195 protein-coding genes, 4 tRNA genes, 2 rRNA genes and 1 riboswitch (1 of these 202 cut by a window edge) are annotated in these 198,368 nt (G+C 64.1%); of the genes, 60 read left to right on the top strand and 141 right to left on the bottom strand.

Going from position 1 to position 198,368, the window contains the following annotated elements; all coding sequences use genetic code 11:
* From ileS to murJ, 3 genes are all read right to left on the bottom strand, one after another.
* A protein-coding gene (gene ileS, locus ACX1DW_RS12620) for an isoleucine--tRNA ligase (protein ID WP_200600203.1) crosses the window boundary here: on the bottom strand, nt 1–1,550 show its 5' portion. 1,282 nt of this gene lie to the left of the window's left edge; 1,550 of the gene's 2,832 nt are visible here — the first part of the coding sequence; the start codon lies at nt 1,548–1,550; the stop codon falls past the left edge of the window.
* Nucleotide 1,551: 1 nt separating this feature from the next.
* Nucleotides 1,552–2,502 (bottom strand): bifunctional riboflavin kinase/FAD synthetase, encoded by a 951-nt coding sequence (ribF, locus tag ACX1DW_RS12625; RefSeq protein ID WP_014595903.1) that lies wholly within the window; start codon nt 2,500–2,502, stop codon nt 1,552–1,554.
* Between the two features lie 84 nt (nt 2,503–2,586).
* Complete coding sequence (gene murJ / locus ACX1DW_RS12630; RefSeq protein WP_200600205.1) at nt 2,587–4,134, bottom strand: murein biosynthesis integral membrane protein MurJ; 1,548 nt, start codon at nt 4,132–4,134, stop codon at nt 2,587–2,589.
* A 221-nt stretch (nt 4,135–4,355) separates the two neighbouring features.
* Here murJ and rpsT point away from each other — a divergent pair, with 221 nt between their 5' ends.
* A complete protein-coding gene (gene rpsT / locus ACX1DW_RS12635; protein ID WP_003288018.1) occupies nt 4,356–4,634 on the top strand; it encodes a 30S ribosomal protein S20 in 279 nt (92 codons plus the stop codon).
* Nucleotides 4,635–4,723: 89 nt separating this feature from the next.
* Here the strand turns inward: rpsT and ACX1DW_RS12640 are convergent, their stop codons facing one another.
* The 5 genes from ACX1DW_RS12640 to rplU all read right to left on the bottom strand — a co-directional run bounded on the left by ACX1DW_RS12640 (nt 4,724) and on the right by rplU (nt 8,401).
* Nucleotides 4,724–5,188 carry a CreA family protein gene (locus ACX1DW_RS12640; protein ID WP_200600207.1) on the bottom strand — a complete coding sequence of 155 codons (465 nt, stop codon included), beginning with the start codon at nt 5,186–5,188 and terminating at the stop codon, nt 4,724–4,726.
* Nucleotides 5,189–5,196: 8 nt separating this feature from the next.
* Complete coding sequence (proB, locus tag ACX1DW_RS12645) at nt 5,197–6,315, bottom strand: glutamate 5-kinase (protein ID WP_110778048.1); 1,119 nt, start codon at nt 6,313–6,315, stop codon at nt 5,197–5,199.
* A gap of 106 nt (nt 6,316–6,421) precedes the next feature.
* Nucleotides 6,422–7,639, bottom strand: a complete 1,218-nt coding sequence (gene cgtA, locus ACX1DW_RS12650; RefSeq protein ID WP_200600214.1) for an Obg family GTPase CgtA — start codon at nt 7,637–7,639, stop codon at nt 6,422–6,424.
* A 157-nt stretch (nt 7,640–7,796) separates the two neighbouring features.
* Nucleotides 7,797–8,054: a 50S ribosomal protein L27 gene (gene rpmA, locus ACX1DW_RS12655; RefSeq protein ID WP_003292362.1), complete on the bottom strand. Its 258-nt coding sequence runs from the start codon at nt 8,052–8,054 to the stop codon at nt 7,797–7,799.
* A 35-nt stretch (nt 8,055–8,089) separates the two neighbouring features.
* Nucleotides 8,090–8,401: a 50S ribosomal protein L21 gene (rplU, locus tag ACX1DW_RS12660; RefSeq protein ID WP_013981863.1), complete on the bottom strand. Its 312-nt coding sequence runs from the start codon at nt 8,399–8,401 to the stop codon at nt 8,090–8,092.
* 241 nt (nt 8,402–8,642) lie between these two features.
* Between rplU and ACX1DW_RS12665 the strand changes: the two genes are divergently transcribed.
* Nucleotides 8,643–9,611, top strand: a complete 969-nt coding sequence (locus tag ACX1DW_RS12665; protein ID WP_063544276.1) for a polyprenyl synthetase family protein — start codon at nt 8,643–8,645, stop codon at nt 9,609–9,611.
* A 155-nt stretch (nt 9,612–9,766) separates the two neighbouring features.
* Entirely contained in the window at nt 9,767–9,994 is a 228-nt protein-coding gene (locus ACX1DW_RS12670) for a PA4570 family protein (RefSeq protein WP_049339019.1), read from the top strand.
* Nucleotides 9,995–10,099: 105 nt separating this feature from the next.
* Here ACX1DW_RS12670 and ACX1DW_RS12675 read toward each other — a convergent pair whose 3' ends face one another.
* The 7 genes from ACX1DW_RS12675 to ACX1DW_RS12705 all read right to left on the bottom strand — a co-directional run bounded on the left by ACX1DW_RS12675 (nt 10,100) and on the right by ACX1DW_RS12705 (nt 16,479).
* A complete protein-coding gene (locus ACX1DW_RS12675; protein WP_110778050.1) occupies nt 10,100–10,717 on the bottom strand; it encodes an FKBP-type peptidyl-prolyl cis-trans isomerase in 618 nt (205 codons plus the stop codon).
* Nucleotides 10,718–10,792: 75 nt separating this feature from the next.
* Nucleotides 10,793–10,921, bottom strand: coding sequence for a DUF2256 domain-containing protein (locus tag ACX1DW_RS12680; RefSeq protein WP_200600216.1), 129 nt, complete (start codon nt 10,919–10,921; stop codon nt 10,793–10,795).
* The gene (locus ACX1DW_RS12685; RefSeq protein WP_458991660.1) at nt 10,918–12,489 is read right to left on the bottom strand and encodes a cryptochrome/photolyase family protein; all 1,572 of its coding nucleotides are present in this window, start codon (nt 12,487–12,489) and stop codon (nt 10,918–10,920) included. The genes ACX1DW_RS12680 and ACX1DW_RS12685 overlap by 4 nt, the downstream gene beginning before the upstream one ends.
* A gap of 8 nt (nt 12,490–12,497) precedes the next feature.
* On the bottom strand, nt 12,498–12,803 hold the full coding sequence (locus ACX1DW_RS12690; RefSeq protein WP_102840514.1) for a DUF6482 family protein: 306 nt from the start codon (nt 12,801–12,803) through the stop codon (nt 12,498–12,500).
* A gap of 84 nt (nt 12,804–12,887) precedes the next feature.
* Entirely contained in the window at nt 12,888–13,376 is a 489-nt protein-coding gene (locus ACX1DW_RS12695) for a TIGR00645 family protein (protein WP_063544266.1), read from the bottom strand.
* 164 nt (nt 13,377–13,540) lie between these two features.
* The gene (locus ACX1DW_RS12700) at nt 13,541–13,867 is read right to left on the bottom strand and encodes a PA4575 family protein (RefSeq protein WP_063544264.1); all 327 of its coding nucleotides are present in this window, start codon (nt 13,865–13,867) and stop codon (nt 13,541–13,543) included.
* Nucleotides 13,868–14,040: 173 nt separating this feature from the next.
* Nucleotides 14,041–16,479, bottom strand: coding sequence for a Lon protease family protein (locus ACX1DW_RS12705; RefSeq protein WP_063544262.1), 2,439 nt, complete (start codon nt 16,477–16,479; stop codon nt 14,041–14,043).
* Between the two features lie 266 nt (nt 16,480–16,745).
* Here ACX1DW_RS12705 and ACX1DW_RS12710 point away from each other — a divergent pair, with 266 nt between their 5' ends.
* Nucleotides 16,746–17,774, top strand: a complete 1,029-nt coding sequence (locus ACX1DW_RS12710) for a cytochrome-c peroxidase (RefSeq protein ID WP_133456326.1) — start codon at nt 16,746–16,748, stop codon at nt 17,772–17,774.
* Nucleotides 17,775–17,831: 57 nt separating this feature from the next.
* Here ACX1DW_RS12710 and mscL read toward each other — a convergent pair whose 3' ends face one another.
* Entirely contained in the window at nt 17,832–18,242 is a 411-nt protein-coding gene (mscL, locus tag ACX1DW_RS12715) for a large-conductance mechanosensitive channel protein MscL (RefSeq protein WP_133456214.1), read from the bottom strand.
* Between the two features lie 220 nt (nt 18,243–18,462).
* On the opposite strand from mscL, the gene ACX1DW_RS12720 reads away from it, so the two are divergent.
* The gene (locus ACX1DW_RS12720) at nt 18,463–18,732 is read left to right on the top strand and encodes a YdcH family protein (protein WP_133456215.1); all 270 of its coding nucleotides are present in this window, start codon (nt 18,463–18,465) and stop codon (nt 18,730–18,732) included.
* Nucleotides 18,733–18,790: 58 nt separating this feature from the next.
* Here ACX1DW_RS12720 and ACX1DW_RS12725 read toward each other — a convergent pair whose 3' ends face one another.
* Nucleotides 18,791–19,225: a CopD family protein gene (locus ACX1DW_RS12725; RefSeq protein WP_200600222.1), complete on the bottom strand. Its 435-nt coding sequence runs from the start codon at nt 19,223–19,225 to the stop codon at nt 18,791–18,793.
* A 116-nt stretch (nt 19,226–19,341) separates the two neighbouring features.
* Between ACX1DW_RS12725 and radA the strand changes: the two genes are divergently transcribed.
* Nucleotides 19,342–20,703, top strand: coding sequence for a DNA repair protein RadA (radA, locus tag ACX1DW_RS12730; RefSeq protein ID WP_200600224.1), 1,362 nt, complete (start codon nt 19,342–19,344; stop codon nt 20,701–20,703).
* Between the two features lie 5 nt (nt 20,704–20,708).
* On the opposite strand, the gene ACX1DW_RS12735 is transcribed toward radA, so the two are convergent.
* The 3 genes from ACX1DW_RS12735 to glyA all read right to left on the bottom strand — a co-directional run bounded on the left by ACX1DW_RS12735 (nt 20,709) and on the right by glyA (nt 22,992).
* A complete protein-coding gene (locus tag ACX1DW_RS12735) occupies nt 20,709–21,077 on the bottom strand; it encodes a PilZ domain-containing protein (RefSeq protein ID WP_110778055.1) in 369 nt (122 codons plus the stop codon).
* A gap of 56 nt (nt 21,078–21,133) precedes the next feature.
* Nucleotides 21,134–21,595, bottom strand: coding sequence for a methyltransferase family protein (locus tag ACX1DW_RS12740; RefSeq protein WP_133456218.1), 462 nt, complete (start codon nt 21,593–21,595; stop codon nt 21,134–21,136).
* 143 nt (nt 21,596–21,738) lie between these two features.
* Nucleotides 21,739–22,992, bottom strand: coding sequence for a serine hydroxymethyltransferase (gene glyA, locus ACX1DW_RS12745; protein WP_200600225.1), 1,254 nt, complete (start codon nt 22,990–22,992; stop codon nt 21,739–21,741).
* 265 nt (nt 22,993–23,257) lie between these two features.
* On the opposite strand from glyA, the gene ettA reads away from it, so the two are divergent.
* The 6 genes from ettA to gdhA all read left to right on the top strand — a co-directional run bounded on the left by ettA (nt 23,258) and on the right by gdhA (nt 30,437).
* Entirely contained in the window at nt 23,258–24,925 is a 1,668-nt protein-coding gene (gene ettA / locus ACX1DW_RS12750; RefSeq protein WP_063544247.1) for an energy-dependent translational throttle protein EttA, read from the top strand.
* 164 nt (nt 24,926–25,089) lie between these two features.
* Nucleotides 25,090–27,081 (top strand): biofilm regulation protein phosphatase SiaA, encoded by a 1,992-nt coding sequence (siaA, locus tag ACX1DW_RS12755; protein ID WP_200600227.1) that lies wholly within the window; start codon nt 25,090–25,092, stop codon nt 27,079–27,081.
* A 15-nt stretch (nt 27,082–27,096) separates the two neighbouring features.
* On the top strand, nt 27,097–27,639 hold the full coding sequence (gene siaB / locus ACX1DW_RS12760; protein WP_133456221.1) for a biofilm regulation protein kinase SiaB: 543 nt from the start codon (nt 27,097–27,099) through the stop codon (nt 27,637–27,639).
* Nucleotides 27,640–27,656: 17 nt separating this feature from the next.
* Complete coding sequence (siaC, locus tag ACX1DW_RS12765; protein WP_110778059.1) at nt 27,657–28,034, top strand: biofilm regulation phosphoprotein SiaC; 378 nt, start codon at nt 27,657–27,659, stop codon at nt 28,032–28,034.
* 12 nt (nt 28,035–28,046) lie between these two features.
* Nucleotides 28,047–28,832: a biofilm regulation diguanylate cyclase SiaD gene (gene siaD / locus ACX1DW_RS12770; protein ID WP_110778060.1), complete on the top strand. Its 786-nt coding sequence runs from the start codon at nt 28,047–28,049 to the stop codon at nt 28,830–28,832.
* 267 nt (nt 28,833–29,099) lie between these two features.
* Nucleotides 29,100–30,437, top strand: coding sequence for an NADP-specific glutamate dehydrogenase (gene gdhA / locus ACX1DW_RS12775; RefSeq protein ID WP_200600229.1), 1,338 nt, complete (start codon nt 29,100–29,102; stop codon nt 30,435–30,437).
* A gap of 97 nt (nt 30,438–30,534) precedes the next feature.
* On the opposite strand, the gene ACX1DW_RS12780 is transcribed toward gdhA, so the two are convergent.
* The gene (locus ACX1DW_RS12780; protein ID WP_011912123.1) at nt 30,535–31,311 is read right to left on the bottom strand and encodes a ferredoxin--NADP reductase; all 777 of its coding nucleotides are present in this window, start codon (nt 31,309–31,311) and stop codon (nt 30,535–30,537) included.
* 96 nt (nt 31,312–31,407) lie between these two features.
* On the opposite strand from ACX1DW_RS12780, the gene ACX1DW_RS12785 reads away from it, so the two are divergent.
* The 3 genes from ACX1DW_RS12785 (at nt 31,408) to ACX1DW_RS12795 (ending at nt 33,549) form a co-directional block, all read left to right on the top strand.
* Entirely contained in the window at nt 31,408–32,535 is a 1,128-nt protein-coding gene (locus ACX1DW_RS12785) for a methyltransferase (RefSeq protein WP_200600231.1), read from the top strand.
* Complete coding sequence (locus ACX1DW_RS12790) at nt 32,532–32,909, top strand: MerR family transcriptional regulator (protein WP_133456224.1); 378 nt, start codon at nt 32,532–32,534, stop codon at nt 32,907–32,909. Before ACX1DW_RS12785 ends, ACX1DW_RS12790 begins: the two co-directional genes overlap by 4 nt.
* A gap of 235 nt (nt 32,910–33,144) precedes the next feature.
* A complete protein-coding gene (locus tag ACX1DW_RS12795; RefSeq protein WP_125869448.1) occupies nt 33,145–33,549 on the top strand; it encodes a carboxymuconolactone decarboxylase family protein in 405 nt (134 codons plus the stop codon).
* Between the two features lie 34 nt (nt 33,550–33,583).
* Here the strand turns inward: ACX1DW_RS12795 and ACX1DW_RS12800 are convergent, their stop codons facing one another.
* Entirely contained in the window at nt 33,584–34,639 is a 1,056-nt protein-coding gene (locus ACX1DW_RS12800; protein WP_234464348.1) for a serine hydrolase, read from the bottom strand.
* A complete protein-coding gene (locus ACX1DW_RS12805) occupies nt 34,636–35,715 on the bottom strand; it encodes a serine hydrolase (protein ID WP_200600233.1) in 1,080 nt (359 codons plus the stop codon). The genes ACX1DW_RS12800 and ACX1DW_RS12805 overlap by 4 nt, the downstream gene beginning before the upstream one ends.
* 143 nt (nt 35,716–35,858) lie before the next feature.
* Here ACX1DW_RS12805 and ACX1DW_RS12810 point away from each other — a divergent pair, with 143 nt between their 5' ends.
* On the top strand, nt 35,859–37,097 hold the full coding sequence (locus ACX1DW_RS12810; RefSeq protein WP_200600235.1) for an acyltransferase family protein: 1,239 nt from the start codon (nt 35,859–35,861) through the stop codon (nt 37,095–37,097).
* A gap of 210 nt (nt 37,098–37,307) precedes the next feature.
* On the opposite strand, the gene ACX1DW_RS12815 is transcribed toward ACX1DW_RS12810, so the two are convergent.
* The 6 genes from ACX1DW_RS12815 to ACX1DW_RS12840 form a co-directional block, all read right to left on the bottom strand.
* Nucleotides 37,308–39,509, bottom strand: coding sequence for a xanthine dehydrogenase family protein molybdopterin-binding subunit (locus ACX1DW_RS12815; RefSeq protein ID WP_200600237.1), 2,202 nt, complete (start codon nt 39,507–39,509; stop codon nt 37,308–37,310).
* Nucleotides 39,506–40,492, bottom strand: a complete 987-nt coding sequence (locus ACX1DW_RS12820) for an FAD binding domain-containing protein (protein WP_017245375.1) — start codon at nt 40,490–40,492, stop codon at nt 39,506–39,508. The genes ACX1DW_RS12815 and ACX1DW_RS12820 overlap by 4 nt, the downstream gene beginning before the upstream one ends.
* A complete protein-coding gene (locus tag ACX1DW_RS12825; RefSeq protein ID WP_133456229.1) occupies nt 40,489–41,001 on the bottom strand; it encodes a (2Fe-2S)-binding protein in 513 nt (170 codons plus the stop codon). The genes ACX1DW_RS12820 and ACX1DW_RS12825 overlap by 4 nt, the downstream gene beginning before the upstream one ends.
* Before the next feature lie 124 nt (nt 41,002–41,125).
* Nucleotides 41,126–41,716, bottom strand: a complete 591-nt coding sequence (locus tag ACX1DW_RS12830) for a nucleotidyltransferase family protein (protein WP_200600239.1) — start codon at nt 41,714–41,716, stop codon at nt 41,126–41,128.
* Between the two features lie 7 nt (nt 41,717–41,723).
* The gene (locus ACX1DW_RS12835) at nt 41,724–42,698 is read right to left on the bottom strand and encodes an XdhC family protein (protein ID WP_200600241.1); all 975 of its coding nucleotides are present in this window, start codon (nt 42,696–42,698) and stop codon (nt 41,724–41,726) included.
* Nucleotides 42,699–42,770: 72 nt separating this feature from the next.
* Nucleotides 42,771–43,334 carry a DJ-1 family glyoxalase III gene (locus tag ACX1DW_RS12840; RefSeq protein WP_458991661.1) on the bottom strand — a complete coding sequence of 188 codons (564 nt, stop codon included), beginning with the start codon at nt 43,332–43,334 and terminating at the stop codon, nt 42,771–42,773.
* Nucleotides 43,335–43,464: 130 nt separating this feature from the next.
* On the opposite strand from ACX1DW_RS12840, the gene ACX1DW_RS12845 reads away from it, so the two are divergent.
* The 3 genes from ACX1DW_RS12845 to ACX1DW_RS12855 all read left to right on the top strand — a co-directional run bounded on the left by ACX1DW_RS12845 (nt 43,465) and on the right by ACX1DW_RS12855 (nt 47,419).
* Complete coding sequence (locus ACX1DW_RS12845) at nt 43,465–44,760, top strand: NCS2 family permease (RefSeq protein WP_011912110.1); 1,296 nt, start codon at nt 43,465–43,467, stop codon at nt 44,758–44,760.
* 91 nt (nt 44,761–44,851) lie between these two features.
* The gene (gene trmA, locus ACX1DW_RS12850; RefSeq protein WP_200600243.1) at nt 44,852–45,940 is read left to right on the top strand and encodes a tRNA (uridine(54)-C5)-methyltransferase TrmA; all 1,089 of its coding nucleotides are present in this window, start codon (nt 44,852–44,854) and stop codon (nt 45,938–45,940) included.
* A gap of 72 nt (nt 45,941–46,012) precedes the next feature.
* On the top strand, nt 46,013–47,419 hold the full coding sequence (locus ACX1DW_RS12855; protein WP_458991662.1) for an MBL fold metallo-hydrolase: 1,407 nt from the start codon (nt 46,013–46,015) through the stop codon (nt 47,417–47,419).
* Between the two features lie 95 nt (nt 47,420–47,514).
* Here the strand turns inward: ACX1DW_RS12855 and ACX1DW_RS12860 are convergent, their stop codons facing one another.
* Nucleotides 47,515–49,071, bottom strand: a complete 1,557-nt coding sequence (locus ACX1DW_RS12860) for a 2Fe-2S iron-sulfur cluster-binding protein (protein WP_200600247.1) — start codon at nt 49,069–49,071, stop codon at nt 47,515–47,517.
* A 142-nt stretch (nt 49,072–49,213) separates the two neighbouring features.
* Between ACX1DW_RS12860 and ACX1DW_RS12865 the strand changes: the two genes are divergently transcribed.
* Entirely contained in the window at nt 49,214–49,618 is a 405-nt protein-coding gene (locus ACX1DW_RS12865) for a DUF1924 domain-containing protein (protein WP_458991663.1), read from the top strand.
* Between the two features lie 10 nt (nt 49,619–49,628).
* Nucleotides 49,629–50,153, top strand: coding sequence for a hypothetical protein (locus tag ACX1DW_RS12870; RefSeq protein WP_458991664.1), 525 nt, complete (start codon nt 49,629–49,631; stop codon nt 50,151–50,153).
* 70 nt (nt 50,154–50,223) lie between these two features.
* On the opposite strand, the gene ACX1DW_RS12875 is transcribed toward ACX1DW_RS12870, so the two are convergent.
* The 13 genes from ACX1DW_RS12875 to ACX1DW_RS12935 form a co-directional block, all read right to left on the bottom strand.
* A complete protein-coding gene (locus tag ACX1DW_RS12875) occupies nt 50,224–52,377 on the bottom strand; it encodes an LTA synthase family protein (protein ID WP_458991665.1) in 2,154 nt (717 codons plus the stop codon).
* Between the two features lie 28 nt (nt 52,378–52,405).
* Entirely contained in the window at nt 52,406–52,813 is a 408-nt protein-coding gene (locus tag ACX1DW_RS12880) for a diacylglycerol kinase (RefSeq protein WP_125869435.1), read from the bottom strand.
* Between the two features lie 510 nt (nt 52,814–53,323).
* The gene (locus ACX1DW_RS12885; RefSeq protein ID WP_458991666.1) at nt 53,324–54,556 is read right to left on the bottom strand and encodes a molybdopterin molybdotransferase MoeA; all 1,233 of its coding nucleotides are present in this window, start codon (nt 54,554–54,556) and stop codon (nt 53,324–53,326) included.
* Nucleotides 54,553–55,098 (bottom strand): molybdenum cofactor biosynthesis protein B, encoded by a 546-nt coding sequence (gene moaB, locus ACX1DW_RS12890; protein ID WP_045633530.1) that lies wholly within the window; start codon nt 55,096–55,098, stop codon nt 54,553–54,555. The genes ACX1DW_RS12885 and moaB overlap by 4 nt, the downstream gene beginning before the upstream one ends.
* 240 nt (nt 55,099–55,338) lie before the next feature.
* Nucleotides 55,339–56,328 (bottom strand): GTP 3',8-cyclase MoaA, encoded by a 990-nt coding sequence (moaA, locus tag ACX1DW_RS12895; RefSeq protein ID WP_013981802.1) that lies wholly within the window; start codon nt 56,326–56,328, stop codon nt 55,339–55,341.
* A 109-nt stretch (nt 56,329–56,437) separates the two neighbouring features.
* Complete coding sequence (locus ACX1DW_RS12900; RefSeq protein ID WP_458991667.1) at nt 56,438–57,397, bottom strand: peptidylprolyl isomerase; 960 nt, start codon at nt 57,395–57,397, stop codon at nt 56,438–56,440.
* A gap of 81 nt (nt 57,398–57,478) precedes the next feature.
* Nucleotides 57,479–58,270 (bottom strand): respiratory nitrate reductase subunit gamma, encoded by a 792-nt coding sequence (gene narI, locus ACX1DW_RS12905; RefSeq protein ID WP_458991668.1) that lies wholly within the window; start codon nt 58,268–58,270, stop codon nt 57,479–57,481.
* Nucleotides 58,263–59,018, bottom strand: a complete 756-nt coding sequence (gene narJ / locus ACX1DW_RS12910; RefSeq protein WP_011912088.1) for a nitrate reductase molybdenum cofactor assembly chaperone — start codon at nt 59,016–59,018, stop codon at nt 58,263–58,265. Before narJ ends, narI begins: the two co-directional genes overlap by 8 nt.
* Nucleotides 59,019–59,021: 3 nt before the next feature.
* Nucleotides 59,022–60,560, bottom strand: coding sequence for a nitrate reductase subunit beta (narH, locus tag ACX1DW_RS12915; RefSeq protein ID WP_458991669.1), 1,539 nt, complete (start codon nt 60,558–60,560; stop codon nt 59,022–59,024).
* Nucleotides 60,561–60,571: 11 nt separating this feature from the next.
* The gene (locus ACX1DW_RS12920) at nt 60,572–64,327 is read right to left on the bottom strand and encodes a nitrate reductase subunit alpha (protein ID WP_458991670.1); all 3,756 of its coding nucleotides are present in this window, start codon (nt 64,325–64,327) and stop codon (nt 60,572–60,574) included.
* Between the two features lie 105 nt (nt 64,328–64,432).
* Nucleotides 64,433–65,920: an MFS transporter gene (locus tag ACX1DW_RS12925; RefSeq protein WP_063544206.1), complete on the bottom strand. Its 1,488-nt coding sequence runs from the start codon at nt 65,918–65,920 to the stop codon at nt 64,433–64,435.
* A gap of 14 nt (nt 65,921–65,934) precedes the next feature.
* Entirely contained in the window at nt 65,935–66,393 is a 459-nt protein-coding gene (locus ACX1DW_RS12930; RefSeq protein ID WP_110778083.1) for a universal stress protein, read from the bottom strand.
* Between the two features lie 15 nt (nt 66,394–66,408).
* Entirely contained in the window at nt 66,409–68,010 is a 1,602-nt protein-coding gene (locus ACX1DW_RS12935) for an MFS transporter (RefSeq protein WP_152480850.1), read from the bottom strand.
* Nucleotides 68,011–68,277: 267 nt separating this feature from the next.
* On the opposite strand from ACX1DW_RS12935, the gene ACX1DW_RS12940 reads away from it, so the two are divergent.
* The 4 genes from ACX1DW_RS12940 to ACX1DW_RS12955 all read left to right on the top strand — a co-directional run bounded on the left by ACX1DW_RS12940 (nt 68,278) and on the right by ACX1DW_RS12955 (nt 72,582).
* The gene (locus ACX1DW_RS12940) at nt 68,278–70,254 is read left to right on the top strand and encodes a histidine kinase (protein WP_458991671.1); all 1,977 of its coding nucleotides are present in this window, start codon (nt 68,278–68,280) and stop codon (nt 70,252–70,254) included.
* Complete coding sequence (gene narL, locus ACX1DW_RS12945) at nt 70,232–70,840, top strand: two-component system response regulator NarL (protein WP_230725413.1); 609 nt, start codon at nt 70,232–70,234, stop codon at nt 70,838–70,840. The genes ACX1DW_RS12940 and narL overlap by 23 nt, the downstream gene beginning before the upstream one ends.
* Nucleotides 70,841–71,002: 162 nt before the next feature.
* Nucleotides 71,003–71,788: a type IV pili methyl-accepting chemotaxis transducer N-terminal domain-containing protein gene (locus tag ACX1DW_RS12950; RefSeq protein ID WP_458991672.1), complete on the top strand. Its 786-nt coding sequence runs from the start codon at nt 71,003–71,005 to the stop codon at nt 71,786–71,788.
* A gap of 98 nt (nt 71,789–71,886) precedes the next feature.
* Nucleotides 71,887–72,582 (top strand): Crp/Fnr family transcriptional regulator, encoded by a 696-nt coding sequence (locus tag ACX1DW_RS12955; protein WP_081253795.1) that lies wholly within the window; start codon nt 71,887–71,889, stop codon nt 72,580–72,582.
* A gap of 6 nt (nt 72,583–72,588) precedes the next feature.
* Here ACX1DW_RS12955 and ACX1DW_RS12960 read toward each other — a convergent pair whose 3' ends face one another.
* The gene (locus tag ACX1DW_RS12960; protein WP_200600271.1) at nt 72,589–73,128 is read right to left on the bottom strand and encodes a DUF4345 domain-containing protein; all 540 of its coding nucleotides are present in this window, start codon (nt 73,126–73,128) and stop codon (nt 72,589–72,591) included.
* A 174-nt stretch (nt 73,129–73,302) separates the two neighbouring features.
* Here ACX1DW_RS12960 and ACX1DW_RS12965 point away from each other — a divergent pair, with 174 nt between their 5' ends.
* Together ACX1DW_RS12965 and ypfJ are read left to right on the top strand one after the other, a co-directional pair.
* Nucleotides 73,303–73,737: a DUF411 domain-containing protein gene (locus ACX1DW_RS12965; RefSeq protein WP_063544194.1), complete on the top strand. Its 435-nt coding sequence runs from the start codon at nt 73,303–73,305 to the stop codon at nt 73,735–73,737.
* A gap of 127 nt (nt 73,738–73,864) precedes the next feature.
* Nucleotides 73,865–74,719: a KPN_02809 family neutral zinc metallopeptidase gene (gene ypfJ / locus ACX1DW_RS12970; protein WP_125869423.1), complete on the top strand. Its 855-nt coding sequence runs from the start codon at nt 73,865–73,867 to the stop codon at nt 74,717–74,719.
* 204 nt (nt 74,720–74,923) lie between these two features.
* Here ypfJ and ACX1DW_RS12975 read toward each other — a convergent pair whose 3' ends face one another.
* From ACX1DW_RS12975 to ACX1DW_RS12985, 3 genes are all read right to left on the bottom strand, one after another.
* Nucleotides 74,924–75,514, bottom strand: a complete 591-nt coding sequence (locus ACX1DW_RS12975; protein WP_063544190.1) for an HAD family hydrolase — start codon at nt 75,512–75,514, stop codon at nt 74,924–74,926.
* On the bottom strand, nt 75,511–76,380 hold the full coding sequence (tesB, locus tag ACX1DW_RS12980; RefSeq protein WP_102840480.1) for an acyl-CoA thioesterase II: 870 nt from the start codon (nt 76,378–76,380) through the stop codon (nt 75,511–75,513). The genes ACX1DW_RS12975 and tesB overlap by 4 nt, the downstream gene beginning before the upstream one ends.
* 77 nt (nt 76,381–76,457) lie before the next feature.
* On the bottom strand, nt 76,458–77,012 hold the full coding sequence (locus tag ACX1DW_RS12985) for a GNAT family N-acetyltransferase (protein ID WP_458991673.1): 555 nt from the start codon (nt 77,010–77,012) through the stop codon (nt 76,458–76,460).
* A 70-nt stretch (nt 77,013–77,082) separates the two neighbouring features.
* Here ACX1DW_RS12985 and ACX1DW_RS12990 point away from each other — a divergent pair, with 70 nt between their 5' ends.
* From ACX1DW_RS12990 to ACX1DW_RS13000, 3 genes are all read left to right on the top strand, one after another.
* Nucleotides 77,083–78,003, top strand: coding sequence for a histone deacetylase family protein (locus ACX1DW_RS12990; protein ID WP_200600275.1), 921 nt, complete (start codon nt 77,083–77,085; stop codon nt 78,001–78,003).
* 19 nt (nt 78,004–78,022) lie between these two features.
* Nucleotides 78,023–79,285 carry a TIGR03862 family flavoprotein gene (locus tag ACX1DW_RS12995; RefSeq protein WP_458991674.1) on the top strand — a complete coding sequence of 421 codons (1,263 nt, stop codon included), beginning with the start codon at nt 78,023–78,025 and terminating at the stop codon, nt 79,283–79,285.
* Nucleotides 79,286–79,352: 67 nt separating this feature from the next.
* Complete coding sequence (locus ACX1DW_RS13000) at nt 79,353–81,254, top strand: ATP-binding protein (protein ID WP_458991675.1); 1,902 nt, start codon at nt 79,353–79,355, stop codon at nt 81,252–81,254.
* Nucleotides 81,255–81,276: 22 nt separating this feature from the next.
* Here ACX1DW_RS13000 and adhP read toward each other — a convergent pair whose 3' ends face one another.
* Nucleotides 81,277–82,299 (bottom strand): alcohol dehydrogenase AdhP, encoded by a 1,023-nt coding sequence (adhP, locus tag ACX1DW_RS13005; protein ID WP_253747372.1) that lies wholly within the window; start codon nt 82,297–82,299, stop codon nt 81,277–81,279.
* A 215-nt stretch (nt 82,300–82,514) separates the two neighbouring features.
* Here adhP and ACX1DW_RS13010 point away from each other — a divergent pair, with 215 nt between their 5' ends.
* Complete coding sequence (locus ACX1DW_RS13010; RefSeq protein WP_270052697.1) at nt 82,515–83,354, top strand: AraC family transcriptional regulator; 840 nt, start codon at nt 82,515–82,517, stop codon at nt 83,352–83,354.
* Nucleotides 83,355–83,463: 109 nt separating this feature from the next.
* Nucleotides 83,464–84,051, top strand: coding sequence for a LysE family translocator (locus tag ACX1DW_RS13015; RefSeq protein ID WP_208217506.1), 588 nt, complete (start codon nt 83,464–83,466; stop codon nt 84,049–84,051).
* Between the two features lie 49 nt (nt 84,052–84,100).
* On the opposite strand, the gene ACX1DW_RS13020 is transcribed toward ACX1DW_RS13015, so the two are convergent.
* Complete coding sequence (locus ACX1DW_RS13020) at nt 84,101–85,426, bottom strand: DEAD/DEAH box helicase (protein ID WP_458991676.1); 1,326 nt, start codon at nt 85,424–85,426, stop codon at nt 84,101–84,103.
* 207 nt (nt 85,427–85,633) lie between these two features.
* On the opposite strand from ACX1DW_RS13020, the gene ACX1DW_RS13025 reads away from it, so the two are divergent.
* Together ACX1DW_RS13025 and rimA are read left to right on the top strand one after the other, a co-directional pair.
* Nucleotides 85,634–87,328, top strand: a complete 1,695-nt coding sequence (locus tag ACX1DW_RS13025; protein WP_458991677.1) for a cation:proton antiporter — start codon at nt 85,634–85,636, stop codon at nt 87,326–87,328.
* Between the two features lie 69 nt (nt 87,329–87,397).
* On the top strand, nt 87,398–88,210 hold the full coding sequence (gene rimA, locus ACX1DW_RS13030; protein ID WP_458991678.1) for a S6 modification regulatory phosphodiesterase RimA: 813 nt from the start codon (nt 87,398–87,400) through the stop codon (nt 88,208–88,210).
* A gap of 3 nt (nt 88,211–88,213) precedes the next feature.
* On the opposite strand, the gene ACX1DW_RS13035 is transcribed toward rimA, so the two are convergent.
* The 10 genes from ACX1DW_RS13035 to ACX1DW_RS13080 all read right to left on the bottom strand — a co-directional run bounded on the left by ACX1DW_RS13035 (nt 88,214) and on the right by ACX1DW_RS13080 (nt 103,291).
* Nucleotides 88,214–88,894: a type 1 glutamine amidotransferase domain-containing protein gene (locus ACX1DW_RS13035; RefSeq protein ID WP_458991679.1), complete on the bottom strand. Its 681-nt coding sequence runs from the start codon at nt 88,892–88,894 to the stop codon at nt 88,214–88,216.
* Nucleotides 88,895–89,015: 121 nt separating this feature from the next.
* On the bottom strand, nt 89,016–90,905 hold the full coding sequence (locus tag ACX1DW_RS13040) for a methyl-accepting chemotaxis protein (protein ID WP_458991680.1): 1,890 nt from the start codon (nt 90,903–90,905) through the stop codon (nt 89,016–89,018).
* A 194-nt stretch (nt 90,906–91,099) separates the two neighbouring features.
* Complete coding sequence (locus ACX1DW_RS13045) at nt 91,100–92,560, bottom strand: sodium-dependent transporter (RefSeq protein WP_458991681.1); 1,461 nt, start codon at nt 92,558–92,560, stop codon at nt 91,100–91,102.
* Between the two features lie 81 nt (nt 92,561–92,641).
* Nucleotides 92,642–93,301, bottom strand: coding sequence for a maleylacetoacetate isomerase (gene maiA / locus ACX1DW_RS13050; RefSeq protein WP_218422249.1), 660 nt, complete (start codon nt 93,299–93,301; stop codon nt 92,642–92,644).
* A complete protein-coding gene (locus tag ACX1DW_RS13055) occupies nt 93,291–94,274 on the bottom strand; it encodes a fumarylacetoacetate hydrolase family protein (protein WP_458991682.1) in 984 nt (327 codons plus the stop codon). The genes maiA and ACX1DW_RS13055 overlap by 11 nt, the downstream gene beginning before the upstream one ends.
* Complete coding sequence (locus ACX1DW_RS13060) at nt 94,274–95,413, bottom strand: homogentisate 1,2-dioxygenase (RefSeq protein ID WP_458991683.1); 1,140 nt, start codon at nt 95,411–95,413, stop codon at nt 94,274–94,276. Before ACX1DW_RS13060 ends, ACX1DW_RS13055 begins: the two co-directional genes overlap by 1 nt.
* Before the next feature lie 158 nt (nt 95,414–95,571).
* The gene (gene hppD / locus ACX1DW_RS13065) at nt 95,572–96,657 is read right to left on the bottom strand and encodes a 4-hydroxyphenylpyruvate dioxygenase (protein ID WP_014595827.1); all 1,086 of its coding nucleotides are present in this window, start codon (nt 96,655–96,657) and stop codon (nt 95,572–95,574) included.
* 409 nt (nt 96,658–97,066) lie between these two features.
* The gene (locus ACX1DW_RS13070) at nt 97,067–98,476 is read right to left on the bottom strand and encodes a sodium-dependent transporter (RefSeq protein ID WP_045633067.1); all 1,410 of its coding nucleotides are present in this window, start codon (nt 98,474–98,476) and stop codon (nt 97,067–97,069) included.
* Between the two features lie 128 nt (nt 98,477–98,604).
* Nucleotides 98,605–99,699: a Glu/Leu/Phe/Val dehydrogenase dimerization domain-containing protein gene (locus ACX1DW_RS13075; protein ID WP_014595825.1), complete on the bottom strand. Its 1,095-nt coding sequence runs from the start codon at nt 99,697–99,699 to the stop codon at nt 98,605–98,607.
* A gap of 121 nt (nt 99,700–99,820) precedes the next feature.
* Complete coding sequence (locus ACX1DW_RS13080) at nt 99,821–103,291, bottom strand: indolepyruvate ferredoxin oxidoreductase family protein (protein ID WP_458991684.1); 3,471 nt, start codon at nt 103,289–103,291, stop codon at nt 99,821–99,823.
* 241 nt (nt 103,292–103,532) lie between these two features.
* On the opposite strand from ACX1DW_RS13080, the gene ACX1DW_RS13085 reads away from it, so the two are divergent.
* A complete protein-coding gene (locus ACX1DW_RS13085; protein WP_014595823.1) occupies nt 103,533–104,003 on the top strand; it encodes an Lrp/AsnC family transcriptional regulator in 471 nt (156 codons plus the stop codon).
* Nucleotides 104,004–104,153: 150 nt separating this feature from the next.
* Nucleotides 104,154–106,064 carry a methyl-accepting chemotaxis protein gene (locus ACX1DW_RS13090; RefSeq protein ID WP_458991685.1) on the top strand — a complete coding sequence of 637 codons (1,911 nt, stop codon included), beginning with the start codon at nt 104,154–104,156 and terminating at the stop codon, nt 106,062–106,064.
* A gap of 38 nt (nt 106,065–106,102) precedes the next feature.
* Here ACX1DW_RS13090 and ACX1DW_RS13095 read toward each other — a convergent pair whose 3' ends face one another.
* Entirely contained in the window at nt 106,103–106,537 is a 435-nt protein-coding gene (locus ACX1DW_RS13095) for a DUF192 domain-containing protein (protein WP_208217497.1), read from the bottom strand.
* Nucleotides 106,538–106,647: 110 nt separating this feature from the next.
* Here ACX1DW_RS13095 and ACX1DW_RS13100 point away from each other — a divergent pair, with 110 nt between their 5' ends.
* From ACX1DW_RS13100 to ACX1DW_RS13120, 5 genes are all read left to right on the top strand, one after another.
* Nucleotides 106,648–107,988, top strand: a complete 1,341-nt coding sequence (locus tag ACX1DW_RS13100) for a short-chain fatty acid transporter (protein ID WP_208217496.1) — start codon at nt 106,648–106,650, stop codon at nt 107,986–107,988.
* Nucleotides 107,989–108,259: 271 nt separating this feature from the next.
* Nucleotides 108,260–109,651 (top strand): GntP family permease, encoded by a 1,392-nt coding sequence (locus ACX1DW_RS13105; protein ID WP_208217495.1) that lies wholly within the window; start codon nt 108,260–108,262, stop codon nt 109,649–109,651.
* A gap of 109 nt (nt 109,652–109,760) precedes the next feature.
* Nucleotides 109,761–110,531, top strand: coding sequence for a 3-hydroxybutyrate dehydrogenase (locus ACX1DW_RS13110; RefSeq protein WP_458991686.1), 771 nt, complete (start codon nt 109,761–109,763; stop codon nt 110,529–110,531).
* Nucleotides 110,532–110,639: 108 nt separating this feature from the next.
* Nucleotides 110,640–112,220, top strand: coding sequence for a thymidine phosphorylase family protein (locus ACX1DW_RS13115; protein ID WP_156244221.1), 1,581 nt, complete (start codon nt 110,640–110,642; stop codon nt 112,218–112,220).
* Nucleotides 112,220–113,116, top strand: a complete 897-nt coding sequence (locus tag ACX1DW_RS13120) for a ribose-phosphate pyrophosphokinase (protein ID WP_200600313.1) — start codon at nt 112,220–112,222, stop codon at nt 113,114–113,116. Before ACX1DW_RS13115 ends, ACX1DW_RS13120 begins: the two co-directional genes overlap by 1 nt.
* 247 nt (nt 113,117–113,363) lie before the next feature.
* Here the strand turns inward: ACX1DW_RS13120 and ACX1DW_RS13125 are convergent, their stop codons facing one another.
* From ACX1DW_RS13125 to ACX1DW_RS13135, 3 genes are all read right to left on the bottom strand, one after another.
* The gene (locus ACX1DW_RS13125; protein ID WP_458991687.1) at nt 113,364–114,143 is read right to left on the bottom strand and encodes a DNA-formamidopyrimidine glycosylase family protein; all 780 of its coding nucleotides are present in this window, start codon (nt 114,141–114,143) and stop codon (nt 113,364–113,366) included.
* A 64-nt stretch (nt 114,144–114,207) separates the two neighbouring features.
* Nucleotides 114,208–115,092, bottom strand: coding sequence for an RluA family pseudouridine synthase (locus tag ACX1DW_RS13130; RefSeq protein WP_196112005.1), 885 nt, complete (start codon nt 115,090–115,092; stop codon nt 114,208–114,210).
* A gap of 149 nt (nt 115,093–115,241) precedes the next feature.
* Entirely contained in the window at nt 115,242–115,505 is a 264-nt protein-coding gene (locus ACX1DW_RS13135) for a PepSY domain-containing protein (protein WP_063544136.1), read from the bottom strand.
* A gap of 217 nt (nt 115,506–115,722) precedes the next feature.
* Between ACX1DW_RS13135 and ACX1DW_RS13140 the strand changes: the two genes are divergently transcribed.
* Entirely contained in the window at nt 115,723–116,502 is a 780-nt protein-coding gene (locus ACX1DW_RS13140; protein WP_200600319.1) for a DUF899 domain-containing protein, read from the top strand.
* A 1-nt stretch (nt 116,503) separates the two neighbouring features.
* Here the strand turns inward: ACX1DW_RS13140 and ACX1DW_RS13145 are convergent, their stop codons facing one another.
* Entirely contained in the window at nt 116,504–116,863 is a 360-nt protein-coding gene (locus ACX1DW_RS13145; RefSeq protein ID WP_200600321.1) for a copper-binding protein, read from the bottom strand.
* 174 nt (nt 116,864–117,037) lie between these two features.
* Here ACX1DW_RS13145 and ACX1DW_RS13150 point away from each other — a divergent pair, with 174 nt between their 5' ends.
* The 4 genes from ACX1DW_RS13150 to ACX1DW_RS13165 are packed head-to-tail and all read left to right on the top strand — an operon-like array spanning nt 117,038 to nt 119,639.
* Nucleotides 117,038–117,346 (top strand): PepSY domain-containing protein, encoded by a 309-nt coding sequence (locus ACX1DW_RS13150; protein WP_200600323.1) that lies wholly within the window; start codon nt 117,038–117,040, stop codon nt 117,344–117,346.
* Between the two features lie 9 nt (nt 117,347–117,355).
* A complete protein-coding gene (locus tag ACX1DW_RS13155; RefSeq protein WP_058075208.1) occupies nt 117,356–117,661 on the top strand; it encodes a PepSY domain-containing protein in 306 nt (101 codons plus the stop codon).
* Nucleotides 117,661–118,326 (top strand): response regulator transcription factor, encoded by a 666-nt coding sequence (locus ACX1DW_RS13160; protein WP_200600325.1) that lies wholly within the window; start codon nt 117,661–117,663, stop codon nt 118,324–118,326. The genes ACX1DW_RS13155 and ACX1DW_RS13160 overlap by 1 nt, the downstream gene beginning before the upstream one ends.
* Nucleotides 118,323–119,639 carry a sensor histidine kinase gene (locus tag ACX1DW_RS13165; protein ID WP_133456277.1) on the top strand — a complete coding sequence of 439 codons (1,317 nt, stop codon included), beginning with the start codon at nt 118,323–118,325 and terminating at the stop codon, nt 119,637–119,639. The genes ACX1DW_RS13160 and ACX1DW_RS13165 overlap by 4 nt, the downstream gene beginning before the upstream one ends.
* 6 nt (nt 119,640–119,645) lie before the next feature.
* Here ACX1DW_RS13165 and ACX1DW_RS13170 read toward each other — a convergent pair whose 3' ends face one another.
* Nucleotides 119,646–119,861, bottom strand: coding sequence for a hypothetical protein (locus ACX1DW_RS13170; RefSeq protein ID WP_014595808.1), 216 nt, complete (start codon nt 119,859–119,861; stop codon nt 119,646–119,648).
* Nucleotides 119,862–120,176: 315 nt separating this feature from the next.
* Between ACX1DW_RS13170 and ACX1DW_RS13175 the strand changes: the two genes are divergently transcribed.
* The 4 genes from ACX1DW_RS13175 (at nt 120,177) to ACX1DW_RS13190 (ending at nt 129,144) form a co-directional block, all read left to right on the top strand.
* Nucleotides 120,177–121,049 carry a helix-turn-helix transcriptional regulator gene (locus ACX1DW_RS13175; protein ID WP_200600327.1) on the top strand — a complete coding sequence of 291 codons (873 nt, stop codon included), beginning with the start codon at nt 120,177–120,179 and terminating at the stop codon, nt 121,047–121,049.
* 958 nt (nt 121,050–122,007) lie between these two features.
* Nucleotides 122,008–123,243 (top strand): exonuclease SbcCD subunit D C-terminal domain-containing protein, encoded by a 1,236-nt coding sequence (locus ACX1DW_RS13180; RefSeq protein WP_200600329.1) that lies wholly within the window; start codon nt 122,008–122,010, stop codon nt 123,241–123,243.
* A complete protein-coding gene (locus ACX1DW_RS13185; RefSeq protein WP_200600331.1) occupies nt 123,240–126,893 on the top strand; it encodes an AAA family ATPase in 3,654 nt (1,217 codons plus the stop codon). The genes ACX1DW_RS13180 and ACX1DW_RS13185 overlap by 4 nt, the downstream gene beginning before the upstream one ends.
* Before the next feature lie 72 nt (nt 126,894–126,965).
* Nucleotides 126,966–127,182: riboswitch (cobalamin riboswitch) on the top strand.
* A gap of 96 nt (nt 127,183–127,278) precedes the next feature.
* Nucleotides 127,279–129,144 carry a TonB-dependent receptor domain-containing protein gene (locus ACX1DW_RS13190; protein ID WP_200600334.1) on the top strand — a complete coding sequence of 622 codons (1,866 nt, stop codon included), beginning with the start codon at nt 127,279–127,281 and terminating at the stop codon, nt 129,142–129,144.
* A 22-nt stretch (nt 129,145–129,166) separates the two neighbouring features.
* Here ACX1DW_RS13190 and ACX1DW_RS13195 read toward each other — a convergent pair whose 3' ends face one another.
* The 12 genes from ACX1DW_RS13195 to nrdR all read right to left on the bottom strand — a co-directional run bounded on the left by ACX1DW_RS13195 (nt 129,167) and on the right by nrdR (nt 138,244).
* Complete coding sequence (locus ACX1DW_RS13195; protein WP_200600336.1) at nt 129,167–129,967, bottom strand: cobalamin-binding protein; 801 nt, start codon at nt 129,965–129,967, stop codon at nt 129,167–129,169.
* Nucleotides 129,967–130,374: a hypothetical protein gene (locus ACX1DW_RS13200; RefSeq protein ID WP_172883725.1), complete on the bottom strand. Its 408-nt coding sequence runs from the start codon at nt 130,372–130,374 to the stop codon at nt 129,967–129,969. Before ACX1DW_RS13200 ends, ACX1DW_RS13195 begins: the two co-directional genes overlap by 1 nt.
* Nucleotides 130,371–130,988 (bottom strand): GTP cyclohydrolase II, encoded by a 618-nt coding sequence (gene ribA, locus ACX1DW_RS13205; RefSeq protein ID WP_063544111.1) that lies wholly within the window; start codon nt 130,986–130,988, stop codon nt 130,371–130,373. The genes ACX1DW_RS13200 and ribA overlap by 4 nt, the downstream gene beginning before the upstream one ends.
* A 122-nt stretch (nt 130,989–131,110) precedes the next feature.
* Nucleotides 131,111–131,758 carry a retropepsin-like aspartic protease family protein gene (locus ACX1DW_RS13210; protein ID WP_200600338.1) on the bottom strand — a complete coding sequence of 216 codons (648 nt, stop codon included), beginning with the start codon at nt 131,756–131,758 and terminating at the stop codon, nt 131,111–131,113.
* Nucleotides 131,759–131,847: 89 nt separating this feature from the next.
* Nucleotides 131,848–132,345 carry a phosphatidylglycerophosphatase A family protein gene (locus ACX1DW_RS13215; protein WP_133456285.1) on the bottom strand — a complete coding sequence of 166 codons (498 nt, stop codon included), beginning with the start codon at nt 132,343–132,345 and terminating at the stop codon, nt 131,848–131,850.
* Between the two features lie 50 nt (nt 132,346–132,395).
* A complete protein-coding gene (gene thiL, locus ACX1DW_RS13220; protein ID WP_200600340.1) occupies nt 132,396–133,358 on the bottom strand; it encodes a thiamine-phosphate kinase in 963 nt (320 codons plus the stop codon).
* Nucleotides 133,359–133,370: 12 nt separating this feature from the next.
* Entirely contained in the window at nt 133,371–133,856 is a 486-nt protein-coding gene (gene nusB / locus ACX1DW_RS13225; protein ID WP_011912029.1) for a transcription antitermination factor NusB, read from the bottom strand.
* Complete coding sequence (ribH, locus tag ACX1DW_RS13230; protein WP_011912028.1) at nt 133,853–134,329, bottom strand: 6,7-dimethyl-8-ribityllumazine synthase; 477 nt, start codon at nt 134,327–134,329, stop codon at nt 133,853–133,855. The genes nusB and ribH overlap by 4 nt, the downstream gene beginning before the upstream one ends.
* Before the next feature lie 59 nt (nt 134,330–134,388).
* Nucleotides 134,389–135,468: a bifunctional 3,4-dihydroxy-2-butanone-4-phosphate synthase/GTP cyclohydrolase II gene (gene ribBA, locus ACX1DW_RS13235; protein ID WP_200600342.1), complete on the bottom strand. Its 1,080-nt coding sequence runs from the start codon at nt 135,466–135,468 to the stop codon at nt 134,389–134,391.
* 11 nt (nt 135,469–135,479) lie between these two features.
* Nucleotides 135,480–136,142, bottom strand: coding sequence for a riboflavin synthase (locus tag ACX1DW_RS13240; RefSeq protein WP_200600344.1), 663 nt, complete (start codon nt 136,140–136,142; stop codon nt 135,480–135,482).
* A gap of 537 nt (nt 136,143–136,679) precedes the next feature.
* Nucleotides 136,680–137,780, bottom strand: coding sequence for a bifunctional diaminohydroxyphosphoribosylaminopyrimidine deaminase/5-amino-6-(5-phosphoribosylamino)uracil reductase RibD (ribD, locus tag ACX1DW_RS13245; RefSeq protein ID WP_200600346.1), 1,101 nt, complete (start codon nt 137,778–137,780; stop codon nt 136,680–136,682).
* Nucleotides 137,777–138,244: a transcriptional regulator NrdR gene (gene nrdR / locus ACX1DW_RS13250; RefSeq protein WP_003304016.1), complete on the bottom strand. Its 468-nt coding sequence runs from the start codon at nt 138,242–138,244 to the stop codon at nt 137,777–137,779. Before nrdR ends, ribD begins: the two co-directional genes overlap by 4 nt.
* Nucleotides 138,245–138,357: 113 nt before the next feature.
* Here nrdR and ACX1DW_RS13255 point away from each other — a divergent pair, with 113 nt between their 5' ends.
* The 3 genes from ACX1DW_RS13255 to thpR are packed head-to-tail and all read left to right on the top strand — an operon-like array spanning nt 138,358 to nt 139,970.
* Complete coding sequence (locus ACX1DW_RS13255) at nt 138,358–138,783, top strand: YbaY family lipoprotein (protein WP_041755354.1); 426 nt, start codon at nt 138,358–138,360, stop codon at nt 138,781–138,783.
* Nucleotides 138,780–139,433, top strand: coding sequence for a class I SAM-dependent methyltransferase (locus ACX1DW_RS13260; RefSeq protein WP_458991688.1), 654 nt, complete (start codon nt 138,780–138,782; stop codon nt 139,431–139,433). Before ACX1DW_RS13255 ends, ACX1DW_RS13260 begins: the two co-directional genes overlap by 4 nt.
* A 15-nt stretch (nt 139,434–139,448) precedes the next feature.
* Nucleotides 139,449–139,970, top strand: coding sequence for an RNA 2',3'-cyclic phosphodiesterase (gene thpR / locus ACX1DW_RS13265; RefSeq protein WP_458991689.1), 522 nt, complete (start codon nt 139,449–139,451; stop codon nt 139,968–139,970).
* Nucleotides 139,971–139,989: 19 nt separating this feature from the next.
* On the opposite strand, the gene yedF is transcribed toward thpR, so the two are convergent.
* Nucleotides 139,990–140,229 (bottom strand): sulfurtransferase-like selenium metabolism protein YedF, encoded by a 240-nt coding sequence (gene yedF, locus ACX1DW_RS13270; RefSeq protein ID WP_013981735.1) that lies wholly within the window; start codon nt 140,227–140,229, stop codon nt 139,990–139,992.
* Nucleotides 140,198–141,424: a selenium metabolism membrane protein YedE/FdhT gene (gene yedE / locus ACX1DW_RS13275; RefSeq protein ID WP_458991690.1), complete on the bottom strand. Its 1,227-nt coding sequence runs from the start codon at nt 141,422–141,424 to the stop codon at nt 140,198–140,200. Before yedE ends, yedF begins: the two co-directional genes overlap by 32 nt.
* Nucleotides 141,425–141,631: 207 nt before the next feature.
* On the opposite strand from yedE, the gene trxA reads away from it, so the two are divergent.
* Entirely contained in the window at nt 141,632–142,501 is an 870-nt protein-coding gene (gene trxA / locus ACX1DW_RS13280) for a thioredoxin (protein WP_458991691.1), read from the top strand.
* Here trxA and ACX1DW_RS13285 read toward each other — a convergent pair.
* Nucleotides 142,495–142,878 (bottom strand): hypothetical protein, encoded by a 384-nt coding sequence (locus tag ACX1DW_RS13285; protein ID WP_458991692.1) that lies wholly within the window; start codon nt 142,876–142,878, stop codon nt 142,495–142,497. The genes trxA and ACX1DW_RS13285 overlap by 7 nt on opposite strands.
* 94 nt (nt 142,879–142,972) lie before the next feature.
* Here ACX1DW_RS13285 and ACX1DW_RS13290 point away from each other — a divergent pair, with 94 nt between their 5' ends.
* The 4 genes from ACX1DW_RS13290 to ACX1DW_RS13305 are packed head-to-tail and all read left to right on the top strand — an operon-like array spanning nt 142,973 to nt 146,114.
* Nucleotides 142,973–143,599 carry a DUF2796 domain-containing protein gene (locus tag ACX1DW_RS13290; RefSeq protein ID WP_458991693.1) on the top strand — a complete coding sequence of 209 codons (627 nt, stop codon included), beginning with the start codon at nt 142,973–142,975 and terminating at the stop codon, nt 143,597–143,599.
* Between the two features lie 17 nt (nt 143,600–143,616).
* Nucleotides 143,617–144,324 carry an ABC transporter ATP-binding protein gene (locus ACX1DW_RS13295; protein WP_458991694.1) on the top strand — a complete coding sequence of 236 codons (708 nt, stop codon included), beginning with the start codon at nt 143,617–143,619 and terminating at the stop codon, nt 144,322–144,324.
* Nucleotides 144,325–144,327: 3 nt separating this feature from the next.
* The gene (locus ACX1DW_RS13300; protein WP_133456292.1) at nt 144,328–145,593 is read left to right on the top strand and encodes an ABC transporter permease; all 1,266 of its coding nucleotides are present in this window, start codon (nt 144,328–144,330) and stop codon (nt 145,591–145,593) included.
* Between the two features lie 8 nt (nt 145,594–145,601).
* Nucleotides 145,602–146,114, top strand: a complete 513-nt coding sequence (locus ACX1DW_RS13305; protein WP_013981728.1) for a DUF3299 domain-containing protein — start codon at nt 145,602–145,604, stop codon at nt 146,112–146,114.
* Nucleotides 146,115–146,165: 51 nt separating this feature from the next.
* Here ACX1DW_RS13305 and ACX1DW_RS13310 read toward each other — a convergent pair whose 3' ends face one another.
* The 6 genes from ACX1DW_RS13310 to ACX1DW_RS13335 are packed head-to-tail and all read right to left on the bottom strand — an operon-like array spanning nt 146,166 to nt 151,063.
* Nucleotides 146,166–147,257 carry a tetratricopeptide repeat protein gene (locus ACX1DW_RS13310; protein WP_011912013.1) on the bottom strand — a complete coding sequence of 364 codons (1,092 nt, stop codon included), beginning with the start codon at nt 147,255–147,257 and terminating at the stop codon, nt 146,166–146,168.
* 1 nt (nt 147,258) lies between these two features.
* On the bottom strand, nt 147,259–147,972 hold the full coding sequence (locus ACX1DW_RS13315; protein ID WP_011912012.1) for an energy transducer TonB: 714 nt from the start codon (nt 147,970–147,972) through the stop codon (nt 147,259–147,261).
* A complete protein-coding gene (locus ACX1DW_RS13320; RefSeq protein WP_013981725.1) occupies nt 147,972–148,385 on the bottom strand; it encodes an ExbD/TolR family protein in 414 nt (137 codons plus the stop codon). The genes ACX1DW_RS13315 and ACX1DW_RS13320 overlap by 1 nt, the downstream gene beginning before the upstream one ends.
* An 11-nt stretch (nt 148,386–148,396) precedes the next feature.
* The gene (locus ACX1DW_RS13325; protein ID WP_011912010.1) at nt 148,397–148,942 is read right to left on the bottom strand and encodes a MotA/TolQ/ExbB proton channel family protein; all 546 of its coding nucleotides are present in this window, start codon (nt 148,940–148,942) and stop codon (nt 148,397–148,399) included.
* The gene (locus ACX1DW_RS13330; RefSeq protein WP_458991695.1) at nt 148,935–150,281 is read right to left on the bottom strand and encodes a MotA/TolQ/ExbB proton channel family protein; all 1,347 of its coding nucleotides are present in this window, start codon (nt 150,279–150,281) and stop codon (nt 148,935–148,937) included. Before ACX1DW_RS13330 ends, ACX1DW_RS13325 begins: the two co-directional genes overlap by 8 nt.
* On the bottom strand, nt 150,278–151,063 hold the full coding sequence (locus tag ACX1DW_RS13335) for a DUF3450 domain-containing protein (protein WP_156244172.1): 786 nt from the start codon (nt 151,061–151,063) through the stop codon (nt 150,278–150,280). The genes ACX1DW_RS13330 and ACX1DW_RS13335 overlap by 4 nt, the downstream gene beginning before the upstream one ends.
* Before the next feature lie 184 nt (nt 151,064–151,247).
* Here ACX1DW_RS13335 and ACX1DW_RS13340 point away from each other — a divergent pair, with 184 nt between their 5' ends.
* Entirely contained in the window at nt 151,248–151,931 is a 684-nt protein-coding gene (locus ACX1DW_RS13340; RefSeq protein ID WP_200600354.1) for an OmpW/AlkL family protein, read from the top strand.
* Between the two features lie 70 nt (nt 151,932–152,001).
* Here the strand turns inward: ACX1DW_RS13340 and ACX1DW_RS13345 are convergent, their stop codons facing one another.
* The 4 genes from ACX1DW_RS13345 to ACX1DW_RS13360 form a co-directional block, all read right to left on the bottom strand.
* Nucleotides 152,002–152,931 carry an NAD-dependent epimerase/dehydratase family protein gene (locus ACX1DW_RS13345; RefSeq protein ID WP_200600356.1) on the bottom strand — a complete coding sequence of 310 codons (930 nt, stop codon included), beginning with the start codon at nt 152,929–152,931 and terminating at the stop codon, nt 152,002–152,004.
* A complete protein-coding gene (locus ACX1DW_RS13350) occupies nt 152,924–153,808 on the bottom strand; it encodes a sugar nucleotide-binding protein (RefSeq protein ID WP_200600358.1) in 885 nt (294 codons plus the stop codon). The genes ACX1DW_RS13345 and ACX1DW_RS13350 overlap by 8 nt, the downstream gene beginning before the upstream one ends.
* An 11-nt stretch (nt 153,809–153,819) precedes the next feature.
* On the bottom strand, nt 153,820–154,311 hold the full coding sequence (locus tag ACX1DW_RS13355) for a single-stranded DNA-binding protein (protein WP_063544073.1): 492 nt from the start codon (nt 154,309–154,311) through the stop codon (nt 153,820–153,822).
* 162 nt (nt 154,312–154,473) lie between these two features.
* On the bottom strand, nt 154,474–155,841 hold the full coding sequence (locus ACX1DW_RS13360; RefSeq protein ID WP_200600360.1) for an MFS transporter: 1,368 nt from the start codon (nt 155,839–155,841) through the stop codon (nt 154,474–154,476).
* Nucleotides 155,842–155,972: 131 nt separating this feature from the next.
* On the opposite strand from ACX1DW_RS13360, the gene uvrA reads away from it, so the two are divergent.
* The gene (gene uvrA, locus ACX1DW_RS13365) at nt 155,973–158,810 is read left to right on the top strand and encodes an excinuclease ABC subunit UvrA (protein WP_200600362.1); all 2,838 of its coding nucleotides are present in this window, start codon (nt 155,973–155,975) and stop codon (nt 158,808–158,810) included.
* A gap of 69 nt (nt 158,811–158,879) precedes the next feature.
* Here uvrA and ACX1DW_RS13370 read toward each other — a convergent pair whose 3' ends face one another.
* From ACX1DW_RS13370 to ACX1DW_RS13620, 51 genes are all read right to left on the bottom strand, one after another.
* Entirely contained in the window at nt 158,880–160,337 is a 1,458-nt protein-coding gene (locus tag ACX1DW_RS13370; protein WP_200600364.1) for a catalase, read from the bottom strand.
* 161 nt (nt 160,338–160,498) lie between these two features.
* Nucleotides 160,499–160,888 (bottom strand): 50S ribosomal protein L17, encoded by a 390-nt coding sequence (gene rplQ, locus ACX1DW_RS13375; RefSeq protein WP_011912000.1) that lies wholly within the window; start codon nt 160,886–160,888, stop codon nt 160,499–160,501.
* Nucleotides 160,889–160,933: 45 nt separating this feature from the next.
* A complete protein-coding gene (locus ACX1DW_RS13380) occupies nt 160,934–161,935 on the bottom strand; it encodes a DNA-directed RNA polymerase subunit alpha (protein ID WP_003293045.1) in 1,002 nt (333 codons plus the stop codon).
* Between the two features lie 22 nt (nt 161,936–161,957).
* Nucleotides 161,958–162,578 carry a 30S ribosomal protein S4 gene (gene rpsD / locus ACX1DW_RS13385; RefSeq protein WP_011911999.1) on the bottom strand — a complete coding sequence of 207 codons (621 nt, stop codon included), beginning with the start codon at nt 162,576–162,578 and terminating at the stop codon, nt 161,958–161,960.
* Nucleotides 162,579–162,595: 17 nt separating this feature from the next.
* Nucleotides 162,596–162,985: a 30S ribosomal protein S11 gene (rpsK, locus tag ACX1DW_RS13390; RefSeq protein WP_003281811.1), complete on the bottom strand. Its 390-nt coding sequence runs from the start codon at nt 162,983–162,985 to the stop codon at nt 162,596–162,598.
* A 30-nt stretch (nt 162,986–163,015) separates the two neighbouring features.
* Nucleotides 163,016–163,372 (bottom strand): 30S ribosomal protein S13, encoded by a 357-nt coding sequence (rpsM, locus tag ACX1DW_RS13395; protein WP_003289190.1) that lies wholly within the window; start codon nt 163,370–163,372, stop codon nt 163,016–163,018.
* 129 nt (nt 163,373–163,501) lie between these two features.
* Nucleotides 163,502–163,618 carry a 50S ribosomal protein L36 gene (gene rpmJ, locus ACX1DW_RS13400; RefSeq protein ID WP_043217073.1) on the bottom strand — a complete coding sequence of 39 codons (117 nt, stop codon included), beginning with the start codon at nt 163,616–163,618 and terminating at the stop codon, nt 163,502–163,504.
* A gap of 29 nt (nt 163,619–163,647) precedes the next feature.
* A complete protein-coding gene (secY, locus tag ACX1DW_RS13405) occupies nt 163,648–164,976 on the bottom strand; it encodes a preprotein translocase subunit SecY (protein WP_063544065.1) in 1,329 nt (442 codons plus the stop codon).
* On the bottom strand, nt 164,977–165,411 hold the full coding sequence (gene rplO, locus ACX1DW_RS13410; RefSeq protein WP_003293041.1) for a 50S ribosomal protein L15: 435 nt from the start codon (nt 165,409–165,411) through the stop codon (nt 164,977–164,979).
* A 2-nt stretch (nt 165,412–165,413) separates the two neighbouring features.
* Nucleotides 165,414–165,596 carry a 50S ribosomal protein L30 gene (rpmD, locus tag ACX1DW_RS13415; RefSeq protein WP_003289195.1) on the bottom strand — a complete coding sequence of 61 codons (183 nt, stop codon included), beginning with the start codon at nt 165,594–165,596 and terminating at the stop codon, nt 165,414–165,416.
* 2 nt (nt 165,597–165,598) lie between these two features.
* Nucleotides 165,599–166,099, bottom strand: a complete 501-nt coding sequence (rpsE, locus tag ACX1DW_RS13420) for a 30S ribosomal protein S5 (protein WP_003293040.1) — start codon at nt 166,097–166,099, stop codon at nt 165,599–165,601.
* A 3-nt stretch (nt 166,100–166,102) separates the two neighbouring features.
* Nucleotides 166,103–166,453, bottom strand: a complete 351-nt coding sequence (gene rplR / locus ACX1DW_RS13425) for a 50S ribosomal protein L18 (protein ID WP_003293038.1) — start codon at nt 166,451–166,453, stop codon at nt 166,103–166,105.
* Between the two features lie 10 nt (nt 166,454–166,463).
* Nucleotides 166,464–166,997, bottom strand: coding sequence for a 50S ribosomal protein L6 (rplF, locus tag ACX1DW_RS13430; RefSeq protein WP_063544063.1), 534 nt, complete (start codon nt 166,995–166,997; stop codon nt 166,464–166,466).
* A gap of 12 nt (nt 166,998–167,009) precedes the next feature.
* Nucleotides 167,010–167,402, bottom strand: coding sequence for a 30S ribosomal protein S8 (gene rpsH / locus ACX1DW_RS13435; protein ID WP_003293036.1), 393 nt, complete (start codon nt 167,400–167,402; stop codon nt 167,010–167,012).
* A gap of 179 nt (nt 167,403–167,581) precedes the next feature.
* Nucleotides 167,582–167,887, bottom strand: coding sequence for a 30S ribosomal protein S14 (rpsN, locus tag ACX1DW_RS13440; RefSeq protein ID WP_014821629.1), 306 nt, complete (start codon nt 167,885–167,887; stop codon nt 167,582–167,584).
* Between the two features lie 13 nt (nt 167,888–167,900).
* Nucleotides 167,901–168,440, bottom strand: coding sequence for a 50S ribosomal protein L5 (rplE, locus tag ACX1DW_RS13445; RefSeq protein ID WP_102840420.1), 540 nt, complete (start codon nt 168,438–168,440; stop codon nt 167,901–167,903).
* Nucleotides 168,441–168,459: 19 nt separating this feature from the next.
* Nucleotides 168,460–168,774, bottom strand: a complete 315-nt coding sequence (rplX, locus tag ACX1DW_RS13450) for a 50S ribosomal protein L24 (protein WP_003304067.1) — start codon at nt 168,772–168,774, stop codon at nt 168,460–168,462.
* A gap of 11 nt (nt 168,775–168,785) precedes the next feature.
* A complete protein-coding gene (gene rplN / locus ACX1DW_RS13455) occupies nt 168,786–169,154 on the bottom strand; it encodes a 50S ribosomal protein L14 (RefSeq protein WP_003281831.1) in 369 nt (122 codons plus the stop codon).
* Nucleotides 169,155–169,177: 23 nt separating this feature from the next.
* Complete coding sequence (gene rpsQ / locus ACX1DW_RS13460; protein WP_003281832.1) at nt 169,178–169,444, bottom strand: 30S ribosomal protein S17; 267 nt, start codon at nt 169,442–169,444, stop codon at nt 169,178–169,180.
* Nucleotides 169,445–169,446: 2 nt separating this feature from the next.
* Nucleotides 169,447–169,638 carry a 50S ribosomal protein L29 gene (rpmC, locus tag ACX1DW_RS13465; protein WP_003281834.1) on the bottom strand — a complete coding sequence of 64 codons (192 nt, stop codon included), beginning with the start codon at nt 169,636–169,638 and terminating at the stop codon, nt 169,447–169,449.
* Nucleotides 169,638–170,051, bottom strand: a complete 414-nt coding sequence (rplP, locus tag ACX1DW_RS13470) for a 50S ribosomal protein L16 (protein ID WP_003281836.1) — start codon at nt 170,049–170,051, stop codon at nt 169,638–169,640. The genes rpmC and rplP overlap by 1 nt, the downstream gene beginning before the upstream one ends.
* Before the next feature lie 12 nt (nt 170,052–170,063).
* A complete protein-coding gene (rpsC, locus tag ACX1DW_RS13475; RefSeq protein ID WP_003289210.1) occupies nt 170,064–170,750 on the bottom strand; it encodes a 30S ribosomal protein S3 in 687 nt (228 codons plus the stop codon).
* Between the two features lie 13 nt (nt 170,751–170,763).
* On the bottom strand, nt 170,764–171,096 hold the full coding sequence (gene rplV / locus ACX1DW_RS13480; protein ID WP_003304070.1) for a 50S ribosomal protein L22: 333 nt from the start codon (nt 171,094–171,096) through the stop codon (nt 170,764–170,766).
* 13 nt (nt 171,097–171,109) lie between these two features.
* The gene (gene rpsS / locus ACX1DW_RS13485; RefSeq protein WP_003293029.1) at nt 171,110–171,385 is read right to left on the bottom strand and encodes a 30S ribosomal protein S19; all 276 of its coding nucleotides are present in this window, start codon (nt 171,383–171,385) and stop codon (nt 171,110–171,112) included.
* Nucleotides 171,386–171,401: 16 nt separating this feature from the next.
* Nucleotides 171,402–172,223, bottom strand: a complete 822-nt coding sequence (rplB, locus tag ACX1DW_RS13490; RefSeq protein WP_063544057.1) for a 50S ribosomal protein L2 — start codon at nt 172,221–172,223, stop codon at nt 171,402–171,404.
* 14 nt (nt 172,224–172,237) lie between these two features.
* The gene (gene rplW, locus ACX1DW_RS13495; protein WP_003281842.1) at nt 172,238–172,537 is read right to left on the bottom strand and encodes a 50S ribosomal protein L23; all 300 of its coding nucleotides are present in this window, start codon (nt 172,535–172,537) and stop codon (nt 172,238–172,240) included.
* Nucleotides 172,534–173,136, bottom strand: coding sequence for a 50S ribosomal protein L4 (gene rplD, locus ACX1DW_RS13500; RefSeq protein WP_049326038.1), 603 nt, complete (start codon nt 173,134–173,136; stop codon nt 172,534–172,536). Before rplD ends, rplW begins: the two co-directional genes overlap by 4 nt.
* Nucleotides 173,137–173,148: 12 nt before the next feature.
* Nucleotides 173,149–173,784 carry a 50S ribosomal protein L3 gene (gene rplC, locus ACX1DW_RS13505; protein ID WP_063544055.1) on the bottom strand — a complete coding sequence of 212 codons (636 nt, stop codon included), beginning with the start codon at nt 173,782–173,784 and terminating at the stop codon, nt 173,149–173,151.
* Nucleotides 173,785–173,866: 82 nt separating this feature from the next.
* Complete coding sequence (gene rpsJ, locus ACX1DW_RS13510; protein ID WP_003186070.1) at nt 173,867–174,178, bottom strand: 30S ribosomal protein S10; 312 nt, start codon at nt 174,176–174,178, stop codon at nt 173,867–173,869.
* 150 nt (nt 174,179–174,328) lie between these two features.
* Entirely contained in the window at nt 174,329–175,522 is a 1,194-nt protein-coding gene (gene tuf, locus ACX1DW_RS13515; protein WP_063544037.1) for an elongation factor Tu, read from the bottom strand.
* A gap of 30 nt (nt 175,523–175,552) precedes the next feature.
* The gene (gene fusA, locus ACX1DW_RS13520; protein ID WP_063544051.1) at nt 175,553–177,673 is read right to left on the bottom strand and encodes an elongation factor G; all 2,121 of its coding nucleotides are present in this window, start codon (nt 177,671–177,673) and stop codon (nt 175,553–175,555) included.
* Nucleotides 177,674–177,703: 30 nt separating this feature from the next.
* A complete protein-coding gene (rpsG, locus tag ACX1DW_RS13525) occupies nt 177,704–178,174 on the bottom strand; it encodes a 30S ribosomal protein S7 (protein WP_041110229.1) in 471 nt (156 codons plus the stop codon).
* Nucleotides 178,175–178,272: 98 nt separating this feature from the next.
* On the bottom strand, nt 178,273–178,644 hold the full coding sequence (rpsL, locus tag ACX1DW_RS13530; protein WP_003280832.1) for a 30S ribosomal protein S12: 372 nt from the start codon (nt 178,642–178,644) through the stop codon (nt 178,273–178,275).
* 141 nt (nt 178,645–178,785) lie between these two features.
* Entirely contained in the window at nt 178,786–182,985 is a 4,200-nt protein-coding gene (rpoC, locus tag ACX1DW_RS13535; protein WP_102840419.1) for a DNA-directed RNA polymerase subunit beta', read from the bottom strand.
* Between the two features lie 65 nt (nt 182,986–183,050).
* Nucleotides 183,051–187,121, bottom strand: a complete 4,071-nt coding sequence (gene rpoB / locus ACX1DW_RS13540) for a DNA-directed RNA polymerase subunit beta (RefSeq protein ID WP_102840418.1) — start codon at nt 187,119–187,121, stop codon at nt 183,051–183,053.
* 212 nt (nt 187,122–187,333) lie between these two features.
* The gene (gene rplL, locus ACX1DW_RS13545) at nt 187,334–187,702 is read right to left on the bottom strand and encodes a 50S ribosomal protein L7/L12 (RefSeq protein WP_063544045.1); all 369 of its coding nucleotides are present in this window, start codon (nt 187,700–187,702) and stop codon (nt 187,334–187,336) included.
* A gap of 80 nt (nt 187,703–187,782) precedes the next feature.
* Entirely contained in the window at nt 187,783–188,283 is a 501-nt protein-coding gene (rplJ, locus tag ACX1DW_RS13550) for a 50S ribosomal protein L10 (RefSeq protein WP_011911979.1), read from the bottom strand.
* Between the two features lie 208 nt (nt 188,284–188,491).
* Complete coding sequence (rplA, locus tag ACX1DW_RS13555) at nt 188,492–189,187, bottom strand: 50S ribosomal protein L1 (protein WP_063544043.1); 696 nt, start codon at nt 189,185–189,187, stop codon at nt 188,492–188,494.
* Complete coding sequence (gene rplK / locus ACX1DW_RS13560) at nt 189,187–189,618, bottom strand: 50S ribosomal protein L11 (protein ID WP_063544041.1); 432 nt, start codon at nt 189,616–189,618, stop codon at nt 189,187–189,189. Before rplK ends, rplA begins: the two co-directional genes overlap by 1 nt.
* Before the next feature lie 110 nt (nt 189,619–189,728).
* A complete protein-coding gene (gene nusG, locus ACX1DW_RS13565; RefSeq protein ID WP_011911976.1) occupies nt 189,729–190,262 on the bottom strand; it encodes a transcription termination/antitermination protein NusG in 534 nt (177 codons plus the stop codon).
* Between the two features lie 9 nt (nt 190,263–190,271).
* On the bottom strand, nt 190,272–190,640 hold the full coding sequence (gene secE / locus ACX1DW_RS13570) for a preprotein translocase subunit SecE (RefSeq protein ID WP_063544039.1): 369 nt from the start codon (nt 190,638–190,640) through the stop codon (nt 190,272–190,274).
* 42 nt (nt 190,641–190,682) lie between these two features.
* Nucleotides 190,683–190,758: transfer RNA gene (locus ACX1DW_RS13575), tRNA-Trp, on the bottom strand.
* A gap of 51 nt (nt 190,759–190,809) precedes the next feature.
* A complete protein-coding gene (tuf, locus tag ACX1DW_RS13580) occupies nt 190,810–192,003 on the bottom strand; it encodes an elongation factor Tu (protein WP_063544037.1) in 1,194 nt (397 codons plus the stop codon).
* 84 nt (nt 192,004–192,087) lie between these two features.
* Nucleotides 192,088–192,163 (bottom strand) — tRNA-Thr (locus tag ACX1DW_RS13585).
* A 26-nt stretch (nt 192,164–192,189) separates the two neighbouring features.
* Nucleotides 192,190–192,263 (bottom strand) — tRNA-Gly (locus ACX1DW_RS13590).
* Nucleotides 192,264–192,288: 25 nt separating this feature from the next.
* Nucleotides 192,289–192,373 (bottom strand) — tRNA-Tyr (locus ACX1DW_RS13595).
* Between the two features lie 141 nt (nt 192,374–192,514).
* Nucleotides 192,515–193,186, bottom strand: a complete 672-nt coding sequence (locus ACX1DW_RS13600; protein ID WP_133456299.1) for an SPOR domain-containing protein — start codon at nt 193,184–193,186, stop codon at nt 192,515–192,517.
* A gap of 24 nt (nt 193,187–193,210) precedes the next feature.
* On the bottom strand, nt 193,211–193,951 hold the full coding sequence (locus ACX1DW_RS13605) for a pantothenate kinase (RefSeq protein WP_200600366.1): 741 nt from the start codon (nt 193,949–193,951) through the stop codon (nt 193,211–193,213).
* Nucleotides 193,948–194,895 carry a bifunctional biotin--[acetyl-CoA-carboxylase] ligase/biotin operon repressor BirA gene (gene birA / locus ACX1DW_RS13610; protein WP_458991696.1) on the bottom strand — a complete coding sequence of 316 codons (948 nt, stop codon included), beginning with the start codon at nt 194,893–194,895 and terminating at the stop codon, nt 193,948–193,950. Before birA ends, ACX1DW_RS13605 begins: the two co-directional genes overlap by 4 nt.
* A gap of 120 nt (nt 194,896–195,015) precedes the next feature.
* Nucleotides 195,016–195,131, bottom strand: a 5S ribosomal RNA gene (gene rrf / locus ACX1DW_RS13615).
* A 134-nt stretch (nt 195,132–195,265) separates the two neighbouring features.
* Nucleotides 195,266–198,156 (bottom strand): 23S ribosomal RNA (locus tag ACX1DW_RS13620).
* Nucleotides 198,157–198,368: the final 212 nt, after the last annotated feature.

Raw genomic sequence — 198,368 nt, forward strand, 5'->3', positions numbered from 1 at the left:
GCCGCGTCCAGCTTCGACCAGGCCTCGATACCGCCCTGCTCTACGCGCTGCGCCACCTGCTCCATCAGCTCGACGGTGCGCGGGTGCAGTTCGCCGCTTTCCTTGTGCAGGAAGAACGGGATCGGCACGCCCCAGGTGCGCTGGCGCGAGATGCACCAGTCCGGGCGTCCGGCGATCATGCCGTGCAGGCGCGCCTGCCCCCAGGCCGGGACGAACTCGGTCTGCTCGATGGCGTCCAGTGCACGACGACGCAGCGAACTGCCGTCATGGGCAACCTTGTCCATGCCGACGAACCACTGCGCCGTGGCGCGGTAGATCAGCGGCGTCTTGTGCCGCCAGCAGTGCATGTAGCTGTGCTGGATCGACTCGTGTTTGAGCAGTGCACCCACCTCGGCGAGCTTTTCGACGATCGCCGGATTAGCCTTCCAGATGAACTGGCCGCCAAAGAACGGCAGATCCGAGACATAGACGCCGTTGCTCTGCACCGGGCCGAGAATGTCGTCATTCTCCATCCCGTAGTGCTTGCAGGAGCGGAAGTCGTCCTCGCCGTATGCGGGCGCCGAATGGACGATACCGGTACCGGCACCGGTTTCCACGTAGTCGGCCAGATAGACCGGAGCGAAGCGCTCGTAGAACGGATGACGGAAGCGGATCAGCTCCAGCGCCTTGCCCTCGCAACGGGCGATGATTTCACCGGCCAGGCCATAGCGCTGCAGACAGGACTCGACCAGTTCTTCGGCCAGCACCAGCAGACGCTCGCCGGTGTCGACCAGCGCATAGACGAACTCGGGATGCACGTTCAGCGCCTGGTTGGCCGGAATGGTCCAGGGCGTGGTGGTCCAGATGACGATGCTGGCGCGCTTGGCCAGACTGGCCAGGCCGAACGCGGCGGCCAGCTTGTCGGCGTCCTCGACATCGAAGGCGACGTCGATGGCATCGGATTTCTTGTCCTGATACTCCACCTCGGCCTCTGCCAGCGCCGAACCGCAGTCGAAGCACCAGTTGACCGGCTTCAGCCCCTTGAAGACAAAGCCACCCTCAACCATCTTGGCCAGCGCACGAATTTCCCCGGCCTCGTTGGCGAAGTCCATGGTCTTGTAGGGGTTGTCCCAGTCGCCCAGAACGCCGAGACGAATGAAGTCGGCCTTCTGCCCTTCGATCTGCTCGGCGGCGTAGGCGCGGCACCGCTCGCGGGTCAAATCCGCCGGCTGGTTCTTGCCGAAGGTGGTCTCGACCTTGTGCTCGATCGGCAGACCGTGGCAGTCCCAACCCGGCACATAGGGCGCGTCGAAACCGGCCAGGGTGCGCGAGCGGACGATCATGTCCTTGATCACCTTGTTCACCGCGTGGCCGATGTGGATGTTGCCGTTGGCGTACGGCGGGCCATCGTGCAGGATGAACTTCGGGCGTCCCTCGCCGATCTGCCGCAGCTTCCGGTACAGGTCGATGCTGTTCCAGCGCTGCAGAATCTCCGGCTCGCGCTGTGGCAGACCGGCCTTCATCGGAAATGCCGTGGACGGCAGATTGAGGGTCGCTTTGTAATCGGTCATTTCAGTCCTGACTCGTCATAAGGGATGAAGCCCGCCAGTAATCACGGGCAGCGGCGATGTCCGCATCGATCGCCGTCTTGAGCGCCTCAAGCGAGGCAAAGCGCTGCTCGTCGCGCAGCTTGCGATGAAAGGTCACCTGCACCAGACGGCCATACAGGTCACCCTGGTAATCGAGCAGATGGACCTCCAGATGGGGCTGGCCGTCGCTTTCGACCGTAGGCCGCATGCCGATGTTGGCCACGCCGGCGAACACATTGCCCTCTACCTCGAGTGTCACGACGAACACGCCGCTGAGCGGCGTGTTGCGACGCTTGAGCTGGACATTGGCAGTCGGCGCGCCCAGCTGGCGACCGAGCTTCTGCCCATGCATGACGCGCCCGGTGATCGCGAAGGGCCTGCCGAGCAATGCCTCGGCACAACCCAGGTCACCGTCGGCCAGTACCTGGCGCAGCCGCGTGCTGCTGACACGCTCGCCATCCACCTCGATGGTGGTGGCCGCCTCGACACTGAAGCCTTCGGCGGCGCCAGCCTTGAGCAGGAAGTCGAAGTCGCCGGCGCGGTCACAGCCGAAACGGAAATCGTCGCCCACTTCCAGGTGCCGCACGCCAAGGCCTTCAACCAGTGTGGCATGGACGAACTCGGCCGCGCTGAGCTCGCGCAGCCGACGATTGAAGGCCAGGCACAGCACCAGATCAACCCCCTGCTCGCTCAGCAGCTGCAGTTTCTCGCGCAGCCGGGTCAGCCGTGCGGGCGCCCGATCCGGCGAAAAGTATTCACGCGGTTGCGGCTCGAAGATCACCACGCAGCTCGGCAGCCCCAGCTCGGCCGCGCGCTCGCGCAAGCGCGCCAGGATGGCCTGATGCCCCCGGTGCACGCCGTCGAAATTGCCGATGGTGGCGACGCAGCCCCGATGCCGGGGGCGCAGGTTGTGAAGACCTCGAACCAGCTGCATACCGCACTTCTTGCTTGAAAAGTGGCCGATTATACGCATGTGACATGGCGAGCGGACAGGTTTGCATCGGCCGGAAAGCGGCGATCAATGCCGCAAATGTCGCGGCCGCAACCCCGTCAGCAACAGCCCAGCGACAAATGCCGCCAAGCCGGCGCTGACCAGCAAGCCCAGCTGCAGCGCGCGCTGCTGCCAGCCCCACTGGAACCACTCCTGGGCCGGCACGTTAAGCCACCAGACGACCGCCACCATCGCCGCACAGGCCGCCGCCAGGCGCAGGCCGAACAGCCACCAGCCGGGCGCCGGTCGATAGACGCCGATTTTGTACAGCCCCCAGAAAAGCAGCACGGCGTTGAGCATGGATGACAGCGACGTCGCCAGCGCCAGGCCGACGTGCTGCAGCGGCCAGATCAGAATCAGGTTCATCACCATGTTCGCCACCATGCAGATCACGGCGACACGCACCGGCGTCTTCAGGTCCTGACGCGCGAAGAAGCCCGGCGCCAGTACCTTGATCAGCATGAACGCCAGCACGCCCAGCGAGTACGCCTGCAGCGCCCGCGCCGACTGCACTACCGCCTCCTCGCTCATGGCCCCGTAGTAGAACAGGCTAGCGATCATCGGCTCGGCGAGAATGCCCAGCGCCAGTGCCGCCGGTACGCCCACCAGCAGCACCATGCGCAGCGCCCAGTCCAGAGTCGCCGAGAACGCCTTGGGATCCTCACCGGCATGCTGGCGCGACAGGCTCGGCAGAATTACCGTGCCGATGGCGATGCCGAACGCACCCAGCGGCAATTCGGACAACCGGTCGGCGTAATAGAGCCAGGAGACGCTGCCGGTCTGCAGGAACGACGCCAGTACGGTATCCAGCAGCAGATTGATCTGGCTTACCGAAACCCCGAACAGCGCCGGCACCATCAACAGCATGATGCGCCGCACCCCCTCGTCACCCCGCTTGACTCGTGGCCTGGGCAGCAGCCCCAGCTTGGCGACATACGGCAGCTGGAACGCCAGCTGGGCGAACCCGGCGATGAACACGCCCCAGGCCAGCGCCATGATCGGCTGATCGAAATAGGGGGTCAGGAACACCGCCGACATGATCATGCAGACGTTGAGCAGCACAGGCGTGAAACCGGGCACCGCGAAATAGCCGTAGCTGTTCAGCACCCCGGAGGTGAAGGCCGTCAGCGAGATCAGCATCAGATAGGGAAAGGTGATGCGCAGCAGCTCGCCGGCCAGCTGCATTTTCGCCGGATCGTCATGAAAGCCCGGCGCGAAGACCATCACCACATAGGGCGCGAACAGCACGCCCAATGCAGTCAGCCCTGCCAGAATGAGCCCGAGCATGCCAGCCGTACGATCCACCAGCTGTTTGACGTCCGCCAGCGTGCGCTTGGTGCGGTATTCCGACAGCACCGGCACGAAGGCCTGGGCGAAGGCCCCCTCGGCGAACAACCGGCGGAGGAAGTTGGGGATCTTGAACGCGATGAAGAACGCATCCGCCGCCGCACCGGAGCCGAAGTAGCTGGCGACCACCATATCGCGTACCATGCCCAGCACGCGCGACAGCAGGGTCATGACACTGACCACGGCGCTGGAGCGCAACAATCCGCCCTTGCCGATTTTTTCGGACATTTGTCTTCCTAGAGTTGCAGCGAGAGTGATCGACCGGGCGCCCTGCGCCGGCCTGATCGATGGCCAGTTACGACACGAAATGAGGCGGCGAGTTTAGCCTCAGCCCATCTGTCCGGCCAGCTTCTCAAGCCATTCGACCAGGCTTGACAAGCGCCCTTCGCATCGGCATGATTCGCGGCCTTATTTGCTTTGCAATCCCCACGTTTTCGAGGAGTTCGACGGTGGCCAACAGCCCTTCCGCCAAAAAACGCGCAATTCAGGCTGAGAAGCGTCGCAGCCACAACGCCAGCTTGCGCTCCATGGTTCGCACCTACATCAAGAATGTGGTCAAGGCCATCGACGCCAAGGACCTGGACAAGGCCCGCGCAGCCTACACCGCCGCTGTGCCGGTCATCGACCGCATGGCCGACAAAGGCATCATCCACAAGAACAAAGCTGCTCGTCACAAGAGCCGCCTGAACGGCCACATCAAGGCCCTCGGCGAAGCTGCTGCAGCCTAACTGCAGGTTCTTGTAAAAAAACCGGCCTAGCGCCGGTTTTTTTGTGCCTGCTTTTGCTGCCTCACCCCGACGGATCGAGACGACTGCAATTATTGCGTCACCGGCCAGGGCAGAATCGGAATCGCCGTCACCGCATTCTGCGGACTACCCTCGATGACCCGGTCGCTGTACACCAGATAGACCAGCGCATTGCGCGACTCATCGAAGAAACGCACCACCTGCATGGTCTTGAACACCAGCGATGTGCGCTCCTTGAACACCACATCGCCATCCTTGAGCTTGCCCTTGATGCGAATCGGGCCGACCTGACGACAGGCGATAGAGGCCTCCGAGCGATCCTCGGCCAGCCCCAGGCCACCTTTGATTCCACCAGTCTTGGCCCGCGACAGATAGCAGGTCACGCCATCGACCATGGGATCATCGAATGCCTCGACGACGATCTTGTGATTCGGCCCGAGCCACTTGAACACCGTGTCGACCGCGCCGATCTCCTCGGCAGCCGCCAGGCCCGGCAGGGCCAATCCCACCATCAGTGCCGCAATCGCCAAGCGCATGGAACACCTCAGACCAGAATCATGTTGTCGCGATGGATCAACTCGGGCTCATCGACATAGCCCAGCAGCTTTTCGATCTCGTCGGATGGCCGCCCGAGAATGCGCTGCGCCTCGGCCGCACTGTAATTCACCAGCCCACGCGCTACCTCCGCACCCTGCGGACCGACGCAGACCACCATCTCGCCACGGCGGAACGCGCCCTGCACCGCACGCACGCCTACCGGCAGCAGACTGCGATTACCCTGACGCAAGGCAAGCACCGCCCCGTCGTCGAGGGTCAGCGTGCCACGCGTCTGCAGATGGCCGGCCAGCCACTGCTTGCGGGCCGCGTGTCGGCTACACTCAGGCGCCAGCAGGGTACCCAGCCGCTCGCCAGCCTTGAGGCGTGACAGCACCTGCTCGATGCGCCCACCGACAATCACCGTATGCGCACCGGAACGCGCGGCGAGGCGCGCCGCCCTGAGCTTTGTCTGCATGCCACCACGACCCAGCGCGCCGCCGGTGCCGCCCGCCACCGCATCCAGCGCCGGGTCGTCGGCACGCGCCTCGCTGATCAGATTGGCTTCGGGGTTATGACGCGGATCGGCATCGAACATGCCATCACGATCGGTGAGGATCACCAGCAGGTCGGCCTCGACCAGGTTGGCAACCAGCGCGGCCAGGGTATCGTTGTCACCGAAGCGGATCTCGTCGGTGACAACCGTGTCGTTCTCATTGATGACCGGCACCACGCCGAGATCGATGAGCGTGCGCAACGTGCTGCGCGCATTGAGGTAGCGCTTGCGATCGGACAGGTCGTCATGGGTGACCAGAATCTGCGCGGTCTGCTGATCGCAGCGCGCGAAGCTCGACTCCCAGGCACGGATCAGCCCCATCTGGCCCACCGCAGCGGCAGCCTGAAGTTCGTGCACCGCCTTGGGACGCGAAGCCCAACCGAGACGACTCATGCCAGCGGCCACCGCACCGGACGAAACCAGCACCAGCTCGACCCCCGCCGCTCGCAGCGCCACCATCTGGTCGACCCAGACAGCCATCGCTGCCTGATCGAGCCCTCGACCGTCGGCGGTCAGCAGCGCACTGCCGATCTTCACTACCCAGCGCCGCGCGCCGCTCACCTTGTCCCGCATCGTTCCCGCCTTCCATTCGGCCAAAACACTTTCGGATCGGGCTGCGCACGAGCCAGCCCGCCGACCACCCGCCTGAACCAGGCCTCACAGCGACCCGACGCTCGCCTCAGCGAACGTAGATGATCTCGGCGCCGCCCTCGTCACCATCATCGTCGTCGAAGTCGTCATCATCCGCCTCCTCGACCGACTTGACACCAGCACGACGCAGCGCCCGCTGGTCGTCGAGCTCCTGCAGCCGAGCCCGCGCCTCGTCCTCGATCTGCCGATCCAGCTCGGCGAGCGCCTCGGCATACTCGGGCTCCTCGGCGATACGCACGGCGCGCTCGTCCAGGTAACGCATGATCGCCTGACTGAGCGCCTCGGTACCCTCGCTCTCCAGCGCGGAGATGACGAACACCGGTCCTTTCCAGTCCAGCCGCTCGACCACCTGCCGGACGCGCTCTTCGCGCTCCTCCTCGAGCAGCTGATCGGCCTTGTTCAGCACCAGCCAGCGATCACGCTGCGTCAGCGCCGGACTGAACTTCTCCAGCTCGTGCAGGATCACCTCAGCGGCATCGGCAGGGTCACTGCCGTCCAGCGGCGCCATATCGACCAGATGCAGCAGCAGACGGGTACGCGCCAGATGCTTGAGGAAGCGAATGCCGAGCCCGGCACCTTCCGAGGCACCCTCGATCAGCCCCGGGATATCGGCGATCACGAAGCTCTTGTAGCGACCCACGCTGACCACGCCAAGGTTCGGCACCAGCGTGGTAAACGGATAGTCGGCCACTTTCGGCTTGGCCGCCGACACCGAGCGAATGAAGGTACTCTTGCCGGCATTCGGCAATCCGAGCAGACCGACGTCTGCCAGCACCTTCAGCTCCAGCTTGAGGTCGCGCGCATCGCCCGGCTTGCCTGGCGTTGTCTGCCGCGGCGCGCGGTTGGTGCTGGACTTGAAACGCGTATTGCCGAGCCCGTGCCAGCCACCCTGCGCCACCAGCAGTCGCTGACCGGCCTTGGTCAGGTCACCCATGATTTCCTGGGTCGCCGCATCGATGACCGTGGTACCTACCGGCACCGGCAGGATAAGGTCTTCGCCTTTGGCGCCAGTGCAATCGGTGCTGCCGCCCTTCTGCCCGTTCTGCGCATGAAAGCGGCGGGTATAGCGATAGTCCACCAGGGTATTGAGGTTCTCGTCGGCCTCGAGATACACCGAGCCGCCGTCACCGCCATCACCGCCGTTGGGGCCACCCTTCTCGATGAACTTCTCGCGACGGAAGCTCATCATGCCGTTACCGCCGTCACCGGCCTTTACAAAAATCGATACTTCATCGACGAATTTCATGGGAACGCCTCCCGTCGCAGGACGGGCTTAAGAAACAAGAACGTAAGGATCTTGCGAAAAACCGGACGATCGCCAAGCGGTTCTCGGCAAGAGCCTCACAGGATACAGAAACAAAAAAGCCCCGTCGCATGACAGGGCTTTTCCAGCAACGCCGCAGTTAGGCTGCGACGACGCTCACGTAGCGACGGCCAAAAGCGCCCTTCACTTCGAACTTGACCACGCCTTCGACCTTGGCGAAGAGGGTGTGGTCCTTGCCCATGCCAACGCCATAACCGGCGTGGAACTGGGTGCCGCGCTGACGCACGATGATGTTGCCGGCCTTGATGACCTGGCCGCCGTACATCTTCACGCCAAGTCGTTTGGCTTCTGAGTCGCGACCGTTGCGGGTAGAACCGCCAGCTTTTTTGTGTGCCATGAGTTCAATACTCCTATATGGGGATCCAGGCCCGATTAGCCCTGAATACCGGTGATTTTGACCTCAGTGAACCACTGACGGTGGCCCTGACGCTTCATGTGATGCTTACGACGGCGGAACTTGATGATGGTCACTTTGTCGTGGCGGCCCTGGGCAACCACTTCAGCGGTGACTTTGGCACCATCGACCACCGGAGCGCCGATCTTCACATCGTCGCCGTTGCCGATCAGCAGAACGCGGTCAAAGGTGACAGCTTCGCCAGTCGGAACTTCGAGTTTTTCAATCTTGAGGTATTCGCCTTCGGCAACCTTGTATTGCTTGCCGCCGGTTACGATAACTGCGTACATCTTGTATCTCCGTTGATCCTGCTCACCCAGCGCTTTGAAAGAATGATTGGTGGCTGGCATGGCTGCATGGGGCCGGAAGTTGACGCCCGTGCAATTGCGTAAGGCAGGGAAATGCCCAGGGGGAAGTTCAGGGTCCGCGATTGTACGCATGCGCCACCCCCTGCGCAATAGCCAGCCGGCGTCGCCTTGACAGTGCCATACCCGCCCCCTAGCATGCCGCGCAATCTGCGAGGAGTCCCCGATGCAACCCCAGTCTTTCTATCAAGTTGTGGCGGACGATTTTGCCGCTGTCGACGGCATCATCCGCAAGCAGCTGACTTCGCGCGTTCCTCTGGTGGAGAAGATCGGGGATTACATCACTTCGGCCGGAGGCAAGCGCCTGCGCCCTCTGCTGGTCCTGCTCAGCGGTAGCGCGCTCGGGCATAACGGCGACCAGCTGCGCCTGCTCGCCGCCATCATCGAGTTTCTGCATACCTCCACACTGCTGCATGACGATGTCGTCGACATGTCTGGCATGCGCCGCGGCCGCTCCACTGCCAACGCACTATGGGGCAATGCTCCCAGCGTGCTTGTCGGCGACTTTCTATACGCACGCTCGTTCGAGATGATGGTCGAGCTGGATTCGATGCCGGTCATGCGCATCATTTCTCAGGCGACCCGGGTCATCGCCGAAGGCGAAGTGCTGCAGCTGTCGAAAGTTCGCGACGCCAGCACCACCGAAGAGATCTATATGGAGGTCATCCGCGGCAAGACCGCGATGCTCTTCGAGGCCTCGACGCACAGCGCCGCCACGCTCGCCGCCGCCAGCGAGGAACAGCGCGAGGCGTTGCGCACCTTCGGTGACCACCTCGGCATTGCCTTCCAACTGGTCGACGACCTGCTCGACTATCAGGGCGATACCGAAACCCTCGGCAAGAACGTCGGCGACGACCTCGCCGAAGGCAAACCCACGCTGCCGCTGATCTACACCATGCGCGAAGGCACTGCCGAACAGGCCGCCCTGGTGCGCAAGGCCATCCAGAAAGGCGGGCTGGAAGACCTGGAGAGCATCCGCGCTGCGGTCGAAGCCTCGGGAGCCCTGGACTACACCGCCAGGCTCGCCCGCGACTATGCCGAACGTGCCATCGCCTGCCTCGAAGTCGTTCCGGCCAACCAATATCGCGATGCGCTGGCCGATCTCTGCCGTTTCGCAGTAGCCCGCACTCACTGATCTGCTACATCGCTGCGTCGCCTGCCGGCGCAGCTGTCCACCTATAGCCGCATAACTACCTGGCTCGCCGCAACTCGATCGGTAGGTGAAAATTCGCGCTTGCATCTTTGCAAATAACAATTATTCTCATTAAGAGATTGAATTGGAGATGCCGCATGACTTATCTGATCGACGCCTGGCTGGACCGGCCGCAGCCCTACCTTCGCATACTCGACCGCAATACCGGCGCGGTGTGCGTTTCACTGGATGGAGAGGCGCTGGAGGAGCTGCGCGAGCAGGGCGATCTCGACCTGCAGGAACTCAGTACGAACGAACCTTGCGTGCTCAAGGAGCAGATCCGCAATCTGTTTCTGTTCAGCTATGCCCGGGCATTGCGCCCCTGAGCTGATCGAGACCTGAACGCGCGCACCGAGGCAGGAAACACGCGCGTCCCGTGGTCGGCGCCGCCGCGCATAGCGCGCGACAGCAACCGAAAGACCGCGACTGCGTCAGAGCACGTCCAGCAGTTCGACGTCGAACACCAGCGTGCTGTGCGGCGGAATGCTACCGACGCCCTGGGCACCGTAGGCCAGTTCACTCGGCACGTAGAGACGCCACTTGCTTCCGGCATTCATCAGCTGCAGCGCCTCGGTCCAGCCTGCGATCACGCCACCAACCGGGAACTCGGCCGGCTGGCCGCGCTGGTAGGAACTGTCGAACACGCTGCCGTCGATCAAGGTGCCGTGGTAGTGGGTGCGTACGCTGTCTTCGCGGCTCGGCTTGGCGCCCTCGCCCGTGGTCAGCACTTCATACTGCAGGCCGGATTCCAGCACCACCACGCCGTCGCGCTTGGCGTTCTCGGCGAGAAACGCACGGCCTTCGGCAGCGGCGGCCTCGGCCTTCTGCTGAGCTTCGACCTGCATGCGCTGGCGGATCACCGCGAAGCTGGCATTCAGCGCCTCGGGGCTGACCTGGCTGGCAGCACCGGCGAACGCGTCGCGAATACCGGCGATCACCGCGTCGAGGCTGACACCCGGCGGCGGGTTGTCACGCAGCTGATCACCCAGCTGACGGCCGATGCCGTAGCTGACGCGGGTTTCGTCGGTGGAGAGATTGAGTTCGGTCATGCCGGGCTCCGGTCAGGTAAAAGAGGTCGGCCAGCCTAGCACAGCCGGATAGCCGGAGTCGTCGCAGCCTGGCCCTCACATGCGTCGGCAGCGCCGCGAGCAGTAACGCACTTCGTCCCAGCAGCGCGCCCACTTTCTGCGCCAGCTGAACGGCAGACCACAGCGAGCACAGATCTTCGATGGCAGGTCGGCCTTCCTTCTCACAAGGAATCCCCAGCATCCAGCCGTGCCAGCAGCGCCTCGCCACGCTGCCAGAGCGCTTGCTGCCTGGCCTCGTCCATGCGGGTCAGGTTGCGATAGACGATGGTCATTCGTGGATTGCCCTGCAGCGGCTCACGGTGGCGCATCAGGAAATGCCAGTACAGCGCGTTGAACGGACAGGCATTCTCCGTCGTGCTCTCGGCCACGCTGTATGAGCAATCCTGACAGTAGTCGGACATCCGCTTGATGTACTGGCCGCTCGCGCAGTAAGGCTTGGACCCCAGGTAACCACCGTCGGCGTGCAGCACCATGCCCAGCACGTTGGGCAGCTCCACCCACTCGAAGGCATCCATGTACACGGCCAGGTACCAGTCGCACAGCGCCGGCGGTGCGATACCCGCGAGCAGGGCGAAGTTGCCCGTCACCATCAGCCGCTGGATATGATGCGCGTAGGCCAGTTCGAGCGTCTGGCCGATCACCTGGCGCATGCAGTTCATCCGCGTCCGACCGGTCCAGTAGAACTCCGGCAGTGGTCGGTCGTTGCCGAATGCATTGCGCCGCGCATAGTCGGGCATCTGCAGCCAGTAGATGCCGCGCACATACTCGCGCCAGCCGATCAGCTGGCGAATGAGACCCTCGGCCGCGTTCAACGCAACGCGCCCTTCACGGTATGCCACCTCGACATCGAGGCACAGTCGGCGTACATCGAGCAGGCCCACATTGAGCGCAGCGCCGATGCGCGCATGAAACAGGAAGGGATCGCCGCTGGCCATGGCATCCTGGTAATCACCGAACGCAGCCAGGCCGAAATCCAGAAAGTGCTTCCAGAGTTGCTCGGCTTCGGCGTGGGTCACCGGGTAATCGAAGCCATCCAGGCCGCCGTAGTGATGGGCGAAGCGTGAGCTCACCAGTGTCAGCACTTCACAGGTAATGGCATCGGCCGTAAAGGACAGCCTGATCGGGCCATGTAACCCGCGCGGCAGCGGCTTACGGTTGTCAGAGTCGAGGTTCCAGACGCCGCCCTCTGGCGTGCCGTCCGGGTTCAGCAACAAGCCGGTCTTGCGCCGCATCTCCCGGTAGAAGAACTCCATGCGCAACTGCTGCTTGCCCCGCGCCCAGCGTTCGAACTCGCTGCGCGAGCAGAGAAAGCGCCGATCTTCATGCCAGTTGATTGGCAACCCCGTGCCCTTCAGCGCCTGCTCGACGCGCCAGTCGCCGGTCTCGGTGATGTGTATCGTTTCGGGCCGGTGCAATGCGGCAAAGCGGGCCAGCTCACCCGCCAGAGAGCCGCTGTTGGCCGGATCATCGAGCCGCACGTAATCCACTGCCACGCCACGTTCGCGAAGCGCTTCGGCGAAATGGCGCATGGCACTGAACAGAAAGACGATCTTCTGTGGGTGGTGCGGGACATGACCAGCCTCCTCAGCTACCTCGGCCAACAACACCCGATCACGCGATGGGTCCAGGCCGCTCAGCGCGGACAGCTCGAAGCTCAACTGATCGCCAAGCACCAGCCGCAACGCGGCGACACTCTGGCTGCCGGACGCTGCGCCCCTCCAGCGCGGTGACAATGCTCGGCTCACCACTGCGAGCGCATACCGATAGGTACGCGCAAAGGCTCGCGCAGCCCCTCGGACAGGCCGCACATCTCATCGTAGGGCGACTGTTGCACCAGATGGAAAGGCAGCTCGGGCAGTTCCCGCAGCAGATCACGGGCATGCTCGACCGAACGCAGATGCCAGACGCGACCGAGCTCATCGACCAGGCTGTGACGCTGGCCTTGCAGATAGATATCGAGGATGTAGATGCCGCCCTCGAGGGAGATCAGCTCGAGGGCGTCGATGTGACCGGCATCGGCGTGCCGGACAAGGTCTTGGAGGTTCATGGCGGGCTCCCCGGAAAATCCGATACAGAATATTTAACAAAAATAAATTTCTGTACGGCTTTTCCGTTCAGCCCTTCGACACACTCAGTGCTTGGTGAGCTTGTCGAGGTAGCCCATGGCGAACGCCGAGACCACGAACGTCAGATGGATGATCACGTACCACATCAGCTTTTCGCTCTCCAGCTGCTGCGCATCCATGAACATACGCAGCAGGTGGATTGAGGAGATGGCGACGATGGAGGCCGCGACCTTCATTTTCAGCGAGCCGGAATCCATCTTGCCGAGCCAGTCGAGCTTTTCCTTGCCCTCTTCGATGTCGAGCTGCGAAACGAAATTCTCGTAGCCGGAGATCATCACCATCACCAGCAGACCACCGACTAACGCCATGTCGATCAGCGACAGGAGCTTGAGGATGAGCTCGGCCTCGCCGAGCGAGAGAATCGCCGGGAGGATATGAAATATTTCCTGGAAGAACTTGATCGCCAGCGCCAGCAGAGCGAACGCCAGGCCGAAATAGATGGGAGCCAGCAGCCAGCGAGCGGCATACATGGCATTTTCGAGAATACGCTCCATGAGGTCTCACACGGGAAATGACGAAGGACGCGAGTATACGCAGCAGGGACGAGTGCACCAAGGCAGTCAGGGAGCGCTATCCGGCATGTGGATAAGCACAAGGGCATCACGCGGCCAATTCGCCTAGAACGATTGGCCGCGACGTGCTCGGTCGTCGAGCGCAACTATTCCCAACCGCTCAGAAAGCGCCCTTGGTTGGCGTTGACGCGGCGCAGCTCGGCTTGCATGTGCAGCTGCCAGATGGATGGATCGGTCGACTCGGCGTAACCCTGCCCCATCAGGTTGTCGGCGATCGCAGCGAGCACCGACTCGGCCTTGGCAGGCCCGTGGAACGGGCCCTGCACCTTAATGGCGGTGGGCTGACCATCGGCCAGTCCGGCGGCGCAGAGCAACGTCCACAAACCGTTACCGCCGGCAAGCGGGCGTATGGCGCATTCGATTCGGGTAACCAGGCCCAGGCACTGGCGGTTCAGACACAGGTTGTGCGGCATGGTGGCGGTCCTCGCATCGGCCGACGCGGGAGACACCCTGTCCGGGTGGGCGCGCAAGCCTGTTTATCCCCTGAAGCTGTGGATAACCATGTGGATGGAGGGTGGATGCCCTCCTCCATTGCAGACCCGCCGCTGGCGCTATCGTTCCGTTCAAAAACCGCACAATGGCGCAGTCAATCTCCACCCTCAGGCGTGGACGGTGCCTGATCGGCGGTCGCCGACTCGCTCTTGCCTTCGTCTTCCATTTCGATCTCGGCAATATCACGCAGACGCTCGACCACCCTGGCGTTGACGCTGCCCTTGGGGAAGTGCCCCTGTTCGTTGGCGGCACCGACGTCTTCGCCGACCAGAAGCGATAAAGCCTCATCCACCTGTCTTACAGCATAGACGTGGAATCGCTGCTGGCGTACCGCTTCGAGCACACGCTCGTCGAGCATCAGCGTGGTGACGTTGGCAAAGGGGATGATCACCCCCTGCTCGCCGGTGAGCCCACGTGCTTCGCAAAGGCGGAAGAAGCCCTCGATCTTCTCGTTGACCCCGCCGACCGCCTGCACTTCGCCGAACTGGTTGATCGAGCCGGTAATGGCGAAACACTGCTTGAGCGGTGTACGCGACAGTGCCGAGATCAGCGCGCAGCATTCGCCGAGCGAGGCACTGTCACCGTCGACGTAGCCGTAGGACTGCTCGAGCGCGATGCTTGCCGAGATTTCCAGCGGAAACTCCTGGGCGTAGCGGCTGCCGAGGTAGCCAGTGAGGATCATCACCCCTTTGGAGTGGATCGGCTGGCCGAGATTGACCTCGCGCTCGATGTCGACGATCCCCGAACCGCCCGGGTAGACGGTGGCGGAAATGCGCGCCGGCATGCCAAAGGCCGAATCGCCGACTTCCAGCACCGTCAGCCCGTTGCACTTGCCGATCGCTGCGCCCTCGCTGTCGATCAGGATCACACCGGCGAGGATATCCTCGAGTATCCGCGCCGAAACCCGACCGGTGCGCGTGGCCTTGGCCTTCAGCGCACGCTCGATGTGACCGACATCGGTGACCTCGTCCTTGGCCAGCTGGCGAATGAAATCGGCCTCGCTGACCAGCTGGAACAGGTCGCCGATACGTGCCGACAAGCGCCCCTGATGTTCGGCCAGGCGTGCGCTGTAGGTAGCCAGACGCGCGACGGCCGCGGCGGTTAGCGGCGCCATGCCCTCTTCCGAAGTGCGGGTCTTCATCAGCTGAGCGAACTGCTCGAGGCTGTCCTCGGCCAGCGGGATGTCCTCGTCGAAGTCCACCAGCACGCGGAACATCTCCTGGAAGTCCGGATCCAGGTCCTGCAGCGTGTAATAGAGCTGGCGCGAGCCGATGATGATCACCTTGACGTTCAGCGGGATCACCTGCGGCGTCAGCGTCACGGTGGCGAGGCGGCCCAGCTCGGCGAGCGGCGACTCCATCTTCAGTTTGCGTGACTGCAGGGCACGCTTGAGCGCTTCCCATACAAAGGGTTCGCTGAGCAGTTTCTCGGCCTCGAGCATCAGGAAACCGCCATTGGCGCGGTGCAGGGCCCCCGGACGCAGCTGGCGGTAGCTGGTGTAGAGCGCGCCCTGATCGGTGTTGTACTCGATGCGACCGAACAGATTGTCGTAGGTCGGGTGCGGCTCGAATACCACCGGTGCGCCGCCATCGACCGGATGGCCGACCACCAGGCTCGGGCTGTACTGCTCTTCCAGCAGCACCCGGTTCTGCGCTTCCGGACGGTTCTCGTCGACCAGTTGCTCGACCACCGTCTTCAACAGGTTGACCTGCACCGCCTGCAGGTACGCCTCGATACCGGCGTTCTCCGCATATTTCTCGGACAGCGGCGCGAGCAGCGGCTGCAGCGCCTGGCTGATGGTTTCATCGTTGAGCTGGCGCAGCTGGTTGGTCGACTCGCGCTTCCACTGCGGAAGGCTCGCCAGCTCTTCGTTCAGCCGCACTTCCAGCGCGGAAATATCCTCGTGGTAGCGCTCGCGCTCGCTCTCCGGCAGCTGAGCGAACTCGGTTTCGTCCAGCGCCTTGCCTTCCTTCATGGGGGTGAAGGCGATGTTGGTGCTGTCGCGATAGAGAGCGATCTCCTTCTCCAGCGCGAGCTTTTCGATCACATCCAGTGCCTTGTCGTAGCGCTGATTGAAGGCGCGGTCGATAGCGCTCTTCTTCTGTTGGAAGCTGGGATGCTCGAACACCGCCGGGAAGGTGGCCAGCAGGTTGTCGATCAGCTGATTAATGTCGGCGATGAACGCAGCGGCACCGCCATGTGGCAGCTCCAGCACGCGAGGCTCGCGCGGCTCGTCGAAGTTGTTCACATAGACCCAGTCCGACGGCGTCTCCAGTCGCTTCCCCTCGGCCTTCAAATACCGTCGCACGAAGGAGAAACGCCCGGTGCCGGGCTCGCCCATGACATAGACGTTATAGCCCGGGCGCGGCATCGCCACGCCAAACTGCAGCGCCTCGACCGCGCGCTCCTGGCCGAGCACGCCGAGAAAGGGCTCAAGCTCGGCGGTGGTCTTGAAGTTGAATTGGCTGGGCTCGAAGGGACGGGTCAGCGCATCGGGTGCCAGGCGCAGGCCGGCAGCGACAGTTTCAGGCATCGGGAATCCTTGACGGGGTGGCGCGCAGCCACGATTGATGCGCGTCATTCTCGCGCCGAGCCAGCCGCGCCGCAAGGTTGGAGCCGGTGTATCCCGAGCCAGCGACTGCCGGACGTGGCTGACCGGCGCTCGCTGCTTCTTTGCTGCCGACATATGAGGAAACAATCGTGCGCGCCTGTTCTGTTCGCAGCTCTTGATATGGGTCAACCAGCCGCTTGACGAAAAGGCGCCTCCTAGAGCCAGCCAACACAAAAGGAGCCTTCATGATGCGCCCTTCTCTCAGCCTATTACTTAGCAGCCTAATCGTTACCGGCGTAGCGAATGCGGATGAATTACGCGAGCGAGCCAACGCGATGTTCAAGCCGATCCCGGACAAGGTCACTGAGCTCCGCGGTCGCCAGGTCAGTGAAGACCAGGCCATGCTTGGTCACAAACTCTGGTTCGACCCTCGCCTGTCGAGCAGCCATGTCATCAGCTGCAACACCTGCCACAACCTGAGCATCGGCGGCAGCGACAACGTGCCGACCTCCATCGGCCATGGCTGGCAGAAGGGCCCGCGCAACTCGCCCACCGTGCTGAACGCCGTGTTCAACGCCGCGCAGTTCTGGGATGGGCGCGCCAAGGACCTGCAGGAACAGGCCAAGGGCCCGGTTCAGGCGAGCGTCGAAATGAACAGCACACCCGAGCGCGTCGTCGCCACGCTCAAGAGCATTCCGGAGTACGCCGCCGAGTTCAAGAAGGCCTTCCCCAAGGACAAGGAACCGGTCAGCTTCGACAACATGGCCTATGCACTGGAAGCCTTCGAGGTCAGCCTGACCACGCCGAACTCACCGTTCGACCGCTTCCTCAAGGGCGACGACAAGGCGCTGGACGACAAGCAGAAGCAAGGCCTGGCTCTGTTCATGGACACCGGCTGCTCGGCCTGCCACAACGGGGTGAACCTGGGTGGCCAGGGCTATTTCCCCTTCGGCGTGATCAAGAAGCCAGGGGCTGAGGTGTTGCCGACCGGCGACAAGGGCCGCTTCGCGGTGACCAATACCGCCAGCGACGAGTACGTATTCCGCGCTGCGCCGCTGCGTAACGTCGCGCTGACACCGCCGTACTTCCACAGCGGCGAGGTCTGGGAACTCGAGCAGGCAGTGGCCATCATGGGTGACAGCCAGCTCGGCCAGCAGCTCAACCCGGACGAGGTCAGCGCCATCACCGCATTCCTGCACAGCGTGACCGGCGACCAGCCGCAGGTGGTCTATCCCGTGCTGCCGCCCAGCACCGCAGACACTCCCAAGCCGGAGTGAATGCATCCAAGAACCCGGCGCAGCGCGCCGGGTTTTCGTCCGTACAGCCGCGCGCCCTCACCCACGATTCTGCTCCTTGAGCAGGTCCCGGATCTCGGTCAGCAACAGCTCCTCCTTCGAGGGTGCCGGTGGTGCCGACGGCGCCTCGGCTTCCTTGCGCTTGAGCTGGTTGATCGCCTTGATCGCCATGAAGATGGCAAATGCAATGATCACGAAATCCACCACCGTCTGGATGAACGCGCCGTAACGCAGCAGCACGGCCGGGGTATCCCCAACAGCATCCTTGAGCACGATGGCGAGATCGGTGAAATCGACTCCACCGATCAGCAGCCCCAGCGGCGGCATGACCACGCCATCGACGAACGACGACACGATCTTGCCGAACGCGGCGCCGATGATGATCCCCACCGCCATGTCGACGACGTTGCCGCGCACGGCGAACGCCTTGAACTCGCTGATCAGACTCATATTCGCATCATCCTTCTGGTAGTCGCAGGCTTGCATGAAATGGCGCAGCATCCTGGCGCGGAGCGCCGTCGTAGAGCATAGGCGGCGCAATCGGCACAAGCCACGCCGATGTGCCTTTCATCGACCGGTTATTGCGAATGAGGTTCGCTTGATCGCCGTCAACCGGTTCTGCCGGACGGACGAATAAGGTAGAGCCCTTCCTGACACCCGGAGCGATTCCATGCACGTCGAACACCACCCCCTGATCAAGGACTTCCCTGAAAAGCGCGAGCAACTGCAGAAGCTGCGTCAGGAAGACCCGGTCTTCGCCCGCAAGGCCGAAGAATACGAGGCGCTGGACAAGCGCATCTGCCGCGTCGAAGACGGCGTCGAAACCCTCGACGACGCCGCGCTCAGTGCGCTCAAGCAAGAGCGTGTGAACATGAAGGACGACATCGCCCGCGACCTCAAGCGCGCCTCCGGCAGCTGCTGCGGTGGTTGCTGCGGCTGATAGGCCCGACGAAAACGAGAAGCCCGCCATTCGGCGGGCTTCTTCGTTGCACACCCCGCTAGAACAGGCCGCCGAAACGGAAACCCGAACCGACCCAGACGAACGCCACGGCAGTCAGCGTGATCAGCACGATATGCAGGCCCAGCTGCGGCAGGCGCTGCCCGTCCAGCTTCGGAATCAAGGCCAGCCGTGCATGGGCGCCGAGCAGCGCGGTCAAGCCGAGCAGCACCAGCTTGGTCTGCACCAGCCGAGCGAGCGGTGTGGTATCGAACCACTGGGCATGGGGCAGCCAGAGGCTCGCCAGCCAGAAGCCGGTGACGATCTGAATCAGCAGTGCCGGGATGCCGATGCGCTCGTAAAGCTGCTCGAACTGGCGTACCGGCTGCGGATCGCGCTGGCGCATGGCCCTGGGCAGCACGCCCAGCAGCAGCACCAGGTGCCCGCCGACCCAGACGCTCGCTCCCAGTAGATGCAGAAACAACAGATGACGCATGGCACGCACTCCTGCTCGATTTGTTTACAGTCTGGCGGTTCCCGCGCCGCTTGTGGCTGATGGCAATCAAGTCAGCCGTTATCATGCGACACCCATTCCCCGACCCGGAGTTTCCCATGGCCAAGGCCAAGCGCATGTATGGCTGCACCGAATGCGGCTCGACCTTCCCCAAGTGGGCCGGCCAGTGCGGCGACTGTGGCGCCTGGAACACCCTGGTCGAAACCGTCATCGACGGCGCCGCGCCACCGTCCGGCCGCGCCGGCTGGGCCGGGGATCAGGCCAACATCAAGACCCTGGCCGAAGTCAGCGTCGAGGAAGTGCCGCGCTTCTCCACCGCCTCCGGCGAGCTGGACCGCGTGCTCGGCGGCGGCCTGGTGGACGGCTCGGTGGTGCTGATCGGCGGCGACCCAGGCATCGGCAAGTCGACCATCCTGCTGCAAACCCTGTGCGCCATCGCCCAGCGCTTCCCGGCGCTGTATGTCACCGGCGAGGAATCCCAGCAGCAGGTGGCGATGCGCGCGCGCCGTCTGGACTTGCCGCAGGACAGGCTCAAGGTGATGACCGAAACCTGCATCGAGTCGATCATCGCCACCGCGCGGCTGGAAAAGCCCAAGGTCATGGTCATCGACTCGATCCAGACCATCTTCACCGAGCAGCTGCAGTCGGCGCCCGGCGGCGTCGCCCAGGTGCGTGAGAGCGCGGCGTTGCTGGTGCGTTTCGCCAAGCAGAGTGGCACGGCGATCTTCCTGGTCGGCCACGTCACCAAGGAAGGCGCGCTGGCCGGCCCGCGCGTGCTCGAGCACATGGTCGATACGGTGCTGTATTTCGAGGGCGAATCCGATGGCCGCCTGCGCCTGTTGCGCGCGGTGAAGAACCGCTTCGGTGCAGTCAACGAACTCGGCGTGTTCGGCATGACCGACAAGGGCCTGAAGGAAGTCACCAACCCCTCGGCGATCTTCCTCACCCGCGCCCAGGAGGCAGTGCCCGGCAGCGTGGTGATGGCCACCTGGGAAGGCACCCGGCCGATGCTGGTGGAAGTGCAGGCCCTGGTCGACACCAGCCACCTGGCCAACCCGCGCCGCGTGACCCTGGGTCTGGACCAGAACCGCCTGGCCATGCTGCTGGCCGTGCTACACCGCCACGGCAGCATCCCGACCTATGATCAGGACGTGTTCATCAACGTGGTAGGCGGCGTGAAGGTGCTGGAGACCGCTGCGGACCTCGCCCTTATGGCTGCGGTGATATCCAGCCTGCGCAATCGCCCGCTGGACACCGACCTGCTGGTGTTCGGTGAGGTGGGTTTATCGGGCGAGATCCGCCCGGTGCCGAGCGGCCAGGAACGCCTGAAGGAAGCCGCCAAGCACGGTTTCAAGCGCGCCATCGTGCCCAAGGGCAATGCGCCGAAGGAGGCCCCGCCCGGCCTGCAGATCATTGCCGTGACGCGCCTGGAGCAGGCCCTCGACGCGCTGTTCGAATGAGTCGGCTAGGCGCCGCCCAGCGCTGCCAGCTCACGCTCCAGCAGCGCTTCGTCGCCAAGGTTGAGTTCGACCAGACGTCGCAAATGAGCGATCGAGTCGAGGTCGATGTGCTGGCAGACGAAGCCGATCAACTCGCCTTCCTCATGAGCCATGCTTACCTCCATACGCACCTCGGCGTCGTCGGCAAGGCGCACCCGTGCCACGAAGGGTTGCTCGGCGTCAGCGCTCCAGTCGGCGGGACGACGAACCAGCAGCCCCTTCAGCGACAGGTCATGCAGCTCCACCGACCAGCAACGCTCACCCTGCACCAGTTCGGTGGCTGCGTCGAACTCGATGCGCTGAAAGCGCCGGCGCTCACTGGACGAATCACTCATGGCATTACTCCGCGAAGTCTGGGTTCACTATAGGACAGTACCAGCCGAAGCCGCCGTCACAACCAGCGGCGGACGCGCGCGCAGTAGGCCCGATAGTCATCGCCGAACAGCTGGATGAGCAGCCGCTCCTCATGCACGATGACGCCACGCTGCATGGTCACGATCACCGCAGGGAACAGCAGCCACGGCCACAGCGACGCCCATAGCAGCGCGATGCCGAGGTAAATGAGGCTGTCGGCCAGGTAGATCGGATTGCGCGAAAAGCGGAACGGCCCCTCCTCCAGCAATTTCGCCGGCTTGCCGTAGGGATTGACCGTGGTCTTGCGCCAGAGCATCAACAAACCGGCCCAGAGCATCAGCAATACGCCGGCATCGATCAGCCCCCAACCGAAGTAATCCGTCCAGATATTCTTCGGTAGCGCAACGGGCAGCAGCGCCTCGAGCAACCAGGCGACCGCGAGAAACAGCAGATAGATGATTGGCGGAGGAAGGATCACGCCAGTGGCGTTTTTGAACATGCCAGAACTCCGATGAGCGGTGTGCGGAGTCTAGCGCGGCGCACGCCCGAAGCGACCGATCAGGATCAAGCCAACAGCGGTTGCCGGCGCCAGAAAGCAGAAAGCCCGCTTGCGCGGGCCTTCCGTTTGCAGCGCCTTGACGCTTAGTTGCCGTACACCGGGAACTTGGTGCAGACGGCTTCGACCTTGCCACGGACCGCTTCGATCACCGACTCGTCGCCCATGTTGTCGAGGATGTCGCAGATCCAGCCGGCCAGCTCGCGGCACTCGGTTTCGCCGAAACCACGAGTGGTGACCGCCGGAGTACCGATGCGCAGGCCGGAGGTGACGAACGGCGAACGCGGATCGTTCGGCACACTGTTCTTGTTCACGGTGATGTGGGCGCGACCCAGGGCGGCGTCCGCGTCCTTACCGGTGATGTCCTGCTTGATCAGGCTGAGCAGGAACAGGTGGTTCTGGGTGCCGCCGGAAACCACGTCGAAGCCGCGCTGGATGAACACTTCAGCCATGGCCTGGGCATTCTTCACCACCTGCTGCTGGTAGGCCTTGAACTCGGGCTGCAGGGCTTCCTTGAAGCACACCGCCTTGGCCGCGATGACATGCTCCAGCGGGCCGCCCTGGGCGCCCGGGAAGACCGCGGAGTTGAGCTTCTTCTCGATCTCCTCGTTCTTCTTGGCCAGGATCAGGCCGCCGCGCGGGCCGCGCAGGGTCTTGTGGGTGGTGGTGGTAACGACGTCGGCGAAAGGTACCGGGTTCGGGTAAACGCCAGCAGCAACCAGACCAGCCACGTGCGCCATGTCGACGAAGAGATACGCACCGACCTTGTCGGCGATCTCGCGGAAGCGGGCAAAGTCCAGCTTTTGCGAATAGGCGGAGAAGCCGGCGACGATCATCTTCGGCTTGTGCTCGACGGCCAGGCGCTCGACTTCGTCGTAGTCGATCAGGCCTTGATCGTTGATGCCGTACTGCACGGCGTTGTACAGCTTGCCGGAGGACGACACGGAAGCGCCGTGGGTCAGGTGGCCGCCGTGGGCCAGGCTCATGCCGAGAATGGTGTCACCGGCACTGAGCAGGGCGAGGTAAACCGCGGCGTTGGCCTGGGAGCCGGCGTGCGGCTGGACGTTGGCGTAGTCGGCGCCGAACAGCTGCTTGGCGCGATCGATGGCCAGCTGCTCGACCACGTCGACGTACTCGCAACCGCCGTAGTAGCGCTTGCCCGGGTAGCCTTCGGCGTACTTGTTGGTCAGCACCGAACCCTGGGCTTCCATCACCGCCGGGCTGGTGTAGTTCTCCGAGGCGATCAGCTCGATGTGGTCTTCCTGACGCTTGGCTTCCTGCTGCATGGCAGCGAAAAGCTCGGCGTCGTATTTGGCGAGGGTCAAATCACGGCTGAACATGGCAGTCCTCTGAGGTCAGCTGGCGGTTAAAAAGTGAGGCGCGGATTCTACCCCATCCACGCCGTTGCGGGTATGAGCGCTGGTCATGGTCAGCATGAACGCGAGCGCCCTACCGACCCGCGCAGGCCCCACCGACAGCACCGCCGCGGTTTGCCCTGACCGGCCCATTCGGGTAGCTTTGCGCCCTTTACATGCCACCCTTTTCTTCCCGGCCCTGGCGGCTTCGGGGCGGCATCCATCACCACTGTCACGGGCATCTGTTTCCATGGCTCAATACGTCTACACCATGCACCGGCTGAGCAAGGTCGTTCCGCCGAAGCGTGAGATCCTCAAGAACATTTCCCTGTCGTTCTTCCCCGGCGCCAAGATCGGCGTGCTCGGCCTGAACGGCGCCGGTAAGTCCACCCTGCTGCGCATCATGGCCGGCGTCGACACCGAGTTCGACGGCGAAGCCCGCGCCATGCCGGGCATCAATGTCGGCTACCTGCCGCAGGAGCCGCAGCTCGATCCCGAGAAGACCGTGCGCGAGATCGTCGAGGAAGCGGTCAGCGTGATCAAGGACGCCCAGACCCGTCTGGATGCCGTCTATGCCGCCTATGCCGAGCCAGACGCCGACTTCGACGCGCTGGCCGCCGAGCAGGCCAAGCTCGAGGCGATCCTGCAGGCCTCCGATGGCCACAACCTGGAGCGCCAGCTGGAAGTAGCCGCCGACGCACTGCGCCTGCCGCCGTGGGACGCCAAGGTCGGCCACCTGTCCGGTGGCGAGAAGCGCCGCGTCGCGCTGTGCCGCCTGCTGCTGTCGGCCCCCGACATGCTGTTGCTGGACGAACCGACCAACCACCTGGACGCCGACTCGGTGGCCTGGCTGGAGCATTTCCTCCACGACTTCCCCGGCACCGTGGTGGCGATCACCCACGACCGCTACTTCCTCGACAACGTCGCCGGCTGGATTCTCGAACTCGACCGCGGCCAGGGCATACCCTTCGAGGGCAACTACTCGCAGTGGCTGGAAGCCAAGGCCGCGCGCCTGGAGCAGGAAGCCAAGCAGGAGTCGGCACACAAGAAGGCCATGAAGGCGGAACTGGAGTGGGTACGCCAGGGCGCCAAGGCCCGCCAGTCGAAGTCCAAGGCCCGCCTGCAGCGCTTCGAGGAGATGCAGTCGCAGGAATTCCAGAAGCGCAGCGAGACCAACGAGATCTACATCCCGGCCGGCCAGCGCCTGGGCGACAAGGTCATCGAGCTGAAGAACGTGCGCAAGGGCTACGGCGATCGCGTACTGATCGACGACCTGTCCTTCAGCGTACCTAAGGGCGCCATCGTCGGCGTGATTGGCGGCAACGGCGCGGGCAAGTCCACGCTGTTCCGCATGCTGATGGGCAAGGAAACCCCGGATTCGGGCAGCATCGAGATCGGCGAAACCGTGCAGCTGGCCTGCGTTGACCAGAGCCGTGACGACCTGGACGGCGGCAAAACGGTCTGGGAAGCGGTTTCCGACGGCCTCGACCAAATCCGCATCGGCAACTACGAGGTACCGTCGCGCAGCTACGTCGGTCGCTTCAACTTCAAGGGCGCCGACCAACAGAAGTTCGTCAAGGACCTCTCCGGCGGGGAGCGCGGTCGCCTGCACCTGGCGCTGACCCTCAAGCAGGGCGCTAACGTGCTGCTGCTCGACGAACCGTCCAACGACCTCGACGTCGAGACCCTGCGCTCGCTGGAAGAGGCACTGCTGGACTTCCCCGGTTCGGCCATCGTGATCTCTCACGACCGCTGGTTCCTTGACCGGGTCGCCACCCACATCCTGTCCTACGAGGACGATGGCAGCGTGGTGTTCTTCGAAGGCAACTACACCGAGTACGAAGCCGATCGCAAGAAACGCCTCGGTGACGCCGCCTCCCAGCCGCACCGCGTCAAGTACAAGAAGCTCGCGCAATAACGCTGTGGAAAACCCGAACGGAGCCTTATGGCTCCGTTCTTGCGTCAGAAAGGCGACGAACGAACTAGTAGCAAAATGCCTTATGTCGGATAATTGCCGCCCTCTCTGACCCCGGCCGGCAATCATCTACCGCGCCACGACTTCGCGACAGGAAAGGAACTCGCATGGCAGCCTTGGGACTGCGCGGCAAATCACTGCTGGCCTTGTTGCTCAGCTGCCTGCTGGCCTTCGTGTTTGCCGGCTTCATCGGCCGCGAAGCGCTGCTCGGTGTGCAGCATCGCTTTGGCGAAGCCTATGCACGCAATGTCGTGCAACTCAACCGCGAGCGCCTGTTCGCGCCGGTCTCCCGTGAGCTGGCCCTGGCTCAACGGCTGGCGGCCTCGCAGCTGACCCTCGCCTGGCTGAGCGATGAGCGCGATCCAGCCAAGCGTGAGATCTTTTTCAAGGAAGCCGCCGGCTACCAGCAGGCACTCGGCGATCACGCCTACTTCGCCGCGTCGGCGCATAGCAACAGCTACTACTCCAACGGGCCCGATCAGCCACGCAGCGATGCGCCGCGCTATCAGATGAGTCCGGACAACCCGCGCGACGAGTGGTTCTACCTGACCCTGCAAAGCGATGCCCCTTACGCCATCAACGTCGATCGTTCGGTCGTGACCGGCGAGCTGAAGGTATGGTTCAACGTGCAGGTACGCGATGGCGAGCGCCGCCTGGGGCTGGTCGGCTCGGGTATCAGCCTGAAGGCCTTTCTCGATGACTTCATCGCCTCCGGCAAGGTCGGGGTCGAGTCGATGGTGCTCGATGCCTATGGCTCGATCCTGGTCCACCCGAACCAGAATCTGGTCACCCTGAATGCCGAAACCGCGCGCGGACGCTCCTTGTCGACCAGCATTCTCGGCCAGCTCGACGACCTGAGCGCGGCCTCGGCAGTGCGGCAGGCCATGGCGGAAAGCCGCGAAAACCCCGGCACGGTGACGACATTGCGCGTCACTCTGGACGGCGCGCCCCGCTTGCTGGCACTGAGCTGGATTCCTGAACTGCAGTGGTTCGTCGCCAGCGCCGTCGACCTGGGCACCGCGCAGGTGGTCGAGATCCGCCCGCTGCTGCCGGCCATCGGCCTGTTCCTGGTGTTGTTCCTGCTGCTGATCGGCGGCGGCGCCTGGCTGGTGGAAAAGCGTGTGCTCAAGCCACTGCGCCAGCTACGCCGCAGCGCCCAGGCGCTGGCGGCCGGGCATTACGACGCGCCGCTGCCGCTGCATCGCCAGGACGAGATCGGCGAACTCAGTGCAGCCTTCGGCACCATGGCGCAGCAGGTCCGCAGCCACACCAGCGAACTGGAGAAGCGCGTACGCGAGCGCACCCGTGACCTAGAGCAGGCCAATCGCGAGATGGCAGCAGCGCACAAGAAGATCGACGACTCCATCGATTACGCCAGCCTGATCCAGCGCTCCATCCTGCCCAACCGCCAGCTGGTGACCGCCATGGGTGACCGCCATGCGGTGCTCTGGCGTCCGCGTGATGTTGTCGGCGGCGATTTCTACGTGTACCGCGCCGACGAGCAAGGCTGCTTGTTTGGCGTCGTCGACTGCGCCGGACACGGCGTTCCCGGCGCACTGATGACCATGCTCGCCCATGCGGCCATCGACCAGGCGCTGGGCAGTAGTGGCCTGCAGGATCCCGCTGCGGCACTTTCACGCACCGATGCCATCGTGCGCAGCATGCTTCGTGACGAAAACGGCTCCCACGCCCTGGCGACGAACATGGATATCGGCCTGGCCTATGTCGATCTTCGCCAGCGCAAGGTGCATTATTCCGGCGCGAAGATTGCCTTGTACTACTGCGACGGCGCAGACGTGCAGGAAATCAAGGCGGCCCGACGCTCCATCGGTGACAAGCGGGTCGGCGAATACCACAACACCTGCATCGACCTGCTGCCGGGACGCACTTTCTACATGACCACCGACGGATTTCTCGACCAGGCTGGCGGCGAACAGGGCTACGGCTTCGGCAACAGCCGCTTCGCCAGCATGATCCGCGAGCACGCGCAGCTGCCACTGGCCGAGCAGGGCGAGGCGTTCAGCCGCGCGCTAGCGCGCTACCAGGGCGATTTCCCGCAGCGCGACGACATCACGATGTTATGTTTCCGTTTCGATTGAGACAGGGAGTTGGCCATGGCCTCCATTGACATGTTCGCGATGCGCGAATCCTACAACCAGCAACAGATCATGCTGTGCTTCAACGGCCCCATCTCACGCAGTCTGATCGAAGAAATCGGCAATGCGCTGCGCAACTACATGAGCGAGGAGCAAGCGCACCCCTCCTCGGCCATGGATGTGTTCGCCGTATACATCGAGATGACCCAGAACATCCGTCATTACACCCGCGAGAAGAACTGGTCCGATCAGCAGGCCGGGGCCACCGTGGTGGTTTCCCGTGATGACCAGGGCCGCTATGTCGTCTCGGCCGGCAACCTGATCGAAACCGCCGATGGCCAGGTACTGCTCGATGCCATCGCGGAACTGGCGAAGAAGGACAAAGCCGAACTGAAGGCTCTGTACAAGGAACAACTGCGCAAGCCGCGCGACGAGCACGTGGCGTCTGGCGCAGGGCTTGGCCTGATCGACATCGCCCGCAAGTCCAGCGAACCGCTCAAGGCCTCGTTGCAGCCAGTCTCCGACGAACTGTCTTTCATCAGCCTGAGCGCCGTCATCTGAATCCCAAGAGCATCCCCATGAACGACTTTTCCATCCCCGGCAGCCAGTCCACCCCTGAAATCCAGTCCGACTGGGAAAAAGGCATCGTCTCGATGCGGGGCGATTCCTACCCTGAGAATTCCTACGAGCTGTTCCATCAGGTCTACGAGTGGATCGAACGCTTTCTCGCCCAGGCCAGCCACCCACTCAGCCTCGAGCTGCGCCTGCTGTACCTCAACACCAGCAGCATCAAGGCGATGATGGACATCTTCGACCTGCTCGAAGCGGCCTTCCAGGACGGTCGCCAGGTGGCGGTCAACTGGTACTACGACATCCGCAACGAGCGTGTGGTCGAGCTGGCCGAAGAGTTCAAGGAAGACTGCACCTTCCCCTTTGCCATCCAGAGCCACGACTGACGGAAGGTCGATATGCGCGGGCCATCGCCGCTAGAACAGGAGATCGCCGGTCTCCTTGCCAATCCAGAGTTCGAAGGCCACCCACTGAAGGAGGCCCTCAGCCAGCTGTGGAGCGCCCATCACGATCTGCTCGGGCGCATCGAGCGCATCGCTCGCGTGTCGGATGGCTACCAGAGCATCGCCCGCGAACGCGAGCTGAGCCTGGCGGCGCGTTTCGACAAGCAGCTGCGCCAGCTGGAAAAGGTCGCGCGCATCTCTGACCGCTACCAAATGATGATGCAGGACCTCAACGCCTCGCTGCGTGAGGCCTCGACCCTGGATTCCCTCACTGGGATCGCCAACCGCCGCCTGCTCACCGAACGCTTGCGCGAGGAAAGCGAGCGCGCCAAGCGCTATGCGCGACCGCTGGCCGTGGTGATGCTGGATATCGATCGTTTCAAGGTGATCAACGACGAGTACGGCCATGAAGTCGGTGACCGGGTGCTGATCGAGGTGGTGCGGGTCATGGAGTCGGAAATACGCGAACATGATCTGTGCGGGCGCTGGGGCGGCGAAGAATTCCTCATCCTGATGCCTGAGTGCACGGCCGCGACCGCCCAAACGGTCATGCGCCGCCTGGGCGACAGCATCTCGTCTCTGGGCGTGCGGGTAAACGACGACCTGCTCGGCGTCACCGCCAGCATGGGCATCGCCGAATTGCATGCCGACGAAACCTACTCCAATACCATCAACCGCGCCGACCTGGCCCTGTTGCGCGCCAAGCGCAGCGGTCGCAACCGCTGCGAACTGGCGGACTAACTCCGCCAGCGCACAATAATGACGCACTCAATGCGCCATTTTGGCGCCAATTGATCCAGCTTCAGTTTCAGCTCTCCTGAAGTACCTTGAAACAACCGCCCCAGAGGCGCTCTGCGCGATACCTTACGCCAGCTGGCTTACCTATCTACGCACCACTGAAAGGCACAGCCGAGTCAGAACGCACTTCCGCGGTGCAAATCAGGTTTGTTACAGTCGCCCGCCAAAATTATCAATGACTGCCAACAAGCGGTCGCCGAGGGCCTACTGATGATCGAAACCGTTGATGCCTTTCTCGCCCGCCTGAAGCAACGCGACCCACACCAACCCGAGTTCCACCAGGCCGTGGAAGAAGTGGTTCGCAGCCTCTGGCCATTCCTCGAAGCCCACCCGCACTACATGCAGGCCGGCATCATCGAACGCATGGTGGAGCCGGAGCGCGCCATCATCTTCCGCGTGCCGTGGGTCGACGATCAGGGCCGCGTCCAGGTCAACCGCGGTTTCCGCATCCAGATGAACAGCGCCATCGGCCCGTACAAGGGTGGTCTGCGCTTCCATCCGTCGGTCAATCTCGGCGTGCTCAAGTTCTTGGCCTTCGAGCAGGTCTTCAAGAACTCCCTCACCTCGCTGCCCATGGGCGGCGGCAAGGGCGGCTCGGACTTCAATCCCAAGGGCAAGAGCGACAACGAAGTGATGCGCTTCTGCCAGTCGTTCATGAGCGAGCTGTACCGCCACATCGGCGCCGACCTCGACGTGCCGGCCGGTGACATCGGCGTCGGCGGTCGCGAGATCGGCTTCCTCTTCGGCCAGTACAAGCGCCTGTCCAACCAGTTCACCTCCGTCCTGACCGGCAAGGGCCTGGCCTATGGCGGCAGTCTGATCCGCCCGGAAGCCACCGGCTACGGCTGCGTGTACTTCGCCGAGGAAATGCTCAAGAGCAGCCACAGCAGCTTCGACGGCAAGCGCGTGGCGATCTCCGGTTCCGGCAACGTCGCACAGTACGCGGCGCAGAAGGTCATGGAGCTGGGTGGCCGGGTCGTCTCGCTGTCCGACTCGGGCGGCACGCTGCACTTCCCGGACGGCATGACTGCCGAGCAGTGGACCTACCTGATGGACCTGAAGAACGTCCGTCGCGGTCGTCTGGAAGAGATGGGCACGCAGTTCGGCGTGACCTTCATGGCCGACCAGCGTCCGTGGAGCCTGCCGTGCGACATCGCCCTGCCCTGCGCCACGCAGAACGAACTGGATGGCGAAGACGCCCGCGCACTGCTGAAGAACGGCTGCATCTGCGTGGCGGAAGGCGCGAACATGCCGTCGACCCTGGAAGCCGTCGACCTGTTCCTCGAGGCCGGCATCCTCTACGCACCGGGCAAGGCCTCCAACGCCGGTGGTGTGGCCTGTAGCGGCCTGGAGATGAGCCAGAACGCCATGCGCCTGCACTGGACCGCCGGTGAGGTGGATACCAAGCTGCACGGCATCATGCAGTCGATCCACCACGCCTGCGTCGCCCACGGCGAGGAAAACGGCCGGATCAACTACGTTAAGGGCGCCAACATCGCCGGCTTCGTCAAGGTCGCCGATGCCATGCTGGCCCAGGGCGTCGTGTAACGGCCGCGCCGACCGGCAAGCCTGGCCAGAAAGACAAAGCCCCCGTCGGATCGTCCGGCGGGGGCTTTTGCTTTGCGGGGCTTCCCGCGGCAATCGACTACCAGTAGTTCTCCACTGCCACCTGACCGGGCCGGCGGGTCATCGCCAGGTTCAGATCACGGGCTTTCAGTACCGCACGGGTGTCCTCGATCATCTGCGGGTTGCCGCAGAGCATGATCCGCGAATGCTCAGGCGTCAGCTGCAGATCGGCGGCGCGCTCCAGTTCGCCGTTCTCGATCAGCGTGGTGATGCGCCCATGCAGCGCGCCGGGCACCCGTTCGCGCGTGACTACCGGCAGATACAGCAGCTTCGCGCCCAGACCTTCCAGATAGTCGCGCTGAGGCAGTTCGGCGATCAGCTGCTGATAGGCCAGCTCGCGGGCTTCGCGCACGCTGTAGACGAGAATGATGCGCTCGAAGCGCTGCCAGGCCTCGAAGTCCTGCAGGATCGACAGAAACGGGGCAATCCCGGTGCCGGTGGCCAGCAGCCAGAGGTCACGACCGTCGGGAAAGCGATCCAGCGTCAGGAAGCCGAAAGCCTGCTTGTCCACCAGCAACTCGTCGCCGACCTTGAGCCGGCTCAACTCGCTGGTGAATTCGCCGTCCGGCACCACGATGGAGAAGAAATCGAGAAACTCGTCATGCGGCGCCGAGACCATCGAATAGGCACGCCAGACGATACAGCCGCTGGGCTTGCGCACGCCGAGGCGCGCGAACTGCCCGGCGGTGAAGCGAAAGCCGGGATCACGGCTGGTACGCAGGGTGAACAGGTTGGGCGTCAGCGTCTGCACCTCGAGCAGGCGCTGGCGGGTGAACTTCTCTTCGCTGGCGGTCATACTTCGCTCCCTCCGAGCATCTGCCGGACCTGCCGCTCGCAGCGCCCGTGAATTGTTGATACTCCTTTCCGACGCAGATAAACACCGCCAGTTCTCATGCCTATTCTCGACACTCCGTACGCCAGCCTCGACCTGATCCGTCAACCGGAGCAGCCCAACGAGCCGTTGCAGGCCTTCGACGCTGCCGACGAATACCTGCTCGCCACGCTGCATGAACAGGGTTTGCCGACGGCCGCGCGGGTGCTGATTCTCAACGACAGCTTCGGTGCGCTGGCCTGCTCGCTGGCCGCGCATGTCGAGGTGACCAGCAGCGGCGACTCGCATCTGGCCCATCTGGCCCTGCAGAAGAACCTGGCACGCAACGACCTGCCGGCCGAACGCGTGCGATTCGTTCCCGCCAGCGAAGTGGCTCATGGGCCCTTCGACCGGGTGCTGATTCGCGTACCGAAGACCCTCGCCCTGCTGGAAGAACAGCTGATCCGTCTGCACGGCCAGCTGGCGCCCGGCGCGCAGGTGATCGCAGCGGCGATGATCAAGCACCTGCCGCGTGCCGCCGGCGATCTGCTGGAGCAGTACATCGGCCCGGTGCAGGCTTCGCTGGCGGTAAAGAAGGCCCGCCTGCTCAGCGCAACGCCGGTCGACAAGCCGGCACCGCGGTCGCCCTACCCGACCCGCTATCAGCTCGACCAGCCAAAACTGGAGCTGCTCAACCACGCCAACCTGTTCTGTCGCGAGGGGCTCGACATCGGCACGCGCGCCTTTCTGCCGCATCTGCCCAAGGCGCTCGGCGCGCTGCGTGTCGCCGACCTCGGCTGCGGCAACGGCGTGCTCGGCATCATCTATGCGCTGGGTAACCCGCAGGCGGAGCTGACCCTGGTGGACGAAAGCTATATGGCGGTGCAGTCGGCGCGCGAGAACTGGCAGGCGATCCTCGGCGAGCGCCCGGCCGATATCCGCGCCGGCGACGGCCTGGCCGAGCAGCCGCCGGCCTCGCTGGATCTGGTGCTGTGCAATCCGCCGTTCCACCAGCAGCAGGTGGTCGGCGATTTCCTCGCCTGGCGCATGTTCACCCAGGCCAAGGCGGCACTGACCAAGGGCGGCGAGCTGTGGATCGTCGGCAATCGCCACCTCGGCTATCACCTCAAGCTCAAGCGTCTGTTCGGCAATGCCGAGCAGGTCGCCGCCACGCCGAAATTCGTCGTTCTGCGGTCGATCAAGGCATGAACGAGGTGCCGGTCCGCCTGAGCATCCGGCAATTCGCCGCACGTACCGGGCTGTCCGCCGACACGCTGCGCTATTACGAGAAGATCGGCCTGCTACGGCAGGTCGCTCGGGATGTCAGCGGTTTTCGCGTCTATGGCCCGCGCGACCTGGAGTGGATCGGCTTCATCCTGCGCCTGAAAGACACCGGTATGGCGCTGGACGACATCATCCGCTACGCCGATCTGCGCGAACAAGGCGATACCACACTGGCGGCGCGCCAGGCGCTGCTCGAAGAACATGCGGCCCGGCTGCAGGAACGCATCCAGCGCGACCATGATCATCTCGACGCGTTGCGCGCGAAGATCGCCCTGTATCGCCAGCAAACTTCCGCTTGACCTGGAGCTGACTCCAACCCGCAGGCTTTCCTCTAGGGTCTGTTCCCGTTTCGTCGCAAGCCGCGTTGCTGCACCAAATGGTGCCATGGCCGGGCGGCGTTCCGCAGGCGCGGGACGCAGGTAATGGGGTTCCCTTGCCAAGTCCCGCAACGCCGCTTGGCGCCATTTGCCGCGCAACCCGCGGGCCGGGCCGGCGCGGCCGCGTACGGCCCTTACCCATCAAGAGGAACGCTCCATGTCTGCATCGACCCGCTACACAAACGGCCTGGCCAAGCTCGAAGAAATTGACGGCGAAGCCGGGCGCAAGGTCATCGACAGCCTGCAAGCCATCGCACCGGACCTGGCCCGCTACGTTATCGAGTTTCCCTTCGGCGACATCTATCAGCGCCCCGGCCTGGACCTCCCCCAGCGCGAGCTGGCGACCGTGGCGGCGCTCACCGCGCTCGGCCACTGCCAACCGCAGCTGGCGGTGCACGTTCACGGCGCGCTGAATGTCGGCTGCACGCCGGAGCAGATCGTCGAAGTGGTCATTCAGATGGCGGTTTATGCGGGCTTCCCGGCGGCACTCAATGGCATGCACACCGTCAAGGCGGTATTCGCCGAACGAGGTTTGCTGCCGACCGGCAACACCAACGAATGACCAACTGCCGGGCTTGCCTTGCTGCAGGCGCGGCTCAGTTCGGCGGCGCCTCGCTCAGCAACGCCTTGCTGATCGCCTGGCCGACCTGTTCGAACAGGCTGCCGGCTTCCTTGCCTTCGTCCAGGCCTTCGGCGCAGGCCACCACGACGATCGCACGGCGCTCGTCCTCTGGCTCGATCACGCCCACATGGCAGGCGCGCTCCAGCTGCGTGCCGGTCTTCTGGATGAAGGGCACGTCCTCCGGCAGCCCGGCCTCGAGCCGGTAGTTGTCATAGGAATCGAGCTTCATGAAGCCGTACAGCAGATCGCGGCTCTCGGCCGACAGCAACTCCCCGCGCACCAGTTTTTCCAGCATCGTGCCGTAGGCCACCAGGCTGCTGGAGTTGAGCTGGCGGGCGTAGTAGCGCTCGTAGGCCTGCTCCATGCTCGCCGCCTTCAACTCGTCCTGCCGCAGATTGAGTACCCGCGCCAGCGCCTCATAACGCGGCTTGCTAAACGGCGCTGAGGCCAGCTCTACCAGCTGCATGTTGTCCAGCCGGGCGGCATCGGGATGTACCTCGCCGTATACGTCGCGCCGCACCTGGGTAAAGCTGGTGATGGCCTCGAAGTCGCCGCCCATGCTCTTGCGGGTGCGCTGGTTGAGCGCATCCTCGCCGACCAGGCGGATCAGCATGTTGGCGGCCGTGTTGTCGCTTTCGATGAGCATTTCCTTGAGCAGGTCGCGCAGCGAGTAATCGACGCCGTTGTCCTGCCAGACCAGATCGCCGGAGCCGTCCACCTTATCCTCCGCCTCCAGCGTCAGCCGCTGATCGAGGCGAAACTCGTCATCGTCGACGCCCTGCAGCACGGCCAGAGCGATCGGCACCTTCACTGCCGAGCCCAGGTACCAGAAGCGCTCGGCGTCGTAGCGCAGCTCGGCGTCCTCGCCCAGATGCTTGATGTACACGCCGAGCTTGCCTGGCGACGCCTCGTCGACCCGACGCAGCTCCTGCTCCAGCCCATCCTTCCAGGTCGCCTCGGCCTGTTCGGTGCAGGCCGTCAGGCCGGCCAGTGGCACCAGCAGTGCGCCCAACGCGATCAATCTGCTCATCTTCGAATCAACCCCGCTGCGGCGACGGCCTCGCCGGTGCCACGCAATGCCCGCTCGGCCTGGGTGGTGGAGGCCACCCCGCGCACGCAGGCGACAATGATCAGGCGCTGGGACGTCGAGTCCGCCGCGCCTGGCTGGTCCACCAGCCCGGCATCGCAGATGCGCGCGCGCTGGGTGCCGGTCTTGTGGGCGAGCACGGTGCCGGACGGCAGGCCAGCCTTGATTCGCCGCGCGCCGGTCTCAACCCGGCGCATCACGCTCAGCAGGTACTCGGTGCTCGCCGGCCCCAGCGCGGTGCCGGCATCGAGTGCCGAGAGCAGATCGCCATAGGCCTTCAGCGTGCCGGAGTTGAACGGCGTGGCGTAGTAACGCTCGTAGGCCTCGCCGAGGCTGATGGGCACCAGCGCGCTGCGCTCCACGCCGATCAGCCGCGGCAGCAAGGCCAGGCGGCCGGCGTCGTTCGGCTGCCGCTTGAGGGCGAGAAAATCCTTACCGGACAGGGTGCGCGCCGCCGGATGCAGTTCGCCATAGATCAGCCGTCGCACATCGGCCAGGGTGGTGATCGGCCCGAAGCCCTCGGGCACCAGCTCGCGGGTGACCGCATTGACCTGCTCGATGCCGACCAGCCTGATCAGCATGTCGCTGGCGGTGTTGTCGCTGTGGATCAACATCTGGTCCAGCAGATAGCGCACGCTCAGCGCCTTGCCTGGCGCATGGCTGTTGGTCGGGCCGGCACCGTCGACATAGTCGCTGGCAAGCAGGGTCACCGGGCTGTCCAGCGTCAAGTCGTCCTGCTCGACACGGCGCATCACCGCGATGGCAATCGGCACCTTGACCGTCGAGGCCAGGTACCAGGCGTCCTCGCCGTGGTAGGAGACCGAGATGCCGGTCTGCATGTCCTTGACGTAGACGCCCAGTTGCCCCGGTGTCTGCCTGTCCACCTGCGCCAGGCGCGCCAGGAACGGGCCGCTCCATTCGATGCTGTCCTGCGCCACGGCGCGCTGGGCGAGCGACAGCGTGATCAGCAGCAGACACAGAGCGGCGAACGGTGAACGAAGCTGGGCGGGCAACAACATGGGCCTCCGGATCGAATGGTGCATTTCCCACTTATCCGACCACCGGCGCTGGCGGCCGTGCGCCGGGTCCCGATTACCGGTGCAGCGCAACCGCTGGCGTCGATGCGAGTCCGATGACTATCAACCGACGCAGGAGTGGAGCAGTGGCGCGCACCGAACATTTCATCGGACTGGAGTGGCTGCGCTTTCTGCTGGCCATCTATGTCGTGCTGTTCCATACCGTGCACGCCTACGTCGAGGACGAGCCGACTTGGCTCTCGGAGCTCGCCGGCATCGGCTTCTTCGCCACCAGCAGCTTCTTCGTCCTCTCCGGCTTTCTGCTGGCGCACGTCTATTGTCGGCAGGGCGAACTGCGCGAGCCGGCGCGGCATTTCCTCGGCAAACGCCTGGCCAACCTCTACCCGCTGCACCTGTTCTCGCTGCTGCTGACGGCCATCGTGCTGGCCATCATCGCCAAGCTAGGCATTCCGCCGGACGACGCCAAGGCGAGCCTGCGCTATGTGGTCTACGACACCAACGAGGAGCTCGGCGGCGAGGCCCGCGACGCCCTCGAGTACTTCATGAACAACCGCGAGCTGGCGTTCAACTTCATTCTGCAGCTGCTGATGCTGCATGCCTGGAACCCGCTGTACCTGACGTTCAACCCGCCGCTGTGGTCGATCTCCACGCTGTTCTTCTTCTACCTGTGCTTCCCGCTGCTGGCACCGCGCCTAATGCGCCTGCGCCACAAGGGCTGGTGGCTGCTGGCAATCGCCGCGCTCTACCTGCTACCGCCGCTGTGGGCGATCCAGCAGGATGCCTACGGCATTCCCGTCACCGGCATGCTGCACCGCATGCCGCTGCTGCGGCTGCCGGAATTTCTCGCCGGCATTCTGCTCTGCGGGCTGTTCCGCGAATGGCGAGCGGCCGGCGGGCAACTCGGCATCGCAGCACGGCTGGCACTGGGGGCCTTCGTGCTGGCGAGCTTTCTGGCCACGGTGTGGCTGCTCAAGGGCGAACGCTACTGGTATTTCCTGTTGCACAACGGCCTGCTGCTGCCGGCGCAACTGGCGCTGGTCTGGCTCTGCGCGCTGATCGCCACGCCACGCAGTGCCGCAGTGGTCGGCTGGTCACAGCGCCTGGGCGCGGCCTCGTTGCCGCTGTTCGTGCTGCATGTGCCGGTGTTCATCCTCTTCTCGCGCTCGGAGAAGCTGCTCGGGGCACTGTCGGCCGAATGCATCGAGGACTGGGCCGATTGCGTGGCTCAGGCGGGGGAACTGGCGCTGACGCCGGCCTTCTATCCGCTGTATCTGGGATTGTGCATCGTGGTCTGCGTGCTGGCGCAGGAGCGAGCGGTGGTGCCGGTGAGGCAGTTCCTGCTGAGGCGGGTATTGAAGGTTTGATGCCGGGGCGCGTGAAGTCGCATGCCCATGCGCTCCAGAAATAGCGAAGAAAGATAGCGACCGAAAACCTACAGGCAACACGGACTCAAACCCCTCCGACCGCGTAGCGTCAAAACGGCGCGGTCCACCACGCCGCAGCGTGGGGACGATCAGCGGCTCCATCTTCCGCAGCCGCAACGGCGGGCCGAAGCCCACCCAGCGCGCCAGCGACTACAGCAGTTTATCCAGGGTAATCGGCAGGTCCCTTACCCGCCTGCCGGTCGCGTTGTAGATCGCATTGGCCACCGCCGCCGCCACGCCGACGATACCGATCTCCCCTACTCCCTTCGACCCGAGCTCGTTGACCACCTCGTCGTGTTCCTCGACGAAGATCACATCGATCTCGGGAATGTCCGCGTTCACCGGGATGTGGTACTCGGCGAGGTTGTGGTTCATGTAGCGGCCGAGCCGGTGGTCGATCAGCGTCTCCTCGTGCAGCGCCTGGCCGATACCCCATACCACGCCGCCGACGATCTGGTTGCCGGCCGTCTTCGGGTTGACGATCCGTCCGGCGGCGATCGCACTGACCACGCGACTGACCTTGATGGTGCCAAGGTCCTCGTCGACGCGCACCTCGACGAACACCGCCGAATGAGTCGCGGTCGCCCAGGCGTCGCGCTTCTCGTCGGGCTTGACGCTGGCTTCGGCGTCCAGCGCCCCGCTGACCTGGACGATGTCGCGCAGCGCCACGGCATGTTCGCCGGTTTTCAGCCGCAGCTGCCCATCGACGAACTCCACCGCGTCCAGACTCGCCCCGGTGAACGGCGAGGCCGGCGACTGCTGCACGGCGTCCAGCAGCTTCTGCCGCAGGCCGGCGCAGGCCCGCTGCACGGCGCTGCCCACCGATGACACGGTGGCCGAACCGCCTTCCAGCGGCGCCTGCGGCAGGCTGGAGTCGCCGAGACGGAATTCCACCTCGCTCATCGGCAGGCCCATCGCGTCGGCGGCGATCTGGGTCATCGCGGTGTAGGTGCCGGTGCCGATGTCGGCGGTGGCGCTGGTTACCAGCAGCCTTCCGTCCGCGTCGAGACAGGCGCGAGCGGAGGCAGGCATCTGCATCGCCTCCCAGACACCGGTGGCCATGCCCATGCCGACCAGTTGATGGCCGTCGCGCAGACTGCGTGGCTGCGCCGGGCGCCGCGACCAGCCGAAACGCTCGGCACCCTGCTGGTAGCAGGCACGCAGCTCCTTGCTGGAATAGCGCTTGCCCTCGTTGCCGTTGGTCTCGGTGTAATTGCGCAAGCGCAGCTCCAGCGGATCGATACCGACTTCATACGCCAGCTCGTCCATCGCGTACTCCAGCGCATAGACGCCAATGGTCGCCCCCGGGGCGCGCATGTCCAGCGGGGTATAGACGTCCAGCGGCGCGAGACGGTAGCCGAGGCGCACGTTGTCGCAGGCGTAGAGCATGCCGGACCACTCCACCTCGTGCTCGGTGAAGTCCTCGAAGCGCGAGGTCTGGCCGATGGCCCTGTGCTCGATGGCCTGCAACCGCCCTTCGCCATCGGCGGCGAGCTTGAGCTGCTGGACGGTCCGCGGGCGATAGCCGAAGGTGAACATCTGCTGGCGAGTCAGCTCGACGCGCACCGCGGCCTTGAGCTTGAGCGCGGCCATTACTGCCAGCGGCAGCTGGTACTGCGGGCGCAGGCCGGAGCCGAAGGCACCGCCGACGAAGGGCGACAGCACGCGGATCTTGCCCTCCATGTCGAACACCTGCTCCAGGTAGCGCTGGCAGTTCTGCACGCCCTGGGTCTTGTCGTGGATCAGCAGCTCCCCGCCCGGCTGGTATTGGACGATGGAAGCATGCGGCTCCATGGGGTTGTGGTGTTCCACCGGGGTCTCGTACTCACGGTCGATGCGATTTGCCGCCGCCGCGAACGCCGAGTCGAAATCACCACGCGGCTCGGGGAGCTCGGCAGGCGCATCGTGGGCCTGATCGCGCACGGCCTGCAGATCGGTCTGGTGTGCCTCGACTTCGTATTCGACTCGCACCAGGCTCGCCGCATGGCGCGCCAGGGCCTGGGTCTCGGCCACCACCAGCGCCAGAGGCTGGCCGCTGTAGAGCACGCGGTCGTTGTACAGCGGGCGGAACGGCGAGCCTTCGGCGGCATCGTCGTCCTCATAGGGCTTGTCGTAGCTGGCCACCGGCGGTCGGTTCTGATGGGTCAGCACCAGGCGCACGCCGGGCAATGCCTCGGCCGCGGCGGCGTCGATGCGCGTGACTCGGCCACGGGCGATGCGGCTCGACACCACCGCGCCGTAGAGCAGCCCCGGCACCTCGGCTTCGGCGGCATAGCAGGCCTTGCCGGTGACCTTGAGCGGGCCGTCGACGCGATCCAGTGGCTTGCCCAGTGGAGAGTTGGCACTGTTCATCGGACGGTTCCTCCGGCGGCTTCGGTGAGCGCGCGCACGATGGCGCGATGGGCCAGGTCGATCTTGAAGGCATTGTCGGCAAGCGGTTGCGCACCTTGCAGCAGGCGATCGGCCGCCGCGGCGAACCTCGCCGGCTCGGCGCGCTGACCACTGAGCAGGTCTTCGGCTTCCTCCAGGCGCCAGGGCTTGTGGGCCACGCCGCCCAAGGCGATGCGTGCGCGACGAATGACGTCGCCATCGACCTCCAGCGCGGCGGCAACGGAGACCAGGGCGAAAGCGTAGGACGCGCGGTCACGCACCTTGAGGTAGGCGCAGTGGCTGGCGAAGCCCTCCACCGGCAGTTCGACGGCGGTGATCAGCTCGCCCTCGGTGAGCACATTGTCCAGCTGCGGCTGGTCGCCGGGCAGGCGGTGAAAGTCCACCAGGTCGACGCGCCGCTGGCCATGTGGCCCTTCGATGTGCACCCGCGCGTCCAGCGCCGCCAGCGCGACGCACATGTCCGAGGGATGCACGGCGACGCACGCCTCGCTGGCACCGAGGATGGCGTGGATGCGGTTGCGCCCGTCGCGTGCGCCGCAGCCGGACCCCGGCTCGCGCTTGTTGCACGGGGTGGCGGTGTCATAGAAGTAGTAGCAGCGGGTGCGCTGCAGCAGGTTACCGCCGGTGCTGGCCATGTTGCGCAGCTGCGGCGATGCGCCGGCAAGAATGGCCTTGCTCAGCAGCGGGTAGCGCTGCTCGATCTGCGGGTGCCAGGCCAGGTCGGCGTTGCTCACCAGCGCACCGATGCGCAGGCCACCCTCGGCGGTCTGCTCGATTTCGCGCAGCGGCAGGCCGTTGATGTCGATGAGCTGGCCCGGATGCAGCACGTTTTCCTTCATCAGGTCGAGCAGGTTGGTGCCACCGGCGATATAGCGGCTGTCCGGCCCGTGCAGGGCGATGGCCTGGTCGATACGTTCGGGGCGCTGGTAGCTGAACGGCGTCATTGCGCACCCTCCTGGCCACGTAGCACCGGCAGTGCCTCCTCGATGGCGGCGAGGATGTTCGGATAGGCGCCGCAGCGGCAGAGGTTGCCGCTCATGTGTTCGCGGATCTCGTCGCGGCTGCTGGCGCGGTGCTCGGCCGCGAGCCCGGCCGCCGAGCAGATCTGCCCCGGCGTGCAATAACCACACTGGAAGGCATCGTGCTTGACAAAGGCGGCCTGCAGCGGATGCAGCGCCTCGGCGCTGGCCAGGCCCTCGATGGTGGTCAGACGCGCGCCGTCGTGCATCACCGCCAAGGTCAGGCAACTGTTGATGCGCCGCCCGTCGAGCAGCACCGTGCAGGCGCCGCACTGGCCGTGATCGCAGCCTTTCTTGGTGCCGGTCAGGCCGAGCTGGTCGCGCAGCAGGTCGAGCAAGGTGGTCCAGGGTTGCACCTGGAGCTCACGGCGTTCGCCGTTCAGCTCCAGGCTGATGGTGCAGGTCTGGCCTGCAGCTGAAGAATGTTCGCTCATGGCAGCCTCACGGTTTGGGCATTGGTGTGCGCTGTCCGTGCGTCTTGGGGTACGACTGGCGTGGCGCCGAAATCGTTCAGCTCCCTGAGCGGGGGCCGGAGCATCGCCGTGCAGGCTTATCGGATCAGCACCGCCGGCGATCGTCCGGGTGGTCGATGTCCTGCAACACGCCGGGGTCGTCCACCTCCAGCTGCTGCACGGCATGCCGGGCAAACAGCGCCTGGGCACCGTGATCGCCATCGAGCTGCAGCAACCGTTCGCGATGAGCGCCACCAATCCCGCGCGGATGGCCGGGCCGCCCCTGATGGACAGGCACCACCAGATTGTCGTGGTCGATCGCCGCGACGATGGCCCGCAGAGTCGCTGGCTGGACATAGGGCATGTCGCCCAGCGCCACCAGCCAGCCGCGGGCCGCCGGTGCATGGGCGACCGCCTGGGCCAGGCTATGACCGAGGCCACGGGTCTCCACCAGCAGCCGCTCGCAGTCCCCGGCATGGGCGCCAAGCCAGTCGTGTAGCGGACCATTGTCGGCGCGGCTCACCACCAGCAGCCGCTCGGCGACGCCGCGCAGGTTCGCCAGCGTGGCGGCGAGCACCGGCGGCGCCGGCGCATCGCTGAGGCTCGGCGCCAGCAGCTTGTCCGCACCACCGGCCGCGCGGTAACGGCTGCCCTGCCCGGCGGCGAGCACCATGGCGCAGACACCGGCACCAGGCACCCTGTGCTCAGGCACAGCGCTGCTGCGCCGACAGGCTCGGCGCCAGGGCGCCATTCTTCAGCGCCACCACCTCGGCCATCAGCGACAGGGCAATTTCCGCCGGCGTGCGGCTGCCGATGGGCAGCCCGATGGGGCCGTGCAGGCGCTGCACCTGGCGCTCGCCAAGGCCCAGCGAGAGCAGGCGCGCCTTGCGCTTCTCGCTATTGGCCCGCGAGCCCAGGGCGCCGACGTAGAAGGCTTCGGACTGCAGCGCGGTGAGCAGCGCCATGTCGTCCAGCCGCGGGTCGTGGGTCAGCGCGACGATGGCGGTGTGCGCATCCGGTTCGATGGCCAGCACGGCGTCGTCCGGCATGCCGGGCACGAAGCGCACGGCGGCCGGATTCCAGTCGTGGGCATAGCCTTCGCGTGGGTCACAGATCAGTACCTCGAAGCCGAGGCCGTGAGCCAGGTCGGCGACATAGCGCGACAGCTGCCCGGCGCCGATCATCAGCAGGCGCCAGGCCGGACCGAATGGCGCGCGCAGGGTATGGCCATCGAACTGCAGCACAGCCTCACGCCCGACGGGCTGCAGGACGACCGCGCCGCTGGCCATGTCCAGCCGACGCAGCAGCCGCTCGTGTGCGGCGCAGCGCGTCAGCAGCTCGTCGATCCAGCCGGCATCGCGCAATGGCTCCTGCAGCAGGCGCAGAGTGCCACCGCAGGGCAGGCCGAAACGCGCGGATTCCTCCTTGCTCACGCCATAGGTGATCAGCTGGCAGGTCGACGGTGGCTCATCGGCCATGACCCGGGCGAGCAGGTCGTCCTCGACGCAGCCACCGGACACCGAGCCCTCGACACGGCCGTCGCCGCGCAGCGCCAGCAGCGAGCCCACCGGGCGCGGCGCGCTGCCCCAGGTTTCGATCACCGTGTAGAGCACCACCGCGTGACCGTCACGCAACCAGTCGCGGGCACGCCGCAGCACTGCCAGATCGACACTGTCCATCGCTTTCCTCGGATTCAGCCAATTGCCGCCGGAGCTTCCGGCAATGCAAGCAGTGACCGATGGGCTGCGTGGTTAGTTCGTCGCCGGCACCAGCATGGCGTCGGCCACCTCGCGCCGCTTGCCCCGTCCGGCCAGGCGCTCCACCAGGGTCAGGGCGAATTCCAGGGCGGTCGCCGGGCCCTGGCTGGTGATGCAGTTGCCGTCCACCACCACCGGCTGGTCGAGGAAATGCGTGCCGGTGAGGTTGTCGCTCATGCCTGGGTAGCAGGTCACCTGGCGACCCTTGAGCACGCCGTAGGGATGCAGCGCGACCGCCGGTGCGGCGCAGATCGCAGCATAATCGAGCCCGGCGCGGGCCTGCTGGCGCACGCGCTCGGCCAGCGGCTCCAGCTCGCCGAGGGTTTTCGCCCCGGGCATGCCACCGGGTAGCACGATCAGGTCGAAGTCCTGCGCCAGCACATCGAGCAGCACGGCGTCGGCGGTGATCCGTGTGCCGCGCGCACAGGTCAGCATGCGCCGTTCCTCGGCGCTGGCCACCACCACGTCGAACTCGGCGCGGCGCAGTACGTCGATCAGGGTGACGGCCTCCAGGTCTTCGGAACCGTCGGCGATCGGAATCAGGACACGTTTGCTCATGGCGTTCACCTGCTCAATGGAAATTCAACCGCGCTGCCGGCCGGTGTAAGATGCCCGGCTTTTGCGACGACAGGCCAGCCGCCCGCCAGAGGCGACGGCCCCACACTTAACCGGCACAAGAGGATCGACCATGCTGGAAAAGCTGTTTCAACTCAAGGCGCACAACACCACGCTGCGCACCGAGATCCTGGCCGGCATCACCACCTTCCTGACGATGGCCTACATCCTCTTCGTCAACCCGAGCATCCTCGCCGAGACCGGCATGGACCACGGCGCGGTGTTCGTCGCCACCTGCCTGGCGGCAGCCATCGGCTCGGCGATCATGGGCCTGGTCGCCAACTACCCGATCGCGCTGGCACCGGGCATGGGCCTGAATGCCTTCTTCACCTACACCGTGGTGCTGACCATGGGTTACACCTGGCAGACCGCGCTGGGTGCGGTGTTCCTTTCCGGCCTGATCTTCTTCGGGCTGTCGATCTTCAAGATCCGTGAATGGATCATCCACAGCATTCCGCTGGCCCTGCGCGCCGGCATTGCCGCCGGTATCGGCCTGTTCCTGGCGATCATCGCCCTGAAGAATGCCGGCATCGTCGTCGACAACCCGGCCACCCTGGTCGGCCTCGGCGACCTCAGCGCCGGCGGCCCGCTGCTGGCGTGCCTGGGCTTCTTTCTGATCGCCGCGCTGGCCTACCGCAAGGTCACCGGTGCGGTGATGATCGGCATCCTGGTGGTCACCGGCCTGTCGATCCTGCTCGGCCTGTCGCAGCTCAACGGCGTGGTGTCGATGCCGCCGTCGCTGGCGCCGACCTTCATGCAGCTGGACATCATGGGCGCGCTGGATATCGGCCTGATCAGCGTGATCTTCGCCTTCCTCTTCGTCGACCTGTTCGACACTTCCGGCACCCTGATCGGCGTGGCGCAGAAAGCCGAGCTGCTGGACAAGGACGGCAAGATGCCGCGCCTGGGCCGCGCCCTGCTCGCCGACAGCACCGCCACCATGGCCGGCGCGGCGCTGGGTACCTCGACCACCACCAGCTACATCGAATCCGCCGCCGGTACCGCTGCCGGTGGCCGCACCGGCCTGACCGCCTGCGTGGTCGCGCTGCTGTTCCTGCTCAGCCTGTTCTTCGCCCCGCTGGCCGGTGCCGTGCCGGCCTATGCCACCGCCCCGGCGCTGCTGTTCGTCGCCGTACTGATGATGAGCAGCCTGGCCGGCATCGACTGGGACGACCTCACCGTCGCCGCGCCGGTGGCCATCGCCGCGCTGGCCATGCCGCTGACCTTCTCCATCGCCAACGGCATTGCCTTCGGCTTCATCGCCTGGACCGCCATCAAGCTGCTGGCCGGCCGCTGGCGCGAGCTGAGCCCGGCGATGTGGGTGCTCTCGGCACTGTTCGTGGTCAAGCTGGGCTGGTTTACCGGCTGACCAGACCGTACACGTTCGCGGCCGCTCCCACTGTCCGCCCGGAAGTGGGCTTGGCCGCGAAGCTCCTGAAACCTCTGCACGAAGCCCTGCCATGCCGCTGCCCCAGCTCGACCCCGCCCAATACGACGCCCAACTCGCCGAAAAAGCCGCCCGGCTGGAGGAGCTGCTGGCACCGTTCGATGCACCGGCAGCGGAAGTCTTCGATTCGCCGCGCGAGCATTACCGCCTGCGTGCCGAGTTCCGCCTGTGGCGCGAAGACGGCCAGCGCCATTACGCAATGTTCGAGCAGGGCGACAAGCACAAGGCGATCCTGATCGACGACTTCCCCATCGCCAGCCGCCGCATCAACGAGCTGATGCCACGACTCAGGTCCGCCTGGCAGGCCTCGGAAGTGCTCAGCTTCAAACTGTTCCAGGTGGAATTTCTCACCACCCTGAGCGGCGATGCGCTGATCACCCTCGCCTACCACCGCCCATTGGACGAGGCCTGGCAGGCCGAAGCCGAGCAGCTAGCCGCAGGCCTCGGCGTCAGCCTGGTCGGCCGTTCCAAGGGCAAGCGCATCGTCATCGGCCGCGATTACGTGGAAGAACAGCTGGTGGTCGCCGGACGCCGCTTCCGCTATCGCCAGCCGGAAGGCGCCTTCACCCAGCCCAACGGCGAGGTCTGCCAGAAGATGCTGAACTGGGCCTTCGAAGCGCTCGGCGAGCGCGACGACGACCTGCTGGAGCTGTACTGCGGCAACGGCAACTTCACCCTGCCGCTGGCCACCCGCGTGCGCCGCGTACTGGCCACCGAGATCAGCAAGACCTCGGTCAACGCCGCGCTGGCCAACATCGAAGACAACGGCATCGACAACATCGAGCTGGTGCGCCTCTCCGCCGAAGAACTGACCCAGGCGCTGAACGAGGTGCGCCCGTTCCGTCGCCTGGCCCATATCGACCTGAAGAGCTACCAGTTCGGCAGCATCTTCGTCGACCCGCCGCGCGCTGGCATGGACCCGGACACCTGCGAACTGACCCGTCGCTTCGAGCGCATCCTCTACATCTCCTGCAATCCGGAGACCCTGGCGCAGAACATCGCCCAGCTCGCCGATACCCATCGCATCGAGCGCTGCGCGCTGTTCGACCAGTTCCCCTACACGCACCATATGGAAGCCGGGGTTCTGCTGGTCCGCAAATGATCGGCGAGTGAACGTCGGCAACCCGTCGACGTTCCACATCCGTAACCATTCAGCCGTTACGGAGGTGCAACCATGCTGGTGTTCGAGCCGATCTATACCGATGGCCTGGCGCAGATCTCCTACCTGGTGGGCGACAGCAAGGCCGCGGTCGCTGCGGTGATCGACCCGCGCCGCGACGTCGATGTCTACCTCGACCTGGCCCGTGAGAAGGGCCTGCGCATCGCCTACGCCATCGAAACCCACATTCATGCCGACTTCGTCTCCGGCGCCCAGGCGCTGGCCGAACGCAGTGGTGCCGAGATCATCGGTGGCTGCTCGCCGGACTATGACTTCGAGCTGCGCCAGGCTGCCGATGGCGAGGTGCTGGAGCTCGGCCAGGTCAGCCTGGAAATCATCTACTCGCCCGGCCACACGCCAGAACACATTTCGCTGCTGCTGCGCGACGGCCAGCAGGGTGATGAGCCGTTCGCGCTGTTCACCGGCGACACTCTGTTCAACCTCGACGTCGGCCGCCCCGACCTGCTCGGCGAAGACAGCACCAAACAGCTGGCCGCACAGCTCTATGCCACCCTCTTCACCCGCTACCTGCCGCTCGGTGAGCGCGTCGAGATCTATCCCTGCCACGGCGCGGGTTCGGCCTGCGGCAAATCCATCGGTGATCGCCGACGCTCCACGCTCGGCAACGAGCTGTTGTTCAACCCGGCGCTCAACCAGCGGCGCAGCGAAAGCGAATTCGTCGACTGGCTGCTGACCGGGATGCCCGAACCACCACGCCACTATGCGCGACTCAAGCGCTACAACGTGCGGCAGGCCAGGCGCATCCATGGGCCGGCGCTGCCGCCGCCACTGTCACCGGAGCGTTTCGCCGAGCGCATCGCCGACAAGGAAGCGGTGCAGCTGGTGGACTTGCGTTCGATACTCGCCTTTGGCGGCGGCCATGTGGATGGCGCACTGAACATCGCATTGCAAAACGAGTTCGTCAGCTGGGCCGGCTGGATGCTCGATGACCAGCGGCCGATCTACCTGATCGGCGAAGACAGCCAGCAGGTTCAGCAGGCCACGCTGCAGCTCTATCGCATCGGGCTGGATCGTGTGGAAGGCTACCTACGCAACGGCATGACCGACTGGCAGAACGCCGGCCTGCCGCTGGCGCGCGTCGAACAGTGGACGGTGCACGAACTGAACCGTCGTCGCGAGAATCCGCAGGTGCAGGTGCTCGACGTACGCTCCCCCGAGGAAGTCGCACAGGGCCGTGTGCCTGGTGCCGAGCACGCCTTCGTCGCCCACCTGCCCGACGGGCTGGGGCAGCTGGACCGCAGCAAGACCGTGGCGACCTACTGCGGCAGCGGCTACCGCGCCTCGATCGCCGCGAGCATCCTCAAGCGCGAAGGCTTCCGCGACGTGGTGAACATTCCCGGCTCGTGGATGGCCTGGCAGCGGCATGATCTGCCGGTGGAGAAAAGCCGCTCCGACGGATAAGGCGACGTCCTCCAGGCGTGCCCACTGCATAGCTCGGGCACGCTGATTCACGCTTGGCCGGTTCCGCGCAGCCGGCCACCCTCTTTCCTCGCCCGTCAGTACTCCACCGCCAGCCGCGCGCTGGTCGGCACCGCCTGGCAGGCGAGCGTCCAGCCCTGGCGGACCTGCTGGTCGCTGAGCACCTGGTTGCTGCGCATGCTCACGCTGCCCTCCACCACCCGACAACGGCAGGCCGCACAGACACCGGAGCGGCAGGCGCTGGGCGGCTGCAGCCCGGCCTGCTCCATGGCGTCCAGCAGCACCTCGCCTTGCGGCACATCCAGCGCATGCCGGCGGCCGTCCAATGCCACCTGCAGGCGGCTGCGCAGCGGCTGGCGCGGTTCGCCGAGCGGCACTGCGGGAACGGGCGCATCGAATCGCTCGACATGAATGGAGTCGCTCTTCACGCCGAGCTCGGCCAGCGCCACCGAAGCACCGTCCATGAACGGCTGCGGCCCGCAGACGAACGCCTCGCCCTGCGGCCAGTCGGCGATCTTCGCGGCGATCGCCGGCCCACTGGGCACGCCCTGCTCGGCATCCAGCCAGATACGCAGCTGCAGGCGCTCGGGATGGCGTGCGGCAAGATCGGCCAGCTCCTCGGCGAAGATCAGCGAAGCGGCATCGCGGCTGGCATAGAACAGGAAGACCCGCCCGCGGCCGCGCTCGAGCGCCGCCTCGAGAATCGCACGCAGCGGTGTGATACCGCTGCCGGCGCCCAGCAACAGCAGGTCGCCGTCCAGATCATCCGGCACCAGGCGGCCGGCTGGCGGCAACAGCTCGATACGCTGCCCCACTTGCAGGTTATCCAGCAGCCAGTTCGAAGCTCGCCCGCCGGGCACGCGGCGCACGGTGATGCGCAGCACGCCGTCGCTGCCGAGCGGTTTCGACAGCGAATAGCAGCGCAGCAACGGCCGCTCGGCGCAGGGCACGCGCAGGGTGACGAACTGCCCCGGCTGCGCGGCGAAACGCTCGCGCAGTTCCGCCGGCACTTGCAGGCTGAACGAGCCGGTATCGGCCGTCTCGGCCCGGCGCGAGATCACCGTCAGCGCGGCGAATACCGGCGTTTCGGAAACCGCGACCGACACCGGCGCGGCCGGTTCGGCCGGCTGGCGCGGGCCGCGCAGCATCGCCCAGGCAGCAGTGCGACGGAACAGCAAGACATAGCCGATATGCAGCGCGACCAGGGTCAGCGCCAGATTGGCGAAGAACTCGTGCACCTCCTCGGCATCGTCCAGCCAGCCGACGAAATCGAGGTCGCTGGCCGCACCGAACAGGCCCGGGCCAACACCCGGCAGCGCCGCCAGTACATCGCCGTTGTCCACCATGCCCAGCCCGAGCAGGCTGGCCAGGGCAAGGCTGAGCAGCGTGCCAAAGGTCAGCCAACTACCGAACGTGGTCAGGCTCGGTTTGCGCCGCTGCGGCCTGGCTGGCAGCAGCCGCGGAAAACCGCGTGGACGCAGTGGCGCAATCAGCAGGCGCAGCACCAACAGGGCGACCAGGCCGTAGCCCAGCCAGACGTGCAGCAGCTCGGCATCGTCGCCACTGAGGTAGACGGCGACGAAGAATCCGGCGAGCAGCCAGTGAAACAGGCGAAAACGCTTGAAGGCAGCCACGATGGCAATCCTCTGGATAGGAAGTGCCACTTTTGTAAACCCACCAGCTGAAGCGAAGCTGAATGCCATCGAACTGCCATATTCAGCTTCGCGTAAGGCATCAGGCCTAGGCTGCGCTCATCCCCCCTTTGGAGAGCACCTCATGAAAGCCCACTGGATCGTCCTGGCCTGCTGCCTGAGCCTACCGGCGCTGGCCGAAACCGAGCACCCGCTGCTGGCTGGCTACGCCGCCCAGGTCCGTCAGCAGGACCCGGCCTTCGCCGGCTTTTCCGCCGAGCGCGGCGAGGCGCTGTACGTCGCCGAGGAGCAGCGCAACGGCAAGACCATGAGCTGCACCACCTGCCATACCGCCGACCCGCGCCAAGCGGGCAAGACACCCGCACACCGCAAGGTCGACCCGCTAGCACCCGTGGCCAACCCCGAGCGCTTCACCAACCTGAAGAAGGTCGAGAAGTGGTTCCGTCGCAACTGCGACGACGTCTTCGCCCGCGAATGCACCGCCCAGGAAAAGGGCGACTTCATCGCCTGGATCACTGGCTTGAAGTAGGAGTACGGCCATGAAACCCATCGTTGCGCTTTCTACCGTCGCCGGCCTGACGCTGGCACTGACCCTGGCCGGTTTCAGCTTGGCCGATGACGATCACCACGAACGCAAGGGCTACAAACGGCCCAAGCGCCTGTCGATACCGAGCGACGCGCCGCTGGTGTGGAAAGAAGAATGCGCTGCCTGCCACATGCTCTATTCCCCGGGCCTGCTACCGGCCGATGCCTGGCGCGAGCAGATGCGCACTCTGAGTGATCACTACGGCAGCAACGCTTCGCTGGACCCAGCGCAGGAAAATGAAATCCTCGACGTTCTGGTCCGCGCCTCGGCCGCCAACCGCCTGCCGGTGGAGCCGTCGCCGACCACTGGCGAGCCGCCGCGCATCAGCCAGACCCGCTGGTTCGAACGCAAGCACGACGAAGTCAGCGATGCCAAGTTCGCCCGCGAATCGGTCGGTGGCCGTTTCAACTGCGTGGCCTGCCACCGCGATGCCGAGCGTGGCGACTTCGACGATGACCGGGTGAAGATTCCGCGCTGAGCGATGGCCTGTGCGCCCGTTTTACTCACGCCAGAACACCCGGGCCGCAGCCGCTGAACCACGCCTTTACTCACCCCTCACGCGGCTGACGAGGGCTCGGCGCCGGCAGCACAACCTGCTGCCCGCCGCCGGCACGCGCCAGTTGCTGCCCCGTCTCTGGCTCCTTCCGCTCGCGGTCGCCCGCGCTATTGGCCAGCAGACTGGCGGTGGCAACCTGCAGATAGGCCTGCAGCTGGCGCAGCATCGACGCCGCGTTGTCGGCATCCTCGATCCGCTGGGCGCTGGCATCGGCACCGAGGCGATAGCGGTACAGCCGCGGCGCGAGGTCCTTGGGCTGGACCAGGATCTGCTCGCCGCGAATCATCGCCACGGTCTGGTCGCTGCCCGAGGGTTTGATGATGCCGAACCCCGGGTCACGTTCATCCAGTGCCAGCAGGTCACGGCCCCAGCACTGATGGCGCACCTCGCCACCGAGGCGGCCCATGATGGTCGGCACCACGTCGACCTGGGTGCCGACCACTTCGCGACGGCTGCCGAACTGTTCGGTGACGCCGGGGGCGATCAGCAGCAGCGGCACATGGAAGCGGAACAGGTCCATCTCGGTAAGCTGCTCCGGCGCGCCGAAGCCATGGTCGCCAACCACCACGAACAGGGTGTCCTGGTACCAGGGTTGGCGCTTGGCCTGCTCGAAGAAGCGGCCCAGCGCCCAGTCTGAGTACCGCATGGCGGTCAGGTGCGCATCCTGTGAGCCATGGCCGCTGACCGCCGGCACTGGCAGCGGGTCCGGCAGCGCATAGGGTGTGTGGTTGGACAGCGTCTGCAGCAGTGCGTAGAAGGGCTCGTCCGGTGCCAGGGCGCCGAGCTCCTGCACGGCGCGGTCGAACATGTCCTGGTCGGAGACGCCCCAGGTCGGGTCGGCCACTACCGGGTCGACGTAGTCGTTGCGCCCGACGAAGCGGGTCATGCCCTGGTTGCCGAAGAAGCCGGCCTGGTTGTCCCAGGCGAAATCGCCGTTGTAGACGTAGACGTCGTTGAACGCCCGGGCGCTGAGCAGCTGCGGTAGCCCGGAGAAGCGGTTGCCGCCCTCCGGTGACTGCATCAGGTACTCGAACCCCGGCAGATTGGGAAAGCACGCCATGCTGGCGAACATGCCCTGGTGGGTGTGAGTGCCGTTGGCGAAGAAGCGCTCGAACAGCAGGCCCTCACCGGCCAGGCGGTCGAAGTGGGGTGTGATGCCGTCGCGGCTGCCCAGCGCGCCGACATAGCGCCCGGCGAAACTCTCCATCAGGATGACCACCACGTTACGCACCGGCAAGCGACCGGCCTCCGGCGCCCGGTAGTCGCGGCGCACGGCGGCCAGCTCCGCGTCGGCCAGCTGGTCGTTGCCGGTCAACAGCAGCTCGCGGGTGACCGCCAGGGCCTCGTCCTCGGGCAGCACGGCTTCCCAGGCGTTATCGCGATGATCGGAATAGCGGTTCTTCGCCGCCTCGTAGAAGGTCAGCGCCGGGTTCAGGCCGAGCTGGTTGATGAACACCGAGTCGGTGGTGAAGGCATCGCCCCAGCGTAGCGGCGGGCCCTGACGCAGGGTGCCGCGAGCGGCGACCACGCTGATCAGGACCAGCGCGACCAGCGTCGCACCGCGCCAGTGCCAGCTCAGCTGCATAGGTGCTGCCGATCGTTTGGACGGCAGCCCAGCGCGTGGCCGGCAACGGCGGTCGAGCCAACCGAACAGCAGCGACCAGAGCAGTGTCAGCCCACCCCAAACACTCAGTAGCTTCAGCACCGGAAAGCCATGCCAGAGCATGCTCAGCACCGTCGCCGGGTCCTCGGCGAGGTACTGGAAGACCAGGCTGTTCAGGCGCTGGTGGAATTCCTGGTAGAAGTTCAGCTCGACCATGCCGAGGAGGATCACCAGGCTGGCGCAGGCAGCCAGCCAGAGCCGCTGCAGTTTGCGCGCGGCCATCGCACGGCGACTGAGCACCGCCAGCGACAGCGGCACGCAGATGTAGACCAGCAGGCGCAGGTCGAAGCGCAGGCCGTTGCCGAAGCCTTCCAGCAGAGTGGCCAGCGAGGCATCACCGAGCAGCTCGCGGTTGTACAGCAACAATGCCAGACGCAGCAGGGTGAACAGCATCAGCAGTGCGAGCGCGCTGCCAGCCATGAACAGCAGGTGGTGGCGCAGGCCGGGCTGGCCGGCCTGGGCGCGAGCGGTTCCATCGGTCATGGGAAATTCCTGGGCAACGGGAAGGGACTCAGAGCAGGATCACCGCCCAGACCAGAGCGATCAGCGTCATGGTCAGCAGCTGGGCCGCGCTACCCATGTCCTTGGCGCGCTTGGACAGCGGGTGCAGCTCCAGCGAAATGCGGTCGACGGTGGCCTCGATGGCCGAATTGAGCAGCTCGACGATGGGCGCCAGCAGCACCACGGCAATCAGCACGGCGCGCTCGACGCGGCTGACGTCGAGCAGAAACGCCAGCGGGATCAGCAGCAGGTTGAGCAACACCACCTGGCGGAACGCCGCCTCGCCGAGATAGGCGGCCCGGAGGCCGGCGAACGAATAGCCGCCAGCGAGCCACAGCCGTGTCAGCCCGCTGCGCCCCTTGAGCGCTGCGCCATCGGCCACCGCGCGGTCACGCTCGGATGAGAGCTCAGATGACATCGCAGCGCACCTCACTGGAGGTGGGATGAGCGGCCTGCTGGTCGTGCCACTGCCGGGGCCATCCATCCGGGCGCCGGTAGAGAGTCCCCAGCGCACACCAGCAGCCGGGTCTGCTCGATAACTCCAGCTGGGTGAAGCTTGATGTGGTCATGGCGAGCCATTCCGGTCGGTAACGGAGCGCCAAACTAGCGAGGCGCGAATCAACGCCTCGTCAAAAGAATGTGAAAAAAAAGTGAAAAGCAGATCGCCCCGCCGCCCCCGAAGGCGGGTGCCTTAGGCGGTCGGTACAAGCTCGCTGGCTTTATATGTACGAATCTCGATCGGCGACGCGGCTATCAGGGATCACGGCAGGACCACGCTCCGCCGTGTTTTATCAGCGAAGTGAAAACGCTGTCGGGTAATCGCCACTGCACCAGCCCGCTCTCGATGCAACGCGCTCGCGGCGTCACGGAGCAGCACCCAGGCGCGACAACGCCCGGCCGATTCGCATCGGCCGGGCGTTGTGGCGTTTCAGCCGAGGAGTTCGCTGAACGGCAGGTACTGCACCAGCTCGCCTTCGGCGAGGGTGCGCTGGCACTCGACGATGGCCAGGCCATCCGCCCAGGTCGCCGAGGTCAGCATGGCCGAGCCCTGGCGCGGGAACAGACGCACCTCGAGCCGGCCATCGACCGCTTCGAGCCGCGCGCGCAGGAACTGCTGGCGCACGTTGGCCTTGCGCCAGGCGAAGCCGGCAGGCAGGCGCAGCGGCGTGACCCGTACCTGCGTGCAGCCCTGGGCGCGCAGCAGGAACGGTCGAGCCACCACCAGCGAGGTGACCAGCGCCGCCGCCGGGTTGCCAGGCAGGCCGATCCACGGCGTGCCGTTGACTTCGCCGAAGGCCAGCGGCTTGCCCGGCTGGATCGCCAGACGCCACAGGTGCAGCTCGCCCAATTCGCGAATCGCCTGCTTGAGGTGATCCTCCTCGCCCACCGAAACACCGCCCGAGGTGATGATCAGGTCGAAGCGGCTCGCCGCATCGGCCAGCGCGTCGCGGCTGGCGCCCAGATCGTCGATCAGGATCGGGTAGTCGTGCACTTCGCAGCCGAGGCTCTGCAACACGCCGAGCAGGCTGTAGCGGTTGGAGTTGTAGATCTGCCCGGCGTCCAGCGGCTCGCCCGGCTCGCGCAGTTCGTTGCCGCTGGACAGCAGCGCCACGCGCAGACGCCGGTACACCTTCACCCGCGCCACGCCGAAGGTCGCCAGCAGGCCGAGCTCCTGCGGGCGCAGACGCTTGCCGGCGTCGATCAGACGCTCGCCAGCCGCGGTTTCCTCACCCAGGCAGCGCACGTTGTCACCGGCATTCACCGCCGGCAGCCAGATGCGATCGCCTTCGATACGGCAGTTTTCCTGCGCCACCACGGCGTCCGCGCCCGGCGGCAACGGCGCGCCAGTGAAAATGCGCACCGCATGCCCGGCCGGCAGCTGCTGACTGGCGGCGTCGCCGGCGGCGATGCGTCCGGCCAGTGGCAGCGCACCGCCCTCGGCCGGCAGATCGGCGGCGCGCAGGGCGTAGCCGTCCATCGCGCTATTGTCCCAGGGGGGCACCGGAAAGCTGGCATCCAGCGGCTCGGCGAGCACGCGACCGAGGGCATCGCGCAGCGCGACCTCTTCCACCGCGGGCGGCGCCGGCACCCGCGCCAGCAGCTCGGCGATGGCCTCGTCGACTGGCTTCAGCCCGCCGGTATCGCAGCCGCAGGCGCTCATGAGCGTGGCCCGCAGTTGTCCACCGCGGCCGCCTTCAGGTGCGGGACGAAGTTGCAGGGTTTGGTACGGCTGTCCAGCTGCTCGACGAGGATCTTGTTCCAGGCGGTGCGGCAGGCGTTGGTCGAACCCGGCAGGCAGCAGACCAGCGTGCCGTTGCTCATCCCGGCCAGCGCGCGGGACTGCACGGTGGAGGTGCCGATCTCGCCCAGCGAAACGTAGCGGAACAGTTCGCCGAAGCCATCGACGTCCTTGTCCAGCAGCGGCTGCACCGCCTGCGGAGTGTTGTCGCGCGCGGTGAAACCGGTGCCGCCGGTGATCAGCACCACCTGCACGTTTTCGCTGGCGATCCAGCTGCACACACGAGCGCGGATCTGCCAGATGTCGTCCTTGACGATGGCCCGTTCGGCCAGCGTATGGCCTGCGCTCTGCAGGCCGTCGATCAGCGCCTGGCCGGAGGTGTCGGTGTCCAGGTTGCGGGTATCGCTCACCGTGAGCACGGCAATGTTCAGAGGCTGGAATTCGGTGTTGGACAGGTGAGCCATGGCTCGAAACTCCCTTGAAGATGTGTGCGCAGGCTGCACCGGCGCCGCGGGCCAGCCCATTCCCCGTTGGAGGTAGGCGCGCGGCAGGCGGTGCCGGCAGGTCGACCAACGCGCATGGTGTTGGTCAGCGAGCGTTGCGACAAGCCCGACTGCAACGCAGCGGGGCATGGGTCAGACCGGCAGTGCCGGCCGATGGTAGCGAATAAAACGGTCGGCCCGCAGCCCGTTCGGCGCGGGCAATCAACCGCCGCTGGCGTTCATGAAGCGCAATACCTGGACCTCGCCGCCGCTGGAGAATTCGTGGCGCAGCGGTTTGCGTTGCAGCGCGGCGTGAATGGCGTCGATCACCGGCTGGTCGCTGGTCGGGTGGCGGCGCAGCAGTGCGCGCAGGTCGATGGAATGCTCGTGGCCCAGGCACAGCAGCAGGCGACCTTCCACGGTCAGCCGCACGCGGTTGCAGGTGGCGCAGAAGTTGTGCGAATGCGGCGAGATGAAGCCGATGCGCGTCTGCGGGTGCTCCGGCAGGCGCACATAGCGCGCCGGCCCGCCGCTCTGCTCGGCCGAATCGATCAGCGCGTGACGCTCGGCGATCAGCGCCTTGACCTCGTCGCTGGAGCAGAAGCTCTCGCCGCGCGAACGGCCGACATCGCCCAGCGGCATTTCCTCGATGAAGCTCAAGTCCAGCCCGCCGGCGATGGCGAAGTCCACTAGGTCGGCGACTTCCTCTGCGTTGCGGCCCTTCATCACCACGGCATTGAGCTTGATCCGCTCGAAGCCGGCGGCGCGCGCCGCATCGATGCCGTCGAGCACCTGCTGCAGCTGGCCGGTGCGGGTAATGGCGTGGAATTTCTCGGCGTCCAGACTATCCAGACTGATGTTCAGCCGCTTGACCCCGGCCCGTGCCAGCGGTGCGGCGAGCCTGACCAGCTGCGAGCCGTTGGTGGTCATCACCAGTTCACGCAGACCGGGCAAGGCCGCGATGCGCTCGCAGAGACCGACGATGCCCTGGCGTACCAGCGGCTCGCCGCCGGTGAGGCGGATCTTCTTCACGCCCAGCCCGACGAAGATGCGCGCGATGCGCTCCAGCTCCTCCAGACCGAGCACCTGCTGGCGCGGCAGGAAGGTCATGTCCTCGGCCATGCAGTAGACGCAGCGGAAGTCGCAGCGGTCGGTGACCGACATGCGCAGGTAGTCGATCTGGCGGTTGTGGGCATCGCGTAGTTGAGTCATCGATAACACCTCTGAAGCCTCGTAGGGTGGATGACACTTTTTCATCCACCGTGGGCCCCGCGCGGTGGGTGGTGAAGCATCATCCACCCGACGCAGGGCCAAGCCGCCGTCATTGCATCAGTGGCGTTTCCGCGCCCTGCAGGTGGATGCCCTCGATGTTCGCCGCCCCCACCAGGTTCTGCAGGTACTGGCTGACGCCGATCTGCCAGACACGCTGGTTGAGTTCGGCGCGAATCGTGCCGGCGACGATCTCGTAAGGCAATTGATCGCCCTCGATACGCTGGTCGACGAACACCAGGTGGTAGCCATAGCGGCTTTCCAGCGGCTGCTGGCAGAGGCCGACCGGCAGACGGAACAGCTGGCGCTCGAACTCCGGCACGGTCTGGCCCTTGCTGATCTGCCCAAGCGCCCCGCCCTGCTCCTTGGACGGACAGGCCGAATGCTGCAACGCGAGTTCGGCGAAGCGTTGCGGCGCTGCCTGCAGTTGCTGCAACAGGCCCAACGCCTGTTCCCGCGCCAGGCTGCGCGCTTCGGCGTCATCTGCCGGACAGGCCAGCAGGATGTGCCGCGCGGCCAGCAGCGGCGCGCTGAAGAAGCGCTGACGGTTGCCGTTGTAGTACTGCTGACAGGCCGCCTCGTCGGCCAGCGGCAGCGGCACTTCCTGTTCGATCAGCGTGCGGGTGGCCGCCTCCTCCTCGCTTTCACCGGCCTCGGCGCGCACCACCAGCCCCAGTTCGCCGATGCGCTGCTGCAGCAACTCGCGCAGCACCAGCGCCTGGGTCGCCAGGTAGACGGCCTCTTCGCGGCTTTCGGCCGGGTGATACTGCAGTTCCTGAGCGATCGCCTGGGAGGCAATCGCCACCCCATTGACCCGCACCCGCGGCCATTCCTGTTCGCTGCTGGCGATCAGCAGCGGCTCAGCGGATGCCTGCTCGGCAGCCGGCTCGCTGTCTTCCTCGTGCGGCAGCTCCTCGAACAGAGGGGCATCTGCCGGCACTTCGATTTCCGGACGCGCGCCGCCACCGCAGCCGCCGCTTCCACCTGTGCTACCACCGCATCCACAACCCATGATGATTACCTCGATAAAACGCTTGAACCTTCGATCCGATCGGCCAGACCGGCTGACGCGCCAGGCGTCAGCCGGCCAGGGTCATACCGGGCTCTTGCTCTTTGCCGTGGCAGGCACAGCGGTCGGCACGGCGGTTTCGCGTACCGGTGCTTCGTAGGTGCGCGGGCGCTGCGGACGCGGCATGGCCGGCTTGACGCCCTTCTGCCGGACGATCTGGTAGCGCCGGCCCAGGTACCACACCGGCGCGCTGACGATGTGCACCAGACGGGTGAAGGGGAACAGCACGAACAGGGTCATGCCGAGGAACACGTGCAGCTTGTAGATGACGCTGACCGACTCGATGGCGCCTGCGGCCTTGACCGGCTGCAGGGTGACCAGGCTCTGCGCCCAGGTGCCCAGCAGCACCATCACCGAACCGTCCAGGTGGCCGGTGGAGGCGACGATGGTCAGCAGCCCCAGCACCAGCTGCGCCAGCAGCACGAACAGGATCATCACGTCGCTGGTGTTGGAGGTGGCCCGCACACGCGCATCGGTCAGCCGGCGATGGATCAGCATCACCAGGCCGATCAGGCAAAGGATGCCGAAGAAGCCACCGGACACCATCGCCATGATCTGCTTCTGACCACTGGTGATGAAGTGGTGATAAAGCGCCTCGGGCATCAGCAGGCCGACGAAGTGACCGGCCAGGATGAAGATGATGCCGACGTGGAACAGGTTGCTCGCCAGGCGCATGCGGTTGTTCGACAGCATCTGGCTCGAGCCGGCCTTCCAGCTGTACTGCGACAGGTCGAAGCGCGCCCAGCTGCCGATCAGGCAGATGGCCAGGGCGATGTAGGGGTAGACCCCGAACAGCAGGAAATTGAAGTTAGACATTGCGCACCTCCTGGGCGAGCGCGGCGGCCTGCCCGTCATGCTTGAAATCGGTCCAGTGCAGCGGCACCGGGCTTTCCTCGCGAGCCTTGCCCGGCCCGCTCGGCATGGATGGGCAGCGATCCTGCTGCTCGGCCTGGAGGAAGTTGACCTGTTCCTCCTCCCAGATCTTGTCCAGGGCCTCCAGCGAGTCGTCGCGCTCTTCAGCGGCAACCTGCTCCTGCAGGCCGGCCAGGGTTTCCTGCACCGGCTCGCCAGCGATCTGCAGCAGTGCGGTGAAGCACGCGGCATGCGGGCTCTCGCGCTCCTGCAGACGGGCCGCCAGCAGGGCCAGCAGATGGGCGACATCGGCCAGCCCCTCGCGGGCCTCGAGGTCTTCGCGGGTGGCGAGGTACTCGAGGTACAGCGGGATGTAGTCCGGCAGCTCGCGCACACCGATGGCGAAGCCGGCCTCGGTGTACTGCGCCATCAGGTCGACCATGGCCTGGCCGCGATCGCGGGACTCGCCATGCACGTGCTCGAACAGGAGCAGCGACAGCGCGCGTCCGCGGTCGAACAGGTCGGTGTAGCGCTCCTGCACGTCCATCAGGTCGCCTTCGGTCAGCTCGTCGAGCAGGCGGCGCAGCGCGATGCGCTGCTCCGGGCTGATCTCGCGAGCCGAGCCGATGGCCTGGGCCAGTTCGGCATGGCCGTCGCGCAGGTGCTGGTCGGGATAGTCCAGCAGCAGGGAAATCACTTTAAGGATGCGCATGGCTCAGTCCTCCCACAGCTGGACGGTCTTGATGATGTCGCGGCGGTTGGCTCTCCTGGCGCCGAACATGTTGGTGTCCGAGGCGCCCGAGCAGCCGCTGCCGAAGCTGAAGCCGCAACCGGAGCGCTCGGCGAAGGCATCGCTCATGGCCTCTTCGCGGTGCGCGGTCGGGATCACGTAGCGGTCCTCGTAGTTGGCGATGGCCAGGTAGCGGTACATGTCCTCCACCTGGGCCACCGACAGGCCGACGCTCTCCAGCACCTTGAGGTCCTGCACGCCATCGACCTGCTCGGCGCGCTTGTAGGCACGCATGGCGAGCATGCGCTTGAGCGCCAGCTTGACCGGCTCCTCGTCGCCTGCGGTGAGCAGGTTGGCCAGATAGCGCAGCGGGATGCGCAGGCTGTCGACGTCCGGCAGCACGCCGTCCATGCTGACGTGACCGGCGCTGGCGGCGTTCTGGATCGGCGACAGCGGCGGCACGTACCAGACCATAGGCAGCGTGCGGTATTCCGGGTGCAGCGGCAGGGCCAGCTTCCAGTCCACCGCCATCTTGTATACCGGCGACTTCTGCGCGGCTTCGATCACCGACATCGAAACGCCGTCGTTGAGCGCCTGCTCGATGACCTTCGGGTCGAACGGATCGAGGAAGATCTCCAGCTGCTTGGCGTACAGGTCCTGCTCGTTGACGGTGCTGGCCACTTCATGGATGCGGTCGGCGTCGTACAGCAGCACGCCGAGGTAGCGGATGCGGCCTACGCAGGTCTCGGCACAGACGGTCGGCATGCCGGCCTCGATGCGCGGGAAGCAGAAGATGCACTTCTCGGATTTGCCGCTCTTCCAGTTGAAGTAGATCTTCTTGTACGGGCAACCGCTGATGCACATGCGCCAGCCGCGGCACTTTTCCTGGTCGATGAGGACGATGCCGTCCTCCTCGCGCTTGTAGATCGCACCGCTCGGGCAGGACGCGGCGCAGGCCGGGTTCAGGCAGTGCTCGCACAGGCGCGGCAGGTACATCATGAAGGTGTTTTCGTACTGCCCGTAGATGTCGGCCTGCACCTTGTCGAAGTTCTTGTCCTTGCGCCGCTTGGCGAACTCGGTACCGAGAATCTCTTCCCAGTTCGGGCCCCACTCGATCTTCTCCATGCGCTGACCGGAGATCAGCGAGCGCGGACGCGCCACCGGCTGATGCTCGGAGATCGGCGCGGTGTGCAGGTTCTGGTAGTCGAAGTCGAACGGCTCGTAGTAGTCGTCGATCGTCGGCAGGTCCGGGTTGGCGAAGATGTTCGCCAGCACGCGGAACTTGCCGCCGATCTTCGGGTTGATGGTGCCGTCGCCGTTGCGCACCCAGCCGCCCTTCCACTTGTCCTGGTTTTCCCACTCCTTCGGGTAGCCGATGCCGGGCTTGGTCTCGACGTTGTTGAACCAGGCGTATTCCATGCCTTCGCGGCTGGTCCAGACGTTCTTGCAGGTGATCGAGCAGGTGTGGCAGCCGATGCACTTGTCCAGGTTCAGGACCATGCCTACTTGTGAACGAATCTTCATGGCCTTATTCCTCAGATATCTTGCGGCAGGGGTTGCGGCAGCTCATGCCCATTCGGGCCATCGAGCCAGTCGACCTTGTTCATCTTGCGCACTACGACGAACTCGTCGCGGTTGCAACCCACGGTGCCGTAGTAGTTGAAGCCGTACGCCTGCTGGGCGTAGCCGCCGATCATGTGGGTGGGCTTGAGCACCACGCGGGTCACCGAGTTGTGGTGGCCGCCGCGGGTCTTGGTGCTCTCGGCGCCCGGCACGTTCACGATGCGTTCCTGGGCGTGGTACATCATCACCATGCCTTCCATCACGCGCTGGCTGACCACCGCGCGGGCGGTCAGGGCGCCGTTGGCGTTGAAGCACTCGATCCAGTCGTTGTCCTCGATGCCGGCCTTCTTGGCGTCGATTTCGCTCATCCACACGATCGGGCCGCCACGGCTCAAGGTGAGCATGATCAGGTTGTCCGAGTAGGTGCTGTGGATGCCCCACTTCTGGTGCGGGGTGATCCAGTTCAGGACGATCTCGGGGTTGCCGTTGCTCTTCTTGCCCTTCACGTAGTCGACGGTGCGGGTGTTGATTGGCGGCCGGTAGCTCATCAGCTGCTCGCCGAAGGCCTGCATCCAGGGGTGATCCTGGAAGAACTGCTGGCGACCGGTGATCGTGCGCCACGGGATCAGCTCGTGAACGTTGGTGTAGCCGGCGTTGTACGACACATGCTCGTCTTCGAGACCCGACCAGGTCGGACTGGAGATGATCTTGCGCGGCTGCGCCTGGATGTCACGGAAGCGAATCGCCTCGTGCTCCTTGGGCAGCGCCAGGTGGCTGTGATCGCGGCCGGTGAATTCCGACAGCGCCGCCCAGGCCTTCACGGCGACATGACCGTTGGTTTCCGGGGCGAGGCTGAGGATGACCTCGGCAGCATCGATGGCCGATTCGATCTGTGGCCGGCCCTGGCTGACGCCCTCCTCGCGCACCTTGTAGTTCAGCTCGCCGAGGAAATCGACTTCATCCTGGGTGTTCCAGTTGATCCCCTTGCCGCCGTTGCCGAGCTTGTCCAGCAACGGGCCGAGGGAGGTGAACTTCTTGTAGGTGTTCGGGTAGTCGCGCTCGACCACCGCCATGTTCGGGCAGTTCTTGCCCGGCTGTGGATCGACGCCAGCGGTCTTCCAGTCGGTACCGCCGAACGGCTGCGCCAGTTCGCCGGGGCTGTCGTGCAGGAGCGGCACGGTGACCAGGTCCTTCTCCACGCCCAGCTGACCTTCGGCCATCTTCGAGAACGCCTTGGCGATGCCTTTGTAGATCTCCCAGTCGGAACGGGCTTCCCAGGCCGGGTCGATCGCCGCCGACAGCGGGTGGATGAAGGGGTGCATGTCCGAGGTGTTCATGTCGTCCTTCTCGTACCAGGTCGCGGTCGGCAGGACGATGTCGGAGTACACGCAGGTCGAGGACATGCGGAAGTCGAGGGTGGTGACCAGGTCGAGCTTGCCGATGGCGCCCTCGTCCTGCCATTCGGCCTCGAGCGGCTTGAAGCCGTCGCGCTTGCCGAGGTCCTCGTTCATCACGCCGTTCTTGGTGCCCAGGAGGTACTTGAGCATGTACTCGTGGCCCTTGCCCGAGCTGCCCAGGAGGTTGGAGCGCCAGACGAACATGTTGCGCGGGAAGTTATCCGGATTGTCCGGCTGTTCGCAGGCGAACTTCAGTGAGCCGTCCTTCAGCGACTGGGTGACGTAGTCGACCGGCGACATGCCGGCAGCCTCGGCATCACGGCAGATCTGCAGCGGGTTGCGGTTGAGCTGCGGTGCGCTCGGCAGCCAGCCGGCGCGTTCGGCGCGAATGTTGTAGTCGAGCATGTGCTCGGGGAACTGCGACTTGTCGGCCAGCGGCGAGAGCACCTCGTGGATGCTCATCTTCTCGTGGCGCCACTGCGAGCTGTGGTTGTAGAAGAAGCTGGTGCCGTTCATCTGGCGCGGCGGACGGCTCCAGTCGAGGCCGAAGGCCAGCGGCAGCCAGCCACACTGCGGACGCAGCTTTTCCTGACCCACGTAGTGCGCCCAGCCGCCACCGGTCTGACCGACGCAACCGCACAACATCAGCATGTTGATCAGCCCGCGGTAGTTCATGTCCATGTGGTACCAGTGGTTCATCGCCGCACCGACGATGATCATGGACCGACCATGGGTCTTGTCGGCGTTGTCGGCGAATTCACGGGCGATCTGGATGGCCTTCTCGCGGGACACGCCAGTGATGACTTCCTGCCAGGCCGGAGTGCCGGGCACGCTGGCGTCGTCGTAGCTGGAAGCGACGTTGCCGCCACCCAGACCACGGTCGATACCCAGGTTGGCAGCCATCAGGTCGAACACGGTGGCGACCTTGGTGGTGCTGCCGTCGGCCAGGGTGATGGTGCGGACCGGCACGCGGCGCAGCTGGATACTTTCGCCTTCGGCGTGCTGGAAGTGCTCGTGGAGGATGCCGCCGAAGTACGGGAAGGCGACCTCGGCCGTCTCGCCGCCCTCGATCTGGGTCAGGGAGAGGTCGACATCACGACCGTCCTTGCCTTCGCGGGCCTCGATGTTCCACTTGCCCTTCTCGCCCCAGCGGTAGCCGATCGAACCCAGCGGCGAAACCAGCTCGCCGGTGCTGCCATCGACAGCGATGGTCTTCCACTCGGGATTGTTTTCCTGGCCGAGGTTGTCGGCCAGGTCGGAGGCGCGCAGGAAGCGGTCGGCAATGTAGCTGCCGTCCTTCTCGTTCAGGCGCACCAGCACCGGCAGGTCGGTGTAGCGCTTGGCGTAGTCGCGGAAGTACTCGCTCGGCTTCTCGAGGTGGAATTCCTTGAAGATGACGTGGGCGAAGGCCTGGGCCAGCGCGGCGTCGGTGCCCTGCTTCGGATTGAGCCAGAGGTCGGTGAGCTTGGCGACTTCGGCGTAGTCCGGGGTGATGGCGACAGTCTTGGTGCCCTTGTAGCGGACCTCGGTGAAGAAGTGAGCGTCCGGCGTACGGGTCTGCGGGACGTTGGAGCCCCAGGCGATGATGTAGTTGGAGTTGTACCAGTCGGCCGATTCCGGCACGTCGGTCTGCTCGCCCCAGATCTGCGGCGAGGCCGGCGGCAGGTCGCAGTACCAGTCGTAAAACGACAGGCACACGCCGCCGATCAGCGACAGGTAACGGCTACCGGCCGCGTAGGAAACCATGGACATGGCCGGGATCGGCGAGAAGCCGATGACACGGTCCGGACCGTACTGCTTGACGGTGTAGACGTTGGCCGCGGCGATGATCTCGTTGACTTCGTCCCAGCTGGAACGGATGAAGCCGCCCATGCCGCGCTTGCTCTTGTAGGACTCGGCCTTGGCCTTGTCCTCGACGATGCTGGCCCAGGCGTCCACCGGGGTCATGTTGCGCCGCGCTTCACGCCAGAGTTTCAGCAGTGGCTTGCGCACCTTCGGGTACTTCAGGCGGTTGGCGCTGTAGATGTACCAGCTGTAGCTGGCACCGCGCGGGCAGCCGCGTGGCTCGTGGTTGGGCAGGTCGTTGCGGGTGCGCGGGTAGTCGGTCTGCTGGGTTTCCCAGGTGATCAGGCCGTTCTTCACGTAGATCTTCCAGGAGCAGGAACCGGTGCAGTTCACGCCGTGGGTCGAGCGCACGATCTTGTCGTACTGCCAGCGCGAGCGGTAGACGTTCTCCCAGTCGCGGGATTCGATACGGGTTTCGCCATGACCATCGGCGAACTCGCCTTGCTTCCTGTTGAAGAAGCGCAGTTGATCGAGCAAGTGGCTCATTGGTTTCTCTCCTCACTCCGGTTGCGAACCACTGGCCCGACCGGTCGGCTTATCAATCTCGGCTTGCGCCAGCCGGGGTGGCTGGCGCATTCGTTCGGTGAAATTTCAGGACGCGAGCTTCTGGCGGGCCTCCAGCTCGCGGTCGACGCTGGACACGTAGTACTCGTCGGAGAACGCGCCCTCGGGCTCCTTCAGCCAGAGCAGGCAGAGCCCGAAGCTGACGAAGGCACCGGCGGCGATCACCATGAAGAACTGCGAGGGGGTCACGAAGGTGTAGAGGGTCAGGTAGCAGACGGCGCCGACGTTGCCGTAGGCCCCGGCCATGCCGGAGATCTGCCCGGTGACGCGGCGCTTGATCGAGGGGATGATTCCGAAGGTCGCACCCTCGGCGCCCTGCACGAACATCGAGCAGGCCACGGTAATCGCGACGGCGACGATCAGCGGCCAGGCGGCGTTCATCAGCCCCATCAGGAAGAAGCCGACCGCGATGCCCAGCATGTAGGCCAGCATGACGAAGCGGCGGTTGCCGAAGCGGTCGGAGACCAGCCCGCCCATGGGCCGCGCCACCAGGTTCACGAAGGCGAAGGAGGCGGCGATGATGCCGGCGGTGGTCGGGGTCAGCCCCCAGGTCTGCTCGAAGAACATTGGCAACATCGAGACCACCGCCAGCTCCGCGCCGAAATTGGCGAAGTAGGTGGAGTTCAGCGCGGCCACGGTGTTGAAGGGGTACTTGTCGTCTTCCGGCACGCCCTTTTTCAGGATCGGCACGTTGACCCGCAGGATCTGCACGATCTGGAAGACCACCACCAGCGCGATCACCGCGTAGCTGATCAGCGCGCCGGTGGAACCCAGGTAACCCAGCTTCTCGATGCGCCAGACCAGGATGCCGAGCACGCCGACCATGGGGATGGTCCAGATGATCAGCTTGATCATGTCGGCCCAGGTGCTGACTTCCAGCGCGCTGGCCTTGTGCGGCTTGCGGTGCACGGTGCCGGCCGGGCCGTCGGTAAGGGCGAACCAGTAGTACACGCCGTAGACGGCCATGATGATCGCCGAGCTGGCGATCGCCCAGCGCCAGCCTTCCGGACCGCCGAAGGCGTGGATGGCGATGGCCGGCAGGCTCATGGCGGCGGCGGCGGAACCGAAGTTGCCCCAGCCGGCGTAGAAGCCTTCGGCGAAACCGATGTCCTTCGGCTTGAACCACATGGCGGTCATGTGGATGCCAACCACGAAGCTGGCGCCGATGGAGCTGAGGATCAGCCGCGACACCAGCAGCTGGGTGCGGCTGTCACCAAAGGCGAAGAACAGCGCCGGCGCGGCCATCACCACCAGCAGCACCGAAAACACCCGGCGCGGGCCCCAGTGGTCGAGCGCCATGCCGACCAGGATGCGCGCCGGGATGGTCAGCGCCACGTTGGCGATGGCGAATAGCTTGAGGTCTTCGGGCGTCAGCCAGTTCACGCTCTTCAGCATGCTCGAGGCCAGCGGCGCCATGCCGAACCAGACGAAGAAACAGATGTAGAAGGCGATCCAGGTCAGGTGCAGGGCCCGGATCTCGGGGCGCTTCCATTCGAACAGCGTAGAAACTCTCATGATGAGCTCCTCACTCAGGGGCAGGCTTGGATCAGGACCGGGCAAGGCGCCCGGCGGGCCAGGAAGGCGCTGACGCTGCCGAAGGTCATGTAGTCGAGCTCGTCGACCAGCAGATTCAGCGAGCGGGAAATGAAGCCGCCGTCCGGTTCGTTTGAGTGTCGCGCGATGACCAGCAGGTCCGGCTTCTTGTGCTCGGCAGCCTTGAGGATCATCTTGCGGGCGTCGCCTTCGGCGAGGATCACGTCGACATCCAGGCCGAAGGCGCTGACCTTGGCCGCCGCCTCCTGCAGGAAGGCCTGGAATTCGCGACGCTCACGCTCGTACAGCTCGACCGCTGAATCGCTGGTGTCACGGGTTTCTTCCACCACGCCGATCAACATGATCAGCGGCTTGAGCGGGCCGAACATCTCGAGGGTGGCGTCCAGGGCTTTCCTGGCGTTACGCGAGTTGTCGTAGGCAATCATGATTTTCATGGTGGCTCTCCGGACTCAGGGGTTCTTCACGTAGGCGTTGGGGCGCAGGTAGAACCACCAGTTGAGGATCAGGCACAGCGCGTAGAACACCGCGAAGCCATACATCGCCACCTCGGGAGTGCCGGCCTTGACCTGCTCGCCGATCACGATCGGGGCGACGAAGGAGCCGTAGGCGGCGACGGCGGAGGTCCAGCCGAGTACCGGGCCGGCCTTCTCGCGGTCGTAGATCACGCCGATGGTGCGGAAGGTCGAGCCGTTGCCGATGCCGCTGGCGGCGAACAGCACCAGGAACAGCACCAGGAAGAGGAAGAAGTACTCCTCCGGCTGGGCCGAAACGTAGGCCTGATGCATCACGTAGCCGGCGGCGACCGAGGCGATGACCATCACCACCGAGATCACCTGGGTGACGATCGAGCCGCCGACCTTGTCGGAGATCCAGCCGCCCAGCGGACGGATCAGGGCGCCGATGAAGGGGCCGATCCAGGCATAGGTCAGCGCGCTCGGCGCATTCGGGTTGGCGACGCGGGTGATGGTGCCGTCGGCGGCCACTTCGTTCATGAAGCCGAAAATCACCGTGATCGACAGCGGCAGCGCCATGGAGAAGCCGATGAAGGAGCCGAAGGTCAGGATGTAGAGGATGCTCATCGACCAGGTGTGCTTGTCGCGGAAGATGGCGAACTGGCGCTTGATGTTCGGGCTGATGCTGCCCGGCAGCAGGCGCAGCATGCCGAGCGTCGCGCCGATGGTCAGCAGCATCACGCCCCACATGTTCAGCACACCGAGGCCGGTCGGCGCAGGCAGGTAGAGGTACAGGCCGATAGCGGCGGCGATGAAGGCCACCGCATAGAGGCCGAGGATCTTGCCGAAGGCGTTCAATGGGTAGCCCGGCGTCGGCGAGATGACCAGCAGGTTGTTCATGCCGAACCAGCCGGCGAAGGCCAGCGGGACGAGGAACAGCAACCAGACCCAGCCGGCGTTCTGGATCCAGGTGTCGGTGCCGGCGGAGATCTTGCCGATCAGCGTGCCGCTGTCCTTGATCAGCTCCATCGGCGCGCCAGCCGCCGCACCGAATACGCCGGCAGTCATCACCAGCGGGATGAGGATCTGCATGGTGGTCACGCCGAAGTTACCCAGGCCCGCATTGAGGCCCAGCGCCAGACCCTGCTGGTTCTTCGGGAAGAAGGTGCTGATGTTGCTCATCGAGCAGGCGAAGTTGCCGCCACCGATGCCGGAGAGAAAGGCCAGCAGCTGGAATACCCACAGCGGGGTGTCCTGGCTCTGCAGGGCAATGCCGGCGCCGGCTGCGGGAATCATCAGCAGCGCCGTGGTGAGGAAGATGGTGTTGCGCCCACCCGCGATGCGGATCATGAACGACGCCGGAATGCGCAAGGTGGCGCCGGTGAGACCGGCGATGGCGGTCAGGGTGAACAGCTCGGCGGGCGCGAATGGAAAGCCGAGGTTGAGCATCTGCACCGTGACGATGCCCCACATCAGCCAGATGGCGAAGCCCATCAGCAGACTCGGGATGGATATCCAGAGGTTGCGATTGGCGACCCGCTTGCCGGTGGTGTCCCAGAAGACCTGGTCCTCCACGTCCCACTTTTCGATATTGCTCATGGTCGATCCTCTTGGCGCCAGGGCCCCACTTGCAAACGAAGCGGGACCACGAATGGCTCGCACGCTAAGGGCGAGGGATCGATCCGAAGTTGACTCAGGTCAACACGCACCTGCTGGCATTTTGCTCAGCGGCACCTTTCTACCTCCGACGGAGTACTCCTGTTTATCGAAAATAAATTCTTATTTATCAGATGGTTACTAAACAAACACGCAAGCGATGAAACGGCCTGAATCAGCCTGGAATGCATTGGGAGTACTTCCACGACCATGGCCAGCAGACGCCGCTGCGCGCAGAATGCGGCATCACCGTCTGACGATCCGACCATGCCTCAACTCGACCGCGACCAGCTCTCCACCCGCCATTCCATCGTTTTCAATACGCTGGTGGCGTTCGTCGTGATCATCGGCTTTTCCCTGGTCAGCATGCTGGCCAGCCTCTACCTGGCCGATGCGCTGGAAGGCGATGCCGAGGCCATCAACCAGGCCGGCAGCCTGCGCATGCAGGCCTACCGGTTGTCGTTCACCGCGGAGCAGGGTCCGGAGGCGGCACTGGAGGCACGCATCGATACCCTTGAACGGACCCTGCGCTCCGCCTCGCTGCGCTCGGCCCTGCATCGTCATGGCAACACCGAGCTGCCGGCCCTGCACGCCGGTGTGCTGCGACACTGGCAGGAACGCATGCGTCCGCTGCTCGATGCACAGCCACCGCAGCTGGAGGACTATCGTCGGGAGGTGCCGGAGTTCGTCAGCGAGCTGGACGTCTTCGTGCGCTCCCTGCAGGAAGCCTCCGAAGGCAAGCTTGGCGTCATCCGTGCCCTGCAGGCGGGGACGCTGTTCGTCATCGTGCTGATCGCCTTCGTGCTGATCTACGGCCTGCACAACAACCTGGCCACCCCGCTACGCAGCCTGACCAAGCTGGCGCGCGACATCGGCAAGGGCGACTTCAGCGGTGAGGTACAGATCCCCGGCGAAACCGAGCTGAGCCTGCTGGCACGCACCCTCAACCAGATGAGCAAGGAGCTGGCCAGCCTCTATGCCGACATGGAGCAGAAGGTCGACGACAAGACCGCCGCCCTCACCCGCAGCAACGCCACGCTGCAGCTGCTGTTCAACAGTGCGCGCATGCTCTACAGCCAGCCGGACGACCCTTCGCAGATGATGGGCTCGCTGCTCGCCAAGATGCAGCAGATCCTCGGCACCGGGCCGATCTCGCTGTGCCTGAACCGCTCGGCCGAAGCCGGCAGCCATACCGCCATGACATCCCGCGATCTGCGCCCGCCGGAATACTGCAAGCTGCCGCAATGCGGGACCTGTCTGGTCAACCAGACCGGTCGCCTGCCCAGCGGCGAGGAGTTGATGTCCTTCGAATTGCGCTCCGGCCAGGATGACCTCGGCTCGCTGCGCGTCGCCCACCCGCCAGGCCAGCCACTGGAAGCCTGGCAGACCCTGCTGCTGACCACCCTCGCCGACCTCTTCGCCGCCTCCCTGAGCCTGGCGCAGCTGGGCCAGAAGCAGGCGCGCCTGGCGCTGATGGAGGAACGCGCGGTCATCGCCCGCGAGCTGCACGACTCGCTGGCCCAGGCGCTCTCGGCGCAGAAACTGCAGCTGGCGCGGCTCAAGCGGCTGATGCTCAAAGACAGCAGTCCGGCCCAGCTGGACGACAGCGTGCAGCAGATCGATCAGGGGCTCAATGCGGCCTACCGCCAGCTGCGCGAGCTGCTCACCACCTTCCGCATCAAGGTCAACGAGCCGGGGCTGAAACCCGCCCTGCAGGCCACCATCGAGGAGTTCAGCGCCAACTCCGGGCTGCTGATCGAGCACGATTATCAGCTCGACCACTGCCCGCTGACGCCCAATGAGGAGGTGCATTGCCTGCAGATCATCCGCGAAGCCTTGAGCAACGTCGTCAAGCACGCCGAGGCCGAGCATTGCTGGCTGCGCCTGACCCAGGATGACAGCGGCACCATCCACGTCAGGATCGAGGACGATGGCATCGGCATTGAACCCGAAGGCCAACGCGCCGGGCATTATGGCCTGATCATCCTGCAGGAGCGTGCCAGCAGCCTGAACGGCAGGATCAGTATCGACCGGCGCCCCGGCGGAGGCACCCTCGTGCATCTGGCGTTTCCACCCGTCTATCGCAACATTCCCGTGAAACAGGAGCCTGTCACGCATGAACGAAGGAACTACCACACGAATCCTGCTGGTGGACGACCATCCCATGATGCGTCGGGGCCTACGTGATCTGCTGGACCTGGAAGACGACCTGGAAACGGTCGGCGAGGCCGGCAACGGCGAAGACGCCATCCGCCTGGCCCAGGAAGTGGAGCCGGACCTGATCCTGATGGACCTGAACATGCCGGGCATCGACGGCCTGGAGACCACTCGGCGCATGCGCGACGCGGATATCGACGCGCGGATCATCATGTTCACCGTTTCCGACGAACAGGGCCACGTGCTCGAGGCGCTGCGCAACGGCGCCGACGGCTACCTGCTCAAGGACATGGATGCCGAACAGCTGATCGAGCAGATCCGCATCGCCGCCACCGGCCGCATGGCCCTGAGCCCGGAGCTGACCCAGGTGCTCGCCGAAGCCATCCGGGTGCGCCCCAAGCCCAGCGGGCAGGTGCAGTTCTCCAGCCTGACCAAGCGTGAGAAGGAAGTATTGCGGCAGATCGCCAAGGGCCAGAGCAACAAGATGATCGCGCGCAAGCTCGGCATCACCGAGGGCACCGTCAAGGTCCATGTGAAGAACCTGCTGCACAAGCTGGGCCTGCGCTCACGGGTCGAAGCGGCGGTCTGGGTGCTGGAGAACGAAGCGAAGGGCTGATCGTGCCGACTGCGTTTCTGTGCGCTGTCACGCATCTCCTGATAACGCTCCCCAGCCCTTGATGATCATCAATGCCAACGCGGTGAAGCGCTCTATCGTCTCGTCCTCGTCGAACTGACCAGCCGGTCAGCATCGCGCCCGACCGGATGTAAGGAGCGCTCCATGTTCAAGATCCTGCTGCCCACTTCCCTGCTGCTCGGCCTGTTAGCTGCCAGCTTTTCCTGCCAGGCCGCCATCAGCGACGCCGAGGCGGTCAACCGCGCCGGCATGCAGCGCATGCTCAGCCAGCGCATCGCCAAGAATTACCTGATGATCGGCAGCGAAACTCGTGTCGACCTTGCCGCCAGCCAGCTCGACAGCAGCATCGCCAGCATCGAGGAAAACACCCAGCTGCTCGACGAATACGCGCCCAGCGACGGCGTGCGCAAGGCGCTGCAGGAGGCCACCCAGACCTGGACCGAATATCGCCAGCTCGCCCTGGGGCGGCCGGATCGCGAACAGTCGGCGGAACTGCTGCGCCTGGCCGAACGCTTCCTCGCCCAGAGCGAAACCCTGGTCCAGGCCATCGAGCACCACAGCGGCAACCGGGCGGCGCAACTGGTCAACCGCAGCGGTCGCCAGCGCATGCTCAGCCAGCGCATCGCGATGCTTTACCTGGCGATGGCCTGGAAGCTACCGGACCCGCGCCTGCGCAGCGACTTCGATGCGGCGGTCAGCGAGTTCGAACGCGGCCAGGCGGAACTGCAGAAGGCGCCGCAGAACACCGAAGAGATCCGCCGTCAGCTCGAGCAGATCGACACCCAGTGGCGCTTCGCCCGGGCCGGGTTCAGCCTGGCGGATGACTCGCGCTTCGTGCCTACGGTGATCGTCACCACCAGCGATTCGCTGCTGCGCAAGATCGAGCAACTGACCCTCGACTACGAACGCCTGGCCGGCGGCGCACGCTGAGCACCGGCCGCCACCGGCTGCCTAGAAAGAGGTATGGCTTAGGGACAATGGGATAGAGGCATCTTGCAACCTAGCATGCCCGCATCGAAAGGAAGGGGATGGCCATGCTGACAGGCTCCACCGTGCTCAACACATTGCGCCGTCATCATCTGTTCCGCGGCCTGAGCGAGACATCGCTGCACGCCATCGCCTCGCATACCACGGCCAAGCGCCTGCCCGCCGGATGCACGCTGTTCCACCAGGGCGATGCGGCCGAGCATTTCCATCTGCTGATCAGCGGTCAGGTCAAACTGCACCGGGTCACCAGCGATGGCCAGGAAAAGGTGATCGAGGTGATCCGGCCCGGCGAGGCCTTCGCCGAGACCATGCTGTTCGACAAGCTGCCCGAACATCCGCTGAGCGCCACCACGCTCAAGGAGAGTCTGGTGCTCAACGTGCAGAACAGCCACTACCTGCGCCTGCTGGAGAATCAGCCGCAGCTGTGCATGCAGCTGCTCAGCAGCCTGAGCGCCCGGCTCAACCAGCGCCTGCATCAGATCGACAACCTGACCTCATCCAATGTCTGCCAGCGCGTGGTGCGCTATCTGTTCCAGGAGCTGCAGGCTGCGCACAGCGACGTCATCGATCTGGACCTGCCCAAGCGCCTGATCGCCTCGCAGCTCGGCATCCAGCCAGAAACCCTCTCGCGCATCCTGCACCGGCTGACCGACGCGGGCCTGATCGCCGTGCAGCGGCGGCGTATCGAAATACTCGACCAGCACAGCCTCTCGGCCTATCTGGAAGCGGCGGCCTGAACGGGCTCAGTCATCGGGACCGCCGCGCCGAAACGGCTGCGGCGCGACTTCACTGGCAGCAGGTTCGACCGGCGGCGGGCCGTCACCGAGCTGAAACGGTTTCGGCGGTTCGCTGACCAGCCTGCGAGTGGCCGGCTCGATGCGCTCGGGTTCCGCCTCGGGACGCTCGCGGATGACCTGCCAGGCGACGCCCGCCAGTACCGCAGCCAGCACCCGATAGATCAACGAGGCCAGGTCAAAGCCAACCAGCGCGCTGTCATCCAGCAAGAGCGAAACCAGCCTGCCGAGTACCAGCGCCGTCAGGGTCATCATCAGCATCATCAGCGCCGGCCGCGCCCGTTCGGGCGCACGCGCGGCCCAGATCAGGAAGGCCGCCAGGCCCAGCTGCAGACCGCCGTAGTAAACCCGCATATGGCTGACAGAGGCCTCTTCCATCAATAGCATGCCGTTCAGGTTGGCCATCTCGTAGGGACGCAACCAGTAGGCCAGGCTCAGGCAGGCCATCACCAGCGCCTGCGCGAGCAGAACGAAACGGGCAAAACGCATCGAAAACTCTCCTGATGGGTGCGACTCGCTCTTCCGGTTGGCATGGGACTGCCGCACCGCCGTTTTGTTCTGCGCTCGAGCACACGGCCCGGCGGTGACAATTGCACACGACTCGCAGCTTGGGGATGGTCACGAGGCGGCGTATTCTGGGCGCCTCGCTGATTGGAGATGCCCATGCGCCGCCTTCTGCTTCTACCCGTCCTGCTCGCCGGCTTCGCCCAAGCGGCCGACCCCATCGCCATCGACGTCTACCGCGACCCCAACTGCGGCTGCTGCAAGGCGTGGATCGAGCATCTGGAAGACAACGGCTTCGCCGTTGCCGATCATGTGGTCAACGACATGACCTCGGTGAAGATGGAGCATGGAGTACCGCACCGCCTCGGCTCCTGCCACACCGGCGTGATCGACGGCAAGTTCGTCGAAGGCCACGTGCCGGCGGCCGACATCCTCAAGCTGCGCGCGCAACCCGACCTGATCGGTGCCGCCGTTCCGGGCATGCCGGTCGGCTCGCCCGGTATGGAGATGGGCGAGCGCAAGGACGCCTTCCAGGTGATCGGCGTCAGCAAGCAGGGCAAGGAGAGCGTGATTTCCGAGTACCCCGGCAACTGACAGCGCCGGCGCAACCCAAGCCCACACCCGCTGCAGCTTTTTTGCCCGCTCACGGGTCTGAGTGGAAGGCGTTGGCCGCTTCGCTGCGGCCGCGACGCTCCCATTCACCATTTCCGAGGGGCAACTCATGCGCTGGAAACGAGCCCGACGCAGCGACAACGTAGTGGACGCCAGGGGCCGCAGCGGCATGCGCCTGGGCGGCCTGGGTCTGGGCGGCATCGCCATCGTGGTGGTGATCGGCCTGCTCTCCGGCCAGGACCCGCTGCAGATCCTCGGCCAGCTGGCCAACCAGGGCGGGCCTGCAGTCTCCCAGCAAAGCCAGCGCCCGACCGGCGACGATCCACAGGTGGAATTCGTCCGCGCCGTGCTCGGCGACACTGAAGACACCTGGCGCGCGCTGTTCCAGCAGAACGGCGTGCAGTATCGCGACCCGACCCTGGTGCTGTTTCGCGGCGGCGTGAACTCGGCCTGCGGCTTCGCCAGTTCGGCGGTCGGCCCGTTCTATTGCCCCGGCGATCAGCAGGTCTACCTCGACCTGCAGTTCTTCGACGAGATGGCCCGGCGCTTTTCCGCTGCAGGCGACTTCGCCCAGGCCTATGTGATTGCCCATGAGGTTGGCCATCACGTGCAGACCCTGCTCGGCGTTTCCCGGCAGATGCAGGCGGCCCGCCAGCGCGGTGCGCAGATGGAAGGCGACAACGGCCTGCTGGTGCGCCAGGAACTGCAGGCCGACTGCTATGCCGGCGTCTGGGCCTATCACGCGCAGCAACGCCACGACTGGCTGGAAGAAGGCGATCTGGAAGAAGCGCTGAACGCCGCCAATGCCATCGGCGACGACAACCTGCAGAAGCGCAGCCAGGGCCGCGTGGTGCCGGATGCCTTTACCCACGGTACCTCGGCGCAGCGGGTGCGCTGGTTCCGCGACGGCTTCGAGCATGGCGATCCGGCGCGCTGCGACACCTTCAAGGCGGCGCGGCTGTAGGCGCTTCCAGGCGTGCCCCTACCCTGACGCAGTTACGGGGCACGCAGGCGAGGGTCGTTGCGATGACTGGTGGGCTGAAGCCCACCCTACGATGACGTTCCAGCGCCGCGGCCCTCTCCGACACGACACCTGGCGCCCTGCGTAGGGTGGGCTTCAGCCCACCAGCAAGACCAGTGCAAATAGTCGCAGGGCCGAAATCCGCTCTCAGCCCAGCATGCCGTGTAACGCACGACAATCAGGCGCGTACAGATCGGCCAGTTCCGGCCATTCATTGTGCGGCACGTTGACCAGCACCCCGCGCGCGCCGGCGGCACGGGCGCATTCCAGGTCGAAGCGGTAGTCGCCGACCATCAGCATCGCCTCCGGTGCCACGCCCCAGCGCTCGGCCAGCTGCAGCAGTCCGCCCGGATGCGGCTTGGGCGGCGCCTCATCGCGACCGAGGATGTCTTCGGCGAGAAAGCAGTCACCCATGCCCACCGCCTGCAGAGTCACCAGCGCCAGTTCGTGGGCATTGCGGGTCAGCACGCCGAGGCGGCAGCCCCGCTCGCGCAGCGCATGCAGCAGCTCGCGGGCGCCTTCGGCCGGGCGTGCGGCGTAGGCCAGCTCGCGCTCGTGCTCCAGCAGCCAGGCACGCTTGGCCGCCGCTTCGTCGGCCGGCAGCGCGGCCAGGTGATGGAGGATGTCGTCCTCCTCGGGAATCTCCAGGGCGCGGCGGATCGCGGCGAAATCGTGCACGGCGATGGTCAGGGTGCCGTCCATGTCGAACACCCAGTGCCGTACCTCGGTGATCGTCACATCCAGTCCTCGCGCACGCGGATCAGGCCTTCCTGCGCCACCGAGGCGACCAGCTCGCCCTGGCGGTTGAAGATGCTGCCACGGGCGAAGCCCCGGGCATTGCCGGCCCAGGGGCTGTCGATGGAATAGAGCAGCCAGTCATCCATCTTCACTTCACGGTGGAACCAGATGGCGTGATCGAGGCTGGCCAGCTGGATGAACTTGCTCCACGAGCTGACGCCGTGCGGCTGCAACGCCGTGCCGATAAAGCTGAAGTCCGAGGCGTAGGCGAGCAGATACTTGTGCAGCGCCGGGCTGTCGGGCAGCGAGCCGTCGGCACGGAACCACAGGTGGCGCACCGGCTCGATCGGCTGCGGGTTGGCCGGGTCGACCAGGGTGACCGGGCGGATTTCGATGGGCTTGGGTCGGCGCAGCTTCTCCATCACCCGCTCGGGCACCATCGGCGACAGCTTGTGCAGCAGCTCCCACTCGTTGGGCAGGTCGTCCGGTCCGACCACGTCCGGCATCGGCAACTGGTGCTCGTAGCCGCTCTCCTGGGCCTGGAACGAGGCGATGCCGGTGAAGATGGTCTGCCCCTTCTGGATCGCACTGACCCGCCGCGTGGTGAAGCTGCCGCCATCGCGCACGCGATCGACGTCGTACACCACCGGCTGGTGCGAGTCGCCGGGACGCAGGAAGTAACCGTGCAGCGAATGCACATGGCGCTCCGGTGTCACCGTCTGGCTGGCGGCGGAGATCACCTGGCCGAGCACCTGCCCGCCGAACAGCTGGGGAAAGCCGAGGTCCTGGCTGGCGCCGCGGAACAGGTTTTCCTCGATGCGTTCCAGGGTCAGCAGGTTGACCAGGGCGTCGAGTATCTGGGTCATTTCGGCATCCTTGATAAGGGCGGGCGGACAGGCGCGCCATGTTACGTATTTCGCCGACAACGCTCCAGCAACAGGGCTTATTTTCGCCAATCGTCCCGCTGCAGACGGTAAAGCAGCTGCTCGTGCAGCGGGTGCCCCGCGGCGAGATCCGGGTGCGCGAACGGCATGGCCTGTTCGGCGCGCATGCCCAGCGCTTCCACTAGCTGCCTGGCCGGCTCGTTGATCCGCGCCAGGCACGCGACCACCTCGGGCAATTCGAGGGTGACAAAGGCATGCTGCAGGACGGTCCGTGCCGCCTCCAGCACCAGGCCCTGCCCCCATTGTTCGCATGCCACGCCCCAGCGCAGCTCCACCGCCGAGCCCGGCACCGACGACGGCGCCCAGACCAGCCCGCAGTAGCCGATAAAGGCACCACTGTCCTTGCGTTCCAGCGCCCACAGGCCGAAGCCGTGCCGCAGCAGATGGAGGCGACTGCGCACCATCAGCGCGGCGCACTGGTCCCGCGTCAGAAGCGCCGGCTCGTAGCGCATGACCTCCGCATCGGCGCACAGCTGCGCCAACGCATCGAGATCGTCGTCGTGCCAGCTGCGCAGCCGCAGACGCGAGGTTTCGAGGGCGATTCGATCGACCATCCGTGCTCCTTGAGCGCGCCGACGGGCAGCCTGCATACTGCGGCGCACATCTGTCGAACGCACGTGGTTCATGTCCCTTCCCCTGGTCTATCACGACGATTACAGCCCGCCGCTGCCGCCGGGCCATCGATTTCCCATGGAGAAGTTTCGTCTGCTGCGTGACCACCTGGTCACTCTCGGTATGACCACGGACGCGGGGCTATTGCGCCCGCAACTGTGCAGCAGCGATATCCTCACTCTGGCTCATGACGCCGATTATGTCGCGCGCTACTGCAGCGGCGAGATGGGCCGCGACGAGCTGCGCCGCCTTGGCCTGCCCTGGAGCCCGGAGCTGGCGCAGCGCACCGTGCGGGCGGTAGGCGGCTCGCTGCTGGCCGCCGAGCAGGCACTGCAGCATGGCCTGGCCTGCCACCTGGCCGGCGGCACGCACCATGCGCATCGCGATCACGCCTCCGGCTTCTGCATCTTCAACGACCTGGCGGTGATCGCGCTGTACCTGCTGGAGAGCGGACGTGTCGGCCGCGTGCTGATCTTCGACTGCGACGTGCATCAGGGCGACGGCACCGCGCGCATCCTGGAGAACGTGCCGGATGCGGTGACCGTCTCGCTGCACTGCGAGAAGAACTTCCCCACCCGCAAGGCCCATAGCGACTGGGACATCCCGCTACCGCCGGGCATGGGCGACGAGGCTTACCTCCAGGTGGTGCACGACACCCTGAACTACCTGCTGCCGATCTATCAGCCGGACCTGGTGCTCTATGACGCTGGCGTCGACGTCCACCGCGACGACGCCCTGGGCCTGCTCTCGCTGACCGACGCCGGGCTTGCCGCGCGCGACAGCGCCGTGCTCGATCACTGCCTGAGCCGCGACATTCCCGTGGTCGGCCTGATCGGCGGTGGCTACGACAAGGACCGCGCCCTGCTCGCCCGTCGTCATGCGACCTTGCATGTCAGCGCCCACTCGGCCTGGCAGCGCCACGGGCTCGGCTGAGCCACCGTCAGCGGCTACAATGCCCGCCCCGCTCGTCTACCCGGTTGCCACCATGCCCCAGCCCTGCTCTTTTCGCGTCGCCATCATCGGTGGTGGTCCGGCCGGCCTGATGGCCGCCGAGGTGCTCGGGCAGGCAGGCGTGAATGTCGACCTGTATGACGCCATGCCCTCGGTGGGGCGCAAGTTCCTGCTGGCCGGCGTCGGCGGCATGAACATCACCCATGCCGAGGACTACGCCGCGTTCGTCAGCCGCTACGACGAGCGCGCCGGCGACCTGCGACCGCTGCTCGATGCCTTCACCCCGGATGCGCTGCGCGAATGGATTCACGGGCTGGGCATCGACACCTTCGTCGGCAGTTCGGGCCGGGTGTTTCCCACCGACATGAAGGCCGCGCCCCTGCTGCGCGCCTGGCTCAAGCGCCTGCGCGAGTACGGTGTACGCATCCATACCCGCCAGCGCTGGCTGGGATGGAGCGAACGGGGTGCGCTGCGCCTCGCCGGGCCGCAAGGCGAAAGCCTGATGGAGGCTGACGCTACCCTGCTCGCCCTCGGTGGTGGCAGCTGGGCGCGACTGGGCTCCGATGGCGCCTGGGTGCCGTTGCTGCAGAACCGCGGGATCGCCATCGCGCCGCTGCAGCCGGCCAATTGCGGCTTCGAGGTGGCCGGTTGGAGCGAGTACCTGCGGGAGAAGTTCGCCGGCGCGCCGCTGAAGACGGTCAGCCTCGCACTGCCGGGTAGCGCGCCACGCAAGGGCGAGTTCGTGCTCACCGCGACCGGTATCGAGGGCAGCCTGGTCTACGCGCTCTCGGCGCCGATCCGCAATACGATCAACCGTGACGGTGCCGCCACGGTACTGCTCGACCTGCTGCCGGATCGCACCCTGGCGCAGGTCGCCAGTGCCCTGGCCCGACCGCGGGGTTCGCAGTCCATGGCCAAGCATCTGCACCGCCAGCTGAAGCTCGATGGCGTCAAGGCGGCGCTGTTGCGCGAGTTGACCGATGCCGCCACCTTCCAGGACCCGCAGGCCCTGGCCGCCGCGATCAAGGCACTACCCATCCGCCTGGTCCGCCCGCGTCCGCTGGACGAGGCGATCAGCAGCGCCGGCGGCGTGCCCTTCGAGGAACTGGACGAGGGTCTGATGCTGCGCCGGCTTCCCGGCGTGTTCTGCGCTGGCGAAATGCTCGACTGGGAAGCGCCGACCGGTGGCTATCTGCTGACCGCCTGCTTTGCCAGCGGGCGCGCCGCAGCCGAAGGCATGCTGCGCTGGCTGCGCGACCACTAGCCGCCTCGCCTGCTCGCCGTTGCGCTGCTAGCTTCAGCTGTACGGGCAAGCGCGCGAGGAGGCTGCCATGGCCGTCAATGCAATTCCGGTGGATCAACGCGTCATCGACATCGATTCCCGGCGCTTCGCCTCGATCGAGAAGGCGCTGGTCGAGCTGATCACCAACAGCGATGACAGCTACGCCCGCCAGGAAGAGGCTGGCCTCGCGGTATCCGGGCAGATCCTCATCCAGTACGAACGCCACCGGCATGGCGCGCTGCTGGCCGTGACCGACCAGGCCGAAGGCATGCCCTTCGCCACCGCCTGCTTCATCCTCAGCTACGGCGGCGCACACAGCCCGTTGGCGCGCGGCAGCGGCGGCGGGCGCGGCTATTTCGGCCGCGGTCTCAAGCAGGCGATCTTCGGCCTGGGCTACGGCTGGCTGGAGACCATTCACGACGGGCGCCTGTCGCGCATCGAGCTGTTCCGCGCCGAGAACGGCGGCTACCTCTACGACGACGGCGGGCAGGATCGCCCCGTGACCGAGCGTGACCGCGAACGCCTCGGCATCGCCGGCAATGGCACCCGTGTCGCCATCGTCATCGAAAGCAGTCAGGTCAGCATTTCCCAGTTCAGCGCACTGATCGGCTCGCTGGCCAACAATATCTACCTGCGTGACGTGCTGGAGCGCCGCCATGTAGAACTGGCGCATCTGCGCGATGGCGTGGAGATCGAGCGCAGCGGCAGGATACGTTTCGAGGAGCCGCCTTCGGTGCTGCTGCTCGGCCCGGACCTGCCGGGCCAGTTTCACTGCGAGGGGCAAACCCATGGCTTCTGCCTCACGCTCAAGCGCGCGCTCGATACCCAGCTGGTGCCACGCGGCGACGAGCGCACCTGCGGTCTGCTGGTGCTCTCCGGCACCGCGGCGCTGGACTGCCAGCTGTTCGATTACGAGAACCAGGTCGGTACCGAATACCTGTTCGGCACGCTGCACTGCCCGGCGCTGATCGAACAGCTCGGTCAGGGCGTGGCGGTGATCAGCGACGAACGCGCCGGGCTCAATCCGAAGGCGCCGCTGGTGGCGGCCCTGTCCCGCGCCGTCAGCCAGCTGATCGCGCCCTTCGTCATGGCCGAGCAGGAAAAGCTCAAGCATCTGGAGCGCGCTACCACCTCCGGGCGCACCGCGCACATGATCGAGCACCTCCTGCAGCGCATGAACCAGGCGGCCATTCACGATTTCGGCATCGCCCCGCCGCCCAACGCCACACCGCCGGCCGGCTCGCTGGGTGAACCCGCCCCAGCGGCACTGCGCTTCAGCACCGCGTTCTACCACCGCAAGCCGCAGCATCCGTTCCATGTGCGCCTGCTGTTCGACCCCGCGCAACTGGCCGACGACAGCATCCTGCAGCTGGACGCCAGGCTCAGCGAGGGCTTGCGGATCAGCCCGGCGCCCGCGCCGATCGCGCTGCAGGCGGTGCGCGAGCAGGGGTTCGTGCAATGGACGCTCAGCGCCGAGTCCAGTGCCGATCACGGCGAACTTGTCGTGCGCGCCGGCAACTACCTGGCCTGGTGCGAGATTGTCATCGCCGAGCACGCCTCGCCCCATGACCATCACCGGCCTCACCACCCGCGCTCGCCGGGCCGGCCTCGAGCGTCACGCGATCATGGTGAAGTCATGTTCGGCGGCTATGAGTTCCGCTATCTGGGCGAGGACAGCGACCGGGCCGTGTACAGCCCGGCAGAGCGCAAGATTCTCATCAACACCGCCGCGCCCACCGTGCAGCTGTACGTCGACGGCCGCGGCAACTTCCGCGACTCCGCGCGGCTGCTGCTCGCCGAGCTGTTCATGGATGTGATCGCCGAAGAGCTGGCGCACCGCAAGCTGGAGAAATCGGGCCAGGCCGGCGACGTCGCCGCCTTCCATGAGGCCAAGCAGGCGATCATTCGCCGCTACGGCAGCGACATTCACCTGTCGTTCATGCAAGGCTGACGCAAGCCCTGGCCCGCCACGGCTACATCTTCATCACGATACGGCCCTCGATGCGCCCGGCACGCATGTCGTCGAGGATTTGGTTGATGTTGTCGAGGTTGTCGGTATGGATGGTCGCCTTGACCAGCCCCTCGCCGGCGAAGTCCAGCGCCTCCTGCAGATCGGCGCGGGTGCCGACGATGGAGCCGGTGATGCTGATCGCCTTGAGCACCACGTCGAAGATCGGCGTCGGGAAATCTCCCGGCGGCAGGCCGACCAGCGCCACGGTACCGCGCCGCCGGGCCATGCCGATGGCCTGACCGAAGGCGCTGTTGGACACCGCCGTCACCAGCACGCCATGCGCGCCGCCGATGTCGCGCTGCACCACTTCCACCGGATTTTCCTTGCGCGCATTGACGGTCAGATCGGCGCCCAGGCGCTTGGCCAGTTCCAGCTTGGCGTCGTCCACATCCACCGCCACCACGTGCAGGCCCATGGCCTTGGCGTACTGCACCGCAACGTGGCCCAGGCCGCCGATACCGGAGATCGCCACCCACTGGCCGGGCCGCGCTTCGGTGACCTTGAGCCCCTTGTAGACGGTGACCCCGGCACAGAGGATCGGCGCGATCTCGTCGAACTCGACCTTCTTCGGCAGGATGCCGACGTAGTTCGGATCGGCCAGCACGTATTCGGCATAGGCACCGTTGACCGAGTAGCCGGTGTTCTGCTGGCCTTCGCAGAGGGTTTCCCAGCCGGTCAGGCAGTGTTCGCAGCAGCCGCAGGCGGTGTACAGCCAGGGCACGCCGACCCGGTCGCCCTCCTTCACCCGTTTCACACCGGCGCCCACCGCGGCGACATGGCCGACGCCTTCGTGGCCGGGGATGAACGGCAGTGTGGGCTTGACCGGCCAATCGCCCTCGGCCGCATGCAGGTCGGTGTGACAGACGCCGGAGGCGGCGATCTTCACCAGGATCTGGCCGGGGCCGGGCATCGGCACCTTGACTTCCTCGAGGCGCAGCGGCTCGCCGAAGGCGTGCACCACTGCGGCTTTCATGGTCTGGGGCATGGGCTTGCTCCTTGAGTCGGGACGTTCGAGTCTGCGCCTGGCAGACCGGATCAAGCCTAGACCCAGATCAATTACAGCAGGCAGTCAGAGACCGTCCGTCGAGCGCATCGCGTTGTCCGGCCGTGAGCGGCGCTGCACGAATGTTCCAGACGGCCAGGCTGCAGCGGGCGATACTGAGCCGGGCCGCACCGCGACGCAGAGTTCATGGAGCCATCATGGGTACCGATGACTGGATCGATCTGAAGAAGGATGCCGAAACCGGCATCGAGACGATCCGTGCGCATTTCGAAGGGCATGCGTACGACCCGCATTTCCATGACAGCTACCTGATCGGCTTCACCGAACAGGGCATTCAGCAGTTTCACTGTCGCCGGACGCTGCACAGCAGCACGCCGGGGCAGGTGTTTCTGCTCGAACCCGGCGAGCTGCACGACGGCCACGCGCCGACACCCGGTGGCTTCACCTACTCGATGCTCTACCTCGATCCGCACTGGATCGAGCGCGAACTGCGCGCGCTGTTCGAGGATGCGCCCAGCCAGTGCCAGCCGGCGTTCGCCAAGACGCTGGAAAGCGAACCAGAGCTGGTGACGGTGATTGCCGACGCCTTCCAGGCCTTGCAAAGCCAGGACCTGCGCATCGTTCGCCAGGCCGCGCTGGACGCGCTGCTGGGCAAGCTGGCGCGGCACCTGTCATGGCGACCGCGGCTGACCGCCGACCCGCGCCTGCCGGCCGTGGCGCTGCGGGCGCGGGACTATCTGCATGCGCACATGGATCAGGATCTGGGGCTGGACGATCTGGCGCGCGCCACCGGCGTCGATCGCTTCAGGCTGTCGCGGGCGTTCAAGGCGGCCTTCGGGCTGGCGCCGCATGCCTATCTGGTCCAGCTGCGCCTGGCCAAGGCCCGTCGCCTGCTCGCAGCCGGCCAGCCACCGGCGCTGGTGGCGATGAGCCTCGGTTTTGCCGACCAGAGCCACATGGGCCGCTGGTTCCGCCGCGCCTACGGGCTGACACCGGCGCACTACCGCAAACGCTGCTCGAATCTTCCAGACCACTGAGCCGACAGGCGCGAGTATTCGGTCGTCCGCCCCCCACGGAGCCGAAAACCATGCCTCACCTCACCGCCACCCCCGGACTACTCGCCACGCACACCGCGGAGCAGCCGTCATGAGCCAGCTGCTGCCCTTCATGCTGTTCGCCTTCGTCGCCTCGATCACGCCGGGACCGACCAACATTCTGGTGCTGAGCAACAGCTCGCGCTTCGGCCTCGGCGCAGCCGTGCCGATCATTCTCGGCGCCTGCTCGGCCGCAGCCCTCATCGTGCTGCTGGTGGGCCTGGGTGCCGGCGAGTGGTTGCTGCGCCATCCGCAGTTGCAGCAGCTCATGAGCTGGCTCGGTCTGGCCTGGCTGCTCTACCTGGCCTGGCAGATCGCCCGCAGCCCGGCCGAGCCGGTCGAGGCCGCCGCTGCGCCGCGCAGGCTCGGCGCGCTGGGCGCCGCCGGTCTGCAACTGGTCAATCCGAAGGTGTGGATGATGGCGCTGGCGGTGGTCGGCGTGTTCAGCGGCGCCGCTGCCGACGCGGGGCGTTACGCCATTCACGCCCTGCTGTTCTTTCTGATCGCCCTGCCCTGCCTGGCGGCCTGGGCACTGCTTGGTGCCGGGGCGGCGAAGCTGCTGCACTCGGCCGCGCACCTGCGCCGGTTCAACTACGCCATGGCGCTGCTCTTGGTGGTTTCGGCGCTGCTGAGTCTGTGACCTGCGTTACCAGTGGAAAGGCTGCGCCGTTTTCCAACCTACGGACGGCTCAGCGCTTCTTCGCTGGCTTGCTGCCGCCCAGGCTCGGCACCTTGCGGATCGGCCTGGCGTTGGGCTTCTCGTTCTCGTCGAACCAGTTGCCGAGGTGAATCTTGCCCTTGCCGCCACCGTCCTTGGGCTTTTTCGGTTTCTTCGGCTTCTTGATGATCTGCCCGCCGAGCGCCGTGGCCGGCACGCGATGATCGGGTACGAAGCCCGGCTCGTCATGCCGCGGCAGCACCTGGTTGATCAGGGTTTCGATGGCCGCGAGCTGATCGACCTCATCGGCACTGACCAGCGAGATCGCCTCCCCTGTGGCGCCGGCGCGGCCGGTACGGCCGATGCGGTGCACGTAGTCCTCGGCGACGGTGGGCAGATCGAAGTTGACCACCTGCGGCAGGTCGTGGATGTCCAGTCCGCGCGCCGCCACGTCGGTCGCCACCAGCACCTGCACCTCACCTGCCTTGAAGCGTTCCAGCGCGCGCAAACGAGAGGCCTGCGGCTTGTCACCGTGGATCGCGTCGCTGGCGATGCCCTGCGCCTGCAGCTCGTCCACCAGCTGGTCGACGCCCTTGCGCGTCTTGACGAACACCAGCACCTGGCCCCAACGCTTCTCCGCCAGCAGATGCAGGAACAGCTCGCTCTTGCGCTTCTTGTCCACCGGCACCAGCCACTGCTTGACCGTCTTCGCCGCCGCGTTGCGCGGGCTGACCTCGACCGACAGCGGATCACGCAGCAACTCGCGGGCCATCTGCCGGATCGGCTCGGAAAAGGTCGCGGAAAACAGCAGGGTCTGGCGCTTCTTCGGCAGGGCCGAGAACAGCTGGTCCAGCTCGTCGGCGAAACCGAGGTCGAGCATGCGATCGGCCTCGTCGAGCACCAGCGCCTGCAGCTGATTGAAACCCACGGCGTTCTGCCGGTAGAGATCGAGCAGGCGACCGGGCGTCGCCACCAGCACGTCGATGCCCTTGCGCAGCGCCATCATCTGCGGGTTGATGCTGACACCGCCGTACACTGCGTAGGTGCGCAGCGGCAGGTTCTGCCCGTAGACACGAAAACTCTCATAGACCTGCTCGGCCAGCTCGCGGGTCGGCACCAGCACCAGCGCGCGCACCGAATTGCTCGCCACCTTGGCGCCTTCCATGGTCAGGCGCTGCAGCAATGGCAGGGCGAAACCGGCGGTCTTGCCGGTACCGGTCTGCGCCGCCGCCATCAGGTCGCGGCCCTTGAGCACGGCGGGAATGGCTTCGATCTGCACCGGCGTCGGCTTGCGGTAGTCGAGGGTTTCCAGGGTCCGCAGCAGCGGATCGATCAGGCCCAGGGAGGCGAAGGTCATGGCAGGCTCGCAGCGCCGTTTCGGCGGGGTGAAAAAAGGGCGGATTCTAGCAGCAGGCCGGGCACATCGGCGCACCAGCCGATTGCGGGCGCCAGGCGATGCCTTGCTGTCACAGTTTCATACGCTGCCGCGCTGGTAGCTGGCCAACGCCTGCCGCAGGATAGGCACAGCGCCGCGGCGCCGGCACTCAACCGCACGGAGACTCTGATGGAAGCGCTGCTCGCCCACGGCCCCTTCGCCGAATTCGCCCTGCTGCTGATCGTTTCCGCGGTGGTCGGGGCGATTGCCATGAGCCTGCGCCAGCCGCTGCTGATTTCCTACATCGTGGTCGGCATCCTGCTTGGCCCGGCGCTGTTCGGCCCGGTCAATGCCGCCGAGCAGATCCATCTGCTGGCCGAGATCGGCGTCGCCGTGCTGCTGTTCGTGGTCGGGCTCAAGCTCGACCTCGCGCATATCCGCAATATCGGGCCGGTGGCGCTGGCCACGGGGCTCGGGCAGCTGACCTTCACCATCGTCTTCGGCTTCGCGCTCACCCTGCTGATGGGCAAGAGCGCCATGGAAGCACTCTACATCGCGGTTGCGTTGACCTTTTCCAGCACCATCATCATCGTCAAGCTGCTCTCGGACAAACACGAACTGGACTCGCTGCACGGGCGCATCGCCGTCGGCTTCCTGATCGTTCAGGACCTCGCCGTGGTGCTGGCGATGATGACCATGAGCGCCCTGCGTGGCGCCGGCGATGCAGGCTGGGCCGAGGTCTCCGGCTCGTTGCTGCTGCGTCTGGCAGGTGCGGCGGTGCTGATGTATGTCTTGATGCGCTATGTGCTGCCCAGCCTGGTCAGCCGCATGGCGCGCTCACAGGAACTGCTGTTGATCTTCGCGATTGCCTGGGGCACCGGACTTGCCGCGCTGGGCGACTACATCGGTTTCAGCAAGGAGGCCGGAGCCTTCGTCGCGGGCTTTTCGTTGGCCTCGACGGCCTATCGCGAAGCGATGAACGCGCGCCTGACCGGCATCCGCGACTTCATGCTGCTGTTCTTCTTCATCGACCTCGGTGGCCGGCTGGATTTCTCCACGCTCGGCAACGAGATCCTGCCGGCCATCGTGCTGGCGCTGTTCGTACTGATCGGCAATCCGCTGATCGTCATGGCGATCATGGGCTACATGGGCTATCGCAAGCGCACCGGCTTTCTCGCCGGGCTGACCGTGGCGCAGATCAGCGAGTTCTCCATTGTCTTCGTCGCCATGGGCATCACCCTCGGCCATATCGGGCCGGAGGCGCTGGGGCTCACCACTCTGGTCGGTTTGGTGACGATCATGCTCTCGACCTACATGATCCTCTTCTCGCAGCCGCTCTATGAACGCCTGGCACCCTGGCTCGGCCTGTTCGAACGCAAGCGTCCCTATCGCGAACTGGAAGTGGAGGCCCAGGGCAGACCGCAGGGCCATCCGCGCATCATCATTTTCGGCTTGGGGCGTTATGGCTCGCGTCTGCTGCAGCAGCTGGCCGCCGCGCGACTGCCGGTGCTCGGCGTGGACTTCGACCCGGAAGCCGTGCGCACGCTGCGCCGCAGCAAGCTGCCGGTGCGTTTCGGCGATGGCGAAGACCCGAGTTTTCTCGAGTCGCTGCCCTTGCAGCATGCCGAATGGGTGGTCACCAGTTTTCCGCAGTGGGAGGCCAATCGCGCCTTCCTGCATGCACTCAAGCATGCAGGGTTTCAGGGCAAGATTGCCGGCGTGGTGCGCGACGATCAGCACGGCAAGGCGCTGGACGCGGCCGGCGTCGCCCGCGTGCTGACCCCCTTCACCGATGCGGCGGACTTCGCCGCGCGCAGCCTGATCGACGAGTTGGGTGCGACGCCCAGACCGCCGACGGACCCGGCGCCCACGCACCCTGTCTGACCGGCGGACTTCAGCCGCCGCCAGCGCAGCCGTTAACTTGCTATCCACCGGCCCCAATCGAGTGCGCCCATGAGTTCGAGCAACACCAGCGACAACCCTGCCCCAGACGCCTATCCATGCCACGGCGCCGCCGAGCATGGCGCCTGCCCCAGCTGCGCCGGCGGCGAACGCCTGGGCTTCGGCTTCAGCTACGCTTTCCAGCCGATCATCGATCTGCACGACCGGCAGATCTTCGCCCATGAGGCGCTGGTGCGTGGCCCGGATGGCGAGCCCGCACCGACCGTGCTGTCGCAGGTCACCGAGCAGAACCGCTTCCGCTTCGACCAGGCCGGCCGAGTCAAGGCAATCAAGACTGCCGCCAAGCTCGGCATGCAGAGCAAGCTGTCGATCAACTTCATGCCCAATGCGATCTACCGCCCCGAACTGTGCATCCGCTCGACGCTGGAAGCCGCCCGTGCCCACGACTTTCCCGTCGAGCAAATCATCTTCGAGACCGTCGAAGGCGAGCGCATCAACGACGGCAAGTGGCTGACCGAAGTCTTCCGCGAATACCAGCGCATCGGCTTTCTCACCGCCATCGACGACTTCGGTGCGGGCTTCGCCGGCCTCAACCTGCTGGCCGATTTCCAGCCGGACATCATCAAGCTGGACATGGACCTGATCCGCGGCATCGACCAGAGCCGCACGCGCCAGGCCATCGTCCGCGGCACCGTGTCGATGTGCGAGGAGCTGGGCATCAAGGTGATCGGCGAAGGCGTCGAGACCGCCGACGAATGCAGCGCCCTGTTCGATCTGGGCATCCATCTGATGCAGGGCTACCTGTTCAGCCGGCCGCTGTTCGAAAGTTGCGGCCAGGCGGAACGGCTCGCCTGGCCACAGTGAGCATCAACCTCGCAGCAGCTTGAGCAGCTCCTCTGCTGCCGCTTCCGATGACGCCGGATTCTGCCCCGTCACCAGCAGCCCGTCGACCTGCACATAGGGTGTCCAGTCGGCGCCCTTGCTGTACTGGCCGCCGCGCTCGCGCAGGCGGTCCTCGAGCAGGAACGGCACCACCTCGGTCAACTCCACCCCCGCCTCCTCGCCATTGGTGAAGCCGGTGACGCGCTTGCCCTTGACCAGATACTCGCCATCCTTGCCGCGCACCTCGGTTAACGCCGCAGGTGCGTGGCAGACCGCGCCTATCGGCTTGTCTGACTTGACGAAGGACTCGAGCAGGGCGATGGACGTCGGGTTGTTCACCAGGTCCCATAGCGGGCCATGGCCACCGGGGTAGAACACCGCATCGAAATCCTCGGCCGAGACCTGATCCAGACGATAGGTGTTGGCCAGCAGCGTCTGCGCCTCGCCATCCCCGTTGAAACGCTCGGTGGCCTCGGTCTGGGCGTCGGGTTCGTCGCTCTTCGGATCGAGCGGCGGCTCGCCACCCTCGGGCGAGGCGAGCACCACCTGCGCTCCGGCATCCATGAAGACGTAGTATGGCGCGGCGAATTCCTCCAGCCAGAAGCCGGTCTTTTTGCCGGTGTCACCCAGCTGGTCGTGGGACGTGAGCACGATGAGAATTTTCATGGAGCCTCCTTGTTGAAGCGCGACGTGAACAGGTGAGACTGCCGCCGCGGGCACATTGCTCCGCTGCCAAAACACATCCATGAAAAAGGGCGCCGAAGCGCCCTCTGAAACCACGTTTCGGTCAGATACGGAAGCTGTCCACCAGTTGCTTGAGCCGACGCGCCTGCTGGTCCAGGTCACCACAGGCGCGCAGGGTCGACTGCAGGTTCTCAACACCTTGCTGGTTCAGCGTGTTGATCTCGGTGATGTCCATGTTCAGCGACTCGATCACCGCGGTCTGCTCCTCGGTGGCGGTGGCCACCGACTGGTTCATGCCGTCGATCTCGCCGATGCGCTGGGTCACCTCGCCGAGGCGCTCGCCGGCGCGGTCGGCGATGGAGACGCTGGATTCGCTCTGCCGCTGGCTTTCGGTCATGGTCTGTACCGAGGCACCGGCGCCGACCTGCAGCTGCTCGATCATCTGCTGGATTTCCTGCGCCGAACTCTGGGTGCGATGCGCCAGGTTGCGCACCTCATCGGCGACCACGGCGAAACCGCGGCCTGCCTCGCCGGCCCGTGCGGCTTCGATGGCGGCGTTCAGCGCGAGCAGGTTGGTCTGCTCGGAAATGCCCTTGATCACCTCGAGAATCTGGCCAATGTCCACGGTCTTGGCGTTGAGCGCCTCGATCTGCGAACAGGAAGCACTGATCTTCGCCGACAGCTCGCGCATGGCGGCGATGTTCTGCTCCACCACCTGGCGACCGTCTTCGGCCTGATGCCGCGCGCCGCTGGCATGCTGCGAGGCATCCGCCGCGTTGCGGGCAATCTCCTGGGCGGCGGCGCCAAGTTCGTTGATCGCCGCCGCCACGCTATTGGTGCGGCTGGCCTGCTCGTCGGAGTTGGCCATCGATGCATTCGAAGCGCTGAGCACGCGTTGCGCCACTTCGTTGACCTGCAATGTGGCCGAGGACACCTCGCGGATCGATTCGTGAATACGCTCGACGAAGCGGTTGAAGGCGGTCGCCAGCTGACCGAACTCGTCCCTGGACTGCACGGCCAGGCGGCGGGTCAGGTCGCCCTCACCTTCGGCGATGTTGGCCATGGCGCGGCCCATGTCCCTGAGCGGACGCATCAGCACGCGCATCAGCATGCCCAGCAGCAGCAGGATAAAGGCCACTGCGGCAATGGTCGCAACCAGCGCGGTGGTGCGGAAGCTGGTCAGTGCGGCATAGGCCTTATCGCGATCCAGCGAAATGCCGACATACCACTGCACCGAGGGCAGGCCCTTGACCGGGCTGAAGCTGAGAATGCGGTTGGAGTCGTCAAGCCGTACCTCGACATAGCGGCTGTCGAGCGATGGCGTGTTCTGCGGGTAGATGTCGCGTAGCGACTTCATCACCCGCTGGCTGTCCGGATGCACCAGAACCTTGCCGTCACCGCTGACCAGGAAGGCATAGCCCATGCCGTTGAAGTCCAGCGCATTGATGATTTCCACCAGAGCCTTGAGCCCCAGATCGCCGCCGACGACACCAATGTTCCGGCCGCTCTGCTGCGCAGGGGTCGCGATGGAGATGACCAGCTCGCCGCTCGCCGCATCCACATAGGGCTCGGTCAGCGTCGAGCCGCCCGCGGCGATGGCGTCCTTGTACCAGGGACGCGCACGCGGATCGTAGTCGGCTGGCATCTCTTCGGCAGGACGCATGAGGAAGCTGCCATCCTGCCCACCGAGGTAGCTGAACATAAAGGTCGAGGCCAGCGCCTTTTGCTCGAGCAGCGTGGCCACGCGCGCTTCGGCACTGTCGCTGCCGATGCTCTGCGCAGCGCTTTCCACCAGCAGGATGCGGCCGGACAGCCAGTTCTGAATGTTGTGCGCGGTGACCTCGCCCATCTCGTCGAGGTAGCTCTCGAGGTTGGCGCGGATGGCATTGCGCTGCAGGTAGTCGTTGTAGAGCGTGAAAAGCGCGAAGGTCGCGATCACCACCAGGGAGGCGGCCAGCAGGATCTTGTGGCTGAATTTGAGGCTGTTGGTCATGGCAGCGAGTCCGGAACGGTTCGGGCAAGCGGGTATCCGTGTCCCCTGTGCCTCCCTGGCTGTCATCCTGAACTGTCGGCCTCGTCCAGCAGAACTTTACGGTCAGTTGACGACGATCAAGCGGGGGACCGTCTTTCCGACCAGCGGCTTGCGTGGCACCCCAACGGAGCACCACGCACGGCCTTGACGCGGCCTCAGCGCCCGGCCAGCGCCGGCATCACCCGCGGGCGCAACATCTCGCCCAGCACCGCCAGCGCACCGATCGCTCCGGCGATCCAGTACCAGCGCTGCAGCGGGTCGAAGCCCAGCCAGCCAAGGGCATGGAGGAAGACCATGAGGATCAGCACCGGGCAGACGTAGCGCACCATGAACAGCCACAGCGCGTAGCCCAGCGGCGGCAGGTTCAGCTCGTCGCGCATGATCTCGCTGCGCAGCGCGTAGCCGGCCAGCAGCACGATGAAGATTCCGCCCAGCGGCATCATCCAGCGCGAGGTCAGGTAATCCAGCCAGTCGAAGAAGTTCTTGCCCATCGGCGTCCAGCCCGACAGCAGGTTGAACGAGAGCATCGCCAGCAGGCTGATCACCAGCAGCACCACGCCGGAACCGATGGCCGCCTTCATCCGCGAAATGCCGTGCTTCTCGTTGAGGTAGGCGACGGTGGCCTCGATCATGGAGATCGCCGAGGTCAGCGCGGCGATCGATACCATGGCGAAGAACAGCACGCCGAAGGCCGTGCCGAACGGCATCTGCTGGAAGGCCAGCGGCAGGCTCATGAAGATCAGGCCAGGGCCGGCGGTCGGGTCCATGCCATTGGCGAAGATGATCGGGAAGATTGCAAGGCCCGCCAGCAGCGCCACGCAGGTATCGGCTATGGCGACCATGAAGGTGGTGCGGGCGATGGACTGGTCATCCGGAATGTAAGAGCCGTAGGTGAGGATCGCGCCGGACGCCAGGCTCAGGGTGAAGAAGGCGTGACCGAGCGCGGCCAGCAGCGCCTCGCCGGTGATCTTCGAGGTATCGAAGCTGAACAGGAAAGCGAAGCCCTGATCGAAGCCGCCGCTGGTCACCGCGTAACCCACGAGGATCAGCAGCAGCACGGCCAGGCCCGGCATCATCCAGCGCACCGCATTCTCGATGCCCTTCTGCACGCCCTTGGCGACGATCCACAGCGTCAGCAGCGCAACCAGCAGGCTCCAGCCACCGAGCTCCCACGGGTTGGCGTTGTGCGCCTCGAACACGCCGCCGAGCGCCTCGACGCTGGTCGCGGCCAACGAGCCGTCGAGCATCTTCACCGTGTAGGCGAAGGCCCAGCCGGCGACCACGACGTAGAAGCAGAGGATCAGGAAGCCGGCGGTCATGGCCATGCCGCCCACCGCCTTCCACAACGGATTGCCGTTGTTCTCGCGGACTACCCGGCCAATGGCGTCGATCGGGCTGCCACGGCCGCGGCGGCCGATGGCGATCTCGCACATCATCACCGGCACGCCGATGGCGAGGATGCACAGCAGGTACATCAATACGAAGGCACCACCACCGAATTCACCGGTGATGTAGGGGAATTTCCAGATGTTGCCCAGGCCCACGGCCGAGCCGGTTGCCGCGAGGATGAAGCCCCAGCGCGAGAGCCAGAGGTTCTTCGGTTTTTCACGAGTCATACGTCACCTGTTTGTTGTTATCTGTGACGGGATCGGGACCGTCGCGCAGGGCGCGGCGGCGTGCAAGGCGGATTCAGTCGTTCATTGAGCGTCGGGCTGCACCTCCGGCGCGGCCTGCTGGAAGGCCGGAAGCGTCTCGCAGCGTGCAACGATCTCGAGAATGCGTGGATACGCCGCGAGGTCACAGGCAAAACGGCGCGCATTGTATACCTGCGGAACCAGGCACGCCTCCAGATAACCTGGCCGATCGTTCAGGGAAAGCCTGCCATCGAAACATTCCAGGCCAGCTTCCACGGCGGCGAGCCCCTGATCGACCCAGTGCCGGTACCAGGCGTTCTTCGCCTCGTCGTCGATGCCCAGTTCGGCACTGAGGTACTGCAGCACACGCAGGTTGTTCAGCGGATGGATCTCGCAGGCGATGTGCATGGCCAGGGCGCGCACCCGGGCGCGCTCGACCGGGTCGGCCGGCAACAGGGCCGGCACCGGGAACACCTCGTCGAGGTACTCCAGGATCGCCAGCGACTGGCTGATGCGCGCACCACCGTTGGCTTCATCGACCAGCAACGGCACCAGCTGCTGCGGGTTGAGGGCGCGGTAATCGGCCGCACGCTGCTGGCCGCCATCCTTGACCAGATGCACCGGCACCTGCCGGTAGGCCAGGCCCTTCAGATTCAGCGCGATGCGCACCCGGTAGGCGGCACTGGAGCGCCAGTAGCCGTAGAGCGTCAGCTCAGTGCTCATAGCGCTCGACCTGCTGATCGATGGCGCCGAAGATGCTCTGCCCGGCGGCGTCGAACATCTCGATGCGCACCCGGTCGCCGAACTTGAGGAACGGCGTCTTCGCCTCGCCGTGCTCGATGACCTCGAGCATGCGCTTCTCGGCCAGGCAGGACGAGCCGGCACTGCGGTCGTAGTTCGACACGGTGCCCGAACCGATGATGGTCCCGGCGCCCAGCGGACGAGTGCGCGCGGCGTGGGCGACCAGGGTCGGGAAGTTGAAGGTCATGTCGGTGCCGGCATCCGGCTGGCCGAACAGCTCACCGTTGATATGCGAGACCAGAGGCCGATGCACCTTGCCGTCGCGCCAGGTTTCGCCCAGCTCGTCCGGCGTCACCGCCACCGGCGAGAAGCTCGACGACGGCTTGCTCTGGTAGAAGCCGAAGCCCTTGGCCAGCTCGCCAGGGATCAGGTTGCGCAGCGACACGTCGTTGACCAGCATCAGCAGCTGGATGTGCGCGGCCGCCTCGGCCGGCGTCGCGCCCATGGGCACGTCGTCGGTGATCACCGCCAGCTCGCCTTCCAGGTCGATGCCCCAGGACTCGTCGGCCAGGCGGATCGGGCTGTGCGGCGGGATAAAGGCATCGGCGCCGCCCTGGTACATCAGCGGATCGTGCCAGAAGGACTCCGGCATCTCGGCGCCACGCGCCTTGCGCACCAGCTCGACGTGGTTGACGTAGGCGCTGCCGTCCGCCCAGTGATAGGCACGCGGCAGCGGGCTGTGGCAGGCGGTCTGGTCGAAGGCGAATGCGCCCTCCTCCAGCCCGTCGTTGAGGCGCTGGTAGACCGCTTCCAGCTTCGGCTTGCAGTACTGCCAGTCATCCAGCGCGGCCTGCAGCGTGGCGGCGACCTGCGGCACTATTACCGCCTGGGCGAGATCACGGGAAACGACGACGAGCACGCCGTCGCGGCCCTGGTTGAGGGTTGCGAGTTTCATCAGGATTCCTTGCCCGGCGCACGCCAGGAGTTGACGTATTCGGGGACATCGACGGCTGCGGCAGCCTCGCCGACTTCCAGCGCACGACGGGTGTCGATCATCACCGCCACCTCGTCGGCAAAGGTCACCGGGTCGGTGCTGGCCTTCTTCAGTGCCTTCGGGTGCGGCCCGTGGGGGAAGCCGCAGGGGTGGAAGGTCACCATGCCCTGCTCGATGTTGTCGCGGCTGAAAAAGTTGCCGCGGTGGTAGAACAGCACTTCGTCGTAGTCGTCGTTGTTGTGGAAGAACGGCACCTTCAGCGCACCCGGATCGGATTCCACCGGCCGCGGCGTGAAGGTGCAGACCACGAAACCGTTGGCGACGAAGGTGGTGTGCGCCGACGGCGGCAAGTGATAGCGATGGCTCATCAGCGGGCGGATGTCACGCCAGTTGAGCCGTACCACGGTGTTGTCGCCGTGCCAGCCGACCACGTCCAGCGGGTTGTACGGGTAGGTCACGGTGGTGATCTGGTCGCGCCGCTTGATGCGGATCTGCCAGGGATTCTCGTCCTGCTGCGCGCGGAAGGCGTCGTCCAGCCGCGGATGGTCGAGCACTGCGGCGTCGAAGATGGCATGCGGGCCGACCAGGCCTTTTTCCGGCAGCTGGTAGGCGCCGTCGGTGTTCTCGATCAGCAGCATGAACACCGGCTGCGTCGCCTCGATGCGCCAGGCGGTGCCGCGCGGGATCATCAGGTAGTCGCCGTCGCGGAATTCCAGGTGGCCGAAGTCGCAGTAAAAATGCCCGGCGCCCTCGTGGATGAACAGCAGTTCGTCACCGTCACCGTTGCGCACCAGGTGGCGCATGGCGCCGTTGGTCTTCCACAGGCGCAGCTTGACGTCGGCATTGTGCAGCGCCAGCGGCGCCTGCAGCGGGCAGTCGCCTTCGCTGGGGATGTGATTGAAGTTGAAGGCGTGCGGGCGCAGCGGGCCTTCCCAGTCGATCCAGCCGGTCGGCGGATGCTTGTGATGCAGGTGCGAAGCCGGGCCGAAGAAGCCTTCGCGGCCCATTTCGCGCTCGTAGGTGCCCTGCGGAAAATCGCAGTGCGCCTGACGCGAACTCTCTCCCTCGCGGATGGGGAAACTGATCCATTTGCGGCTCATGTGCCTCTCCTTCGTGATACCGCGTGATCTGAATGGCGCTGCGGTGGTTGCCGATGCGTAGGGTGGATGTCGCGAAGCACATCCACGCGTTGGTCGGCCCGACACGGACGCGTGGAAGATGCTCCGCAGTCTTCCACCCTACGGTCCTGACGCCGGACTTACTCGCCCGCCTTGATCACGCCACGACGCACCTGGTCTTCCTCGATGGATTCGAACAGCGCCTTGAAGTTGCCTTCGCCGAAGCCCTGGTTGCCCTTGCGCTGGATGATCTCGAAGAAGATCGGGCCGATCACCGTGTTGGTGAAGATCTGCAGGAGGATGCCGTCATCGCCCGGCGCACCGTCGATCAGCAGGTTCAGCTCGCGCAGTTGGTCGAGCGGCTCGCCGTGGCCGGCGACGCGGGTATCGACCTTCTCGTAGTAGGTGTCCGGGGTGGTCATGAAGTCCACGCCGTTGGCGCGCAGGCGGCGGACGGTCTCGTAGATGTCGTCGGTGGACAGCGCGATGTGCTGGATGCCCTCGCCGTGGTACTCGCGGATGAATTCCTCGATCTGCGACTTGTCGTCGGCCGACTCGTTGATCGGGATGCGGATCTTGCCGCAGGGCGCGGTCATGGCACGGGAGAACAGGCCGGTCAGCTTGCCCTCGATGTCGAAGTAGCGAATCTCGCGGAAGTTGGCGATGCGCTCGTAGAAACCGGACCAGACGTCCATCTGCCCGCGACGCACGTTGTGGGTCAGGTGATCGATACACATCAGGCCGACGGCATTGTCGTTCGGCGTGCGCCCTTCGATGTACTCGAAGTCGACGTCGTAGATGCTCTTGTCGCCATAGCGGTCGACGAGATACAGCAGCGAGCCGCCGATGCCTTCGACGCAAGGGATGTTCAGCTCGCCGAAGTTGGCGTGGCTGCCGACCAGCTTGGCGCCCTGCGATTCGACGTAGGCAGCGGCCTGCGCGGCATTCTTCACCCGGAAGGCCATGGCGCAGGCGCTCGGGCCGTGCTTCTCGCCGAACTCGCGCACATGCCCGGTGGGGCTGCCGTTGAGCACGATGTTGATGTCGTGCTGCTGGAACAGCCAGACCTCCTTGGAGCGGTGCTTGGCGGTTTCGGTAAAGCCCATCTGGGTGAACAGCGTACGCAGCTGTTCGATGCCCTCGGCATTCGGCGCGGTGAATTCGACGAACTCGAAGCCGTCGGTGCCGATGGGGTTGTGCTGTTCGATCTTGTTCACGGCGTTCATATCGCCTCCTGATTATTGTTGTGAGGACGGCCGTTGCACGGCTTGGCTGGCCCCATCACACCCCAGGCCAAGGCGGCGAACAATGCTGTTTACGGGGACGGAAAGCGGCTGGCGCCATCCCCGGCGTCAGGTTTTCCTTACAGTGCCTTTTTCGCTGAAAAGCCTGGCTCGGCGGCTTGCCAGGCGTAACGAAAAGCTGACAGCCTGGTGCGACAAGCTGCCGCACATGTCATCTGGCGCAATGGCGTCGCGCATAAAAAAGGTGGGCTGAAGCCCACCCACCAAGGCCGGCGTCGGCCTCGATGGATGGACCTGAGCCCACCAAAAGGACTTCCTGAGAAGCCCGCAGCATGCTTGCGGGATGGGCTTCAGCCCACCGGCGCGTTCTGCACGGACGACCAAGGTCGCGCTAGATCAGCCCGAGCAGGTTGAGGAATACCAGCACGATGGCCACCGGCGTGCCGTAGCGCAGCAGCTTCCACCAGGCCTGGAACAGCCCGGCGTTGCGAATGCCGATGGCCTCGCTGACCACGTGGCGCTGCAGCACCCAGCCGGTGAACAGCACCGTGCCCAGCCCGCCCAGCGGCATCAGCCAATTGGTGGTCAGGTAGTCCAGGCTGTCGAAGAAGGTCTTGCCGAACAGCTGGTAGTCCGCCCAGTGGTTGAACGAGAACACGCTGCCCAGGCTCAGCAGCCAGAGCACCAGGCCGCTGCCCAGCACGGCCTTGGTCCGGCTGATGCGGAAGCGCTCGGTGAGCCAGGCGATGCTCGGCTCGGAGAGCGAAATGGCCGAGGTCAGCGCGGCGATCACCAGCATCACGAAGAACAGCCCGCCCACGACCTGCCCCAGCGGCATCTGGCCGAAGGCGATCGGCAGGGTGACGAAGATCAGCCCCGGCCCGGCCCCCGGCTCCAGCGCGTTGCCGAACACCAGCGGGAAGATCGCCAGGCCGGCCAGCAGCGCCACCGCGGTATCGGCCAGCGCCACCAGAATCGAGGTCTTGGCGATCGAGGTGCCTTCCGGCAGATAGGAGCCGTAAACCATCATCGCGCCGCAGCCCAGGCTCAGGGTGAAGAAGGCATGGCCGAGGGCGACCAGCACGCTCTGCGCGGTCAGCGCGGAAAAGTCCGGCACGAAGAGGAACTGCAGCGCCTGGGCGAACTCGCCTTCGATGGCGGCGTAGACCACCAGCACCAGCATCAGCACGAACAGCCCGGGCATCAGAAAGCGCAGCGATCGCTCCAGCCCGCCGCGTACGCCGAAGCCGACGATCAGCATGGTCGCCGCCAGCACCAGCGTGGCACAGACCACCAGGCGCAGCGGGTCCGCCAGCAGCGCGCCGAACAGCGCACCACTGGCCTCCCCGCTGACCCCGGTGAAGCCGCCGCTGAACGTCGCCGGCACATAGGCCAGCGCCCAGCCGGCCACCACCAGATAGAAACTCAGGATGAGAAAGCCGGTCAGCCCTCCGAGCCAGCCCACCACCCGCCAGCGCGAACTGGCCCCGGCCTCGCGCGCCAACCGCGCCACGGCGCCATCAGGGTTCGCCCGACCACGGCGGCCGATCATCACCTCGGCCATCAGCAGCGGAATGCCGATCAGGAGGATGCAGGCGAGATAGACCAGCACGAAGGCGCCGCCGCCGTTCTGCCCGGTCACGTAGGGGAATTTCCAGATATTGCCCAGGCCCACCGCGGAGCCGGTGGCGGCGAGGAAGAACACCCAGCGGGAGGACCACAGGCCTCGGCTGGCGTTGTCCTGGATGCGTGCGCGCGCGCCGGCGAAGGTGCCGGCCGCGAGGCTGGTTTTATCGGTCATTGCGGATTCCTGCTTGTTGTTTTTGTCAGGGATGGTGCGAACGAACGGAGCGGGCACGGCGCTGGCGATCAGAGCCCGCCGCCCCGCTCAGCGAAGGCCGGCGCGCTCGGGCGACCGGCCATGTGCCGTCATGAAGCCTGCCGCTGCAGCGTCGCGACCTGAGGCGCGCCGCCGGCCTGCAAACGCTCGAGCGCCAGGCGGTCAGCGATCACCGAGGTGCATTCGCCGCTGGCGGCGGCCCGCTCGAAAATCTCGCGCAGCGTGCCGGCGATGGCGTTCACATGGGCATCGATCTGTGCGGCGCTGCCGCCGTTGCGCTGGTAGTAGACGTCGATGATGCCGCCGGCGTTGATTGCGTAGTCCGGCGCGTAGAGCTGGTTGCGCCGCTGCAGTTCGACGCCGATCTCGGCGCTGGCCAGCTGGTTGTTGGCCGCACCGGCGATCACCGGGGCACGCAGCACTTCCAGGGTCTGCTCGTTGAGGATGCCGCCCATGGCGCAGGGCGCGAAGACGTCAACATCGAGACCGTAGATGTCCTGCGGGCGCACCACGTTGGCTCCCAGCTCGTCCATTGCCTGCTTGACGTTGGCATCGAAGATGTCCGCCACCCACAGTTCGGCGCCCGCCGCTTTCAGGTGCCGCGCCAGCCCCAGGCCGACATGGCCGACACCCTGGATCGCCACCTTCAGCCCGGTCAGCTCGTCGCGACCGAGGCGCTGGCGCACCGCTTCCTTGAGGCCGACGAAGACGCCGTAGGCGGTAGACGGCGACGGGTCGCCGCTGGCGACGCTGCCGTCGAGCAGGGTGCGCGGCGTGGCGCCGACCACATGGCGGGTGCGCTGGGCGAAGGCCTGCATTTCGGCATCGCCGGTGCCGGAGTCGGCGGCCGTGATGTAGCGCCCGCCGAGGCTGTCGACGAAGTCGCCCATGGCATGCAGCAGCGCCTGGCTCTTGCCGGTATGCGGGTCGCCGATGATCACCGCCTTGCCGCCGCCGAGCTTGAGCCCGGCCAGCGAGGATTTCAGCGTCATCCCACGCGACAGCCGCAGCACATCGCGCAGGGCCTCGTCGTCACTGGCATAGGGGAACATCCGGCAGCCACCCAGCGCCGGCCCGAGGCGCGTGTCGTGGATGGCGATGATGGCTTTCAGACCCGACGCCTGGTCATGGCAGAAGACCACCTGCTCGTGGCGGTCGAAGTCAGGATGAGCGAAGACGGACATTTGGTTACCTCGTTCTTGTTTGTCTGGTGGCCTGTCACGGACAGGGCCTCGTTAGCGGGTATCGCCTGCGGCGGTGTGCTCATGCGGGGCGACCGATTTCACCCCGCTGGCGCACTGCGAGCTACGCCGCCGGCTGGAACAGCCGTACGCTCTGCACCTCGTCGCCTTTGGCCAGCTGCTCGCGGAGCAATTTCTCCTGCTGGCGGGCCTTGGCGATGGAACGCTCCTTCACCGGGCCGTAGCCGCGGATCTGTTCCGGCAGCGCGGCGATGGCCACGGCGGTGCGGTAGTTGGTCGGTTTGAGCTGGGCCAGCAGCTCGTCCACGGTCTTCTCGTACTCGCTGATCAACTGGCGTTCGACGCGGCGGTCGTGGCCATAGCCGAACGGGTCCAGGGGCGTGCCACGCAGGAAGCGGAACTTGGCCAGCACGCCGAACACATTGAGCATCCACGGCCCCAGCTCGCGCTTGCGCGGCTCGCCGGTGACGGGGTCACGCTTGGCCAGCCAGGCCGGGGCGAGGTGGAACTGCAGCTTGTAGTCGCCCTCGAACTGCGCCTCGAGCTGCTGGCGGAATTCAGGCTCGCTGTAGAGCCGCGCCACCTCGTACTCGTCCTTGTAGGCCAGGAGCTTGAAGTAGTAGCGGGCGACGGCCTTGGACAGCGCCAGATCGTCCGCCGTATCGGCATCGCGCACGCGCTCGACCAGCTGGCGATAGCGGCGCGCCAGCCCGGCGTTCTGGTAGCGGGTAAGGAAATCCACGCGCCACTCGACGATCTCTTCCAGGGTTTTGCAGAGTGGCTCGGCGACCTCGACTGGGCGCGCCAGCCCTTCCACCGCTTCGCGTTCCAGCACCGCACGACGGCCCCAGCGGAAGGCCTGTAGATTCAGCTTGGCGGCAACGCCATTGAGTTCGATGGCCTTCTCGATGGCCTCGGCGCTGATCGGCAGCAGCCCCTGCTGATAGGCGAAGCCGAGCAGGAACAGGTTGGTGGCGATGCTGTCGCCCAAGAGCCGCGTGGCCAGGCGGGTGGCATCGACGAAGTGGGTCTTGTCGGCGCCGACGGCGTCGCTGATCGCCTGGCGCATGGCCGCGCCGGGCACCTGGGCGTCCGGGTTGCGAGTGAACTCGGCGGTGGCGGACTCGTGGCTGTTCACCACGGCATTACTGATCTGCTCGTTGAGGCGGGTCAGCGATTCATCGCCCGCCGCGACGATCAGGTCGCAGCCCAGCAGCAGGTCGGCTTCACCGGCGGCGATGCGCACCGCATAGATGTCGCTCTGCTTCGCGGCGATGCGCACATGGGTGGTCACCGGGCCGAATTTCTGCGCCAGGCCGGCCTGGTCGAGCACGGTGCAGCCCTTGCCTTCCAGGTGCGCGGCCATGCCGAGCAGCGCGCCGAGGGTGGTCACGCCGCTGCCGCCAACGCCGGGGATCAGCACGTTCCATGGCCGCTCCAGCGACGGATGCTGCGGCTCGGGCAAGGTCGCCGCCTCGATACCGCCAGCCACCGCTTCGGGCTTGCGCAACCCGCCGCCATGCACGGTAACGAAGCTCGGGCAGAAACCCTCGACGCAGGAGTAGTCCTTGTTGCAGGCGTTCTGGTCGATCTCGCGCTTGCGGCCCAGCTCGGTTTCCTTCGGCAGCACCGACAGGCAGTTGGACTTCTCGCCGCAGTCGCCGCAACCCTCGCACACGGCGGGATTGATGAACACGCGCTTGGCCGGGTCTTCCAGCTTGCCGCGCTTGCGCCGACGACGCTTCTCGGTGGCACAGGTCTGGTCGTAGATGATCACCGAAACGCCCTTGAATTCACGCAGCTCACGCTGCACCGCATCCAGTTCGCGGCGATGGTGGAAGCTGGTGATCGGCGCGAAGGTATCGCGGGTCGGGTACTTGTCCGGCTCGTCGCTGACCAGGGCAATGCGCTTGACGCCCTCGTGGAAGATCTGCCGGCTGAGCTGGTCGACGCGCAGCTCGCCGTCGATGGGCTGGCCGCCGGTCATGGCCACGGCATCGTTGTAGAGAATCTTGAAGGTGATGTTGACGCCGGCTGCCACTGCCGCACGCACCGCGAGGCTGCCGGAGTGGAAGTAGGTGCCGTCGCCGAGGTTCTGGAACATGTGCGGGGTGTCGGTGAACGGCGCCTGGCCGATCCAGTTGACGCCCTCGCCGCCCATCTGGGTAAAGGTCTCGGTGCGCCGGTCCATCCACTGCACCATGTAGTGACAGCCGATACCGGCCGAGGCGCGGCTGCCCTCGGGCACCTTGGTGGAGGTGTTGTGCGGGCAGCCGGAGCAGTAGTGCGGCGTGCGCACGGTGCTGTAGCTGCGCGCGGCCAGGGCCTTCTCCTTGGCGGCCAGGAAGGCCAGGCGTGCCTGGATGCTGTCGCTGGTGTAGATCGGCGCGAGGCGCTTGGCGATCACCCGGGCGATCATCGCCGGGGTCAGCTCGGAGAGGTTCGGCAGCAGCGAGTTGCCCTGCTCGTCGAACTCGCCGACCACCCGCGGACGCTTGCTGACGGGCCAGTTGTAGAGCTGTCCGGTGAGCTGGTCCTCGATGATGCTGCGCTTCTCCTCGACCACCAGAATCTCGTCCAGCCCCTGGGCGAACTCGTGCACCGAGACCGGTTCCAGCGGCCAGCTCATGCCGACCTTGAGCACGCGCAGGCCGACCGAGGCGCACAGCGCTTCGTCCAGGCCCAGGTCGTCCAGCGCCTGACGCACGTCGAGATAGGACTTGCCGGTGGTGATGATGCCAAGCCGCGGATTCGGCGAATCGAGCATCACCCGGTTCAGGTTGTTGGCCCGGGCGAAGGCGCGTGCGGCGTAGATCTTGTACAGGTTGAGGCGCTTTTCCTGAGCCAGGGGCGGGTCCGGCCAGCGGATGTGCACGCCATCTTCGGGCAGCTCGAAATCTTCCGGGATACGCGTCTGCACGCGCAGCGGATCGACTTCCACCACGGCGGAGGAGTCGACGTTCTCGGCAATGGTCTTCAGGGCCACCCAGCAGCCGGAGTAGCGCGACAGCTCCCAGCCAATGATGCCGTAGTCGAGGATTTCCTGAACGTTGGCCGGGTTCAGCACCGGAATCGAGGCGGCAATGAAGGCATGCTCGCTCTGGTGCGGCAGCGTCGAGGATTTGCAGCCGTGGTCGTCACCCGCCAGCAGCAGCACGCCACCCTTGGGCGACACACCCGCCGCATTCGCATGCTTGAACACGTCGCCGGCACGGTCGACGCCCGGCCCCTTGCCGTACCACATGGCGAACACGCCGTCGTACCGGGCGCCGGGGAACAGGTTGGTCTGCTGGCTGCCCCACACCGCGGTGGCGGCCAACTCTTCGTTGACGCCCGGCTGGAAGTGGATGGCGTGTTGCTTGAGGTAGTCGCGGGCTTCCCAGAGGCTCTTGTCCAGCCCGCCCAGTGGCGAGCCGCGATAGCCGGAGATGAAGCCACCGGTGTTCAAACCACGGGCCTGATCACGCTGATGCTGCAGCATCGGCAAGCGGGTCAGCGCCTGGGTGCCGGTGAGGTACAGATGACCGGTAGCAAGCCGGTACTTGTCGTCCAGACGGATCTCGGCCAGAGACATGGGGCGCTCCTAATTTGTTGTTATCGGAGTCAGGGTGGCGTTGTTCGCTACCCGCCTGACGCAGTCATGGAGAAACCGCACGGTTGTCTCTCCACGCCGGCAATCGGCAGGGGATCACCCCACCGTCGCGTGTCGATTAACAGTCTGGCCGTGACGCGGAGAGATTTTCTTTCTACTTTTGCGGTAGAACAGCGGTTCTGTGCATGACCCATTCGCAAACAACAACAAAACAGGAACGACCATGCAGTCCACACCTCTGAGCAGCATCGATCGCAAGATCCTCCTGCTGCTGCAGCACAACGCCGATCTGTCCGCTGCGGAAATCGCCGAGAAGGTCGAGCTGTCGCAATCGCCCTGCTGGCGACGCATCCATCGCATGCAGGAGGAGGGGCTGATCGAGCGCAAGGTCGCCCTGCTCAACCCGAAGAAGCTCGGTCTGAACATGACGGTGTTCGTCAACATCAAGCTCTCGGCCCACGGCCGCAGCAACCTCGACGAGTTCGAGCGGGCGGTGGTGGGTTATCCCGAGGTGCTGGAGTGCCACACCATGGCCGGTGAGTCGGATTACCTGCTCAAGGTGGTGGCGCGCGATATCGACAGTTACGAACGCTTCCTGCGTGACCAGCTCCTGCAGCGCCCCCACGTGCAGGAGGCGCACTCGCATATCGCCATGAGCGAAGTGAAGCGAACCACGGAGTTGCCGCTGGATTGAGCGCCCCGCTCCCGCTTGCAGGAAAGATTTAAGAACCAGGCCCCGCCGGTCGATATTACGGGCGGTGCCTATCGCACCAGGCATTCTCGTCGACGCCCCCACCATCCATTGCCCATCGGCAGCCATTCCTACTGCCGGGAGTTCCAGAGCATGCTCGCCAATATCCGCATCGGACAGCGCATCGCGATCAGTATCGTGCTGCTGCTGATCGTCACCGTGACGATTCTTACCGCCCTGTTCTTCAGCCGCTTCGAGAGCCTGCTGGCCGACGCCGAGCGCCGCGAACTGCGTGGCATCTTCGACAACGTCAGCACCACGATCGCCGCGGAAAGCCTCACCGCCGAGCGCCTCGCCGCCCTGGTGGCGAGCATTCCCGAGGTGCAGCAGGCGATGGCGGACGATGACCGTGAACGGCTTTCGGCGCTGTTCGTACCGGGCTATGCGAAGCTGGCGAACGACTATGGCCTGACCCAGTTCCAGTTCCACAAGGCACCGGCAACGTCCTTCCTGCGCGTGCACAAGCCGGCGCAGTTCGGTGACGATCTTTCCGCGATCCGCCAGACCATCGTCGATACCAACACCCGGCAGGTGCCGGTGCGTGGCGTCGAATCCGGCGTCGCAGGCCTGGGCATTCGCGGCCTCGTGCCGATCAGCCATCAGGGCCGACCGGTCGGCTCGGTGGAGTTCGGCCTGTCCTTTGGCCAGGCGTTCTTCGACGCCTTCAAGGCGCGTTACCACGTCGACGTCGGCCTGGTGCTGCGCGAGGCCAGCGGCAGCTTCAAGCCCTTCGCCACCACATTTGGCAGCGCCCTGGTCAGTGATGAGCGGCGCGCCCAGGCGCTCGCCGGCGACGACGTGATCTTCCAGGCCGAGGCCGACGGCCAGCCGGTGGCGGTCCTGGTATCGGCAGTCGAGGACTTCTCCGGCAAGCCGCTGGGCGTGCTGGAAGTGGCGATGGACCGCACGCGTTACGCCGATGCACTGGCCTCGATGCGCAACACCGCACTGGTCGTCGCCGGCATCGCGCTGGCCATCGGCCTGCTGGTCGCGGCCCTGGTGGCGCGCGGCATTGTCAGGCCGATCCGGGTCGCGGTCGATGCGATGCGTGACATCGCCGCCGGCGAAGGCGACCTGACCCGCCGCTTGGAACAGCGCGGACGCAACGAGGTTGCCGAACTGGCCGGAGCCTTCAATCAGTTCGCCGAGAAGGTGCGCCGGCTGGTCAGCGAGGTGGCCGGCTCGACGACGCAAGTGGCCGCCGCGGCCGAGGAAATGTCGGCGATCACCGAAGAATTCAACCGCGACGTCGCGCAGCAGCGCCACGAGATCGAGCTGGTGGCCACGGCAATGAACGAGATGACCGCCACCGTGCAGGACGTCGCGCGTAACGCCGCACTAGCGGCCGAATCGGCCCAGGCGGCCGATGAGCAGGCCCAGCAGGGCCAGCAGGTGGTGCAACAGACGGTCAGCTCGATCGAGAACGTCTCGGCCGAGGTCGAGCGTACCGCTGCCGCCATCCAGCGCCTGGAGGCCGACAGCCAGAGCATCAGCGCCGTGCTGGACGTGATCCGCGGCGTCGCCGAGCAGACCAACCTGCTAGCGCTGAACGCCGCCATCGAGGCGGCCCGAGCCGGCGAACAGGGCCGCGGCTTCGCCGTGGTGGCGGATGAGGTTCGCACGCTCGCCTCGCGCACCCAGCAGTCGACGGTGGAAATCCAGCAGGTGATCGAACGGCTGCAGGCCGGTGCGCGCGACTCCTCCGCGGTGATGCTGCAGGGCCGCGCTCAGGTCGAGACCAGCGTGCGCCAGGCCCAGCAGGCCGGTGTATCGCTGACCGGCATCACCGGGGCGGTCACCAGCATCAATGACATGAACACCCAGATCGCCAGCGCCGCGGAACAGCAGAGTGTGGTGGCCGACGAAATCAGCCAGAACGTGGTGAACATCAATCAGGTGGCTGACCGCGTGACCGAGTCCGCCGGCCAAACCGCCCAGGCCAGCAGCCAGCTCGCTCATCTGGCGGCGGGCCTGCAAACACTGGTCGGACAATTCCGATACTGAAGACCAGAGGCTGACCCCGGGTCACGACTGACCCGGGGTCAGCCGTCAGCAGGCGGCCAGGCTTCGGGCAACCCTGTCACCCGATCCCCCACGCGAATACCCTGCGCGTCGAACCAGCCCTGATGCATTTCCAGGGCATAGAGTGCCGGCTTCTCGGAGCAGCGCACGTCCGTGCTCAGCGGTTCCAGATCGATCACATCGACGACCGCCCCGTCCTCATCGAGAAACGCCGCCGACAACGGCAACGGCGTGTCCTTCATCCATAGACAGTGCCGCCGCACCTCGTCGAAGCGAAACAGCATGCCGCTGTCCGCAGCGAGTTCGGTGCGCCCCATCAGGCCACGCTGACGCTGCAGGAAGGTATCCGCATATTCGGCCTGCACTTGATGCCCGCCAAGCTGCAGCCGCAACGGCTCGGCGGGCTGGGCGGTGGTCGCGACGGCCATCAGCGATAGCAGCAACGCAATACGCATAAAGCAATCTCCTGAGACCGGGTACGGCGGAACAGCCAGCCCCGACCGCACTCATAAGCGAAGCGCCGCACCTGCGCGGCGACATAACGACAACAAGGGAGAACCCCATCGTGCTCAACAGAATAACCGCCGCCAGCGTCTACCTGGTGCAACGCTTCCTTCCCTCGCCCTTCGTCTTCGCCATCCTGCTCACGCTGATCGTGCTGATCGCCGCCATGCTCAGCACCGGTCAGGGCCTGCCGGCCATGGCGCAGCACTGGGGCAACGGCTTCTGGAACCTGCTGGCCTTCACCATGCAGATGTCGCTGATCCTGGTCACCGGCCATGCCCTGGCACGGGCGCCGGCAATCAATCGGCTGCTCGACCGCATGGCCCGCATCCCGCAGTCCCCGGGCCAGGCCATCGTGCTGGTGACTCTGGTGGCGCTGGCGGGTTCCTGGATCAACTGGGGCTTCGGCCTGGTGATCGGCGCCGTGTTCGCCCGCGCGCTGGCACGCCAGGTGCGCGGCGTCGACTACCCGCTGCTGGTGGCCTCGGCCTACTCAGGATTCCTGATCTGGCACGGCGGCTTTTCCGGCTCGATCCCGCTGTCGCTGGCCAGCGGCGGGGCCGATCTGGAGAAGATGACCGGCGGCGCGCTGACCGAAGCCATCGGCGTCGGCCAGACGCTGTTCGCTTCCTACAACCTGATCATCATCGCCGTGCTGGTGGTGGGCCTGCCGCTGCTGAACTGGGCCATGCAGCCGAAGACGCCGAAAGTGGTCGATCCGGCGCTGCTGGAAGAGCCCCAGCCGAGCGACATCCCGCGGGAAACCGCTACCCAGCGCCTGGACGACAGCCGCATCCTCGGCCTGATCATGGTCGCGCTGGCGGTGCTGTTCTTCTACCGGCACTTCAGCGAGAACGGCCTGGCGCTGAGCCTGAACATCGTGATCTCGATCTTTCTCTTCGCCGGCCTGCTGATGCATGGCACGCCGGAGCGCTACATGCGCGCCATCGAGGAAAGCATCCGCGGCATCGCCGGCATCGTTGTGCAGTTCCCCTTCTACGCCGGGATCATGGGCATGATGGTCGGCGCGAACGCGGCCGGCGTATCGCTCGGCCGCCAGGTCACCGACACCTTCGTCACCTGGTCGACTACCGAGAGCTTCCCGGTGCTGGCCTTTCTCAGCGCCGGGCTGGTCAACGTCTTCGTGCCCTCCGGCGGCGGCCAATGGGCGGTGCAGGGGCCGATCATGCTGCCGGCCGGCGCGGCACTGGGCGTGGCGCCGGAAGTCACGGCCATGGCGATCGCCTGGGGCGATGCCTGGACCAACATGATCCAGCCGTTCTGGGCCCTGCCGCTGCTGGGCATCGCCGGGCTCGGTGCCCGCGACATCATGGGCTACTGCCTGCTCTGCCTGGTGTTCTCCGGTGTGGTGATCGCCGGCGGGCTCTATTTCCTGACCTGAGGCCAGAGCATTCCGGACGGCGACGCTGTCCGGAATGCTGGACCGCGCTGTCCAGGATGCAAGACACAAGCGCCGTCCAACTATCTGGACACTCAAGATAAACACCATGCAAATCAGCGAGTTGCGTATCTGGCACGGAACTCGCTAAATCACCATGCGGCCTGTCCGCAGCCGAAACAAGAAAAACAATGCGCCTGCCGTGCAGCAGCGAGTCCCCGAATGCCCTCGGCAGCGTTCGGTCGTGCCGCGCGGGGCCAGGAGATCGTCCCCGATGAGCGTCGTCATCGCCCTTGCTGCATTGGCCCTGCTGATGCTCGCCGCCTACCGCGGCTACAGTGTCATCCTGTTCGCTCCCATCGCCGCCATGGGCGCGGTGCTGCTCACCGACCCGTCCGCCGTGGCGCCGGCCTTCACCGGCATCTTCATGGAGAAGATGGTCGGCTTCATCAAGCTGTACTTCCCGGTGTTCCTGCTCGGTGCGGTGTTCGGCAAGCTGATCGAGATGTCCGGCTTCTCGCGCTCCATCGTCGCCGCGGCGATCCGCCTGCTCGGTACCAGCCAGGCGATGCTGGTGATCGTGCTGGTCTGCGCGCTGCTGACCTACGGCGGCGTGTCGCTGTTCGTCGTGGTGTTCGCGGTGTACCCGTTCGCTGCCGAGATGTTCCGCCAGAGCAACATGCCCAAGCGGCTGATCCCGGCGACCATCGCCCTCGGCGCGTTCACCTTCACCATGACGGCCATTCCCGGCACGCCGCAGATCCAGAACATCATCCCCACCACCTTCTTCAATACCAACACCTGGGCCGCACCCTGGCTGGGCCTGATCGGCACGGTCTTCGTGTTCGGCCTGGGCATGCTCTATCTCAAGTGGCAGCTCGGCAAGGCCATTGCCGCCGGCGAAGGCTATGGCACCAACCTGCGCAACGAGCCGGAGACGCCCGCCGACATCGCCCTGCCCAACCCCTGGCTGGCGCTGTCGCCGCTGCTGCTGGTGCTGGTCGCCAACCTCCTGTTCACCCGTTGGATTCCCGGGTTCTATGGCACCAGCCACACGCTGCAGCTGCCCGGCATGAGCGCACCGCTGGTCACCGAGGTCGGCAAGCTCACCGCGATCTGGGCGGTGGAGGCCGCGCTGCTGCTAGGCATCGCCCTGGTACTGGCGACCAGCTTCGGCACCCTGCGCGGCAAGCTCGCCGAGGGTAGCCGCACGGCGGTCGGTGGTTCGCTGCTGGCGGCGATGAACACCGCGTCGGAATTCGGCTTCGGCGCGGTGATCGCCTCGCTGCCGGGCTTCATCGTGGTGGCCGATGCGCTGTCGGCGATTCCCAATCCGCTGATCAACGAAGCCATCACCGTCAACCTGCTGGCCGGCATCACCGGCTCGGCCTCCGGCGGCATGAGCATTGCCCTGGCGGCGATGGCCGACAATTTCGTCGCCGCGGCCAACGCCGCACAGATACCGCTGGAAGTGCTGCACCGGGTTGCCTCGATGGCCTCCGGCGGGCTCGACACCCTGCCGCACAACGGCGCGGTGATCACCTTGCTGGCAGTCACCGGACTGACCCACCGCGAATCCTACAAGGACATCTTCGCCATCACCCTGATCGCCACCGCCGCGGCCTTCTTCGTGATCGGCGTGTACTACGCTACCGGCATCGTCTGATCGCGGCGCTTCGCCGATTTCGGCGAGCATCACGACATCTGCGATTGCCTTCCGACAACAAGAAAAACGAGGCGCCGCCCCGTGCGGTCGCCACCAAGCGGGAGAAACCATGAACCTCACAGGCAAGACCGCACTGGTCACCGGCTCCACCAGCGGCATCGGGCTGGGCATTGCGCTGAAGCTGGCCGAGGCCGGCGCCGATCTGATCCTCAACGGCTTCGGCGATGCCTCGGCAGCGCTGGCCGAAGTCGGCAGACACGGCCGCAAGGTCGGGCACAACGGGGCGGACGTGTCCGATCCGGCACAGATCGCCGAGCTGTTCGCTTATGCCGAGCGCGACTTCGGCGGCGTCGACATTCTGGTCAACAACGCCGGCATCCAGCATGTCGCGCCGGTGGAGCAGTTCCCGGTGGAGCGCTGGGACGCCATCATCGCCATCAACCTGTCCTCGGCATTCCACACCACACGCCTGGCCCTGCCCGGCATGCGCGAGCGCAACTGGGGACGGATCATCAACGTCGCCTCGGTGCACGGGCTGGTCGGCTCCGAGCAGAAGGCCGCCTACGTCGCCGCCAAGCACGGCCTGGTCGGGCTGACCAAGGTCGTCGCGCTGGAAACCGCCACCACGCCGATCACCTGCAATGCCATCTGCCCCGGCTGGGTGCTGACCCCGCTGGTGCAACAGCAAATCGACGAGCGCGCCCGAGAGAGTGGCGACGAGCAGCGCGCCCGCCACGACTTGCTGGCCGAGAAGCAACCGTCGCTGGACTTCGTCACACCGGCGCAGCTGGGCGCCATGGCGCTGTTTCTCTGCAGCGAGGCCGGCGATCAGGTGCGCGGCGCGGCATGGAACATGGATGGCGGCTGGGCCGCACGCTAACCGTGGATTGACCTGCGGCAAAGCGCACGAGCAAAACTTGCGCGGCCGCTTGGCAAGCGCCCAGTGCTGGGGCTAGATAGCAACTATCCTCCCAGCGAAACCGCCCGCATGACCAGCATTTCCAGCGACACGCCGCTCAACGGCAAAGCCCCGGTGCACCTGGCGCTGCGCCGGGTCGCCATCGATACCTACCGCGAGAACGTCGCCTATCTGCACCGTGACTGCGCCGCCTGCCGCGCCGAAGGCTTCCAGGCGCTGGCCAAGGTGGAGATACGCGTCAACGGCCGGCGCATCCTCGCCAGCCTCAACCTGGTGGACGACCCGAGCATCGTCGGCTGCGACGAGCTGGGCCTGTCCGAGGATGCCTTCGCCCAGCTCGGCGCCGAAGCCGGTGTACCGGCGGCGATCGCCCAGGCCGAGCCGGCCGCATCGATCCCGGCACTGCACCGCAAGATCGCCGGCGAACGCCTGAGCCGCGATGACTTCCTGGCGATCATGCGCGACATCGCCGAGCACCGTTACTCGAAGATCGAGCTGACCGCCTTCGTGGTCGCCTGCAACCAGGGCGAGCTGGATCGCGAGGAGGTCTTCTTTCTCACCGACGCGATGATCCGCGTCGGCCGCCGGCTCGACTGGCGCGAGCACCCGGTGGTGGACAAGCACTGCATCGGCGGCATCCCCGGCAACCGCACCTCGATGCTGGTGGTGCCCATCGTCGCCGCGCACGGGATGCTCTGCCCGAAGACCAGCTCGCGGGCCATCACCTCGCCGGCCGGCACCGCCGACACCATGGAGGTGCTGGCCAACGTCGAACTGCCGTTCGAGCGCCTCTGCGAAATGGTCCGCGAGGAACGCGGCTGCCTGGCCTGGGGCGGCAGCAGCGACCTCTCCCCGGCCGATGACGTGCTGATCGCCGTCGAGCGGCCGCTGTCGATCGACTCGCCGGGGCAGATGGTCGCCTCCATCCTGTCGAAGAAGATCGCCGCCGGCTCCACCCACCTGCTGCTGGACATCCCCATCGGCCCGACGGCCAAAGTGCGTTCGATGGCCGAGGCGCAGCGCCTGCGCAAGCTGTTCGAGTTCGTGGCCACGCGCCTGGGCCTGACCCTGGACGTGGTCATCACCGATGGTCGCCAACCGATCGGCAATGGCATCGGCCCGGTACTGGAGGCGCGCGACGTGATGCAGGTGCTGCAGAACGACCCGGCGGCGCCGATCGACCTGCGTCAGAAGGCCCTGCGCCTGGCCGGGCGCATGCTCGAGTTCGATCCCGATGTGCGCGGCGGCGACGGTTATGCCATCGCGCGTGACATCCTCGACTCCGGGCGGGCGCTGAAGAAGATGCGCTCGATCATCGCCGCCCAGGGCGGCAAGCCGTTCGATCATAACCATCCGCCGCTGGCACGGCTCAGCTTCGATGTACTGGCCGACTGCGACGCGGTGGTCACCGGCATCGACAACCTGCAGCTGGCACGCATTGCCCGGCTGGCCGGCGCACCCAAGGTGCAGGGCGCCGGCGTGGACATCCTGCGCAAGCTCGGCGAACCGGTGCGGGCCGGCGACTGTCTGTATCGCGTTTACGCGGACTTTCCCGCCGACCTCGCCTTCGCCCGCCAGGCCACCGAACGCGCCAGCGGCGTCAGCCTCGGCAGCCCCGAGCAGGTCCCAACCGTATTCGTGGAGTTCTGATGCAAAGCCAGCTGCTGTATTTCGATGACGAGCGCGCCGCCGCCCTGCGCCTGGCCGAAGCCTCCGGCCTGCCCGCGGCGCAGATCGAATGCCACCGTTTCCCCGATGACGAGCTGCGCCTGCGCCTGCCGCTGGCCGAAGGCGAAGCGATAGCCGAACAGTTGGTGCTCTACCGCGGCCTCGACCACCCCAACGAAAAGCTGGTCGAGCTGCTGCTGGTGGCCGGTGAAGCGCGCCGCCTGGGCGCCAAGCGACTGATCCTGGTCACGCCCTATCTGGCCTACATGCGCCAGGACATCGCCTTCAACCCGGGCGAGGTGGTCAGCCAGCGGGTGATCGGCCAGCTGCTGGCCGGCCAGTTCGACGCACTGATCACCGTCGACCCGCACCTGCACCGCGTCGCCACCCTGCAGGAGGCGGTGCCGCTGGCCGATGCGGTCACCCTTTGCGCGGCCCCGGCGCTGGCGCGACTGATCGCCGAACGGCATCCCGATGCGCTGCTGATCGGCCCGGACGCCGAGGCGCTGCAATGGATCGAGGCGGCCGCCGCCGAGCATGGTTTCGAGCATGGCGTGTGCAACAAGCTGCGCCATGGCGACCATCAAGTGGAGATCGCCTTGCCGGACCTGCAGTTCGCCGGGCGCCATGTGGTACTGCTCGATGACGTCGCCAGCTCCGGGCGCACCCTTGCCGAGGCCGCGCAGAAACTGCTGGCCGCTGGCGCCGCCTCGGTGGACGTGGCCGTGACCCACGCGCTGTTCGCCGGCGACGCGCTGCAGGTGATCCGCGCCGCCGGTGTCGGGCACGTCTGGAGCACCGACTGCATCGCCCACGAAAGCAACGCCGTGAGCATGGCGCCGCAGCTGGCCGAGGCGCTCAGGCCGCTGCTGCGCTGACAGGTAGGGTGGAAAACGCGCAGCTTTTCCACCGAAACCCGGCGAACCACCTCGGCAGCGGCGGATCAATCGCGTGGACAAGGCGCTGCCGTTGTCCACCCTACGAGCGCCCTGCCTGGCCCGACCGTCTGAACCCATCGCCGTGCCCACCGTAGGGTGGAAAACGCGCAGCTTTTCCACCGAAACCCGGCGAACCAACTCGGTGGGACGGATCAGCCGCGTGGACAAGGCTGTGCCGTTGTCCACCCTACCCCTCACCCACGCTCGGCTCATCAAGCGCCACCTGCGCTGAATCGCCGTAGCGCTTCTGGCAGCGCTCGCAGAAGAACGCCCGGCGCCGGCTGCGCCCCAGTTCTTTCACCTTCACCAGCGCAATCCGGCAGCGCACGCAGGTGTTCTTGCCGTGCGCCAGCCAGTTGGCCTTGAGCACGCCGGCCCTTTTCCAGTCGAGAAACTGGAAGCTGTAGGTGCGAGCCTCGCGCACCAGCTCGCGCAGCTTGGCCGGCGGCAGTTCGCCGATCAGCGACAGCGGGTGCACGCGGATGCGATAGAGCACCTCGTTCTTGATGATGTTGCCGGAGCCGGCGAACAGCGTCTGGTCCAGCAGCGCATCGCAGGCCAGCAGGCGCGGGTGCTCGCGCAGGCGTTTGAGCGTGACGCGCGGGCTCCAGGCGTCGCTCATCAGGTCCATGCTCCAGTCGTACGTCGCATCCAGCGGCCCTTCGATCAACTGCACGGAACAGGCATAGAAACTCAGCTCGCCGTCGGCAAACCCCAGGCTCAGCCGTGCGGTGGCGTCCTTGCGTTCGTTGATGCGGTAGCTGCCGAACAGCAGCAGGTGGATGCGTACGGAGACATCCTCCAGCTCGATCAGCAGATGCTTGCCCCAGCTGCGGAATTCACGCACCACCTGGCCGGTCAGCCGTGCCTTGTCGACCTTGGCACTGCCTTCGGCGCGCTCGATGCGCTGACCGGTGAACGCCGCGACTTCCTCGCGGAGAATGACGATGGATGGACCTTCGGGCATGGATGCACCAGCTGATCTGCCTTTCTCGATCAGACTCGCCCGTGCGGCGAAGGTGCGTAGCGCGCTACCAGGCCAGCTGCAGCCTGCTCTCGAACTCGCGCGGTTCACCACTCAGCGGATCGCGGAAGCGCAAGCCGCGCGCCAGGAGCTTGAGCGGGCGGCTGTAATCGTCCTGGTCGCGCTCCTCGCGCGGTAGCAGCTGCGGGTAGAAGGGATCGTTGCAGATGCCGGCGCCGAGGGTCGCCATATGCAGACGCAGCTGGTGCTTGCGCCCGGTGATCGGCGTCAGGGCGTAGCGCCAGAGGCGGTCGCGGCGCTCGAGCACCTCGATCAGCGTTTCGCTGTTCGGCTCGCCGTCGCCTTCGCGCATCAGGAAGAACGGCTCGCCCGGCACCATGCACAGCTGCCGGCGCAGGGGAAACTCGAGCCTGGGCAGTGCCGGGCAGATCGCCTCGTAGCGCTTGGCGATCCGCCGCTCGCGGAACAACGCCTGGTAGGCGTCGCGGCTCTCGCGGTTGGCCGAGAACAGCACCAGCCCGGCGGTGAGGCGATCGATCCGGTGAATCGGCACCAGATCGGCGTTACCCAGCCGTTTGCTAAGCCGCGCCAGCAGGGTTTCGTTGACGTATTCGCCAGCCGGCATCACCGAGAGAAAGTGCGGCTTGTCCGCCACCACCAGATGCTCGTCGACGTGCAGGATGCGCTCTTCGAACGGCACCGGCGTCTCGTTGGGTACCTCGCGGAAATAATGCACGCGCATGCCGACCCGGTACGGCCGGGCCGCGTCGATCGGCTGCATGTCGGCATCCAGCACCCGGCCGCGGGCCATGCGATCGAGCCAGGTGGCGCGGTCGATTGCCGGAAAGCGCTCGCACAGGCAGTCGAGCACCGTAGGCCAGTCGCCTTGGGGCAAATGCAGGGTGCTGGGACGGGAATTGGAGGGGGGCATCGGATCGGGTGCACAACGACAGGGGCGTCGATGATACCCGCTCTGCCGGCGGCTGCCTCCTCTGGGAAGCGCCGCGGCAGACGAGGGAAGAGTTCACGGCCGGAGCGGCAATGAACCCGGCGCGGCGTTTCGGCCGCGCGGCAGACGTATCAGTCTTCCCTGTCCTTGGTCACCTCGCCGGTGCGGCCGTCGATCTTGAATTCATATTTCTTGCCGTCCTGCTTCATGCCCTCGCCTTCCCAACCGTCGTCATCGGCTTCGATGCCGTGCAGTTCGGTGTAGCCGGCGGCCTTGGCCTTCTCCACGGCCTGCTCGAGGGTGATCCAGTCGGCGCCGGGCTTGTCGGCAGCGAAAGCCGCACCGGAACCCAGGACGGCGACAGCGAACGCGGCAGTCAGTGTCTTGTTGTACATCTCGTTTTTCCTTCTGCGTACGGAATCGGATCGGGCCACGTGGATGGCCCCTGCCTGAATTACGAGCCCAGCGGCGACCGCTAAGTTCAACCGCCGCGGTGTGCATTCGCCGGCGCTGTGTCGATTTCAGCGAGCGCCAGACGACTCCTTCACAGGGCCATCGCCGCGCGACGCGGGCCCCCTCCCACCCCCGATATCCATGCACGAGGTTTTTGCCATGACAACGCACAAGGTCGTATCCGACCAGGACTGGCTCGCCGCCCACAGCGCCCATCTACGCGAGGAGAAGCAGCTCACCCGCCAACGCGACGCACTCTTCGAGAAGCGCCGGCAATTGCCCTGGCGGCGCATCACCCAGGACTACCGCTTTCACGACGCCAGCGGCGCGGTTCGCCTGAGCGAGCTGTTCGAGGGCCGCAGCCAGCTGGTGATCAAGCACTTCATGTTCGGCCCGGACTGGAGCGAGGGCTGCGTCGGCTGCTCCTTCGAGGCCGATCACATCGGCGGCGCGCTGCTGCACCTGCTGCATCATGACGTCAGCTTCGCCGCCATCTCCCGCGCGCCATTCGAGCGGCTGGATGCGTTTCGCCGTCGTATGGGCTGGCAGTTCCGCTGGCTGTCATCGGCCGGCAGCCCGTTCAACCGCGACTTTCACGTCTCCTTCGATGCCGAGGACATCGTCGAGGGCAAGGTCTTCTACAACTACGCGTGGCAGCCCTTCGTCTGCGAGGAGCTGTCGGGCTTCAGCGTCTTCTACCGGGACCCGCAGGGCGAGATCTTCCACACCTTTTCGGCCTTTGGTCGCGGCGCGGAAGGGCTGCTCGGCACCTACGTGCTGCTGGACATGACGCCGAACGGCCGCAACGAGACCGGCCCGCAGCACAACCTCACCGACTGGGTCCGCCTGCACGACCGTTACGACAGCGACGATCGGGTTGCGCCCACCGGCCGTTCGCAACCCGCCGCCGGCTGTTGCCACGAACAGATGCGCCGCTGAACTAGCGACGGCGGATGAAGACGATCCGCGGATCCATCTCGCCGTCGGTGAAGCGAAACTCCACCGCATCGCCGACGGCCAGCCCGCCGAGCTGATGCCGAGTCACCTTGAACGGCATGATCATGGCCGGCCAATTCAGTGCCGGCACCGGACCATGGGCGATGGTCACGCTGCCCTGTTCGACATCGATGGCACGAATCTCGCCGGTGGCCTCGAAACTCGCCTCGGCTTCCAGGCTGTTGCCGGTCGAGACGTCATCCACCGCGGGTGGCGTGGTGGAAGGCTTCAGCAGATCCTCGGCCATGACGACCACACCGGCTGTGCCAAGCACGGCCAGCAGCACGACGAAAACACTTTTCATGGCTATCCCCCTGAACGACCGCTGCAGATGAACGATGCCGCAAAGCTTAGCTGCCAGACGCCTGTCCGCCCTCGCTCGAACGGTGCATTCGCAGCCGGCGGATGACATTCAGTTTCATTTAAGCCAGCGCTCGTAACCTGTGAACCGTCGAAACCAACCACAGGAATCAACACCATGAAAACACTGACTACTCTGCTCACCGCCACCACCCTCGCCTTGGGCGCCAACCTGGCACTGGCCAAGGACATCGGCCCGGACGAAGCACTGAAGCTGCGCGATGCCGGCACCATCCAGTCGTTCGAGAAGCTCAACGAAGCGGCCCTGGCCAAGCACCCCGGCGCCACCGTCGAGGAAACCGAGCTGGAAGAAGAGTACGGCCGCTACGTCTACCAGCTTGAATTGCGCGACGACAAAGGTGTGCAATGGGACGTCGAGCTCGACGCCAAGACCGGCGAAGTGCTGAAGGACCACCAGGACGACTAAAGGCCACCCATGCGTGCCCCTCTTCTTGTAACGCTGCCACTGGTTCTGCTGCTCGCCGCCGCCCCGGCGGTGAGCCGCGACCTGGATCAGGACGAAGCCCTGCGGCTGCGCCGCGAAGGCCTCATCATGCCGCTGGAAGCCTTGCTCCAGCGCGCCCTTGAGCACCATCCGGGGGCCAGCCTGCTGGAAGCGGAACTGGAAGAGGAAGACGGCCGCTACGTCTACGAAATCGAACTGCTCACCACCCAGGGCGTTGCCCGCGAGCTGGAATTCGATGCTCGCGACGGTCGCCTGATCAAGGATGAGGAAGACTGATGCGCCTGCTGCTGGTCGAAGACAGCGTGCCGCTGGCCGATGAACTGATCGCCAGTCTCAACCGCCAGGGCTACGCCACCGACTGGCTCGCCGATGGCCGAGACGCCGAATACCAGGGCGCCAGCGAGCCCTACGACCTGATCATTCTCGACCTCGGATTGCCCGGCAAACCGGGGCTCGAGGTATTGCGCGCCTGGCGCGCCGCCGGGGTCGCCACCCCGGTACTGATCCTCACCGCGCGCGGCTCCTGGGCCGAACGCATCGACGGCCTCAAGGCCGGTGCCGACGACTACCTGACCAAACCCTTTCATCCCGAGGAGCTGCTGCTGCGCATCCAGGCGCTGCTGCGCCGTGCCCACGGCCTGGCCAACCAGCCGCTGCTGCAGGCTGGCGGCCTGGAACTGGACGAATCGCGCCAGAGCTGCCGCAAGGACGGCAAGGACATCGAACTGACCGCTGGCGAGTTCCGCCTGCTGCGCTACTTCATGCTGCACCCCGGCCAGCTGCTGTCGAAGACCCAGCTCACCGAACACCTCTACGACGGCGAAACCGAACGCGACTCCAACGTCATCGAGGTGCACATCAATCGGCTGCGCGGCAAGCTCGGCCGCGAGTTGATCGAAACGCGCCGCGGCCAGGGCTATCGCTTCGGCGGCGCGGCGTGAAGTCGATCCAGCGCAGCCTCGGTCTGGCGCTGATCGCCACCCTGCTGCTGGTGGCGCTGGTGCTGGTGCAGACCAGCCTCTGGCTCTTCGAGTCAGGTCTCCGGCGCAGCCTGGAAACCGATCTGCGCGAGGAAACCGAGGGCCTGCTGATTGCTCTGGTGAAGGGGCCGAACGGCGACCAGTTGGATGTGCAGCGCCTCAACCCACGTTATCAGCGGCCGTTTTCCGGTCACTATTTCAAGATCGAACTGCCCGAGCGCACCTGGCGCTCCCGCTCGCTGTGGGACGCCTCGCCAGAATGGCCGGAACGCGCGGGCCTGGCGGACGAACTGCTCGACGGCCCGCAGGAACAGCGACTGCTGGGTTACCGCGCCGAGTACCGCCGCGACGGACAGCCGATCGTCATCAGCGTGGCGCAGGACTACACGCCAGTCCTCGACAGCTTCGCCCGCGTGCGGCTGAGCGGCCTGGGACTGGTCGGCTTCGCGCTGCTCGCCCTGCTGCTCTTGCAGCGCTACGCCATGGGCCTGGCGCTGCGCCCGCTGGAGCGTGCCCGGCAGCAGATCGCCCAGCTGCAACAGGGCCAGCGCCAGCAACTGGATCAGCAGGCGCCGGTCGAACTGCAGCCGCTGGTGGAGCAGATCAATCATCTGCTCAGCCACACCGAGGAGACCCTGCAACGTTCACGGCACGCACTGGGCAACCTCGGCCATGCGCTGAAGACGCCACTGGCGGTGCTCGGCAGCCTGGTGCAACGCGACGAACTGGCCGCCCACCCCGAACTGCAGGCCAGCCTGCAGGAGCAGCTGGAGCAGATCCAGCAACGGGTCAGCCGCGAGCTGGGTCGCGCGCGGCTGTCGGTCGATGTGCTGCCCGGTGCCCATTTCGACTGCGACGCCGAACTGCCGGCGCTGTTCGACACCCTGGCGATGATCCACCGCTCCGACCTCGAGCTGCGCTGGCACGCCCCGGCTGGCTGCCGCCTGCCGCGTGATCGCGAGGACATGCTCGAGCTGCTGGGCAACCTGCTGGACAACGCCTGCAAGTGGGCGAACAGCCGCGTCGAGCTGACCATCGAGCGATCGCGCGACGGCTTCGTGCTGCTGGTGGACGATGACGGGCCGGGCATTCCAACCCAACAACGGGAGATGGTCATCAACCGCGGCGTGCGGCTGGACGAGCGCGCAGAAGGCCACGGCCTGGGGCTGGGGATCGTCAGCGATATCCTGACGGCGTGGCGTGGCGAGTGGAGCCTGGAGGAAAGTCCGCTGGGCGGGCTGCGCGTGCGTATCGCACTGCCCGCGATGCGCTAAGCGGGGCTATTGCGGGCGGGCCAGTTCGTTGCGCATGTCTTCGAGGATGGTTTCCACCAGCAGCGTGTTCTGAACCTGGTGTCCGGCGACGATGCGCGTGGCGTGGGTGCCGTTGATCGGGTAGCCGACATGGACTTCCAGACGGCCGTCCGCCTTCGGTTCGACACGGGTGCGGTATTGCGAAGTGAAGGTTTCGGCCAGGTGACGGGACAAAGTCTTCATGGAACATCTCTACAGGTGAGCCTGACACAAAGACCCTGTACCAAGCTCGGAGATTCCAGCCGTCCATCGGGAAGCGTTCAGCCTTCAACAAACTGCAACCTGTCTCAGCCCTTTCGTTCGCCGTCGGCGTACGCCAGCCAGGCCAGCAATGCCATCGCGACGAACGCCACGCCGGACCATGTCAGTGCAGCGATCAGCAGATTCATGTCGGTCACCCGTATCGAGTTGAAACACGCCTTGAATATATGTAGCGTTGCGCGACACGTCGACCCGCTCGACATAGGCATGTAAACCTTCGGTACAGGTGCAACGGCGATGAAAAGGAAGCAATCGATCAGTCAGATACGCTGGGACCTGGCGCTGCGCTACCGGTTGATCGAGACCATTGCCTGGTGGGAAGGCCGCCTGACCACGGGCCACCTGATGCAGAGCTTCGGCATCAGCCGCCAGCAGGCATCGAAGGACATCAATACCTACCTCAACGAACATGCGCCGAAAAACCTGACATATGACCGCCACCTGAAGGGCTACAAGCCGAGCAAGACCTTCCAGCCGCTGTTCATCGACGGCAGCGCCAGCGCCTATCTGCATTTGCTCGACCAGAACCGTGTCCGCGCCCCGCACATCGAAGGCCTGGCGCTAGCCTATGCACATACAGAAGTGCTGCAGGTACCGGACCGCAGCATCCGCCCCGAGGTGCTGCGCCCGATCCTGCAGGCCTGCCGCGAGGGGCTGCGCCTGGAGAGCGAATACGTCTCGCTGGCCAATCCGGAGGTGGAGATCCGCGTGATGGCGCCACACACGCTGGTCTTCACCGGCATGCGCTGGCACGTGCGCGCCTACTGCGAGAAAAACCGCGAATACCGCGACTTCGTACTCAGCCGCTTCCGCGGCGAGCCAGACCTGATGGATGAAAGCGAACACACCCGCGAACAGGATGAGGCGTGGATCACGCCGGTGACCGTACTGATCGAGCCGGATGCGCGCCTGAGCCCGGCACAGAAGGCGATCATCGAGGTGGATTACGGCATGGCCGACGGCCAACTGCCCGTCGAGACGCGCGGCGCCCTGGTGCAGTACGTGCTGCAACGCTTCGGCATCGATCCGAATACGGTGCAGGCCAATGCGGCGGCGCAGCAGCTGCAGGTGGGGAATCTGCAGGCGTTGAAGGGGTGGTTGTACTCGTGAGGGCTTGTGGGAGTGGTCGTGATCGTGAAGGGCCGCTGCCTCCATGTGGGAGCGGTCTTGACCGCGAAGAGCGTCGGCACGGATTTCGGTATGTGAGCGCCGCGCTTTCCTGGGCCTGGAATCCGGGTTGCGCCTCTCACGGCGCGTCACTTTTTCTTGTCTGGCCAAGAAAAAGTAACCAAAAAGAAGGCCACCCCAGCATCCGGCCCTTCGCTGCGCGAAGGGTACCCTCACTCCATCGCCATTCCAGGGGCACGCTGCGAAGGGCCATCCATGGCCCTGCGCAGCTCTCGCGGCATCCATGCCGCTCAACCCCTTCCACAGCGACTACGTTCGGCCTCCTGAGGGGGACTTGGGTCCGAGTCGCCTGTGAGTTTCCGAGAGATAGTAGAGGCGAAAGTCTGTGCCGTTTATCGCGTGCAGAACCATTGATGGTCCCTACGCCCTGTGTATTGCCACGCGGATCAACCAAGCAGAGTGTAGATGTGGCCAATTACAACGCCCCCCGCCCAGTGCCTTTTGCGCAAGCTTTCAGGCAACACCAAACGCCCCTTTCAGAAGGCCGAATGGAATCCGCGTGGAGGGGAGTGAGCGGCATGGATGCCGCGAGAGGACTGGGCGTCCCCGCGTACAAGGGCCATGGATGGCCCTTGTACGCCGGCCCCCGGAACGTGGATGAAATGAGGGAAGTCTCGCGCAGCGAGACCCGGATGCAGGGGCAAGACTTTTTGGTTCCTTTTGGGGCGACTGCCAAAAGGGACTCGCCCAGCAGGGCGAAACCAATGCATCTACCCATCACCGCGATAGGCTGTATCCCGCGAAGCCAACGTCCAAAAGCTTCGCCAGCAGAGACTCGCCACCCTCCTCCGCGCCTACGGATACGCTGCACAAACGCTGCGCCCAGCCTCCTCCACCCTGCCGCGGCCCGTCGCGACACCTACGAAGAAAACTCCCTCGCATGCGCCTGATCCACACCTCCGACTGGCACCTCGGCCAGACCCTCCACGGCCAGGACCGCGACCACGAACACGCGCAGTTCCTCGCCTGGCTGCTCGACCAGCTGGTAGCCCACCGCGCCGACGCCCTGTTGATCGCCGGCGACGTGTTCGACACGGTCAACCCGCCACTCAAGGCCCAGGAACGCCTCTACGACTTCATCGTCCGCGCCCACGAAAAGCTCCCGCAGCTGGACATCGTGATGATCGCCGGCAACCACGACTCGGGCGGGCGCATCGAGCTGCCGGCGCCGTTGATGAAGCGCCTCAATGCCCATGCCGTTGGCCGCATCAGCTGGGTCGCCGAGGGCCAGCTGGACCACCAGCGGCTGCTGGTGCCGCTGCACGACGCCAATGGCAATACCGCCGCCTGGTGTCTCACCCTGCCCTTCCTGCGCCCGGCCGAGGTCACCGGAATGACGCTGGGCGACGACTACATGGCCGGCATTCGCCAGGTGCATGAACGCCTCATCGCCGCCGCCGAATCCGCACGCCAGCCCGGCCAGGCACTGGTTGCCATGAGCCATGCGCACATGGCCGGCGGCGCGGTGTCGGAAGAGTCCGAGCGCAATATCGTCATCGGCAATGCCGAGGCCCTGCCGGCCAGCCTGTTTCCCGAGTCCGTCGCCTACGTCGCCCTCGGCCACCTGCACAAGCCGCAGCAGGTCGCCGGGCTGGCGCGCATCCGCTATAGCGGCTCGCCGCTGCCGCTGTCCTTCGCCGAGGTCAACTACCCGCATCAGGTGCTGCTCGTCGAACTCGACGGCGAGCAGCTGGCGCAGGTCGAAAGCCTGCCGGTGCCGCGCGCGGTGGAGATGATCCGCATCGGCCGCGCCCCGCTGGCCGAGGTGATTGCCGCGCTGGAGGCGCTGCCGCCCACCGGCCTGTTCGACGAACATTTGCCCTGGCTGGAGGTACGCGTACTGCTCGACGAACCGCTGCCAGACCTGCGCCAGCGCATCGAAACCGCGATAACCGACAAGGCCTGCCGGCTGGTGCGCATCGCCAGCGAATACGCCGGCAAGCGCAGCGAGACGGAATCGGACGTGCTGCTCGGCCTCGACCAGATCACTCCGCAGGAATTGTTCGCCCGCGCATGGGAGGCCGAGTATGGCAACCCGGCGGACGAACAGGCGCTGGACGATTTCGCCACCCTGCTGCAACGAGTCGAGTTCGCCCATTCGGAGGATGACCGATGAGAATCCTCGCCATCCGCCTGAAGAACCTGGCGTCGCTGGCCGGAGAACAGGTCATCGATTTCACCGCGGAACCCCTGGCCAGCGCCGGGCTGTTCGCCATCACCGGGCCCACCGGTGCCGGCAAGAGCACCATTCTCGACGCCCTGTGCCTGGCGCTGTTCGGCAGCACGCCGCGACTCGACAGCGTTTCGCCGCTGAACAAGGTGCCCGAGGTAGATGCCGAGATCGGCGGTGGCGACGAGCGCAACCTGCTGCGCCGCGGCTGCGGCAGCGGCTACGCCGAGGTCGATTTCGTCGGCGTCGACGGTCACCGCTACCGCGCACGCTGGGAGGTCAAGCGCGCCCGCGAGAAGATCGACGGCCGCCTGCAGGCCAGCAGCCAGAGCCTTACGGATCTCGACAGCGGCACGCTCCTGGCCAGCGGCAAGAAACGCGAATTCAAGGAACTGCTCGAAGCCCGCCTGGGGCTGACCCTGGCCCAGTTCACCCGCGCCGTGCTGCTGGCGCAGAGCGAGTTTTCCGCCTTCCTCAAGGCCGACGACAACGAGCGCGGCACTCTCCTGGAAAAGCTCACCGATACCGGCCTCTACAGTCGCCTCGGTCAGGCCGCGTTCGAGGCCGCCAAAGAGGCGAAGGAAGGCCTCGCCCGCTTGGAGCAGCATGCCGGCGGCCTGCAGCCACTGGAGCCGGAGCAGCGTGACGAATTGGAGCGCGAACATCAGGCCCAGCTCGACGAACTGAAAGCGCTGCAGCAGCAACTCAAGGCGCTGGAAGCACAACGGCAATGGCTCAGCGAACTGCAGCGTCTGGAAAACGAGCGCGAAGCGGCATGCCAGCAACTGCAGGATGCCGAATACGAGCGCGAAAACCTCGCCGAGGCCCGGCGCATCCTCGACCTGTTCGAGCAACTGGCGCCGCAACGCCATCGTTTCCTGCGCCTGCAGGATCTCGGCCCGCTGCTGGACAAGGCCGCCGACAGCCTGGCGCGCCTGCAGCATGAGGAACAGGCCGTGCAGCAGCGCCTGGCCGAGCTGCAGAGCCAATGCAGCGCCGCCAGCGAGCAACTGCGTTCGGCCGAACAGGCGCGCCAGGACGCCGAGCCGCGGCTCGTCCAGGCGCGCCGTGAAGAGGAACGCCTGCAGCATCTGAACGCCGACCTGACCACTATCCGCGAGGACAGCACCCGGGCCGATGCCGAGGTGACTGCAGGCGCAGCGACGCTCACGCAGCTCGCCGAGCGCCAGCAGTGCGCCGCGGCGGAACTTGCCGCGCTAAGCCAGCAACTGGACAAGAGCGCCGCGCTGCAACCGCTCTGCAGCGCCTGGGACGGCTATCGCCCGCGCCTGCAACAGGCCGTGCAGCTGGCGGCACGGCTGCAGCAAGGTCAGGGCGAACTCCCGGCACTGGAAGCGCGGGCCAAGGCCGCCGAAACCCAGCAAAGCCTGGCCCGCGAGGCGCTGGACGCTCTGCAGCATGAGCGCGGCAGCGAAGTCGGCCTGGCCGAACAGCTCACCCAACTGCACGGGCAGCTGGACCAATGGCGCCAGGCCGAGCGCGAAACCGCGGCTCTGCGCGAACTCTGGGCGCAGCAACGCGGGCTCGAAACCAGCCGGCGCGAACTGGCCGACGCCGCTACCGGCCAGCAGGTGGAGCTGGACGGCCTGGTGCCGCTGGGCAAACAGGTCCGCGCCGAGCGCGACGCCGCCGAGCAGGCGCTGAACGTCACCCTTGCCTTGCTCGAACGCCAGCGCCTGGCGCGCAGTGCGAATGTCGAGGCGCTACGCGCCGCGCTGGTGCCGGGCGAGCCCTGCCCGGTCTGCGGCAGCCAGGAACATCCCTGGCATGCGGCCGATGCCATGCTCGCCGGCCTCGATCAGCAGGACGACCGCGAGGCCGAACGCGCGCGCGAAGCGCTGCAGGCCCAGGAACAGCGCCTGCAGGAACTGCGCGACCGCCACGTCGCGCTCAGCACCCAGTTGCGCCAGAGCCAGCAGCGTCAGAGCGAGGTCGAGGCGCAGCTGCAGACGCTGGCCCCGCGTCTACACGCCCTGTCAGCGCATGCCGAACTGCTTCGCCAACCCGAAGGAATGCGCGCGGACTGGCTGGGAGCCCGCGTGGCGACCCTGAACCAGCAGATCGCCGATGCCAGCCGGCAGCAACAACAACTGCTCGGGTTGCAGCAGCGCAGCGAAACCCTGCAGCAGACCTGGCAGGCCGCGCGCGAGGCCTGCGTCGAAGCGACCCAGCAGCTCGAGCGCCAGCGCGATGCCCTCGCCCGCGACGCCCAGCAGCTCGACGCAGAGCTGACGGCCTTCGCCGAACTGTTGCCCGGCGAAAGACTGCAGCGCTGGCGCGAAGATCCGGCGCAGACCTTTATGCAGCTGGACGCCGACATCGCCACGCGCCTGCAGCAACTGCAGGCGCAAGCCGAGCTGGCCGAGGAGCTGCGCCAGTGCGAGCAGCGCCAAAGCGACGAACAGCTGCAGCAGCGCCATCGCCAGGAGAAGCAGGCGAGCTGCCAGGCACGCCTGGCCGAACGCGAGAAGCTGCTGCTGGCCTGCCGGCAGGCGCTGCAGACCAGCCTCGGCGAGCAGCCCAGCGCCAATACCTGGCAGCAGCAACTGGACCTGGCCATCCAGGCCGCGCGCCAGGCCCAGGTCGAAATCGACCGCCAACTCAACGACGGCAGGCTCGGTCTGACCCGCTTGCAGAGCGAACAGCAGAGCTGCCGCCAGCGCCACGCCGAGCTGCAGCAGGAGCGCGAGGCGCTGCAGGTCGAACTCGCCGCATGGCGCAGCGCCCATCCGGCGCTGGACGACTCCACCCTCGCCCAGTTGCTGCAGATGGACGAGGCACTGCTGAGCGAGGCGCGCCAGCGCCTGCGAGACAACGCCGAAACTCTGACCCGCTGTCGCGAGCGACTCGACGGCTGTCTCGCCCGACTGGCCAGCCATCAGCAGCAACAGACCGAGGCGCCTGAGGCCACGCAGCTGCAACAGGCACACGCCGAACAGCTGCAGCGCTGCGAACAGGCCGAGCAGCGCTGTGCCGAAACCCGCGCCGCGCTGCTCGACGACGACAAGCGTCGCAGCCAAAGCCAGGCGCTGCTGGCGCAGATCGACGAGGCGCGCGCCGAAATGCAGCGCTGGGGGCGTATCGCCGCGCTGATCGGCTCTAGCGACGGCGGCGCCTTCCGCAAGATCGCCCAGGCCTACAATCTCGACCTGCTGGTGCAACACGCCAACGTGCAGCTGCGTCAGCTGGCGCGCCGTTATCGGCTCAAGCGCGGCGGAAGTCCGCTGGGCCTCTTGGTGATGGATACCGAGATGGGCGACGAGCTGCGCTCGGTACATTCGCTGTCCGGCGGCGAGACCTTTCTCGTCTCGCTGGCCCTGGCGCTGGGCCTGGCCTCGATGGCCTCGAGCAAGCTGAAAATCGAATCGCTGTTCATCGACGAAGGCTTCGGCAGCCTCGACCCCGAGTCGCTGCAGATCGCCATGGACGCGCTGGATTCGCTGCAGGCCCAGGGCCGCAAGGTGGCAGTGATCAGCCACGTCGCCGAGATGCACGAACGCATCCCGGTGCAAATCCAGGTGCGTCGTCAGGGCAATGGGCAGAGCGGGCTGAAGATCGTCGGCGGACTGTCCTAGCGGTCGCCGGGCTGGCAGACCTTGCGGCCATTGGTCCGCTTGTGTTTCGCCAGCATCGGCCGTAAGGTTCGCGCGTTTTCTTATCCGCCCAGGTGTGCGCGACCAAAAGGTCCGCATTAAACGGGAAGCCGGTGCGCTCGAAGAGCAAGGCCGGCGCTGCCCCCGCAACGGTAATCGACCGCGATCCTCAGGGATCGCCGTCCGCTCGACAGCCACTGTGTTCCGACATGGGAAGGTGAGCGTGATGCGCGTCGAAAGCCCGGAGACCGGCCTGACGGATTCGACTGGTGTTGCGGAGGGCAGCACCGTCAAGCGCTGCCGCCGTAATTCCCGCGCTTGTTCCTGCCCTCCTCAAAAGTCTGCGATCTTTTGAGGAATTCCAAGAATGAAACTGTCCCGACTTGCCCTCGCCGTGGCGCTGCTGCCTGGCGCGCAGGTGTTTGCTGCCGATGCCGAGCAGGAACTGCCGAGCATGCTTATCACCTCGGCCCGCCAGGCCGAACCCCGCGCCCAGGCCACTGCAGCCAATACCGTCTTCACTCGCGCCGATATCGAACGCCTGCAGGCACGCAGCGTGCCTGAGCTGCTGCGGCGTGTGCCAGGCGTACAGGTAAGCAGCCCTGGCGGTGTGGCGTCGCTATCGCTGCGCGGCACCGGTACTGCACAAACGCTGGTGCTGGTCGATGGCCAACGCATCGCTTCAGCCACCAGCGGTTTCGCCCGCCTCGACTACCTGGCTATCGACAACATCGAGCGCGTCGAAGTGATCCGTGGCCCGCGCTCCTCGCTTTACGGTGCGGATGCCATTGGTGGCGTCATCCAGATCTTTACCCGTGGCGGCAAACCCGGAATAAATCCGGAAGTCCGCCTGGCCGCCGGTAGCGACCAGACCTTTCAGCGCAGCCTGAGCCTGGCAGCCGGAACGGAACAGACTCGCATCCATCTGGGCGCCAGCCTAGACGAGCGCGACGGCTTCGACATCACCCGCGACAATCGCGGCGCTGACCAAGACAACGATGGCCAGCGCAACAAGGCCCTGCACTTGAAGCTGGATCACCAGTTCGATGCGGACTGGAAAGCCGGTTTGAGTCTCAACGACCAGCGCGGCAAGAACGAGTATGACGATGCCTACGAGTTCGCCCCGGGCACACCGCAGGACGAGTTTCGCGTCAGCAGCTACAGCGGTTATCTGGACGGCCAGCTAAGCGACGTCTGGAACAGCCGTCTGGAGCTGGGTCGCAGCTTCGATCGCAACCGCGCGGTCGGCTCCAACTACAATGACGGTCTGCTGGAGACCACCCGCCACTCTGCAGCCTGGATCAACCGTTTGCAGCTGAGCGAGCGTCAGCAGCTTAGCGTGGGCAGCGACTGGTACGAGGACCGCCTCGATGCCACCACCGCCTACCAGGAAGACAGCCGCGACAATCTCGCCTTTTTTGCTCAGCACAGCTTCCAGGGCGAACACTTCGGCACCGAGCTGGGTCTGCGTCACGACGACAACCAGCAGTTTGGCAGCCACAACAGCTGGAACGCAGCATTCAGCCTGCCGGTAGGTCAGTCGCAGCGCTGGATTCTGAGCTATGGCGAGGGCTTCCGCGCCCCGACGTTCACCGACCTCTACGCACCGCCCGCCTGGGGACCCAATCCGGACCTGAAGCCGGAGACTTCGAAGACGTACGAATTGCAATGGCGCGGCGAATTCGAAGAGACCCAACTGGAAGCCTCCCTTTATCGCACCGATGTCGAAGACATGATTGCCTGGGGTGGAACCCGGATGGAAAACGTCAGCCAGGCACGGATCAACGGTTTCGAAGCCAGCGCGGCGCGTGAGCTGTTGGGCTGGCAGGCGAGCCTCGGCGTTAGTGTCATTGATCCACGCGATAGGGACAGCGGCCGCGTACTACAACGCCGCGCCAAGCGCTCGCTAAGCCTGGATATAGACCGTCAGTTCGGCGCATTCGGAGTCGGTGCGACCTGGCAGGCCTTCAGCCAGCGCTTCGACGACAGCGCGTTCAATTCAAGCTACGAGTCTGAGCGCACCACAATCCCAGGGTATGCCGTGCTGAACCTTCGCACGAGCTGGCAGGCAACCCCCGAGATTCGCTGGGAAGCCAAGTTGGATAACGTGCTGAACAAGGACTATCACCTTGCCCTGTACCAGCGCGAATTCGCCAACATGGACAGCGCCTACGGCTACAAGGAGCAGGGTCGCACCGCGCTACTCGCCGTCACCTGGACTCCGTCACTGTAATGGCGTCTACCGGCACGCCCGCTCAGGGCGCTGCCGCCATCACCTCGCAGAGCTTCCGGATCGCCCCCAGCATCTGGAAGCTCGGTCGCTCCAGGCCCTTGTCCGGCACTTCCAGCAATCGCCCGTTGCGCACGGCATCGAGCTGTGGCCAGGCCTGCCACTCGTCCAGCTGCGCCCCGCTGCCGGCCAGGATGACTTGCGGGTCGCGGGCGAGCACCGCTTCGATGCTCACCTGCGGCGCGGCCAGGGTCAGGTCGGCGAAGACGTTGCGCCCGCCACACACCTCGATCGCTTCGCTGATGATCTGCTGCCCGCCGAGGGTATACAGCGGGCGGTTCCAGACCTGGTAGAACACCCGCAACGGCCGTTCACGGGCGTAGGCTGTGCGCAGCTCGGCGAGGCCGGCGCGAAACGCCTCGGCCAGGCGCTCGCCCTGCTCCGTGCGGCCGACCGCCTGGCCGATCACCCTGAATTGCTCGGCCAGCCCGTCGAGGCGAGTCTGCGCCACCACCAGCACGGGAACACCGAACTGCTGCAGCTGCTCGCGCTGGCTGCGCGGCACGCTGTCCGGCCAGAGCAGGACCAGATCGGGGCGCAGGCTGAGCAAGGTCTCCATCTCGACCTGGCCATAACGCCCCACCGATGGCACCTGAGCCAGGGCCGCAGGACGTTCGCCGCCGTCCAGCACACCGGCCAGGCGATCTACGGCATCGAGTTCCAGCATGATTTCGCTGAGCGAGGGCGCCAGGCTTACTACCCGCTGCGCGGCCACCGCAGGCAAGGTGGCCAGCAGCGCCAGAGCGGCGAGCAAAAGGTGACGCATCAGTGCAGCTGCCGCGGAATACGGTAGAGCACCAGCAGCACCAGGCTGCCGAATACCAGCAACAGGCGGGCAACCGGTTCCATGCCCAGCAGAGCCCCGGCGGCCGCGAACCAGGCCGGCAGCGAGGCGATCAGCAGCCCACGCCGGCGGAGGCGACGCAAGCGTGCCCAGGCGTCGGCCTCCATAGGGCCTCCCAACGCCTGCTCGGTGGCAATCAGTGCGTGCTTGAAGGCGGTGAAGGCCGGCAGGCTGAAGAACAGCGAGACCAGGCCGGCAGCGAAAAGAGGCAGGCCCCAGTCAACGCTCAGTGCCGGTGCACGGCCCAGCGCCAGCACAGGTATCACCATCAGGAGGGTGTGCAGCCAGCCGTCACGCGCGAGCTGGCGGCGAACGGCGAGGCGGTTCACGACTGCTCGGCTTCACCCTGGTGGATCTCGCCGAGCATGTGGCCGAGTTTGCCGGCCTTGGTGGCGAGGTACTTGCGGTTGTGCGGGTTGTGCGCGACCTGCAGCGGCTTGCGCTCGGCCACGCGGATGCCGAAGCCTTGCAGCGCCTTGACCTTGCGCGGGTTGTTGGTCATCAGCTTGATCTCGGCGATGCCCAGGTGCTCGAGCATCGGCAGGCAGATACCGTAGTCACGCATATCAGGCGCGAAGCCCAGGCGCTCATTGGCCTCGACGGTATCGGCGCCGGCATCCTGCAGCTCGTAGGCGCGGATCTTGTTCAGCAGGCCGATGCCGCGTCCTTCCTGACGCAGATAGAGCAGCACGCCACGGCCTTCGTCGGCAATCGCGCGCAGTGCCGCTTCCAGCTGGAAGCCGCAGTCACAACGCAGGCTGAACAGCGCATCGCCGGTCAGGCATTCGGAATGCAGACGCCCAAGCACCGGCTTGCCATCGGCCACGTCGCCGAGGGTCAGCGCGACATGTTCCTTGCCAGTGTCCTGGTCGAGAAAACCATGCATGGTGAACACGCCGAACGGTGTCGGCAGTTGGGAAGCGGCGACGAACACGACAGACACGGGCGGAAATCCCAGGCGGCAGAAAAGCGGACACTATAACACTAACCGGGGGCACATCTGGCTGAAGAGTTCGCCGTCGAGTGTGTCTATCGTGCCGTGCAGGCGGACGGATCAGCCTGAACTCAGGAGGTCTTCGACTCCAGCACCAGCACGCCCTGCTCCTCGCGCCAGCTGACCCGTCCGAGAAAGCTCATGCCAAGCAGCGCCTCGGTGGGCGAGCCGCCCTCGACGACGACGGCCTCGACGCCAAGCACTTCGATCGCGCCGACCTTGACGCTGTTCAGGTGCACGCGCCAGGCCTTGGCCGTGCCGCTGGCGGTGCTCACCACCATCGGCCGGCCGTTGACGCGATAGTCGATGCCCAAGCGGCGGGCCTGGTGCTCGTTGATCGCCACCGAGGTGGCGCCGGTATCGACGAGGAACTGGATCGACTGGCCATTGATCGCACCGGCAATCCAGTAATGGCCGCCAGTACCCTTGGCGACGCTCAGTTGGGTCTTGCTCGGCGCCGCGTAGGCACCGCTGTATTCGCGGCTCAGGTTGTAGTGCCGCTCGACGCCGTCGACCCTCAGCACCGCACCGTTGGCATCGGCACTGACCACCTGGACGCCACCCGGTCCGGTCTGCCCGACCCTGACCAGCTTGCGCTGGCCGTCGACGTTGACCACCGCCGCACCGGGAAACAGCCCGACCACCTGCACCATTGAGGCGGCCTGTGTCAGCGCGGGCAGCAGCAACAGGCCGGCGAACAGAACGGGGATGCTACGCATGGCTATTCCTTCCTCGAAACCTGGCCGCCCGGACCGGAGCCGCCGATCATCCACCAACCGTCAGCGGCCTGCAGCGACCGGACGCACAATCAAACCAACAGCGCCACCAGCCCCTGCATGACCGCCCAGGCGGCGACCCCGGCAAGGATATCGTCGAGCATGATGCCCACCCCGCCATGGATATGCCGATCCACCCAGCTGATCGGCCACGGCTTGGCGATGTCCATCACGCGAAACACCACGAAGCCGAGCAGCAGCCAGTACCAGCCCTCCGGCACCAGCCAGAAGGTGATCCAGATACCGACGAATTCGTCCCAGACGATGCCTTCGTGGTCGTGCACGCCGAGTTCGCGCGCCACCTTGCCGCACAGCCAGACGCCGAACAACATGGTCAGGCCGAGCATCAGCACATAACCCCAGCCTGGCAGCAACTGCCACAGCGGCACGAACGGCAGCGCTACCAGCGAACCCCAGGTGCCCGGCGCCTTGGGCATCAACCCGGACCCGAAGCCGAACGCCAGGTTGTGCCAGGGATTGGTCCAGACCAGGTTTTGCGGCTTGGCCGCGACCGGCGAGGTATCAGTCAAAACAGCGTTCCTTCTCGGATTGATCGCGGGCTGAGCAGGCCGCAACGCCCTCATGGATTGAAATGGTTGTAGCCGCGTTCGGACACGGCCACCTCGTTGCCCGCCGCGTCCAGCAGCTGCACGCCCTGCCCCGCCGTCACCCGGCCGATGACCTGCACCGGCCAGCCGGCAGCCTGCAGCGGCGCCAGTTCGGCAGGCGGCAGGGTGAAGGCCAGCAGGTAGTCGTCGCCGCCAGCCAGCGCGCAACGCAGCGCTTCGGCGCCGCCAGCGAAACGGCGCAGCGGCTCGGACAGCGGTAGCCGATCACGCTCGATCTGCAAGGCCACGCCCGAAGCCTTGGCGATATGGCCACAATCAGCCAGCAGCCCGTCGGAGATATCCAGCGCCGCGCTGGCTTTGCCACGCAGCGCTTCACCCAGGGCCAGCTGAGGCTGTGGCGACCAGTAGCGCGCCAGCAGGTGTTCGGCGACATCCGCATCGGCTTCCGCCTGACCAAGCACCAGGGGCAGCGCTCCGGCTGCTTCGCCCAGCACACCACCGACGCAGAGCAGATCACCGGTCTGCGCGCCGGCACGGGTCAGCGCCTGCCCGGCCGGCACGCGGCCGAACACGGTGACGGTCAGGCTCAGCGGGCCACGGGTGGTATCGCCGCCAATCAGACGCAGGCTGCAGTCGAGCGCCATGGCATCCAGTCCGCGGGCGAACTCGGCGAGCCAGAGCGGATCGCCGCTCGGCAGACTCAGGGCAAGGGTGAAGCCGATGGGTGTGGCGCCCATGCCGGCCAGGTCGCTGGCGGCGACGGCCAAGGCGCGCTGGCCGAGCAGGAACGGATCGCAGGGATTGGGGAAATGCACGCCGGCGACCAGGGTGTCGGTGGACACGGCCAGCTGTTCACCGGAGGGAATCTGCAGCAGGGCGCAATCATCGCCGATGCCGAGAACGACTTCGCCGCCGGCCCTGGCACAAGCGGCGGCGGCGAAGTAGTGACGGATCAGCTCGAACTCACCCAGCAAGGCGAGCGGCCCTCAGCGCTTGTGGTTGCGCACTTCGGCGCTGCGCAACGAGGGGGCCAGCTTGTCCAGCACGCCGTTGACGAACTTGTGTCCGTCGGTGGCGCCGTAGACCTTGGCCAGCTCGATGCCTTCGTTGATGACCACGCGGTACGGCACGTCGATGCGCTGCATCAGCTCGTAGGTCGACAGGCGTAGGATGGCCAGCTCCACCGGGTCGAGCTCATCCAGCGGACGGTCGAGATTCGGCGCAATGGCCTGGTCGACCTCGGTCTTCTTGCGCGCCACGCCGTTGAGCAGTTCGTGGAAGTAGGCACCGTCGACACCGCTGAAATCGTTGTCGACGCGGAACTGCGCCTCGATTTCGTTGAGGCTCTGACCGGCCATGTGCCACTGATACAACGCCTGCATCGCCAGGCTGCGAGCGACCCGGCGCGTGGCGATCTTGCCCTTGGCCTTGGGCTGCGGTGCGTCCTGGCTATCGTCGTGATTCAGGCTCACTTCGCCTCCAGCTGCGACAGCAGGCTCACCATTTCCAGTGCGGAAAGTGCGGCTTCGGCGCCCTTGTTACCGGCCTTGGTGCCGGAGCGCTCGATGGCCTGTTCGATGGAATCGACGGTCAGCACGCCAAAGGCGACCGGTACGCCGAACTCCATGGAGACCTGGGCCAGGCCCTTGGTGCACTCACCGGCGACGTATTCGAAGTGCGGCGTGCCACCGCGGATGACCGCGCCGAGGGCGATGATGGCGTCGTATTCACCCTGCTGCGCGACCTTCTGCGCGACCAGCGGAATCTCGAAGGCACCCGGCGCGCGGATGATGGTGATGTCGTTTTCGCTGACACCGTGGCGAACCAGCGCGTCGACCGCGCCGCTGACCAGGCTCTCGACGACGAAGCTGTTGAAGCGGCCTACGACCAGGGCGTATTTGCCCTGCGGGGCGATGAAGGTTCCTTCGATGGTCTTCAGGGGCATGGGTGCTTTCTCATCTCTTTAAAGAACGAAGGCGCCGCGGACTGCGCGGCGCCTCTGATTTATTCGGCCGGGAGGTATTCTACAACTTCCAGATCAAAGCCGGATATCGCATTGAACTTCATCGGCGCGCTCATCAGGCGCATCTTGCGTACGCCCAGGTCACGCAGTATCTGCGAACCGGCGCCGACGGTGCTGTAGGTGGCCGGGGTCGGCGGCTGCTGACGGGTCAGCTGCGCCAGCAGCTGCGGGCCGGTCAGCGGATTGCCGAGCAGCAGCACCACGCCCTTGCCGGCCTTGGCCACTTCGCTCATCGCCGCGCGCAGGCTCCAGCGACCCGGCACGGTGACCAGCAGCAGATCACGCAGCGGCTCCATGTTGTGCACGCGCACCAGGGTCGGCTCTTCCGGGGAAATCTCACCGCGGGTCAGTGCCATGTGCACGGTGTCCTCGACGCCGTCGCGGTAGGTGACCAGGTTGAACTGGCCCAGCTCGGTTTCCAGCGGCTGCTCGGAAACCCGCTGCACGGTGCGCTCGTGGATCATGCGGTAGTGGATCAGGTCGGCGATGGTGCCGATCTTCAGCCCGTGTTGCTCGGCGAAGACTTCCAGCTCAGGACGGCGTGCCATGGTGCCGTCGTCGTTCATGATTTCGCAGATCACGCCGCTGGCCTCGAACCCGGCCATGCGCGCCAGGTCACAGGCAGCCTCGGTGTGGCCGGCACGCGCCAGCACGCCGCCCGGTTGCGCCATCAGCGGAAAGATGTGGCCGGGGCTGACGATGTCCTCTGCCTTGGCGTTCTTCGCCACCGCGGCCTGCACGGTACGCGCGCGGTCAGCCGCGGAAATGCCGGTGGTCACGCCTTCGGCGGCCTCGATGGAAACGGTGAACTTGGTGCCGAAGCCCGAGCCGTTGCGCGGCGCCATCAGCGGCAGCTTGAGCAGCTCGCAGCGTTCGCGGGTCATGGGCATGCAGATCAGGCCGCGAGCGAAGCGCGCCATGAAATTGATGTGCTCGGAGGTCACGCACTCGGAGGCGACAATGATGTCGCCCTCGTTCTCGCGGTCCTCGTCATCCATGAGGATGACCATCTTGCCGGCGCGGATGTCTTCGATCAGTTCTTCAGCGGTATTGAGCGCCATCGGGCGTCTCCTCAATTCTTCAGGTAGCCGTGCTCGGCGAGAAAACCTTCGGTGAGCCCTGAGGCCTTGGGTTCGGCGGCCTTGTCGCCCATCATCAGGCGCTCCAGGTAGCGCGCCAGCAGGTCGACCTCCAGGTTCACCTGCCGCCCGAGGCGGTAGTCGGCCATGATGGTTTCGCCGAGGGTGTGCGGCACGATGGTCAGCTCGAATTCGGCGCCGTTGACCGCATTGACCGTGAGGCTGGTGCCGTCCACGGTGATCGAGCCCTTGAGCGCAATGTACTTGGCCAGCTCGCGCGGCGCGCGGATGCGGAACTGCACGGCGCGGGCATTATCTTCCCGTGCCACGACCTCGCCGACACCATCGACATGGCCGCTGACCAGATGACCGCCGAGGCGGCTGGTGGGGGTCAGGGCCTTTTCCAGGTTGACCCGGCTGCCGGCCTTGAGATCGATGAAGGCGGTGCGCGCCAGGGTTTCGCGGCTGACGTCGGCCCAGAAGCCGTTGCCCGGCAGCTCCACCGCCGTCAGGCAGACGCCGTTGACGGCGATGCTGTCGCCCAGCTTGACGTCGCCCAGATCCAGCTTGCCGGTTTCGACCAGCACGCGGACGTCCCCGCCCTTGGGTGTGAGCGCACGGATGGTGCCGATGGCTTCGATTATTCCAGTGAACATGTGGCCTCCCGTGGAAGGCGGATAAAACGCTGCATACGACGAACTCCTGTTTTTGAAAAACAGGGCGCTACGGATCGATAGGGATGCATGACGGGTGCACGGACGGCGCCCATCGGAATATCCCGCTCTCTCTCATCCGGACTATACCGTCGGCCCCGGAATCACACCGGGTCTGCTGACCTTGCCGAAGCAAGCGCTCGCGGGCTAGACGCGATTGAAAGCTACTGCGCGCAGAGCATGCTGCGTTGTGCTCCTCCTCGAAGTGCTCATTTACCAAGGCCTCGTTGCCCCCAGTAAAGCCCGCCTTCTCGTCGAATCACGCCTTGCCTGCTCAGCGCTCGCTACGCTTTCATCCTTGTAACTGCGCCATTACCGCCGGTGGGGAATCGCACCCCGCCCTGAGAACGTTGGGCCGTTTGTGGCCCGGCAGCGTTTTTAACACAAATAGCGACGCGGGGCAGCCCGTTATCGCCCGGTAGCAGCTATCTGAATGCAAGACGCAGGCTATCGGCGGACACCGCCGACACGGGTTGCCGATCAGTTGGCCGGGCGCGCCAGGATCTTCCAGTCGTCGCCCACCGCCCGGATGTCGACGATCTTCAGCTCGCGCGCCTCGCTCATGCGCTCGAGCGGAAGCTCCAGCAGCGGCCGCGCCGAGGAGCCGAGAAACTTGGCCGCCATGAACACCTGATACTCGTCGATCAGGCCGAGGCTGGCGAACGCACCGACCAGCCGCGGTCCGGCCTCGACCAGCACCTCGTTGGCACCACGGGCAGCCAGCTCGCGCAGCAGCGCGGTCAGGTCGACCCGCTCCTGACCCAGCACCAGCGCCTCATGGCCGGCGCGATGATAGGTGTCCTCGCAGCCGGCGACCGCCATGACGACCAGCGCCGGACCAGCCTGAAAGAACGGCGCATCCAGCGGCACGCGCAGCCGACCATCGACCAGCACCCGCAGCGGCGGGCGCTGCAGCGCCAGCGCGGTGGTTTCGGCGTTCAGCCCCAGTTCATCGCCACGCACGGTCAGCCGCGCGGCGTCCATCAGCACGGTGTCGGCGCCGGTCAGCACCACGCTGGAGCGGGCGCGCAGGCGCTGCACCTCGGCACGCGCCGCCGGGCCGGTGATCCACTGGCTCTCGCCGCTGGCCATCGCGGTGCGCCCGTCCAGGCTCATGGCCAATTTGGCGCGCACGTATGGCAGGCCGCTTTCCATGCGCTTGATAAAGCCCGCATTGAGTTCCCGCGCCTCGCCTTCCAGCACGCCACTGGCAACTTCGATACCGGCGCTGCGCAGCCGCTCCAGACCGTTCCCGGCGACCTGCGGATTGGGGTCCTGCATGGCCGCCACCACGCGCCCGACACCGGCCTTGACCAGCGCTTCGGCACAGGGCGGCGTGCGCCCGTAATGGCTGCAGGGTTCGAGGGTGACGTAGGCGGTGGCACCGCGGGCGCGCTCGCCGGCCTGGCGCAGCGCATGGACCTCAGCATGCGGCTCGCCGGCGCGTACGTGCCAGCCCTCACCGACCAGCTCGCCATCGGCGACGATGACGCAACCGACCCGCGGGTTCGGATGGGTCGAATAAAGGCCCTTGCGCGCCAACTGCAGCGCCCGGGCCATCCAGGCGTGATCGGCCGTCATTCGGGCTTGGCCGGCTCGCGGGACAGCCGCTCGATTTCCTCGCGGAACTCGTTGAGGTCCTGGAAGCGGCGGTAGACCGAGGCAAAGCGGATATAGGCGACCTCGTCGAGCTTCTGCAGCTCGGCCATCACCAGCTCGCCGAGCACCCGCGACTTGATCTCGCGCTCGCCGGTGGCGCGCAGCTGATGCTTGATATGGGCGATCGCAGCTTCCAGGCGCTCGACGCTGACCGGACGCTTCTCCAGCGCACGCTGCATGCCGGCGCGCAGTTTCTGCTCGTCGAACGGCTGGCGACTGCCGTCGGACTTGATCAGTCGCGGCATCACCAGCTCGGCGGTTTCGAAGGTGGTGAAACGCTCGCCACAGGCCAGGCACTCGCGGCGGCGGCGCACCTGATCGCCCTCGGCGACCAGGCGGGAATCGATGACCTTGGTGTCGTGGGCACCGCAGAAGGGACAATGCATGGGGCTGGAATCGGTCGTACGTCGGGACGGCCATGGTAGCGCATCCGACCGGCAAGACAAGGCGACGGCTTTGCTGCTATACAAGCCCGCAATCGCCGTTCAGGAGGCCGTCTGTGCCATCACGTTTTCTCGTTCTGCCCGCCCTGCTGACGCTGCTCGTCGGCTGCGGCAGCCAACCCAGCGAACCACCGACGGCTCCCGTCGAGCTGAGCACCGCACCCCACTCCAAACTGCTCAACGAACTGAGCGGCAGCCTGATCGGCGCACCGGCCGGCAGCGACGTGGAGCTGGCCCTCTTGGAGGTCGACCGTCGCGACCAGCCCGACCGCCTGCTCAGCAACGTGCAGCTCAAGGGCCGCGGCAGCGAGCTGCCGTTCATCCTCCAGTTCAACCCCGACGCCTTCCCCGCCGGCCAGCGCGTCGAGTTACGCGGCCGCGTCACGCGCGCCGGCCAGCTGATCATGCGCCTGCCGCCGCGCACCATATCGAGTGCCGCCAGCCAGGCGCTCGGACCGCTGCAGCTGGTTCCGGCACCGTGAGCGCACCGGCGCAGCTGCAGGCCGCGCTGCACGAACTGCTGGGCGATGCCCGCCTGGTCGCTGAGACGCTGCCGGACACCGAGCTGCGCCTCTGGCTGATAGATGCCGCCAACATGGATCGCGCCTTCAGCCCCGAGGAGACCCGGCGCATTCTCGACGAGCCACCGTATTGGTGCTTTTGCTGGGCCAGCGGGCTGGTCCTGGCCCGCTGGCTGGCCGAGCGCCCGGACTGGGTGCGCGGCAAGCGCGTGCTGGATTTCGGCGCGGGTTCCGGCGTCGCCGCCATCGCCGCGGCCAAGGCAGGAGCCGCCGAGGTGGTGGCCTGCGACCTGGACCCGCTGGCACTCGCCGCCTGCCGGGCGAACGCCGCGCTCAACGGTGTCGAGCTACGCTATTCGCAGGACTTCTTCGGCGAAGCGGATCGCTTCGATCTGATCCTCGTCGCCGATGTGCTCTACGACCGCGCCAACGTGCCGCTGCTGGACCAGTTTCTCAGCCGAGGCCGGGAAGCGCTGGTGGCCGATTCCCGCGTGCGGGACTTCGCCCACCCGCTGTACCGGCGCCTGGACGTACTCGATGCCTGCACCTGGCCGGATCTGGCAGAGCCGGCGGAGTTTCGCCAGGTGAGCCTCTACCACGCGACGCGCTAGCCATACGGAGACACCATGAGCGAGGAAAGTCTGCGCCTGTTCTTCGCCCTGCCCTGCCCGCCCGAGCAGGCGACGGCCATCTGCGCCTGGCGTGACGGCCAGGCATTCGACGGGCGCCCGGTGGCCGAAGCCAATCTGCACATGACCCTGGCCTTCCTCGGTGCCCAGCCGAAGGAGCGGCTGGATGCGCTGCTGACCATGGCATCAGGCATCGAGGGGACGGCATTCGATCTCCGGCTGGACCGGCTCACCACCATCGGCAAGGGCTTCATCTGCCTGCAACCGAGCACGACGCCGCAGGCCCTGTCGAGGCTGGTCGCTACCCTTGCCGAGCATCTGGCCGCGCTCGGCGTGGTGCTCGACAGCCGGCCCTTCCTCCCGCACCTGACGCTGGCCCGCCAGGCACAGAGCCGACCAAGCGGCGCCGCGCCGGGCTTCGCCTGGCACGCCGACCACTTCGGCCTCTATCTGTCGACGGCAACGCCGGGTGGCGTGCGCTACGACGCGCTGGGACGCTGGCCGCTGGCAGCGCCATAGCGACCGTCACATGGCCCGCTCAGCGCGGCACTTCGATGAGAAAGCGGAACAGCGGACCGTGCTGCTCCACCGCCAGGCAGTTGTAACCCTTGGCCGTGGCGTCCTCGGGAATGCCGTGCACCGACTGCGAACAGTCCGTCACCACTTCCAGCAACTGCCCTGGCTGCATGGTCGCCAGGGTTTCCAGCGTGGCGATGGCGTTATACGGGCAGTGCTCGCCCCGCAGATCAAGCGAGAGATTCGGTTTGGCCTGGCTCACGGGCAGGACTCCTTTTCGGTTGAAAACGACGTGCGTTGAGGTGCACCAGCAGCATGGCGATGGCCAGGCCGGCAAAGGTCAGCAGCAATCCGCTGGCCGGGCCGAAGCTCTCCAGCAGATTGATCTTCGGATAGGGCAGCGCCAGCGACGTGCCGAGCTGGTCCCAGTACACCGCCACCAGCGTGCCGCCGATGACGTTGCCGACGCCCACCACCCAGAAGTGCACCTGCCCTTCCATGGCGCGATACATCCAGCCGGTTTCGCAGCCGCCGGCGACGACGATGCCGATGCCGAACAGCACGCCGCCGAGAATCGCGTTCGGCCCCATCCAGAAAATCTTCGGGCTTGCCCCCAGCGCGATGGCACCGAACGTACCGACGCAGGCCACCACCATGCCGAGCAGGATGCCGTAGGCAGCGCGGGTTCGGCCGGTGGTCCAGAGGTCGCGGGCGGCACTGGTGAAACAGATCTGCGCCCGCTCGATCAGCCCGCCGAACAACAAGCCGAACAGCACCGCCATGCCCAGCACCAGCGAGGTATCGAAGCGCCAGGCGGCGAATGCGATGGCCAGCAACGCCACCCCGGTGCCGAGGCGCGCCTGCAACGAGGCCCGCCGCCGCGTGCCTTCCACGTCACCGAACAGCGAACTGGCTTGGCTACCGACCTTCAGCGGCGTGCGCAGCCAGGGCAGCAGGCAGATCTTCACGCCGACCCAGGCGCCGCCCACGGTGGCCAGCATGAAGGCCCAGGCATGCAGCGAGAACATTGGAATGCCGGTGAAGAAGGCCGCCAGGTTGCAGCCCATGGCCAGACGCGCACCGAAGCCGGCGATGATGCCGCCGATCAGGCCCTGCAGCAGGCGACGTCTGCTGGTCGGCCAGCGCAGGCTGACGTTGTTTGCCCACAGCGCCGCACAGAGCGCGCCAAGCAGCATGCCGATGATCATCACGCCGTCGATGCGATCGAGCGGCGTACCGGCCAGGCCGATCAGCTTGAAATAGCTCCACTCCTGCGGGGTGTAGCCGAACCAGGAAATGATGTGCCCACCCCAGCGGGTGAATTCGCCGGTGACGGCCCAGAAGGTTCCGGTGATGGCGAAGTAGTAGGCGGAGGCGACACCCAGCGCGACGAGCGCCGGCAGGGGCGACCAGAAGCGCACGAGATAGCGCTCCCGGAAATCGGAGAGAACGGACATGTGAAGCTCCTTATGACGCGCGACTGCAAACGCCGCACCGGTCTAGGAAAAGGGTTTCGCCTCGACGAGGCGATCGCGATGCCGCGTCGTAGAGGCGGCGCAACCATAGACCAATGGCATCCATCGCGCGAGCTCTTGCTTCTCGCCGGCGGCGCCCCCACTTACCATGCACAGCTTCCCAGTCACCCGTCGCCGACGAGAATTCCGATGAGCCAGACGCCCTATATCTTCGATGTCACCACCGCCAGTTTCGAACAGCTGGTGCTCGAGAACTCGTTCCACAAGCCGGTGCTGGTGGATTTCTGGGCCGAATGGTGCGCGCCGTGCAAGGCGCTGATGCCCTTGCTGGCAAAGATCGCCGAGGAATACCAGGGCGAGCTGCTGCTGGCCAAGGTCAACTGCGACATCGAGCAGGACGTCGTTGCCCGCTTCGGCATCCGCAGCCTGCCCACCGTGGTGCTGTTCAAGGACGGCCAGCCGGTGGACGGTTTCGCCGGTGCGCAGCCGGAATCCGCCATTCGCGCCATGCTCGAGCCTCACGTACAGGCCCCGACAACGCCACAGGGCAATCTGCTGGAAAGCGCTGAGGCGGCCTTCGCCGAAGGCCGTTTTGCCGAGGCAGAGGCGCAGCTGCAGCAGCTGCTCAGCGAGGACAACGAGAACGCCGCCGGCCTGATCCTGTACGCGCGCTGTCTGGCCGAACGGGGCGAGCTGGGCGAGGCGGAAACCGTGCTCAATGCCGTGAAGGGCGATGAGCACAAGCAGGCGCTGGCCGGCGCGCGCGCGCAACTGACGTTCCTGCGTCAGGCCAATGACCTGCCCGATGCCGCCACGCTGAAGAGCCGCCTGGCGCAGAACGGCGAGGATGACGAGGCGGCATACCAGCTGGCCATCCAGCAGCTGGCGCGCCAGCAGTACGAAGCGGCACTGGACGGGCTGCTCAGGCTGTTCGTGCGCAACCGAAGCTATGCCGACGGGCTGCCGCACAAGACCCTGCTGCAGGTCTTCGACCTGCTCGGCAACGACCATCCGCTGGTGACGCTGTATCGCCGCAAGCTGTATCAGGCGATTTACTGATTTCGACTGCTGTTGGCGAGTCCGTCAGCGGGCTCGCCGATCCAGTGATAGCAGGCCGAATCGGCGCCATGCTCGACCCGTACCTCGTCGCAATGACGCAGCCGCACCAGCAACCGCTTGGCCAGCTGGGTGCTCCCGGTGATCGCCTCCAGCTCGGCGAACAACTGCGGCCCTTCGAGCTTCCCGGCACTGCGCAGGCATTCCCGGGCGCTGTGCCAGAGGGCATCGGCCGGCGGCGAAGCCGCCGTTGCAGACCGCGCGGCCGAGCTGATCTCGACGGCGCCCAGCCCACGCGTCAGGCCCGACCAGTCCTGTTCGCCCAGTTCGATTTCCAGATCGACCGGCCAGTCCCCTATGCGTCCGCGGATTCGGATCATGCTGTCCCTCCTGAAATATGCGTTCATGCTCACATGCACGGGCCGCGCTGGCCAGCCAAGCGGCAAAGTTGTTATAACGTAACGGACCTTGCCAATGGAGCTGACCATGCGCCACTTACTGCTCGCCGTACCCGTGCTTCTGTTGCCCCTGAGCTACAGCCAAGCACATGAAGATCATCATCACGAACATGAAGAAGCTGCCAGCCTCGGCGCCCACGAACATGGTGCGGCTCGCCTGAACGCCGCGCTGGATGGCAAGCGTCTTGAACTGGAGTTCATCAGCCCGGCCATGAATCTGGTCGGCTTCGAACACGCGCCTGCCACACCAGCGGACGAAGCGAAGATCGCCGAAGCACGGGCCCAACTCGAGCAACCGGCGACACTGTTCGGCCTGCCAAAGGCTGCCGACTGCGTGGTGAGCGAACAGCAGCTGCATGGCGAACTGCTCGGTTCGGCCCACGCCGGTTACCAGCGCCGCGATCAGGACGATGACCATCGGCACGAACACAGCCATGCCGCCGCAGACGAACACGACGGTCACAGCGATATCGAGGCGAGCTACCAGTTCGATTGCAGCGATCCGGAGGCACTGCAGGCGCTGGATCTCAAGAGGCTGTTCGAACGCTTCCCCGGCACGGAGAAGATTCAGGTACAACTGATCGGCCCCAACGGCCAACAGGGCGCAGAACTGACCCCGGCGCGCCCGCAGCTGCCTTTCTGAACCAGCACTGGACATCGATGACCGCTCCACTTCTCGCAATCGACAACCTCGGCTTCGCCTGGCCACGCCAGGCCGAGCTGCTGGATATTCCCTGCTTTCGCCTCGAGCGCGGCGAGAGCCTGTTTCTCAAAGGCCCCTCGGGCAGCGGCAAGACCACCCTGCTCGGCCTGATCGGCGGCGTGCAGAAGGCCGCGCGCGGCAGCGTGCGCCTGCTCGACCGTGACCTCGGCAGCCTGTCGGCGGGCGCCCGTGATCGCTTCCGGGTCGATCACACCGGCTACATCTTCCAGCAGTTCAACCTGCTGCCTTTTCTCTCGGTGCGTGAAAACGTCGGTCTGCCCTGCCATTTTTCGCGGCTACGTGCCGAACGTGCGCGCAAGCGGCACGGCAGCACGGACGCCGCCGCGGCCAGCCTGCTGGAGCACCTGGGGCTGGCACCGGAGCTGTTCGAGCGGCGGGCCGACGCGCTCTCCATCGGCCAGCAGCAGCGCGTGGCTGCCGCCCGAGCGCTGATCGGCCAGCCCGAGCTGGTCATCGCCGACGAACCGACCTCGGCACTGGATGCGGACAACCGCGAAGCCTTCCTGCAACTGCTCTTTTCCGAGTGCCGGGCGGCGGGCGCCAGCCTGCTGTTCGTCAGCCATGATCAAAGCCTCGCACCGCTGTTCGACCGCAGCCTGTCGCTGGCCGATCTCAATCGCGCCGCACGCGCGCCGGAGTGCTGAGCGATGTATCTACTGCGCCTGGCCCTGGCGAGCCTGAACAATCGCCGTTTTACCGCCCTGCTGACCGTATTCGCCATCGCGCTGTCAGTGTGCCTGCTGCTCGCCGTCGAACGGGTACGCAGCGAAACCCGCGCCAGCTTCGCCAGCACCATCAGCGGCACAGATCTGGTGGTCGGCGCCCGCTCCGGCTCGGTGAATCTGCTGCTCTATTCGGTGTTTCGCATCGGTAACGCGACGAACAACATCCGCTGGGAAAGCTACCAGCACTTCGCCGAACACCCACGGGTCGCCTGGGCAATCCCGATTTCCCTCGGCGATTCCCATCGTGGCTATCGCGTGATGGGCACCAGTGCCGGCTATTTCGAGCACTACCGCTACGGCCGCAAACAGCCGCTGCAGCTGGCCGAAGGCCGCGCCTTCGAAAGCGACCCGTTCGAGGTGGTACTGGGTGCCGAAGTGGCCAGCGCGCTGGGCTACCAGCTCGACGACAGTATCGTGCTGGCCCATGGCATCGCCCGGGTCAGCCTGGTGCAGCACGACGACAAGCCGTTCCGCGTGGTTGGCGTGCTGCAGCGCACCGGCACTCCTGTCGACCGCACCCTGCACATCAGCCTGGCCGGCATGGAAGCGCTGCACATCGACTGGCAGAACGGCATGCCGGCGCGCGGCGCCGCACGCATCGACGCCGAGCAAGCGCGTGGCCTAGATCTTCAGCCACAGCAGATCACGGCGTTCCTGCTCGGCTTGAACAGCAAGGTCGCCACGTTCACCCTGCAACGGGAAATCAACCAGTACCGCGGCGAACCGCTGCTGGCGATCCTGCCCGGCGTTGCCCTGCAGGAACTCTGGAGCCTGATGGGCACAGCCGAGAAGGCGCTGTTCGTGGTCTCGCTATTCGTCGTGCTGACCGGGCTGATCGGCATGCTCACGGCGATCCTAACCAGCCTCAACGAACGTCGCCGGGAGATGGCGATCCTGCGCTCAGTGGGTGCTCGCCCCTGGCATATCGCCGCGCTGTTGATCATCGAGGCCTTCGGTCTGGCGCTGGCGGGCACGCTGCTGGGGCTGGCCCTGTTGTATGCAGGGATCGCCATCGCACAGGCGCCGCTGCAGAGCCTGTATGGCCTGTATCTGCCGCTGGCCTGGCCGAGCGCCTATGAGTGGAGCCTGCTTGGCGCTATTCTGCTGGCCGCGCTGCTGATGGGCAGCGTGCCGGCCTGGCGGGCGTATCGCCAATCGCTTGCCGATGGCCTGTCGATCCGACTATGAGGAAGCCCATGCCACGCCTGCTGTTCGCCCTGCTCCTGGCCTGCGCGCTGCCCCTGCACGCGGCTGAAGTCCGTCTGCTGCAATGGTCGGAGCTGATTCCGGAAGGAGCCCCTCCGCCGCCACCGCCGCTGGCGATACATGACATGTCGCAGCTGGCCGATGCGCTCGCCGCCGAGGCCGGCCCGGCCGCGGCACAGCAGTCGCCGGCCGCGCCGGTGGTCGAGGCGCTCGATGGGCAGATGGTGAAGTTGCCAGGCTATATCGTGCCGCTGGACATGACCGACGAAGGGCGCGTCATTGAGTTCCTGCTGGTGCCCTATTTCGGCGCCTGCATCCATGTGCCACCACCGCCGTCCAACCAGATCGTGCATGCCACCAGCGAACTGGGCGTGCGGGTAGAAGCGCTGTACGAGCCGTTCTGGATCGAAGGGCCCATGCGCGTCGAGCATGCCAGCAGCGAGCTGGCAGAGGCCGGCTACCGCATGCAGGCGCAGAAGATCTATCCCTACGAGTTGCAGTGACCAGCAGGCGCAGGACGACGGCGATAGTGATCGCCGTGGTCGCCACGCCAATCAGCGGACGCTGGCGACCTGCCGTTCGCGCTCGAAGCTGAGCTCGCCTTCAGCCCACTCCCGCCATTCGCGCACCCGGCGACGCTCCGCTCCGGCTCGCTCCGCCTGTTTCAGCGCTTCGAGCCCGGCCTGCCAGCGGGCCTGTTCCAGTTCGAGCTGTGCGACATTCATCCAGAACTTGGCGCTGCCGGTCTGGGTCGCCAACTGCCGATAGATCTTGGCGGCTTCGGTACGCTCACGTGCCTGCCACCAGAGCATGCCCATGCGTTCCTGACGTTGCGCATTGCTCGGCAGCAAGCGCGAGGCAAGCATGCCTTCCAACAGCTTGGCGCCCTGCCAGGGCTGGCCGGCGGCACTGGCCAGTGCGACCAGGTTGTCCAGCTCGGCCTCAGTGAAGCGCAGCCCCTTGGTGTGCGCCGCCCGTAGGGTAGCCAGCGCGCGATCCTCGGCACCGGCCAGCTGCTGAAGGCCGGCGAGCTGCCGCCAGGCCTTGACCTGATCGGGATGGCGCAGCAAGAGTTTCTGTTGCCAGCGTTCGGCGGCCTGATAGCGTTTGAGTTCGGCATTGCCGGCGACCAGGAACTGCAGCCAGGTGTCGCCGGCTTTCGGATTGGCCTGCACGTAACGCTCGGCCAGCGGCAGGGCCTTGGCATGCTGACCGAGCCCCTGATAGGCCTGCACCAGCATCTGCAGGATCTCCTCGTCGGCCTGATTGGCCGAGCCCAGCAGGCTGACGACCTTGGCATAGCGCCCCTCGACCAGGTTCAGGCGTGCCAGATTGAGGCGCTCGCCGGCCAGCAGTTGCTCGTCCAGCTTGCCGCTGGCCACGGCCTTGTCCAGCCACTCCAGCGCCTGCCGGTTGTTGCCTTCGGCCCAGGCCAGATAGCCTCGGCTGCGCCAGAGCAAAGCCTCTTCGTTGCTCCCCGGCTTGGCGCTCGCGCCGTCCAGCGCCTTGCGTGCAGCCGCATAGTCGCCCTTGCTCTGCGCGGTCTGCGCTCGCTCGAGCGCCATGAACACGGCCGGGTCGATGGCCTGGGCAGCCTGGACCGAAGCAGCGAGGGAAAGGGTCAGCACAAGCAGCAGACGAAGCATTTCAGCGTTCTCCTTGCAGGCGGAAGTGCAGGGTTTTAACGGCTTCTCGGGATACCGGCGCACCGTTCTCGGTGCGCGGGGCGAAACGCCAGCGGGCCGCGGCACGCCGGGCCTCGCGATCGAACACGTTGCGTGGTGACGCCTCCAGTACGCGGATGTTCTCCACCCGCCCCTGGGGATTGATGGTGAAGGCAAGCTTGATATGGCCCTCGATGCCCTGCTGCCGGGCGCGATAGGGATATTCCGGGCGCACGTCGTTGAGCGGCATGACTTCCTGCTCGGGCCCACCCGGCTTGCCAGCCGCCTCGACCGCCGCGCTAGCCGGTGCCGGAGCGGCCGCAGGCGTGCTCTGCGCAGCGGTCAGGCCGGACAGGCTGGGCGCCGGCGCGGTCGCGACCGAAATGCCCGCATCAATGCTCGGCAGATCGAGGTCGAGCTTCGGCAGGTTGGCATCCGGCGTGGCCATGTTCGGCGTCGGCGGCGTCGGCGGTTGCGGCGTCTTCGGCTGTGGCGGTTGCGGCGCCTGCTGGCGAGTGCGCGTGGCGCTGTCTTCGTTGCGCCCATCCATACGCACGAAATTGGCGATGGCCAGCGGGTCTTCCTGAATCTTGCTGCGCGGTGGATTGACCATGCTCAGCATCAGGGCGAACAGCAGCAGCGCCACCACGCAGGCGGCGACGAAAGCCAGACTGAAACGGACCAGCCGCGGTTGCATCAGCGCGACCCCGTGCTGGCAGCCAGCGCCACGTCCTGCACGCCGGCCTGGCGCGCCTGGTCCATCACCTGCACCACAAGGCCGGTGCGGGCATCCTGGTCTGCCTGGACAACCACCGCGCCCTCGGGCTGATCCACCCGCATCCGCTCGACATGGGCGCGGACGCTGCGCACGTCCACCGCCTGCTTGTCGATCCAGACCTGCCCATCGGCGGTGACGGCGATAAGGATGTTGCCCTTGTCCTGCGTGCTCGCGGTATCGGCCTGCGGGCGCTGGACCTCGACACCCGACTCCTTGATGAAGGAGCTGGTGACGATGAAGAAGATCAGCATGATGAAGACCACGTCGAGCATCGGCGTGAGATCGATACCGGTGTCTTCTTCCTGCTGGTAATGGTGACGACGCATACGCATCCCGCTAATCCTCAATCGTGACGCAGCTGGTCGGCCAGCCGGTCGAGAGACTGGCGCGCGATTCGCTCGAGGCGCGCCAGACTGAACAATCCCGTGATGGCCAGCACCATGCCGGCCATGGTCGGCAGGGTCGCCTGCCAGACGCCCGCAGCCATGCCGCGAGGGTTGCCGGTGCCGCTGAGCGCCAGCACATCGAAAACCGCGATCATGCCGCTGACCGTGCCCAGCAGGCCGAGCAGCGGATACATCGCAACCAGCGTCTTGCTCAACCGCAGCGGGCCGGACAGCTGCTGCTGTGCCTGCGCCAGCCAGGCCAGGCGCACGGCGCGCTGCCAGCTGCCGGGCTCATCGGCCAGCTGCGCCCAGGCCTGCCGGCGCGACTCGACCCAATGCGGGAAGACCCGACGCATGAACCACAGGCGCTCGAACACCAGCGTCCAATACAGCACGCACAGGCCGGCCAATGCCCACATCACCACCCCACCCGCGGTCATGAAGTCGAGCAGCGCGTGACCGCTGTCGACGACACTCAGCCAGTGAGCGCGCAGATCAGTCACGGCGTGGTGCTCCGGACAGATGCAGCGCGATCAGCCCGGCGCTCTGCTGCTCCAGCAGCTGGATCAGCGCCTTGCTGCGGCTCGCCAACAGGCTGTGCAGGAACAGCAGCGGGATCGCCACCACCAGGCCCAGCACCGTGGTCACCAGCGCCTGGGAAATGCCGTCGGCCATCAGCCGCGAATCGCCGCCACCACTCTGGGTGATGGCCTGGAAGGTGATGATCATGCCGGTCACGGTACCCAGCAGGCCGAGCAGCGGCGCCACGGCGGCGAGCAGCTTGAGCAGCGGTTGGCCGCGCTCCAGCGGCGGGGTTTCCTGCAGGATGGCTTCGTCCAGCTTGAGCTCCAGGGTCTCCAGGTCCGACAGCTGCGGCTTGGGCCCCAGTACGCCGATGATGCGGCCGAGCGGGTTGTCGTCGCGCGGATGATTGAGCTCGCGCATCTGGCTTCCAACCTTGCGGCCAATGCCGCCGAGATAGACCATGCGCCAGATCGCCAGCAGCAGGCCGATGGCGCCGAGCACCAGGATCACGCCACCGACCAGACCGCCCTGCTTGACGCGATCCCACAGGTCCGGCTGGCGCTGCAACTGCGCCAGCAGGGTGCCGCGGCTCGGATCGACCGGCAGCGTGGCCAGGGCATCGGAGCTATTCAGGTAATCCTCGATCAGGCCCTTGCCGGACGGCTGACGCGGCGGCACCAGCAGCTCGCCGGCATCGGCGTCGTAACGCAGGAAGGCGTCGCTGGTGAAAGCCGAGAAGCTGCCAACGCGCAGTACCGGCTGCTCACTGCGCGCACCATCGGTGCCCACCACCGGCAGCTGCACACGCTCGACTCGGCCGCTGGCCGCCAGGTCTTCGAGCAAGGTCATCCAGAACGCATCGAGATCGTCGGCCGATGGCAGGGCGCGACTTTCGGCCAAGCTGCGTAGCTGCTCGAGGCGCTCGGGATATTGGGCATTGAGCAGGCTGTCCTGCCACTGACCGGCGATATCACCGGCGCTCTGCCGCACCACGCCGAACAGCTCACCGAGATGACCGACGCGCTGGGCCAGGAGCTTTTCCCGCTCGGCCAGCTCCGCTTCCTGGCGGTCGAATTCGGCCTTCAGTCGCTCGGCCTCGGCCTTCTGCTCGGCCAGTGCGGCACGGGCACGGGAAAGCAGTTGCTGCTGCTCGCCACGGTCACGAACGAAGGCCTGCTCGCGAGCCTGCATGGCACTGACCTCAGCGGCGCGGTCGCTGCGAATGCGTTCGAGCAACTGGTCGGGGCTGAGCGGCTCCGCCGCATGCGAGGTGAGCGGCAGCAGCGCGACAAGGAACAGGGAAAACAGACGGCTCATTGCGCGGCCTCCTCGGCCAGGGTCTTCACGGGCAGTTGCAGATAGGCGGGCGCCTGCTGCTGGCGGGCAATGGCGATGGCCTGGGTCAGCGGCCGTCGTGCGCTGCCGTCGAGCACTTCCCAGCTGCGCGTCTGCGGGTTCCACCAGCCGCTCTCATGAGCATCGAGGGTTTGGTAATAGAGCATCACCCGGCCCAGGCGGAGAAACTCGACGCTACGCGAATCGCCGTTGCCAGGCAGTTCGCCGCGCCAGGCTTCCAGCGTGCGGCCGTAGTCGCTTTCGATCTGATAGGCCTCGAGGATGCGCCGGTACTTTTCCGCCAGGCTGACATCGGCGCGCGGCAGCAGATCCTGCAGACCGGCCAGACGATCGGCGCGCTCCTCCGGCAGGAACGGCAAGTCGGCGGCAATGAACTCGCCGAGCACCTCGACCATGCGACTCATCTGCGGCGTCACCGCTTCCTGGGTGCGCTCGATGCTGTCCAGCTGGCGCTGAAAGCCCTCGAGCTCCTCGCGCTGTGCGGCCACCAAGTCGCGTAACTGACTGTTATAACCTTTCAATGCCTCAGCCTGCTGCAAAGCGCTGCGGTACTCGTTGAGCGCCTCGCGCGTGGCATCGTCAAGCTGGTTGATCCGCGCTTGCGAAGCCTTGGCTTCGGCAGACAGGCGCTCGCTCTCTTCGAGCGCAGCGTCGAGCGGAGCCGCGGAGAGCGACCCCGCATACAGGTGCAGGCAGCACGGCAGCACGGCAACCGCCAACAGGCGGGGGATGAAGGGAGGCATGAGGAGGTCCTTGCAGACGGTCGTTAACTCAAAAGAGAAACATTATCATCCAGCAATTGACTCAAAGCAACCCGGGCATTACGTCGCAGCTGGCGACGCGGCTTTCATTGAGCTGGATCAAAAAGCCCCAGCGCCTGCTCCCTAACATGGCGGCCAATCGCATTCCAACAAACGGAGCATCATCATGCGCAAGACCCTGTTCACTGCTTCCGCGCTGGCCCTGGCGCTGACCGCACCCCTCGCCCAGGCTTTCGAGGCCGGGGACATCATCGTTCGCGCTGGTGCGGTTACCGTTGATCCGCGTGAAGATAGCAGCAGCCTGAAATTCGATGGAGCCAGTGCTGCCGGCACTAGCGCTACGCTGGATAGCGATACCCAACTGGGCCTGAACTTCGCTTACATGGTCACTAATCAGATCGGAATTGAACTGCTGGCGGCTACTCCGTTCAGCCATGAGGTCGGCGTTAAAGGCTTGGGTGCTGGCCTGGATGGCAAACTGGCGGATATCAAACATTTGCCGCCAACACTCAGCGTTGTTTATTACCCGCTGAATAGCCAGTCGGCATTTCAACCTTATGTAGGCTTGGGCGTTAACTACACTACGTTCTTCCAGGAAGATCTCACTGGCGCTCGTAAGGACCAAGGATTCAGCAATCTAGAGCTGGATGATTCATTCGGTCTCGCCGCCCAAGTAGGCATGGACTACATGCTCACGGACAAATTGATGCTGAACGCGCAGGTTCGCTATATCGACATCGACACCGAAGCGACCGTTGACGGACCGTCCGCACTTACCATTGGCAAAACAAAAGTTGACGTAGACGTCGATCCCTTCGTCTACATGGTCGGCCTCGGCTACAAGTTCTGACGCATCGGTCCAACCGAATCGCAGACAGACAAAAGGCGCCATTGGCGCCTTTTGTCTTTTCCGGTTTCGCTTACTTGCCCAACAAACGGGCCAGTCCTTGGCGCATGCTGGTGGGTGGCTCTGGCAAGCGGTAGCGCTGCACCAGCCGCGCATTGTTCGCCCGCGAATGGCGAATGTCTCCCGAGCGCGCCGCCTGATAGCTCACCTCGGGCAGATCCCCCAGCACATCGCCAATCGCGTCGAGCAGCTGGTTCAACGATGTAGCTTTGTTGAGCCCCACATTCACCGCCCCTTCCGGTGCGTCGGAGGCTTCCAGTGCTTGCACTAGCACCTCGACCAGGTCACCGATAAAGACGAAGTCCCGCGTCTGCTCCCCATCGCCGAACACCGCAATCGGCAGCCCCTTCTGCGCCCGCTCGGTAAAGATGCTGATGACCCCCGAATAGGGTGACGACGGATCCTGGCGTGGGCCGTAGACATTGAAGAAGCGGAACACCACAGGCTCCAGACCATGCTGGCGCCGATAGAAATCCAGGTAATGCTCGCTGGCCAGTTTGTCTGCAGCGTAAGGGGTCAGCGGCGCCTTCGCGGTATCTTCATCGATGGCCTGGCCTTCGCCATTGTTGCCATAGACCGCTGCGCTCGAAGCAAACAGCACGCGCTTCACACCCGCCTCTCGCATCGCCTCGCAAAGATTCAAGGTACCTATCAGGTTGCTCTGGTGGGTGCCAACCGGATCATCCACCGACGCCTGCACCGACGCGACAGCGGCCAAATGCACGACGGCCCGGCAGCCCTGTACCGCGCGACGAACACAGTCGACGTCGGCCACGTCGCCGACGATGAGTTCGAGCCGCTCATGCTGTTGCAGGTTCTCGCGTTTGCCGGTGGAAAGGTTATCCAGCACGCGGACGGCATAGCCGCGCGCCAGCAGGGCATCGACCAGATTGGAGCCGATGAAGCCGGCGCCACCTGTGATCAGGATCGGGGCATCAGCCATGGCGGTAATAACGCTCCAGCATGCTCGGCAGGCCGGTGCGCCAGGCACGCGGCTTGATGCCGAAGGTGGTGAATATCTTCTTGCAGGCCAACACACCGTGCTGCGGCTCAGCCGCGGCATCGGAACAGTCGGCGTGAGCGACCGGCGTCAGCTTGGCAGTTGTCACATCGCGATACCTGGCGGCCTCACCCAGCAGCGCCTGCGCGACCAGCAGCGGCGTCGAAGCTTCGTGACCGCCGTAATGATAGGTACCCCACAACGGCGCCTGGCAATCGAGCTGTTTGAGCACTGCGAGGATCACCCGGGCCGCGTCGTCCACCGGCGTCGGATTGCCACGGCGATCGTCCGCCAGCAGTATCGCCTCGCTCTGCTCCAGCCGTTGCAAGACTCGCCCCAACACACCGTCACGACTGTCGTCGAGCAGCCAGCCGAAACGCAGCAGCACATGACGCGGGCACAACGCCCGCACGCTCTGCTCGATGCGCCAGAGCGCCTGGCCCCGGGCATCCAGCGGTGCGACTTCATCCTTCTCGCTGTAGGCAGTGGTGCGTGCACCGTCGAATACACGGTAACTCGACGGCTGCAGGAGAACGAAATCGTGGTGCTGGCACAGCTCGGCAAGCCGCTCCACAGCCCGCTCCTGAGCCGCGAGCGCCGGCTCGTTGGGCTGTCCGCTCTGGAACCAGTCGTAGTAGTAGGCGAGGTTGATGACGACATCCGGACGGTTGTCGTCGAGCAACTGGGTAAGACTGGCGGCATCCCAGCCCTGGGTGGGCGGGCGCGGCGCGAGAAAGCCGATGTCTTCCTCGGCGCCGAGGCGGATGAGCGCCTGACCCAGGGCATTGCCGCCGCCCAACAGCATCAGGCGCATTCGCATTCAGGAAGGACTCAGAAGGGGATGTCGTCGTCGAAGCTGTCATAGTCCGGCGCGGGCTGCTGCCGGGCAGCAGGCTGCTGCGGCTGGGCCTGCTGACGCGGGGCCTGCTGCGGCTCGCGCTGCGGGCGCGGCTGGCGTGGCGCATCGTCGGAATTGCCACCACGGCCGCCGAGCAGCTGCATGGTGCCGTTCATATCAACAACGATCTCGGTGGTATAGCGCTTGACGCCATCCTTCTCCCACTCGCGCGTCTGCAGGCGACCTTCGATGTAGCACTGCGAACCCTTGCGCAGGTACTCGCCGGCGATTTCGGCGACCTTGCCGAACAGCACCACACGGTGCCACTCGGTACGCTCTTGCAGCTGACCGGTCTGCTTGTCTTTCCAGCTGTCGGTGGTTGCCAGCGTGATGTTGGTCACCGCATTGCCATTGGGCATGTAGCGGGTTTCCGGGTCGCCGCCGACATTGCCGATCAAGATGACTTTGTTCACCCCTCTGGCCATGGGTAACTCCTCTTGGAACATATGATTTAAATGGGCACCAGAGGCGATCCTGCCTCCAAAAACCCGATGACCGCGAATCTTACCTCAGCCACCCCTGACAACCAACCGACGCGCCCTCAAGTTGCGCCCCGGCACGCACTGCCGCGCTTTCTGCGCCAGCGTTCAGGCGACCAGGCGGTTGAGTGCGTCCCTATCCAGATACAGCGTATCGACCTTCACATAGGCCGCCGCCTCGTCAAGCACGATCAGCACATCGCTCACGCCAGGCACGTGCAGCAGGTCGGTCTCGAGCCGGGTGTTGCTCAGCGCGCCGGCCGAAAGCGGCAGGCGCAGGCTGGTGACATAGGGAGGCTCGCGCATGCTGAAGGCGATCACGAACCACAGTGCGCAGAGTGCCGCACAGCCAGCGAACACCAGGCCCAGCCCGCCCTGCTGATAGAGCATCCCGCCTAGAACGCCGCCCACGCCGGCACCGAGGAACTGACTGGTGGAATAGACCCCCATGGCGGTGCCCTTCCCGCCGGCCGGCGCTACCTTGCTGATCAAGGACGGCAGCGAGGCCTCCAGCAGATTGAAGGCCACGAAGAAGGCGACCATGCCTATCACCAGCATCCACAGGCCGTTGCCGAACCACCAGAAGAACAGCTCGCACAGCAGCAGCGCAGAGACGGCACCGAGCAACACGCGGCGCATCTGGCGCTTCTTCTCGCCATAGATGATGAACGGGACCATGCCGAAGAAGCCGATCAACAACGCGGTGAGGTAGACCCACCAGTGCTCGTCCTTCGGCAGTGCGCCCTGCTCCACCAACGCCAGCGGCAGCGCGACGAAGCTGGCCATCAGAATCGCGTGCAGCGCCAGAATACTGAAATCCAGGCGCAGCAGGTCTGGATGACGCAGCGTCAGACCCAGCGCCTGCCTGGCGACCCCGGATTCCCGATGGCGGAAATGAGCCTGGGCCTTGGGCAGCAGCGCAACGATGAGCCCGCCTACCACTGCCATCGCCGCCGTCACCCAGAACAACCCGGAAAGACCGAAGGCACGCGTCAACAGGGGCCCGATGATCATCGCCACAGCAAAGGACAGGCCGATGCTCACCCCGATCAGCGCCATCGCCTTGGTTCGATGCTGCTCGCGGGTCAGGTCGGAGAGCAAGGCCATCACCGCGGCGGAGATCGCACCGGCACCCTGCAGCACCCGCCCTGCGATTACACCCCAGATGCTGTCGGACATCGCCGCCAGCACCGCGCCGGCGGCGAAGATCGCCAGACCGAAATAGATGATAGGCAAGCGCCCGATGCGGTCGGACAGAATACCGAAGGGAATTTGCAGCAGCGCCTGGGTCAAACCATAGGCACCGATGGCCAATCCGATCAGGGTCGGCGTTGCGCCGTCCAGATCCATACCGTAGGTCGCCAGCACGGGCAAAACCATGAACATGCCGAGCATGCGGAAAGCGAACACCAGCGCCAGCCCGGAGGCTGCGCGAGTTTCGCTGGCGCTCATGCGCTCGCTGTAGGGGTCCTGCATGGAGGGTCTCGCTTGTATGAACCGGCGGCGATTCTAGCAGCCCTACCCTGTTCGGCACAGGCGCACGGTTTTGCCGCGACCATAACCCCGGCCGTATACTTTCGGGTTTTCGCCCGCCACGCGAGGCTGTTTTGGACAAGATTCTGATTCGTGGGGCCCGCACCCACAACTTGAAGAACATCGATCTCACCCTGCCACGCGACAAGCTGATCGTCATCACCGGCCTCTCCGGCTCCGGCAAGTCTTCACTGGCGTTCGATACGCTTTATGCCGAAGGCCAGCGCCGCTACGTCGAATCGCTCTCGGCCTACGCCCGGCAGTTCCTCTCGATGATGGAAAAGCCTGATGTCGATACCATCGAAGGGCTCTCCCCGGCCATTTCCATCGAGCAGAAATCCACCTCGCACAACCCGCGCTCCACCGTCGGCACCATCACCGAGATCTACGACTACCTGCGCCTGCTCTACGCACGGGTCGGCACACCACGCTGCCCGGACCATGACGCGCCGCTGGAAGCGCAGACCGTCAGCCAGATGGTCGACCAGGTGCTGGCACTGCCCGAGGGCCGCAAGCTGATGCTGCTGGCTCCGGTCATCCGCGAGCGCAAGGGCGAGCACCTGGCGGTGTTCGATGAGCTGCGTGCCCAGGGCTTCGTCCGCGCCCGCGTCAACGGCCGCCTCTATGAGCTGGACGAACTGCCCAAGCTGGACAAGCAGAAGAAGCACTCCATCGATGTCGTGGTGGATCGCTTCAAGGTCCGTGGCGACCTGCAACAGCGCCTGGCCGAATCCTTCGAGACGGCGCTGAAACTGGCGGACGGCATCGCGCTGGTCGCGCCCATGGAGGAGGATGACGAAGGCGAGGAGATGATCTTCTCGGCGCGCTTCGCCTGCCCGATCTGCGGCCACTCCATCAGCGAGCTGGAACCCAAGCTTTTCTCTTTCAACAATCCGGCAGGGGCCTGTCCGACCTGCGATGGCCTCGGGGTCAAGCAGTTCTTCGATGCCAAGCGCCTGGTCAACGGCGAGCTGACCCTGGCCGAGGGCGCGATTCGCGGCTGGGACCGGCGCAACGTCTACTATTTCCAGATGCTCGGCTCACTGGCCTCGCATTGCGGCTTCAGCCTGGACGAACCCTTCGACTCGCTGGCGGCTGACCATCAAAAGTACATTTTGCGTGGCAGTGGCCGTGAGAACGTCGAGTTCCGCTATCTCAACGACCGCGGCGACATCGTCAAACGTTCGCACCCGTTCGAAGGCATCATCCCCAACCTCGAGCGCCGCTACCGCGAGACCGAATCCAATTCCGTACGCGAGGAGCTGGCCAAATACCTCAGCACCCAGCCCTGCCCGGAATGCCGCGGCACGCGCTTGCGCCGCGAAGCCCGCCACGTATGGGTCGGCGACAAGACCCTGCCGGCAGTCACGGCACTGCCCATCGGTGACGCCACCAATTATTTCGGCGGACTTTCGCTCAGCGGCCGTCGCGGCGAAATCGCCGACAAGATCCTCAAGGAGATCCGCGAGCGTCTGCAGTTCCTGGTCAACGTCGGCCTCGACTACCTGACCCTGGACCGCAGCGCGGACACGCTGTCCGGCGGCGAGGCCCAGCGCATCCGCCTGGCGAGCCAGATCGGCGCCGGCCTGGTCGGCGTGATGTACATCCTCGATGAGCCGTCGATCGGCCTGCACCAGCGCGACAATGAACGCCTGCTCGGTACCCTGCGCCACCTGCGCGACATCGGCAATACGGTGATCGTGGTCGAGCACGACGAGGACGCCATCCGCCTTGCCGACTACGTAGTCGACATCGGGCCGGGTGCCGGCGTGCACGGCGGCCGCATCGTCGCCGAAGGCACGCCGGACGAGGTGATGGCGCACCCGAACTCGCTGACTGGCAAGTACCTGTCCGGCCGAGTGAAGATCAACTATCCGCCGGAGCGCACCCGTCGCGATTCGAAAAAGCTGCTCAAGCTAAAGGGCGCCCGTGGCAACAACCTGCGCAACGTCGACCTGGAGATTCCGGTTGGCCTGCTGACCTGCATCACCGGCGTGTCCGGCTCGGGCAAATCGACGCTGATCAACAACACACTGTTCCCGATCACCGCCACGGCACTCAATGGTGCGACCACGCTGGAGGTCGCACCCTACGACAGCTTCGATGGCCTGCAGCACCTGGACAAGGTCGTCGACATCGACCAGAGCCCCATCGGCCGCACCCCGCGCTCCAACCCGGCAACCTACACTGGCCTGTTCACGCCGATTCGCGAGCTGTTCGCTGGCGTGCCGGAAGCCCGTTCTCGCGGTTACGGGCCAGGGCGTTTCTCCTTCAACGTCAAGGGTGGCCGCTGCGAAGCCTGCCAAGGCGACGGCGTGATCAAGGTGGAGATGCACTTCCTGCCGGATATCTACGTTCCCTGCGATGTGTGCAAGGGCAAGCGCTACAACCGTGAGACGCTGGAGGTGAAGTACAAGGGCAAGAGCATCACCGAGGTGCTGGACATGACCATCGAGGAAGCCCGCGAGTTCTTCGATCCGGTGCCGGCGGTGGCGCGCAAGCTGCAGACGCTGATGGACGTCGGGCTGTCGTACATCAAGCTGGGACAGAGCGCGACCACGCTATCCGGCGGTGAGGCGCAGCGGGTCAAGCTGTCCCGCGAGCTGTCCAAGCGCGACACCGGCAAGACTCTGTACATCCTCGACGAACCCACCACCGGCCTGCATTTTGCCGACATCCAGCAACTGCTCGACGTGCTGCATCGCCTACGCGACCATGGCAACACCGTGGTGGTCATCGAGCACAACCTGGACGTGATCAAGACCGCCGACTGGCTGGTCGACCTCGGGCCGGAAGGCGGCTCCAAGGGCGGTCAGATCATCGCCAGCGGCACACCGGAAGAGGTCGCGGAAATGCCGCAATCGCACACCGGACATTTCCTCAAACCGCTGCTGGAGCGCGACCGCCACTGACGAGCAGCCACAAAAAAAAAACCGGCCTCTTACGAGGCCGGCTTCTAAACGCTCCACGCTCGATATGGCTTAGGCGACTTCGTTCGGATCGATGCCAAGCCCCCGGGCGACACCTGCTCCGTATGCCGGGTCGGCCTTGAAGAAGTGACCCAGCTGACGCAACTGTACGTCACGCGAAACGCCCATCATCGCACCGACTATATTCCCGATCAGCAGGTTCTGCTGCTCGGCTGTCATCAGACGGAACAGAGCACCCGCCTGGCTGAAATAGTCCTCATCGGCCCTGTGGTCATACCGGTCAGCTGCGCCGGAGAGCGCAAGCGCCGGTTCGGCGTATTGCGCCGCCTGCTTGGGGGCGTCGCTATAGCTGTTCGGCTCGTAGTTTGGCGCCGAACCACCGTTGCCATCAAAACGCATCGCGCCATCACGCTGATAGTTGTGGACCGGGCAACGCGGCGCATTGACCGGAAGCTGCTGATGGTTGGTGCCGACGCGGTAGCGATGGGCATCGGCGTAAGCGAATACCCGCCCCTGCAGCATGCGATCCGGCGACAGGCCGATACCCGGGACGACGTTGCTCGGGGCAAAGGCAGCCTGTTCGACCTCGGCGAAATAGTTCTGCGGATTGCGATTCAGCTCGACTACCCCCACTTCGATCAGCGGAAACTCCTTCTGCGACCAGACCTTGGTGACGTCGAAAGGATTTTCGGCACGGCTGGCCGCCTCCGCCTCGCTCATCGCCTGGATGCAGAGCTTCCACCTGGGAAACTCGCTCCGCTCGATCGCGTGGAAAAGATCCCGCTGCGCATAATCGGGATCGCTGCCGGCAAGGCGTGCTGCCTCGCTCGGATGCAGGTTTCTGATCCCTTGCATGCTCTTGAAGTGGAACTTCACCCAGTGCCGCTCGCCTTCACTATTGACCAGGCTGAAGGTGTGGCTGCCGAAGCCGTGCATGAACCGATAACCATCGGGGATGCCACGATCGGAAAACAGGATGGTGACCTGATGCAACGCCTCGGGCGAGTGCGACCAGAAGTCCCACATCATCTGCGGGCTCTTCAGATTGGTCCGTGGGCCACGCTTTTGCGTATGGATGAAATCCGGAAATTTCAGCGGATCGCGGATGAAGAAGACCGGCGTGTTGTTACCCACCACGTCCCAATTGCCTTCCTCGGTATAGAACTTCACCGCGAAGCCGCGAGGATCACGCTCGGTATCCGCCGAGCCGCGCTCACCCCCTACCGTGGAAAAGCGCAGGAACAGGGGCGTTTGCTTGCCAACGGACTCGAACAGCTTGGCACGGGTGAGGTGAGTTATGTCTGCGGTCACGGTAAACGTGCCATAGGCGCCGGAGCCCTTGGCGTGCACACGACGCTCCGGAATGACTTCGCGGTTGAAATGGGCGAGCTTTTCGACCAGGTGGAAGTCATCCAGCAACAAAGGGCCACGAGGCCCGGCTGAACGAGAATTCTGATTGTCGGCAACGGGGGCGCCACCAGCGGTGGTGAGGGTCTTGCCTTGGCTCATGCTGTATCTCCTTGTACATACCGGTTAAGTCGGCTTGAGGAGAATTCTAACGAGACGCCAATAAAGAACTAATTTATTAAACAAACCAATCTGATAGAGCGTAACCATCGCTAAGACAATAAAAAACCGGGCCTAGGCCCGGTTCTTCATACAGAGACCGATTACTCGGCTGCGGCTTCGACCTCACCAGCGACCGGACGGTCAACCAGCTCGACGTAAGCCATAGGTGCGTTGTCCCCTGCGCGGAAACCGCACTTGAGGATGCGCAGATAACCGCCCTGACGGGTGGCGTAGCGCTTGCCCAGATCGTTGAACAGCTTGCCTACGGCAGCTTTCGAACGGGTACGGTCGAACGCCAGGCGGCGGTTGGCAACGCTGTCTTCCTTGGCCAGGGTGATCAGCGGCTCGGCAACGCGACGCAGTTCCTTGGCCTTGGGCAGGGTGGTCTTGATCAGTTCGTGCTCGAACAGCGACACCGCCATGTTCTGGAACATGGCCTTGCGGTGGGCGCTGGTGCGGCTCAGATGACGGCCACTTTTACGATGACGCATGATTGAAATTCCTTACCAAACGTTCAGTTCGGTTACTGGGGGCGATCAGGCAGTGGCCTTATCGTCCTTCTTGAGACTTGCCGGCGGCCAGTTATCCAGGCGCATACCGAGGGACAAACCACGCGAAGCCAGAACGTCCTTGATCTCGGTCAGGGACTTCTTGCCCAGGTTCGGCGTTTTCAACAGCTCTACTTCGGTGCGCTGGATCAGATCACCAATGTAGTAGATGTTTTCTGCCTTGAGGCAGTTGGCCGAACGTACGGTCAGTTCCAGGTCATCCACCGGACGCAACAGGATCGGATCGATCTCGTCTTCCTGCTCGACAACCACCGGCTCGCTGTCGCCTTTCAGGTCGACGAACGCAGCCAGCTGCTGTTGCAGGATGGTCGCTGCACGACGGATCGCCTCTTCGGGATCCAGGGTGCCGTTGGTTTCCAGGTCAATGACCAGCTTGTCCAGGTTGGTGCGCTGCTCGACACGAGCATTCTCGACCACATAAGCCACGCGACGAACCGGGCTGAAGGTGGCGTCGAGCTGAAGACGGCCGATGCTACGGCTTTCATCTTCGTCGCTCTGACGCGCATCAGCAGGCTCGTAACCACGGCCGCGAGCGACCTTGAGCTTCATGTTGAGCGAGCCGTTGGCCGCCAGATTGGCGATCAGGTGATCGCCATTGACGATTTCAACATCGTGATCCAGCTGGATATCGGCAGCGGTAACAGCGCCCGCGCCCTTCTTCACCAGGCTCAAGGTCACTTCATCACGGCCGTGCAGCTTGATGGCGATACCTTTGAGGTTGAGCAGGATTTCGATTACATCTTCCTGCACGCCCTCGATGGCGCTGTACTCGTGGAGCACACCGTCGATCTCAGCCTCGACCACAGCGCAGCCGGGCATGGAGGACAACAGAATACGACGCAGCGCGTTGCCCAGGGTGTGGCCAAAACCACGCTCGAGGGGCTCGAGAGTGATCTTGGCACGGGTCGGACTGACCACCTGCACATCGATATGGCGGGGGGTCAGGAACTCATTTACCGAACTCTGCATGGATACACCTATTTTCTAGCCCTTACTTGGAGTAGAGCTCGACAATCAGGTTTTCGTTGATGTCGGCGGACAGATCGCTGCGAGCCGGAACATTCTTGAAAACACCGGATTTCTTGTCGGCGTCTACTTCGACCCATTCAACGCGGCCGCGCTGTGCGCACAGTTCGAGGGCCTGGGCGATACGCAGCTGGTTACGGCACTTCTCGCGAACAGCAACCACGTCACCGGCTTTAACCTGGTAGGACGGGATGTTCACGGTCTGACCGTTGACTGTGATCGACTTGTGCGACACCAGCTGACGCGATTCGGCACGAGTGGAGCCGAAGCCCATACGGTACACGACGTTGTCCAGGCGGCATTCGAGCAGCTGCAGCAGGTTTTCGCCGGTAGCGCCCTTACGACTGGCGGCTTCCTTGTAGTAACCGCTGAACTGACGCTCCAGCACACCGTAGATGCGGCGGACTTTCTGCTTCTCGCGCAGCTGAGTGCCGTAGTCGGACAGACGGCCACGACGCTGACCATGTACACCCGGCGGGGTTTCAATGTTGCACTTGGATTCGAGCGCGCGCGCACCACTCTTCAGGAAGAGATCAGTGCCTTCACGACGAGACAGTTTGCACTTGGGACCAATATAACGAGCCATTCTTTACTGTCTCCTGATTACACGCGGCGCTTCTTCGGCGGACGGCACCCGTTATGCGGGATCGGCGTCACGTCGGTGATGCTGGCGATTTTATAGCCGCAGGCGTTCAGAGCACGCACAGCGGATTCGCGACCCGGACCTGGGCCCTTGACGTTGACGTCGAGGTTCTTCAGACCGTATTCCAGAGCGGCCTGACCAGCGCGCTCAGCGGCGATCTGAGCAGCGAACGGAGTGGACTTACGCGAACCGCGGAAGCCCGAACCACCGGAGGTAGCCCAGGACAGCGCATTGCCCTGACGATCAGTGATGGTCACGATGGTGTTATTGAAAGACGCGTGGATGTGGGCGATGCCATCAACCACTGTCTTTTTGACTTTTTTACGAGGACGAGCAGCAGGTTTTGCCATGACTAGATTCCTGTCGATTCGCTAACGCGATTACTTGCGGATCGGCTTGCGCGGGCCCTTACGGGTACGTGCGTTGGTCTTGGTGCGCTGACCGCGAACCGGCAGACCACGACGATGACGCAGGCCGCGATAGCAACCCAGGTCCATCAAGCGCTTGATTTTCATGTTGACTTCGCGACGCAGGTCGCCTTCAACGATGAACTTGCCGACTTCGCCACGCAGCAGTTCGACCTGCTCGTCGGAAAGATCCTTGATCTTTGCTGCCGGATTCACACCGGTAGCAGCGCAGATTTCCTGCGCGCGGGTGCGACCAACACCGTAGATGTAGGTCAGCGAGATAACAGTGTGCTTGTTATCCGGAATGTTGACGCCTGCAATACGGGCCATTCAGTGAAACTCCAATTGACAGCTACCTACGCCCCGGAAGCCAAGAAAAGGGCGCGAGATATTAACGCTGTAATAACAAATATTCAACCCGGCAGCGCACTAGCTGCCGGGTTCTCACGCTTTACACAATCAGCCTTGGCGCTGCTTGTGACGCGGTTCTGCGCTGCAGATCACGCGCACGACACCGTCGCGACGAATGACCTTGCAGTTGCGGCACAGCTTTTTAACCGATGCACGAACTTTCATCACCAACTCCTAGAACCTTACGAGCAACCTCAGCGGAGCATGCCGCTGCCGTAGCCCTTCAGGTTGGCTTTCTTCATCAGGGAATCGTACTGGTGCGACATGAGGTGCGATTGCACTTGGGACATGAAGTCCATGACAACCACAACCACGATCAGCAACGAGGTCCCACCGAGGTAGAACGGCACATTCGCTGCAACCACGAGAAACTGCGGCAACAGGCATACAGCCGTCATGTACAGGGCGCCGAACATGGTCAAGCGAGTCAGCACGCCATCGATATAACGCGCCGATTGCTCACCAGGACGAATCCCGGGAATAAACGCACCGGACTTCTTCAGATTCTCAGCAACATCCTTCGGGTTGAACATCAACGCCGTATAGAAGAAGCAGAAGAATATGATGCCAGCACTGAACAGCAGGATATTCAACGGCTGCCCTGGGGCAATCGCCTGCGAGATGTCAGCCAACCAGCCCATGCTCTCGGATTGACCGAACCACTGACCAAGCGAGGCAGGGAACAACAGGATGCTGCTAGCGAAGATGGCCGGGATAACCCCCGCCATATTCACCTTCAACGGCAAATGGCTGGTCTGCGCAGCGAAAACCTTACGACCTTGCTGCCGCTTGGCGTAGTGCACGGCGATACGCCGCTGGCCACGCTCGATGAAGACCACGAAACCGATGATTGCAACAGCCAGGAGGCCAACAGCAAGCAGCGCAATGATGTTGATGTCGCCCTGACGAGCAGACTCGAAGGACTGGCCAAGCGCGCCCGGCAACCCCGCGACGATACCAGCGAAGATCAGCATCGAGATGCCGTTACCAACGCCTCGCTCGGTGATCTGCTCACCCAGCCACATCATGAACATCGCACCAGACACGAAGGTTGTGATGGCGACGAAGTAGAAGCCGAAATCGTTGCTGAACGCGACCCCCTGACCGGCCAGACCGACGGACATGCCGACGGCCTGAACGATCGCGAGCACCAGCGTGCCGTAACGGGTGTACTGGCTGATCTTGCGACGCCCGGCCTCACCTTCTTTCTTCAACTGCTCCAGCTGCGGACTGACAGCGGTCATGAGCTGCATGATGATCGAGGCCGAAATGTACGGCATGATCCCCAATGCAAAGATGCTCATGCGCTCCAGCGCGCCGCCGGAAAACATGTTGAACAAGCTAAGGATGGTCCCCTCGTTCTGACGGAACAGTTCGGCCAGTCGATCGGGATTGATCCCGGGAACAGGGATGTGTGCGCCAATCCGGTAGACGATGATCGCCATGAACAGAAAGCGCAGACGAGCCCATAGTTCGGACAGACCACCATTACTCAGCGCGGAGAGAGCACCTTGCTTAGCCATTTATTCCTCGAACTTGCCGCCAGCTGCTTCGATAGCCGCACGCGCACCCTTGGTGGCTGCGATACCCTTGAGCGTCACCGCACGACCAACCTCGCCGGACAGCATGATTTTCACGCGCTGTACGTTCTGGTTGATGACGTTGGCGTCTTTCAGGCTTTGCACGGTAACGACATCACCCTCGACCTTTGCCAACTCGGAAGTACGCACTTCCGCGCGATCCATAGCCTTCAGCGAGACGAAACCGAACTTCGGCAGACGGCGGTGCAACGGCTGCTGACCACCCTCGAAACCGGGAGCAATCTTGCCACCGGAACGGGAAGTCTGACCCTTGTGACCACGGCCACCGGTCTTACCGAGACCGCTACCGATACCACGACCGGGACGCAGCTTTTCGCGACGGGCACCCGGCGCGGAACGCAGATCGTTCAATTGCATGATTAGCCCTCCACACGGAGAAGGTAATAGGCCTTGTTGATCATGCCACGGTTCTCAGGAGTATCCTGAACCTCAACGGTATGACCAATGCGACGCAGGCCCAAGCCCTTGACGCACGCCTTGTGATTGGCCAGACGGCCGTTCACGCTTTTGACCAGCGTGACTTTGACAGTAGCGTTAGCCATGGTTAGAGAATCTCCTCGACGCTCTTGCCACGCTTGGCTGCCACGGATTCGGGCGACTGCATGGCCTTCAGGCCCTTGAAGGTGGCATGCACAACGTTCACCGGATTGGTAGAGCCGTAGCACTTGGCCAGAACGTTCTGAACACCAGCAACTTCCAGCAGCGCACGCATGGCGCCACCGGCAATCACACCAGTACCTTCGGAGGCTGGCTGCATGTATACCTTGGAAGCACCATGCGCAGCCTTGGTTGGGTACTGCAGGGTAGTGCCATTCAGGTCGACCTGGATCATATTGCGGCGAGCCGCTTCCATGGCCTTCTGGATGGCAGCCGGCACTTCGCGGGACTTGCCACGGCCGAAGCCAACACGACCCTTTCCGTCTCCAACGACAGTCAGAGCGGTGAAGGTGAAGATACGGCCACCCTTTACGGTTTTTGCGACGCGGTTAACTTGAACCAGCTTCTCGATGTAGCCTTCGTCGCGCTTTTGCTCGTTATTTGCCATAACTTAGAACTCCAGCCCGCCTTCACGAGCAGCATCGGCCAGTGCCTTGACACGACCGTGGTACTTGAAGCCAGAACGGTCGAATGCAACCTGCGTTACACCAGCGGCTTTTGCACGCTCGGCAACCAGCTCGCCAACTTTCTTGGCCGCGTCGACATTGCCAGTGGCGCCATCACGCAATGCTTTGTCCAAGGTAGAGGCGCTGGCCAGAACCTTGCTGCCGTCGGCCGAAATGACCTGGGCGTAGATGTGCTGCGAAGAGCGATAGACGCACAGACGCACGGCTTCGAGCTCGTGCATTTTCAGGCGTGCTTTGCGAGCGCGACGCAGTCGAGTAACTTTTTTGTCGGTCATTTGCTATGCCCTACTTCTTCTTGGCTTCTTTACGACGGACAACTTCATCCGCGTAACGAACGCCCTTGCCCTTATAAGGTTCAGGGCGACGGAAATCGCGAATCTCCGCGGCGACCTGACCAACCAGTTGCTTATCGACACCCTTGATCAGGATCTCGGTCTGGTTCGGGGTTTCGGCGACCACACCTTCCGGCAACGCATAGTCGATCGGATGGGAGAAACCGAGCGCGAGGTTCAGCACCTGACCCTTGGCTTGCGCCTTGTAACCTACACCAACCAGCTGAAGCTTGCGCTCGAAGCCCTGGCTGACGCCGATCACCATGTTGTTGACCAGCGCACGAGTGGTACCAGCCATGGCGCGAGTCTGCTGATCACCGTTACGACCGGCAAAGCGCAGCTCGCCGGATTCTTGGATCACTTCCACAGACGGATGAACATTCAGTTCGAGAGCGCCTTTTGCGCCCTTCACCGAAAGCTGCTGACCGGACATCTTGATTTCGACGCCAGCAGGCAGCTTGACGGGGTTCTTAGCAACGCGAGACATGCTTATCCCCCCTTAGAACACAGTGCAAAGCACTTCGCCGCCAACACCAGCAGCGCGAGCAGCACGATCAGTCATCACACCCTTGTTGGTGGAGACGATCGACACGCCCAGGCCACCGCGTACTTTCGGCAACTGGTCAACGGACTTGTACTGGCGCAGGCCAGGACGACTTACGCGCTTGAGCTCTTCGATGACCGGACGGCCTTCGAAGTACTTCAGCTCGATGGACAGCTGCGGCTTGGCATCACCGCTGACCTGGTATCCCGCGATATAGCCTTCACCCTGAAGAACATTGGCTACAGCCACCTTCAGCGTGGAAGACGGCATGCTTACGACGGACTTCTCGGCCATCTGGGCATTACGGATACGAGTTAGCATGTCCGCTAACGGGTCCTGCATACTCATGGGCTCTTAGCTCCTAAAACAAAAAAATAAGCCTTAACGGCTCGTGTCGCCAATGGACAAACCCGGCAAAGTGCGAGGCTCAGGCGAGCCGAACATTCTAGAGAGTCGCCATAAACGAATCAAGCCCCACAGGGGGCTTGATCGAAAAACAAACAGGACCCGAAGGTCCTGTTGCTCTGTTACCAGCTGGCCTTGACCAGGCCCGGCACGTCACCGCGCATTGCGGCCTGACGCAGCATGTTGCGCGCGAGGCCGAACTTGCGATAGACGCCGTGCGGACGACCAGTCAGACGGCAGCGGTTGCGCAGGCGCGAAGCGCTGGCGTCACGAGGCTGCTTCTGCAGTGCGACCTGAGCTTCCCAGCGCGCTTCCGGAGAGGACTCCGGGCTTGCGATGATTGCCTTCAGTGCCGCACGCTTCTGGGCGAACTTGGCGACCGTTTGCTGACGCTTCAGCTCACGGTTCTTCATGCTTTGCTTAGCCATGTGCCTACTCCAATCAGTTACGGAACGGGAAGTTGAAGGCACGCAGCAAAGCGCGACCTTCTTCATCCGTCCGGGCAGTGGTGGTCAGAGTGATGTCCAGACCACGCAGGGCATCGATCTTGTCGTAATCGATCTCCGGAAAGATGATCTGCTCTTTCACGCCCATGCTGTAGTTGCCACGTCCATCAAAGGACTTGGCGTTCAGGCCGCGGAAATCACGTACGCGCGGCAGGGAAATGGAGAGCAGACGATCCAGGAACTCGTACATACGCTCACGACGCAGCGTCACCTTGACACCGATCGGCCAGCCTTCGCGGACCTTGAAGCCAGCGATGGACTTGCGAGCATGAGTGACCACGACCTTCTGGCCGGTAATCTTTTCCAGGTCAGCGACAGCGTTGTCGATGATCTTCTTGTCACCGATCGCCTCGCCAATACCCATGTTGAGGGTGATCTTGGTAATGCGCGGAACTTCCATCACGTTCTTAAGCTGAAGCTCTTCCTTCAGCTTGGGCGCGATTTCCTTCCGATAAACTTCTTTTAGTCGTGCCATGGTTATCTACCTAGCAGTCTCAAGCGTCAACCGGCTTCTGGGTCGACTTGAAGACACGAATTTTCTTGCCTTCTTCAACCTTGAAGCCAACACGGTCTGCCTTGTTGGTTTCGCCGTTGAAAATGGCGACGTTAGAGACGTGCAAAGGCGCCTCTTTCTCGACGATACCGCCCTGAACGCCGGACATCGGGTTCGGCTTGGTATGGCGCTTGACGAGGTTGATCCCACCGACGACCAGACGGTCGTCAGCGAGCACCTTGAGCACCTTACCGCGCTTGCCCTTGTCTTTGCCGGCGATGACGATGATCTCGTCGTTGCGACGAATCTTTTGCATGCGGCTACTCCTTACAGCACTTCAGGGGCGAGCGAGACGATCTTCATGAACTTCTCTGTACGAAGCTCACGCGTCACCGGCCCAAAGATACGGGTGCCGATAGGCTCTTGCTTGTTGTTCAACAGAACAGCAGCGTTGCCATCGAAGCGGATGATGGAACCATCGGGACGACGGACACCATGGCGGGTACGAACCACAACAGCGGTCATAACCTGGCCTTTCTTGACCTTGCCACGAGGAATCGCTTCCTTGACGGTAACCTTGATAATGTCGCCGATGCCGGCGTAACGACGGTGCGAACCGCCGAGCACCTTGATACACATGACGCGACGAGCGCCACTGTTATCAGCCACATCGAGCATGGATTGAGTCTGAATCATATAATTTCTCCGACCCCTAGCCCTTAGACTTCGACGGCACGTTCAACGACGTCAACCAGCATCCAGGTCTTGGTCTTGGCCAGCGGACGAGTCTCGCGGATGGTGACCTTGTCGCCGATACGGCACTGGTTGGTTTCGTCGTGGGCGTGCAGTTTGGTCGAACGCTTCACGTATTTGCCGTAGATCGGGTGCTTCACGCGACGCTCGATCAGTACGGTGATGGTCTTGTCCATCTTGTCGCTGACGACGCGGCCGGTCAGCGTGCGGACGGTTTTCTGAGCTTCAGCCATGATCACTTACCTGCCTGCTGGTTGAGCACAGTCTTGACACGAGCGATGTCGCGCTTGACTTGCGAGAGCAGGTGAGACTGCCCCAACTGGCCAGTCGCTTTCTGCATACGCAGATTGAACTGGTCCCGCAGCAGCTCGAGCAGTTGCTCGTTCAGCTGCTCAACGGATTTTTCACGAAGTTCATTCGCTTTCATCACATCACCGTCCGCTTAACAAAGGAGGTGGCGAGCGGCAGCTTTGCAGCGGCCAGGGCGAAAGCCTCACGCGCCAGCTCTTCGGAAACACCCTCGATCTCGTAAAGCACCTTGCCCGGCTGAATCTGGGCTACCCAGTACTCGACGCTACCCTTACCTTTACCCATACGAACTTCGAGGGGCTTCTTGGTAACGGGCTTGTCGGGGAACACGCGGATCCAGATCTTACCGCCACGCTTGACGTGACGAGTCAGCGCACGACGTGCAGCCTCGATCTGACGCGCGGTCAGACGACCACGAGAAACAGACTTCAGCGCGAACTCGCCGAAGCTGACCTTGCTACCGCGCTGAGCCAGACCACGGTTGTGGCCGGTCATCTGCTTGCGGAATTTTGTACGCTTGGGTTGCAACATTTGGCGTACCCCTTACTTAGCAGCTTTTTTACGAGGAGCAGGCGCTTGAGGCTTGAGCTCTTCATGGCGACCACCAATCACTTCGCCTTTGAAGATCCACACCTTGACACCAATCACACCGTAGGTGGTGTGCGCTTCGTAAGTGTTGTAATCGATATCGGCACGCAGGGTGTGCAGCGGCACACGACCTTCGCGATACCACTCGGTACGGGCGATTTCAGCCCCACCCAGACGACCACTGACCTGGATCTTGATGCCCTTGGCACCAATGCGCATGGCGTTCTGTACGGCGCGCTTCATGGCGCGACGGAACATCACGCGACGCTCCAGCTGCTGAGCTACGCTCTGTGCAACCAGCATTGCGTCGAGCTCCGGCTTGCGGATCTCTTCGATATTGATGTGCACCGGCACACCCATTTGCTTGGTCAGGTCCTGACGCAGCTTCTCAACATCTTCACCTTTCTTGCCGATCACGATGCCGGGACGAGCGGTGTGGATGGTGATGCGTGCGGTTTGAGCCGGGCGATGGATATCGATACGGCTTACGGACGCGCTTTTTAGTTTGTCTTGGAGGTACTCACGCACGTTCAGATCTGCAAGCAGATAGTCTGCATACGTGCGGCCGTCTGCGTACCAGACGGAGGTGTGCTCCTTGACGATTCCCAGGCGAATGCCAGTGGGATGTACTTTCTGACCCATCTGATCGACTCCGTTACTTGTCCGCAACCTTGACAGTGATATGGCAAGACCGCTTGACGATGCGATCAGCGCGGCCCTTGGCACGCGGCATGATGCGCTTAAGCGAACGCCCCTCGTTGACGAAGACCGTGGAGACTTTCAGATCATCCACATCGGCGCCTTCGTTGTGCTCGGCGTTGGCAACGGCCGACTCCAGCACTTTCTTCATGATCTCGGCGGCTTTCTTGCTACTGAAAGCCAGGAGGTTGAGCGCGTCGCCCACCTTCTTCCCGCGGATCTGGTCGGCGACCAGGCGGGCTTTCTGGGCGGAGATGCGAGCGCCCGACAACTTAGCGGCTACTTCCATCTTTCCTTACCCCTTAGCGCTTGCCTTTCTTGTCCGCGACGTGCCCGCGATAAGTGCGGGTAGCAGCGAACTCGCCGAGTTTGTGGCCGACCATGTCTTCGGACACCAGGACCGGGACATGTTGACGACCGTTATGTACAGCGATGGTCAGACCGACCATTTGCGGCAGGATCATCGAACGGCGCGACCAGGTCTTGACTGGCTTGCGATCGTTCTTTTCCACCGCCGCTTCGACCTTCTTCAGTAGGTGAAGATCGATAAAAGGACCTTTTTTCAGAGAACGCGGCACTGTCGTATCCCTCTAGTTACTTGCGACGACGGACGATCATGTTATCGGTGCGCTTGTTAGTGCGGGTCTTCGCGCCCTTAGTCGGGAAGCCCCATGGCGACACCGGATGACGACCACCGGAGGTACGACCTTCACCACCACCGTGCGGGTGATCGACCGGGTTCATCGCGACACCACGAACGGTCGGACGAATGCCCTTCCAGCGCTTGGCACCGGCTTTACCCAGCGAACGCAGGCTATGCTCGGAGTTCGAGACCTCGCCCAGGGTCGCACGGCACTCAGCCAGCACTTTGCGCATCTCGCCGGAACGCAGACGCAGCGTCACGTAGGAACCCTCGCGAGCGACCAGCTGAGCCGAAGCACCAGCTGAACGAGCGATCTGAGCGCCCTTGCCCGGCTTGAGCTCGACACCGTGAACGGTAGAACCCAGCGGGATGTTACGCAGCGGCAGGCTGTTACCAGCCTTGATCGGAGCATTGATGCCCGAGACCAGCTGATCGCCAGCGCTCACGCCTTTCGGCGCGATGATGTAGCGACGCTCACCGTCGGCATACTTCAGCAGCGCGATGTGCGCAGTACGGTTCGGATCGTATTCGATGCGCTCGACGATGGCCGGAATGCCATCCTTGTTGCGACGAAAATCGACCAGACGATAGTGCTGCTTATGACCACCACCAATGTGGCGGGTGGTGATACGACCGTTGTTGTTACGGCCGCCAGACTTCGACTTCTTCTCGAGCAGCGGTGCGTAAGGAGCGCCTTTGTGCAGCTCCTGATTGACCACCTTGACCACAAAACGGCGGCCCGCGGAAGTCGGTTTGCATTTAACGATTGCCATGATGCACCCCTTCCTTACTCAGCACTGCCGGAGAAATCGAGATCTTGGCCTGGCTGAAGAGCGATGTACGCCTTCTTCCAGTCGTTGCGCTTGCCCAGACCGCGAGCGGTGCGCTTGGTCTTACCCTGTACATTCAGGGTGTTGACCGCGGCGACCTTCACGTCGAACAGGCTCTCAACAGCCTTCTTGATTTCCAGCTTGGTTGCGTCGGTCGCAACCTTGAAAACGAATTGCTTCTTGCTGTCAGCCAGCACGGTAGCCTTCTCAGAGACGTGCGGACCAAGCAGGACTTTGAATACGCGTTCCTGGTTCATCCCAGCAGCTCCTCGAATTTCTTCACAGCCGACACGGTGATCAACACCTTGTCATAGGCGATCAGGCTGACCGGATCGGAACCCTGAACGTCACGTACGTCGACATGCGGCAGATTGCGCGCAGCGAGGTACAGGTTCTGATCGACAGCATCGGAAACGATCAGCACGTCGCTCAGACCCATACCATTGAGCTTGCTAGCAAGCGCCTTGGTCTTCGGGGCCTCGACGGCGAAATCTTCTACGACAACCAGACGCTCGGAGCGAACAAGCTCAGCAAGGATGGAACGCAGCGCAGCGCGATACATCTTCTTGTTCAGCTTCTGCTCATGGTTCTGCGGACGAGCAGCGAAAGTCACACCACCGCCACGCCAGATCGGACCACGCGTGGTACCGGCGCGCGCGCGACCGGTGCCCTTCTGGCGCCACGGACGCTTGCCGCCACCGGACACGTCGGAGCGGGTTTTCTGCTGCTTGCTACCCTGACGACCGCCAGCCATGTAGGCGACGACAGCCTGGTGCACCAGCGTCTCGTTGAACTCACCACCAAAGGTGCGATCGGAGACTTCGATGGCCTGTGCGCCATTTACATTCAATTGCATGTGAACTCCCCCTTAACCGCGAGCCTTGGCGGCCGGACGCACGAACACGTCACCACCGGTGGCGCCGGGCACTGCGCCCTTGACCAACAGCAGGTTACGCTCGGCATCGACGCGCACGATTTCCAGAGACTGCACGGTTACGCGCTCGGCGCCCATGTGCCCGGACATCTTCTTGCCCTTGAATACACGACCTGGAGTCTGGCACTGACCGATAGAGCCCGGGACGCGGTGGGATACGGAGTTACCGTGGGTATTGTCCTGACCACGGAAGTTCCAGCGCTTGATGGTACCGGCAAAGCCTTTACCCTTGGACTGACCGGTGACATCCACCAGCTGCCCCGCCTGGAAAATCTCGGCATTGATCTGATCACCAACCTGGAACTCCTCGCCATCCAGGCGGAATTCCCAGACGCCACGACCAGCAGCAACGTTCGCCTTGGCGAAGTGACCGGCCTGAGCCTTGGTGACACGGGACGCGCGACGCTCACCGACAGTGACCTGCACTGCACGATAGCCATCGCTCTCTTCATTTTTGAACTGAGTGACGCGATTCGGCTCGATCTCGATGACCGTAACCGGAATAGAGACACCATCCTCGGTGAAAACGCGGGTCATGCCGCATTTACGACCGACTACACCAATAGTCATTTTGAAACCTCTTGAGTGTACGGGGCTTTCACCCGCTATGGCCGCCCATTTCAGAGCGTTACACGACTAAAACTCTCAGGTTTTAGCCGAGGCTGATCTGCACTTCCACACCAGCCGCAAGATCGAGCTTCATCAGCGCATCGACGGTTTTGTCGGTCGGCTGAACGATGTCCAGCACACGCTTGTGGGTTCGGATTTCATACTGATCGCGCGCGTCTTTGTTGACGTGCGGAGAAACCAGCACAGTGAACCGCTCTTTGCGGGTTGGCAGCGGAATCGGACCACGCACCTGAGCACCAGTACGTTTCGCGGTTTCCACGATTTCCTGGGTTGATTGATCGATCAGGCGATGGTCAAAAGCCTTCAACCGAATACGGATTTGTTGGTTTTGCATTTTGACCTCAGACTCCAAGTAGCCACCCTACCAGGCGCAATACCCCCGGTAAAAGGAGGCGCAATTGTACGGATGCGCCCATAGGGTGTCAATAAATGATCAATAATAGAAAAGGGCCCCCGAGGGGGCCCTTTTCATCATCGTCAAATATTACTCGACGATCTTGGCAACCACGCCGGCACCAACGGTACGACCACCTTCGCGAATTGCGAAGCGCAGGCCGTCTTCCATGGCGATCGGCTTGATCAGGGTAACAACCATTTTCACGTTGTCGCCCGGCATCACCATCTCAACGCCTTCCGGCAGTTCGCACGAACCGGTCACGTCAGTGGTACGGAAGTAGAACTGCGGACGATAGCCCTTGAAGAACGGGGTGTGACGACCACCTTCTTCCTTGGACAGAACGTACACTTCAGCTTCGAACTTGGTGTGCGGCTTGATGGTGCCCGGCTTGGCCAGCACCTGACCACGCTCGACGTCATCACGCTTGGTGCCACGCAGCAGGACGCCGCAGTTCTCGCCAGCACGACCTTCGTCCAGCAGCTTGCGGAACATTTCCACGCCGGTGCAGGTGGTCTTGGTGGTCGGACGCAGACCAACGATCTCGATCTCTTCCTGGACCTTGACGATACCGCGCTCAACACGACCAGTTACAACGGTACCGCGGCCGGAGATCGAGAACACGTCTTCGATCGGCATCAGGAACGGCTTGTCGATAGCGCGAACCGGCTCAGGGATGTAGGTATCCAGAGTCTCGACCAGCTTCTTGACCGCAGTGGTGCCCAGCTCGTTGTCGTCTTCACCGTTCAGCGCCATCAGCGCAGAACCGATGATGATCGGAGTGTCATCACCCGGGAAGTCGTAGGTGGACAGCAGGTCGCGAACTTCCATTTCGACCAACTCGAGCAGCTCGGCGTCGTCGACCATGTCAGCCTTGTTCAGGAACACGACGATGTACGGAACGCCTACCTGACGGGACAGCAGGATGTGCTCGCGGGTCTGCGGCATGGGGCCGTCAGCAGCCGAGCAAACCAGGATCGCACCGTCCATCTGGGCAGCACCGGTGATCATGTTCTTCACATAGTCAGCGTGACCCGGGCAGTCAACGTGCGCGTAGTGACGGACATTGGAGTCGTACTCTACGTGAGCGGTGTTGATGGTGATACCGCGAGCCTTCTCTTCCGGCGCGCTATCGATCTTGTCGAAGTCGACACGAGCGGAGCCGAAAACCTCGGAGCACACGCGAGTCAGAGCAGCAGTCAGAGTGGTCTTGCCATGGTCGACGTGACCAATGGTGCCGACGTTGACGTGCGGTTTGTTACGTTCGAATTTTTCCTTAGCCACGACAGTAAACCTCTTACTTAAAGGGCTGAATCAACCTTGTTTTTTAACGAGCGTTTCGACGATGTTCGCCGGAGCCTCAGCGTATTTGGAGAATTCCATGGAGTAGCTCGCGCGACCCTGAGACATGGAACGAACGTCGGTCGCATAACCGAACATCTCTCCGAGCGGAACCTCGGCACGGATTACCTTGCCGGAGACCGAGTCTTCCATACCCTGAATCAGACCACGACGACGGTTCAGGTCACCCATCACATCGCCCATGTAGTCTTCAGGGGTCACCACTTCGACCTTCATGATCGGCTCGAGCACCTTGCCGCCACCCTTCTGGGCCAGCTGCTTGGTAGCCATGGAAGCCGCCACCTTGAACGCCATCTCGTTGGAGTCGACGTCATGGTAGGAACCATCGAACACGGTCGCCTTCAGGCCGATCAGCGGATAACCGGCGACTACGCCGTTCTTCATCTGCTCTTCGATACCCTTCTGGATCGCCGGGATGTATTCCTTCGGAACCACACCACCAACGACTTCGTTGGTGAACACCAGACCTTCGGTGATGTTGCCCTTGTCGTCCACGTCCGGAGTCGAGAAGCGAATCCAGCAGTGACCGAACTGACCGCGACCACCGGACTGACGAACGAACTTGCCTTCGATCTCGACATTGTCCTTGGTGATGGTTTCGCGGTAGGAAACCTGCGGCTTGCCGATGTTGGCCTCGACGTTGAACTCGCGCTTCATGCGGTCAACGAGGATGTCCAGGTGCAGCTCGCCCATACCGGAGATGATGGTCTGGCCGGTTTCCTCATCGGTCTTGACGCGGAACGACGGGTCTTCCTGGGCCAGCTTGCCCAGCGCGATACCCATCTTCTCCTGGTCAGCCTTGGTCTTCGGCTCGACGGCAACCGAAATAACCGGCTCCGGGAAGTCCATGCGCTCGAGGATGATCGGCTTCTCGATCGAGCAGAGGGTGTCACCAGTGGTGACGTCCTTCATACCAATCAGAGCGGCGATGTCACCAGCGCGGCATTCCTTGATCTCTTCACGCTGGTTGGCGTGCATCTGCACCATCCGACCTACGCGCTCCTTCTTGCCCTTGACCGAGTTCATTACCGAGTCGCCAGAGGCGAGAACACCGGAATAAACACGGGTAAAGGTCAGCGTGCCAACGAACGGGTCGGTCGCGATCTTGAAGGCCAGCGCAGAGAACGGCTCGTCATCACTTGCATGACGCTCGTCAACCTGCTCCTCGTTATCCGGGTTGACACCCTGGATAGCCGGAATCTCGGTCGGCGCAGGCAGGAACTCGATCACGGCATCGAGAACCAGCGGCACACCCTTGTTCTTGAAGGAGGAACCGCAGACTGCAGGAACAATTTCGCAGGCGATGGTGCGCTGACGCAGACCAGCCTTGATCTCGTCGACGGACAGCTCGCCCTCTTCGAGATACTTGTTCATCAGCTCTTCGTTGGCCTCGGCCGCAGCCTCGACCATGTTGGAGCGATACTCTTCAGCCATGGCCTGCAGCTCCGCAGGAATCTCTTCCTCGCGGTAGGTGGTTCCCTTGTCGTCATCGTTCCAGTAGATGGCCTTCATCTTGATCAGATCGATCTGACCTTCGAAGTTCTCTTCGGAACCGATAGCAAGCTGAACCGGCACCGGGGTGTGACCCAGACGCTGCTTGATCTGACCGACGACGCGCAGGAAGTTGGCGCCCTGACGGTCCATCTTGTTGACGTAGACGATACGCGGAACGCCGTACTTGTTGGCCTGACGCCATACGGTTTCGGACTGCGGCTCGACACCGGAGGTACCGCAGAACACGACGACAGCACCGTCGAGAACGCGCAGGGAGCGCTCCACTTCGATGGTGAAGTCAACGTGGCCGGGGGTATCGATGACGTTTACGCGATAGTTGTCGTACTGACCGCGCGAACCCTGCCAGAAGGTCGTTACAGCTGCAGAAGTGATGGTAATACCACGCTCCTGCTCCTGCACCATCCAGTCGGTGGTCGCCGCACCGTCATGCACTTCACCCATCTTGTGGCTGAGGCCGGTGTAAAACAGAATCCGCTCCGTGGTGGTAGTCTTGCCCGCGTCGACGTGAGCACAGATACCGATGTTACGGTAACGGTTGATAGGGGTAGTACGGGCCACAATAAGGTCCTCGTAAAAGTTGCGCTTGATTTAGAAGCGATAGTGCGAGAAGGCCTTGTTGGCTTCAGCCATACGGTGCACGTCTTCGCGCTTCTTGACCGCAGCGCCTTTACCTTCAAAAGCATCCAGCAGCTCGCCAGCAAGGCGCAGCGCCATGGATTTTTCGCCACGCTTGCGCGCAGCATCTACCAGCCAGCGCATGGCCAGCGCGTTACGACGGGAAGGACGAACTTCGACCGGAACCTGGTAGGTAGCACCACCTACACGGCGGGACTTGACTTCGACCAGCGGAGCGATGGCATCGAGTGCTTTTTCGAAGACTTCCAGGGGATCGCTGTTCTTGCGCTCCTTCACCTTGTCCAAGGCACCATAAACGATACGCTCGGCAACGGCCTTCTTGCCGCTCTCCATTACGTGGTTCATGAACTTGGCCAGGATCAGACTTCCGTATTTCGGATCGTCCAGAATCTCGCGCTTGGCTGCTACACGACGTCTTGGCATTGATAAGCCCTCAAACGGTCTTCAGGTTAGCTCGGAACGGTAACGCTCAGGTTACGCCCGACCTTACTCTTATCGACTCAAATAAATAGAAATGCTGATTACTTCGGACGCTTGGCGCCGTATTTGGAGCGACCCTGCTTGCGGTCCTTCACGCCGGAGGTATCCAGCGAACCGCGCACGGTGTGGTAACGCACACCCGGAAGGTCCTTTACACGACCGCCACGGATCAGCACTACGCTGTGCTCTTGCAGGTTATGACCTTCACCACCGATATAGGAGGCGACTTCATAGCCGTTGGTCAGACGAACACGGCACACCTTACGCAGTGCGGAGTTCGGTTTCTTCGGCGTGGTGGTGTACACACGGGTGCACACGCCACGACGCTGCGGGCAGTTTTGCAGCGCAGGGACGTCGCTCTTCTCGACGACCCGCTTGCGCGGCTGACGTACCAGCTGGTTGATAGTTGCCATCTACTAGCTCCACTGTTGTCTTTCGACACAAACGAAAAATGGCAGGGCACGAAGCCCCGCCAATTTAGGGGTACGAGAGTCTAAAGAGCTTCTCGCCCACCGTCAAGGCAGGCCCCGGCTTGCGACCGGGGCCTGGCACTCTCAATTGCCGCTGGAGTTCAGCGCTTCGGTCAGCGCCGCTTCGACTTCATCGGCACTCACGCGAACCGGCTTCTCGGCGTCACGCTTGCGCTTGCGCTCGCTGTGATAGGCCAGACCGGTACCGGCCGGAATCAGACGACCCACGACCACGTTTTCCTTCAGCCCGCGCAGGTAGTCGCGCTTGCCGGTGACGGCCGCCTCGGTCAGCACACGGGTGGTCTCCTGGAAGGAGGCCGCGGAAATGAACGACTCTGTCGACAGCGAGGCTTTGGTGATACCCAGCAAGACACGCACGTACTTGGCGACGAACTTGTCCTCTTCGCTCAGGCGCTCGTTCTCTTCCAGCACCTGGGTCAGTTCCATCTGGTCACCCTTGATGAAGCTGGAATCTCCCGACTCGGTGATCTCGACCTTGCGCAGCATCTGCCGCAGGATCGTCTCGATGTGCTTGTCGTTGATCTTCACGCCCTGCAGGCGGTAAACGTCCTGGATCTCGTTGACGATGTAGCGTGCCAGCGCACTGACACCCAGCAGACGCAGGATGTCGTGCGGGTTGCTCGGACCGTCGGAGATTACTTCACCCTTGTTCACCTGTTCGCCTTCGAAGACGTTGAGGTGACGCCACTTCGGAATCAGCTCCTCGTACGGATCACTGCCGTCGGTCGGAGTGATGACCAGACGACGCTTGCCCTTGGTTTCCTTGCCGAAGGAAATCGTACCGCTGATTTCCGCCAGGATGGACGGCTCCTTCGGACGACGCGCTTCGAACAGGTCGGCAACGCGCGGCAGACCACCGGTAATGTCGCGGGTTTTCGAGGTTTCCTGCGGGATACGTGCGATGACGTCACCCACGTTGATCTCGGCACCGTCAGCCACACCGACCAGCGCGTTAGCCGGCAGGAAGTACTGAGCCGGTACGTCGGTACCCGGCAGCAGCAGTTCCTTGCCACTGGCATCGACCATCTTGATGGCCGGACGAATGTCCTTGCCAGAGGCCGGACGATCCTTCGGATCCATCACCTCGATGTTGGTCAGACCGGTCAGCTCGTCAGTCTGGCGCTTGATGGTGATGTTCTCCTCCATACCGACGAAGGTCACGATACCCTTCATCTCGGTCACGATCGGGTGGGTGTGCGGATCCCATTTGGCAACCACGGCGCCAGCGTCGACCTTGTCACCTTCCTTCACGGAAATCACGGCACCGTACGGCAGCTTGTAGCGCTCGCGCTCACGACCGAAGTCGTCCGCCACGGCCAGCTCGCCGGAACGAGACACGGCCACCAGCGCGCCATCGGCACGTTCGACGTGCTTCAGGTTATGCAGGCGGATGGTACCGCCGTTCTTCACCAGCACGTTGTCGACGGCCGAGGTACGGCTCGCCGCACCGCCGATGTGGAACGTACGCATGGTGAGCTGAGTACCCGGCTCACCGATCGACTGGGCAGCGATAACGCCGACCGCCTCGCCGATGTTGACCTGATGCCCGCGGGCCAGATCGCGCCCGTAGCACTTGGCACAGATGCCGTAGCGGGTTTCACAGGAGATCGGCGAGCGCACGATCACTTCGTCGATGCTGTTCAGCTCGATGAAGTCGACCCACTGCTCGTCGATCAGCGTACCCGCTGGGACCAGCACGTCATCAGTGCCCGGCTTGAGCACGTCACGTGCGATCACACGACCCAGTACGCGCTCACCGAGCGGCTCAACCACATCGCCACCTTCGATATGCGGCGTCATGTGCAGGCCCTGCTCGGTGCCGCAATCGATTTCGGTAACTACCAGATCCTGCGCGACGTCGACCAGACGACGCGTCAGGTAACCGGAGTTCGCGGTCTTCAGAGCGGTATCCGCCAGACCCTTACGAGCACCGTGCGTGGAGATGAAGTACTGCAGTACGTTCAGACCCTCACGGAAGTTCGCGGTGATCGGCGTCTCGATGATGGAGCCGTCCGGCTTGGCCATCAGGCCACGCATACCGGCGAGCTGGCGAATCTGAGCCGCGGAACCCCGCGCACCGGAGTCGGCCATCATGTACATCGAGTTGAACGAGTCCTGCTCGGCCTCGTTGCCTTCACGGTCGATGACCTTCTCTTTCGAGAGGTTGGCCATCATCGCCTTGGAGACTTCGTCGTTGGCCTTGGACCAGAGGTCGATCACCTTGTTGTACTTCTCGCCCTGGGTAACTAGGCCGGAGGCGTACTGCGATTCGATTTCCTTCACTTCTTCGGTGGCCGCATCGATGATGCGCGCCTTCTCGTCCGGGATGACGAAATCGTTCACACCGATCGAAACACCGGAGATGGTCGAGTAGGCGAAGCCGGTGTACATCAGCTGGTCGGCAAAGATGACGGTATCCTTCAGACCAACGGTGCGGTAGCACAGGTTGATCAGCTTGGAGATCGCCTTTTTCTTCATCGGCTGGTTGACGACGTCGAACGACATCCCTTCCGGCACGATCTGGAACAGCAGCGCGCGGCCGACGGTGGTGTCGACGATGCGGGTGTTCTTGGTGATGCTGCCGTCGCGATCCTTGATGGTCTCGTTGATACGCACCTTGACCCGGGCGTGCAGCGAGGCCTCGCCGGCGCGGAACACGCGGTCGACTTCCTGCAGGTCAGCGAACACGCGACCTTCGCCCTTGGCATTGATGGCTTCACGGGTCATGTAGTACAGACCCAGAACCACGTCCTGCGACGGCACGATGATCGGCTCGCCGTTGGCCGGCGAGAGGATGTTGTTGGTCGACATCATCAGCGCGCGCGCTTCCAGCTGGGCTTCCAGCGTCAGCGGCACGTGCACGGCCATCTGGTCACCGTCGAAGTCGGCGTTGTACGCCGCACAGACCAGCGGGTGCAGCTGGATCGCCTTGCCTTCGATAAGCACCGGCTCGAACGCCTGGATACCCAGACGGTGCAGCGTCGGCGCGCGGTTGAGCAGCACGGGATGTTCGCGAATCACTTCGGCGAGAACGTCCCAGACTTCCGGCAGCTCGCGCTCGACCATCTTCTTGGCCGCCTTGATGGTGGTGGCCATGCCGCGCATTTCCAGCTTGCCGAAGATGAACGGCTTGAACAGCTCGAGGGCCATCTTCTTCGGCAGACCGCACTGGTGCAGACGCAGGGTCGGGCCCACGGTGATCACGGAACGACCGGAGTAGTCCACGCGCTTGCCGAGCAGGTTCTGACGGAAACGACCCTGCTTACCCTTGATCATGTCGGCCAGGGATTTCAGCGGGCGCTTGTTCGAACCGGTGATGGCACGGCCGCGGCGACCGTTGTCCAGCAGCGCATCGACCGCCTCCTGCAGCATGCGCTTTTCGTTGCGCACGATGATGTCCGGCGCCGACAGGTCGAGCAGGCGCTTCAGACGGTTGTTGCGGTTGATCACGCGGCGATACAGATCGTTCAGATCCGAAGTCGCGAAACGACCGCCATCCAGCGGGACCAGCGGACGCAGATCCGGCGGCAGCACCGGCAGCACGGTCAGGATCATCCACTCCGGCAGGTTGCCTGAGCCATGGAAAGCCTCCATCAGCTTCAGACGCTTGGAGAGCTTCTTGATCTTGGTTTCCGAGTTGGTCTGCGGAATTTCCTCGCGCAGACGGCCAATCTCGTGCTCCAGGTCGATCTGGATCAGCAGCTCGCGAACAGCTTCGGCGCCCATGCGGGCGTCGAAGTCGTCACCGAATTCTTCCAGCGCCTCGAAGTACTGCTCGTCGTTCAGCAGCTGGCCTTTTTCCAGGGTGGTCATGCCCGGATCGATCACGACGTAGCTCTCGAAATAGAGCACGCGCTCGATATCGCGCAGGGTCATGTCCAGCAGCAGGCCGATACGGGACGGCAGCGACTTCAGGAACCAGATGTGGGCGACCGGCGAAGCCAGCTCAATGTGCGCCATGCGCTCGCGACGGACCTTGGCCAGCGCGACTTCCACGCCACACTTCTCGCAGATCACGCCACGGTGCTTGAGGCGCTTGTACTTGCCGCACAGGCACTCGTAGTCCTTGACCGGGCCAAAGATCTTGGCGCAGAAAAGACCGTCACGCTCGGGCTTGAACGTACGGTAGTTGATGGTCTCCGGCTTCTTCACTTCACCGAAGGACCAGGAACGGATCATCTCGGGGGACGCCAGGGCAATCTTGATGGCATCGAACTCTTCGATTTGACCCTGGTTTTTCAACAGATTCAGCAAGTCTTTCAAGGCCTTTCCTCCTCACGGACCTGCGGCAGCCGGCTGACGCCGAGTGCCGCGCAGGCGGTGCGTGGTTATTCGGTTTCCAGATCGATATCGATACCGAGCGAGCGGATTTCTTTGATCAGCACGTTGAAGGACTCCGGCATGCCGGCCTCCATACGGTGATCGCCGTCCACGATGTTCTTGTACATCTTGGTCCGCCCGTTCACGTCGTCCGACTTGACCGTGAGCATTTCCTGCAGGGTGTACGCGGCGCCGTAGGCTTCCAGCGCCCAGACCTCCATCTCCCCGAAGCGCTGACCACCGAACTGCGCCTTACCACCCAGCGGCTGCTGGGTAACCAGGCTGTACGAACCGGTGGAACGCGCGTGCATCTTGTCGTCGACCAGGTGGTTCAGCTTCAGCATGTACATGTAGCCGACCGTGGTGGTGCGCTCGAACTTGTTGCCGGTACGGCCGTCGAACAGCTGCATCTGACCGCTTTCCGGCAAATCGGCCAGTTTCAGCATGGCCTTGATCTCGCGCTCCTTGGCACCATCGAATACCGGGGTGGCCATCGGCACGCCCTTGCGCAGGTTGTTCGCCAGGTCCAGCACTTCCTGATCGCTCAGGTCGTCCAGGCTTTCCTGGCGACCACCGATCTCGTTGTAGATCTCGTGCAGGAACTTGCGCAGCTCGGCGACCTTGCGCTGCTCTTCGAGCATCAGGTTGATCTTCTCCCCCAGGCCCTTGGCCGCGAGGCCCAGGTGGGTTTCGAGGATCTGCCCGACGTTCATACGCGACGGTACACCCAGCGGGTTCAGGACAATGTCCACCGGCGTGCCGTTGGCATCGTGCGGCATGTCTTCGACCGGCATGATCACCGAGACCACACCCTTGTTACCGTGACGACCGGCCATCTTGTCGCCCGGCTGGATGCGACGCTTGATGGCCAGGTAGACCTTGACGATCTTCAGCACGCCCGGTGCGAGGTCGTCGCCCTGCTGCAGCTTGCGCTTCTTGTCTTCGAACTTGTCGTCGAGCAGCTGACGGCGATCGGAGAGGTAGGCCTGCGCCTTCTCCAGCTGCTCATTCAGCGCGTCTTCGGCCATGCGCAGCTTGAACCACTGGCCATGCTCGAGCCCGTCGAGGATCTCGTCGGTGATCACGACACCCTTCTTCAGACCTGCACCGCCCTCGGCAGTCGCACCGACCAACGCCGAGCGCAGGCGCTCGAACGTGGCACCTTCGACGATACGGAACTCTTCGTTGAGGTCCTTGCGGATCTCGTCGAGCTGCATCTTCTCGATGGCCAGCGCACGGGAGTCGCGCTCGACGCCGTCGCGGATGAACACCTGTACGTCGATGACGGTGCCCTTGGTGCCGGTCGGCACACGCAGGGACGTGTCTTTCACGTCGGAAGCCTTCTCACCGAAGATCGCACGCAGCAGCTTCTCTTCCGGAGTCAGCTGGGTTTCGCCCTTCGGCGTCACCTTGCCGACCAGGATATCGCCAGGACCGACTTCGGCACCGACGTAGACGATACCGGCCTCGTCCAGCTTGTTCAGCGCAGCCTCACCCACGTTCGGGATGTCTGCGGTGATCTCCTCTGGGCCGAGCTTGGTGTCGCGCGACACGCAGGTGAGTTCCTGGATATGGATAGTGGTGAAACGATCTTCCTGAACCACACGCTCCGAGAGGAGGATGGAGTCCTCGAAGTTGTAGCCGTTCCACGGCATGAACGCGACGCGCATGTTCTGACCCAGTGCCAGCTCACCCATGTCGGTGGACGGACCGTCGGCCATGATGTCGCCACGCGCCACCACGTCACCCTTGCGCACCAGCGGACGCTGGTTGATGCAGGTGTTCTGGTTGGAGCGGGTGTACTTGGTCAGGTTATAGATGTCGACACCCGCTTCGCCGGTCTCGACCTCATCGTCACGCACGCGCACCACGATACGGCTGGCATCGACCGAGTCGATCACGCCGCCGCGACGAGCGACCACGCAGACGCCTGAGTCGCGTGCCACGTTGCGCTCCATGCCGGTACCTACCAGCGGCTTGTCCGAACGCAGGGTCGGCACGGCCTGACGCTGCATGTTGGAACCCATCAGTGCGCGGTTGGCGTCGTCGTGCTCAAGGAACGGAATCAGCGAGGCAGCGACGGAGACGACCTGCTTCGGCGAAACGTCCATCAGGGTGACGTCTTCCGGCGCCTTGACGGTGAATTCGTTCAGATGACGCACGGCCACCAGCTCGTCGACCAGCTTGCGACCGTCCAGCTTGGCGCTGGCCTGGGCGATCACGTGATCGGCTTCTTCGATCGCCGAAAGGAACACGATTTCGTCGGTGACTTCGCCGTCCTTGACCACACGGTACGGACTTTCGAGGAAGCCATACTGGTTGGTGCGAGCATAGGCAGCCAGGGAGTTGATCAGACCGATGTTCGGACCTTCAGGGGTTTCGATCGGGCAGACGCGGCCGTAGTGAGTCGGGTGCACGTCACGCACCTCGAAGCCGGCACGCTCACGGGTCAGACCGCCCGGGCCGAGTGCGGAGACGCGGCGCTTGTGGGTGATCTCCGAAAGCGGGTTGTTCTGGTCCATGAACTGCGAGAGCTGGCTGGAACCGAAGAACTCCTTCACCGCCGCCGCAACCGGCTTGGCATTGATCAGGTCCTGCGGCATCAGGCCTTCGCTTTCGGCCATCGACAGACGCTCTTTGACCGCACGCTCGACGCGTACGAGGCCAACGCGGAACTGGTTTTCGGCCATTTCGCCGACACAGCGCACGCGACGGTTACCCAGGTGGTCGATGTCATCGACGATACCCTTGCCGTTGCGGATGTCGACCAGGGTCTTCAGGACCGCGACGATGTCCTCGCGGCTCAGTACGCCGGAACCCTCGATCTCGGTACGACCGATACGGCGGTTGAACTTCATCCGGCCGACAGCCGACAGGTCGTAGCGCTCGGCAGCGAAGAACAGGTTGTTGAACAGCGTCTCGGCGGCGTCCTTGGTTGGCGGCTCGCCCGGGCGCATCATGCGATAGATCTCGACCAGCGCTTCGAGCTGATTGGTGGTCGAATCGATCTTCAGCGTGTCGGAAATGAACGGACCACAATCGATGTCGTTGGTGTACAGCGTCTCGAAGCGTACGACCTGCGCCTTGACGATCTTCGCCATGACGTCGACGGTCAGCTCGGTGTTGCACTCGGCGATGATCTCGCCGGTGGCCGGATGCACGATCGCCTTGGCGACGGTACGGCCCAGAACGTAGTCCATTGGCATCTCGAGCTCTTTGATGCCGGACTTGTCGAGCTGGTTGATGTGGCGAGCGGTGATGCGGCGGCCCTGCTCGACGATGACCTTGCCGCTGTCATCCTTGATGTCGAAAGTAGCGATCTCGCCGCGCAGACGCTGCGGTACCAGTTCCAGCGCCAGGGTTTCGCCTTTGACGTGGAAGACGTTGGTATCGTAGAAGGCGTCCAGGATCTCTTCGGTGCTGTAATTGAGCGCACGCAGAAGCACCGACGCCGGCAACTTGCGGCGACGGTCGATACGGACGAACACTGCGTCCTTCGGATCGAATTCGAAGTCCAGCCAGGAGCCGCGGTAAGGAATGATACGCGCGGAGTACAGCAGCTTGCCGGAGCTGTGGGTCTTGCCGCGGTCATGATCGAAGAACACGCCCGGCGAACGATGCAGCTGGGAAACGATGACGCGTTCGGTACCGTTGATGATGAAGGTACCGTTCTCGGTCATGAGGGGGATTTCCCCCATGTAGACTTCCTGTTCCTTGATGTCCTTGATGGCCTTGTTCGACGACTCTTTGTCGAAAATGATCAGGCGCACCTTGACGCGCAGCGGAACGGCGAAGGTCACGCCGCGCAGGACACATTCCTTGACATCGAAAGCCGGCTCGCCCAGGCGATAGCCGACGTATTCCAGCGCTGCATTGCCGGAATAGCTGATAATCGGGAAAACGGATTTGAAGGCTGCATGCAAGCCAATGTCGCGGAACTGATCTTTGGTCGCTCCCGCCTGCAGGAATTCGCGATACGAATCCAGCTGGATGGCCAAAAGATACGGCACGTCCATCACGTGCGGTAACTTGCTAAAGTCCTTGCGGATACGTTTTTTCTCAGTGTATGAGTAAGCCATCAGCGTTCCCCAGCTTGGTCACCTGCTTGTTGGCTTCTCCCGACGGGAGCAGCCAGAAAATCTTGCGAACCCCATGGTTCGCGCCACCTGTAGGTGGCTTCCGAGGAAGAGCCAGCATGGCTGGCTTTCCATAACGGAAAAAGGCCGGTGGCAAGAGCCACCAGCCATCAGCCTGTCGCGAGTCGCTCGGGCTGTAGACGCAAGGTCGTCGCTTACTTGAGCTCGACTTTGGCGCCAGCTTCTTCCAGAGCCTTCTTGGCAGCTTCGGCTTCTTCCTTCGAAACGCCTTCCTTGACCACGCCCGGGGCGCCGTCAACGACAGCCTTGGCTTCTTTCAGGCCCAGACCGGTCAGCTCGCGAACCGCCTTGATCACGTTCACTTTCTTGTCGCCGGCTTCAGCCAGGACGATGGTGAACTCGGTCTGCTCTTCGACAGCAGCGGCAGCCGGGCCAGCAGCAGCAACGGTGGCAGCAGCAGCGGTAACACCGAAGGTTTCTTCCATCGCCTTGATCAGCTCGACGATTTCCATAACGGATTTCTGGCCGATCGCTTCGATGATTTGCTCGTTAGTCAGAGACATGACTATCTATTCCTGTATTGGGGTGACAGCTTACGCAGCCATCAAATTAAACATGTGATTTTGAAAGTGCTTACGCCGCCTCAGGCAGCAGCAGCTTCTTTCTGGTCGCGAATAGCTGCCAGGGTGCGAGCGAGCTTGCTGGTGGCGCCTTGAATAACGCTCATCAGCTGTGCGATGCCCTCTTCGCGAGTCGGCAGGCTTGCCAGCACGTCGATCTGGTTTGCTGCGAGGAACTTGCCCTCGAACGCAGCTGCCTTGATCTCGAACTTGTCCTGACCCTTGGCGAACTCCTTGAAGATACGAGCAGCAGCGCCCGGATGTTCGTTGGAGAATGCAATCAGGGTCGGGCCTTTGAACACGTCGTTGAGCACGTCAAACTGAGTGCCTTCAACAGCGCGCTTGAGCAGGGTGTTACGCACGACTTTCACGTACACACCAGCCGCTCGGGCCTCTTTACGGAGTCCGGTCATTGCGCCGACGGTCACGCCACGGGCATCAGCCACGACAGCGGACAGACCGGCTTTGGCAGCCTCGTTGACTTCAGCGACGATGGCCTTCTTGTCTTCGAGTTTAATTGCCACGGGTTTACTCCTGGTTTTTACCGATACGTCAGGCCGGAGCCGGACGGCGTTTTGGTGTCTGATTCGGTACGAATCGGGAGCACCATCTGCGTAGGCTTAAGAGATCACTCTCCGGGTTTAAGGCTTGCGCCACCTACGGTCTTGGATAGCCCCCGCCAGGCAGGGACCCCAATATTGCAAGCCGCCCCATCATGGAGGCAGCCAGGCTTTACGCTTCCAGCGAAGACTGATCGATGACCAGCCCTGGGCCCATGGTGGTGCTCAGGGTCACACGCTTGACGTAGATACCTTTGGAAGTGGATGGCTTCAGGCGCTTGAGATCCGACAGCAGCGCTTCGACGTTCTGCTTCAGCTGGCCAGCCTCAAAGCCAACCTTACCCACCGAGGTGTGGATAATGCCGTTCTTGTCGGTACGGAAACGCACCTGACCAGCCTTGGCATTCTTGACAGCTGTAGCCACGTCAGGGGTAACGGTGCCAACTTTCGGGTTAGGCATCAGTCCACGCGGACCGAGAATCTGGCCCAGCTGACCAACAACACGCATGGCATCCGGCGAAGCGATCACTACGTCATAGTTCAGATCACCGCCTTTCATCTCAGCAGCCAATTCGTCCATGCCAACCCGATCAGCGCCGGCAGCCAGCGCAGCCTCAGCAGCCGGCCCCTGGGTGAAAACTGCGACACGAACGGTCTTACCGGTGCCATTCGGCAGAACGGTTGCACCGCGCACGACCTGGTCGGACTTACGCGGATCGACACCGAGATTGATCGCAATGTCGAACGACTCGGTGAATTTGACCGCGGATACCTCAGCCAAGAGCTTGGCCGCATCCTCGAACGCGTACTGCTTGCCAGCCTCGATCTTCTCGGCAATAGCCTTCTGGCGCTTGGTCAACTTAGCCATTACACACCCTCCACGTTCAGGCCCATGCTGCGCGCCGAACCTGCGATGGTTCGAACAGCAGCCTCCATTTCAGCAGCGGTAAGATCGGCCTGTTTGGTTTTGGCGATCTCTTCCAGCTGGGCACGAGTGACAGTGCCAACCTTCTGGGTGTTAGGACGAGCCGAGCCACTGGTGATGCCAGCGGCCTTCTTCAGCAGCACAGCTGCCGGAGTGCTCTTGGTTTCAAAGGTAAAACTGCGGTCACTGTATACAGTAATGATCACAGGGGTCGGCAGACCGGGCTCCTGGCCCTGAGTCTTGGCATTGAAAGCCTTGCAGAACTCCATGATATTCACACCATGCTGACCCAAGGCAGGACCAACGGGCGGCGACGGATTAGCCTGACCGGCCTTCACCTGAAGCTTGATGTAAGCTTGAATCTTCTTAGCCATATTTACTCCGTTACGGGTTCTAGCGCCTTACGGCTCCCCATTGCTCATTTATCCCGATGACGACAAAACCCCGCAGCCTGAAACTGCGGGGTGTGGGATGCTTCGTCCAGTTAAACCTTCTCGACCTGACTGAACTCCAACTCTACCGGCGTAGAGCGCCCGAAAATGAGGACCGCGACCTGAATCCGGCTCTTCTCGTAATTGACCTCTTCGACAACGCCATTGAAGTCGGCGAACGGGCCATCAGCTACGCGAACCACTTCACCCGGCTCGAAGAGCGTTTTCGGCTTAGGTTTATCACTACCATCGGCCACGCGACGAAGAATAGCCTCGGCCTCTTTATCCGTGATGGGCGCCGGCTTGTCTGCCGTACCACCAATAAAGCCCATCACACGAGGAGTATCCTTGACCAGGTGCCAAGTACCCTCGTTCATCTCCATCTGGACCAAAACGTAACCCGGGAAGAACTTGCGCTCACTCTTGCGCTTCTGCCCGTTACGCATCTCCACGACCTCTTCGGTCGGAACCAGAATCTCGCCGAACTCATCTTCCATGCCAGCAAGCTTGACGCGCTCGATCAAGGAGCGCATGACGTGCTTCTCGTAACCCGAGTAAGCATGCACAACGTACCAACGCTTAGCCACGAGACACCCTTAGCCAACAACCATGGAGACCAACCAGCCGAGCAGAGAATCGAGCCCCCACAGCAGCAACGCCATCACCAACACCACCACGACAACGATCATCGTGGTCTGGGTAGTTTCCTGACGGGTCGGCCAAACGACCTTGCGAATTTCGCCGCGCGCCTCTTTCAGCAGCACAGCAAACGAGCGCCCTTTTGAGGTCTGGAAGGCGACAAACGCCGCAACAGCACCTACTGCAAGCACCGCAAGGACACGATAAAGAATGGGCTCAGCGGAGTAGTATTGATTACCAACCACGGCAACCACGACCAAAGCAGCCACAACAAACCACTTCACCAGATCGAAGCGCGTGTCATTGGCTTCAGCTTTGATATTCATCTGCTAGAACCTTGTAAAGACTGCCAAATTCGCTATTGAAAATGGCAGGCCAGGAGGGAATCGAACCCCCAACCTGCGGTTTTGGAGACCGCCGCTCTGCCAATTGAGCTACTGGCCTAGAAAGAGTCAGGCCGACTATTATGCCGACCTGCTTCAAACAGATCAATCGTTATTCGACGATCTTGGCAACCACGCCGGCACCAACGGTACGACCACCTTCGCGAATTGCGAAGCGCAGGCCGTCTTCCATGGCGATCGGCTTGATCAGGGTAACAACCATTTTCACGTTGTCGCCCGGCATCACCATCTCGACGCCTTCCGGCAGCTCGCACGAACCGGTCACGTCAGTGGTACGGAAGTAGAACTGCGGACGATAGCCCTTGAAGAACGGGGTGTGACGACCACCCTCTTCCTTGGACAGCACGTACACTTCAGCTTCGAACTTGGTGTGCGGCTTGATGGTGCCCGGCTTGGCCAGTACCTGACCACGCTCGACGTCATCACGCTTGGTGCCACGCAGCAGCACGCCGCAGTTCTCGCCAGCACGACCTTCGTCCAGCAGCTTGCGGAACATTTCCACGCCGGTGCAGGTGGTCTTGGTGGTCGGACGCAGACCGACGATCTCGATCTCTTCCTGGACCTTGACGATACCGCGCTCAACACGACCAGTTACAACGGTACCGCGACCGGAGATCGAGAACACGTCTTCGATCGGCATCAGGAACGGCTTGTCGATCGCGCGAACCGGCTCAGGGATGTAGGTATCCAGAGTCTCGACCAGCTTCTTGACCGCAGTGGTGCCCAGCTCGTTGTCGTCTTCACCGTTCAGCGCCATCAGCGCAGAACCGATGATGATCGGAGTGTCATCACCCGGGAAGTCGTAGGTGGACAGCAGGTCGCGAACTTCCATCTCGACCAGCTCGAGCAGCTCGGCGTCGTCGACCATGTCAGCCTTGTTCAGGAACACGACGATGTACGGAACGCCTACCTGACGGGACAGCAGGATGTGCTCGCGAGTCTGCGGCATGGGGCCGTCAGCAGCCGAGCAAACCAGGATCGCACCATCCATCTGGGCAGCACCGGTGATCATGTTCTTCACATAGTCAGCGTGACCCGGGCAGTCAACGTGCGCGTAGTGACGGACATTGGAGTCGTACTCTACGTGAGCGGTGTTGATGGTGATACCGCGAGCCTTCTCTTCCGGCGCGCTATCGATCTTGTCGAAGTCGACACGAGCGGAGCCGAAAACCTCGGAGCACACGCGAGTCAGAGCAGCAGTCAGAGTGGTCTTGCCATGGTCGACGTGACCAATGGTGCCGACGTTGACGTGCGGTTTGTTACGTTCGAACTTTTCTTTAGCCATCGAGACCGTCTCCCATCGTTGAATTGAGCTAGTCACGCCACCATTAAAACAAAGGCAGATATTTACATATCTGCCTTTGAGGTTTGGAGCTCATGAGCGGATTTGAACCGCTGACCTCACCCTTACCAAGGGTGTGCTCTACCAACTGAGCTACATGAGCGAAACATATACCGCAAACATCGAAGCTGGAGCGGGTAGCGGGAATCGAACCCGCATCATCAGCTTGGAAGGCTGAGGTTCTACCACTAAACTATACCCGCGAACGCCGAAGCTTACGCTTGAATCTGGTGGAGGGGGAAGGATTCGAACCTTCGAAGTCTATGACGTCAGATTTACAGTCTGATCCCTTTGGCCGCTCGGGAACCCCTCCAAAGTGAGGCGGCATTTTCATCATCTGCCACCAGGCTGTCAAGCATTTTCTCATATAAATCTTGAGCTTAGCTTCATCGACAGCCGCTTCGCGAAGAAACCAATCAGCCCTAGCTGCGAAGCGGGCGCCATTCTATGCAAACTATTCGGAAGTTGCAACGCCTGTGCAGGACATCTGCCGATGCTGCAGTTCCGGCATGTCGTTTTTCAAGCCTCGCAAGATGGTATCGTCCAGCTGATTACGACTAGCGACTGCGACGCGCACCCAGTACTTGCGGTGCATACGCGGTAACTCACGAACCAGCGCCGCATAGCCAACCTCGCGCAAACGAGCAACCACCCCCTCTGCAGAGTCTTTTCGCGAGAAGATCCCAAGCGAAATACCATTCGACAGGTCGCCTACCGTAATGATGTAGCTATCAATATTGCGGCTTTGCAGTTCACGCAACTGGCGCAGCGAGGCCTGCCTGGACGCAAGTGGGGGCAGATAGACCCAGTAATCCACGCCGGTAGCTGCGTCGACCTGCTGAACCTCGGACTGCACATCCAGACTCAGCAGACGCTGCTCTAAAGACTCTGCTTGCTGCTCTTCGTCGAACCCACCAAGGAACAGACATCCGTCATCATTGGCCGCTGATGATGAACTGGCTCGCCGCTGGGGTACTGAGGACTCACTGAGCAAAGTGATGTTCTGCTGAAGCCGGCTGTAAGAATCGAGAGGCGCGACCTCTTTAACTCGAACCGGAGCCTCGTATTGGTGCTGAACCCAGAAAAAGACATTCAACAGCACCAAAAGAAGAAATAACCAACGCATGCAACCTTCAACCTTATAGATGCGTTAGGGGCAAGCGATTGCCAGCCCCCGAAAAACGAGATCCGGTATGCGCTGGACCTGGCCGATATCCTTGATCAGACCCGCATCACCCCCAGTAGCATAAACGCTGAAGGCCGCCCCAAAACGATCGCCCGCCTGACGAATTTGTGTCGACACAAAACTGTGGAGCATTGATAGACAGCCGCGCTCCACCGCCTCTACGGTGGTTCGCCCGGGCTCTAGAGTGCAGGATGCAGCAGGCGCCTCATCCATGGAGTAACGTATGCGCTGCGTATGAGCATGCAACTGACTCCTAAGCAGGGAAATTCCTGGACAGATAAAACCACCAAGATGGACACCCTGTGCATCCACCAGATCAGCAGTCACCGCCGTCCCCAGATCAAGCACGAGCATGGCGTCACGCTTGAGCTGAAAAGCGCCGACCATAGCCAGCCAGCGATCCATCCCAAGCCGCTCATACTCAAGATAGCCATTGATTACACCGCCCAACTCTTTAGCAGGGGCAGCGCTCTGAACGTGAACAGACAGGGCGTCGGAGATGCGCGTACAGATCTCCATGGTCTCTTGGTCGCTGCGTACGCTGACCAACCTAGCTCTCAAGATACGCAAGTGAACCAGACTGCCAAGCTCCCCCAATAAGCCAGCCGCACAGCTCGAGGCTCCCTGCGCCGCAACGACGCCGGAACAAGAGTCCAAGACGCGCCATTTGATCAAGCTGTTACCGCAGTCCACCTCAAGAATCATTGATCCAACCTCAAGCTTAGTTCCCCGCCGCTGAATGAACGCTCGACACCGTCAATCATCAGTCTGAGCCCACCCTGGTGATCCACTCCCAGCACCGTTCCCGAAAACTCTTGCGTCCCAGTGCTAAGCGTACATCTGCGATGCTGCCAAATATGGCTCGCCTCCCACTCATCCCTCAGGCCGGAGAACCCAGTGCTAGCGTGCTGATCGAGATATGTTTTCAGCTTGCCGGCAAGCGTAAGCACCAGTTCATTTCGATCAACCATCCCGATCCACTCGTTGAGGGATGTCCAAGGTTGATCGATCCCCTCGGCTTCATGCATGTTAACGTTGATGCCAATGCCAGCCACTACATGGCATTGATCCGCGGGATCGCCAGTCAGCTCCAACAGAATCCCCGAGATTTTGCGTCCATCCACGTATACGTCGTTTGGCCACTTCAGCCCTGCTTGAGGTAACCCCATTTGGCGCAACGTCTGCATAACAGCCAATCCGACCACAAGACTCATGCCGGACAGCTGTCTAGCACCACCGTGCACCTCTAACGCCAGACTGCAGTACAGGTTCTTTCCAAACGGACTTACCCATTGTCGCCCTCGCCGCCCTCGCCCTGCAGACTGAGCTTCTGCAAGCACAAGCAGCGGGGCCTGGCCGGAGGCTAGAAGCCTCAGAGCTTCCGCGTTCGTAGAGTCGAGCGTGTCAAACAGATGTAACGCCCAGCCCATAGCTCTCATCCGCGGGACGAGCTTATCTTCATCGAGCAAAGACAAAGGTTCGGCCAGACGATAACCCCGGCCGGGAACCTTATAAAGGAGGAGCGCCGTTTCACTTTGAACGCGCTGGAGGTGCTTCCAGACAGCGCTACGACTTACACCCAAAGCCTCGCCCAGCTCCCGCCCAGAATGGAACCGTCCATCTTGGAGCAACTTCAACAGCTTATTCATGCCACCCCCGTAAACGAGGCCCGAATAATAGCGACACAAGGAATGCCTGCCTACAAAGCTTTCATCAGCGCAAAAGCAAACCCCCGACCCGCTTACGCGGATCGGGGGTTTGGGATAGGCGCTTGACGATGACCTACTCTCACATGGGGAGACCCCACACTACCATCGGCGATGCGTCGTTTCACTTCTGAGTTCGGGATGGGATCAGGTGGTTCCAACGCTCTATGGTCGTCAAGCAATTCGGTTGCTGCCTCGGGGTTGAGCCGCTGCAGCGAATTGGGTATGTGATCGAATCGGTATTGCGTGTTCGTGCAGATTTTCGGTCTGTATGTCGACTTACCGTCTAACAGCCAAATTGTTTGGGTGTTATATGGTCAAGCCTCACGGGCAATTAGTATTGGTTAGCTCAACGCCTCACAGCGCTTACACACCCAACCTATCAACGTCGTAGTCTTCGACGGCCCTTCAGGGAGCTCAAGGCTCCAGTGAGATCTCATCTTGAGGCAAGTTTCCCGCTTAGATGCTTTCAGCGGTTATCTCTTCCGAACATAGCTACCCGGCAATGCCACTGGCGTGACAACCGGAACACCAGAGGTTCGTCCACTCCGGTCCTCTCGTACTAGGAGCAGCCCCTCTCAAATCTCAAACGTCCACGGCAGATAGGGACCGAACTGTCTCACGACGTTCTAAACCCAGCTCGCGTACCACTTTAAATGGCGAACAGCCATACCCTTGGGACCGGCTTCAGCCCCAGGATGTGATGAGCCGACATCGAGGTGCCAAACACCGCCGTCGATATGAACTCTTGGGCGGTATCAGCCTGTTATCCCCGGAGTACCTTTTATCCGTTGAGCGATGGCCCTTCCATACAGAACCACCGGATCACTAAGACCTACTTTCGTACCTGCTCGACGTGTCTGTCTCGCAGTCAAGCGCGCTTTTGCCTTTATACTCTGCGACCGATTTCCGACCGGTCTGAGCGCACCTTCGTACTCCTCCGTTACTCTTTAGGAGGAGACCGCCCCAGTCAAACTACCCACCATACACTGTCCTCGATCCGGATAACGGACCAGAGTTAGAACCTCAAGGTTGCCAGGGTGGTATTTCAAGGATGGCTCCACGCGAACTGGCGTCCACGCTTCAAAGCCTCCCACCTATCCTACACAAGCAAGCTCAAAGTCCAGTGCAAAGCTATAGTAAAGGTTCACGGGGTCTTTCCGTCTAGCCGCGGATACACTGCATCTTCACAGCGATTTCAATTTCACTGAGTCTCGGGTGGAGACAGCGCCGCCATCGTTACGCCATTCGTGCAGGTCGGAACTTACCCGACAAGGAATTTCGCTACCTTAGGACCGTTATAGTTACGGCCGCCGTTTACCGGGGCTTCGATCAAGAGCTTCGCTTGCGCTAACCCCATCAATTAACCTTCCGGCACCGGGCAGGCGTCACACCCTATACGTCCACTTTCGTGTTTGCAGAGTGCTGTGTTTTTAATAAACAGTCGCAGCGGCCTGGTATCTTCGACCGGCATGAGCTTACTGAGCAAGTCATTCACCCTCACCGGCGCACCTTCTCCCGAAGTTACGGTGCCATTTTGCCTAGTTCCTTCACCCGAGTTCTCTCAAGCGCCTTGGTATTCTCTACCCAACCACCTGTGTCGGTTTGGGGTACGGTTCCTAGTTACCTGAAGCTTAGAGGCTTTTCCTGGAAGCATGGCATCAACCACTTCGCTTTCTAAAAGAAAGCTCGTCATCAGTTCTCGGCATTAAGATCCCGGATTTACCTAAGATCTCTGCCTACCACCTTAAACAAGGACAACCAACGCCTTGCTGGCCTAGCCTTCTCCGTCCCCCCATCGCAGTAACTAGAAGTACGGGAATATTAACCCGTTTCCCATCGACTACGCTCTTCAGCCTCGCCTTAGGGACCGACTCACCCTGCGTCGATTAACGTTGCGCAGGAACCCTTGGTCTTTCGGCGTGCGAGTTTTTCACTCGCATTGTCGTTACTCATGTCAGCATTCGCACTTCTGATACCTCCAGCGAGCTTCTCAACTCACCTTCACAGGCTTACAGAACGCTCCTCTACCGCTCATCTTGCGATGAACCCGTAGCTTCGGTACCTGGTTTGAGCCCCGTTACATCTTCCGCGCAGGCCGACTCGACTAGTGAGCTATTACGCTTTCTTTAAAGGATGGCTGCTTCTAAGCCAACCTCCTAGCTGTCTAAGCCTTCCCACATCGTTTCCCACTTAACCAGGATTTTGGGACCTTAGCTGACGGTCTGGGTTGTTTCCCTTTTCACGACGGACGTTAGCACCCGCCGTGTGTCTCCCGTGCTGACACTTGCTGGTATTCGGAGTTTGCATCGGTTTGGTAAGTCGGGATGACCCCCTAGCCGAAACAGTGCTCTACCCCCAGCAGTGATACACGAGGCGCTACCTAAATAGCTTTCGAGGAGAACCAGCTATCTCCGAGCTTGATTAGCCTTTCACTCCGATCCACAGGTCATCCGCTAACTTTTCAACGGTAGTCGGTTCGGTCCTCCAGTCAGTGTTACCTAACCTTCAACCTGCCCATGGATAGATCGCCCGGTTTCGGGTCTATTCCCAGCGACTAGACGCCCTATTAAGACTCGCTTTCGCTACGCCTCCCCTATTCGGTTAAGCTCGCCACTGAAAATAAGTCGCTGACCCATTATACAAAAGGTACGCAGTCACCTAACAAAGTAGGCTCCCACTGCTTGTACGCATACGGTTTCAGGTTCTATTTCACTCCCCTCTCCGGGGTTCTTTTCGCCTTTCCCTCACGGTACTGGTTCACTATCGGTCAGTCAGTAGTATTTAGCCTTGGAGGATGGTCCCCCCATGTTCAGACAAAGTTTCTCGTGCTCCGTCCTACTCGATTTCACTTCTAAGATCCTTTCGCGTACAGGGCTATCACCCACTATGGCCGCACTTTCCAGAGCGTTCCGCTAAAATCAAAGAAGCTTAAGGGCTAGTCCCCGTTCGCTCGCCACTACTAAGGGAATCTCGGTTGATTTCTTTTCCTCAGGGTACTTAGATGTTTCAGTTCCCCTGGTTCGCCTCACACACCTATGTATTCAGTGTGTGATAACCATCTTATGATGGCTGGGTTCCCCCATTCAGAGATCTCCGGATCAAAGTCTGTTTGCCGACTCCCCGAAGCTTTTCGCAGGCTACCACGTCTTTCATCGCCTCTGACTGCCAAGGCATCCACCGTATGCGCTTCTTCACTTGACCATATAACCCCAAGCAATCTGGTTACTGTCTATAACGTGAAGACGACATTCGCCGAAAATCTGCATAGAGAACACGCAAATTTTACCTTGACGCGACATGCTGCCAGTGAAAGCAACACATCGGTCTACTTCTATCACATACCCAAATTTTTAAAGAACAGTTCTGGCGCAAAGTCCAGAAATCAATGTTCATCCCAGGCGATCAATCATCAT

It is taken from the genome of Stutzerimonas sp. KH-1 (assembly GCF_054483855.1).

Coding starts and splice junctions, on each gene's coding strand:
- ribF (WP_014595903.1), bottom strand. CDS start 2,502: ATGCAGCTGGTTCGAGGTCTTCACAACCTGCGCCCCCGGCATCGGGGC.
- murJ (WP_200600205.1), bottom strand. CDS start 4,134: ATGTCCGAAAAAATCGGCAAGGGCGGATTGTTGCGCTCCAGCGCCGTG.
- ACX1DW_RS12640 (WP_200600207.1), bottom strand. CDS start 5,188: ATGCGCTTGGCGATTGCGGCACTGATGGTGGGATTGGCCCTGCCGGGC.
- proB (WP_110778048.1), bottom strand. CDS start 6,315: ATGCGGGACAAGGTGAGCGGCGCGCGGCGCTGGGTAGTGAAGATCGGC.
- cgtA (WP_200600214.1), bottom strand. CDS start 7,639: ATGAAATTCGTCGATGAAGTATCGATTTTTGTAAAGGCCGGTGACGGC.
- rpmA (WP_003292362.1), bottom strand. CDS start 8,054: ATGGCACACAAAAAAGCTGGCGGTTCTACCCGCAACGGTCGCGACTCA.
- rplU (WP_013981863.1), bottom strand. CDS start 8,401: ATGTACGCAGTTATCGTAACCGGCGGCAAGCAATACAAGGTTGCCGAA.
- ACX1DW_RS12665 (WP_063544276.1), top strand. CDS start 8,643: ATGCAACCCCAGTCTTTCTATCAAGTTGTGGCGGACGATTTTGCCGCT.
- ACX1DW_RS12670 (WP_049339019.1), top strand. CDS start 9,767: ATGACTTATCTGATCGACGCCTGGCTGGACCGGCCGCAGCCCTACCTT.
- ACX1DW_RS12675 (WP_110778050.1), bottom strand. CDS start 10,717: ATGACCGAACTCAATCTCTCCACCGACGAAACCCGCGTCAGCTACGGC.
- ACX1DW_RS12690 (WP_102840514.1), bottom strand. CDS start 12,803: ATGAACCTCCAAGACCTTGTCCGGCACGCCGATGCCGGTCACATCGAC.
- ACX1DW_RS12695 (WP_063544266.1), bottom strand. CDS start 13,376: ATGGAGCGTATTCTCGAAAATGCCATGTATGCCGCTCGCTGGCTGCTG.
- ACX1DW_RS12700 (WP_063544264.1), bottom strand. CDS start 13,867: ATGCCGCACAACCTGTGTCTGAACCGCCAGTGCCTGGGCCTGGTTACC.
- ACX1DW_RS12705 (WP_063544262.1), bottom strand. CDS start 16,479: ATGCCTGAAACTGTCGCTGCCGGCCTGCGCCTGGCACCCGATGCGCTG.
- ACX1DW_RS12710 (WP_133456326.1), top strand. CDS start 16,746: ATGCGCCCTTCTCTCAGCCTATTACTTAGCAGCCTAATCGTTACCGGC.
- mscL (WP_133456214.1), bottom strand. CDS start 18,242: ATGAGTCTGATCAGCGAGTTCAAGGCGTTCGCCGTGCGCGGCAACGTC.
- ACX1DW_RS12720 (WP_133456215.1), top strand. CDS start 18,463: ATGCACGTCGAACACCACCCCCTGATCAAGGACTTCCCTGAAAAGCGC.
- ACX1DW_RS12725 (WP_200600222.1), bottom strand. CDS start 19,225: ATGCGTCATCTGTTGTTTCTGCATCTACTGGGAGCGAGCGTCTGGGTC.
- radA (WP_200600224.1), top strand. CDS start 19,342: ATGGCCAAGGCCAAGCGCATGTATGGCTGCACCGAATGCGGCTCGACC.
- ACX1DW_RS12735 (WP_110778055.1), bottom strand. CDS start 21,077: ATGAGTGATTCGTCCAGTGAGCGCCGGCGCTTTCAGCGCATCGAGTTC.
- ACX1DW_RS12740 (WP_133456218.1), bottom strand. CDS start 21,595: ATGTTCAAAAACGCCACTGGCGTGATCCTTCCTCCGCCAATCATCTAT.
- glyA (WP_200600225.1), bottom strand. CDS start 22,992: ATGTTCAGCCGTGATTTGACCCTCGCCAAATACGACGCCGAGCTTTTC.
- ettA (WP_063544247.1), top strand. CDS start 23,258: ATGGCTCAATACGTCTACACCATGCACCGGCTGAGCAAGGTCGTTCCG.
- siaA (WP_200600227.1), top strand. CDS start 25,090: ATGGCAGCCTTGGGACTGCGCGGCAAATCACTGCTGGCCTTGTTGCTC.
- siaB (WP_133456221.1), top strand. CDS start 27,097: ATGGCCTCCATTGACATGTTCGCGATGCGCGAATCCTACAACCAGCAA.
- siaC (WP_110778059.1), top strand. CDS start 27,657: ATGAACGACTTTTCCATCCCCGGCAGCCAGTCCACCCCTGAAATCCAG.
- siaD (WP_110778060.1), top strand. CDS start 28,047: ATGCGCGGGCCATCGCCGCTAGAACAGGAGATCGCCGGTCTCCTTGCC.
- gdhA (WP_200600229.1), top strand. CDS start 29,100: ATGATCGAAACCGTTGATGCCTTTCTCGCCCGCCTGAAGCAACGCGAC.
- ACX1DW_RS12780 (WP_011912123.1), bottom strand. CDS start 31,311: ATGACCGCCAGCGAAGAGAAGTTCACCCGCCAGCGCCTGCTCGAGGTG.
- ACX1DW_RS12785 (WP_200600231.1), top strand. CDS start 31,408: ATGCCTATTCTCGACACTCCGTACGCCAGCCTCGACCTGATCCGTCAA.
- ACX1DW_RS12790 (WP_133456224.1), top strand. CDS start 32,532: ATGAACGAGGTGCCGGTCCGCCTGAGCATCCGGCAATTCGCCGCACGT.
- ACX1DW_RS12795 (WP_125869448.1), top strand. CDS start 33,145: ATGTCTGCATCGACCCGCTACACAAACGGCCTGGCCAAGCTCGAAGAA.
- ACX1DW_RS12800 (WP_234464348.1), bottom strand. CDS start 34,639: ATGAGCAGATTGATCGCGTTGGGCGCACTGCTGGTGCCACTGGCCGGC.
- ACX1DW_RS12805 (WP_200600233.1), bottom strand. CDS start 35,715: ATGTTGTTGCCCGCCCAGCTTCGTTCACCGTTCGCCGCTCTGTGTCTG.
- ACX1DW_RS12815 (WP_200600237.1), bottom strand. CDS start 39,509: ATGAACAGTGCCAACTCTCCACTGGGCAAGCCACTGGATCGCGTCGAC.
- ACX1DW_RS12820 (WP_017245375.1), bottom strand. CDS start 40,492: ATGACGCCGTTCAGCTACCAGCGCCCCGAACGTATCGACCAGGCCATC.
- ACX1DW_RS12825 (WP_133456229.1), bottom strand. CDS start 41,001: ATGAGCGAACATTCTTCAGCTGCAGGCCAGACCTGCACCATCAGCCTG.
- ACX1DW_RS12835 (WP_200600241.1), bottom strand. CDS start 42,698: ATGGACAGTGTCGATCTGGCAGTGCTGCGGCGTGCCCGCGACTGGTTG.
- ACX1DW_RS12840 (WP_458991661.1), bottom strand. CDS start 43,334: ATGAGCAAACGTGTCCTGATTCCGATCGCCGACGGTTCCGAAGACCTG.
- ACX1DW_RS12845 (WP_011912110.1), top strand. CDS start 43,465: ATGCTGGAAAAGCTGTTTCAACTCAAGGCGCACAACACCACGCTGCGC.
- trmA (WP_200600243.1), top strand. CDS start 44,852: ATGCCGCTGCCCCAGCTCGACCCCGCCCAATACGACGCCCAACTCGCC.
- ACX1DW_RS12855 (WP_458991662.1), top strand. CDS start 46,013: ATGCTGGTGTTCGAGCCGATCTATACCGATGGCCTGGCGCAGATCTCC.
- ACX1DW_RS12865 (WP_458991663.1), top strand. CDS start 49,214: ATGAAAGCCCACTGGATCGTCCTGGCCTGCTGCCTGAGCCTACCGGCG.
- ACX1DW_RS12870 (WP_458991664.1), top strand. CDS start 49,629: ATGAAACCCATCGTTGCGCTTTCTACCGTCGCCGGCCTGACGCTGGCA.
- ACX1DW_RS12875 (WP_458991665.1), bottom strand. CDS start 52,377: ATGACCGATGGAACCGCTCGCGCCCAGGCCGGCCAGCCCGGCCTGCGC.
- ACX1DW_RS12880 (WP_125869435.1), bottom strand. CDS start 52,813: ATGTCATCTGAGCTCTCATCCGAGCGTGACCGCGCGGTGGCCGATGGC.
- ACX1DW_RS12885 (WP_458991666.1), bottom strand. CDS start 54,556: ATGAGCGCCTGCGGCTGCGATACCGGCGGGCTGAAGCCAGTCGACGAG.
- moaB (WP_045633530.1), bottom strand. CDS start 55,098: ATGGCTCACCTGTCCAACACCGAATTCCAGCCTCTGAACATTGCCGTG.
- moaA (WP_013981802.1), bottom strand. CDS start 56,328: ATGACTCAACTACGCGATGCCCACAACCGCCAGATCGACTACCTGCGC.
- ACX1DW_RS12900 (WP_458991667.1), bottom strand. CDS start 57,397: ATGGGTTGTGGATGCGGTGGTAGCACAGGTGGAAGCGGCGGCTGCGGT.
- narI (WP_458991668.1), bottom strand. CDS start 58,270: ATGTCTAACTTCAATTTCCTGCTGTTCGGGGTCTACCCCTACATCGCC.
- narJ (WP_011912088.1), bottom strand. CDS start 59,018: ATGCGCATCCTTAAAGTGATTTCCCTGCTGCTGGACTATCCCGACCAG.
- narH (WP_458991669.1), bottom strand. CDS start 60,560: ATGAAGATTCGTTCACAAGTAGGCATGGTCCTGAACCTGGACAAGTGC.
- ACX1DW_RS12920 (WP_458991670.1), bottom strand. CDS start 64,327: ATGAGCCACTTGCTCGATCAACTGCGCTTCTTCAACAGGAAGCAAGGC.
- ACX1DW_RS12925 (WP_063544206.1), bottom strand. CDS start 65,920: ATGAGAGTTTCTACGCTGTTCGAATGGAAGCGCCCCGAGATCCGGGCC.
- ACX1DW_RS12930 (WP_110778083.1), bottom strand. CDS start 66,393: ATGAAAATCATGATTGCCTACGACAACTCGCGTAACGCCAGGAAAGCC.
- ACX1DW_RS12935 (WP_152480850.1), bottom strand. CDS start 68,010: ATGAGCAATATCGAAAAGTGGGACGTGGAGGACCAGGTCTTCTGGGAC.
- ACX1DW_RS12940 (WP_458991671.1), top strand. CDS start 68,278: ATGGCCAGCAGACGCCGCTGCGCGCAGAATGCGGCATCACCGTCTGAC.
- narL (WP_230725413.1), top strand. CDS start 70,232: ATGATGCGTCGGGGCCTACGTGATCTGCTGGACCTGGAAGACGACCTG.
- ACX1DW_RS12950 (WP_458991672.1), top strand. CDS start 71,003: ATGTTCAAGATCCTGCTGCCCACTTCCCTGCTGCTCGGCCTGTTAGCT.
- ACX1DW_RS12955 (WP_081253795.1), top strand. CDS start 71,887: ATGGCCATGCTGACAGGCTCCACCGTGCTCAACACATTGCGCCGTCAT.
- ACX1DW_RS12960 (WP_200600271.1), bottom strand. CDS start 73,128: ATGCGTTTTGCCCGTTTCGTTCTGCTCGCGCAGGCGCTGGTGATGGCC.
- ACX1DW_RS12965 (WP_063544194.1), top strand. CDS start 73,303: ATGCGCCGCCTTCTGCTTCTACCCGTCCTGCTCGCCGGCTTCGCCCAA.
- ypfJ (WP_125869423.1), top strand. CDS start 73,865: ATGCGCTGGAAACGAGCCCGACGCAGCGACAACGTAGTGGACGCCAGG.
- tesB (WP_102840480.1), bottom strand. CDS start 76,380: ATGACCCAGATACTCGACGCCCTGGTCAACCTGCTGACCCTGGAACGC.
- ACX1DW_RS12985 (WP_458991673.1), bottom strand. CDS start 77,012: ATGGTCGATCGAATCGCCCTCGAAACCTCGCGTCTGCGGCTGCGCAGC.
- ACX1DW_RS12990 (WP_200600275.1), top strand. CDS start 77,083: ATGTCCCTTCCCCTGGTCTATCACGACGATTACAGCCCGCCGCTGCCG.
- ACX1DW_RS12995 (WP_458991674.1), top strand. CDS start 78,023: ATGCCCGCCCCGCTCGTCTACCCGGTTGCCACCATGCCCCAGCCCTGC.
- ACX1DW_RS13000 (WP_458991675.1), top strand. CDS start 79,353: ATGGCCGTCAATGCAATTCCGGTGGATCAACGCGTCATCGACATCGAT.
- adhP (WP_253747372.1), bottom strand. CDS start 82,299: ATGCCCCAGACCATGAAAGCCGCAGTGGTGCACGCCTTCGGCGAGCCG.
- ACX1DW_RS13010 (WP_270052697.1), top strand. CDS start 82,515: ATGGGTACCGATGACTGGATCGATCTGAAGAAGGATGCCGAAACCGGC.
- ACX1DW_RS13015 (WP_208217506.1), top strand. CDS start 83,464: ATGAGCCAGCTGCTGCCCTTCATGCTGTTCGCCTTCGTCGCCTCGATC.
- ACX1DW_RS13020 (WP_458991676.1), bottom strand. CDS start 85,426: ATGACCTTCGCCTCCCTGGGCCTGATCGATCCGCTGCTGCGGACCCTG.
- ACX1DW_RS13025 (WP_458991677.1), top strand. CDS start 85,634: ATGGAAGCGCTGCTCGCCCACGGCCCCTTCGCCGAATTCGCCCTGCTG.
- rimA (WP_458991678.1), top strand. CDS start 87,398: ATGAGTTCGAGCAACACCAGCGACAACCCTGCCCCAGACGCCTATCCA.
- ACX1DW_RS13035 (WP_458991679.1), bottom strand. CDS start 88,894: ATGAAAATTCTCATCGTGCTCACGTCCCACGACCAGCTGGGTGACACC.
- ACX1DW_RS13040 (WP_458991680.1), bottom strand. CDS start 90,905: ATGACCAACAGCCTCAAATTCAGCCACAAGATCCTGCTGGCCGCCTCC.
- ACX1DW_RS13045 (WP_458991681.1), bottom strand. CDS start 92,560: ATGACTCGTGAAAAACCGAAGAACCTCTGGCTCTCGCGCTGGGGCTTC.
- maiA (WP_218422249.1), bottom strand. CDS start 93,301: ATGAGCACTGAGCTGACGCTCTACGGCTACTGGCGCTCCAGTGCCGCC.
- ACX1DW_RS13055 (WP_458991682.1), bottom strand. CDS start 94,274: ATGAAACTCGCAACCCTCAACCAGGGCCGCGACGGCGTGCTCGTCGTC.
- ACX1DW_RS13060 (WP_458991683.1), bottom strand. CDS start 95,413: ATGAGCCGCAAATGGATCAGTTTCCCCATCCGCGAGGGAGAGAGTTCG.
- hppD (WP_014595827.1), bottom strand. CDS start 96,657: ATGAACGCCGTGAACAAGATCGAACAGCACAACCCCATCGGCACCGAC.
- ACX1DW_RS13070 (WP_045633067.1), bottom strand. CDS start 98,476: ATGACCGATAAAACCAGCCTCGCGGCCGGCACCTTCGCCGGCGCGCGC.
- ACX1DW_RS13075 (WP_014595825.1), bottom strand. CDS start 99,699: ATGTCCGTCTTCGCTCATCCTGACTTCGACCGCCACGAGCAGGTGGTC.
- ACX1DW_RS13080 (WP_458991684.1), bottom strand. CDS start 103,291: ATGTCTCTGGCCGAGATCCGTCTGGACGACAAGTACCGGCTTGCTACC.
- ACX1DW_RS13085 (WP_014595823.1), top strand. CDS start 103,533: ATGCAGTCCACACCTCTGAGCAGCATCGATCGCAAGATCCTCCTGCTG.
- ACX1DW_RS13090 (WP_458991685.1), top strand. CDS start 104,154: ATGCTCGCCAATATCCGCATCGGACAGCGCATCGCGATCAGTATCGTG.
- ACX1DW_RS13095 (WP_208217497.1), bottom strand. CDS start 106,537: ATGCGTATTGCGTTGCTGCTATCGCTGATGGCCGTCGCGACCACCGCC.
- ACX1DW_RS13105 (WP_208217495.1), top strand. CDS start 108,260: ATGAGCGTCGTCATCGCCCTTGCTGCATTGGCCCTGCTGATGCTCGCC.
- ACX1DW_RS13110 (WP_458991686.1), top strand. CDS start 109,761: ATGAACCTCACAGGCAAGACCGCACTGGTCACCGGCTCCACCAGCGGC.
- ACX1DW_RS13115 (WP_156244221.1), top strand. CDS start 110,640: ATGACCAGCATTTCCAGCGACACGCCGCTCAACGGCAAAGCCCCGGTG.
- ACX1DW_RS13120 (WP_200600313.1), top strand. CDS start 112,220: ATGCAAAGCCAGCTGCTGTATTTCGATGACGAGCGCGCCGCCGCCCTG.
- ACX1DW_RS13125 (WP_458991687.1), bottom strand. CDS start 114,143: ATGCCCGAAGGTCCATCCATCGTCATTCTCCGCGAGGAAGTCGCGGCG.
- ACX1DW_RS13130 (WP_196112005.1), bottom strand. CDS start 115,092: ATGCCCCCCTCCAATTCCCGTCCCAGCACCCTGCATTTGCCCCAAGGC.
- ACX1DW_RS13135 (WP_063544136.1), bottom strand. CDS start 115,505: ATGTACAACAAGACACTGACTGCCGCGTTCGCTGTCGCCGTCCTGGGT.
- ACX1DW_RS13140 (WP_200600319.1), top strand. CDS start 115,723: ATGACAACGCACAAGGTCGTATCCGACCAGGACTGGCTCGCCGCCCAC.
- ACX1DW_RS13145 (WP_200600321.1), bottom strand. CDS start 116,863: ATGAAAAGTGTTTTCGTCGTGCTGCTGGCCGTGCTTGGCACAGCCGGT.
- ACX1DW_RS13150 (WP_200600323.1), top strand. CDS start 117,038: ATGAAAACACTGACTACTCTGCTCACCGCCACCACCCTCGCCTTGGGC.
- ACX1DW_RS13155 (WP_058075208.1), top strand. CDS start 117,356: ATGCGTGCCCCTCTTCTTGTAACGCTGCCACTGGTTCTGCTGCTCGCC.
- ACX1DW_RS13160 (WP_200600325.1), top strand. CDS start 117,661: ATGCGCCTGCTGCTGGTCGAAGACAGCGTGCCGCTGGCCGATGAACTG.
- ACX1DW_RS13170 (WP_014595808.1), bottom strand. CDS start 119,861: ATGAAGACTTTGTCCCGTCACCTGGCCGAAACCTTCACTTCGCAATAC.
- ACX1DW_RS13175 (WP_200600327.1), top strand. CDS start 120,177: ATGAAAAGGAAGCAATCGATCAGTCAGATACGCTGGGACCTGGCGCTG.
- ACX1DW_RS13180 (WP_200600329.1), top strand. CDS start 122,008: ATGCGCCTGATCCACACCTCCGACTGGCACCTCGGCCAGACCCTCCAC.
- ACX1DW_RS13185 (WP_200600331.1), top strand. CDS start 123,240: ATGAGAATCCTCGCCATCCGCCTGAAGAACCTGGCGTCGCTGGCCGGA.
- ACX1DW_RS13190 (WP_200600334.1), top strand. CDS start 127,279: ATGAAACTGTCCCGACTTGCCCTCGCCGTGGCGCTGCTGCCTGGCGCG.
- ACX1DW_RS13195 (WP_200600336.1), bottom strand. CDS start 129,967: ATGCGTCACCTTTTGCTCGCCGCTCTGGCGCTGCTGGCCACCTTGCCT.
- ACX1DW_RS13210 (WP_200600338.1), bottom strand. CDS start 131,758: ATGCGTAGCATCCCCGTTCTGTTCGCCGGCCTGTTGCTGCTGCCCGCG.
- ribH (WP_011912028.1), bottom strand. CDS start 134,329: ATGCCCCTGAAGACCATCGAAGGAACCTTCATCGCCCCGCAGGGCAAA.
- ribBA (WP_200600342.1), bottom strand. CDS start 135,468: ATGGCGCTCAATACCGCTGAAGAACTGATCGAAGACATCCGCGCCGGC.
- ACX1DW_RS13240 (WP_200600344.1), bottom strand. CDS start 136,142: ATGTTCACTGGAATAATCGAAGCCATCGGCACCATCCGTGCGCTCACA.
- ribD (WP_200600346.1), bottom strand. CDS start 137,780: ATGACGGCCGATCACGCCTGGATGGCCCGGGCGCTGCAGTTGGCGCGC.
- nrdR (WP_003304016.1), bottom strand. CDS start 138,244: ATGCATTGTCCCTTCTGCGGTGCCCACGACACCAAGGTCATCGATTCC.
- thpR (WP_458991689.1), top strand. CDS start 139,449: ATGAGCGAGGAAAGTCTGCGCCTGTTCTTCGCCCTGCCCTGCCCGCCC.
- yedE (WP_458991690.1), bottom strand. CDS start 141,424: ATGTCCGTTCTCTCCGATTTCCGGGAGCGCTATCTCGTGCGCTTCTGG.
- trxA (WP_458991691.1), top strand. CDS start 141,632: ATGAGCCAGACGCCCTATATCTTCGATGTCACCACCGCCAGTTTCGAA.
- ACX1DW_RS13285 (WP_458991692.1), bottom strand. CDS start 142,878: ATGATCCGAATCCGCGGACGCATAGGGGACTGGCCGGTCGATCTGGAA.
- ACX1DW_RS13290 (WP_458991693.1), top strand. CDS start 142,973: ATGGAGCTGACCATGCGCCACTTACTGCTCGCCGTACCCGTGCTTCTG.
- ACX1DW_RS13295 (WP_458991694.1), top strand. CDS start 143,617: ATGACCGCTCCACTTCTCGCAATCGACAACCTCGGCTTCGCCTGGCCA.
- ACX1DW_RS13300 (WP_133456292.1), top strand. CDS start 144,328: ATGTATCTACTGCGCCTGGCCCTGGCGAGCCTGAACAATCGCCGTTTT.
- ACX1DW_RS13305 (WP_013981728.1), top strand. CDS start 145,602: ATGCCACGCCTGCTGTTCGCCCTGCTCCTGGCCTGCGCGCTGCCCCTG.
- ACX1DW_RS13310 (WP_011912013.1), bottom strand. CDS start 147,257: ATGCTTCGTCTGCTGCTTGTGCTGACCCTTTCCCTCGCTGCTTCGGTC.
- ACX1DW_RS13315 (WP_011912012.1), bottom strand. CDS start 147,972: ATGCAACCGCGGCTGGTCCGTTTCAGTCTGGCTTTCGTCGCCGCCTGC.
- ACX1DW_RS13320 (WP_013981725.1), bottom strand. CDS start 148,385: ATGCGTATGCGTCGTCACCATTACCAGCAGGAAGAAGACACCGGTATC.
- ACX1DW_RS13330 (WP_458991695.1), bottom strand. CDS start 150,281: ATGAGCCGTCTGTTTTCCCTGTTCCTTGTCGCGCTGCTGCCGCTCACC.
- ACX1DW_RS13335 (WP_156244172.1), bottom strand. CDS start 151,063: ATGCCTCCCTTCATCCCCCGCCTGTTGGCGGTTGCCGTGCTGCCGTGC.
- ACX1DW_RS13340 (WP_200600354.1), top strand. CDS start 151,248: ATGCGCAAGACCCTGTTCACTGCTTCCGCGCTGGCCCTGGCGCTGACC.
- ACX1DW_RS13345 (WP_200600356.1), bottom strand. CDS start 152,931: ATGGCTGATGCCCCGATCCTGATCACAGGTGGCGCCGGCTTCATCGGC.
- ACX1DW_RS13350 (WP_200600358.1), bottom strand. CDS start 153,808: ATGCGAATGCGCCTGATGCTGTTGGGCGGCGGCAATGCCCTGGGTCAG.
- ACX1DW_RS13355 (WP_063544073.1), bottom strand. CDS start 154,311: ATGGCCAGAGGGGTGAACAAAGTCATCTTGATCGGCAATGTCGGCGGC.
- ACX1DW_RS13360 (WP_200600360.1), bottom strand. CDS start 155,841: ATGCAGGACCCCTACAGCGAGCGCATGAGCGCCAGCGAAACTCGCGCA.
- ACX1DW_RS13370 (WP_200600364.1), bottom strand. CDS start 160,337: ATGAGCCAAGGCAAGACCCTCACCACCGCTGGTGGCGCCCCCGTTGCC.
- rplQ (WP_011912000.1), bottom strand. CDS start 160,888: ATGCGTCATCGTAAAAGTGGCCGTCATCTGAGCCGCACCAGCGCCCAC.
- ACX1DW_RS13380 (WP_003293045.1), bottom strand. CDS start 161,935: ATGCAGAGTTCGGTAAATGAGTTCCTGACCCCCCGCCATATCGATGTG.
- rpsD (WP_011911999.1), bottom strand. CDS start 162,578: ATGGCTCGTTATATTGGTCCCAAGTGCAAACTGTCTCGTCGTGAAGGC.
- rpsK (WP_003281811.1), bottom strand. CDS start 162,985: ATGGCAAAACCTGCTGCTCGTCCTCGTAAAAAAGTCAAAAAGACAGTG.
- rpsM (WP_003289190.1), bottom strand. CDS start 163,372: ATGGCCCGTATTGCAGGCGTCAACATTCCGGATAACAAGCACACTGTT.
- rpmJ (WP_043217073.1), bottom strand. CDS start 163,618: ATGAAAGTTCGTGCATCGGTTAAAAAGCTGTGCCGCAACTGCAAGGTC.
- secY (WP_063544065.1), bottom strand. CDS start 164,976: ATGGCTAAGCAAGGTGCTCTCTCCGCGCTGAGTAATGGTGGTCTGTCC.
- rplO (WP_003293041.1), bottom strand. CDS start 165,411: ATGCAATTGAACGATCTGCGTTCCGCGCCGGGTGCCCGTCGCGAAAAG.
- rpmD (WP_003289195.1), bottom strand. CDS start 165,596: ATGGCTAACGCTACTGTCAAAGTCACGCTGGTCAAAAGCGTGAACGGC.
- rpsE (WP_003293040.1), bottom strand. CDS start 166,099: ATGGCAAATAACGAGCAAAAGCGCGACGAAGGCTACATCGAGAAGCTG.
- rplR (WP_003293038.1), bottom strand. CDS start 166,453: ATGACCGACAAAAAAGTTACTCGACTGCGTCGCGCTCGCAAAGCACGC.
- rplF (WP_063544063.1), bottom strand. CDS start 166,997: ATGTCTCGCGTTGCTAAGAACCCCGTCAAGCTGCCTGCTGGCGTCGAA.
- rpsH (WP_003293036.1), bottom strand. CDS start 167,402: ATGAGTATGCAGGACCCGTTAGCGGACATGCTAACTCGTATCCGTAAT.
- rpsN (WP_014821629.1), bottom strand. CDS start 167,887: ATGGCTAAGCAAAGCATGAAGAACCGTGAGCTGAAGCGTCAGCAAACG.
- rplE (WP_102840420.1), bottom strand. CDS start 168,440: ATGGCACGACTAAAAGAAGTTTATCGGAAGGAAATCGCGCCCAAGCTG.
- rplX (WP_003304067.1), bottom strand. CDS start 168,774: ATGCAAAAGATTCGTCGCAACGACGAGATCATCGTCATCGCCGGCAAA.
- rplN (WP_003281831.1), bottom strand. CDS start 169,154: ATGATTCAGACTCAATCCATGCTCGATGTGGCTGATAACAGTGGCGCT.
- rpsQ (WP_003281832.1), bottom strand. CDS start 169,444: ATGGCTGAAGCTCAGAAAACCGTCCGCACGCTGACCGGCCGCGTCGTC.
- rpmC (WP_003281834.1), bottom strand. CDS start 169,638: ATGAAAGCGAATGAACTTCGTGAAAAATCCGTTGAGCAGCTGAACGAG.
- rplP (WP_003281836.1), bottom strand. CDS start 170,051: ATGTTGCAACCCAAGCGTACAAAATTCCGCAAGCAGATGACCGGCCAC.
- rpsC (WP_003289210.1), bottom strand. CDS start 170,750: ATGGGTCAGAAAGTACATCCCACTGGCATTCGCCTGGGAATCGTCAAG.
- rplV (WP_003304070.1), bottom strand. CDS start 171,096: ATGGAAGTAGCCGCTAAGTTGTCGGGCGCTCGCATCTCCGCCCAGAAA.
- rplB (WP_063544057.1), bottom strand. CDS start 172,223: ATGGCAATCGTTAAATGCAAACCGACTTCCGCGGGCCGCCGTTTTGTG.
- rplW (WP_003281842.1), bottom strand. CDS start 172,537: ATGAACCAGGAACGCGTATTCAAAGTCCTGCTTGGTCCGCACGTCTCT.
- rplD (WP_049326038.1), bottom strand. CDS start 173,136: ATGCAATTGAATGTAAATGGCGCACAGGCCATCGAAGTCTCCGATCGC.
- rplC (WP_063544055.1), bottom strand. CDS start 173,784: ATGACTATTGGTGTAGTCGGTCGTAAATGCGGCATGACCCGCGTTTTC.
- rpsJ (WP_003186070.1), bottom strand. CDS start 174,178: ATGCAAAACCAACAAATCCGTATTCGGTTGAAGGCTTTTGACCATCGC.
- rpsG (WP_041110229.1), bottom strand. CDS start 178,174: ATGCCAAGACGTCGTGTAGCAGCCAAGCGCGAGATTCTGGACGATCCG.
- rpsL (WP_003280832.1), bottom strand. CDS start 178,644: ATGGCAACTATCAACCAGCTGGTACGTCAGCCGCGCAAGCGGGTCGTC.
- rpoB (WP_102840418.1), bottom strand. CDS start 187,121: ATGGCTTACTCATACACTGAGAAAAAACGTATCCGCAAGGACTTTAGC.
- rplL (WP_063544045.1), bottom strand. CDS start 187,702: ATGTCTCTGACTAACGAGCAAATCATCGAAGCGATCGGCCAGAAATCC.
- rplA (WP_063544043.1), bottom strand. CDS start 189,187: ATGGCTAAGTTGACCAAGCGCCAGAAGGCTATTGCCGAGAAGATCGAG.
- rplK (WP_063544041.1), bottom strand. CDS start 189,618: ATGGCTAAGAAGATTCAAGCTTACATCAAGCTTCAGGTGAAGGCCGGT.
- secE (WP_063544039.1), bottom strand. CDS start 190,640: ATGAATATCAAAGCTGAAGCCAATGACACGCGCTTCGATCTGGTGAAG.
- tuf (WP_063544037.1), bottom strand. CDS start 192,003: ATGGCTAAAGAAAAGTTCGAACGTAACAAACCGCACGTCAACGTCGGC.
- ACX1DW_RS13600 (WP_133456299.1), bottom strand. CDS start 193,186: ATGCGTTGGTTATTTCTTCTTTTGGTGCTGTTGAATGTCTTTTTCTGG.
- ACX1DW_RS13605 (WP_200600366.1), bottom strand. CDS start 193,951: ATGATTCTTGAGGTGGACTGCGGTAACAGCTTGATCAAATGGCGCGTC.
- birA (WP_458991696.1), bottom strand. CDS start 194,895: ATGAATAAGCTGTTGAAGTTGCTCCAAGATGGACGGTTCCATTCTGGG.